We start from the raw sequence: 216,067 nt of genomic DNA, 5'->3' as shown, positions 1-216,067 counted from the left end.
CGGCGAGTAGCCGCCATCCATTCGGTACACGGCATTGTCATCAGCTACGAAGACGATGGTTGAAAACCCCTCCTCAAAGCCTGCAATCGCAAACGTTGAGGCTAAGCCCTTTGGAATGACGGTCGTTCGCGAGAATGGGGAGCCAGTAGCGTTGCCCGCATTGCTCCACACTTCCATAGAAGACGGGCCGCACAGCAAAAGCTGCTCACCATAAGGGACAGCATTGAAGATGCCACCGGGGCGGCCCTCTGCCTTGCCAAAATCAAGCGCTGAAACCGTCGTATCGTTGATGGCAGAAACGAAATATCGGCCATCGCGGATAGGAAAGACGAAATAGCCATCGATGAACATCACTGCGAGCGGCTGGGGTAAGTCAGGCTCTGCAAGCGTTTCCGGCGGGGCATCCCTGTGGATCTTGTAGACGTCATTCTCCGTAACGCAGAGGATGTCTGGGATAGGTGCCTTGTTGTTTCGAGCAAAGGTGACGCGCTCGTCTCCCGGCAACGCTCCGAGGTCTGTCACAACGTAGGAACCGCCAACGAAGGTGATAAGCGTCAGCCTGTCTTTTTGAGCGACGTAAAGATCACCATTGTAGAAATGCGCACCTCGCCCACTCTGGCGCGTTGTAGAAGCTATCTTTCGAAGACCTGGCGTACGCCTGCGAGCAAATAGTGATCGAGCGCCGTCATCCAGCTTCGAGGCGTAGCAATTGATCAATCGCCCGGAACCTTCGCCGGGGCGGATGCCTGGAGACGTGCTGTTAGGGAAAACGATGTCAGCCATCAGAAGTACAAGCTCGGGATAACGTCTTCGCGCTGCCAGCTGCTGTTGCGGAGCGATCTAAGGCGGTTTTCGGCAAGGATGCGGGATTCGGCGTTGCTGGGCTGCCCAAAGGTTGGGGCGGCTTGATCCGCAAGAATGATCGCAAGTGGATCAACGCATTCGTCTTCGAAATTCTGTCGATCATCAAAATAGAAGATTTGATTGGCGTTCAACTCTGAGAGCTTGCCGTCAATGATGTCTTCGATTTCTTGGACGTCCTCCGGCTCAGGCGATTGGCCGGCCCCCATGACGTTTAGCTTTTTGAGGGTGGCGGCTATGACTTCTTGACGTGTTTTCATAACCGCCACTCCAATTTATCAAACCATCATTGAATTTCGAAGATTGTTAACTGCGCTCATCACAGTCATCTGCACCATTCCAGCGTTTACAGACACCAGCAGCGCTTCGAAGTGATCTTCGATCATCTTCTTCATGGCGTCGGACATTACCCGTTCGCCCATCGCTCCCCATCGAGGCGCGCCTACCTCATCAAGCTTTGCTTTGAGAGAGGCTTTAATCGTCGCCTCTATCTCGTCACGAATAATCTTTTTGAAGGGAGAAATCTGTTCTCCGGTCTCATGTCCGTAATGGTTCTTTCGAACGTCACTCGTAAAGTCAGCGACTACACTGCAGACCATGGCTGTCCACATCTCATCTGGAATAAGGTTGACGAACTCAGCCTTGATCTTTTCCTTAATGTTGTCTTGAACCGCAGAAAGCGGAGAAATATCGTTTGTCATTGTTCTGTCCTTTGTCGGAAGGATGGACGAGCGGGGCCGACACCCCGCCCGCCCGTTGCGCAACATGGTTCATCTTGTCGGTGATGATGGTTGATCAGACCGTGGTGAAGGTCTCTACCTGCTTCGCCTTGTCGTCATCCGAGAGCGAGTTGAAGATTTCGGCGTCGTCCTTGCGGAGAGCCTTCACCTTCTTGCTGTCGGCGTCATAGACGGTCCACCAGCCGTTTTCCTCGTCCTTAGCTTCAAATGGGGCCTTGAACGAGGCGTCGGCATCAGCGGGCTGCCCGGGCGCTTTGTCCGTGGCTTTGGTCACCTTGGCGGGAGTAGCGGGCGCTTTGTCCGTGGTAGCCTTGTCAGAAGCAGCCTTGAAGAAACGGTTGCCCTTCAGCTTGGCTGCTACCTCGTCAGAAACCTCGACAGGCTTGCCATCCATGAACTTGACGCCGAACGCTTCCACTTCATCAGCGTCGCCGTCAGAGGTGTACGTGATCTTCGTCATGATCAAAGCCCCTGGCTGCGATTGCTGTAGTGAGCCCAGTTGCGTGGGTTCACGAACTCCACGATGAACTCAGCAACGCCAGCAGTGGCCGCCGTGCCTGTCTGCGTGAATTTGGCGAAGAACTGAGTGTCGTTCGCCAGTTCGGTACCGAGGTCAACACCCGTACCCTGCTTATAGCCGGGGGTGCCGGCTGCAGCGTTTGCGGAGGTGACAAGGCTGTCAGGAACAGCCGCTGTGCCAAGAGAAAGCACATTGGTGGTGCCGGCATTGAAAGCCGTTTCGATGCGGACGGAAGCCCGCAAAGGGATGCAGCCTTTTTCAAGGGCGACAACCGGGACGGTGCCCGCCGCAAGACCGGTCGTATCGAAGGGGATACGACGGCGCCATACACCGACGCCCGTATCTTCGGGCGCCTTGATTGGATTGCTCCAGATTGGATTAGCCATGATGTTCGGTCCTTTCCCGATTAGTCGCCTGTGGCAGCAAAGAAGGCGTTCACAACGCCGCGCTGCTTGCCGAGAACGTTGGTCTGAGTGCCGTCAATGGCGTCGACCGTGACGTTGTCACCGAGCGTATAGCCGAGCTTCTTCATGCCCCACTTGCCGATCATGCCGAGGCCTTGCACCTGGTCGTAATCGTCCTTCTGCTCGCGGGATTTGTAGCGCTCCTTGATCGCCCAACCGAGCGCTTCCTGACCGAGCAGGAATGCGGGCTGAACGTTGGCACCAGAGTTACCGACGCCGGGCAGGATCGGCATGTCATCCACTTCGTGGACGATCACACCATCCCATTCGCGGTCACCACCCAGGAACATGCCCTCGGAGCGGCGAGCTACGGACTGCTGGCGCTCCGTCTCATTCATCGACGCCACGAAGTCACGCATTTCCAGCGATCCAACGAAGCATACGAAGAAACGACGGTTTTCAGCTTCGCTGATACTGGTCGGCGTGATGCGCGGTCGAGCGGACAGCGCGATGCGCTTCAACAAGGAGACGGAATCCTTGGTGAATTTGCCGCCGGCAGCGGTGATATTGGCCAACGAGGCCGCGTGGTTGTTCGTGGTGTAGTTGCCCAGCGAATTGCCGTAGAGCACGCGGTCCTTGTTGTTGGTGTGCCAGGTGTTCTTGTCCGTCGCAGTCGCGTCCAGATAAGGAACGTTGAGCTGCTGTCCAACGTCCTGAAGGCGATCGATGACTTCGAACTTGGCGTCTTCTTCGGACCACGTTTTCAGCGCGACCTTGAAGGCCTTGCGCAGATCGATGGCGGCGAGATCCTTGTCCAGCTCGTGGGTGGAGATCGCCTTCTTGCGCATGTCCCAGAAGACTTTGTCGCCGTATTCGCCCAGCTTGTCTTCATGGCCACGAAGCGGCTGACGACCTTTGATGGCGCCACGCTTCAGGTTGGTGATGAATTCGAAGGTAATGCCATTGCCCTGTTTGGAGGCAAAGTCTTCCTTCATCACGATTGGGTTGTCGATGCTCGTCCCGGCATAAGCCGAGAACGGGTTGCGCTGGAAAAACTCAGTAGAAAACTGGTCGTCCCAGATTGTCGGAGAAAGATCCGCCTGAACGCGAGTCTCTGCCATTGCTTCTTACCTCTTGGATCGGGCGATCATCTTCCGCCCATGATTTCAGAAAGAGGCCGCGGGCCACCGTACTCCGCACCACCGCGAGGACCGCCCGCAGGCGTTTTCGCGAAGGCTGTAGGAAGGTTGGGGGCTGGGGCCGGCTGGGGTATTGGCGCCGGCTGTGGCTGCTGCTGGGATGCGATTTCATCCATGATCTGCTGGCGAAGCTTTGCCTTGTAGGCTTCCAGATCGCCGCCGATCTCAGCGTTCATTGTCTGACGTTCATGCCATTTCACGAGGTTGTCGAAGGGGTTTCCTCCGGCCATCAATTCGCGGCCGAGTGCTGCCCCCTGCGGTGTATTGAAGAGTGCTTCGGCTGCCTGTTTGGCCGCCTGCACCTTCGCTGCACCGTGCGTGCTGATCGCCTGCGTCTCCTGCAAGACTTCTCGCATTTCCTGCATCTGCTGCTGGACTGGCGTTAGCTGGTGCTGGAGATAGCCATCCGGGTCGTCCCATAGGGCCGGCGGCGGCTTCGGCGGTTCAGTTGGCTTTGGCGGGTTGGAGAGAAGCTGAATTTGTCGTTCAAGCTCCTGCATACGCCTCATATCCCGCTCGTAGCGTTCCTCGGCTTCCTTGCGCTTTCCACGCTCGGCGTCGAGTGCCTGGATTGGGACATGTCCGCTTAGCTGTTGGGATGGCGCTGCGGGTGTCGCCTGAGGCTCTTCCACAACGGCATCCGTCTGCTTTGCGGCAAACCTGCCTTGTTCGTCTCGTGATGCTCCTGCTGCCTCTGTCGGCGCTGGTGTGGCGCTCTCAGTTGTGACAGGTGCGGTGGTTTCTTCGGACGCGGGTTCGCCCCGGCCCGACATGATGTCGTCCAGTGATTTTACAGTCACAGTCATTTCCTCGTTCGTGGGGACTACGTTTGCCCGATCACCCGGCACCGGCATTGCCCTTATGGTTGGCACCACCTGTCAGGATGACGGCCTGACGCCCTGTTGCCCGTTAGACCCCGGCACCGGGTTGGACGCGTTGAAACACTGGCAGGCTCGCTCGTAGCGGGGTCATTGCCGTTTCCATGCGTATCTTGTCAGTCTCCGCCACGGTCTTTTCCGTAGCGGCTTCTGTGTTCTGGATATCAACGATGGCTTTCGCCATGTCGAACTGATTGGGCTCTTGTGCGCCGTTTGGCTGGCCAGCAGCCCCGGCGTCAGAGAGGGCCTTGATGGCTTGGGCTTCCTTCAGCTTGGCCGAGGCCTGCTTGTCGGCTGCTGTGGCTTCCTGCGTCGCAAGCTCTGCCTGGGCGCCCGCCAGCATTGCAGGGTTCGGCGGCTGTTGCTCACGCTCAGAGATGCCCTTGAGAAGGTTGGCCTTGTAGCGAAGGTTTGGAGCCGCTGCGATGATATCCTTGAACGGGATCTCGTTATTGCGATCCATCTGCTTCAGGTCGATCAGCAACGCGAACTGCTCATCCATCATCGCGCCTACAGCCGGGGCTTCGTCGAGAATGATATCAACGTCCAGCTGGGAAACATTCGCATCCATAACCGAAGCATTCTCTACGCCGGCAAGGTCATATTGTTGCGCCGGGTTCAATCCGACCCACTTCATGTTGTTCTGATCGTCGGTGACGCGAATCCACCGCTCACATGTCCAGAACTGGCGAATACGGTTCCATACCATTCGGTAGACATCCATATCCATTTGGCGCAGCGTATCTGTGAGCAAGCCCATCTGGGTTTGCCCGCCCTGCTGTTGCGCCAGGATCGCCCGGCCAGACTGCGAACCGGCTTGCTTGCCCATCATTGCAGCGTTTGGCCCCATCACCTCAAAGATGCTCAGGGCCTGCGACATATGCTCCATATGGCCTGACGCCTGGTCGTTCGTGGGGATGATGCCGAAGTCCCGGCCGAACTGGGCTTCACCCTCAAGCGTAACGTGGCCGTCAGCTTTTTGTAGCTGACCTTTATTTTCCTTAGTGTTCGCATCAAAAGTGCGGTTGCCATAGGTCTGTCGGCTTGTGACGAGATGGAGCGCCTTGGAGCGGCGCTTGTTAATTTCGTCCTGTGGGTCAATCAGGTCACGAACTGCACCGTACCGGTTGTTGTCCCGGTCGACGTATGACGAGCGCCAAGCATAAGGGTGCTCCCGCCTGCCGTCCTCGTCCTCCCATGGAGAAGGACCGTTGCGAAGGATCCCCCCCTTTGTGAACTCGGCAAAGCTCCACTGCCCATCGGTGTCGATAAAGTAAATCTGGACAACACGGATGCGCTTTCGCTTCGAGCTATCGATCCACGCAAGCCTTGGCCTGTCGTCGTATGTATCGCCCACTCTTGCAAGAGACACCGTTTCATCGAAGACAGCAGACGCGGCCTCACCATACCGGCGAACGGCTTCGCTCCGATCCATCCAGATAACAAGCCCAAGATAACTGGCGTCAGAGAAATCGTCCTCCGAGCTATGGGGGTCCCAGAACATGCGGTCCCATGCGCACCGGACCAAACGGACGTCGTAATCCGGCGCCGTCATAGCGGTTGTCGCCATCATGGCGTTGCGGTCGAACCGCTGCTCGACAGTTACCTCGATGCCACCCCAACCAACCTTGAGCATGTCGCCCCACACGCGGGACTTGCTGTCGTCGTATCGCTGGTCCTGCGTCACGTAGCGCAGCGCATCGGTTACAGCTTCGCTGTCCTTTTCGTGCATAGGGGTGCGAGGTAGAGCGCGCGGGACCGTTCTCTGTTGGCGCTCAAGGCCTTGCAGATAGTCGATCTTGTTTCGTATCAGGTTGAACGCGATGACTGGCTGACCTCGCCGTTTCAACACGGCAGCTTCTTTGGCGGTCCATTGCTTGCCGTTGTAATAGTCCAGATCCCGCTCTGCGCGGGTGCGTGACTTATCCGACGCGGATTCTGCATCGCAGAACATATCCACGAGCCATGAGTGGAAAGCTACATCGTCCATCAAAGGGTTTTCCAGTCACTTTCGGGTTCATCGCTGTCCTCGAACCAATCGCGTTGATTGGCTGGCTCCTGCTTGTCAGGAGGGCGAGGCGCAAACATCTTGTCTAGGAGCTGGCCAATCAGGCCCATCATGTCTACCTGGTCGTCGTTCTTTCCTGCTGGGAACGTGAGCATTTCCGACACGAAGGCTTCGTACCAAGGAGCGTCAACAGGCACATACAGGCCATCCAGAGCCATGCGGCCTCGGATCGACTGAGCCCGGATTGCTTTATCGCCTCTCGTCGGGAAGACGTCCCTTGCGACATATGCCTTCCGATCTCGCATCCGGCGCTCTAGGAATGGTCCGACACCTGACTTGATCTGCCCAGTCTCCTCAGCCCATGCCAATGGCTTCCATTGGATTACCATGTCGCAGAATGCTTCCACCCAACGGTCAGAGCTCGCCTGGGACCGCCAAAGGTCAAGAAGCCACATGCGGTTCATGTCATCGATCCCAACTACGCCATGAACGGTGTAGTCTCCTCGGTTGGCAGTTACCGCATAATCCGATGCCCCGTAGATTGTCATGGTATCACGCTTCGGCATCTGCGCGATCTGGTATGGACGGAGCCATTCAGCCTTGAATAGGCCACCTTCACGAGGCGCCGGCCGCTGCTGAAATTGGCCAGCAACAGCGTAAGGTCCCATTATCTTTTTGTCGCGCTCAACGACTTCACGCGGGAAGCGGTCGTTGAACAACAGTTCGCCGGCCGTCGTGCGCGGGTCAGAGAACCCGATACTCGTATAACACCTGCGTTCGGGCTCAAATTCCATGGGAAGCATCAGATGCTCGTACCCGAAGTCATTAGCCAGAATGACGCCTGAGACATCCTCTTCGTGCAGGCGCTGCATAACCACGATGATTGCGGATTCATCCGGGTTGTTCAGGCGAGTTGGCACCGATTCCCGGAACGTTTCATTGACTGATTCACGCTGAGACGTAGAGCTAGCGTTATCGACTGAAAGAGGGTCGTCAATTAGGACCCTGTCTCCACGAGAGCCCGTTAACCCCGTGAAAGCCATAGCCTCACGGAAACCCGTCGCGTCGTTTTCAAACTTCAGCTTTGCGTTCTGGTCCGACATTAGCCGAACAGTTGAGCCCCATCTCTCTTGGTACCAGTCAGACGCAATCAGTCGGCGCATCTTCAGGTTATCGCGGACTGCCAGCGGATGGCTGTGCGACGTGCCAAGATAGCGCATGTGCGGGAGACCACGAGGCCCCCACTCCCAGCTGGGCCACATCACCCCAACAGACAGTGATTTCATCGTGCCCGGAGGAACGTTGATCAGCAGCCGAGTTATCTGTTTCTTGGTGACCGCTTCTAGATGCTCTGATATCGCATCGATGTGCCATCCGTGCTTATATTGCTGCCCCGGCTCTAGGACGTGCCATGCTGCCTTTGTGAACGACGCGAGGGATACACCGGACCGCTCAATATCCCGATCAAGATTACTCTGCGCTTCCCTCTTCTGCCGCTGCGACCGTATCGCCTCCAATAAGCCCGAGCTTCTGGAGAACTGGATATGCTGTTTCGAGGAGAGCAAGTTCATCTTCGGTTAGCGCGTCCAGTTGTTTGGCGGATATGGTTACTACCTGAATGGTGCCGGATATTTTCCGGTTCTCGCTGCCAAGGCCAAAGAGCTTAGCTTTGCCCATTGTCGCGCTTACAGCGGCACTCGGCTGCTTTTCGGTGATGGCTATAGCCCGAGCCTCCTCAAGCTCACTGGCGAGGCTCTCTAGGGTGACAGCGCAACGTTTTGCAGCATTACCTTGCAATTCGGACACCCTACCCGTCACCTCCCCGTTCGCTAGCAGCTCGCTTGCTCTCTTGTGAACGGTTTCAGGCTTGATTGTTGAGCTAACCTGGTAGGCAGTTCGGTACGCCTCAGAGGCATTCCCTGTCTCGACATATGCACGGGCAAACGCTTCTTGCTTTGATGTAAGAGCCATTATCAATCGCTCTTGTCTGACATCTGGTGCAGCCGATGCAGGAGGCGTGACACCGATGCGATGCGCCTATGTGCGTCATCTGTTGCCGTGAAGGATGAGATGACGGAACCGTCGACCTTTGCCGCCGACCACGACAGGTCAACAATCTCGCCCCGTTCTGCCATTGCGAGGACGCGCTTTGCTTCATCTACGACTTCGGCCTTTGCTGCCGCTTTCGTGTCCAGAACTCGGAGCGTTGCCGCCATATCTATATCCTGTTGGTGTTGATCCGGTTTGCCATGCTTGACGCCACTATATGTCTAAGGCTTGCAGGCCTCAGCCGAGCGGAAGACGCGGGTTCTTCACCCACGAGCAAGGCCTGTTCCTCGTACCGGTTGACGAAGCTTGGAATTTCCGCTCGCCCATGAAGAGGTTAAATTGCTTGTCGAGCATCTTCGAGAGATTGGCTGGGGAAGATAACACCATCTCCGCCTGGCCCGATGCCAAGGCGCTCCTGGTCTGACCGAGCGAGAGCTGTTCCGACCTCGTAGGCCGTTTCGAAGTTATCGAACTCCTTGCCGATCTGGCGGGTACTGCCCATTGATCCATGATCCTCGTGCCTGGTCACGATGAAGCGCTCCACGCGCTTGACGCGGTATTCAACTGTCATCTCTTTTTCCTCTTGCTGAAAGCGACGGCCGCAGCCGCCTATCCGACCTTTCGGAATAAGTTGCCCTACAGCCCGAGGCCGAGAACCTTCGACAGACGCGAAAGCTCATCATTGGCGCGGCGCAGTTCGGAGATGGTGTCTTCCGCATTGTCTGCCAACGAGGTGAGAATGCCGCCAGGCGCGGCGGTGAGGCGATCGCCTTTACTCTCAGCTTCAGGCCGGGAGCCGACGAGGTTGTCGACAATGCCGCGGACCCGGCTTGAAAGTTCGCGGGCTTCGTTGAGCGTCCTTGCGATGCGCTCGACTGGCGTCATCGATTTAGGGGCGATACCCACGGCGCCGTCAGACGGGCCAGTGTATTCCGGGCGGGTGATCTGGTTATATGCTGCGTCCATGGTTCATCCCCCCTTAGACCGGATACCGGCGAGCGTCATCGAGGACGGTCTGCACAATTGCCCCATGCGGCATCGAGCCGCCGTTGATGGCCTCTGCGTCGCGAAGCAGCTGCCCAAGGCGATCGAGGCGAGGCCCTGCTGTCTGGTGAAGGAATTCACGAAGCAGATAGCCCTCAAGCGCCCAGATCTTGTTCCGGGCATTGTCGCGGGCAATCTTGCGGCCGATCTCCTTGTCAAAGTTCTCGGGCGATGCGGCGGCGCTCTCGCCGGTCACGATATAGCCGTTGCGGAGCGTCAGCGCGCAGACGGTCAACGTGGTGCCGGGGAACACGTGATACTGTTCCGCCTGGATGGCTTCATCGATCAGCGCTGGCGTCAGCCGGGGAGCATTCAGGCCCTTGCGCTGGATTTCATTCTCGATCTTCTGTTCGTCCTTCATTTCAATCTTCCTTTTCAGCCTAAAAAAACCCCCGCCATTGCTGACGGGGGTGGTAATCACCGGTTGGTGAAATATTCGATCTGGGCAGTTAGCCACGCCCGGAGCTTTTCGAAAAACGTCGGCTTTCGCGTTATCCCGCCGCAGTCACACCATGCAGGGCGCTTTGCCGGGGCATTGTGAAGTGCGCAATCGGAGTAATGGTTTTCCATCAAGCACTCCCCGTGGGCTGGCATTTCGCGATAATGGTTTTCTACGAATACGCGCAATCGGCGCAGCTTATGGCGCGCTTGTCGCCAACGAACTGGCATCCGCAATCAAGGCACTTGCTGACGTAACCACCTGGCGCCCACATCTTGCGGCGTGGCCGGCTGTCTTCCGGCTTGATCGACTTCACGAACTCAAGCGCTTCGTTCAGTCCGCGTTCGATCTTGGCGGCGGGCCTCTCCCGCTCTTGCTCGGTGGTGGTCATGGGGTGGGCGGCCAAGTGCGAGACTTGCGGCATTTATCGCTTGCAACGGTCTCAGCCTTCCGGGCGCTGCATCCCTTGGCGCGATAGTGCGCCTCCCATGCCTTGTGCCTCGGTATCTCGTTTAACGCCTCGCGGATCGCGTCACGGTTCCCCGGGGTCGAGTCTTTGAACATTTCTTGATTAAGCTGGCTACGGCGCAATTCGCTGATCGGCTCATACGTCATCCGAACCATCCTTTGTAGTAGGCGACGAACGTCAGCCCGTAGGTGACGCCAAAATACCAAGCGGCTCCGCGAGGCGTGAAGAACCAACCGCGAATTCGATTGATGCGCTGCATCGCGCTCTCCATGTGGGCGGGTGAATTGGGTGCCGAGGTGGGGTCGACACCCTCTATTGTTTACGACGCCTTGTCGAAGGTCAGGGAATAGACCGCGCCGATTTCGAACTGTTCAATTGCGGCAGGGTTCGTGATGGTCATGGAAAGCTCGCCAGAAGGCGTCCACTTCGACCAGTCTCCATTGCCTTCCGGCAGCCCCGTCGCTTCGCCTCTCACTGACGGGTGCTGACCTCGACAGGAAGGGCGTAGGTAGCATTGCTGGTTTCGTCCGCATCGTCCAAGAAACATTTTCGTCCCCCGATGCCTCATCCGTGCCAGCTGGCAGTATGCTATTTATCCTAACCGGCGATGCAGCCTGTGCCGCCTTCCTGATTTGCTGCGAGGGCCACACGCTACCGTGGCTTCTATAGGCCCTGAGGCATGAAGCCCCGCACATTGAAGTGATCAACGGGTACTGCCTCAGACGTTCGTCGGGCGCCTTGCGGAAGTGCTTCTAACCGCCGCCTCGCATTCCGTTGCCCTGTTGGGCGAATTGGTCCCTCATGCTCCCTAGCTGGCTTTAGGCCCGCGTCTCTGGTTGAACCCAGGAGTTCGGAAGCATGAGGTGTCTTAATCGCATGCCGAGCGCCAAACACTCGGATTACTCTACACCCTTGCGGGGAGGACGGCCTTGGCTAATTACCGCGTCGTCATGCGAACTGGTTGAGGAGACTTCGCCGCCTCCCAAGCATCATTTTCTGCTTCACCGTGCCCACACACCCAGTCTGCCCATTTGTCCCAATCGCTCTCTGGCGGGTAAGGGCAATCACTGATGTGCGACTGACGGTTGGTGAGAAAGGCATCTCTGCCTTCATCCCATTCAGCACTGTTGGCCATCATGCCGCCTCGCGCTTTCGAGATTCACGCTCCCGCCGTCTGGCGTTCTGCGCATCTGCCCAGCTGAAATCCCGAAGATCGGCGTCGAAGTCCAGAGAAGGCTTTGCGTCAGGTGCACGCCAAACTCCGATGTTGGACTTTTTATCCCCGATTTCAGAGTGATTTGGCAAGTGCGCTTCATCGCCAAAATCGTTATGCTGCAATGGCTTGCGGGAGAAAGCTAAGAAAATGCATTTAACCGCCGCGTTTTTCCGGTAGTCTCCCGACTGTCTCGATATGCCTTCGACGGTCCGACACCACTTGGCGAACGCCTGCCCGCCCGCTTCCGACTTGGCCCAAGCCCACAGTGCGCGGCGCTTCTTCTCGCACGGCACCAGCTTGATGACCTCCATGGCGGCTTCCCACAAACCCATTTCGTTGGTCGTGTTTCGAAGGTTCTCGGGATTGAGCCACTTCCACCGCCATTCTTCGTTCTTGGTCTTCTCGTCCCAGCCGTTGATATCTGCGATGTCGTGAACGTAGCCGTAATTGGCTGCCTTCAGCTTTGCCGGCCGCGCGGTGTCGGGCAACTTCCGGTCGACCTCGGCAGCTCGAATGAATAGCTCGATAATCTGTGCCTCGTTCATGCCGATCTCCTATCATCCAAAAGGTCCGGTTGCTTTGCCATCGCGCCGAACGTCCGCTTCATTCTCTCGTATAGCATGCCCACTAACGCATGTCGTTTGGATACCACCCCGTCGAGGTCCAAAGCCCAGAACTGTAGCCAGCCCAGCGGGAGAGTATCGAAGAACGAGAACCAGGCAGTGACGTTGGTGGTGACGAGTTCGGGGAAGTTCTTCTCGGCCGCCCGGATCATGTCCGATACCACCCACAAGGATGTCTCATCGATGAAGCCTTTGTTGTTGGCGGTCTCTGCCAGCGTCATGACCACAAAGCGTGCGTGGTCGTCTCCATGGCGGTTTATGATGCGTTCCAGCGTGACGATTGCCCGTGTCTGCCCGACGGCCGGCATTACATGCGCCGGCACAACTGCAATGCCATGCTCTGCAAATATTGCTTCGGCTGCCGGGTGGCTAGTCATAGATCGTCCCACTCCTTCTTTGCCTTGCGCTCGGCTATGGTTCGGACAGCCGACAATATGGTGGTATGATCACGCCCACCGAGAAACTTCCCGATCTGGGGATAGCTAAGGTCTGGCCTTTCTCGCTTGATCGCGTCGATGACAGCAAACCGAGCCTTGATGAGGTAGTCGCTCCGTCTCGGACCCTTGATCTCGTCAAGCGTGAAGTCGGGATATCTTTCAAGCACACGCTTGGCGATCTCGGCCATTGACTTGCGTTTGGGCCTTGAGGTGGATCCCCCAGCGTACGGCGAGTATTCGCTCTCCCAAGAGACAATGAGCGTGTGGCTCGTCGTGAGCTTCGATACCCGCAGAAGCATGTACTTACTTGCCGTGCGCGCAGCCTTTGTCGTACGGGCGATCTTCGGCATAGGCCAGACGCCGTTGATGTCCTGATAGCCTGTTGTCACCATCTGGTTCATGCTGCCTCGCTTTCCGGCTCTGGGCCGTCGATAAACGCGACACGCGGCAGAGTGACCTTGGCGCCGGTGAATGTGGTTCTGACCACGCAACCAGCCTTGAGAGGGGCTACTGTGGGTTCATCGGCCACCTGTTTGACAATCGGGTTCGAACGTCGCGCGTTGCTCTTGCGATATGGAAATGTGCCGCGGCGCGTGCTGGTCATGTTCTTGACCGCGCTCCAGGTCATGCCGAGCTTTTCAGCCATGTCATACATGGTGTAGCCGTCACGCCATAGTGCGGCAGCAGCGGCTATCTGTTCCTTGGTGTATAGTGAGCGGTGGTGGGTCATGCTGCTGCACTCCTCACCATTTCCCGCTCGAGCTGGTCGCGTGACGTAGCGAAATCGGTGTGAAGGATTCCGACCCCACCCTCCTCGCGCCATGCCTTGATGTTGCGCTCGAAGTCATCAATCAGGATGTCACCGCGCGAGTGCATGAACAGAGGCTTGTTGCGTCCGCCCATGACCGGAAGGATATGGCAGGTGCTGGATAGATGCTCCCTCACCCATTCCCGTTTCTGACGCGCTACGTGGGCATAGTTCGACTTCGGGCAAGCCGTCAGGATGATCGGGTTCAGCCATGATATCCGGTCGAAGAACTCCTTGGCGCCGGGGCACTGCGGCATATCCCGGAAGTATGACGGGTGAGCGTTGATCTGCGACCACATATCGTCATCCAGCATGGTACGGTGATCGACGCCGAACAGCGCCGGGAAATGAGCGTCGAAGTCAGCCATGACGCCATCGAGGTCTAGGTATACGTTTGGTCGCTTCATGCCATTTCTCTCCTTTCCACGCTGATCTCTTTGCCCTTGCGCCCCACCTTCTCGACAATGGTTCGCTTGTTGCTGCCCTTGGCTTTGACGAAGGGCTTGAGCTTGAAATGGGCGTCCGCATCGCTGACGGCTTTGATCGTCTCCCCGTCGCGGCGCATCGTGCCGTTGATGTGCTTGATGACGTGTCCCTGGGCGGCGATAAGTGCCTCTGTTTGGACCGGGAAGACCTTCGGCTTGTCGCCCTCAAGGATCGGCCAAGGTTGCGCGTTCTGGGCGAAGCGGCACATGGCCCAATGGCCGCCGGGGACTGGCTTGGTATATGCGGCGAAGTGGTTCAACCTTCTGTTCCTTCCATCATCCGAACAAGGCAAGCTGCGCCGGCGGAGCCTCTTGCGGCAAGCCGAGTGATAAGAGTGCGGAGCGCATACGCTGCTTGAAGTGGCACAACTCCATTGCCGAGCATTCTGAGTTGGTCCATCTGGGGGGCCACCCCATCAGCCACTCGACGAACCGAGGGTTCAAGGTGCGGCGCGGCTCTGAGGCATTCTGCCCATGCTGCGGTGTCTGATGGCCTGGGAGGGAAAAGTGATAAGCTTGCCCCTTCAAAAGTAGTTCGCGGGACCTCTCCCCACTTCTCGACATCCGACCGCCGGTCGTGTCTGCCACTGCTGGTGTCTGCCACAGCGCGATAGCATCGTTTAGTGTCACCCCATCGTGGTGTCGGCTGTTCGGGTTCGATCTTCCCGATGTTCGATTTCTCGCCCCAACGCTGTCTGCCACAACCGGCGTAGGCCATTTCATCGCTTGAGCTGATATGCTGCTGAAGCAATTCGCTCCTCGATCGCCCATCCTGGCCACGAACGTTTCGCTGTCCTCGCCACTTTCCGAAGCCCGCGGGGTTAGCCACCGCGAGGAGGAAGAACCGTTCCCTTCCATGACTTGCGCCAACTTCTGTCGCCGTGAACAGTCCTCCCTCAACCTCAAAGCCCAATCTTTGAAAGTCTCGCCAGACGCGTTCCGCACCTCCTGTTGATATGATGCCCCTGACGTTTTCAATGAGCGCAAACCAAGCCCCGGACTGGACGATGATACGGCGCGCGTTAGACCAGAGGTCGCGTTCGTCCTCTTCTCCGAGCTGCTTTCCAGCTGTGCTATGTGGCTGGCACGGGATGCCACCAATGAGGCCGTCAACTGCGCCACGCCATGCTCTGCCATTGAAGGTTCTGGCATCGCTCCAAATAGGCGCTGCAGCCATATGGCCCGCTTCCATTGCTGATACCAGTTGCGCGACCGCGAAGGCTTCCCTCTCGACCATGCAGACTGTTCTAGCGCTTGGAATTGCCAGCTCGACGCCGAGATCGAGGCCGAATCCACCTGTGCAGATGGAGATGAGGTTGAGATGTTCGGTACGTAAAGCCACATTCACACCAGCCTCCTGCTATTCTGCGCTCTGGCATACTCCGGTCCAAAGCTGGTGCTTGAGCCGTTCCATTGGATTTCTTGGCGCCGGGGAAACTCGTTCTCGCGGGACAGTGCCAGAATGAACTCAGCCTTTCCCTTTACTTCGGCTAGGGTGTCTTCCCACAGGCGATAATCGTCAGTGCCTTCCTCGGGCTCCATGCCCGCGACCGCCGGATAGGCCTGATGGACGATGATCATGTTGTCGACGTCCTTGTCGATGTTGCCGAGCATGCTCTTGTAGGTCGGCCGGCGGCGCTTGGCGGCCATGAGGCGGTCGCGGTACGTCTTGCCCCATGTGCCGTCGTTGCTGTTCTTGTTGATGTGGGTGAGCGCGATGATCGGTATCTTCCGCTTCATGGCGATGTTCTTGAGTGTCGACGTGGCACGGTTTGCCTTCTTGAAATCGTCGGCGTCTTCCATCTTGCCGGTCCACAGCAGCTTTAGAATGTGGTCGACTACGAAAGCCTCGATCCCGAATTCGCCCTGCAGCCGGTTGATCCGCTCATCCAATTCTTCGAGCGTGATCTGCTTGGAAATGATGTCGATGAACTTGAGGCGCTTGATATCCGCCCCTGCCTTCACCAACTGCTCGACCTCATCCTGAGAGACCTGCCCGCGCTTCTGGCGCTTTGCTGATATCCCGGTGCGTCGAGCCTTCTCGCGCATGATGATCTGATCGGTAGGCATTTCGCCGCTAAGGCCTGCGATCGGGTGGCGCTCAGCCAGATTGAAGAAGCACTGCCAGGCTGCCGCAGACTTGCCGGTCTTCACATCACCGCCGATAACCAGCAATTCACCGGTGCCAAGCGGCCCCATTAGATTGGTCAGTTCCGGAATGCCCAGATCAAGACCGGCCACACGTCGCCCGGCAATCGCGTCAGACGTCACGCCTAGCGTTCTGTCCACCGCGTCGAAGAAGCTCTCCTGCGGCTCGTTGCGTGCCTGTATGTCGGTGATGATGGCAGAGAAGCGGTTGCGGCAATCCGTGATCTGGTCGATGAATTCCAGTTCATCAGCTGCGCGTGTCGCCGCACTTCTGGCATTGTCACCAACCGAGATAGCTTCCCGGCGGTGATAGTATTCAGTCACAGCGTCGGCATAGTCGGGCGTGTTGATGATGTTGACGGCTTCTGCGGCAAGATGAGCCAGATATTGCGATACCGTCATGTCACCGATTTTGACCGACACCATTTCCGGCGACATGTGCGACCGAACAGTGACGGCATTCGCGTCCTTGTTGATCGCGCGCAGTTTCAGGATAGCGGTATAAATGTCGCGATGGATACGCTCGAAGAAGTGCGAGACGTCAAATGTCACCGGCACGCGACTTACGGCTTCGTTGTTCATCAGCAGCGCGCCGAGCAGAGCCTGTTCCGCCTCAATGTTTGCCGGGATGAAGTCTTGGTTCATGGCGTTCATGCGACACCTGCCATATCGAACAGCGTGTCAGATGGTTGAATATCCAATTCAGCGATGTTCTTGACTGCCTGCCGGAAATAGGACGGCTTCAACTCGAAACCCAGACCTTTCCGCCCGAGCTTTACAGCGGAGTAAACTTCGCTTCCAATGCCAAGGAACGGCGTCAGGACTGTCTCACCCTTTGCAGACCACAGATCGAGGCATCGCTCGATCACGTCCAGCTGTAGCGGGGATATGTGCTGCTCGTCCTTCTCATCGCGACCGGCGCGATACTGCAGGGTGTTCGTCTGGTTGATGTCCATCCACACTGGCGAGGCGTACCGCTGCCATACGAGGATTGAACGCCACTGCTCGAAGGGCCAAGCCTTGCGGCCTTCGGATTCGGTTTGCTTTCTGTGCTTTTCATAAGCCTCACGGCTGATGTCGAGGCTGTCATCGCCAGACCACCGGTCAAACATTCCAGCGACGGGCGCCTCGTTGTCCCCCGGCTTGCGGAATGACACGATATAATCAGCAAGTCCCATACCGCTGATCGTGCTGTCCTTCGTGATCTGCTTGTGAAGCAGCCGGATAGATTTCGTGCGCTGCTGAGCGATAACCGGGTCTTTCCAGATGCAAACTTCGGAATGGAAGATCCACCCGGCGTCCTCGTAGGCTCTGACGATTTCGCCCCGGAAGTCCCGCATGCCGATAAAGCCATGTCGTGTCTTGCTGGTGGGCAGTTGCATGCAGTGAACGGAATGTATGCGGCCCGGCTTCGTCACCCTGTAGAGTTCGGAAATCAGGAAGGCGTAGTGCTCCCAAAACTGCGGGCCGTCATTGTTCGATATATCGCGGTCGTAGTTCGAGAATTTGTAAAGCCCTTCGAATGGCGGGCTATGGATGCCGAAATGGACGCTATCACCGGGAACACCACGGATAAGCTCGCAGGCGTCGCCCTGATAGATGGCGTATCGATCGGTCACAACCTGGTCGACGGCGTTGATAGTCATGCCGCGCACTCCCCTATCCATGTTGGAATTTTCATCGGTATGGTTGGATTGTAGTCAGGACGATCACGAACCGATCCGCGCACAGCTGCACTCGAAAGGTCTGCCATGTGCATCACCATCGCTGCGGCCATCCGGTCCGCGTCGATTTCCTTCCGACGGAGGTTTGCCACGGTGGCGCCCTCCATTTCGGAGGCGATGAAATGCACGTTGACCGGCTTCATCTGCCCAAACCGCCAGAAGCGGCGGATCGCCTGATAGATTTGCTCGAAGCTGTCATTAAGCCCGACGAATCCGGTATCCGCGCAGTGCTGCCAGTTCATCCCGAACCCGGCGATCGACGGCTTCGTGATCAGCACGCGAATGCGGCCTTGCGAGAAATCAACAAGCTTGCGGCGCTTGTCGTCGTCTTTGTCTGCCCCTGATAGATTGACCGCGCCGGGTATCAGCTTTGCGAGCGCCTCAGCTTCGCTGTTCAGATTGCACCACCAGACGAAAGGCCTATCGGCCGGCGTCATGGAGGCGGCTAGCGCCACTCGCTCGGATACGCTGTCACGGCGAGCCGCAATGCGTTCTTGCAGCGTGCGGGCTTCCATGGGGAAAAGGAGGCCTGTATCGAGGCTGGGAGCGTATTCCACGCCTACCGTGTGCTGGTGGTAGTTCAGCGGCGGCAGATCGTAGCCCGCGTTGTCGTAGCCTAGATCGGAAGGCTTCCGAAGCATCACAGCCCACGACGCCATCCACTTCCAGAACTCGCTTTCAGCGTGCCCTTTAAGCCGCCATTTCTGCGTATCTCCTCCGTCGTGTGTGAAGAACGTCGCAAGCATGTCGGTATACGACATGACCCCGAGGAACTCCGCATGGTTGCCAAGCTCCATGAAGTCGTTCGGCGCAGGCGTTGCCGTTGCTGCCAGTCTGAACGGTATCTTCGAACATTCCGAAATGAGCTTCGTCCGGTACTTGCCGTCTGTGCTTTTCAGGATGCTGCTTTCGTCCAGAACGACGCCACCGAACCGGGACAAGTCGAAGTGATCCATCTTCTGGTAATTGGTGACGTTGATCCCCCATCCCTCGTCGGGATGAAACGAAACCAGGTTGGCAGCCATGCCGAATTTCTCGGCCTCAGTAATGTGCTGCTCAGCGACGGCGAGCGGCGCCATGATCAGGACAGGCTTGCCCGTGAAGTCAAAGACCTGATCCGACCACGAAAGCTCCATCAATGTCTTGCCGAGACCCGTGCCGGCAAAGATAGCGGCGCGACCGCGGCGCAATGACCACTGAACGATATCGTGCTGGTGAGGCTTCAAGACCGACGGCAGGGACAAAGCATGGCTAATGCCTGTATCGGGATCATTGATCTTCTTGCGATTGAGAAATTCTGTGTAAGCGTTCATGCGCCCGATCCCGCGAATAGATCGCCCGACGGCGCGCGCTTGAACTTCGTGTCCTTGATCGCATTCCATGCCGCTTCGTATCGGCCGGCGTGAATTTTCGTTTTGTCAGACTGTCCGCACAGGGCCAGAGCGCACGCTTCTGCGGCGTTATGGGAAATAGATTTATTGCCGGGGACCACGATACCTCGGCGCTCGCATTCCGATACGCAAGCCTCTTTCCAGAGGTTTTCGATCCGTTCCAACTTCCCTGTTTTTGGATCGGGTTTCTTGAGTTTGTGTATCTTGAACGGAGGCTTAAACCCGGATCCGAAGAAAGCCACCCGCCAGGACGCTGTAGGGATGGTGGCGTACGGGATTCCCCAATTCGACAGAACGGCGACGATGGCCGCGCTGCTGATCCACGGATAAATCATGCCGTCGGCGCTACTGTTGCCGATCTTGGCCATAGACTGCTCTTCAAGGATGGCGAATGTCGGCTTTCGCCCCGCCTGATCTTCGGCGGCGATCAGCGCGTGAACCTTCTGGCCAATCTGGTCAGCCGTGAAATACTGGTCGGATTTGACTGGGACCTCAAAAACTCCGCACCGGATCGCGCTGTCATGCCGGTAAATATCTCTGAGAGCCCATCCCGTGTATTTGCTGGGGTCGAAAGCCACAATGTAGTTCATGCCGACGCCTCCGCTGGAATGATGCGATACACGCCGCGCTGTGGCGGGCGGTTCCGTTCGATGAAATATCCGTATCGGTCGAGTTTGCTGCGAACGCTGGAGACTATCTTCGCCGTGTACTTGATGGCGCTTTCGGTCACGCCCTCTTTTTCGCCGTGAAGACCTATCGACAGGTCCAGCTTGATGATGCCTTCCGGACCCGCACTCATAAGCAGGTCGAAGGCCTTCCCTTCCATCGGAGACAGGCAGTTGCGGACCTTTTCAGGCTCTGGCAACTCGCCAAGACTTCCGCCGCAGCAGGGGCATGTTACTGAAATCATGGTCGCCTCGTAGAAAAGTGACCCGGAGCATGTCCGCATTACAATTTGCTCCGGGTCTAGTTGGCCTGAACCTCGTGGGAGGTCGTGTTCAGGCCGAGGGATTCGTGGTTGGAAACGGGTTGCCGCCGGACGCTGGCGGCTCCTCCTTCGACTGCGCTGCACTGATGCGCGCCATGATGTCGGGGATTTCACTGTCGTATTCGCGCTTGCCGGCGTCGTAGCTTTCCAGCCAGAGCTTGTCGTCAACGGAGCCTCCGTCGTAGCCGGAGACGCGGTCGAGTCCGGTCAGACCAGCATGGAAGCCCTTGGCCTGGATCATCTGCTCGCCGTCGACACGGTCGATCTGGGTCAGCAAGTCGCCGCCGGATGTTGCCGGGATGTAGCCGAGCCATTCAAGGTTCTCGCGCTCGCTCTTGAGCTTGTCGACTGGCTTCTGGTGATCCTCGGCATTGAAGGATTTGAGATAGTGGTCGAGCTTCTGCGCCGGGAAGCCGGAGGCCTTGGCGTTCTGCCGGTTCGATGACTTCTCGCCTTGCAGCGCCTTGATCTGGGCCGCGATGTCGCGGTCCTTCTTGTGGTAAAAGGCGAAGAGAACGCGGCGCTCTCTTTCAGCTTTCGAATTGTCACCGATTTTTGCTGATGCTGTCATTCGCCCTTACCTTTCCGTTGCTGAGTTGCTGCGCGCAGCCTGTCTCTGAGCGCTGAGATTTGGTCGAGTAGGTCAACTTCGACTACCTCGGCTGACTGCTGATCCTCGGCCTCGTTTATGAGTTCGATGATTTGGTCCCGTTGGCTCTTGAGAAGATCGAGGTAAGCCGCGTTTATCGCCGTAAATTTTTCAACGGTGATCTGCTTGGCTCTGCCAGACACAAGATGCTTGATAGCGTTTCCGCCTACACCGCACCGGCTGCCAACTTCCTCGTAGGAGGCCAAGAGGCTGGCACCCTGTGAGGTAAGGTGAGAGAGCATGTACTCGGCCCGCTTTGCTGCAAGCGAAACCTCAGCTGTTTGGTCTGATCCTGACGGGGCGTCCTCGATGACATTGGCAAACAGGTTCTTGGCTGCTGTCCCTGCCCGCTTTATCTGCGCAATTAGCCGATCAAGCTCATCATCAGAATAGAACCACTCGCCAGACAACCGAAGGTGAGAAAACCTTTCGTGCAAGTAAGTTTCTAAGGAGCGAGTGCCGCCTTGGATACCAGCGACCAATTCGACGCCGCCAGGTGTTGCCGTGTAAAGAGCCCTCAGCCTGTTCGGTAGATGCTTCGTGAACCCGATTTTTACCGGGCCGCTTGCGTCTGTCGAACGTCGGATGAAGTAAACCGTGCTGTGGGCTGTTTCAGTCATCGTTTCGTCGCTTCCTTCGCTCTGCGCACTTCCTCAGCCAAAGCCGAAATTCTTCCATCAATGTCCGCAAAAGGATCACTGCCGAACCTCCCTTTTTCGACCTCCAGATCGTGCTGAAGGCGTTTAATTCGTCGTTCGCAGAGATTGAGGTAACCAATACGGAGGCTGCCAAACACTGTGAGCGTCGGCTTCGTCTCGCCATTGATCAACCGGCGAAGAGCGCGGGGCTTCATGCCCACTTCGCGAGCGACACGCTCTAGCGCATTCATCTGATCGCCGTTTCCTCGGGTCTCAATCTCAAGCATCTTGCGCCCGTAGTCCCGCGCGATATCTGGAGAAAACATTTCAAGGGTACTCATCGACATTTCCCTGTTTTCGATTTTCCTAATTGTCTTCGTTTGGTTTGAAGTTTGTCTGTGCATGGTCGCTGTCCTCGATAGGTTGAAACCATCGAAGGACGCGGGACACGAAAGGAACTACCCGCCGATTGGCGAAAGCCAGTAGTTGTCACGAGGCGTTCCGCCCGACCGTTCAGCCCGCCAGGCGAAAGGTTCGATAGCCTCGTTGATTTTGATGAAGTCGTTGCAGAGCGACACGAAAGACCAGATCGGTTCGGCCCGCCAAGACAGACCCGCTCTTGCCATAAGATGCTCTGCAGAAATTTGACCCGGATAAACCGCGCATAAGGCTTTGAAGACAGAGCCGGCGCGGGTGTCCGTCGTGTGAGTGACCAGTGCCGGAAGCGGGTATTGCTTGAGAGCAGCCATCACTTCCGCCCCGAGAATACCAGGTGCGCCAGTACCGCCGACACGATGAATGCCGAGAAGAATACCGATGCCCATACGAGGAGTTGCCGTTCGTCGGCAGAGAAAGATGAAATCATCACTTCCTCCATCCGTAAGGCTGCTTGCCATTCTCGATCAGCACGGCGTCAACCTGCTTGATCAGGTCTTCCCGGCTGATGCGCTTCTGCACTCCACGGAAGTCTTCCTTGTGCATCGAGTAGAGGCAGCGACCGTGATAGGTCAGCTTGAAGCCGTATCGAGCCATGAGGTTTTGAAGAAATCCCCAATCGCTGGAGAATCCGCGTTCGAATTTCCGTGGCTCGCCGTTCTTCTTGATCCACTCCGCAGTCATTGCGTTGATCGCGCTGCGGTCCTGGATGTGATGGTTGGGGGTTTGGAGTGATGTGTCCATCATGCCGCACCGCTTTCAGCGCGGGCTATGGCGCGGTCGAAGAGAGCAAGCACCTCTGCATGGCTGTTCTCGTCGTTGAAATTGACAATCACGCCTTCGAAGCTACCGTCGAAATTATCTCTGAGTTTCTCATCAGCAGCGAACAGAATGCCGACTGGTTCTGGAATGGATTCATGAAGCGGAAGGTCCATGACTTTGTGCATGGCTCCGACGCTGCAAAAGCACGTGGCCTCAGGCTCATGCGGTCGGACGTAGACGCCTTCTTCGTCGCTGCTGTAGTAGCCTTGTATCCAATTCTTCTCATCAGCGATGAGAGCGCGGGCTTCCTTGAGGATATGAACGGTATCCATCTACTCGCCTCCCCCAACGTCTTCGAGAAGGAATGCGGAGGAGTTACTGACGAGCTCCCCCGCCGATATCTGATGAGCATTCTCGCCGCCGGTTACATTGTCGCCTCCTGCGTTGGCCCCTTCACCGCTCCTCTCGTCAACCGGGAGACTTACGTTCGTCGGGGCTTTGGTCAGCGCATCTTCGCTCGTCGTGGCGGATGCGAATGGGTGTTCCGGCCAAGCCATCCAAGCAACCGGCTCGTTCTTGTGGCTCAGCATGCACCAGTGCGCCGGCTCATGTTTCGGCTCGCACCAGTAGGAACGCAGCGTCGTCTTGTTCGGCATCGCCAGAATGACGTAGCGGCCGTCGCGCGGGGCTTCGGATATGTTGTGGTTCCATTGGGTCATATCTGCGTCCCCGGAATTAGGTTCGGCCACTTGGCCTTTGCGTCGAACATGCGGTCATCGATGCCGGTGTGGCCTGAAAGCTCTTCACGGCTCGGGATGCGCGATTTAAGAAATTCAAGAACCTCTGGGAAGTCGTAGAGGATATGCCCCTGATCATGACTGATGACCGCAGCGATCACCTTTTTCAGCAACCGGGCCGGATCGATGTCCAGTTCGCCTATGCAGTCCTGAGACGCGCCGTCGACAAGCTGCGGCTGGCTCTCTCCAAACATCTTTTCCAGCCCTGCCATTGTGATTTTCTGTTCTGTCACTGGAGTTTCCTCTGATGAGCCGCGGCATCCGAAAGCCAGTCGGTATCAATTTTCTTGAGGTTCTCAGCCGTCAGGCGAGCGCGCTCTTTCTTGGTGATGTTGCAAATCTGCGCGTAAAGCCGCGTCAGTCCGCCGTCGCGAGTGATCCGACCGGCAAAGAGCGTTTCCGCGACGAGCCAATAATCGTCCTCGGTATTGAGCTTCGAGGTCTTGATGCCTCTGGCTCCGAGCGACGCCCGCAGTTCAAGGCTGGCATAGGCAGAGTTCGCGGCAACACGCTGCTGGCGCTTCATCAGAAGCTTTTCCAGACCAGACAGGAGGCGCTTGCCGTTCTCCTCTGTGCGGCTCTCGAAGTTGAAACCTCCAGCCTCCGCAAGCTCTGCATCGCGAATGTCGAATGCCACGCACACAGCCGCCCAGTAGTGCGTCATCAGCTTGTCGCTGAGGTCGGCGCGCTGGAATTTGAGCCTTGCGGCACAGAGCGGATATGCGGAGACATTCAGCGTCATGCTGCGTTCTCCGGCTGTACAAGCCGCTCCTGCGCGTCGAGCCATTCGACCATCTTCTGGTACGTCTTGATGTTGAAACCGAGCGACGGGTTCTGCACTCGGCTTAGAAACTTGCTGTCGCCCACGGCCGAAATCCCCATGGCCGAGAAGCTGGTCTTGTTTGCTTTCGCAAAAACCTCGGCTCGCGTGATAAGAGCCGCGCGGATGTCTGTTTCGGTGATTTCGGTGTGCTGGGTCATGTCGCTCATATTCGGGATTTGTCCCGATTTGTCAAGGGACATTTCCCGATGGACGTGACATTTCCCGAAATGCGATATTCGGGCATGGAAACATCCCTGCAAAAACGCCTGAAAATGCGAATTGATATGATGGGTACGAACGCGTTCGAGGTTGCCAATAAGGCTGGCCTTGGACCTAGCTTCGTTCGCGACATTCTTCGTGGAAAATCAAAGAACCCAGGCATCGAGAAGCTAGAGAAGCTTGCGACTGCTCTCGACACGACGGTGGAATGGTTCACGTCTGCGGGCGAGACGGAAAAGAAAGATACCGGTGACGGCGTCGGTCCGGCCACTCCCTTGAACGAGATCCAGGTCGTGGGGCAGATACAAGCCGGCGCGTGGCTGGATAGCACTCTCGTCGACGAGGATTTCGACAGGGAAACGATCCCAATGTATCCCGATCCGCGGTTCCCTCGGGCGAGGCAGTACGGCCTTAAGGTCGTGGGCGATTCCATGGATTTGGAATATCCAGACGGCAGCTACGTCACGTGCGTTGATTTTGTCGCCAGCGGCCTTGGCACAAAACAAGGCCTGACCGTTCACGTCGAGCGCCACACGGGTCCACTTGTCGAAGCCACCTTGAAGGTGATCGAGATGGTTGACGGCAAGCTGATGCTTGTCCCGCGCAGCTCGAACCAAAAGCACAAGCCAATTCCGATCGAGGGCGACGGCGGAACCGTCATTGAGATAAGAGGCGTTGTGACCGGCAGTTACAGGCGAACTTTGATCTGAAATCATATGGACAACCGTGGTCCCTATGAATTGACCGATTCATATGGACAACCGTGGTCCCTCCTTACGCGTACGCGCGCGCAGTATCTTTCTCATGGGGTTCCACCCCAAACCCCGCAAGGAGCTTCGCCCCTTGACCCAAAGCATGCGCTGCGCGCCTGCCGTAACCATAAGCAGGCTTCGCGCTTCTGTTTGATGTTGGTGATTTGCTTATGAGACAGGCTATCGAAATCAGCCGACGTCTATGCCGCTGAGGTCGTAAGGGACCATGAGCGTGATCCGTCGTCCCTTCACAAGCTTTCCCTCTTTCTCGATCCACATGGGCTGAGTAGCAATCAGCCCCATATCGCGCAGAGACTTCAACTCGCGCGAAACCGTCTTCACGGTGCAGCGTCCGGCTTTCCTGGCAATTGTCTCGTTGGTCTCAAAGCATGATCCATCGACCCAATCGAAAACCTGATCGAAAATGGCGATAACGCGGAACGAGCCTTTATCGCGGCTGATAACCTGCATCGCGATATCGAACCAATCTGCAAACTGCGCCTCGCGCTCCGGGAACGTCTCGCCCCACTTGTTGGGATAGCGAATCGCCCGGACGCTTTCACGCGTTCGGTGCTTCCCCGACAGTTCTGATTGGAAATTTTCCGGCTTCATTCCCAATGACATACGGGATTAATCCCGACATAGCAACATAATTTCGGGATTTATCCCTTGCTATTGGGAAATATCCCGATTATAACTCTCCTCACAAGCCCACCGAATGAAGCTCCCACGGGACGACGAAACGGAAGGGCGGGAACAACCCGGATGAGGATGGGACGATGACGAACGTGATCATGGATACTGGCAACGTCAACGAACTGCTCGGCGCAGAACATGACGACGATGGCGTGTCCAGCAGCATGGAGGCCCGCAAAGAGGCTGAAGGCAACGGTATCGAGTTTCATGTTGCCATGACCTCGTGGACGCTGCGCGACATGGAAGAGCTGATCGTTCAGGCTGCCGCTAAGCAGCTGGTCGGCAAGTTCGGCAATGATCGTCTTGCAAAAGAAATCGAGGCCAAGACAATTTCGCTGGTGACCGCAAAGGCAGATGCCACGCTCGAAGCCGTCACGACCGAAATCATCAATCAGCCGCTTATCCCGAAGTACACCTACGGCAAAGCTGACGCTGACCCGGTCACGATGCGGGAATTTCTCGGCCTGACCGGTCGCCAGTACCTGACGCAAATGGTCGGCAGCGACGGCAAGGTCAACGATCGATCCTCTTACAACGAAAAGAGCCGCATCCAGTACCTCGTTGAGAGGTGCATGGAAACGACATTCAAGCGCGAGATCGAGAAGGCGACGAACGAACTGATTTCTGAGGTTCGTCGCGGCGTCGAAGCCAAGCACAAAGCGTTCCTTGAGGCTGAAAAAGCCCGATTCCGCGAAGCCCTCGAAAAAATCTCCGCCTGATCTCCAACACGATCTCAACCACTGAGGATGAGCAAATGGAAAAGCACATCGAAGCATTGAAAGCCGCGCTGGATGCGGAATCTGCCGGGATGAACCCGAGCCGGTCTTTCAAGGCCAATTCCGAAGCATTCAAGGCAGCATCGATTGCGTTCCATGAATTCCTGCTCAAGAGCATCAAGGCTTGCGGCGGTGACATCGACTACATTCCAGACGCAAATGTCCTGTCGCTGGATATCGACCACGCATTCCAGGCTGGTGAAGACGCTGCCGATGCCAAGGTTCCGATCGTTCCTGAGTACGACACCATGAACCACCGCACTCTCGGAATCGTTCGCGGCGCAAATCTGCAGGCTGCGGAGTGATGACGATGAGCGAAGTCTGCAACCCCAGAGAACTGGTCGAAGAATTCAAGAAGTGCCTCACCGATATGAGCTACGCGCGCGCCGGGTGGGATTACAGCATGCCGCCTCATCAGCGGGCCGCTGAAAGGGATTTAGAGCAAAAGGCAAAGGCCCGCGCTCGTGCCATCTGGTCAGAAAATCCTGCCTCCCACGGCGATTTACGTGCCGCTTTCAATCAGACGCAGCCACTCGTCACCATGAGCGAGATTGAGGCTTAGCCGCCCCGCCAAGGGCTTCAGACAAGGGATAGGGAAATGAGCGCAGTAACAATTTCACCAGTTGAAATAATGGCCCTGAAAAAGCTGGCGCTGATTAGCGGCGCTTTGGCTAGTTCGCTTTCCGACGCAACTGCATCACGCGAGCAAAAGGCTCTGACGCGCGTCCTCATCGACGTGATCAATCGTTGGGATGTCTCCAGCGTGACCCCCACCAAGTAACCACAGCACAGCGGGAGAACGGCGTGAGAACGTTTTACTGGTCTGGGACCGAAGAGCAGCAGCATCGCGAATTAGCCAAAGCCTGCAAATCTCGCTGCAAGCAGTATGGGAAAGCAGATTGCCCGCGACCCGATCATTGGTGTTCCGAGTGTGAACACGATCAGGCTGTTGCCATGCGAACCACTGACCCATCCGAAATAGCCGCCATTGAGCGCGGCGATCTCTAACCAACCCACCGGCTTTGTCAGAGTAACAACACACCACCCAGCGGGCTTTGTCAGCGTACCCGCGCATGAAAGGGCAGGAAATGAGCACCAAGCTTATCCAAGAACTGCACGCAGCAATAAGTCGCCGTGATTGGGCTGCTACGGAATTGGTGGCTAGTCGTCTCCGTGACGAGATTGAAGAATTACGAAAATTCATGGCTGGGAGCGATATTAGCAGCCTCCCAAATGATTTCCCGCTTAGGCAACTCGCAGCCAAAGCCATTTCAAAGGCCAAAGATGAGACGCGGGCCGATTGCGCTAGAAGAGCACTTTCCAGCGCCGTGTACCATTACGACGCATCCCGCGCCGACGGGAGATCGTGATGGACGCTTTCTCCACCACCAACACACCAGAAGCGGATGACCCGACCGAGATTTACATCGAACTCCGCAATCTTTTTCGGAGGTCGGAAGCGTCTTCAAAGTCTTTCAACCGCCAGTTCTGCGCCGTCATAGCCGTGATGCTCACCATTTGCAGCGTCTCCGCTTCCTGGGCCTTCGTCGGCTTACCGAAATACCAGCGCATGGCGCTTATCCAGCAGGAGAATGTGGCATGGAAGTAATTGGCGATATCGTCTCCCGCATCGTCGCCCAGACCGGCGAAAAAGCAGGGTTCACGAAGCATCCCGATGGCATTTATTTCGGCATGAGCGATGCTGTGTACCACGCAGACACGGCTCTAGGTTCGACCAGCATCAAGAAGCTTATCGGCAATGCGCCGGATTTCTGGTGGGAAAGCCACATGAACCCCGCACGCCCGGATGACGACGACACGCCGGCAAAGATATTCGGCCGTCAGTTGCACCAGTGCGTTCTTGAGGGCGAGGAGAAGTTCAAGGCTGGTCATGCGCCGCAGATGCTTCCCGGTAACGTTAAGGACGGCAAAGACGAAGTATCCAAAATCAAGGCTGCCGGAAAGGTTCCGGTGAAGTTCAAGGACTGGACCAAGATCCTTGCGGCTTCCGCCTTCATCAAGGCGAACAAGACCCTCGCCAATGCGTTCGAGAATGGAGAGCCGGAGGTGTCGATCTTCTGGACTGTCGACGGCATCAGATACAAAGCGCGTTTCGACTACCTCAAAATGAATGCCATTACAGACTTGAAGTCCCTAGCCAACATGTACGGCAAGGAATTCGACAAGGCTTGCCGTGATGCGATTGGCTCATACGACTACATCGTGTCGGCTGAACATTATGCGGAAGGCCGTCGCCAGATGCGCCGACTGCTTGCCGATGGCAAGGTTTTCGGCCCGCACGACCCTGAGTGGCTCACCAAAGTCGCCGCCAATGAGGTTTTCGCCTTCGTTTTTGTCTTCTGGCAGAAGGACGGAGCGCCAATCTCGCACGGCATCAAGCTTTCGCCGGGTAACCCGCTGTTTGGTTACGCCCGCAACCTCATCACCAAAGCGATCGGCAACTACAGCCGCTACATGTCCGAGTTCGGCACGTCGGCCGCTTGGGTTCCATCCACACCACTTGAAGAGCTGGAAGAGACGGACCTGCCGGTCTGGTACCAGCAACGCCTTATGACGGGAGCCTGATATGAACAAGATCATTACCACGCAAGACCGAAATCCGGCCAGCGGCGTTGCCATCGGTCAGTCCGGTTCCGGCATTGCCATCAAGCCCGAGAGCCTTGGCGACGTTGTGCGCTTCGCTGAGCTTATGTGCCAGTCCAAGGCAGGCATTCCCGCATATCTCCACGGCAACGCCGCCGACTGCATGGCAGTCACGATGCAGGCCCTACAGTGGGATTTCAACCCTTTCAGCGTTGCCCAGAAGTCCTACAAGATCAAAGACGTCATTGCCTACGAGGCGCAGCTGATCGCCGCCGTCATCAACACTCGCGCCGATCTCAAGCGCCGGCCGCAGGTTGAGTATCGCGGGGTGGGGGCAAAGCGCCAGTGCATCGTCACTTTCGAGTTCAAAGACGGCTCGGTCCAGGTTTACGAAAGCCCGGAGTTCGAAAAGATCACACCGAAGAATTCCCCGCTCTGGAAATCGGACCCGGATCAGCAACAGGCCTACTACTCTCTGCGCGCTGGCGCTCGCCGGTACTGCCCCGAAGTCATTCTTGGCGCCTATGACCGTGAAGAGGTTGAGGACTTCCGCGGACCGGACCGGGCCAAGAACATCACGCCGGTGTTTGACCCGCTTTCCGATGAGCCTGTCGCCTCCCAGCGCCCCGCTGACGAGCATCAGGCAGTTGGCGGCATGTTCGACGCCGACGAGGCCCACGACGCTCTCACGGGCGAAATTCTCAACAACACCCCTTCCGACGACACCCCCTCCACCGCCTCGTCGTCGGCAGATGCTGGCAATACGCCAGTAGATGAGGCCGGAGCGGATGAAGTCCCCGCCTCCGATGCTCCGGCCTCGACCATCTTCCCGATTGACCGCGCCGACCTGATCGAGTGCTGCAATAAGCTGATGTATGTCGTGGTCAGTCCGCTTCTGGAGACGCCACAACAGCGACGTGCCACACTCGTCTCAGCAAAAGACCTCTGGAAAGACAAACTTCCGGAAGAACTCCACCTGCACATCAAGGCCTTTGTCGAAAGCGCTGATGCCCAAATCAAGGCTGACCCGAAGGTGATGCCAGCCCTGCGCGAAAAGGCACTCGCTCACTTTGCCGAAATGCTCGATTGCAAGGCTTCTGATCTGGGAGGCGTCGATGGCTGATCGCCCTATCCTTTTCAGTGCGCCAATGATCCGGGCGTTGCTGGCTGGCACGAAAACCCAGACCCGGCGTTTGATAAAGCCACAGCCACCAGCACACACGACATGCGCGGGGTTCTTCTCTACGGGGTCGTTTGGATGGATGGCTGGCGATCCAGCCGACCTCGAAAGCTGGGAGTTTCTGGGTGATTTTAAAACACCTATCTCGGGGGGCGATAGGCTCTGGGTGCGCGAGACGTGGAGTGGTCTTCACCAGTTCCGCAATACGCCTCCGGCGTTGCGAGAGAGCTTCTCCACACCAGACGGAGTTGTCATCCGTGAGGATGTGTGGCTTTGGGCAGACGGCAGCCCGAGCGTCGGCGATTGGGAGAAACCTCGTCCCGGCATCCACATGCCCCGCTGGGCCTCGCGCCTCACACTCACCGTCACCGATGTGCGGGTAGAGCGCCTGCAGGATATCAGCGAGGATGATGCCGTCGCAGAAGGTGCCGACATAGCGGAAGGACACCGTTCGCAGATCACTGGCGGTCCAATGGTCAAGGTAGGACCGGGCACATACATGTCGCCTATCGCTTGGTATCACCGGCTCTGGAACGAAATCAACGGCACGGGCGCGTGGGAGACGAACCCGTGGGTGGTCGCCTACACCTTCACCGTCCACCACGGCAACATCGACCAGATTGCGCAGGTGGCAGCATGAACCGCCTCATCCGCCGCACCATCCACCACTGGCTCACTTGGAAGTCGAGACAGAACCTTGCCCGTGAATACAACTGGCAAACCGAAATCGACGCCGATATCCGACAGGCAAAGCAATCCCGCAGCAAGACAGGACGTGTCCGCGATCTGGAGCGCCGCAAGCGGGACATGATGACACGCGCGCTGGGAGGGCAGAGGTGATGAAGCACCCATCAGAATACACAACCAAGCCATTTCTCGGCATGCATGTGATGCAGGTCGATCCGGGTACGGTCATCACAGATGAGCGCAGCGGACAAGAGGCCACGGTCGAAGACGACACATTCGTCACCAAGGGGAACGTGATCTTCTGCACTCAAAAATTTTACGACAGGCTCAAGGAGGAAATCCAATGAGCAGGTCGACAGAAGAATGGGTGGCCAAGCACGACGACCAGAAAGTGCCGCCACGGGTCCGCCAGCGCGTTTTCGACCGGCATAACGGCATATGCCACCTGACCGGCCGCAAAATCCAGCCTGGCGAGCGCTGGGAGCTTGAGCACGTTCATGCGCTGATCCTTGGCGGCCAGCACCGCGAGAGCAATCTGGCTCCTGCTCTTGCTGCCGCTCACAAGGTCAAGACGGCCGCCGAGATGAAGGTGAAGTCGAAAATCGCCCGTGTGCGCAAGAAGCACATCGGCATCGCAAAACCTAAGTCATCCCTATCGCACCCAAACCTTAAACGCCTGATGGACGGCACGGTGGTTGACCGCCGCACCGGTGAAATCGTGGGAGGCAGACAGCCATGACAGAAACCGAAAACAAGATGCGGGACACGCTATGGATCATGCGTACGGCCAACGGCTTTTACCCGATCCAGCCCAGCGAGAAGTGCAAGCCCGAAGATCACGCCGCGCTTAACGATCACCTCACCTCAATCGAAGACTTGGAAGGCAACGTCCTTTGGAAGCGGAGCGTGCAATGACATATGACGAGGAAAAGAAGGTCGCAGATGTCATCGTGGCGCTCACTGAGCGAATCGGGACCTTGGAGAGCGAGAATGATCGCTTGCGGACCTTGACCTCAGATTTGAGGCTCCAAGCCCAGACGCACGCCATGGAGGCGCGCGGCGCCAACTCCACGATTGCCGAAATATACCAGATCATCAGCGGCGGCAAAGGCGAGCCTGGTAACTGGCGTGGCGCTAAACCCGTCCGCGAATACGTTGAAGCAGCCAAGGGCGAAATCCTGCGCCTCGAAACGGAATTGGCGCTGTCCAAGCCCGTATATTCCCGCCGGCAGATTGAGGCGCGGGTGAAGGCGCTTGAGGAGGCCTTGAAGCCTTTCGCAGAGTACATGGGCGACCATTTCGACAAGGACAACCACGGCAAGCCACTGCCTGATGATCTCGGCGTCGGCTGGATTTACCTCACGCACGCAGACTTCCGCACCGCCCGCACCGCCCTCGCCAGCACAGGAGGCGAACACCATGCAGAGTGAAGTGCTTAATGTCATAAACGACCTAAAGCTCGATATGACCGCGTCTTCTGTAGATGACGTGACGATCATCACTCGGGCACAACTCGAAGCCCTCGAAGCCGCCCTGTCCGCTGCGGAGCCTGTCCGGTGGATGTGGGAAGAACGAAGGTTTGCGGAAAGCGATATCTGGGACGATATGTATGACGACGATCCGCCTGCGCCGCATAAGCATGTGCGCAACATTCGCCCTCTCTATGCTGCCCCTCTGGCGCGATCCGTGTCCGTGAAGTCGCTCCAATGGGACGACGACGGCGGCAATCTGAAGGCAAGGATGGGCGACCGCGAATGGATGCTCAACGTCACCTCTGATGGGGAGACGTGGGCGGGATCTACACGTCCTTTCGTGTTCGGTCGGAATCTGACATGGAGCAGCGTTCCTAACTGTTCAATGGTTTCGCTCGAAGCGGCCAAGGCGGCATGCCAAGCAGATTGCCAGGCTCGATATGCCGCCCTCTCCGCACAGGTGCAGGACGTGGCGGGTAATCCCATCGGCTACATGCGCAAACAGGACAATGATGGCAACTCATTTTGGGTGCACCGAGTTCAAAACGCATATTACAGCGAACCCGTGTATGCCGCAGCACCCGCAAAGCAGGAGGGCTGCGAAAGCAAGCCTGTGCATAAACCCACTGTGGATAGCGGGGAAAGCGGGGACGAATGACGAAACATGCTGTCATCCCCGCCGGATGCTGGCCTGCTGTCCTTAGAGATGAGCACGCGGCAGCCTATGCCGGCGAAAAGACGGTCGATGCCTTTATCAGCCGTGTTGGAACCGTATGGCCTCGGCCGTTCATCGAGACCGGAACCGGCAAGGGCAGATTCAGAGCGTGGCGGAAGATCGACCTGGACAAGGCTATTGGCGTAGACGAAAACGCCGACCCGGAAGTGTGGTGATGATCCCTGTCACCATGCCTCCATATACCTCGTTCAAGACGCTGGCCAACGGATCGACCGGCTACTATTGGACGTGCCCTACCCTATACCGAAAGGCTGGCTGCCCCTACCGCAGCGCTGCTCTTGGCGTCAACCTCTCTCAAGCAGAACTGGTAGCCGCGGCAAAGGTCTGGAATGATCGTTTGGAGGGTTGGCGCCGGGAGAAAGCAAACCCTCGTCACGAGCCCGATACGAGCCGATACGGCACTGTCGAGTGGCTTGTGAACGTCTACCTGTCTCACAATTCTTTTCTGGAGCGCGTAGGCGAGTTTAGCCGGGCCGATTACAAGCGTGTTTTCAAACGCGTGACAGATGTTCAGATAACAAAACCGAATGGTGACAAGGTCAGGTTCGGAGATGCCAAGGTCAACAACGTCGGCGTCAGCACGGCCGAAAAAGTCTACCTGCATTTCTCTGGAGACAGTGCCAACCGCATGGGTGAGAAGGTCGTCACCTATTGCAAGGCCATGTGGAAGCGCATGCGTCCGCATCACCCCGACCAGTTCCGAAACGATGTTGCGAACCCATGGGAAGGCGTCACCGTCAAGAGACGTCAGAAGGCCACCAAGGGTTACGTCGATCGCAAAGCGGTCTATGAGTTCGCTGATGGGGCAATTGAGAATGGCCGTGGGGAGTTGGCTGCAGCCGCCGTGCTGGCCTTCGAATGGCTGATGCGCCCGTCATCGATCGGAGCTGGCTTTGCGCCGTGGACCGGCTATAGAGCGTCTGACCATCCCGATAAGATCCGGCTGAAGCATCGGAAGAATGATGCGCTAGCGCTGCACCCGCTCGAGTTCGTTGACGAAGATGGATCGAAAGTCCTGCTCTATTCACAAGCTGAAGAGGTTCTTCGCAAGGCGCCGAGATACGGCACATCGATCGTGTGTAAGAAGAACGGCCAGCTTTTTGGCGATGGAACGTTCTTGGCTCATGAAGTCAGGGAGATGGCTGACAAGCTCAGGGAGGCGGGGAAACTGTCGGCGCCAGAGTTCAGCCTGGATATGTGCAGGCATGGCGGCATGACGGAGCTTGAGGAGAAAGGCCTTACCGAAGGGCAAGGCAGAGTGCTGTCAAAGCACAAGACGGCTTCGGCCTATCGCGGGTATGCGAAAGAGACAGAGAAGCGCGTTTTAGAGGCCACGAAGAAGCGCTTTGGCCGTTCTGAATAGTCAAAAATTGTGAATGAAATCAAAGGCCGTATTCGGCAGAAAATGTATCGTTTTGGGCCATCTTATTCAGAACGCCTACTGAAAACATTACATTTTGTCGGGATTTGCAGTCCTCTGCGTCACCACTCCGCCACGAGGCCTCACACGCTCATGAATTCGAGCGATGGCGGGCATTTAGAACGAATCCATTATGCGCGCAAGAGGGTTCGTTCCGAATGTGCTGTTTTTTCCGATCCGATGGACAAAGGGCAATCGTCCACGTCCTAAGCCCTTCGGATTCCGACATTTTTTTTATCTCACTCATATTCCAGAAGAAACAATGCCCGCAGCCGGCGCTTTGCGCGGGTGCGGGCAGTCGCTGCATCTTCAATGCGGATCGATCAGATGCGACCCAGCAGAACTAGAACGAGGACGATGACCAGAACCAGTCCGAGGCCACCCGAGGGACCATAACCGTAATTGTGGTAACCCCAGCTTGGCAAAGCACCGATCAGGAAAAGAATGATGAGAATAACGAGAATGGTGCCGATCATGTTTAGCCCTCCATGAATAATAAGTATGCGCTGTATTTAATGATCAAACACGCAAAAAGTTCCTTTTCCCCCATCCTCTTATGGCGTGGGCCGAAGAATTCATCTCCAGCCGATTCAACGGGTTAAACGGCATTTGCGGACAACGCGGAGGGTCGTGCGCGCGCACGGCGGCTGCGATTGGCGACGCACCACGCTCCGGCCCCGGGGTGATCGACCATGGTAGCGATTTATTCGAGGTAATTTCTCAGTCTATGTATATCGGGTGCCGTTCGTCATACTAAATCAAGTCACCCGTTCCCTGAAACTGGCGGGGGACTGGGAGACCTGGTATCACTGGCAGTGCGCCAGGTCTCACCTGTTTCCTTCTTCTCCGGCGATCTTCCCGCCGCACGCAAACCGTTCCCCAAACAGGCACACGGACATTTTACCTGCGGCGCTGCACGCCACGCTTGCCTTGCCTCTTTCTCTCCGGTTAGACCCCGGATCGGGAGGGAGAAATGAGAATCATATGTCCGGTTTTGCGAACCTCATCCCGCTTTTCATCTTCGGCCTGCTCGTCTACGCTTTCTTCCGCTGGGTCGCGCGCGACACTCAAAATCCGAGACGCAAGTAGCAGTTGCGAATAGCTCTGCCCTTTATCACTCGCGGGGAACCGTTGCGCCTCCATATCGTTTTCGCAGACGCACTTCGGAGGACAGGATGAAAACGCTCGTATCATTGGCCGCAATCGCGCTTACGCTTGCGGGCTGCACGACCTCAGGCCCGGCCGCTTATGTCGAACCGATCCCCGGCAGCATCACCTATAAGGGCCAGCCGCGCACCAAGCTGACGAAATCGCCGATCGGCAGCACCTTCAGCCACGAGTTCCGCATCGACGGCAGCACGAGGGCGGTGGAAACCTATCGCATTGCGCCCGATCGCTCGCTCGAACTCATAGACCGCCGCATCATTCGCGATTGGCTGTTCGGACGCGACGACTGACCGCACCGCGAGCCAACCGAAACCAATTGCGCATCCTGCCCGCTTGGTTTAGAGCCGGGCACGATAACCAACACGGATGAGCGATGAACACGCGCTGGCAAAAACCCGTCCTGATCGCGTTCGAAACGCCGGGCGACTATACGAGCATCGAGACCACGCAGGCGGCGTCCTGGGCCATGATCGAGGATTGGCCGATAGAGGACGGCGATGCGTTGGACGCGGCGTTGCTGGTCTGCGCCGCCGTCGATGCCGGCAGGAAAAAGCCGGAGGATGCGCGCAAGGCCTTCATCGCCGCCGCAATCGAGGCTGGCCTCGACATCAAGGCCTGACGGCATCAAGACCCATGGTCGAGAATTAAAATGGCGTCCTGAGGCGAAACAAGTCAGGACAACAGGTTTAAAGGGTAAAAACAGATGGAAGCTTCTGGAAACATGAAAAAAGCCCTGTTCATATTTCTCCTCTCCTGCCTCGCCATCGGCCTTCTCGGTCACCTCGTGGTCGCCTTCGTCGTTACCGGCTGAAGCACCGATGTCCACTCCGTATTGTGACGGAGCGGCAGGGCATTAAAATTTCCTAAATTTCATTCTGCTGTTATGGAACCGCGATAAATCTTTTCCGTTCTCTCTTCGATCAACAAGGAGGATTGAAATGCGTGACGGATTGAATGGTTTTCTCGAAATTTCCATGCTCGGCGTCGTGATTGCAAGCTGCCTTTTCATGGTCAACCTGCCGATCTGACCCGCCTTAAAAATCATTCCCTGCGGTACCGGCGACGTTAGATGCCGGAGTAAGAAAATGCGGCCTTTCGGGCCGCATTTCTTTTTCCAGCAATGCAGGCTCAAGCAGAAAGCTTGGCGGCCAGCTTGGCTACATGTGCGCCTTGGTAGCGTGCGGCTTCCAGTTCGATAGCGGAAGGCTGACGCGAGCCGTCGCCATCGGTGATGGTGGAGGCGCCATAAGGCGAGCCGCCCTTGATTTCATCGACGCCCATCTGGCCCTGGAAGGCATAGGGCAGACCGACAACGGCCATGCCGTGGTGCAGGAAGGTGGGGAGGAAACCAAGGATGGTCGATTCCTGACCGCCGTGCTGCGTGGCCGACGAGGTGAAGGCAGAGCCGACCTTGCCGACAAGCTTGCCGCCGAACCACAGACCGCCGGTCTGGTCCCAGAAATTCCGCATCTGTGAGGCAACCGTGCCGAAGCGGGTGCCGGCGCCGACGATGATGGCATCGTATTCTGCCAGTTCGTCAACAGTCGCGATGGGGGCAGCCTGATCGAGCTTGAAGTGCGAGGATTTGGCGACTTCCTCAGGAACCAGTTCCGGAACGCGCTTGACGACAACTTCCGCGCCGGCAGACTTCACGCCTTCGGCAACGGCATATGCCATCGTCTCGATATGGCCGTAAGATGAATAATAAAGCACCAGAACTTTTGTCATTTTCTTTGTATCCTTAGGGTTAATCGTCTCAGGCGTACCAGCCAGAAGCCTTTTTAAGAACGCGATGATCATTAGTGGTGACCAGTTACAAGCATGTGATGCAAAGGTAGCCCAGAGGCCGGTCCCACACCAGCGGTGCATCCGCATACGCACTGTTCGCAATCAGTGAACGAAACGCCGGAACGTCAACCTTTCACAGATAGACATTTTTTCAAAACCGCTTTGCATTCACCGGGCGGCGGACTAACGTCGGACAAAACAGCTGACGAGTACCCCCATGTCCAATCCCTCACCCACCCCATCTGTCGTGACCGCCGCCATGCTCGCCATCGGCGACGAATTGCTGTCGGGACGCACCAAGGACAAGAATATCGGGCACCTCGCGGATGTGCTCACCATGTCCGGAATAGACTTGAAGGAAGTGCGCATCGTCGCCGACGAGGAGCATGCAATCGTCGAAGCGCTGAATGCGCTGCGCGCCCGCTATGATTATGTCTTCACCTCCGGCGGCATCGGCCCGACCCATGACGACATCACCGCTGATGCGGTATCCGTGGCTTTCGGCCTGCCCTGCGAGCACGATCCCGAGGCTTTGCGGATATTGGGTGACATGTACCGTGTGCGCGAGATGGAATTCACCGAAGCGCGCAAGCGCATGGCACGCATGCCAAGGGGGGCAAGCCACATCGCCAATCCCGTCTCGGTCGCCCCCGGCTTCGTCATCGGTAACGTCCACGTCATGGCCGGCGTTCCGCAGGTGTTTCAGGCCATGCTGGACAATGTCATGCCAACGCTGCGCACCGGCGCGAAAGTCATGTCGCAGTCGGTGCGCTCTCCCTATGGCGAAGGTGACATCGGCACGCCGCTGACCGCAATCCAGAAAGCGCACCCGGAAACCAGCATCGGCTCCTACCCGAAATATGACGGACAACGCTTTTCGACGGAGATCGTCGTGCGCGCCCGTGATGCCACCGTCCTGAAAGCGGCGGCGGATGCAGTGGCGACGATGATCGAAACCATTGGTCAGGAAAAAACACTGTCGGCCAGCAAGGGCGATGCAACCGCCTGAGACGGAAGCGGATTGACCAAAATCAAGGTGGCACCCGGCAAAGGCAGCCACTCTCCCCAAAACGACGCGTCACCGAGGAGCTAAAAAATGGGTTACAAAACGATACTGGCAGTGATCGACAATGTGGAGAACACGCAAAAGCTCGGCGATTTCGTGGTAAGTCTTGCCAACCAGTTTTCCTCGCATGTGATAGGCCTGCACATGGAAACGCTGGCCGCCGTTCCGCTCGTCGCGCCGATGGAAATTCCCGACCCCGCTACCGTTCAGGTGCTTCAGGACGTGGCGCACAAGGAAACCACGGATGTTGGAAACCTCTTCGAACACACGCTGTCTGCCAATGGCATCTCGCATGAGTGGCGCAGCTTTGTAACCTCGGTGGGTTACGCCTCGTCATCGGCAATCGATAGCGCGCGCTGCGCCGATCTCATCGTCGCCCGCCAGAGCAACTCCTCCGCACTCTCCGACAGCCGCTCGGATATAGACGGCTTTCTCCATGAAAGCGGCCGCCCTGTTCTTCTCGTTCCGCATGTGCTGACGGTTGCCAAACCGGTCAAGCGTGTACTGATCGCCTGGAACGGCTCCCGCGAGGCAACACGCGCCACCTTCGATGCCCTGCCCTTCCTGATTGCAGCCGAGAGCGTCGAGATCTTCTCCGTCGATCAGGCCGAGAGCGAAACGCAATCGTCTGGACTTGCCGGAACCGAACTGGCCGCAACACTCGCCCGCCACGGCGTCAACGTCACGGTAACCTCGCAGGAAAAAATCGCCGGCATCTCGCCGCAGGCGGCCATCGAAAACCGGCTGTCAGACCACAGCATCGACCTTCTGGTCATGGGCGCCTACGGCCATTCCCGCTGGTGGGAATTGCTGTTCGGCGGCGTGACGCGCACGCTGCTCGATTCCATGACGGCGATGACGCTTTTGTCGCGTTAAACACCGGTAGCCGTGGATGAAGCCGCAAGAGCCTGCGCGCAATGCTTGCCTTTTTGCAGGTCTTGCGGCTATTAGCCAAAGCCATCGACAATTTTGACCAGATGGTAGACGACATGTCCCTTCCCGATAAAGCCTTTCCCGTAACCTGGGATCAGTTTCACCGCGACGCCCGCGCGCTTGCGTGGCGTCTTGCCGGCCTTGGCCGGGAGTTCCGGGCGATCGTCTGTATCACCCGCGGCGGTCTCGTTCCGGCAGCGATCATTTCCCGCGAGCTGAACATCCGCCTGATCGATACGGTCTGCATCGCCACCCGCCACGATTACGTCAACCAGGGCGACACGGTTCTCCTGAAGGGCGTGGCGCCGGAGCTGATGTCCGACGGCGGCGAAGGCGTGCTCGTCGTTGACGATCTGACCGACACCGGCAAGACCGCACTGGAAGTGCGCGAAATGTTACCGAAGGCGCATTTTGCCTGCGTTTACGCCAAGCCGAAGGGCGTGCCCACCATTGACACCTTTGTCACCGAGGTCAGCCAGGACACCTGGATTTATTTTCCCTGGGACATGGGCTTCACCTATCAGGAACCGATCGCCAAGGGATCGCGCGGCTGATCGCCTGTCGCAACCCAAAACCATGCCTGAAAAGCCGTCCCTTCGGGGCGGTTTTTTTGTGTGGAAATGCTTTTTTGGTAACGGCAAAAAAACACGGAAAAACCGCAGTGTCGCCTTTATGCCGCACCCCGGAAATGCAGGGTTTTCGCTTTCCGCTGCGGAAACCAGCCTCGCGCAAGCTTCAAAGTCTCGCGCCAAGTCACTGATTTTTTTGAACGCTTTTGCTATCCCCGTTTTCCACAGGCACTGCACACAATATCTTGTGGTTAAAAAACGGTTTCAATCTATGGCTTGACGAATCTATGCCGCAGGAGGAAAGTGACAGTTATGTTGCGGCGGCAACGGACCGGAAAGTAACGAGGCCGGTTCCTTTCAATCTCAGTTCGCAAGTCCAGAAGGGGCGTCCCGACCATCAGGGGGCGGTTCGCCGGTGGATTTTGCGTGCCTTGCGGATACCGCCAAAAACATGACGCGGGGACTGGCGGCAGGAAGCTGTTGATACTATATTTAGTACTCACATGACTCTTGCAGCCAAATAAGCCACGAGATACAGGGATCACATCCAAGGATGAACATCCCTTACAGATCGGCAAAAACCGGCTGCGCGCATAGTTCGCACGGCTGGAACGAATTTTTGCGCCCTTTGCCGGGCGCCCAATGGACGAGGACACGAAACCATGCGCATCGAACGCCGCTTCACGAAGCCCGGCCAATCGTCTTATGCGGAAATCGAATTCCGCAAGGCCGTCAGTGAAATCAAGAACCCGGACGGTTCCATCGTGTTCCGTCTGGCGGATATCGACGTTCCCGCGCAGTTCAGCCAGGTCGCGACCGACGTTCTGGCGCAGAAATACTTCCGCAAGGCCGGCGTGCCGAAGGTGCTTAAGAAGGTTGAGGAAAACGATGTTCCTTCCTTCCTGTGGCGTTCGGTTGCCGATGAGAAGGCCATGAAGGACCTCCCCGAGGGTGAGCGTTATGGCTCCGAAACCGATGCGCGTCAGGTTTTCGACCGCCTGGCTGGCACCTGGACCTACTGGGGCTGGAAGGGCAAATATTTCTCCACCGAGGAAGACGCACTCGCCTTCCGCGACGAGCTTGCCTATATGCTGGCGACCCAGCGTGTAGCCCCCAACAGCCCGCAGTGGTTCAACACCGGCCTGCACTGGGCCTATGGCATCGACGGCCCGGGCCAGGGCCACTTCTACGTCGACCCCTTCACCGGCAAGCTGACCAAGTCCAAGTCCTCTTACGAACATCCGCAGCCGCATGCCTGCTTCATCCAGTCTGTCGAAGACGATCTGGTCAACGAAGGCGGCATCATGGACCTGTGGGTGCGTGAAGCGCGCCTGTTCAAATACGGTTCCGGTACCGGCTCCAACTTCTCCTACCTGCGCGGCGAAGGCGAAAAGCTTTCCGGCGGCGGCAAGTCCTCCGGCCTGATGAGCTTCCTCAAGATCGGCGACCGGGCAGCCGGCGCAATCAAGTCTGGCGGCACCACCCGCCGTGCGGCCAAGATGGTCGTCGTTGATGCCGACCATCCCGATATTGAAGCCTATATCGACTGGAAGGTGAACGAGGAGCAGAAGGTTGCCGCTCTCGTCACCGGTTCCAAGATCGTTGCCAAGCACCTCAAGGCAATCATGAAGGCCTGCGTCAACTGCGAGGCAGATAACGGCGATTGCTTCGACCCGGCCAAGAACCCTGCCCTGAAGCGCGAAATCCGCGCTGCCAAGAAGGACATGGTGCCGGAAAACTACGTCAAGCGCGTCATCCAGTTCGCGCAGCAGGGTTACAAGGACATCCAGTTCAAAACCTACGACACGGATTGGGATTCCGAAGCCTACCTCACGGTTTCAGGCCAGAATTCCAACAACTCCGTATCGCTGAAGGATGACTTCCTGCGCGCTGTTGAAAACGACGGTGACTGGAACCTGACCGCCCGCAAGGACGGCAAGGTCATGAAGACGCTGAAGGCCCGCGACCTATGGGAAAAGATCTCCCACGCCGCCTGGGCATCGGCCGACCCCGGCCTGCACTTCAACACCACCATGAACGACTGGCACACCTCGCCGGCCGAAGGCCCGATCCGTGCTTCCAACCCGTGCTCGGAATATATGTTCCTCGATGACACGGCCTGCAACCTTGCTTCGCTGAACCTGCTTCAGTTCAAGGATCAGGCAACGAAGCGCATCGACATCGCCGATTATGAACATGCGGTTCGCCTGTGGACCGTCGTTCTCGAAGTCTCGGTCATGATGGCGCAGTTCCCCTCGCGCCAGATTGCCGAACGCTCCTACGAATACCGCACGCTCGGCCTCGGCTACGCCAATATCGGCGGCCTGCTGATGTCCTCGGGCATTCCCTATGACAGCGACGAAGGCCGCGCCATTGCCGGTGCGCTGACCGCCATCATGACCGGCGTTTCCTATGCCACCTCGGCTGAAATGGCCGGCGAGCTTGGCCCCTTCCCGGGCTTTGCGCCGAACCGCGACAACATGCTGCGCGTCATCCGCAACCACCGCCGCGCCGCCCATGGCCTTTCCTACGGTTATGAAGGCCTGTCGGTGAACCCGGTTGCCCTCATCCACTCCGATTGCACGGATCAGGACCTTGTCGCCCACGCTACAGCCGCTTGGGACAAGGCGCTGGAGCTTGGCGAAAAGCATGGCTACCGCAACGCCCAGACCACCGTTATCGCGCCGACAGGTACGATCGGCCTTGTGATGGATTGCGACACGACCGGCATCGAGCCGGACTTCGCGCTGGTGAAATTCAAGAAGCTCGCCGGCGGCGGCTACTTCAAGATCATCAACCGCGCCGTGCCGGAATCCCTGCGTTCGCTCGGTTATTCGGAAAGCCAGATCGCCGAAATCGAAGCCTATGCCGTTGGTCACGGCAATCTCAACCAGGCACCTGCCATCAATCCCTCGTCGCTGAAGGCCAAGGGCTTCACCGATGAGAAGATCGAAGCCGTAAACGGCGCGCTGAAAAGCGCCTTCGACATCAAGTTCGTCTTCAACCAGTGGACGCTGGGCGCCGATTTCCTCAAGGGCACGCTCAAGGTTTCCGACGAGCAGTTGTCCGACATGAGCTTCAACCTGCTGGAGCACCTCGGCTTCAGCAAAAAGGACATCGAAGCGGCCAACGTGCACGTCTGCGGTGCGATGACACTGGAAGGCGCACCGTTCCTCAAGAACGAGCACTTGGCCGTATTCGATTGCGCCAACCCCTGCGGCAAGATCGGCAAGCGTTATCTCTCGGTCGAATCGCATATCCGCATGATGGCGGCAGCACAGCCGTTCATTTCGGGTGCGATCTCCAAGACGATCAACATGCCGAATGATGCAACCGTGGAAGATTGCGGCGCAGCCTACATGCTGTCCTGGAAGCTGGCGCTCAAGGCCAACGCCCTTTACCGCGATGGCTCCAAGCTTTCCCAGCCGCTCAACGCTTCGCTAGTGGAAGATGAGGACGACGAAGACTTCGTTGAAGAACTGATCCAGCAGCCGCTCGCCCAGCAGGCCGTGACGATCACCGAAAAGATCGTCGAGCGCGTTATCGAGCGGGTATCGCGCGAGCGTGAAAAGCTGCCGAACCGCCGTCAGGGTTACACCCAGAAGGCAACGGTCGGCGGTCACAAGGTCTATCTGCGCACCGGCGAATTCGGCGACGGCCGCATCGGCGAAATCTTCATCGACATGCACAAGGAAGGCGCTGCCTTCCGTGCGATGATGAACAACTTCGCCATCGCCATTTCGCTTGGCCTGCAATATGGCGTGCCGCTGGAAGAATATGTGGAGGCCTTCACCTTCACCAAGTTCGAGCCGGCCGGCATGGTGCAGGGCAACGACGCGATCAAGAACGCCACGTCGATCCTTGACTACGTGTTCCGCGAACTCGCCGTCTCCTATCTCGGCCGCCACGACCTCGCCCATGTCGATACGTCTGACTTCTCCAATACCGCACTCGGCAAGGGTATCCAGGAAGGCAAGACCAATCTGCTCTCCACCGGCTGGACACGCGGTTACAAGCCGACGCTGGTTTCCAACAACGAAGGCGAACGTGCTGCTTCCGAACCCAAGGGCTCGGCAACGGCATCCCCCGCCCGCGCCTCGGCCAACGTCACTTCCTTTGCAGGCTCAGCCGCCCGCAAGCTGGAACCGACAGTCGCGATCTCCACCTCGGAAATCGTCTCCTTCAAGCGCGATTATGAAGAACGCGCCAAGGAACTGGCGGAAGAGATTGCCGAAGAGGTAATCGACGACGTGGTTCAGGAAGCCAAGCAGACCGCCACCGCCCTCTTCTCCGACAAGGCCGCCGCCGACGCGGCATCGGCCAAGGCGGAAGCCAAGAAGAAGGAAAACGAACGCCGCATGCGCTCGATCGCGCAAGGCTATACCGGCAACATGTGCTCGGAATGCCAGAACTTCACGATGGTGCGCAATGGCACCTGCGAGAAGTGCGATACTTGCGGAAGTACAAGTGGGTGCTCTTGATTACTCTTCTTACTCCGAGCCGCGGTTCGCCCTAGAGCGAACCGCGTCGAAAAAGCATCCGCCCTTCAGGGCGGATTCTGTTTAGAAAGGCAAGGCTGAGGAGCGGAGCCTACTTCGCAGCCGACGAAGCCTTGTCTTACTTGCGCGGTTCGCCCTCAAGCGAACTGCGACAAGAAAGCATCCGCCCTAAAGGGCGGATTCCGTTTAGAAAGCAGGGCCGCGACGCGGAAGCCACTTCCGGAGGTGAAACAACTCCGTTTTTTGATCCGGCAAAATGCGAGAACCTGCCCTGCCAAGCGCTCCTTGATCATCACAAACTCCGGCGGTGTAAGTGCATATTGCTCCGCAAGTTGCCGCAGTTCCTCAGCAATCGCCTGCCGCTCAACCTGGAGCTCTAACCGGTTTAGGCAATTTGTGTGGCATGAACCCACATCTTCTCGGCCCCGTCCACGGGTGCATGGGGCCAATTGGCCGGGTGCCTTGGTGCAGAGAACGCCACGTTTGATGCGTCGGAACGCAGTACCTTCCAGGCGAAGGAGCAACGCAGCTTCCTCAATGTCGTCAGTACCGAGCGCCTTGATACCACGTTGCATTCGATAGTCTTCCACCGCCACGAAAAGGCGCTCTGATGCGAGCCCGCCTGCGCTACCGGCGATTACCTCCTTAATGGCATCCTGTGTCAGGACAAACGCGGTTTCTTCAGAAATCTGCAACGCTTCCGCTGCTATGTCGGGGTTTGACAGCAGATACACCAAAACATGCTCGACATTGTTGTGGCCAAATAAATCCTGAAGCACCTCTTGCGCATCGTCGACGATACCTCGCCCCGTACCGTCGTTTCTGAAGATCGTCAGCGATATCAGGGAACATTTTCCCGATCGGGCAACGTGAGCATTTTGGCTCCCTAGCCTCAAGGGAGGAGTAATGCCGTGGAGTAATTATCGATATCCATATGATATTTAACCGTTTTTCTAAACCTCATATTCTTCTTACGGTGCGACGAGCGGTTGCAGCTGAGCCAACGGCTTTGATAGCATAAAATCTAACTTTTCCAGGCGCTTAGGCGCCTGGAAATTGATGACGAGAACAAAAAGTGAATATCGCGGTATTCATTTTATGGCATGCCCGTCGATCCTTCTTCAGACATGTCCAACTCGGCAAACGATGCTTTGTTATTGAACCCAACTTCCGACGTATTGGTTATCGCAAGATATTAGAGGTAGAAAGCAAGTGGGTTTATTCGATGGAATTTTGGGTCATGGTACAACCGTGGACCCGAGAGAACTGGAAAAACGTCTAAGCGGTGTCCTTATCGACGGTGAGCAACCACAACTCGCTTTCAAGCTAATTCGCGATTTTTTCGTTTTCACTCAGCATCGCGTCATACTTGTCGATATCCAAGGTATTACGGGCAGCAAAGTCGACTATATGTCCATTCCGTACAAAGCTGTCACTCGCTTCTCCGTCGAGACAGCAGGAACGTTCGACTTGGATGCGGAACTTAAAATCTGGGTATCTGGTTCGAGCCAGCCGATTACAAAGACCCTCAAGAAGGGAACAGATGTTCGAGGTATTCAGCGAGCGCTTGCAACAGGTATACTTCGGTAGTCTAAGCTCAGGCCGCACTTCAAAAACGCGCGGCCTGACTCCTTCCCTCACCCCACAAAATCCACCAGCAACTTCACATTCAGCGCTGCAATTACCACCGCGATGAACCATGCAAACGCCGAGAGCCATCGCGGGGCGCACAGTTCGCCCATCTTGGCGCGGTCGGCGGTGAACATGACCAGCGGGAAGACGGCGAAGGAAAGTTGCAGGCTTAAGACCACCTGCGTCAGTATCAGCAGTTGAGACGTGCCGCTTTCGCCGAAGGCGATGGTGACGCCGGCGGCGGGGATGATGGCGATGCCTCGGGTGATGAGGCGGCGCAGCCACGGGGCAAGCCGCATCTTGAGGAAACCTTCCATCACGATCTGGCCTGCAAGCGTTGCCGTAACGGTGGAATTGATGCCGCAGCACAAAAGCGCCACCCCGAACAGCGTCGGCGCAATCGCAAGGCCAAGCAGCGGCGCGAGCAAACTATGCGCTTCCCCCAGTTCGGCAACATTCGTCTGACCCGTTTTGTTGAAGGTCGCCGCTGCGAGGATGAGGATCGCGGCATTGATGACGAGAGCAAACGTCAGGGCGATGGTTGAATCGAGTGTCGCGAATTTGAGCGCCTCGCGTTTTTCGGCCAGCGTCTCGCCGATGGCGCGCGTCTGCACGATCCCTGAATGCAGATAGAGATTATGCGGCATCACCGTCGCGCCCAGAATGCCAAGCGCCAGATAGAGCATCTCGGGGTTGGTGACGATCTCCGTCGTCGGCGCAAAACCACGAATCACCTGGTTCCAATCAGGATCGGCCAGCGCCAGCTGAATGGCGAAACACACCGCGATGACGCCGAGAAGCGTGATGACAAGCGCTTCCACCCAGCGGAAGCCAAGCCTTTGCAGATAAAGGATCAGGAACACGTCAAGCGCCGTGATGAGGACACCGAGTTCAAGCGGAATGCCGAAAATCAGGTTGAGACCGATCGCCGTACCGATGACCTCGGCGATATCAGTCGCGATGATTGCGATTTCGGCCAGCAGCCAGAGGACCATCGCCACCGGTTTCGGATAGGCATCGCGACAGGCCTGCGCCAGATCGCGCCCGGAAGCAATCGCCAGACGGGCACAGAGCGCCTGTAGAACGACGGCCATGATGTTCGATATCAACGCCACCGTCAGCAGCGTGTAGCCAAACTTGGAACCGCCGGCGAGCGACGTTGCCCAGTTGCCGGGGTCCATGTAACCGACCGCGACGAGATATCCGGGTCCGAAGAACGCCATCGCCCGGCGAAACGTACCGGCATTCGGGCTTATCTTGATCGAGCTGTGAACGTCGGACAGCGAGAGATCGTCGCCATTCCGCCGCCATCCAAAGACAGGCTTGTCCATCTTGCGAACTTTCAAATGGAAATTGAATTAATGCAATTGCAAATCATTCGCATAAAAGGGTGTGAACTGGCAAGCGGAGTTTCGAAGCTGTGTGCCGGCGCGAGAGGTCGCAGTAACATTCGGCCTGAACGCAACCATCGGCGCAGCGCGTCATGGATTTAGTGAAATGAGCCCCCTCCTCCGTCATTCCAGCCTTAAGCCGGAAGCCAGCAAGCCAAAGTCTCTGGGCTGAAAAGACTCTTCTACGCAGCGTAGTAGCCAGTAAACAACGGGGACCCATGGCCAGTCCTACCGCAAAACCTCACGGCGTTGTCATCGCTCTGCCCCGCCATTGCGGAACAGCCGCGTGCATGCCCGCGTTTGTCTGTCACGAAGCAAAGATAGTCCGGGGAAGTTCATGCGAGACGGCAATAAATTCAGCGTGGCGAACCAGCCTTACCGGTGGCCGAAATATATCATGGCACAGCGAAGGCCGCGCGACTGGCTGATGACCATCAGCGGCGTGGTGCTGCTGGTCATCGTCGCCGCCGCTGTCGCCATGGGTTATCTCGTCACCAGCCATCCCGGCAAGCCCGAGCCGAATACCGGCATCATCGAGGAAAACGCAGCGGAAAACGCCTGATATGCGGCGCAAGATGCGCCGCTTAACTCAGACCCTGAAGATGCCCGCTGAACTGCGCCTCATGCAGGCGGCTGTAATGGCCCTTGGCGGCCAGAAGCTCGGCATGGGCGCCGGTTTCGGCAATACCCGTCTGGTCTACTACCACGATGCGTGACGCATCGCGGATCGTTGCCAGCCGGTGAGCGATGACGAGCGTTGTGCGGCCCTTGGCAAGCTCCGTCAGCGATTGCTGGATGGCCCGCTCGGTTTCGGTATCCAGCGCCGAGGTCGCCTCGTCGAGAATGAGGATAGGCGGGTTCTTGAGGAACATGCGGGCAATGGCAAGACGCTGTTTCTGACCACCGGAAAGTTTCACGCCACGCTCACCGATGACGGTGTCGAGCCCCATCGGCATCGCTTCGATGACGCCATCGAGCCGGGCACGCCGCGCCGCATCCATGATTTCGACATCGGAAGCGCCGAGCCGGCCATATTCGATATTCTCGCGGATCGTGCCGCCAAACAGGAACACATCCTGCTGCACGATTCCTATCTGGTTGCGCAGCGAGGCAAGCTTCATCTTGCGGATATCGATGCCGTCAATGGTGATCGAACCGCTGGTGACATCATAAAAGCGCGGCAGCAGCGAGCAAAGCGTCGTTTTGCCCGCCCCCGAAGGCCCGACGAAGGCCACCGTCTCGCCCGCATTGATCTTCAGGTCGATATTGTCGAGAACCTGCTTGCCCTCGGCATAACCGAAACCGACATGGCGATATTCAATTGCGCCGGAAAGCGCCGGTGCTTCGATCGCATCCGGTGCGTCGGTGATATCCGGCGCCGTGTCCAGAAGCTCGGTAAAGCGGCGAAAACCGGCAATGCCCTTCGGATAGGTCTCGATGACCGAGTTGATCTTTTCCACCGGGCGGAAAAACACGCCGACCAGAAGCAGGAAGCCAACGAAGCCGCCTTCCGTCAGGCCGCCATGCAGCACGAACCAGGCGCCGCAGATCATCACGATCATCTGCGTAAGCCGCATGCTCATGTAGCTGAGCGAAGTGCTGGCCGCCATGATCTTGTAGGCATCCAGCTTCGTGCGGCGGTATTTCTGGTTGTCCTTCTCAAACAGCGCGCGCTCGTGGTCCTCATTGGCAAAAGCCTGCACCACCCGCATGCCACCGACATTTTCCTCGATACGGGCGTTGAAATCGCCTACCCGACCATAGAGCGCGCGAAAGTTCTGCGTCATTCGGCCACCGTAACGGCTCGTCACCCAGGCGGTGACAGGCACGACGGCGGCGGTGACGAGCGCCAGCGGCACATTGACCGACAGCATCAGCAGGAATGCGCCAATGAAGGTCATGATGGCGATGAACAGATCCTCGGGGCCGTGATGGGCCACCTCACCGATCTCTTCCAGATCCTTCGTCAGCCGCCCGACCAGATGGCCGGTCTTCTGGTTGTCGAAATAACGGAAGGATAGCTTCTGCAGATGGTCGAAGGCCAGACGCCGCATGTCGGTCTCGATATTGATGCCGAGCATATGTCCCCAATAGGTGACGGTCGCCATCAACCCAGTATTCAGCACATAGATGACGAGCAACCCGACGGAGGCGGCAAGGATGATGCCCCACTCACCGCCCGGCAACAGCACGTCCACAAAGGCCTTCACCGCCATCGGAAAGCCGAGTTCGAGCACGCCCGACAGCACCGCGCAGGAAAAATCGACAATGAACAGACCGCGATAGGGACGGTAATAGGCGAAGAAACGGCGCAGCATGGCGTGACCTGAAGAGCGGGCGCGGCAAGCGGAGGCCGCAATAAAAACGGAGTTCAATTGTCATATTTCAATGCGCGCGCCAAGACCGATGTTCTATTTTTACCAAAATCGTTCAATAGGCTGAGCGATAAACACACAACGGTAATGTGATACGGCTATATTGCACTTATATGTATTGGTGTGACAGAGTGAATGCACCCTTCGGGGAGAATGCGAGAAAGAGCCTGCCGTGAGTAATATTGACAGCCGTAAGCCCAGTGGCGAACCGAGATGGCTTGGTCCTGCAAGCCCGACGCGGATCGCTCTGATCCCGCCAATATCGGCTGCGCGCTGGCTGCTGGTTCTCGTCGCCCTTGCGGGCATCTACTTCTTCCACGGCTTTCTCGTTCCGGTTCTGGCCGCCCTTGTCATCGGCTTCGCCAGCTGGCCGGTCTATACGCGGCTTCTGCGGCAGGTGGGCGGCAACACCACGCTCGGCGCCTCCATCGCCATCATCCTCATCCTCACCTTCCTCGTGGTGCCGATTTTCATCGCCGCTTCCTATACGGCCAGCGAAATCCGCGAATGGTTCGGCTGGGCGGTGCATGTCAACAAGGTGGGCGCACCCGTGCCAGACTGGATCGCGGCGCTGCCCGGCGTAGGCTCCTGGCTCGGCGAGCAATGGGTGAAATATATCGGCACACCGGGTGCGATCGGCGAAGTGATCCAGCTCGTCAGCGGTGCCAATATCGGCAATATCTACCGGGCGATCCTCGCCGCGGGCAACGGCGCGTTCCACCTGGTGCTGACCCTGCTGTTCATGTTGATCGCGCTGTTCTTTGTCTATCGCAACGGTGCCGGCTTCTCCCATCAGGTCGATCTTGTGGGAGAACGCATCCTGCCGACGCGGTGGGAGCGCATTTCCCGCGTCGTGCCAGCCACCATCAGCTCCACCGTCACCGGCATGACATTGATCGCCATCGGCGAAGGCATAATCCTCGGCATCGCCTACTGGATTGCCGGCGTCCCCTCGCCCGTCACACTCGGCGTGCTCACCGGTGTCATGGCGCTCATCCCGGGCGGCGCGCCGCTCTCTTTCACTCTCGTATCGATCTATCTGGTCGCCAGCGGCTCTCCCGCTTATGGCCTGGGGCTATTCATCTGGGGTTCGGTAGAGCTTTTCATCGTCGACAAGACCATCCGTCCGAAACTCGTTGGCGGCCCGATCAAGCTGCCTTTCCTGCCGACCTTTTTCGGCCTCGTCGGCGGCGTCAAGACCATGGGCTTCCTCGGCCTCTTCATCGGCCCGGTGCTGATGGCGCTGCTGGTGGCAATCTGGCGGGAATGGGTGCGAGAGGTGGAAATCTCCACTGGCGCCACCGTCGACGTTCCGCCGACCCCTACAGCTGAAAATGACCCGCTCGACGACATCGTTGCGCGTGAAGAGGATAGCAACGAAGCGACGGCGTTCCGAAAAGCAGCGTCTTAAACCTCGTCTTCGTCATGCTCGGGCCTGTCCCTGGCATCTGCAACCCAACGATGTTACCAGACGTCGGCAGATCCCCGGCACGAGGCCGAGGATGACATCGCCAAGGGCGGCATCGAGTGTTCTGCAAAGCGCGCCGATAGCGCCCGCCTCGCCTTTAAAGCGTCTTCTCCATGAACAGGCTGAGCGGGTCCGGCTTATAGGGCGCAAACGCCTCAATCTCGACAAACCCCGCCTTGCGGTAAAGACCGATCGCCTCCGGCTGGCTGATGCCGGTTTCAAGCCGGATGGCGGCAAGCCCAAGCTCGACGCCGCGCGCAATGAGCGTATCCATGATCAGCTTGCCGATCCGCAATCCCCTCGCCTCCGGATCGACGAACATGCGCTTGACCTCCGCCGTACCGTCACCCGCCTCCACCAGCGCGCCGCAGCCAACGACGCAGCCACCATGCCGCGCCACGAAAAAGGAGACATTGTCCTTTTCCAGCTGGCCGATATCGACCAGATGATTGCTTTCGGCGGGATAAAGCGATGCCATATAGACGTTAGACAGATCGATAAGGCGCAGAACCGCTTCCTGCCGGGGTGTTTCAAGCTTGATTTCGGGGGCCAATGCGATGCCTGCTTTCTCTCAAAAAAATGCGTATTTCGTCGTAATGTCACTGCAATCGAGATAGATGAGTTTTTAGAGCATAATTCCCGACAGAGGCAACACACACCATGAAAACAGCCCTCGTTCTCATGACCTTCCTAGGCTGTGACGACACCGCCACCGATTGCCATTACCTCGCCACCTCGCAGCAGCGCTGGACGAGCATCGAACTATGCGACGCCGTGTCGGAGAAAGAGCTGGAACGTTTCGCAAATGCGTCCTACCCGGTCGTGGTGGCCGTGTGCCAGACACCGGGCGAGCAAACGCCCCAGACTGCGGGCAACGCGCCCGCAACGCAGCCTCCCGCCGCCACGGCCCCGGCCGGAACAGAGGAGCCACCGGCACAGGTCACGCAAAAGGAAGAAGAGAGCCTGACAAAACAGGCGATCAGCCGCGTCAGCCGCATCCTGCCTTCCACTGAAGGCGTGAAGCACCTGCTCGGAACGCCGGTCAGAATGGTGGAAAACAGCTATTCGTGGATTGCCAAGCGGTTCGAGAAGTAAGCCTCAGGCCGCCTCTACCGTCAGCGCTTCCGCATAGTGCCGCGCTTTCTGCCGTTCCTCGGCAATGGTCAGTTTACGCACGGCGTGCAAGAGTTCGAAAAGCGTTTCGGAACCATCGACGTTGCGGAAATGCGCAAGCAGTTCGGCCGATACAGAGGCTGCGGCCTGCGACAGATGCGATCGGGCGGCGCGGCGCCACATCAGCGTCGCCTCAATGAAGACATCAACGACATCGCCCAAAAGACCGACGGACTGGAACAGCGCCTTCAGCGCGTGCGGCCGTCCGGTCGCCAGAATGGCGCGCACCTTGCGGTCATCGAGACCTGAGAGATTGACCATCGCCGCCGTGAAAAACTCCAGCCTGCCCGAACAGACGGCATGGATGAGAAGCGCCGGTGTCAGTTCCAGCCTTTGCCGCAGATGCTCCACCAGCGCCGGCAACTCCGGCGACGAAACATTGGCGGCGATGAGGATGGTGGCGGAATCTTCCGCTTCGCGGAAAATACTGTCGGCGCGGTTGCGCGCGATCAGGGCATGAACAAGCGCCGAACCTGCCAGGGCCTCGCTGACGCGCGCCATCAGAAGATGGCGGGTATCGGCGGGCAGCACCTCTCGGCACAGCAGCAGGTCGCGAATGTCGGCGTTGCAGCCATGCCGCTCGGCAATGCGGCGCAGCAAAAACGGTGTGATGAAGGCTTCGTCGTTCTCTAGAAGGATCAACGTTTCCGGCAGATCACCGACTTCGGCAAGTGCTGCGCAGACACCGCGCGGCAGGCCCCGCCTAGCCGCGATGAAGGCGCGCGTCAGGCTTTCGCCGCGCCCGGCAAGATCGACCAGATCGGCCTCGCCGAGAACCGGCGAGCGGGCGATCACGGTGCAGGCAATCTCCGGCTGGTCTTCGGCAAGCGAAACAAGAATGGCGCGCGGCGCATCGGGATCATCCGCCAGCGCCTCGGCAAGTGCCAGCCGCACGCGCGGAGAAGGGTCGTCAAGAAGATAGGTCATCGCCATATAGGCGGCGTCACGGTTCTCCCGCGCCATGTCTGAATGCAGATAGGCACGGCCAAGCGCATTGGCGGCCTTCGCCCGCTCGGTCGATCCAGCCTTTTCAGACCAGCGAAGAAATGCCTGTACGATCACCTGAGCCTCGAAACACATTCGCAACAATGGACGACGGCATCATTGCCGCCGCCATGTATAAAACTCTAGGCGCAAATAGTTTACGTTTGGTTCACCATAAAATTTAACAGTTGCCGGCGAAGAAGTTCTACGGCGCAGTAGACGGACGCTTCAACTGAAACACGTCGCTGCCGCCGTCGCAGTAGTCCATGTAACCCATTCGGGCAACCGGACGTGCCAGTCCCATATCGATGCGACCATCACGAATGATCGCATCGTCGATGTGAATAGCCATGACCTGCCCGATCACCATCCAGGAATCCGCCGGCGTGCCGTCGATGTCCTTCAGCTGGATGATCTCGGTCACGCGGCATTCCAGAACGGCCAGCGCCTCCCCCACGAAAGGCGCATCCACCACCCGCCCGTCAACGGCAGTCAGACCGGCAAGCCGGAACTCGTCGACATCATAGTTCACCGGCGCGGAAGACGCGTTCATCCGGTCGACGAGGTGGCGGCTGACGAGGTTGGCGGTGAAGACACCGGTCTCCTCGACATTGCGAAGACTGTCCTTGCGCCCGCTGGAGGAAAACATCACCAGCTTCGGCCGGTCCGAAATCGCGTTGAAAAACGAATAGGGCGACAGGTTGAAAGAGCCGTCCCGGCCTTTAGAGCCAATCCAGCCGATCGGCCGGGGCGCGACGATAGCCTTGAACGGATCATGCGGCAGGCCGTGCTGGTTGGTGTCGGTGGTGTAGAACATCAGACGTCCCCAACCCAGGTTACCACATCCGCAAGCTCCGGCCGTGGCCGCTCCACAAGCGGGAATGTCGTTGAGCCGATATGAATATATCCGGCGACCTTCTCGTCTGCGGCAATCCCCAGTTCCGACAGGAAGGCCGGGTCGAAGGCAAGCCATTCCGTCAGCCAGTTCGCCGCATAACCATTGGCGTTGGCGGCGAAGATGAGATTGAGGCACACCGCACCGGCGGACATGATCTGTTCCCATTCCGGAATCTTGAAATGCGGCTTGGCGGTGCTGATGACGGCGATGACGACGGGAGCGCGCGTGAAGCGGGTGCGCTCCGCGTCCTGCTGCTGCAGGTCCAGTTCCGGGTTCTTCTCAAGCGCGATCCGGAGCGCTTCTTCCCCCAGACGCACGCGGTCTTCGCCGCGATAAACGATGAAGCGCCACGGCGCCAGTTTGCCATGGTCAGGCACGCGCACGGCAAGGCGCAGGATTTCCTCGATTTCCGCTTTCGATGGACCCGGCTCGGCAAGTTGCAGGGCGGGGGTGGAGCGGCGAACCTTGAGATAGTCGAGGAGCTTGATGTCACTTGTCATGATCAAAATTCTTCCATTGTGCTGTCATCGCGAAATTATGGGCCTTGAAATAGCCACGGCATTGGTTTTGAAGTGATGCGGGAAAATCAAGAAGTCAATCGGTATCGAAAATGTCGGCAATCAAAATCGCGGCACGTCTGGCCATTGCGTTCGCCGCGATCGGCGTTTTATCACAGGCAGCCTTTTCGCAAGACGCTTTCAAGGACTTCAAGCAGCTTGGCGGCACGCCTAAAATGCCGAAACTCAATGCTTTCACCGCTCCTACCGCCCCGAATGCCCCCGCAAGCACCGCCCGTGATATCGACATGGAAGCGAAACTGACGAGTGAAGGCGAAGCGGTGAAGGAAGGCCTTTCCTGGCGCGTCTTCAGCCCCATTCCGGGCGCTGACGGCAAGTTGCCGATGCTGGCAAGCTCCGAGGGTGGTTCGGCGCAGTTCCATCTGGTACCCGGCGAATATTTCGTCAACGTTGCCTTCGGGCGCGCAGGTGTTACCAAGAAACTCAATGTTCCGAGCTCCGGTAATGTCCAGAAACAGGTGCTGATTCTCGATGCTGGCGGTTTCGTTCTGAATGCGATCGCGGGTTCCGACAAACAGATCTCCGCTAACCAGCTCAAATTTTCCGTCTATTCCTCCGACGCCCGACCGGATGGCGAGCGCGGCCTTGTCATGGCCGACATCAAGCCCAACACCGTCGTTCGCCTCAATGCCGGCACCTATCATGTCGTTTCCGAATACGGCAACGTCAATGCGGTGGTGCGCGCCGATATTCAGGTGGAGGCAGGCAAGCTGACCGAAGCGACCCTGCAGCATCAGGCGGCACAGATCACGCTCAAGCTCGTCTCCGAACAGGGCGGCGAAGCCATTGCCGATACGGCCTGGTCGGTGCTGAACGGCGGCGGCGACGTTGTGAACGAAAGCGTCAGCGCATTTTCGACCATGGTTCTGGCGGAAGGCGAATATACCGCCATGGCCCGCAACAAGGACAAGGTCTACCAGCGCAACTTCAAGGTCACGTCAGGCCGGGACGCCGATGTGGAAGTGCTGATGAAGGATCAGGCGCCGGAAGACATGACCGGCGATTTCGAATAGGCGTCAATACCCTCAGCCAGTAACGAAAACGGCCCCCGAAGGGGCCGTTGTTTTTTGTCACGCAACCTGCTTCTTCGCCGCAAGCTTGCGCTTCACATCCGGCGGCGTCGCCTCTTCCACGAGGCTTGTAATCGCGTCTTCGAGCGACATCGGCGTCTGGTTCTGGGAACCGAGACGGCGGATGTTGACGGTGCGCTCTTCCGCTTCCTTGCGTCCGCAGACGATGATGACCGGCACCTTGGTCACCGAGTGCTCGCGGACCTTGTAGTTGATCTTCTCGTTGCGGAAGTCGGTTTCGACAGCCATACCCGCCTCGCGCAGTGCTTCGGTAACCTCGCGGCCATAATCGTCCGCATCCGAGGTGATCGTCGCGACCACGACCTGAAGCGGCGCGAACCACAACGGCATGTGACCGGCAAAGTTCTCGATCAGGATACCAAGGAAGCGCTCCATCGAGCCGCAGATGGCGCGATGGATCATCACCGGCTGCGTCTTTTCGGAGTTCTGGTCGATATAGAAGGCGCCGAAACGTTCCGGAAGGTTGAAGTCCACCTGCGTCGTGCCGCACTGCCATTCACGACCGATGGCATCCTTCAGCGTATATTCGAACTTTGGCCCGTAGAAAGCGCCCTCGCCCGGCAGAATGCCGGTCTTGATGCGGCCGCCGGACTGTTCCTCGATGGTTTTCAGAACCTCCATCATGACGCTTTCGGCACGGTCCCAGAGATCGTCGGAACCGACACGCTTTTCCGGACGGGTCGAAAGCTTGACGACGATCTCGCTGAAACCGAAATCCTCATAGACCGAGAGGATCAGGTCGTTGATGCGCAGGCATTCCGCCGCCATCTGCTCTTCCGTGCAGAAGACATGCGCATCGTCCTGCGTGAAGCCGCGAACGCGCATCAGGCCATGCAGTGCACCTGAAGCTTCGTAGCGATGGACGTTGCCAAATTCAGCAAGGCGAACGGGCATTTCGCGGTAAGACTTCAAGCCATGCTTGAAGATCTGCACGTGGCCGGGGCAATTCATCGGCTTCAAGGCAAAGACGCGCTGATCCGCATCCTCGTCATCGGGATGGGTAAAGGCATGGGCGGATTTCACCGCGAACATGTTTTCCTGATACCAGCCCCAGTGACCGGAGGTTTCCCACAACGACTTGTCCAGCACCTGCGGCGCGTTGACTTCCTGATAGGTATTGGCAAGCCGACGGCGCATATAGGCCGTCAGCGTCTGGAACATGCGCCAGCCCTTGCCGTGCCAGAAGACCACGCCCGGACCTTCTTCCTGGAAATGGAACAGGTCCATTTCCCGGCCAAGACGGCGGTGGTCGCGCTTTTCGGCTTCGGCCAGAACGTGCAGGTAATTGTCCAGCTCTTCCTGGGTCGCCCAGGCGGTGCCGTAGATGCGCGACAGCATCGCATTGTTGCTGTCACCACGCCAATAGGCGCCGGCTACCTTCATCAGCTTGAAGGCCGTACCGACCTGACCCGTGGACGCCATATGCGGGCCGCGGCAAAGATCGAACCAGTCGCCCTGATAATAGATTTTCAGGTCCTGACCTTCGGGAATGGCATCGACCAGCTCGACCTTGTAGTTTTCGCCCTTTGCGGCAAACACTTCCTTGGCCTTCTCGCGCGACCAGACTTCGCGGGTAAACGGCTTGTTGCGCTGAATGATCTCCTTCATCCGCTTTTCGATCTTCGGCAGATCTTCCGGCGTGAAAGGTTCGTTCTTGGCAAAGTCGTAATAGAAGCCGTTCTCGATGACAGGGCCGATCGTCACCTGCGTGCCGGGCCACAACTCCTGCACGGCCTCGGCCATGACGTGGGCGGCATCGTGGCGGATGAGTTCCAGCGCGCGGCTGTCCTCACGCGTGACGATTTCTATCTTGCCATCGGTGATTGCCTCGGACAAATCGCGCACGGTGCCATCAAGCGCAATGGCGACAGCCTTCTTCGCAAGCGATTTGGAGATGGATTCGGCGACCTCGCGGCCGGTCGTGCCGGCGGGATAGCTGCGTACGGAACCATCGGGAAATGTAAGGGAAACGGTTTGTGACATCGTCGAATGCTCCTGATCCAGTCCCGCCAACGAATGCGGGTGGTGTTGGAATAAAAAAGAACGCCCTCTTTCGCAGATGGGCAGGCAGGCTGATAAAGAATTTTCCCGTTCCAGTCAAAGGTGAACGGCGGCTCAGCGAAGCATTTCGGCAATTCCATTGACGGTATTGGCGTTGCGGGTCGTGCCGATGCCGAGCTTCTTCGTGGTCAGCGCAGAGAGAAGCCGGCTTTCGCTTGGCTTGCCGCAAAAGTCGATCCACAGGTCACCGCCGACAATGGCGATCTTTTCCTTCTTGCAATACTTCTCCAAGAGTCCAAGATAATCCCCGGCAAGCGGCTTGCGCATCACCCTTACGCAGACATCCGGTGGATTGCCGTCCGGAAACGGGTTTGTAGCAGTCAGGGCAAGCCAATCAGGCGCTGAGCGAACGAGAATATCGACGTGTTTGCCGAACCGTTTTTCAAAGGCGCGCTCCAACGCATCCTCGATTTCGCAGACAGGCGCCTCCGGTGCACGGAAGACCAGATTTCCGGTCGCAACCAGCGTCCTGCATTCCTCAAAGCCCAGCTCCTGCGCCATTTCACGCAGATCGGCCATGATGAGCCGCTTGCCCGCCCCGAGCACGATGCTGTGCAGAAGAGCGACATAGGTCATTGATGCAGCATCCAGTATCGCCAGGGCGTCCACCAGTGCTTGTCAGCGCCCAGTGTTTCCGGCACGGGGTCCAGCCCGCTGGTGCCGCCCGGACCGCAACGCGCGACACGAAACAGCGTCATCCACCCGCCCGGCCAAAGTCCGTGGCGGGCGATCGCCTCATAGCCATATTCGGAACAGGTGGGAATGTGGCGGCAGGAATTGCCGACGAAACCCGACAAAGTCAGCTGATAGAGCCGAATGAAGCCAACGCCGAAAAGACGGCCTGGGGTCTTCGCAAACACTCCCCCCCAGTTGCGGGATCGCCCGACCTTATCCCCCGTCTTCTGATGTCCGCAGTCCGGTTCACCGCACATCGCCTAACCCGCAGCGTTCAGAACCGGCCGGGCTTCGATCTGGTCGAGAGCATCGACCACCGCTTCGAAGGTCAGCATGGTCGAGGCGTGGCGTGCCTTGAAATCCCGGACGGGTGAAAGCACCCTCATATCCTCGAAACGGCCTGTCGGCCCGTCGCCGCCCTGTTTCAGCATGGCAAGCATGTCTTCCCGCGCCTGCCGGATCTCACCGCTGGAAGCGCCGACGACATGATGCGCCATGATCGAGGCGGATGCCTGGCCGAGCGCGCACGCGCGAACCTCATGTGAAAAAGCCGTGACGATGCCGCCTTCCACCTTCAGATAGACCTTGAGTTTGGAGCCGCACAGCCGCGAGTGTTTTTCAGCGCTGGCATCGGCATCATCAAGCACGCCGGTCAGCGGAATATTTCCGGCAAATTCCAGAATTCGGTTGTTGTAGATATCGTCCATCATCAGGTATCCGGCGTTCAAGAATGCCCAAAAACGGGACAGGATATATTTTTCAAACACAGCGTTTGTCGCAGTGGAGCTTTCCTGCCCTTCATTCCCATTATATGCTAACGAGCTTTCTGGACATCAAGCCGATATGAAATTAACGGCTCCGATACCGAAATATCAGCATCGGCCTTGCCAAAATGCTGTAAAACAACCAGATAGCAGCAACGGTGGACGAAGTCCCCGCTACGAAAAACAAAGTTCAGGTGCGGCCTTGACCCGCATCGGGAGAGACGGAATGGATGCGATCGTGAAGAATTTCCCCGGCGCTGGCGCAAAACCCGATGTGGCAGAGGCTCGCCCAAGCCAGACGGAAGCGGAAGAAGCAGTGCGCGTTCTTCTGCGCTGGGCAGGAGAAAATCCCGCCCGCGAAGGACTCCTGGACACGCCGAAGCGCGTTGCCAAGGCCTATCGCGAACTCTTCGCCGGTTATGAGCTGAACGTCCAGGACGTTCTCGGCACGACCTTCGAGGAAGTTGGCGGTTATGACGATGTGGTGCTGGTGCGCGACATCCCCTTCTTCTCCCATTGCGAACACCACATGGTTCCGATCGTCGGCAAGGCGCATGTCGCCTATCTTCCGGCTGGGCGCGTGCTCGGCCTGTCGAAGATCGCCCGTGTCGTCGAAATCTTTGGCCGCCGCCTGCAGACGCAGGAAAACATGACCGCGCAGATCGCAAGATCCATCGAGGAAACTCTGAAGCCGCGCGGCGTGGCCGTCATGATCGACGCCGAACATATGTGCATGTCCATGCGCGGCGTAAACAAGCAGGGGTCCACGACCCTCACCACCAGCTTCACCGGCACCTTCAAGAACGACCCGGCAGAGCAGGTGCGCTTCATGACCATGGTGCGGAACCGCTAACGGTTCCGCTTTTTCCCCGGGGTAGCAATGTCCATTTCGTTTCCGTCCGCGCCTGCGGACAAGGAAGTGCTTGAAAATTCAGGTCTCTTCTCACCGAAATTCGATGCCCACGGCCTTGTCACCGCCGTGGTCACCGATGCGCGTGATGGTGAATTGCTGATGGTCGCCCATATGAATGCGCAAGCCCTGTCGCTGACGCTGGAAACGGGCATCGCCCACTATTACAGCCGCTCCCGCGACAAGATCTGGAAAAAGGGCGAAACCTCCGGCAACCTGCAGACGGTGAAGGAATTCCGTACCGATTGCGATCAGGACGCCGTATGGCTGAAGGTCTCCGTCGCCGGTCATGACGCAACCTGCCATACTGGCCGCCGCTCCTGCTTCTACCGCACGGTCGAGTTGGCCGATGGCAATGCCGTCACCAGAATCACCGACGATACCCGCCATTTCGACCCGGCGACTACCTATTCTGGCACGTGAACGGCCACCTTCCATCCGCCGCACCAATTTGCTACCAATAATTCAGGATTCGGGGAGGAACAGACCGGGTCCTGGGAGCAGGCAGGGAGTGTACGGTCATGTTGGGCTGGGGAAGCAATCGTCACAATGCTCTTGCGGCTGGCAACACCGAAACAATCGTCAACGAGATCGTTGATACGCGCCGGATTGCGCTTGCGCTCGGCGGTGGTGCTGCGCGCGGCTGGGCCCATATCGGCGTCCTGAGGGCACTAGACGAAGCCGGTGTAAAAATCGGCATGATTGCCGGAACCTCGATCGGCGCGCTGGTCGGCGGTTGTTATCTCGCCGGAAAGCTCGATGAGCTGGAGGAATTTGCCCGTTCGCTGACGATGCGGCGCATTGCCGGCCTGCTCGATCTGACGATTGGCGGCGGCGGTCTCTTCGGCGGCATGCGGCTGACCAAGCGCATGCAGGAGCATCTCGAAGGCTTGCGCGTTGAAAACCTCGAGCACCCCTTCATCGCCGTAGCCACGGAATTGCGCACCGGACACGAGGTCTGGATTCACCAGGGCGACCTCGTCACCGCACTGCGCTCATCCTATGCGCTGCCCGGAATTTTCGAGCCCGTGCAATGCAACGGCCGCACCCTGATCGACGGCGCTCTCGTCAACCCCGTGCCGGTTTCGGTCTGCAGGGCCTATGAGCAGGCGCTCGTCGTCGCCGTCAATCTCAATTACGATCTGTTCGGCCGCTCTGCCGTGGTCAAACATTCCTCTTCGCCCCCGAATGGCGCAGCACCTTCCCTGGAAGGTCCGCCGCGCCCCGGCCTGCCGGGCGTCATGGTGCAGGCCTTCAATATCATTCAGGACCGGATTTCGCGCTCGCGTCTGGCGGGCGACCCGCCCGACCTTATGCTGCATCCCCGTATCAACGATATCGGCCTGTCGGAATTCCATCGCGCCAGCGAAGCCATCGACAGGGGATACGAGGAAACACGCGCCCGCGTTCCCGAGCTGGAGCGCATGCAGCAGGCGTTCCGACGCTAACTTACACTACAAATATACGTGCTGAGCATTCCAGCTTGCGGTAGCCGCAGCCTCCTAGGCCGTCATTCCTGCGCGTGTCACAGGAATGACGTAGTCGTTTCGAAATGACTATTGCGGACGCGCCGGAAACGAAACCTCATCCGGCGATATAGGCCTTGATATGTTCGGCTTCCGCCTCGATCTCGCCGATCCGCGCCTTTACCACGTCACCGATGGAGATGATGCCGGCAAGACGACCGTCGTCCTCAACCGGAATATGGCGGAACCGCCCTCCGGTCATGATTTCCATCAACTCGTCGGTGGTGGAATTGTGATGACAGCGGATGACGTTCTTCGTCATGGCCACCGAAACGGATTGCAGAAGGGAGGCAGCGCCCTCGCCTGCCACGACCTTCACCAGATCGCGTTCCGTGAAAATACCGAGAACGACGCCGTCGGCATCGGTCACGACGAGTGCACCGATCTTGTGCGCATTCAGCGTTGCTGCCGCCTCGCCGATGCTTACGCTCGGTCCCACAGTCACGACATTCCGGCCCTTGCGGTCGAGAAGATCTTTTACGAATGTTGCCATGCCTTCCTCCTCCTGTCAGCAATCTGCAACGCGGCAAAGTCTCTCCGCGGTTGCAAATCATGGAACATGGTGCGCTGAGGCCTATGCGAATGCAATCCCGGATGGGACCTGCACAAGCAAATTTGCGCCACGGCCGACAAGGAGCGTGATCGCCCTAGAGCGGCTGTTCCACACTTCCACTGGAAAGGTTCCCGCGGATCGGGCGATCAAACAGGCCGAAGAACAGGAAGCCGAGCAGAAAGCCGAAGACATGCGCATCCCAGGCGACTTCACCGCCGACATCGCCAAACAGCGGCACGCCGACCGCGATCAGGACATTGCCGAAAAGCCACATCAGCGTGAAGATCAGCACCGTCCTGTTCGAAAGCGCCGCGACAATGCTCTGCCTCGGCATCAGATGGCCGAAAGAGGCGCTGTAGCCGCCGCGTGACGGGAAAGCGAAACGGCATGCGGCTCCCATCAGCGCCGAAACGACACCAGATGCTCCGATCAGAACCGTCACATCGCCCCAGTTCAGCGCCGCGTGGCCAAAAGCTGAAACGGCGGCGGATATGCACCATAACAGTACGAAGCGAAGCGTTCCGATCCGGCGCAGAACCGGTGCGCCAAAGGCCATCAACCACAATCCGTTAAAAAGAATATGCTCGATGCCGCCGTGCAGAAAAGAATATGTCACCGGCGTCCAGAGCCATTCCAGCCCCTGCTGGGATAATGGCACCGCGTAACGCAGCGGAATGAAGCCGAAGGTGAAGATGAACCAGCCGTTGCCATCCTCCGAAAGAAGATAGGCCGGAACCACAAAGGCCAAGAGCAGCGCCGCCAATATGCCGACCAGAAGCGGCGGCAGGTTAAAGACGGGATTATGTGCGTCCTCTTTCAGTTCCTGACTTTCCGAAACCGGCGGCTGTTCGCCGTCGCCGTTGGACATGATTCCATCCCTGTTTTTGTGGAAATTTGCGTCCCCCGAGCAATATAGGAAGCCCGGGCGAAAAAAAAGCCGTCCTGCTTTTCGGGCCACGACGCAAAAACCGCAATCGGTTCAAGCGCCTGTACCCAAAGGGCAGTCCGGCCTGCACGCCCGCCGTAAAATTACGGGCGAAAGCATCAATTGTGCTGACTGGGAGCATGTCCCCGACATGGCCGCAGCGATGCCACGACCTTGGTCGTTACGCAATCTCAACCATTTGTTAACCTTAACAAAATCGGTTGGCATGAAATTCGCTACACCACAAGTAACAGACGTTCGGATGGACATGATGTCCCAAAAACGAACATGGAGAACGATGCTATGAAGAGCATGGCCGGACTGGAGATATATGCCTATTGGGACACGCTGCGCGGCAATAAACCTGCGCCCCTCCGAGAAGACTTCGATCCCGCAAAGCTGAAACATCATCTCGGCGACCTCTTCATCCTGACGGACAAGGGAGAAAGGACGCCATTCTTCCGCCTTGCAGGCACGCACCTGTGCGACCTGTTCGGCCGGGAATTGCGGGACAGCCCGTTCTCGGATCTGTGGCCGGCGGCAAGTGCCACCTTCCCCTGCCGTGTCGCACGCGGCATCCTGCAACATCAATTGCCCGTGGTGTTCGATATCGAAGCGGAGGACGACCATGGCGCGGCGCCGCTTGCTTTCGAAATGCTGCTCTTGCCGCTAAGTTCGGATAATGACACAGCCCCGAGATTGCTCGGAGCGCTGCTGCCGGAGCGGCCCCGTCACGAATTCGCAGCACCGATCAGTTGCCTCGTCATGAAAAGCAGCCGCCTGCTACGCATGGATATCGCGCCGACAACGTATTCTACGAATGCGCGAACCGCTGTGATGCCGCATGCGGTAACCCGCTGACTGCCGCATCCCACCCCGCATGGTGAGGGTGGATCGCGTATGATCGCGCCGGAATTTCGTAAGAAATACGTCAAAGCTGTAACGATTTTGACGATTGCAAAAATTGTAAGGGTTAAACAATACAGTCTGTTAACCCGGGCGGCGTAGAGATTTGTCATCATCACTGGTTACAATTGCGCTGCCATGTTCTCATCACGTTCGGTCAACACTGCCCAAACCCTGCGTCCGGTTGAAGAGGTTCACTTCGACGATCCCGTCCGTGTGTCCTTCACCGGCCGCCTCATGTTGCCCGATCACCAGGAATATGATTGCACCGCAACCGAGATGACCGCCGAAAGAGCGCTGTTCGCCTGCTCGGGCATTGCGCGCAACGGTGATCGCGTCATCTCCTATCTCCAGCATATCGGCCGCATCGAAGGAACGGTTACGGCGCTTACCGCGTTAGGCTTCGTCATTGCCATCAATGCGCCCGAACGCAAGCGGGAAAAGCTGGCCGCCCAGCTCGCATGGATCGCCAAGCGCCAGCTGCTCGGCCTGCCGGAAGACCGCCGCCACGACCGCCTGACACCACGCAATACCCGGGCACATCTGATGCTGGAAGACGGCGTGCTTCTCGCCTGCCGGCTGATCGACCTTTCCTTGTCGGGCGCAGCCATCGAGATCGAAAACCGGCCTCCACTCGGCACCAGGGTCCAGCTTGGCAAGAACATGAGCGGCAAGATCGTACGCCACTTCATGGAAGGCGTTGCGGTCGAATTCGACCGGGTCCAGTCGCCCGACGCCCTGATCGAATTTCTCTAGGTCATTTCCCGTAATACAGTGGAGCGGTATGTCCGTGCGGCAAGTGCGGCATTCGCCAGATCTTGTCACGGCTATCGCTTTCCGGCGCTCCGGCCGTGAGCCGGAATACAGCCAGCACAAGTCTCTGCGCCGAAAGAGCTTTTCCCGCCACGCAGGCGCACATCGATCCGATTCCGGCTCAAGGCCGGAATGATGGGAGCAGACTGCTTTCGTCTACAAAAATGCCGCTCGTGCATTTGCGCTGACACTCTAAAATACTGCTTTCCCGCACTTTGGATTCCGCTGAAGCTGACTTCCGTGCTATCCGGTCAGAGTGACCGGCGCGCTCCATTTTGCGTTAGTTCTCGCGCAAAACCGCACTGGAAAATCCCGCTCCAGGCTTTTTTTCCAAGAAAAAAACAGTTTTCTTGAAGTTTTTTTCGCTGCCTTTTTGCTCTGTCCCGACTTGAAACACCAATCCCAAAACGGGAAATCCGCGTCTTCGATACGCTCCGCGGCCTGACTACTCAGCATCGCAAAAATATCTCTGTGCCGAAAATCGCTTTCAATACAGCGGCCTAAATGGCTACCAAAAACCTAAGGTCGAGATGCGTAAAATTGTAATAAAATTTGCTTCAAACACACGTAAAAACTAACTCGAATACAGTTCAAAACAACCGCTAATTTGCTGAAATATAAGCTCAAATTGACACGCGCATCTTTCCGCGGGGTCAAAATATACATGCGAGTGTCTCCTCAACACGGGGAGACAAGCAATGAACAAAAACAACCGTTTCGGTTTCTTTCTGATCGCATTCATCGTCAGCGCCATCGCCCATCAGGCCAGCGCTTCGCCATCCGCCGCCATGCGCGTGATCGGCAAGGCCAACCCGCCGATCGGCCACTACGAGTTCTGCCAGACCTATCAGAGCGAATGCCAGCCGACATCGCTGGATAACGGCCCGATGAAACTGACCGAAGAGCGCTGGAAGACGATGCTCGACGTCAACTATACCGCCAACACCACGATCACGCCGATGACCGACATGGAAATCTACGGCGTCGAAGAGCGCTGGGCCTACCCCACCACGGTCGGCGATTGCGAAGATTTCGTGCTTCTGAAGCGCAAGATGCTGATGAACAAGGGCTTCTCCGCCAACAACCTGCTGATCACGGTTGTTCTGCAGCCGAATGGCGAAGGCCATGCAGTTCTGACCGTTCGCACCGATCGCGGTGATTTCGTCCTCGACAACATGCGCAACAAGGTCATGAACTGGTCGGAGACCGAATATACCTACCTGAAGCGTCAGGACACCGCCAATCCCGGACGCTGGGTGAAAATACAGGATGGCCGCGCCACCACTGCGGTTGGCGGCATCAACTGAAGCCACCCAAACCCACGCAAATACCGTCTCCCCAAATGAAAAAGCCGGCTCCGCAAGGAAGCCGGCTTTTTCATTTCAATCACATCCATTGACGATCAGAGAAGGCCTAGTTCGGCCAGTTCCCGCTTGAGGTCGGAGGGCATCTCCTCGCCGCCGAAATCACCGCCGCCGAGATCGCGTGGGGCCTCGTTGTCCTTGAGGTAGCGCCAGCCCTGAAACGGCCGCTTCGGCGCAGGCGACGTCTCGATCACCTCGGGGCCGAGAATGAGATCGCAGCGGGTAATGCCGTCGTCGCCCTTGAAGGAACGTATGTCGAGAAGTTTCTGCCGTGCCTGCACCTGGCCCTTGATGACCCAATAGAGCGAACCGCCTTCCAGCAATTCGTCAAGCCGTTTCGGGATCATCCGCGTGGTGTGGACGCTGTGCGGCTCAAGGCCAGCGGCGATCGCGGTCAGCGAGCGATGCGCGACCCAGTCTCTCAAATCCTGGAGTGAATCCGCGCCGACGCAAAGTTTTATAAGATGTAGAGGCATATGCTTATCAATGCCTTTTTGCGTCGGGCGTCAAGCATGTGGACCATGCCTGACGCCCTGCCCGCTCAGCATTCCACAACGTTCACGGCAAGACCGCCGGTGGAAGTTTCCTTGTACTTGTCGCTCATGTCGTTGCCGGTCTGGCGCATGGTTTCGATACAGGCATCGAGCGGCACGAAATGCTGGCCGTCACCCTTCAACGCCAGGGAAGCCGCCGTTACCGCCTTCACCGCACCCAGCGCATTGCGCTCGATGCAGGGCACCTGCACCAGACCGGCGATCGGGTCGCAGGTCATGCCGAGGTGATGCTCGAGCGCGATTTCGGCGGCATTCTCCACCTGTTCTGGCGAACCGCCCATGACGGCGGCAAGGCCTGCGGCCGCCATGGCGGCAGCGGACCCAACCTCGCCCTGACAGCCGACCTCGGCACCTGAAATAGATGCATTATGCTTGATGATGCCGCCGATTGCGGCCGCCGTCAGCAGGAAATCGCGAACATCGTCAACGGTCGCATCCTCGTGGAAATGCCGGAAATACCGGACTGTGGCCGGAACGACGCCCGCAGCGCCGTTGGTCGGCGCTGTCACCACGCGCCCGCCCGCAGCATTTTCCTCGTTCACGGCCATGGCATAGACGCTCAACCAGTCATTCGCCATGACAGGATTGAGCCGGTTGCTGCGCCATTCCTCATTCAGCTTCTCGTAGATGGAGCGGGCACGGCGGCGCACCTTCAGGCCACCGGGCATGATGCCGTCCACCTTCAGCCCGCGCTCGATGCAGCCGTTCATCGCCTCCCATATCTGGTCGAGGCGCTCGTTCAGCTCGTCGCGGGAGATTACCGTTTCTTCGTTTGCGCGCTTCATCTGGGCGATGGTGCGGCCGGAGCGGCCCGCCATCTCAAGCATTTCCCGCGCCGTTGCGAACGGATAAGGCACGCGCGGACCATTATCGATGGTCTTGCCGCGCTGCTTGATCGCTTCCAGTTCCGTATCGGTCACGACGAAACCGCCGCCGACGGAATAATAGATGCGCTTGAGAAGCAGCCTGCCCTGATTGTCGAAGGCGGAAAAGGTCATGCCGTTGGCATGGCCGGGCAGCGGGTTCTTCTTGTCGAAGACCAGATCCTCGGCTGGGTTGAACTCATAGGAGGGGTGGCCGGGTGGCGACACGGTGCCCGCCTTTTCAACCTTTTCGATGATCGGGTCCATGGCGTCGGGGTCGACGAGATCCGGCCGCTCGCCCGTCAGGCCGAGAATGACCGCACGGCCGGTGCCGTGGCCAATGCCGGTAAAGGCAAGCGAACCGTGCAGGCTGACCTTCAGGCGCGACACGGAAGCACCCGCCGGACGCGGCCATTCATCACCGAGGATAAGCGCAAGAAAGCGGTTCGCCGCCGTCATCGGCCCCATCGTATGCGAGCTGGAAGGACCGATACCGATCTTGAAGACGTCGAAGACCGAAAGAAACATGAGGCTTACCTTGAATAAGAATGGATTCCACCGCCATCATATCCAAAGCCGCGACGGATCGCCACAAAAGAGCGGCACCGGCTTTTGCAGCTGCGACATACAGGCCGCAGAAACGAAAACAGCACGGTTTCCAGAGGAAACCGCGCCGTCTCAAAACCCGTCATTCATGAGAAGTGTTTATGGGCTGCCAAAAATGTACGTCAATGCGAGAAATGCGGCAAAGCCTGCAAGCGCGCGCAAGGTGACGGCCCAACAGGATTTCTGAGCGGTTTCTTCCATGATTACTCCAGCTATTCACTCTCCGGGCGATCTTCAAGACCGGGCCCGTTGGGGGAAGCATTTATTAAAATCCGGCGCAGAACGCAAATGCAAAAAGCGGCTAAATGAAGGCGTTTTTGACGGGCTGCCATTCGTCAGTTGCATAGGTGTGTGAAAAAACAAGGCTTTAGATCGGGGCTTTCGGGTTACCCCTTTTTGCCGTTCGCCTCAATTTGAACCAAAGTGTAACTGGTTTATGAAGGTTTCGCACAAACGCCTGTTGAAGCCAGCGGCAATCGGCATCCCAGAGTTGAATTTCAGTGTCCGGACTGTTGTGCCTTGAAAGCCTTTCGGCTGTGCCTTATCGACAGAAAACGGCAACGGGATTCGTCATTACATGCAGCAGGCATCATCTTTTCCGGACCGCGAGACGGTCGCATCGAAACTTGCCTCGCTTGCAAGCGAGGACAAGGCATGGGTGCTGCTTTTGATGGAAAACGTGTTGCAGGATGAAAACCTGCTGGCCGGCCTCAATCTCTATCTCGATCAACAGGCCAATGCCCGCTTCCTTAACAGTCTGAAACTGGAGACATCAGGCGAATGGCTGGGCTGTAACGCCCCTGCCCGCCTGCAGATACGCATCACGGAAGCGGCCAAGGCCAGCCAGCATCCTGCCTATCTGGCCTTCCGCAAGGGACTGACGGCATCGGCAGGCCTCGAAAAAGCCTACCCCAAGGCGCCGATCTAACTTAGTCAGGCACCCTGTCGACGACAGCGATAATCGGCCCCATGGCAAACAGGGAATCGCGCCTTTTCATCGCAGGAATGTCGACACTGGAAATCGTCCCGTCGAGATACAGCGCGTTTGGCGCATCCAGCGCATCCCTGAACAACGTCGCGAAGTCGTAAAAACGCACGGTGTTTTCCGAAATCGCGAAATGCACCATGCCATCGCGCGACACGCCGACGCCGTTGCGGCGTTTCAGGCTGTCGCTATCGGGCAGAAATCGCGGATGCAGCTTTCCATCGATCACCAGCATCGGGCCGGACTGGGTGGCAAAATCCGGCTTCAAGCCGGCAGAGACATAGGCCTGTGTTTCCAGAACGCCCGCCATTGCACCCTTCAGATAAAACACGCCATTCGGCAGAAGATGGAAATTGCCCCACCCGCCGCCGGTAATAATCGGCGAACGTTCGACGCCGTTTTCGACAAAAAGGCCAACGGGAGAATAGTCGGAATGATACATGCCGCCATTCATGGCGAAGACGCTGAACATGTGCTGCCGCCACAGGGCGGAGGAGAGATCGGAGAAGGAGCGATATCCCTCACCCGAGACATGATCGCGGTCGTAAATCCGGATCACGCTTTTCGCCGGATCGAAACTGCAGACGATGTAACGTCCGCCCGAATGCTCCATGGTTTTGCAGAAATCCACCTGTCCGCCCGCCTTAGCCGAAAACGGCAAAAGCAATGGCAGCAGCAAGCTAATCAGTCTTTTCGTCACCAGTCTTTTCATCAACGCCCGCTCATGCCCTCTCGCCCCATCTTAGTACGGCGCGATTCTTACACATGAACTGTGACGGTGAAATCAGGTCAAAGAAAAGGCGTCCCCTTCATTCAGGGAGACGCCAGACCATGGAGGGGAGAGACTTTTAGCGACGCGCGGCGCGGTCTACGCTACGACCTGCGTCCTGCGTGGCGTCCACTGCATTTGCCGTATCCCGGCCAACGCCGCGAATGGTATTACCGCAGGAACTCAAGGTCACGACGGTCAACAAAGCCACGAAAACTGTCGAAAGAATACGTGTGATCATTTGAAATAACTCCCCTATGACTTGCCGTCCAAAGGCAAGCGCCGATGTGATATGCGTCACAATAACGTGAGCATTGGAAATCGGTTCCACCGGCGTTTGAAAAAATCCCGTCGGTGAAAATTAACATGGTTTTTAACTTCGCGAGGGAAACTCGGGCGCAGGGATCATGATCGGGAAAATCGTGTGGGTGACATGACTGAGATAAACAATCGGCTACTGGTGATGACGGCGGGGGGGCTGAACCCCAATGTCATGATCAATGCGCTGGCCGCCCGGTTTCCGGATATCCATGTCATCGTGGAGCAGGCGGAAAGCAAATCGGCCATTCTGAAAAGACGGGCGCGGCGGCTCGGCTGGGTGACAGCCGCAGGCCAGATGGCGACGATGATCGCCTCCCGGCTCGGCAAACGCTTCACTGTTCGGCGCACCAATGAGATCATTGCCGAACATGGCCTCTCTGCCGATCTCGGCCAGGCAGTTCCTGTTACACATGTTGCCTCCCTGAACGACGAAGAGTGCCACAAGGCCATCAACACCTTGCAACCGGCGGCGATCTTCACCATTTCCTGCCGCCTTCTGACACCGGCAACCCTTCAAGCTCTGCGCTGCCCGGTCATCAACTTCCACGCCGGCATCAATCCCGCCTATCGCGGCCAGATGGGCGGTTATTGGGCGCTGGTGGAAAAGGACCGGGGTAATTTCGGTGCGACCGTGCATCTGGTCGACAAGGGCGTGGATACCGGCGCAACCCTTTACGAAAAGCGGCTGAAGCCCTCGCCTTCCGATACCATAGCCACCTACCCCCTGCTTCTGACCGCCGCCTCGGTCGATATTGCGGTCAGCGCTATCGAGGACGCCCTTTCCGGCAGCCTTGCGCCGCAACCGCCCTTGCCTGGCAAATCGGTGCTGCGGTTTCCGCCGACGATCTGGACATGGCTGTGGAACGGCCTCACCAAACGTGTCTGGTGAGGACAACCACCCATTGCCGCCAGCCAAACAGATGAAATCAAGCTTCGTCGCAGATGCAGGGCTGTCTTGCCGCAACAGGCAAAGACGTGGGCAAAAAACCGGTGCATGATAAGGAAAAGGACCAAATTCAAATTGCACGATATCTCGACCTCTCCCGCCATTGCCGCCTCCATTGAAGCCTCACCCGCACAGGTGCTCGGCCCGGCAAGTCTTGCCGGTATCTTTCCACAGGGCGTGCGTGTTTATCTGACAGACACCGGACAGGCCTCGCAGGACAGGCTGGTCGACGCTGCAAAACACCTCCGCGATCTCGGCTACACACCAGTGCCGCATCTCGCGGCACGGCGCATATCGTCTCGCGTGCAATTCGAGGAGCAGGTGAAGCGGCTGGCAGGCGAAGCGGGTGTGTCGGATGTGCTGGTAGTCGGCGGTGGCGTCGCGACGCCGGCTGGACCCTTCACATCCAGCATGGATATGCTGTCGACCGGCATCTTCGATCGCTGCGGGATCAATCAGATTGCAATCGCCGGCCATCCCGAAGGCAGCCCCGATTTCAGCGATGAGACGGCGACGGCCGCCTTGAAGTTGAAGTATGATTTTGCCGAAAGAAGCGATGCGGCAATGCGCATCGTCACCCAGTTCGGCTTCGACCCCGCGCGCTTCATCGCCTGGGCGGAAGGACTTGCCGCCTCCGGCATCGACTTGCCGGTGCATATCGGCGTCTCCGGTCCGGCCAGGATCACGACGCTGCTGAAATATGCAGCTCTCTGCGGCGTCGGCAATTCCATCGCCTATCTGAAAAAGAACGCGCTCTCCCTGACGACGCTGGCCAAGGGCCATTCACCGGAAAGCGTGGTCGGCCCTATCGAACGGCACTGGCAGGCAAATCCGGCAGGGCCGATCCGGCAAATACACGTTTTCCCATTTGGTGGGCTACAGAATTCGGCAGACTGGCTGGCCGGTCGTGGAAGCTGGCAAATCGGCGATGCGGACTTTTCCGCAAGGCGGGGCACGGTAGCGATCTAGGCCCACCTTTGCCTATGGCGCGACGGACGGTCGCCGTCGCGCATTCTCGTTATAAAGATCTACCTCAGGCCGCCTTGGCGACCTCGACAAAGGCGTTGCGGATGCTTTCCGCGACCGCAAGGATGGGGCGCGAGGGTCTTTCGCCCGTGATCAGGCGAATATCGAAATAACCAAGTTCCGGCAGGCCTTCCTTGTCGCTCAGAATGACCATGTCGTTCTGCACATAGGAGCGCGGCAGGGGCGCGATGGCGAGATCGGCGGCAATTGCTGCGCGCTGCGCCATGGTATGGCCGCTGAGATAGGCCACGCGGAAATTGCGACCCCGCTTTTCAAGCGAGTTGATCGCTTCCGAACGCCAGATGCAGCCCTCTTCCCAGATCGATATGGGCAGCGGATCGCGCAGATAGGCCGTACCGCATTTTGCCCCGGCCCAGACGAGACGTTCGCGCATCAGCACCTCGCCCGTATCCCGCAGCGGATGCGACGCACAGTTGACCAGTGCCAGATCCAGCCGCCGTTCATCCATGCGCTTGTAGAGATTGGAACTGGAATCGATCGTGACATCGATCATGATGCCGGGGAAAACCTCGGCAAAACGCTTGAGGATACCCGGGAGCAAACCGCGCTCGCCAATATCTTCCGGCGCACCGAGCCTGACGACGCCAGACAGTTCAGGCATGACGAAACGCGACACGGCCTCGTTAGACAGCGCGATCATGCGGCGCGCATAGGTCAGAAGCGTTTCGCCATGCGCCGTCAAAGTCACCGAGCGGGCATCGCGCAGGAACAACGTCGTCTTCAGCTGTTCCTCCAGCTTCTTTATCTGCATGGAAACGGCGGACGGCGTTCTGAACACCACCTCTGCAGCGGTGGAGAAGTTCCCGGTCTCGGCAATCGCGACGAAGGTTCTCAGAATGTCGTTATCCAGCAGCGGCAGCGGTTGGCGGAAAGTTACGGTCATGGCACGAACCTTCAAATATTTTGATTTATAGATGGATATCATTTCGTTTGATTGAATGTCAACACGGGCGCACCATCCGGGACATCGAATGACGGGGCAACTAACGCCTTGTCGGAATGAAGCGCTGGCCCATCACGGAAGGACAGAAAGTCCGGCAGGCGGCGAATGCAAGTCATTCCTAAAATTGATAAATGACATAAAATTCATTCTCTTGTTTGATGAGATATGTAAGCGCATACCGAAGTCGTAAACAGGATCGTGGTTCACGAAAGGATCAAGACATGGCCATGATACATTATCACCCCGCAGCGAGCCGTTCGTCGCAACGCCCCTCGACCGGTAGCTGGCTCCAGCGCCTGTCCGGCCAGATTTCCGCTCTCCATACGTCATGGAAGCGCGCAAGAATGCTCCGCGCGCTGGAAGGTTTGCCGCCTGAAACATTGAAGGACATTGGATGGCCGACAACCGACAGCAACCGCATCAGGGTCGTCCGCAAATGATGCGCAACCCCATGGCTCGCAACCGTCCCAGGACTTGCGAGCCATCCCCGTCAATCGCGAGACGCCCCGGCAGAGGCGTAAAATGACCTGCCTGTTTTACATGCGACACGACGCCCTTTAAAAAGGCTTGTCGCAAATTTTGCATATTTCAAAAGCTATTTTTTGACAGCCCGGATTTCACGGCGTATTTTTCGTTAAAGATGTCGGAAACAGGACATCCAGAAGACCGATTCCAAGGGAGGAATTGCGTATTCGCAACGGAGCACGGGCAAATGAGCAGGAACTCCCAGAAGAAACGCTCAATCGTCTTTTTTCTCATTCCGCAATTTACCATGCTGCCGTTCGCCGCAGCGGTTGAAACGCTTCGCATCGCCAATCGCATGCTGGGGTATCAGGCTTACGAATGGCGCCTCGCCTCGCTCGACGGCCAGAAGGTCATGTCATCAAGCGGCATCTGTCTTGAGGTCGACACCTGTCTTGCCGATGAGCGACGATATGTCAGCGGCGAAAACCGCGTTGAAATGGCAATCATCTGTTCGGGCATCGATGTCGACCAGCACATCAACAAATCCGTCAATGCCTGGCTGCGTGAAGCCTATAATCGCGGCATCGCCATCGGCAGCCTCTGTACCGCCGCGCATATCCTCGCGCAGGCTGGTCTCTTGAACGGCAAACGCTGTGCGATCCACTGGGAGAACTTGCCTGGTTTTTCCGAAGCCTTCCCGCAGGTGGAAGTCTATGCCGATCTCTTCGAGGTGGACAGCAACATCTATACCTGCGCCGGCGGCACCGCATCGCTCGATATGATGCTGAGCCTGATCGGTCAGGATTTCGGCGAAAATCTTGTCAACCGCGTCTGCGAGCAGCAATTGACGGACCGGGTGCGCAGCCCCAACGACCGCCAGCGCCTGCCGCTGCGTGCGCGCCTCGGCGTTCAGAATAGCAAGGTCCTGTCGATCATCGAATTGATGGAAGGCAATCTCTCCGAGCCGCTGTCGCTGCTCGACATCGCCGATGCGGCCGATCTGTCGCGCCGACAGGTGGAGCGTCTCTTCCGGCAGGAAATGGGCCGCTCACCCGCCCGCTACTATCTTGAAATCCGCCTGGACCGCGCCCGCCACCTGCTGGTGCAATCGGCCATGCCGGTGGTCGAGGTTGCCGTTGCCTGCGGTTTCGTCTCCGCTTCGCATTTCTCCAAGTGTTATCGCGAAATCTACAATCGCACGCCGCAACAGGAACGGGCGGAACGCAAGCTGCTGATCAGCGCTTCACGGATGGCAACGGCGAGCCAGGGCAAAGCCGCGCACTGACGCGGCTTTAAACTTCGAGCGCGAAAAAGTCCTCACCTCAGGGATGAAAACCTCCCCTCCGTCATGCCGGACTAGATCCGGCATCCAGCCACGGCGCGTCTGCGCTGTGAAAGGTATCTCCTGCGATCAAGTCCGGTGACGGCGTGGACACCAACTCAAGGTCACGCAAACGGCCGCACCGCGTGGGCGAGATCTTCTGCCGTCATACCTGCACCCGCCCTGCTGCCCGCCTCGCCATGCAGCCAGACACCGGCAGCGGCGGCCTCAAAGGCAGGCGTTCCCTGCGCAAGCAGTGCGCCGATGATGCCAGCCAGCACATCGCCTGACCCCGCCGTCGCAAGGCTCGACGGCGCATTGGTATTGACCAGCGCGCGGCCGTCCGGCGCGGCGATGACCGTATCCGCACCCTTGTAGACCAGCACTGCGCCGCTGCGCGCCGATGCGGTCTGCGCCTTCTCGATCTTGCTCAGTGACGTGTCAGCGGTGAGATCGGGAAAGAGCCGAGCAAACTCGCCCTCATGCGGCGTCAATACGAATTTCCCCGCGCCTGAAATCATCCGGTCGAACAGGGTTTCCGGGCAGTCCTTGAAAGCGGTGATCGCATCGGCATCAAGCACCACCACCTTGTCCCCGAGCAGGGACACGAATTGCCGCGCCTTTTCGAGATCGCCGAAACCGGGACCGAGGACGAAAGCGCCGTGGCGTTTGTCGTCCAGCCAGTGGCGCAGATCGTCCGCATCATCCAGACCGGAGCTCATCACCGCCGTCAAAGTAACCGAAAGCACGTCGAGCGCCTGCTTCGGCGCGGCGATGGTGACGATGCCCGCCCCCGCCTTCAGCGCCGCGATTGCCGTCATGCGACTTGCTCCCGTCGCATGTGGCGGTCCGGAAAAGACGGTCAGATGCCCACGGCGGAATTTATGCGTTTCCATTTCGGAGCGGGGCAAGGCGTCGCGCCAGACAAGTGGATCGTTTTCCGCAACCGATCCCGCATGAGCGGCGAGAATACGGGAGGGGATACCGATATCGAACACCTCAAGCGTCCCGCACAGTTCCCGCCCCGGCATCAACAGATGGCCGGGTTTTCGCGCCATGAAGGTTACGGTCCGCTCCGCCTTAAACGATGCGCCCAGAGGCACGCCCCTCCTGCCGCAAAGACCAGACGGCAGATCGACGGCGAGAACTGGCACGGCAGCCTGCGTCACCGCATCGATCACGCGCCGAAGCTCCGACGGAATCTCGCGGGACAATCCGGCCCCGAACACTGCGTCAATCACCACGTCACCAGCGATGGGTACATAGTCGCCAAGCGGCAGGGCTGTGACGCCGCTAACCTCGAAAGCCGTGCGGGCATCGCCTTTCATGGCCGTGACGTGGCCAAGATGATGAACCGCAACTGTCGCCCCGCTTTGCACAAGCGAGCGTGCCGCAACGTAACCATCACCGCCATTATTGCCGCCTCCGCAGAGCACGACGAAACGCAGCGCGTCCGGATAGTGGCGAAGGGCCGAAGCAGCGACCGCCTGCCCTGCCCGCTCCATAAGATCGTATAGGGGAATGCCGGATTGGCCTGAGGCCGCATCGATGCGGGCCATCACAGCAGGGTCGATAAGAGAGAGATTCAATAGGGATTTCATGGAGCGATCATCCCTTCAAAACGCCGGAAAGGCAATCGATACAAAAATAAGCAAATGGCTGCGGCGAAATAATAATCAAATGCATAAAATATAAACAAATCAACAAAACGCCGTCAGTGCATTCCGAAATATTCAAGATAACTAAAATAAGGAAAACCGACAGAATTGATGACGGATTTTTCGGGTTTTGGCGAGAAATTGGCTGGAAAACCACAAAAAGCGAATGCATTTTGTGCCAGAAAGCCGGGCAAGCGAAGTTTTTTCTTCAAGCCCGCTTCCGATCTGGCACAATACGTGCATTCTTGTGGCAGAGCGGGAATAACCTGCTTTAACGGGAGAAGCGGAGAGATATTTTCTCATGAAAAAGATCGAAGCGATCATTAAGCCTTTCAAGCTCGATGAAGTGAAGGAAGCCCTTCAGGAAGTCGGACTTCAGGGAATCACGGTCACGGAAGCAAAAGGCTTTGGTCGTCAGAAGGGCCACACGGAACTCTACCGCGGAGCAGAGTACGTTGTGGACTTTTTGCCGAAAGTGAAAGTCGAAGTCGTACTGGCGGACGAAAATGCGGAAGCCGTCATTGAGGCTATCCGCAATGCGGCACAGACCGGACGTATCGGCGACGGAAAGATTTTCGTTTCCAACGTCGAGGAAGTCATCCGAATCCGTACCGGTGAAACAGGCGTGGACGCCATATAATCGGAACCAGGTCCTGAGCCGGGGAGGCTCAGGTTTTTCACCTCGTCACCACCACACTCAAGGAAAACGTTTAAATGACGACCGCAAACGATATCTTGAAGCAGATCAAGGATAACGACATCAAGTTCGTGGACCTGCGCTTTACCGACCCCAAGGGCAAGCTGCAGCATGTCACCATGGATGTTGTCTGCGTAGACGAAGACATGTTCGCCGATGGCGTCATGTTCGACGGCTCCTCGATCGCCGGCTGGAAGGCCATCAACGAATCCGACATGGTGCTTATGCCCGATCCGGCAACTGCCCATACCGATCCGTTCTTCGCCCAGTCGACCCTCGTCATCCTTTGCGACATTCTCGACCCGGTTTCCGGCGAAGCCTATAACCGCGACCCGCGCGGCACCGCCAAGAAGGCCGAAGCCTACCTCAAGGCCTCCGGTATCGGCGACACCATCTTCGTTGGCCCCGAGCCGGAATTCTTCGTCTTTGACGACGTGAAGTACAAGGCAGACCCTTACAACACCGGCTTCAAGCTGGATTCATCGGAACTGCCGTCCAACGACGACACGGATTACGAAACCGGCAACCTTGGCCACCGTCCACGCGTCAAGGGCGGTTACTTCCCGGTTCCGCCGATCGACAGCCTGCAGGACATGCGTTCCGAAATGCTGACGGTTCTCGCTGAAATGGGCGTCGTCGTCGAAAAGCACCACCACGAAGTCGCCTCCGCGCAGCACGAGCTGGGCGTGAAGTTCGACACCATGGTATCCAGCGCCGACAAGATGCAGATCTACAAGTACGTCGTGCACCAGGTCGCCAATGCCTATGGCAAGACGGCAACCTTCATGCCGAAGCCGATCTTCGGCGACAACGGCTCGGGCATGCACGTGCACCAGTCGATCTGGAAGGGCGGCAAGCCGACCTTTGCTGGCGACGAATATGCCGGCCTGTCTGAAAACTGCCTGTACTACATCGGCGGCATCATCAAGCATGCCAAGGCCATCAACGCCTTTACCAACCCCACCACCAACTCCTACAAGCGTCTGGTGCCGGGTTATGAAGCTCCGGTTCTGCTGGCCTATTCCGCCCGCAACCGCTCCGCATCGTGCCGCATTCCCTTCGGCTCCAACCCGAAGGCAAAGCGCGTCGAAGTCCGCTTCCCGGACCCGACCCAGAACCCCTATCTCGGTTTTGCAGCCATGCTGATGGCCGGCCTCGACGGCATCAAGAACAAGATCCATCCCGGCAAGCCGATGGACAAGGACCTTTACGACCTTCCTGCCAAGGAACTGAAAAAGATCCCGACCGTCTGCGGCTCGCTGCGCGAAGCGCTGGAAAGCCTCGACAAGGATCGCAAGTTCCTGACCGCCGGCGGCGTGTTCGACGACGACCAGATCGACTCGTTCATCGAGCTGAAGATGCAGGAAGTCATGCGCTTCGAAATGACCCCGCATCCGGTCGAATTCGACATGTACTACTCTGCCTGACCGGCATTTGGGACGCCTTTAGAGGCGTCCCTTCCCGCTCGGCGGTTTTCCCCTGGAAAGCCGCCGTTTTCTTTTGATGCCCAGCCATGTCGCGAACAATGTCGATCAAGCCAGCCTCTCAGCAAACGCGCCTCACGGACTGGCTCATCTTTCTGGCGGTACCGTTCTTTTTCTCCAGCAACATCATTTTCGGCCGCGGCGTCATCGGAGAGGTCTCGCCCTTCATTGCCGCCTTCATTCGCTGGATCGGATCGAGCCTCATCATCGCTCCGTTCATGATCGCCGACTGGCGGAACTGCATCGCCTTTGTGCGCCAGAAAACGCTGCTCTGGCTCGTTCTTGGCATTCTCGGCATGGGCGTCTGCGGTGGCGTGGTCTATTGGGGCCTCACAATGACGACGGCTGCCAACGGTACGTTGATCTACACGACTTCGTCGCTATTCATCATCCTGTTCCAGCGCATCTTTCAGGGCCGCCCGATCCGCAGGCTCGAAGTGGCGGGCATGATCATCGCTTTTGCGGGCGTGGCGGCAATCGTGCTCAAGGGCGATATGTCCGCGCTCTGGCAGATGAAATTCAACATTGGCGATTTTGCCATTCTGACGGCAGCGATTGCGTTTGCGGTCTATTCGCTGCTATTGCGCGATCCCGCGGCGCGGCAGATGGCCTCGTTCAGCCTTTTTGGCCTCATCGCCTTCTCCGGCGCGCTGGTCCTGCTCCCGCCGGCAGCGGTGGAACTGGCGCATGGTGGCTTGCTGCCGGCCACGGCCATCGCCTGGGCCAAGATCGGCGGCATCATCCTGTTCGCCTCACTGCTTGCCTTTTATTGCTTCACCCATACGGTCCGCGTTTTCGGCCCCGCCACGGCAGGCATCACGCTTTACATGATGCCACCCGTCTCGATTGTCATGGCCACGCTTTTCCTTGGTGAAACGTTTGAAACATATCACGCCATCGGGATCGTACTGGTTACCGGCGGCGTCGTCATCGCCACCGCACCGATCGGCCGCAGGGTCGCTTAAGAGCATCAGGGGAAAAAGGGCCGGATACCGCTAGCCCTTGATATTTCCCATTCCGCACCCAACTATTAGTGGGAAAGGAAGTTCATACCATGAAACAAAGAGACGCAAAATTTACGCTTGGCGAGATCGTCCGCCACAAGGTGTTTCCGTTCCGCGGTGTGGTGATTGACGTGGACCCGGAATATGCCAATACGGAAGAGTGGTGGAACGCCATCCCCGCCGATATTCGCCCGGAGCGCGACCAGCCCTTCTACCATCTTCTGGCGGAAAACGATGAGACTGAATATGTCGCTTACGTTTCCGAACAGAACCTCGTCCACGATGAAAACGAGGCGCCGCTCCGCAACCGCAATATCGAGCGGATGTTCGACAAGGCGCCCAACGGCGAGTGGCGGCCGAAGATGTCGCTGGCGCATTAGCGCACGCCCGATTTGACAACAGTCATAAGGGCGCTGTGCGCTTTGACTGAAAATACGTCGGATCAAAACCGCGCATAAAAAAACCGGCCTGAAAACAGGCCGGTTTTTTCGTGTTCTCGTAAAGAGATCAGGGCTTCGGCGCGCCCTTTGCGGCGTCCTGAGCAGCTTCCAGCTTCTTGCGAGCCTCTTCGGCCTTTTTCTGCATGCCTTCCTGAAGGCTGCGCTGGCTTTCTGCGAGCTGCGACTGGGTGATGGCCGCGCCGTCATAAGCGCCGGTAAAGCCGGTAAGCGCGATCTTGATGGGGTTCGGCGCGCGGCGGAAGTTGATCGAGGTGAAGACGATCTCGTTGCCCTTCTTCAGCGACGCGATCATGGCGTCCGTCAGCGGAACTTCAGCCGTGCACTTGTCGGGAAGGCAAACAGCGTAATCGAGCTTCTGACCCTTGCCACCGTCGATCTGCATCATCACACCCGGGGGAATGAGGCGCGCGGTCGGAACGGAAACCTGGAGCAGCTTGCGGTTGACCTTGCCCTCGACAGTGATGAGGCCGACGGCAGTGATCATCTGGCCGTTCTGGGCAAGAACCACGTTCTGCACGACGCAGACATCGTTGTCTTCCTGCTTGGAGCAGGTCTTGAACCAGCCGAGCGGCGGAGCGCCAGCGCCCTGATTGGCGGGAGCATCCTGTGCCTGCGAGATGGCCGGAGCGGAAACCGCGCCCAGGGAAAGAACGAGAGCGGACAGAGCTGTCCGGGTGAATGTGTTTGCCTTTTGCATCATAAGAGTTCCGTCTCCTGAATGTCTGCCAGAACAGAACCGCGGGTCCTGCTCGCCGATGGCGGTATCCTTCTGCCCGTTCAACTGTCGTTTAAATGAGGCAAATGCGTGACCCGTCTCTTCCGGCCACCCTGTTACATGCCGTTCGCGGCGATATCCAGCACTTCTTTAACTTTTTCTTGAGGCAACCCAAGATTTCCCGCCCTCGCATGGGTCCAGCCATGGGCTTGTGCTACATATTCGCCAGAATCATAACAAAAAACCAATCATGACGATAACCGACCACGACGACAAAACGGACCGACAGTTGAGACAGGATAGTGACATGCGCAAGCTTGCGGCCCTCATCCCCGCATTGTTTCTTTGGGGAACGGCCCTGCTTTCTCCGGAAATTGCCGTAGCGCAGCCGCTTCACGGCATTTCCATGCACGGTACGCCGGAACTTCCCGCCGACTTCCGGCACTTCCCTTATGTCAATCCGGACGTGAAAAAAGGTGGTCGGATATCCTACGGTGTCGTCGGCACCTTTGACAGCCTCAACCCCTTTGTTCTCAAGGGAATGCGCACAACGGCGCGCGGCGTATGGGACCCTGAATTCGGCAATCTCCTCTACGAGCCGCTGATGCAGCGCTCGAGCGACGAGCCTTTCAGCCTTTACGGCCTGCTTGCGGAAACCGTGGAGTGGGACGAGGAACGCACCTTCACCCAGTTCAACATCAATCCCAAGGCCAAGTGGTCGGATGGCGAGCCGGTGACGCCTGACGATGTCATCTTCACATTCAATCTCCTGAAGGAAAAAGGCCGTCCGCCGTTCAACAGCCGCCTCGACGGCGTGGCGAAGCTGGAAAAGATCGGCGAACACGGCGTCCGCTTCACCTTTAACGACAGGGCGAACCGCGAAACGCCGCTCATTCTCGCCTCTTCCACCCCTATTTTGCCGAAACACGCGATCGATCCGGAAAAATTCGAGCAGGCGGGCCTCGGCGCTGTTGTCGGGTCGGGTCCATACCGAATCAAGACATTGCGGCCGGGTGAACGAATCATCTGGGAGCGAAACCCGGACTATTGGGGCAAGGATATCCCGAGCAAGGTCGGCTTCGAGAATTACGACGAGATCAGCATCACCTATTTCCTTCAGGTCACCACCATGTTCGAGGCCTTCAAGAAAGGCGATATCGACATCTATCCCGAAGGCGACGCCATCAACGGCACCTCCGATACCTCCCATTGGGGCCAAGCCTACAACTTCCCCGCCGTTCATCGCGGCGATATCGTCAAGGATGTGTTTCAGCCGCGCCTGCCATCGGGCATGTTCGGCCTTGTCTTCAACACCCGCCGCGCGGTCTTTGCAGACGAAAAGGTGCGTGAGGGCCTATCCTATGCGCTCGATTTCGAGTGGATGAACAAGAACATTCTCGGCGGCGCATTCAAGCGTACGCAAAGCTACTGGCAGAACTCAGCGCTCGGCGCCTATGGCAATGCCGCAGATGAGCGCGAACTTGCGCTGCTTGGCGATGCGGCCAAGAGCATGCCGCCGGAACTTCTGGCGGGAACCTACGCCATGCCCACCACCGACGGGACCGGCGCGGACCGCAAGGTCCTGAAGCTCGCCGTCGATAAGCTGAAAGAGGCCGGATACAGCATCAAGAACGGCAGGATGTCCGACGCCAATGGCCGCCAGCTCGCATTCGAAATCATGACGCAGAACCCGGCGCAGGAACGCATAGCGCTTGCCTATCAGCGTTCGCTGAACCTGATCGGCGTCGCCATGGGCATCCGCTCCGTTGACGATGGCCAATATCAGGCACGCTCCAACAGCTTCGATTACGACATGATCATACGGTCCCTGCCCTCATCGCTCTCGCCGGGCGCCGAGCAGCTCAACCGCTGGAGTTCATTGTCGCGAGATGCGCAGGGCAGCTTTAACTATGCGGGTGCGGCCAGCCCCGACATCGACCGCATGATCGAGGCCCTGTTGCAGGCCCGATCCACGGAGGATTTTCAGGCGGCAGTGCGTGGTTATGATCGTCTTCTCGTCGCCGGCCACTATGTCATTCCGCTCTACTACATCGGCGCGCAATGGATAGCCCGCTGGAAATATATCGACCGCCCGGATATGACCCCGATATCAGGCAATCAGAAACAGACCTGGTGGGATGCGCGGGCGCAATAATCCGCCCCTGCCCGGTCCAAGACAACGGAAGATAAAGCCATGGAACGCATCGTTATCGACGTCGTATCGGATATGGTCTGCCCCTGGTGCTATCTGGGCAAGGCAAGGCTCGATCTTGCCATTGCCGAGGTGCAGGACGAAATCAGCGTCGACGTGAACTGGCGACCTTACCGGCTCAACCCGGATTACCCGCCTGAAGGCGTTGACCAGAAGGCCGCGCTTGAGGAAAAGCTCGGCAAGGAGCGTCTCGAGCAGGCCCATGCCTCGCTGGTGGAACTCGGAAAACAGGTCGGCATCCACTACGATTTCGATGCAATCAAGATTGGCCCGAACACGCTCGACGCACATCGCCTGTCGCTCTGGGCCCATGCTGAAGGCCGTGACGTTCAGGAAAGGATCGTCACCGCTTTGTTCAAGGCGAATTTCGAGGAAGGCCGCAATATCGGCGATCACGCCGTGCTGACCGATATCGCCGAAAAGGCAGGCATGGACGCCAAGGTGGTAACACGGCTTCTGGCGTCGGATGCAGACAAGGACACGGTGATTGCCGAAATTGACGCGGCGCAGCAAATGGGTGTTTCCGGCGTACCGTTCTTTATCGTCGACCAGAAATACGCCATCAGCGGTGCACAAACGCCTGATGTATTGATTGCTGCACTGCGGGATATTGCAAAAATCAAGGCGGACGAGCATAAGTCGATGAACTGACGGTCGAACACCGGCAGCTTGCCGTAATCGATAAACTGTTGGTGTTTTCCCGTGTCCGACCAGACCCTGAAAGGCATTCTGCTTGCCTTTGCCGCCTTCGCTGCCTACGCTTGGAGCGACGCGAGCGTTAAACTCATAGAAGGCCAGATTTCGCCGATCGAATCGGCCTTCTTCGGCGCCCTGTTCGGCCTCATCGCCCTGCCCTTCATCCGCAAGCGCAATGATCGCTGGGTGGATGTGGTGAAGACGACCAACCGGCCTTTATGGATCATCCGATTTTTTGCCGCCGGTACGGGTGCCGTCGGCAGCGTCACCGCTTTCACCCATCTTTCCATGGCCGAAGCCTTCGCGCTGATCTTCCTTCTTCCTTCTTTCGTCACCATCATGTCGGTGGTGTTTTTGAAGGAACAGGTGGGCATCCGCCGCTGGTCTGCGGTCATCATCGGTTTCCTCGGGGTGCTGGTCATCCTGCGGCCGGGTTTCCGTGAACTCGGCATCGGCCATATCGGCGCCATCATCGGTGGCTTCAGCGGCGCACTCAGCATCGTCATCTTCCGCGCCATGGGTCCGTCGGAAAAGAACGTCTCGCTGTATGGGGCCGGCGTACTGGGCTGTCTTACCATCAGCGGCATCGCCATGGTGCCGACCTTCATCATGCCGGGCGGCGAACAATGGTTGCTGCTGGCGGGATACGGCCTGCTCGGCGCGCTTGGCAACGTGCTTGTCATGTATGCTGCCCAATATGCACCCGCCGCCATGATCGGCCCAACGCAATATAGCCAGATGCTCTGGGCCATCCTGTTCGGTTACCTGATTTTCGGCGACCGCATTGATGGCTGGATGTTGATGGGCATCGCCCTGATCGTCGGCTCCGGCCTGCTGACTCTGATCCGCGAGAAGCAGCGAAAAGTGCCGCTTCCCGCCTCCATCGCCGCGACCGACCAGAATGTGGCCGTCGGGATCACGCCGGAAGACGAGCGCTAAAGTCGAAAATGCATGAGAACCAGCGACGCATGTTTGCGTCGCTGGCATGGCATTCGATCAATCACAAACCCTGACCCGATACATGTCGCCCCAGGCGTTCTGTCGCCAGGCCACGTGGCAGCGAGGATAAACCGGCTGGTAAACAACGGGCGGTCCATAAGCTGGCGCGGCGTAGACGGGTGGACCGTAGGCCGGTGCATAATAAGCGGGGCCATAAGCGTAACCGGGATGCCTTGCCCCGGCGATGAGCGCTCCGCCAATGATCGTTCCTGCGATCCCGGCGGCAAGGCCGCGGCCGAAATTATTGCGCGCTTCCGCCTGACTGGTGGTGGCAATTGTGGTGCCCGCAATTGTCAAAGCAACCAGACCAGCGGTGGCAAACCTGTTGATGTTGGTCCACATCGTCCTGCTCCTTCAAGACCCGGCGGCTTTACGATCCGCCGCACCGGGTATGAAGGAAAGATTACGCCCGCGAAGACTACCGATACATGTCCGTTTCGTTACATCGCGGTAATTTTCGCTGAAGGCAGTGAGTGGAGTTTTCGAGGGATTGGCTAATGGAAATGAGCCGACGATGGGTGGCTTACCCCCCTCTGCCCTGCCGGGCATTTCCCACACAGGTGGGGAGATCGATATGCGGCAAGGTTTTGCCTATATCAACGTTAGAGAATGAAGTGGTGACAGCGCGTCTTGCCGATCTCCCTCCTTGTGGGGGAGATGCCCGGCAGGGCAGAGGGGGTAAGCCACACCCACCTCCCCCGCCAAAGGCTTAAATCTACGACCGAGCCAGTTCCGCCAATTGCGTCATGACCATCGCCGCACCCGCCAGCCTCTTTTCCGGCGTCGGCAGATCGCGGTTCAGGAACAGGCTGTGGTCCGGGCGGATTTTCGCCATCGAGCCCTGCTTGCCAATGTAACCGACAAGCGCTGCCGGATTTGGGAATTCCTTGTTGCGGAACTGCACGACCACGCCTTTCGGCCCGGCATCCACCTTCTCGACATTGGCCGTGCGGCAGAGCGACTTGATGTAGACGATCTTGAGCAGATGCTGAACTTCCTTCGGCAGCGGGCCGAAACGGTCGATCATTTCTGCGCCGAAACCGTCGATCTCGCCTATATCCGCAAGCTCGCCGAGACGGCGGTAGAGACCCATGCGCAGATGCAGATCCGGCACGTAGTCTTCCGGGATCATCACCGAGGTGCCGACAGAGATTTGCGGCGACCAGCCGCTGTCGCGCACCTCTTCGTCACCCTTCACTTCGGCCACGGCCTCTTCCAGCATCTGCTGGTAAAGCTCGAAGCCGACTTCCTTGATGTGGCCGGACTGTTCTTCGCCAAGCAGATTGCCCGCGCCGCGAATATCGAGATCGTGGCTGGCAAGCTGGAAACCGGCGCCGAGTGTGTCGAGCGATTGCAGCACTTTCAGCCGCCGCTCCGCCATCGTCGTCAACACCTTGTTGACCGGCAGGGTGAACAGCGCGAAGGCGCGGACCTTGGAACGACCGACACGGCCACGCAGCTGGTAAAGCTGGGCGAGACCGAACATGTCGGCACGATGCACGATCAGCGTATTGGCGGTCGGCACGTCGAGGCCGGATTCAACGATGGTGGTCGAAAGCAGCACATCGTATTTGCCGTCATAGAAGGCGTTCATGATGTCTTCGAGTTCACCCGCCGCCATCTGGCCATGCGCCACCGCCACTTTCAGTTCCGGCACATCCGACTGCAGGAATGCATGGATATCGGCGAGATCGGCAAGGCGCGGGCAGACATAGAAGCTCTGGCCACCGCGATAATGCTCGCGCATCAGCGTTTCACGGATTACCAGCGGATCGAAGGGCGAAATGAAGGTGCGAACCGCCATGCGGTCCACTGGCGGCGTGGTGATGAGCGACAGCTCGCGCACGCCGGTCATGGCCAGCTGCAAGGTGCGCGGAATGGGTGTTGCCGACAGCGTCAGCACATGCACGTCGCTTTTCAGCTCCTTCAGCCGCTCCTTGTGCTTCACACCGAAATGCTGCTCCTCATCGATGATCAGCAGGCCGAGATTGGCGAAGCTTATGCCCGCACCGAGCAGCGCATGGGTGCCGACGACAATGTCGGTCTTTCCATCAGCCACTTCCTTCTTGGTGAGCGCAAGCTCCTTCGAACCCACAAGGCGCGAGGCCTGCTGCACCCGGATCGGCAGACCGCGAAACCGTTCGGAAAAGGTACGGAAATGCTGTCGCGCCAGAAGCGTGGTCGGCACCACCACCGCCACCTGAACGCCATTCATGGCGGCAAGGAAGGCGGCACGCAAGGCCACTTCGGTCTTGCCGAAACCGACATCGCCGCAGATCAGGCGATCCATCGGCCGCCCGGCACCGAGATCGTCGCGAACAGCGTCGATGGCGTTCAGCTGGTCCTCGGTCTCGTCATAGGGGAAACGGGCGGCAAACTCGTCGTAAAGCCCGTCCGGTGCGATAAGCGCCGGCGCGTGGCGCACCAGACGCGCGGCTGCAATGCGGATAAGCTCGTCGGCCATATCGAGCAGGCGCTTCTTGAGCTTGGCCTTGCGCATCTGCCATGCGCCGCCACCGAGCTTGTCGAGCGTGGCTTCCGCGGCATCAGAACCATAACGCGAGAGAAGATCGATGTTTTCGACCGGTAGGAACAGCTTGGCGTCGTCGGCATAATGCAGTTCCAGACAGGCGCGCGGCGCGCCCGCTGCCTCGATGGTCTGCAAACCGACGAAGCGACCGATGCCGTGTTCGGCGTGAACCACGAGCGAGCCTTCATCCAGCCCCGCCACTTCCGCGATGAAATCCGCGCCGCGCTTGCGGCGCTTGGAACGGCGCACCATGCGGTCGCCAAGAATATCCTGCTCGCCGATGATAGCGAGCGTTCCGGTCTCAAACCCGGCTTCGAGGCTCAGCACCGCCGAAGCCGCCTCACCCTTGCCGAGTTTCTCCACCTCTTTCAGCGATGTCACCGGCTTGATCTTTTCAAGCCCGTGTTCGTTCAAGACCTGCAACAGCCGGTCGAGCGAACCTTCCGACCAGCCGGTGATCAAAACCTTCCAGCCCTTGGCCCGGCGCTCGGCAATGTGCTTTACCGCCAGATCGAAAACATTGACCCGCTCTTCGCTGTCGCCTTCCGTCGGTGGACGTGCCCAGCGCGGACCAACATGGGCATCAAGCGTCGCGACCGGGCGACCTTCGCTATCGTGTTCGTTGAAGGGCGTCAGCCGCACCGCATTGACGCTCGCAAGCGCCGCCTCGAAGCTCTTGCCGTCGAGATAGATTTGCCCAGGCGATACCGGCTTGTAAGGCGCGCCCTGCGTCGAGCCCTTGGTCTCGCCCGAAGCCCGCCGCGCCTCGTAATAATCGAGGACCAGCTTGGAGCGTTCCTTCGCCGCCTCTCGCGCCGTATGGTCGGTGACGATACGGAAACCGCTGAGATAATCGAAAGCGGTTTCCAGCTCTTCGTAAAACAGCGGCAGCCAGTGCTCCATACCGGCATAACGGCGACCTTCGGAGACGGCCTGATAAAGCGCATCGTCGCGCGTCGCCGCACCGAATAGCGACAGGTAATTCTTTCGGAACCGGCCGATCGTATCCGGCGTCAGCGTCACTTCACTCATCGGATTGAGATCAAGCGAGCGCGCCTGTGCGATGGTGCGCTGGCTGGCCGGATCGAAGGTGCGGATGCTTTCCAGCGTATCGCCGAAGAAATCGAGCCGCACCGGCTCTTCGGTGCCCGGCACGAAGACATCGAGAATGCCGCCGCGCACGGCGAATTCACCCACTTCACGCACCGTCGCCACCCGGTCGAAACCGTTGCGCTCCAGCCGCGCGGCGATGTCCTCCATGCGGATCTGGTTGCCGGGCTTGGCCGAAAAGCCCAGGCTCTCGATAACGTCGCGCGGCGCCATCTTCTGCAGCATGGCGTTGACGGTGACGAGAACGATGGCCGGATGCGGTTTCTTGGCGTGATTGATGAGGCCGGCAAGTGCCGCGAGCCGGCGCGCCGAGGTGTCCGCACTCGGTGACACGCGGTCATAAGGCAGACAATCCCAGGCCGGCAGCGTCAACACCGGAATATCCGGCGCGACAAAACCAAGAATCTGTTCGAGATCGGCGACCCGCTGGCCGTCCGACATCACGTAAGCCACCGATGTTCCCGCCCGCGCCATATCGGCGAGCAGCAGGGCTTCCATGCCGGAGGGCACGTTTCCGATGGTCAGCGGCGTATCGGCCGACGCCACCAGCTTTGCATCGAATCCGGCTATCATGTTTCAGGCCTTCAGGGTTTCGGCTGTGACGAGATCGAAATCGGGACGGTAAGAGGCGATCTTCTCGAACAACGGGGTCTGGAATTTTTCCGGCACCGGCAGGGCACCCGTCACCATCTTGACGAGGTCGTTATCCTCTTCCGCCATGATGATTTCCAGCTCGTCGAGCTGATCGTCGGAAAGCCCGGCAATATTGTCTTCCGCAAATTGCCCGAGCACCAGATCCATCTCGCGAATGCCCCGGTGCCAGCAGCGGTAAAGTATCCGCCTGCGCCTCGGATCGAGGTCGGCGCTCGTGCGCACCAGTCCAGTCATCGCATTCACCTTTCGGTTGGCTATTCAACAGGATGTTGATTGCGCCCTCCTATAGAACAGGAGGCGAACGCTTGGAACCGGTTTTTATCGAAATAATGCCACGGCGGCTAAAATCTGCCGGTGATAAACAGCCTTTGTCGGGCGCCACGTCTTGCATAACGCGTCCCCTTCCCCGATTTTGCTGAGCATGCGTCCCGCCATTCTCGATCCGCTATTTGCTTCCGTCTCCACCCTTGCCGGTGTGGGGCCGAAACTTGCCGACCTTCTGGCCAAACTGCTGAGCCGGGAAAATGCCGACGACACCCGCGTGATCGATCTTCTGTTCCACGCACCATCAAACGTCATCGACCGGCGCAACCGCCCGGGCATCGCGCTTGCCGCTCCCGGCGCCATTGTCACCATCCAGGGACGTGTCGACCGGCATCAGCCAGCTCCACCGGGCAATCGTTCCGCGCCCTACCGTGTTTTCCTGCATGACGAGACCGGGGAACTGGCGCTGACCTTCTTCCGCGCCAAGGGAGACTGGCTTTCCAAGGCCTTGCCCGTCGATGAAGAGGTTCTCGTCAGCGGCAAGGTGGACTGGTTCAACGGCCGCGCCTCCATGGTGCATCCGGATTTCATGGTGAAGCTCTCCGAGGCAGAGAACCTGCCGCTGGTCGAAGCCGTTTATCCGATGACAGCCGGGCTGTCTCCGAAGGTGCTGCGGCGGGCAATTGAAGGCGGACTTTCGAAACTGCCGGTCTTTCCCGAATGGATCGACGAGACCCTGAAGACCCGTCAGGGGTTCGGCGACGTGGCATCGAGCTTCCGTGAATTGCACGACCCACGCGACAGCGCCGATATCGATCCTCAGGCCCCGGCACGCAGACGGCTCGCCTACGACGAATTCTTGGCCGGGCAGCTGTCACTGGCGCTGGTGCGGCAAAGACTGCGCAAGGTCGCGGGCCAGCCGATCCGCGCCAAGGGGGACATTGCTGCAAAAATCCTGTCGCAACTGCCCTTCTCCCTGACGCCGAGCCAGAATGCCTCGGTGAAAGATATCCTGACCGATATGGCCAGCGAGGACCGTATGTTGCGGCTGTTGCAGGGCGATGTCGGCGCGGGCAAGACGCTGGTGGCGCTGATGGCTATGGCAACCGCCGTCGAGGCCGGCGGACAGGCGGTGTTGATGGCCCCGACCGAAATTCTTGCCCGGCAGCATTTCGCCACCATCTCCAAACTCGCCAATGCCGCGGGCATTACGGTTGAGGTGCTGACAGGCCGCACCAAGGGCAAGGAGCGTCGCGAGATCGAAGAACGCGTGGCCTCCGGTGAGGCACAGATCGTCATCGGCACCCACGCGCTGTTCCAGGAGAGCGTGAGTTACAAGAACCTCGTGCTGGCCGTGGTGGATGAGCAGCACCGTTTCGGCGTACACCAGCGCCTGCGTCTCACCGCCAAGGGCATCACGCCGCATATGCTTGTTATGACCGCCACGCCCATTCCGCGCACGCTTGTGCTGGCCGCCTTCGGCGACATGGATGTGTCGAAACTCACCGAAAAACCGGCCGGCCGAAAACCCATCCAGACCGTGACAATCCCCACAGAGCGCATCGGCGACATCGTCGAGCGGCTGCGCGCCGCGCTGAAGGAGGGCAAGAAGGCCTACTGGATCTGCCCGCTGGTGGAGGAGACGGAAGAGTCCGACCTGATGTCGGCGGAAGAACGACATGCGGTTCTCTCGCAGATGCTCGGTGCCAATATCGGTCTCATCCACGGGCGCATGAGCGGCCCGGAGAAGGACGCCGCCATGCTGGCTTTTAAAAACGGCGAAACCCGGCTGCTGGTCGCAACGACAGTGGTGGAAGTGGGTGTCGACGTTCCGGACGCCACGATCATGGTCATCGAACATGCCGAACGTTTCGGCCTGGCTCAGCTTCACCAGCTGCGTGGCCGGGTTGGACGCGGTGACGAGGCCTCCACCTGCATCCTGCTCTACAAGGGGCCGCTCAGCGAAAACGGCCGCGCCCGACTTTCCATCCTGCGCGACAGCGAGGACGGCTTCCTGATTGCGGAAGAGGATTTGAAGCTGCGCGGCGAAGGCGAACTCCTCGGCACCCGCCAGTCCGGCACCCCGGGCTTCCGCATCGCCAGCCTCGAAGCCCATGCCGACCTCCTGGAAATCGCCCGCAAGGACGCCGCCTATGTCATCGAGCGCGACCCCGAACTGACCGGCCCCCGCGGCGAAAGCCTGCGCACCCTGCTCTATCTGCACCGCCGCGACGAAGCTATCCGCTTCCTGCACGCCGGCTGAAAGTGAACCGCCATGAACATGATCGACCCACGCCGCCCACCGCCCGCCTTCAGAAAGGGCTACGCGCTCTGCTCGCCGCAAAACATCCTGCAACCCGACACCTTCGCCAAAAGCCAGAAGAAAGCGATCGGCAAGGCCTTCAAAAAGCCCGGCCGCAAGAAGGCATGGACCGAGGCACTGGAACAGGGCTGGAGCGTGCGGCTGGTCTACATGCGGCTTTTCGTCCCCGTGTTCCATGCGACCACGACGGGAACAGAGGTGGATGATCTCGATGACGAGGATTGATTTGGTCCATTCAATAGACTAATCTAAAGCGAGATTTAACGCTTAAGGTTAGCCATGCAGATATCCGTAACTGATGCAAAAGGCCAACTGACAGAATTGGTACGACGCGCCGAGGCCGGGGACGAAATCATTCTCACCCGGCATGGTCATGCAGCAGTGCGGCTGGTTCCAGTGGTTGTTGTGGCGGATAAAAAATCCCGCAGGGCCGTGCTTGATAAAGTGCGCGCGGCCGTCGCGACCAAGAGCGACGATGGCCCGGATGCCGCGCATAGTCAGGATTTCCTTTACGACGAGCACGGCCTTCCAAAATGATGGTCATCGATACATCTGCTCTGCTTGCAATCCTGCTTGATGAACCCACAGCAGATGCATGTGCCATGGCTCTCGATACGGATGAACCATTGCTGATATCCGCCGGAACGCTTGCCGAAGCTGTGATCGTAGCGCAAAGGCGTGGCCGCAGCCGGGAACTCGAGATGCTGATCGAAGGGCTGAGCGTCGAAATCAAACCCGTTACTGCTAAATCAATCCGTGGCATTTCGGAAGCCTATCGCATCTGGGGAAAGGGTATCCACCCCGCCGGGCTGAATTTCGGAGACTGTTTTGCCTATGAGCTGGCAAAAGCTGAAGGCTGCCCTTTGCTTTATGTCGGCAACGACTTTTCGCAAACAGATATCAGCGGCCTCCTGTAACGCTCAAACCGGCGCAATCATTTTCGGCGGCGTGAAATCCGGAGCCACCAGGCCACCTGATATCAGCAGTTTCGCCGCGTCTTCCGGTGTCATGTCCAGCATCACGATCTTGTCCTTCGGCACGAACAGCAGGAAACCCGCCGTCGGCACCGGAGTCGGTGGCAGGAAGACGGCAACCATCTCCTGGCCCATCTCGTTGAAGCGATGGGCAAGCTCTCCCTTGACCTCCGAGGATACGAATACCATCGCCCAGGTGCCGGGTGACGGAAACTCGATCAGCCCGACCTTCTTGAAAGAGTTCGAATGCTCTTTCAGGACGGATTCGAACAGCTGCTTGATGCTCTTGTAGATCGGTCGCACCAGCGGCATGCGGTTGAGAACGGATTCGCCGACGCCGACGATCCATTTGCCAATGAGGTTGTTGCCGAGAAAGCCGATGAGCGTGATGCCGATGACGGCGATCAGCAGGCCGAAGCCGGGGATCGCCACATCGAAATATTGCTCGGGATCGTAACGGGCGGGAATATAGGGCTTAACCCAGCTATCCGCCCATTGCAGGAAGCTCCATACGAGCCACATGGTGATGGTGACAGGCGCAAGGATGAGGACGCCCGTGAGGAAGCTGTTGCGCAGACGGGCTGCGAATGAAATTTTGACTGGAATATCGGTCATTTACCGTTCGGAATTAAGCGTTGTCGCTATCGAAACCCGGATGAAAACCGACAATGCCGGATGGAGTTCCGCCATGCAAGCGAAGAACTGTGAAATATTCGTCAGGAATCGCCTTGCCGCTCAGGCCCTCAACATGGCGAAAACCGAAGCGGCCGTAATAGTCCGGATCGCCAGCGACAACTGCGCCAGAAGCACTCAGACGGTCCAGCGCGGCAAGCCCTTCCCGAACCAGCCCCGAGCCGACACCCTGCCTTTGCCGGTCCGGCGCCACCGATAAGGGCGCAAGACAGAACCAGCCGGTCTCGCCGCCCGACAGTGTTACCGGTGAAAAACCGATATGGCCGATGATGCCTTCGCTGTCCTCGGCAACCAGAGAAACAGTCAGCGCACCGGCCTTGCGAAGCCGTTCGACGATCACATGTTCCGTCTTGTCGCTGTAGTCGACGTTACGGAAGGCATCTTCCGTAACGCGAGCAATCGCTTCTTCATCACCTTGCCGCTCCGGCCGGATGATCATTCCACCGTCACCGATTTCGCCAGATTGCGTGGCTGGTCCACATCCGTGCCCATGAAGACGGCGGTGTGATAGGCCAGCAGCTGGATCGGCAGCGAGAAGACCATCGGCGCGATCAGCTCGTCGACATTGGGCAGCGTGATCGTCGCCATGGTGTCGAGCTTGGACGCAGCGGCGCCCTTCTCGTCGGTGATGAAGATGATGCGGCCACCGCGCGCGGCCACTTCCTGCATGTTCGAAACGGTCTTTTCAAAGAAGCGGTCATGCGGCGCGATGACGATGACAGGCATGTTCTCGTCGATCAGTGCGATTGGCCCATGCTTCAGCTCGCCGGCTGCATATCCTTCGGCGTGGATATAGGAAATTTCCTTGAGCTTCAGTGCGCCTTCCAGCGCCAGCGGGAAGCTGGTGCCGCGGCCGAGATAAAGTACATCCTTGAAGCGCGACAGATCGCGCGACAGCGCCTCGATCTGCGGCTGGATGAGGTTCAGCACCTTGCTCATAATGCGCGGCATCTCGATAAGCTGTTGCACCAGCTCCTTTTCCTCGCCTGGCTTCAACGTGCCGCGCGCCTTGCCCGCGGCAACCGCGAGCGAAGCGAGCACGGCAAGCTGGCAGGTGAAGGCCTTGGTGGAGGCCACGCCGATTTCCGGGCCGGCGAGGATCGGAAAGATCGCATCCGATTCGCGCGCCATGGTCGATTCACGTGTATTGACCACTGCGCCGATCTTCAGTCCCTCTTGCTGGCAGTAACGCAAGGCCGCCAGCGTATCGGCGGTTTCGCCCGATTGCGAAATGAACAGCGCGGCCTGCGTGGGAACGAGCGGGATCTCGCGGTAACGGAATTCCGATGCGACATCGATTTCCACCGGCAGGCGCGCGTAACGTTCGAACCAGTATTTGCCGATCAGGCCGGAAAGATAGGCCGTGCCGCAGGCGGAAATGGCAAGGCCGGAAAGCCTGGCGAAATCGATCGCCTTATCGGCATCCTTCACGGTTTTGGAGGCGAAATCCACATAGTGGCTGAGCGCATGGGAAATGACTTCCGGCTGCTCATAGATTTCCTTTTCCATGAAATGGCGGTGGTTGCCCTTGTCGACCACGAAAGCCGTCGCCTGCGAAATCTGGCGCTCGCGTTTCACCGGCTTGCCGGAGAAATCGATGATTTCCGCACCGTCACGGGTCACGATGGCGCAGTCGCCATCCACCAGATAGGTGATCTCATTGGTGAAAGGCGAAAGCGCGATCGCGTCGGACCCCAGGAACATCTCGCCCCTGCCGTAACCGACGGCAAGCGGCGGGCCGGAGCGCGCCGAAAGCAGCGTATGGGGATCGTCCTGAAACATCACCACCAGCGCATAGGCACCGGTCACATGGTTCAGCATCTTCAGCATCGCCTCGCGATGGCCAAGCCCTTCGCGGGTGTATTTTGCCAGAAGCTGCGCCACCACTTCGGTGTCGGTCTGGGTGGTGAAGGTTGCACCCTCGGCGCTCAGTTCCTCGCGCAATTCGGAGAAGTTTTCGATGATGCCGTTATGAACGACGGCAACGCCTTCGACGAAATGCGGGTGGGCGTTGGTTTCGTTCGGCACGCCATGCGTCGCCCAGCGCGTATGCGCGATGCCGACGACACCTGGCAGCGGCTTTTCAGAGACCAGCTTTTCCAGATTGAACAGCTTGCCTTCCGCCCGGCGACGGTCCATCGCGCCATTGTCGATGGTGGCGACACCCGCCGAATCGTAACCGCGATATTCGAGGCGCTTCAGCGCATCGACAAGCCGTTCAGCAACGGGCTGCGTTCCGACAATTCCGACAATTCCGCACATATATTTCTCCAGACGGCGATCTCTTCACCGAAACTTCCAGAGTATTTCCGCCTTTCCCTGAAATGCGAAAATACACCACCTTTTTGTTCTGATGCATTTCCGGACGTAAAACCGCTGCGCACCTTTACTGGAAATGCTTTAACCGTTTCTCTGAAATCGGCAATTATCCCGCCGGTCACTTTCAGTATCGCTCGGTAACGTCATCTAAGAGGATTTTTTCTTCGCTTCCTTCAGCGCTTTCGCCCGCTCGCGCAAGGCGACCGCCCTGCCCGGTTTCACCTCCTGGCGCGCGCGCCCGAAAGCCAGCGCATCGGCAGGCACGTCATCGGTAATCACGCTGCCGGAGGCGATATACGCCCGCTCTCCAATGGAGACGGGAGCAACCAGCGACGAATTCGAGCCGATGAAGCTGTTGGCTCCGATCCGCGTTTCGGACTTGTTGTAACCGTCATAATTGCAGGTGATGGCACCCGCGCCGATATTGCTGCCTGCACCCACGAAAGCATCGCCGATATAGGTCAAATGGTTGACCTTTGCGCCCTCGCCGATCTCGGCCTTCTTGACCTCACAGAAATTGCCGACCTTGGCATTGGCATGCAGGTTTGCACCCGGACGCAACCGCGCAAAGGGACCGACAACCGCACCCTCGGCCAGATAGGCCCCTTCCAGATGCGAAAATGCATGAATGATCGCACCCGGCTCGATCGTCACGCCGGGACCGAAAACGACGTTGGGCTCGATCAGGACATCCTGACCGATCTTCGTATCGAAGGAAAGGAATACTGTCTCAGGCGCGATCATCGAAACGCCGTCGACCATCAATTCGTGACGGCGGCGCTCCTGCCAGAGCCTCTCGATGAAGGCGAGTTCAGCGCGGTTGTTGCAGCCGGTCAATTCCTTTTCCGGCGCATCGATGGCAATGGCGCGGCGGCCGAGAGAACGGGCGATCTCGACGATGTCAGTCAGATAATATTCGCCCTTCACATTGCTGTTGCCGATCCTATCCAGCAGATCCAGCGCATTGCGGCCGTTGATTGCCATCAATCCGCTGTTGCACCAGGTGACCTTGCGCTCCTCGTCGGTGGCGTCCTTTTCCTCGCGGATCGCGACCAGCTCGCCATTCTCGACCAGAAGCCGCCCGTAACCCGTGGGGCGGTCGGTATGGAACCCGATAACGGCGACATCGGCACCGTCGGCAATCGCCTCGCGCGCCCTGTCGAGCGTGGCTGAGGTGATGAGCGGCACATCGCCATAAGCGACGATGACATCGTCAAAACCGCGTTCGATCGCCTCGCGTGCGGCAAGAACCGCATGACCGGTGCCCTTGCGTTCCTTTTGCAGGAAAGCCTCGACCTGCAGGCCCTTGAGACTTGCCGCAGCAGCGACATTGTCGGCATCGCGCCCGACCACCAGCGCCACCGCGCCGACGCCCGCTCCAGCAACAGCCTCCACCACATGCCCGATCATCGGGCGTCCAGCGACCGGATGAAGCACCTTGGACTTCGAAGACTTCATGCGCGTGCTGTCGCCCGCTGCGAGAATAACGGCTAGAGAGCTGCGCTCCATAAGACCTCCAACACCCCGTCACCGGCCACAGGCGGCCCGGACAGGGGCAATGTTTGACTTTACGCCGGCCAGCACTGCGGACGGGCGTATGGTTGATTTCTTTCCGGCACTGCTATAACGGCGCCCCACTTAAGAAACCATGCAAATCTCCACCAAATTTCCACGCCGATTTTCATCAAACGTGATCAGCGGCAGGCTGGCATGATCTATGGGCGGGAGTTACGGGCCGTGAATTCGAGTATCTGCTGACGGCCGTTTTCAATCAGCCTTTCCATCTCGCGCCGGGCTGCCCCCTCATCGCGCAGGCGAAACGCTTCGACGAGTCGCAGGTGAGAGGCAGACACGTCGGAAATCTCGTTGGGATCGGCTTCCGGGTTGCTCATCCGGAAAATGCCCGCCAGCGCCGCCTTTATCAGCGAACCGACGGTGCGCATGAACGGGTTGCCGGACATTTCGGTGATGAGAACGTGGAAATTCATATCCGCAAGCGCGCGCTTTTCCTTGGAATAAGCCGTGTTGCCCATCTCGTTGGCGTAAGCGACAAGCCTTGCGATATCGGCGTCTTTTGCCCTGGCGGCAGCAAGACCCGCGCCATAGGGTTCGAACGCCTGGCGGATATCGTAGAGATGCAGCAGGAATTCCTCGCTGACACCAGCCTCGAAGTGCCAGAGCAGCACCTCGCTGTCGAACATGTTCCAGCTTTCGCGCTCCGTCACACGGGTACCGATGCGCGCCTTGGGGGAGATCATGCCCTTGGCGGTGAGCGTCTTCATCGCCTCGCGAAGCACCGTTCGAGAGACTTTCAGCCGCTCCATCAGCTCGGCATCGCCCGGCAGGATGTCACCCGTCTTGAAAACTCCGGACACGATATCGAGACCGAGCTTGTGAACGACCTGAGCATGATTTGTCCGCAACTTTCGAAAACCGATCGCCGCATCGAGCATTCCGCGCTGCAAATTCCATGTCCTTCCGTTCGGTTGAAGATGTAAAAATCGCGCCTGACTTGTGTAATCCAGGAAAGCAGCCCGATTTTCAACGCAGAATACAGTGAAAAACATCAACGCGCGTGAAAAGCAAAGCCAAACTTCGTTCGAACAATAAAACACATCAAAATAACAAAGACCGCGCATGAATTGCATGCGCGGTCCCGTTAGCAGCTAGTACCTGCGTGTCACATTATTGCGGCAACTTGTCGTCCACGCCGGCAACGTAGAAGTTGAGGCCGAGCAGAACGCCGTCTTCAGCCTTCTCACCCGCCTTCAGCCATTCCGAACCGTCCTGCTTCTTCACCGGACCGGTAAAGGGGTGCAACTCGCCCGACTTGATCTTGGCTTCGGTTTCCTCAGCCATCTTCTTCACGTCATCAGGCATGTTGGTGTAAGGCGCCATGGTCAGGATGCCGTCCTTCAGGCCGTCCCAGATGGATTCGGACTTCCACGTGCCGTCAAGCAGGGCCTGCGTGCGCTTGATGTAATAGGCGCCCCAGGTGTCCTTGATCGCGGTCAGCTGTGTCTCCGGACCGGCCTTGATCATATCGGAAGCCTGACCGAAGGCCTTGATGCCGCGCTCGGCTGCAACCTGCATCGGAGCCGTCGTGTCGGTGTGCTGCGTCAGGATATCGACGCCCTGATCGATAAGCGCCTTGGCGGCATCGGCTTCCTTGCCGGGGTCAAACCAGGTGTTGGCCCAGACGACCTTGACCTTGAACTCAGGATTGACGGACTGCGCGCCAAGAACGAAAGCGTCGATGCCCATCACCACTTCCGGGATCGGGAAGGAAGCGATGTAGCCGGCAACACCCTTCTTCGACATCTTTGCGGCGATCTGGCCCTGAATGTAGCGGCCTTCATAGAAACGCGAATTGTAGGTCGCGACGTTTTCGGCGGTCTTGAAGCCGGTGGCGTGCTCGAACTTCACCTTGGGGAACTTCTGGGCCACCTTAACGGTCGCATCCATGAAGCCGAAGGAAGTGGTGAAGACCAGCTCACAGCCGGAACGTGCCATGCGCTCGATGGCGCGTTCGGCATCCGGGCCTTCCGGAACGCTTTCGAGGAACGGCGTTTCGATCTTGTCGCCGAAATGCTTCTGCAGCTCTTCGCGACCGATTTCATGCGCCTGCGTCCAGCCGCCATCGGTGCGGCTGCCGACATAGATGAAGCAGACCTTCTTTGCGTCGGCGGCCTCAGCCGAAGAAACGACGCCTCCAAGAGCCGCTATGGAAGCAGCAAGTGCGATGACCAGTTTTTTCATTTTTACCCCTGTTTGGTTTGGAGACTGGAAGTTTTTCTCACCGGTCCGGCACGAAGGATTTGCCCAGTGATGCCGGCGTGTTGATCAAGGTCGTGCGGCGATTATGCGAGATGATGACCAGCACGACAATAGTTGCGATATAGGGCAGCGCCGAAAGCAGTTGCGACGGCACGCCAATGCCGAATGCCTGGGCGTGCAACTGCCCGATAGTGACAGCGCCGAACAGATAACCGCCTGCCAGCACCCGCCATGGACGCCAGGACGCGAAGACGACGAGTGCCAGTGCGATCCAGCCACGCCCGGCCGACATGTTTTCCACCCATTGCGGCGTATAGACCAACGAAAGCTGCGCGCCGGCAAGCCCCGCGCACGCACCGCCGAACATGACAGCCAGATAGCGTGTGCGGATGACGTTGATGCCAAGCGCATGGGCAGAACCGTGATTGTCGCCGATGGCGCGGATCTTGAGACCCGTGCGGCTCTTGAACAGAAACCAGCTTATGCCGGCAACGAGCGCGATGGACATGTAGAAGATCAGGTCTTGCCGGAACAGCAAGGGGCCGATGAAGGGTATCTCCGACAGCACCGGAAAGACGATGGGCTGCAGCTTGACGCCCGGCAGGCCAACGAAGCTTTCGCCCAGCATGCCGGAAACGCCAAGACCGAGAATGGTCAGCGCAAGTCCCGTCGCCACCTGGTTGGTAACGAGCGTCAGCGTCAGGAAACCGAAGAGCAGCGAGAAAACCGCGCCCGACGCGATACCGGCCAGAATGCCGAGATAGGGCGATCCGGTCATATGCGCGGCAGCGAAAGCGCAGACCGCACCCATGATCATCATGCCCTCGACGCCGAGATTGAGGACGCCGGAGCGTTCCGCCACCAGCTCGCCCGAGGCGGCAAGGACGAGCGGTGTGGCGGCAGTGATGACCGTGAGAAGGATGGCCTGAAGCATATCCATCATGCCGCTCCTTGGCTGTTATGCGCCTTGCCGGTGAAGACGACCCTGATGCGGTAGAAGATCAACGTATCGCAGGAGAGTACGAAGAACAGCATCAGCCCCTGAAACACACGCGTCACCTTGTCAGACACACCGATGGAAAGCTGCGCCGCCTCACCACCCAGATAGGTCAGTGCAAGCACCAGCCCGGAGAGGATGATACCGAGCGGATTGAGGCGGCCGAGAAAGGCGACGATGATGGCGGTGAAGCCGTAACCCGGAGAAATGCTGGGCTGAAGATGGCCGATGGAGCCGGAGGCTTCCGAAATGCCCGCAAGCCCGGCAAGCGCGCCGGAAAGCAGCATCGAAAACCAGACCATGCGGCTCGATGAGAAACCGGCAAAACGCCCTGCCCGCGCCGATTGGCCAAGAACCGTAACCTCGAAGCCTTTCAGCATGTAACGCATCATGAACCACAGCGCGATGGCCGCTACGATGGCAAACACGAAACCCCAATGCGCCCGGCCCGATGCCAGCATTTCCGGCAGCACTGCGCTCTCGTTGAAGGGTTTCGTCTGCGGGAAGTTATAGCCGCCCGGATCGCGCCAGATGCCGCGCGTCAGCCAGTCGAGAAAAAGCTGCGCGACATAGACCAGCATCAGGCTGACGAGGATTTCGTTGGTGTTGAACTTCGTCTTCAACAGCGCCGGAATACCGGCATAGAGTGCGCCACCGATGGCGCCCATAACCAGCATCAACGGCAGGATGAGTGGCGAATGCCAGTCCGGATAAAGCACCGGCAGGATGGAACCGGTGATCGCGCCGATGGTGAATTGTCCTTCCGCGCCGATGTTCCAGTTGTTGGAGCGATAACAGATAGACAGGCCAACCGCGATCAGGATCAGCGGTGCGGCCTTGATCGCCAGCTCATGCAGCGACCAGACCTCCAGCAGTGGCTCGATGAAAAAGGCGTAAAGCGCATCAAGCGGATTTTTACCGAGTATGGCGAACATGATGGCGCCGACGAGCAGCGTCAGCACCAGTGCCAGAAGCGGCGAGAGAAGGGTAAATAGCTTCGAGATCCCTGCCCGTTTTTCAAGCTCAATGCGCATGCTGGGCGGCTCCTGACTGTGTGTGGACGCCGCCCATCAGCAGGCCGATCTTTTCAAGCGTCATGTCTTCCACCGGATAGGCCTGCGAAAGCTGCCCATCGGAAATGACCGCGATATTGGTGGCGACCTCGAAGATTTCATCGAGGTCCTGGCTGATGACGATGACGGCCGAGCCGGCTTTGGCGAGATCGACCAGCGCCTGCCGGATACGGCTCGCCGCCCCCGCATCCACACCCCATGTCGGCTGGTTGACAACAAGTACGGCCGGTTGACGATCGAGTTCGCGCCCGACGATGAATTTTTGCAGATTGCCGCCCGACAGAGATCCCGCCAGCGGATCTGCCCCGCTTTTGCGCACATCCATGGTTTCCGATATGCGCCGCGCCGCCGCCTTGATAGCTGAACCCCTGACGATGCGCAGAAAACCGCCCGTCAGAAAGGCCTTACGGTCGGAGCGCGCCCGCGCCAGCAGAAGATTGTCGGAAAGGCTCATGCCGGGAACGGCGGCATGGCCGTGGCGCTCCTCGGGTACGAAACCGGCGCCCATCAGCCGTCGGCCATTGATGCCGATGCGACCGACCGGCTTGCCGCGGAGATGGATCGCATCATTATTATAGACGGGATATTCGCCCGAAAGCGCATCGAACAACTCGCCCTGCCCGTTTCCGGCAACCCCGGCAATCGCCAGCACTTCGCCGGCGCGCACAGTCATGGAAACCGCTTTCAACGCCACCGCAAAGGGCGTGCGTGGCGCAACGGAAAGCCCCATGACCTCGATCTGCGGTTGACCGAGGGCATCGCCCGTCGGTCGCGAAACGCTTGCGACATCGCCACCCACCATCATGCGCGCCAGAGATGCCGGTGTTTCCTTGCGCGGATCGCAGGCGCCCGTAACCTTGCCATGGCGCAGAACGGTGGCGCGGTCGCAGATACGCTGCACCTCTTCCAGCCGGTGGCTGATATAAAGCACCGAACGGCCTTCGGCCTTCAGCTTCGCCAACGTCTCGAACAGCTTGTCCGCCTCCTGCGGTGTCAAAACCGAAGTCGGCTCGTCGAGAATGATAAGGCGCGGGTTCTGCAACAGGGCGCGCACGATCTCGATACGCTGGCGCTCGCCAACCGAAAGATCGGCGACATGCGCATTGGGATCGAGCGGCAGGCCATAGGCGCGCGAAAGCTGTTCCGCTTCCTTGGCGATTTCCTTCAATGAAATTTTCGGGTCCAGCGACAGGGCGATGTTTTCAGCAACCGTCAACGCCTCAAACAGGGAGAAATGCTGGAAGACCATGCCGATGCCGAGCCTGCGGGCCTCGCTTGGCGAACCTATGGAAACCGGCTGACCCTGCCAGACGATATCACCCTCGCTCGGCGAGAGCACGCCGAACAGCATCTTGACGAGCGTGGACTTGCCCGCGCCGTTTTCACCCAGAAGCGCGTGGATTTCGCCCGGCGCTATATCGAGGTCGATGCCGTTGCATGCGGCGAAATTGCCGAACAGCTTGGTCAGCTTGCGAACGGACAGGAGAGGCACGGCCTCCGGCGCCATAGTTCCAGTCACGAATTCCCTCTCTACACCGGCTACCCATGCTTTCTTCGAAGCATTTCAGCAACCGTGGTCATTGTTCCCAATCAGGCTACAACACGTATGCAATGTTGCGCGATCATGATTTATTGATAACTGTTTTGCTGCTGCGCACAACTGAAAAAGACGTTGCTTAAATGCAATTTGCACAAGCAATAAACGGCTTTACGCTTTTCTTATTTCGCGCCGAGCGCGGGGAAAAACTGCAATATTCCGCCGATGCAATAGAGATAAAGCCCGCTCGCCACAAAGCCGATCACCGCCCAGGACGGCGTTTCGAAATGCATCAGCAACGCATAACCGCCAAGCGCGCACCAGACGAACACGATTGCCAGATTAAGCGGCCGCAATCGCTTAACGCGCACCGGATGCAGGAAATTGATCGGCAGGAATGTCAGGAACACCGAGACGGTAACGACCGTCATGGCTGTTGTGGCGCTGGCATCCATGACGAACAGCGTGAACACCACCATGTTCCACACCACCGGAAAGCCGGAGAAGAAATATTCGTCCGTCTTCATGCCCATGTCGGCATAATAGATGGCGCTCGACACCACGATCATGCCAGCCGCAACGAAGGACAGCGGCTCGCCGATCATGCCGCTCTGGTAAAGCGCAAAGGCGGGCAAGAGCACATAGGTGACATAGTCGATGATATTGTCGAGCGTATCGCCGGACCAGTTGGGCAGAACTTCCTTCACCCGAACCTTGCGGGCGATGGGCCCGTCAATGCCATCCACCAGCAGCGCTAGCCCCAGCCACCAGAACATGTCGACAAAGCGGTGTTCGGAAGCGGCGACGACGCCAAGAAAAGCCAGAAACGACCCGGATGCCGTCAAAATATGAACGGAAAAGGCGCGGATTTCCGCGTAGGGAACACGCTTGTAGTTGAAAATTTTCATGGTCAGCGTCTGCGCCCCGCTTTTCATCCGCCCTGTTCATTCCGGTATGCGGCCATTCACCACGCTTTGCAACCGGCTGATCTGGCTTATCCTAGGACTAATATAGCGGTACAACCAACGAATGTTTACGCCGGGATGTTCCGGGGTCAAAGTGGATTTACCCGCGCAAAGCCTTTATGATGCCTTGGAAATAACAACGGATCAGGACCATGAGACACTTCGATATCGCCATCACCGGTGCGGGACTTGCGGGCCAGATTGCGGCCATAGCTCTTGCGCGGGCGGGCCGCCACGTGGCGCTTGTTGCGCCCCCCAGCGAAAAGAAGGACCGGCGCACGACGGCGCTGATGGACCAGTCGATCCGCTTCATGGACCGGCTTGGCCTCTGGTCGCGCATAGCCCCTGACGCAGCCCGTCTTTCCACCATGCAGATCATTGACGGCACCGACCGCCTGCTGCGCGCGCCCACCGTGCAGTTCCGCTCCTCTGAAATCGGGCTGGATGCATTCGGCTGGAATATTCCCAATGAGGCGCTGCTTGGCGTGCTTAGCGAAGCGGTCGAACAGGAACACAATATTACCCGCTTCGAAACCACTGCCGAGACGATTGATATCGGCAACGACCGTGTATCGGTAACACTTGGCGATGGTGAAGCGCTCTCCGCAGATTTTCTGATCGGCGCGGATGGCAGGAAGTCGATGGTGCGGGATGCAGCCGCGATCGGCGTCAAATCCTGGTCCTATCCGCAGACGGCCATCGTTTTGAACTTCAGCCATAGCCGGCCGCACGGCAATGTCTCGACAGAATTCCATACGCCCACGGGACCTTTCACGCAGGTTCCCCTGCCCGGCGACCGCTCCAGCCTCGTCTGGGTTGTCACTCCAGCGCAAGCGGAAGAGCTGACGGCACTGCCGCTTGACGCGCTCAGCCTCAGGGTGGAGGAGCGCATGCAATCCATGCTCGGCGCCGTTAAGGTGGAGAACAGCGTGCAGGCATGGCCACTATCTTCCATGACCGCGCATCGCTTCGGCAAGGGCCGCGTCGCCCTGATCGGCGAGGCTGCACATGGTTTCCCGCCCATCGGCGCACAGGGTCTGAACCTCAGCCTGCGCGACATCATCACCCTCACCGAACTGCTCGGCGCCGTCTCCGACCGCCCGATTGCGGCGGATGCCGGCAGCAGCTTCGACCGCAAGCGGCGGGCGGATGTCTACACCCGCACCCTCAGCGTCGATCTCCTCAACCGGTCGCTGCTTTCCGATCTACTCCCGGTGCAGATGGCGCGTGCGGCTGGTCTGCATGTGCTATCCGGCATCGGCACGCTCAGAAGCATGGTCATGCGCGAAGGCATCGAGCCGGGGCGCGGGCTGAAGGCCCTGCCCTCGCTGCTGTTCGGCAGCTTCAAAAAGGCTGGATGAAATAAACCACGCCCGTCAGCGTGAAGACCGAAAGCACCGTCGAGATCAGGATCGTCGCCGACGCCCTCTCCTGCCAGACGTGATATTGCTGACCGATGACGAAGACATTTGTCGCGGTCGGCAAGCCCGCAAGCAGCACGGCGGAATAGATCCATACCGGTTCGAACCGCCCGAGCGACGAGAGCACAAGATAAGCGGCAAGCGGATGCAGGATAAGCTTTGCCGGGACGATATAGCTGATTTCGACCGGCACCCGCTTCATTGGCCGCAGCGCCAGCGTGACACCCATGGCAAACAGAGCGCAGGGTGCCGCCGATTGCGCCAGATAATCCACCAGCCGCTGCACCGCCTCCGGCGGCTGCCATGACAGCGAAGCGGCCAGAAAACCGGCGATTACCGACACGATGAACGGGTGAGTAATGACCTTGCGCGCCACATCCAGCGCAAGCCTTGCTGCAGAGCGCTTGTCACCGCCCGCAACCGCCATCATCGCCGGTGCGACGATGAAATGGGCGGCGTTTTCGAGACAGACGATCAGCGCGACGGGCACTGCCGCTTTTTCACCGAGCGCCAGAAGCGCAAGCCCCGGACCCATATAGCCAATATTGCCGTAGCTTGCCGCGAAACTCTGGATCGTCGTTTCGGCGAGATTGTTCTTTCTCACGAACCGGCCGATCAGGAACACAGCCAAGAAAATGCCGTAGGTGCAGGCAAGACTGGCGGCAACGAAATCCATGCGCGTCAGTTCTTCCACCGGCGTTTTCGACACCAGCTTGAAAAACAGCGCCGGAAGCGCCGCATAGATGATGAAGGTGTTCAGCCAGCCCATCGCCTCGACCGGCTGTTTCGTTATGCGCGCCGCGCCGTAGCCGATGAAGATCAGGCCGAAAAACGGCAAAAGCAATCCGACGATATCGGCCACAGTCTTTCCCCCGCGTATGAAATACGCGGGGAGGCTTAGCCGATTTTCATCAGGATCGGAAAGGTCTCCTGGAACCAGATCGCCACATTGGTGATGAAACCGGTCATGAAAGCGAGGCCGGTGAGCACCAGCAACACACCCATCAGCTTTTCCACAAGACCGAGATGGCGGCGGAAACGGACGAGGAAACGCATGAAGGAACCGGAAAAGGCTGCAGCAATCCAGAATGGCACCGCAAGGCCAAGCGAATAGACCGCAAGCAGCATCGCGCCATCTCCAACCGTGTCACGCGAGGCGGCAACGCCGAGGATCGCGCCGAGGACAGGACCGATGCAGGGCGTCCAGCCGAAGGCAAAGGCGAGGCCCATGACATAGGCGCCGGAAAGCGTGGCCGGTTTGCCCGCCCCCTGAAACCGCGCCTCACGCGAAAACAGGCCAATGCGGAAAACACCGAGAAAGTTAAGGCCCATCAGGATGATGATGAAACCGCCAATCTTGGCGAGAATATCGAGGTTCTGGCGCAACAGCGTGCCGATCGTCGAAGCACCGGCACCCAGCGCCACGAAGACCGTGGCAAAACCGAGCGTGAAGAAGAAAGCCGAAAACAGCACGGCCCTGCGGATTTCGGGCCGCGGCGCGGTATTCTCCGTCCTGAACTGCTCCACCGAAACACCGGCCATATAGCAGAGGTAAGGCGGCACCAACGGCAGGACGCAGGGCGACAGAAATGACAGGGCACCGGCCAGAAGCGCGCTGAACAGGGAAATATCGGCAATCGACAAGAAAGAACTCCGCATTGACGCATGTCTCCCAAAAGCGGGAATCGGTTTTGGGATAACGTCACGCGCAAAAAGATCAGCAAGGCACGTCGCGATTCCCGAGATTCGCCGCGTTTCACGCTCTCATTTTGGCGCATGCCATTGCCGCAAAACGATTTCACCCGTTTGCCAGACATGTCTGAAGCCGCTTTTATCCCCAGCCGCCCCCTCTCTCCAATCACCTTTTCGGGGGTGCGACAAAAAAAACCGGATTGATTGTAGAAAGCGCTTTTTTTGGGTTGACCGAACGGATCGCTCTACCTATGTTCCGCGCACTTCCGAAGGGCACCCCAGCCCCGACACGGGAGAGCGTAGCTCAGCCGGTAGAGCAACTGACTTTTAATCAGTAGGTCCAGGGTTCGAATCCCTGCGCTCTCACCATCTAACCACCTGAAATCATTGATAAAACCGGCACATTAGCGAGCGCTTATGCAGGTCGCAGTTTGCGTAGTTTGCTGTCAGTTTGCAGAATTCGTTCTGCGGGCGTTCTGGTCGTGCAACCTATGCGGAAAAAAAACTCCGCCTAAGTTGATGTGAGTATTGAAAATCCAACGGCCATTGCCCAAATCTAATCGTGCAACGAAATAGCCGCGTGTGTTTGAGGGAACCACCTTCCTGGCTCAGATAAAAAATCCCTCGAAGCATGGTTGGACGACAGCAAGCGGCTACATCAAGAGCCTGCTGTCATAGAGAGCGGAGAGGCCTATGCAGGCGATCTTTCTTCTCGAAGCCAACCAGTCGACGGGTTCTGTTCGGGTGGCGTTTGATCTCCGGATCAATTGGGCTTCACTCTTCTGGATCTTTAGACTGTAATGAAGAAGCCCCTCTTGCTCGCGCAGGAGGGGTTTTTTATGCGATGTTTCTTACAGGACCTATTTATTCGTCTACCTGGGGACCCGAAAATGCCTGAACTAGAGAATGGTGCGCGGTGGCGTTGCCCGTTTTGCGAGACAAATTCTGTGCTAAGCGACGCCAATTTTAGCGCAAGCGTTATTCCGTTGAACGCAAATTCGAAGCATGGCGAAAAAGGCCTGAAGGTATCGTCGATCGCTTGCTCAAATGAAGAATGTGGTGAGCTGACACTTTACGTCGACTATGGCGCCTATCGGACGCATCAGTCTCGGCATGCGTACATGAGTTTTTATATGACTGAATCTGACGTCGAACTAAGCAGGACCTTACTGCCTGACGGATTGTCTGTTCCGGTGCCGGCCAGTGTTCCTGAAGAAATAGCTATAACCTATCGTGAGGCTGCCAGGATAGCGGAGATAAGCGGCAGAGCTTCTGCCGCAATGTCTCGACGCTGCTTGCAGGGAATGGTACGCCACTTTTTCGATATTCCGAGTAACAAGCGTGGAAATCTTGGAGCAGAGCTATCTTTCGTAAAAGATAGAATTGATCCAGACATGTGGGAAAATCTAATAGCCGTCCGGGCCGTAGGAGATATCGGCGCCCATATGGACCACAACGTTGATCAGATCATCGACATTTCGCCAGAAGAGGCGCGCATATTACTCGCGTTGATCGAAAGTCTGTTCAAAGAATGGTACGAGGCGCGAGAGAAACGTGAGAGGTCCTCTTCTGCGCTCAAAGAACTTCTATCGACTAAGCGCACGCAGCAGAAGGAAGCAAAACAGAAATCTGCCGTTGTGGCGGAAGACGATGTTGAGAATCGGTAGTTATCGAGGCTTGATAGTGGCGAAGCTAGAAGCTGCGCCACCCAAGCTCAAGCCGCCACCTTAAATCGCTCAACAGCCTCACTCGCCGAAGCACACTTAGGCCGGTCATCGATCAGCGTGCCTGTCGCCTTTGCATCCAGAAGAATTCCCATGCAGGCCCTCACATGCGCCAAGTGAGAGGCGCCACTCTCTGGATCGACATCTTCCCCTGAGAACCATTGCAGCAAATGGCGAATCGCCGCGCTGTAATACGTGGTGGCGTCGACCGGATCATCCTGCCAATTGAATGCTCCGTATTTCGCAGCGCCGAGAGCCATAACGACGCTTTCCTCGATGATTGCCACCGGTGGAACGAATTGCGCCGACGGTTTCTTCACTCCGAAGGCGCGCTTCGGATTTGATGATGGCAGCTTGCCGATAGCTTCGGCCAGTGGCGCGAGCTCTACCGGAACCACAGCGTTATCATTCGCCGGTACGGCTGTGAGGCAGCCGGTGTCTTTGGATGTGATTGTCATGGAAGAACCTCCTTGAACTCAGCTGGCAGTGTGACGTTTGCTGGCGCGTGGGCAAACAGCGGCGCAATGTCTACCGGCCTGTAGCCAGCGAGGCCGCAGCCGATCGCCGTAAGCTTGAACTGCAAATCGCTATTCCTGCATGCATATGAAATGAATGCGTTGACGTATCCTCGGATGTCTCGGATAGGCAGCGTGCGGAGCGCGCCGTCCTTTGTCGGTATCGCATAGCTATCACCTTGCCTCCCAACCCCTTGCCCGTAGATCGCTCCACGATGCTGACAAGCATAGAGAGCAGCTCCTTTTCCATGCCGTCCGGCCTCGTTGCTGCCGAAGACGAAAATCTCGCTCATACCGTCTCCTCAACCTTCTTCTCTTCCTCGACACGAGGCTTCACCACCGGCTTAAATCGGCGTAACGCAAAGGGTGGATCCTCTTCGCCGAATTGCGGGCAGACGCCGCGGTTAACACCATCCAGCCTGATTCCAGCGTAGTCGCCGCCGATATAAGTGCGACACATGCCAACCCACGTTGCCGTGTAGACCTCCCCGGCACGAATGCCGAGGTATTGCTCTGGAAGGGTGGTGTCGTCGATGCAGACGACTTCGTCGCCGGTCTTGATGGTCATCGATCAACCCTCAAGAACTTTGCCATCTTCTCAGGACCGCAGTGTGCGACCTGCTTGACCGCCTGTTCGAACGGGACGATCCAGGCGTTAGGTTTGCCAGGCCATGTGTAGCCACGACCGCCTTCGCGCCAGACACCGTTCTCGGTCTGAATGTGGACCATTGTGCCGAGCCAAGACTTGGCTCTCTTGCTGTTTGGATATCGACGCAGATATTTCTGTGTGATGAAGTCTTCACCAAAGAGATGGCCGTGAGATCGTTGATGGCATAGACGGCCAAGATTTGCGGAAGCCCTTGTAGGAAAGACGCCATCGATCATTTGACTAGTTAGGGATTGCATCACACCCTCCCCGCCATCAGCGCATCAAACGTTGCCAGGAATTCGAGCTCCGCCTCCTCCGGAGACCAGTACCGCAGCTTCACGCCAAGCGGCTTATCGTGGCGGGCGTGCCACGGCATCTGGCGCAGGTTGACCAGCTCGTCGGCAATTATCCGGTTGTCTGCGTCGTGCACCTCGCGTGGCAACTCTTTCGGCAAACCGAACCGAACCGCAATCGCCAGCCAGTTGTCCTGCTCAATCGCTCGGTAGTTGGTCAGGTACGGCTTGAGTGGGCGCGGAATGTCCACGCTGTAGGCTTCAGGCGCGTCGTGCAGAAGGCCAGCCAAAGCGACCTCAGGCGCACGTGTCGCCGCAAGGTGACGTGCGATGAGGACAGAGTGCTCGGCGACGCTGTAGAACTTGATGCAGTGACCTGCGTAGCGGCATTGCAGGCCGAGCGAATGCGCAATGTCTTCGATGTGGACTTCGTGCGGTCTCGGAGACATCGGCCAATATTTGCGACCGGTGAAGGTCTGCATGAAATCGCCGGCGCGGGGTGGCACGTTGTCATTGGCCGCCACGTACTTGTCGAGCGCGCCGAAGGTGGCGGTGGCGAGTTCTGCGGCCTCCGCTAGCATGGCGGTGCGGACGGCGGGATTTCGGTACATTTCAGAGATGTCGTCTCTGGTGCTCATTCCTGTCTCCTCAGTGGTGTGGTGATTCGCGCCAGTTGGTGGCCAACGTCGATTGGGGATTGCTGGGGAAGGCACTGTATAAATGCTCAAGAAATCCCAATTTTCCGGTTGTTTCGGTGGTTATCCCCCATTGGCAATTGACCTTCGGCCCGTAGGGAGTCCTTATTGCCATCGTGGTGCCAGCGATTCTAATCCTGGAGCACCAAATGAATACCTTCCTCAAGTTCAGGCACGGTAAGACCGAGGGTGAAGCCAACAACACTCTTGGCATGTTGCTGCTTACTGTCATCGCCGTGACGTACAGGCTTGCGCCGTTCATTGCCCTCGGCGCTGGCGGGTACTGGTATGTTCGCTAGGGCGTCACGCCGCCGCCTTCACCGGCTCATTGTCATTCGCAGCCGAATACCGACCAGCAACCATCTCCGGCCGCAATGTCGCCCGAGCCACTTCACCATATCGGCGCGAATACGTGATGACCTTGGCAGATCGCCCGGACAGCCATCCACCGCCAGCAGCGTAAGCATCAGGAGCGGCAAGCGTCTCATGGCGCTCGACATACATCAGCGCCGACTTGCGGCCTTCATCGCTGTGCAGGTGGCCCACATGAGCGAAGGCGTATTTCGAGGCGCCGAACATCTCGCGGAACATGCCTGCGAGCGTAGCGTCGACCTGGGCCACGCCGCGCTTATGGCCGTGGTGATAGAACAGCGCTGTGTCTCCCCACTTGTAGGCATAATACAGCATCGGGCTGGTATCGACCGTCACGCGCGGCTCGTTCTCATAAATCGTCGCAAGAAGCTCTCGAACCCAAACAGATGAGGCAGGATCGTGATTGCCAGACGCCATCACGACGTGAACGTGCTTGTGCTTCTGTAGCAGCATGTCGACGACGCGCCGTAGTGTTCTGATGACGACGCGGACCACCTTATGAAGGCGGGAATCGGCATCGAGGACGTGCTTATGTGCAGGAGTGACGCTCTCGAGGGCGTCGTGGTGTAAAAGGTCTCCGAGCTGTGCAAGAACGGCTGTGTGAGCCTGCGGAGCACCTGCCACGGCGGCGGCAAACCAATCTAGCAGCAACTGCTCGGCCAGACGAAGATCGTAGTCAGCGCCTGTCTCCTCGCGGTGAGCGAGCATTCCGAAATGGCTGTCTGTCACAACGAACTGGTTGAGCAAATCTTCTTCGACGTGCTGCGGCGCGGGCATGATCGTGATACGGGGAAGATCTTCCTTGAGGCCGTCGACCATTGCTTGAAAGGCGGCAAGCTGGCCTTCTGCCTCCACCGCCGTCTTCTGCCATTGTTGGATAACTCGCCCGTTAGCATCGACGAGGGCAGACACGCCTTTGACCACATGACCGGCGGGTAATTCGAAGCGCTCACCGCGTTCCGGCGCCTGTTGGATGAAAGTGCCGCTCGGGGTGTTGCTGATGCGGCTGATGCGAAATCCCGGCAGCACAGGTTCGGTGCCAAGCAGGCCAGCCTCGGCAGCGCGTTTGATGCTCTCGGCAAGAGCGGACTTGCCGATACCAAGCGCGGCAGCAGCCTTCACGAGCGTGCCGTGTTCGCGGTAGGCGTCGGCTCTTCGGCGGAGTTCTTCGGTGGGTAGCATGCGCTCTCCTCGATGTGGTGTTGCTTTTGGCGAAAGCAGGCTGGTTAGGCCGATAGTCACGGTATACTCTTTTTACAAATTTGTCAAGATTTGCGGAACGTACTTGACTCCTCTCTAAAATGAGAACATTTGTAGAACAAACGAGGAGTACGCGAGATGGCCGATGAAGAAAAAATCATCGTAGTGCAGTTCAAGAAAGGCCGCGCAGGCATTGTGCCTGGCGAAATGCGACCCGCCTCTAACGCCGCATCCGCGGAAAAAATGGCAGGCGCAATGGCATCGCGCCACATCGGCGTAGCGGCCTACGCTGTCACCGTAGACGAGGAAAGCGGGTCGATGGGAAACCCGCGCCTGCTGGTTTCACATGGGCAGATTTCGGACTTGATGCCAGACTGATTTACCGGCGCGGGGGCGCGCGCCTTTTTCATGACAAGGGAAGTTTTTGCGGCTCTGAAGAAGGAGAATGAGAACGTGCGCCCAGAAAGACGAAAGCCGGACGCCGATCCGGTGGACCACATCATTGCATGGCACGATGGAGATAGCCGAGCCGCGATTGAGACGCTCATGGATGACATTCTGCATTTGAGGATGCAGTTAGCCTTGGCAACGGCTGCAATGGGCCGAGGCTTTACCAGGGGATGGATGCCGGAAGCAGATCGAGATGCCAGGTGAAGGAGCGTATTTGCTGTCGGATTACGGCGGCGAGCCTGTCGGAGTTTTATGCGAGGATTGCGAGCTTCTCAAATTCATCTGCTCGGGAGAGCTTATGATCGAATATGGCGACCAATCGATGCCATCCCTGCTCAACAAGATAGCGAAAGACATAATCAAATGCCCCCGTCCCTTCGAAGGATTTTCGGATCGATGCAGACTTAGATACCACGCCCGCGCACGCAGTCTCATCGAAACATTGAAACAAGCGCCGCCGACGGCCATTAAGGTCAAGGAAATACGGAACTGGGAGATTGTCGTTGCCAAGTGCAACTACTGCGGTCACGTTTCGAATATCCAGCATTGGCAACTGAACCGCGTGGCTAAAACCGATACCACCGTCGACGACATTGCCAAGCGGCTAAAGTGCAAAAGGTGCAACACCAAGGGTGACGTCAAAATCACCATAGCCAAGATGCCGAGGTGAGCATGTGTAATTTGTACCGTGTAAAGACCAATCAGGAATCTATCCGCGACATCGTGGGCACCATGCAGGAGCGGCTTAACCTGGAGCCTGATATTGAGGTTTACCCTGACAGGCCGGCGCCCGTGGTCCGCAATGGTGAGAGCGGGCGGGAACTGGTCGGCCTGACATGGGGCATGCCCTCGCCGCAATTCGTCACGCAAGGCAAGCCTGACACCGGCGTGACCAACATCCGCAACGTCACTTCACCGCACTGGCGGCGCTGGCTTCGACCAGAGAACCGCTGCGTCGTTCCGTGGACGACCTTTTGCGAATGGGAAGATACCAAACCCCGGAAGACGAAGCGCTGGTTTGCGATCAACGAGGAAACACCCCTCGCCTTCTTCGCCGGCATCTGGACGGACTGGCATGGCGTTCGGGGATCGATGAAGAACCCGCGCGAAGGCGATCATCACATTTTTGCGTTCCTGACGACCGACCCGAACGGCATTGTTAAACCGATCCACCCGAAGGCCATGCCGGTAATCCTGACAAATAAAGATGAAATTGAGACATGGCTTACGGCGCCGTGGGAGGAAGCGAAAGTACTTCAGCGACCATTGCCTGACGACGGCCTCGTGCTTCTGCCAGTTGAGGAAGAAAGGCCGCAACAGGATCTATTTGGATAGGAGGCAAACATGCGCATTCGTCCATACTTGCTTGAAAAACATGGCGTATACGCAAAATTCCCACTGAATGAAGGCGACTTCGTGGGCGCAACGAAAGCCAGCCACGACGACCTTGATCCGCGCATCCTCGATGAAGTCGACCGTGACTCTGACCTCACAGCCTTCACCGGTTACTTTGCCACAGAACTACTCGCTGACGATGACGACATACCGACAGGCGCAAGAACGGAGATTTTGTTCAGCCAGCGCAAGGGGATCGCTGCCATCCTATACGACCACCCTAACATTTCAGACGCATTCATCGAATGGGTCTTTTGTTCCTCCGCTGAGGATGCGTTGGACAAGTGGAAAAAGAAAGTTCGCTGGCCGTTGATTGAAACATCTAACGCGCCCATAGACATAACTGGAAACACCACCATATGAGCGATCAATCCAAAAACAGCGACGGCATTCACGAGGATCACTATTGCGAGCATCCTGGCTGCAAGAAATGGGGCGGCTTCGGGTATTCTCGATCAAAGGCCGAGAAATCCACCTGGCATTGCTGGGCGCATTATCCGCAGCGGGATATGATTGAGAACCTTAGAACGGCATGATATTTCAGGTGCTGCCCCAATAGAAAGAATGACGCGCGTGAAAAAGTGGATAAGTCCAATATTACCGAGAGGGGCCTCAAAGTATTTTGACGAAAAAGTTTTCAGGTTGATAAAATACTTTAATTTATTCTTTATGCCTGCGCTGTGTCTTCTCTACTTTACGGACATATCAGTTGTAGCTCTGAATACGATTGAGCCGCCCACTACAGTCCCTAATGTCTTTTCTTTCATGCTCGAAAGATATCGAGATTTTGAGACTGTTAAACCCGGCAAAGGGTCGTTCTTTGTCGTAGCCAATATCGTCATGCTCGTTGCCACTATAGCGGTGCTCGTTGCCATTTCATCGAGATTTATTATCTTCAAGGAGCGTGTTCCGGCAAATTTTACAAAAAGTAATATCGCGACGCCCTTTGTAGCCACGATCTTTATATTCTTGTCATTTAGATTCTTATTTTTTTCAGATGTGACGTGCAACACATGCGGCACCATAGCGTCCCGCTCTCTCAATTCCCCACTGATTATAATCATCATCCCCGCGATTTACACGGTCGTGATCGAGTCATTCATTCAGATATTTAGCGCTGTATCAGTCGCGTTCAGAGCGAAAGAATACGAAAATCGGCTTTGAATATCGCACAAACGAAGAGTGCGAGCATATGGCGATTTCCACGCCGGAGGGTTTCTTTTTGCCAGCCCTTTACCAGCCGTTTACGCTGCTATGGCACGCTGAAACCAAGCGCGAAATGTATTCAGTACGCGCGGCTTTTCCCAACTAGCCCGCCACACTCGGCGGGTTTTGTTTTGCTCATCGCGGTAAACGACTAATTCACCAGAACGCGGCATCCTTCGCCATAGAGGGTCGATTTATGCCTTACCGGTTTCTGATCAATGCCGCCGTGCTTTTTGCGATACCACTATGCGGCCTGGTTGTTTTTGCTGCTGTTGCAGTTTCACACAACGCCAACAAGACTGTTGACGCGGATTACGTAACGACCAGCTCGATCAAAAGATGACGGGTCTGGCCGGAGCTTTCCTTTTGTTATCGCAACAAAAAACCCGCCTACCTCTCGGCAAGCGAGCTAAATCAAGAAGCCCGCGTCGCGCGCGGCTTTGATTGATTTTCGACGATGCGGTCCACGCGCAAAGTCATCTTGTCGACGGCATCCTTCACGGCGCCGATAGCGCCCATAATCTGCTCAGTCTGTTCGCGAAGGCCGGACTTTGAGACGTAGGTTTCCGCCACATGCAGACGGTGAGCCGCGAGCTCTTCCCTCGCAAGGCACGCCATTGCCGAAGCCGCAGAGGCGGCGCCAGACGCCTCCATCTTTGCGGCACTGATCTTCGCGTCGACGTACTTCCAGAGACCGAAGATAAAGCCGAATACCAGCACGAAGAAACCGACGGCTCCCATGATCTCGGGGCCGGTCATGGCTTCACCCGGCAGAGCTTCTGCAGCTTCTCATTCTCGATGAGGATTTGCCGTTTTGTTTCCGGCGTGAGGCTATCCTCGAAGGAGGGCCGCACCGGTCGCGCGATGTCGCAGTAATTACCGCTTGTCGCGCATCCACTGAGTAAGACGACGATCAACATCATCGTCGCCAAGATTTTTGATTTCATGTTCGACGTCCCCGGCCTTCTTGATAGCCTTGGCATTCGCCGCAGCCTGTTCGTCCTTCGCCGCGGTGCGCCCTGCCCGCTGGCCATACAAAAAGACGCCCACTAGGATCGCGAGCGCCGTACCGATTGCGGCAATGTAGCCTTTAAGCTTGGCGATGATCATCAAACCTTCACCTCCTTGCCGCGCCAGTTATTCCACCGGCGTGCGATCACATCGCGGTTGCGGTAGGCCACGTAGCCGACAACCGCCACAAGCACACCTGCGGCGATCCAGCCCCATGGGAGGCCTGCGGTGAAGGCAAGCAATCCAGAACAAGCCGCAGAGCTTGCGCCTTTTGTAACCACGTCCTTGGCCGCGCCTGCGTCCCGACGAAGCTGCGCGATGGTGGCAGGACCGATGATGCCGTCAGCGATAAGGTGCGGGTGTGCCTTCTGATAGGCGACTACGGCAGCCTTGGTCTTCTCGCCCATCCAGCCGTCGATAGCGCCGGGATTGAGGCCAGCAGTCGTGAGCAGCTCCTGCGCTTCCTTCACAACTGGATCCGGTAGCACGGGCGGTTCCGCCGTCACTTCTTTCGTCACGCCAACGCCGGTATAGATGCCCTTTTCGAATAGAAGCGCCTCTTCCTTGCGACGGCGCACGAGGCCAGGCAGTTTCTTGCCTTTCGCAGTGTTGTAGTTGCTTGCGAGATGAGCGGCGGCCTTTTTGATCTGGCCTTTGCGCCAGAGATCAGCCCACGTCCAGTTCATCGCGCCGACGCCGAGATTGAACGTCACAGATGCAGCGGCGTCCAGCTCATGCTGTTTGCGGTCATTCGGCGAACCGGCCACGACAGCAGGCACGTACTCGGCAGCAAGAACAGCGTCGAGGATGACATCGCTCTGCGCTGCTGTGATCTTGGTCTTACCTGGCACAAGCTTCGTGATGCCGATCTTGGCCAGTTCGCGGCGGACGGAGTCGCTGCGCATCGTGAAGCCCGTACCGATCGTCGGAATGCCGACCGGGTCGAGATAGCAGGTAAGTGGATTGCCCTCGTGCAGGCGCACGAAAGCCCTCCCCTGTGTGGAGATTTTGGTGATTGGCATTTGGGATTCCTGATTGTGGTTATGGGTGCCGGGTTACGCTACCGGCCAAGCGAAAAGGCCGGGGCACGAGGCCGCCGGCGATAAATTCTTCAGACTTTCATGTTTTATTTAGCGAAGCAGGCCGAGACGAGACTTTGCATTGAACATTGCAAGCGTCGATCGACGGCTGAAGTTCTTCGGACGCTTGACAACTATGTGCGCAAAATAGCTGGGCAAAAACTTGCTCTCTCCCAGCACCTCGTCAATTTCCAGCAGGTGACGAACCAACTCGCGACCTTCTTCCGTGTCATACAGGGCGTCGTGCTGGAGTCCCCAGAAGATAATGAACGCGAAGGCGCCGTAGAGTTCCCTAATTTCCATCTTCGGAAACATGGCCCGTATCGTCGGCAGAATTTGAGATGACGTCGGCGCTTCGCTTGGGTCTGCTGCTGCTACCTGCTCAGGTGTCGGCAATTCGATGAAGTCCAGTTGGTGCTTTCGGAACTCGGCCGGCAGTCTGGAATGAACCCTTGCTGCGACATCAACATGGTGCGCTGGATAGTTAAATCGATCGGGCCCAACGTATTCGTTCACGCACCAGAGGTGGCCGTTCTCTCGCAATCCATCCACCGCCCCAACCAGCGTTTTTGGAAGCTCCGGCATATGGTGCAGGGAAGCGACGAACATGACCAGATCATATTGCGACCGAGGCAACGCAGGAACGCCAGGTTCAACTACGTGACAGGTAACCCGGTCAGCAAGACCGTGTTGTTCAAGCGTCGACTTAGCGGAGTTAATACCGTCCGGCGAAATGTCGTAAAGATCGAAGTGGCGAACATGACCTTTTAGGATCATCTGCACTTCTGTTTCCGCTCGACCTGCCCCAACGCTTGCCGCTCGCTCCATCGGAACAGAATGCAAATACTTCTTGAAGAACCAATCTTCCCGAGCATCGCCGCCCTGCAGCCGATACAATCGCGCAAGTGACATAGGATGAGATTGCCACTCGGACCGTATAGCATTGGTGTCAAAATACGCGGCTGACCAATAAGACGCGGAATCCATGTCGTCTCCTGTAGTTCCCCGCGCCACAGGTCGCACAGAATCGGTTGGTGTTCAACCAACGCGCCTAGACACACTCCATCCCCGCCGATAATGATTTTCAACTTTCACCAGATTTTCGGGCGACGATGCAGAACCAAGAGCAAATACCGTTCATCCACATTCTCCGCGCAATGGCACCTTTGCCGGTGATGTGGGCACATCTCGCTCTCATGGCCGAGTGGCAATACCACGGCACCTGGTTGCCACTTACGCTGTACGACAGACTGGTGGGCGGCCCGCTGCATCTCTACCAGTCCGGAGGACATCTAGGCGTGATGGTGTTCTTTCTGATCTCCGGTTACATCATCAGCTTCGTGGCCGAGCGCGAGGAGCGAATGCCGTTCGCGGTAAAGCGCGTCTTCCGGCTTCTTCCGGCCCTCGTCGCAGCGATCATCATCCTGTCTATCCTCAATACCATCGGTTCCATTTCGCGGCCGCACATCAAAGTGACTGATTACCTGCTGAGCATGTTCTTGCTCGATCAGTTCTTTTGGCCCAGCGCGACCGTTCTTCAGGTGACGTGGACGCTGTTTCCCGAAGTTGTCTTTTACGCCATCGTATGCTTGTTCATGCCTCTCATAAAGTCACGCCCGGTTGCGGCAACGTTCGCTCTAGCCGTCGCTTGCTGTGGCGTGGCTGTGGCGACAAACGTGCTCGGACACGCCCCGTCGCACACCTCTCACCTTGGTTATCTGCCGATGTTCATCATCGGTCGCGTTTTCTTCCTTCTACAAAGGGGCAAGATCAAGAACGAGGTTGCGATCGTGTTCGTAGTGTCTTCTCTTCTGATCATGTACGGTATGTTTGATGCGATCTGGCCGGATCAGATGTGGAACGATACTCGGAAGGCATGGACTTACCCCTTGGCTATCTTGATTTTTTATGGGTGCATGCTTTGGAACCCGAAGACCATGCCGAAGGCCGTTAGCTTCCTTGCTGACATTAGCTATTCACTTTATCTAATCCACGTCCCCGTCGGATGGTTCGTTATGGACAAGGTGCAGCCGCTGGCAGGCTTTACCGCTGGCTTCATCGCAGCCGTGGCTTCTTCAATTTTCGCCGCATGGCTGATATATACTCGCATTGAAGTCCCAGGCCGCTTGTTCGGACGTAAGCTTATCGCCAACATCTCGTCAAAGAGGGCAGCACATGCATGATTCAATAGACGTCCCGGTCGCCACTGCCGCGTTCGTTGCTGTCCTCGTAGGTGTAGCAGCTGCCTTCTTCCTGCCTGGAGATAAGGAAAACGTCTGCCCAAAACCGCAAGCCGGCTCTCAGTGGCCGTGGGAGATTTGCAGCGAGGACGGGGGTGGTTCTACGAAGATGAGTACGTCTCCGCCAGCAACCGCCCCATTTTACGGCACCTATAAATCTCCGTGAGCATCAAACGTATTGCCCGCCTGTTTGAACGGTGCCAGCCGAATTTCCTGGGAAATAACTTGTTCCCGCACCTTCAACGATAACAACACCGTTTCTATGCACCAAATATGTTGCACCGGAAACGTTTGCTTTTCCTGTAAACGTACACCCTGTGGATGTTAAAAGCGCTGTAGCAATACCGGCCCAACGCGTCATTGAAACGGCAGCACTTATCGTTATTGTTCTGTTTTGACATGTAATTTGACCCTGCCCATAAGCGTGCCAATGATTTACGCATCCACCGGCAACTGAATAATCAGCAGTAATAACTATATTCCCTCCGTCAGTTGCTAAGAAATGATCGCCGTTAGCCGCAGGCGCAAAAAGGCAACTGGCGCCAAGTTCTATATTGCCGCCGCTGGCCCAAAGGCATGTTCCGGCAGTCAGAGTTGATAGCCTTAATCCTCCGACGTTAATTTTTAGATTTCTCACGGTGTTAAGTATGCAGTGCGAATTAGTAACTTCAAGAAAGCAGTTTCCAGGGGTAGTGACGTTTCCGCGAATGTATATAACGTTGCCACCAGTGAGACCGATTGATGCATTAAGGCCGGTAGTGTGATAGCCGTCAGCTAAACTGATAGTTACATCAAAACCTTTTAAATCAAGTTTTGTTGCAATGAAATCATAAGCGTATTGTAGCGTAGCAAAAGCTCCAGCGTCGGTATTTACTAATCCTGTATTTGAATTGCTGCCGCCTACTCTTACATAATAAGTTCTGCTTCCGGTAAGAACCTCACGAATACCCGTGACTTTTGTAGGACTTAACATACCTACAGCATTGGCGAGGTCTCTGTAGTACGCTCCCTGTTGCCCGTCTAGCAGATCGGCATCTAGACCGGAGCCTGCACCATCATTGCCATCGGTCCAGATAGCATTATTTCCAATGGTTACATTTCCGGTACGTGGAATTTTGAAATCTCTGACAAAAACACCAGCATCATTGTTCAATCGCAGAATAATGCTTCCATCATCACCATTGGATATGATACTAGCTTGCACGACTCCTGCTGTATTGCGAAAATAGATAGTTCTATATGTCTGGTTGTCGACATAGAACGCACTTTTAACAACAACGTTGCCGTTGAAGGTCTTGCCGGTCATCGTGGACGGGAGCTGCGTATCAGGAATAACGTCAGATTTTTTATTGTACCTGGCGTCGAGTTCTGTTCCTGTCAACCGCGTAGGCAACTGGGCATCCGGGACGGTTCCGAGCGTACCATATGCCGCAGAACTGTTGAGGGCCGCGATTAGCGATTTGCCGAGAGTCGAGAGATCAGCAAGCGCGGCCGATCCATTTTCATCGATCGTCAACGCCTTGCTTGGTGTGGATGGAAGCTGCGACAGTCCATAAAGCACACCAGAACTCAAAGATCCGAGCATGCGCCGCATCGCCTCAACAGCGATAACGTCCGGGCTAGTCAACTCAATCCTGTACGCCGCATCTGTCTGCGCCGGACCGGGCCAATCGTCCTCAAGGGTCAACTGTGTGTTGCTGTCGACCGATGCGATAATGATCGGCCGACCGACATGAATGCCAAACTTGTCGCCGGCCTTGATTGCCGTCAGCCCACCAACGACAGAAAGCCAGTTCGTCCCGGTACCGGTCACAGTCTTGGAGTTGACTGCAACCGTCGCCGTACCGGTGTTGTAGTAAGCAACGCCCGCCATTATTCGGTTTCTCCGTCGATGGTATCGCCGTCACCGCGCGCAAGACGCAGATCGGCTTCGAGGCCGTTGATTTTGTCGAGAAGCACTTTGTTTTCTGCATTCTGCATGGCGAGGTGCTGGGCGAGAAACAGATTGCGCTGTTTGAAGAACTCTTCGCGCGCGTTCGCTTCTTGCAGAGCGACCAGAGGGTCGATCTGCATTGTGTTGCCGGTTGTCATGGGATTTCCTTGTGATTAGCGCCGAAGAACCATGGCGATGAGGCGGGCCGAGGTTGTTAGGTTTACCGCCGCGTATCTGCTTATTCTGAATGTAGTTTGAGTCCTCCCCGAAGGAGGCACGAAAACCCGGAAGGAAGACGCTGAAACAATATCGTTATTGTTGACCCCAGGGTTTACCGACCCGATCGACCCGATAACCCCCCCGTCGGTATCGTTGTTTATGTCGTAGCGAATTTGCGCGCCGATCTGGTTGTTTGAGGTGACGAGTTCGCTGGAATAGAACAAGTATATCCTCGGAGCCCCGACGCCATGGTTCACAACCAAGCTCTGCGGCGTGCTGCCAGACTGCGAAATTTCAAACGAATCTGAAATTGCACCAGAAGCAATATTCGACGTGCCGACCTGAAGGTTGCCAACAATCGCATTTTCGATATTGACGTTGCCCAACTCTCCAGACAGCGCCGAAAGGCTGTTGACGCGCACGTCGTCGAGGTAAAGCACGCCGCCCTGAAAGACGAAGGGCCGCTTCAGAGAAGAAGGATCGGTCCCATACATTAGGATTTGATCCGCCTGCATCAGGATGCGAGTTGGCAATGAAGGATTTGAAGGAGCATCCATCATAAATGACGCTGCTCTTGTCGAGCCGTCATTGACTACGGTCACGATACCAAAACGCGCATCATATCCTGAGGGGCCTGCACTGGCCTCCCACTTCACTCTAACCTCGGCAGAATTTCCGCCCAATGCCGCCGTGAGCGTGTCTGTCCGCGTTGCCAGTGCAGATGTTGCATTGGCGACCACGAGGATATCTTCGGACAAGCCTGCAGTGGCCGCGCCGAATTCAACCTCGATCTCATCAACTCTGCCTGCCAACGCCTGATTTGCGTCAGCAACAGCGATGACTTGGCTGGTAAGGCTGGCGATAGAGCCGTTAAAGGATACGCTAAGTTCTTCAACTTTGAGCGCCACCGCGGATGTTTCACTGACCGCAACCTCAATCTTTTCGTTATAATCCGCCCGAGCGTTGCCAAGCGCCAACGAAAGACTGCGGCGGATGGATTCGCTATGCTCCATTGCAACGACAGGCAATTCAAGCTGCGAGGCAATGAGAGCCTGTATCCGGTCCTTGGCAGACCTCGCGTTGTCGTAGAGCCACGATAGCTGCTTATCGATGCCGGAAAGATCGACGTCAACGAACACATCCTTGTCAGAGAGCAGAACGTTTGGTGTGATGACCGGGATAAATCCAGACCACAAAACCGGCCTGTCGCCACCGGGAATGTATCGACCACGAACGACGTAGCTCTCATTCGGCAGCAACCCCTGCGAGATGAGCATTGAGCCGACCTGCGGTTGGTCTGTGCGACCTTCCGAAATCTTTTCAAGCGTCGCCTGCAGCCGCACCTCGTACTCAATGCCGATAACGTCATCGAGGCGACCATCGCTGTTATCCCACGTCAGCCGGATGGCAGGTCGCCTATCGTCACCCGCCGCGTCTTTGATTGTGGCGGGTTCAGCGAACCAATCAACAATCGCCTGTGGCGATGGGCGAATTACGCCGAGCTGTCCATCAACAGGGGGCTTGAAGTCCGCGCCCGTGTTCCAATCGTAGTCGGCTGGATCAACCTCGGTGATGTCGATCATGACATCGAGGTTGGCGCGATCTGCGACGCCATCGAGGCGCATCAATTTCGCGATATAGCCGTTACGCTCGGACGTCCACGAAAACACCGTACCTGGTGTCGCATATGCCCAGTACTTCGGAGGCAGAACAATCGTGTGCCTGCGGAAGCGTCGGGCCTCTTCGAGCGCCGACCTCATCAGCCGCTGCACCTGCTCCGCGTACGGAACAAAGTTCAGATCGACATCAGCCATCAGACGACGATTGCCGTCGATCGCTTCAAGGTCAGTCCGATAGAGAGGCGGCGCAGTCTTGGATACCCAGCCATCTTGCGGAGAAGGATAGTTGGCTGAAACGCCGTTGATGGTGTCCGCCAATCCTAAGAACGGCGTGAATTCCTGCTCTTCAGTCGACAGGATATCGTCGTCGGTGAATGCGATAACCGGAGCATCCGGAGCACCAGAATGCAAGTAATAGACGCCACCAACTTCAGAGATCTTGCCTTGGCAGGCCGTGAGCAGGGCCTCAACGGCAGACGTCAGCGGAGCCTCGACCTGAACTTCGCCGCCGCTTCGGTACGTGTTGACCCATCCAGTCGATTCTAGCGTACCGGCGCGGTTCTTCTCGATCTGCGCAATCCACGCCGAAGCAGGTAGACGCGCAGATGAAAGGTTCTGCAGGCCGTAAAACCACTGGCCGTTGTAACTGATGCCGCGCAGCAGATTGTAGATCTGCACCGCCGGCAGAAAGTCGCCGTCGCCGCCCCATGTCGCCGGATCGGCATAACGATGGGTACCGACGCCGCCTTGCGTGCTGTCCCGCGAGATATCGTACAAGCGCATCCCCTCAAGCACGAACTTGAAGGACGGCACGCCGGAGAACATGTTCTTGGAAACGCGAGCCGTTACGATCGCGTAAGCAACACCCCTACCGATCCGGTCAGGGTTCCACCATCTGTTGCCATTCGATACTGACGTAAACAGGAAGCTGTCGGCAGTCGTCTGGGTGCCATCGTAGAACTTGACCCAGAGACTGTCCGGGTATTCGTTGACGGCGTATCCGCGATCAGTCAGGCCACCGAGTGTTACACGCTCGCCGTTGACCCAGACTTCAGCAAGACCCCGGATCGGCATATCAGATAGAGCGATAACCTGCGTCAGATACGCATTCGGTGTATCACCATCCTGCCCCCATGTATTGACGAACACGAGAGAGCCAGCGGTCGCAGTACGGCCCAGAATGAAGGAACGGGGAACGTCACCGCCGCCTTGCAGTGTGCCATTGATCGAGAATGTCGGATCTTTGGTCTTGCCCGCCAAGGACTGCGCGAGCAGACTGACGCCGACGCCAACAGCCGTCTTTAGCAGAAAGGATCCAAAAGCGCCGAGCGATCCTATAAAGCCAGAAACAGCCGTGGCCACGCTGCTAATCAACGAAAAAATAGCCATCGATTTTCCCTGGAATGCGCTGAGCGCGCCGCGCCGCTAGAGCGGCTTCATGAAATGAGTTTCGACAGCGCTGTACCCGCGCCGCTCATAGAGACTGGAAACGTCGTTGGTTGCCAGCGATGCCATTCCGACAGAGACGCAGCCGACCGACTGGGCCCACGCCTCGTAGGCGTCAAGCATCTTGATTGAGCCGCGCCCGCGCGCCTCTGGCGATACGAACCAGACCGTTTCCTTGGCAATGCGGCCAGCGCCGAACGGATGGTCAAAAGCAGCGGCCATCAGAACGCCCTGCGCACGATCGCCTGCGACCAACACGCAAGCCATCGGAGAACGCATGTGCTGCTGAAACAGCTGGTCTGCGTAAGCCGCCTGAAACGGAAATGTGAAGCCAGCGGCCTCATGGCTTTCGCGCAACAATGCGACCACGCGGTCGCGGTCTTCGGTAATAGCAAATCGAACATCCATCAGAAGATCCCAAGAAATTTCTTGCGCTTCGGCTGCGTCGCGACCTTGCCCTTTTCGGAACCCCAGAAGAACTCCCACTCGGACGAGGTGTCCGCATCGGTGTAGAATGCATCACCGGCCTGCCGCAGAACCTGCGTAGCATGGCTGCGCGTCGACGGATTGGAGCGCGTCATCTCCTGAGTATGGCTTGCGCAGACCATCGTCACGCTGCCCTCCTCGTTTTCGCTTGGCGTCGTGATGGTGACTGTGTCGACAAAGCCTACGAAACGGCACTCTGCCGGCGCGACCATCTGGCGGCTATCCGGATCGAACAAACCGCGGTAGATCTCGACGCGAGCCTGTTTACAGTCGTACAGGCGGACCAACGTCTGAACGTGCTCGCTCACCTGCGACAGGCGAATGTTGACGTTTTGCACCGAGAGATTGGCGACGAGCGGAATGTCATCGATCTGAACCAGCGTGCCGGAGCCATACCAGTCACGAGTGACAGGCAGACCTGTGTCCGGGTGGACTACAGCCGCCGACACGTTGCCGACATCCGACCACATACCATCGGTGACCGGCGCACCAGTCGCTCGATCGCGCGCGACAAACCAGAGGAAGTCGCGAGCCACCAGCTGCCGCGCTTCAAGCGCAGCAAGGTTTTCTGCTGAGATGTTTCTCATTGATTTCTCGTGGGGATCTAGCGGCAGCGAGGCCCATGAAGCGGCCTAGACACAAACCTAAAGTTGAGCATAATGCCGCTACTGCTGGGGGATGATTGGTGTCCTGTTAGCGCTCGAGTATCGATATGTGACGTCACGCCGTTCTGCCGGACATTGCTTTGAGCTTGTGAATTCAACAACTGCGATGAGGCCGCGTAGTGGTGATTGAAAAGTCTGTATTGGCGTTTGAGAAACGGTTTATGGCGGTATCGCTGACCACGTTTATGGCGGCATATTTCGTGGCATTGATTGCTCCCCTTTTTCTCGCCAAGAAGGTGGTAGATTTTGCTGCCGCCGACTATTGGCTGATTTGGCCCGTCAATTTGTACTACATTAGCCAAATCGAAGCCCACTTTGGCAGCCTCAACGGATGGAATACCTTCTTACTTTCCAACTACATCGCAAGTTCCATGATGATTTGCAGATTGGTCGCCTTGCTTGTATTGGAGTTGAGGAGACCCAAGCACACGTTCAACTGGGGAATTTCATTCGTTCACGCAATGATAATGCCAGTGGTGCTTGTTGGCTTACTTCTTCCATTCGGAGAGGGAAGAAGTCGTGGGTTGACATTTTATAGCAGTCCGTTTGGCAACTCGCTGGCGTCTACCCTTCTCGTCGCATTCTTCTATTTCGGCGCAACCGATCCCATCGTGAAATTCATAAGCTGGATCAAGTTCATTTTATTTAGTAGGCGAGAGTCGGAGATTTCATGAAGTACTTAATTGTCGCGTTCTCGGCATTGCTCCTGACCGCATGCCAACAAGGTCCCATCGTAAAGTCAGAGCCGTTCGACTGGAAAAAAGCGGTCAACAGGAATGCCGAGCGCGCTTGCAGTGAGAAGAAGGGCACCGAGATGTACGCGAAGTGCTTTGATCGTGAAGTTGCCAAGGGCACGCGTGAATCGAAAATGATCGCGGCGCATTTCGGGGTGAAAATTCAATGACTACCTGGTCTCAATAGCCTGAAACGTGACAGTGCCGCGACCAGTAGCCATGTCGGCAGTCGTTGAGATCGAACCAGGCACGATTGCCATGATGCAGGATGGTTTCACCAGCGTAGCGGCGACAGGTGCCGTAACGCCCGGCCACAGATGCGGACGGACCTCAAACTGCGTTGTCACGCCGCCTGCGCTGGCCGTCATAGGCTCCATCACCATATGCACGTCTTTGTCGCCGATCTGGATGTAATCGCCGACCGTGACCTTGTAGCCAGCGGGCAGGCCCAATAGCGATATTGCCTTGCGGTTACTCGCAATCGTGGCCACCTGCCCCACCCCGGTAAATGCGCCGCCGGTCGGCCAACTGCCGTTCGGATACGCCACCGGGAAACAGCGCGACTTCGGAAATGCGCGAAACGTCTTGAGCCCGTTTTCCAAGCTCGTGAGCCGCGCACGCCAGTAGTCCAGTTCATTAGGCTTCATCGATCGCGATTGTGCCGTCATCTGCCAGAGCGGAGAGCCAAGGTCTTTGACGACCGTCTGGCCGCCTGCTGTGCGCGACTGCTCTTGCCGCCAAAGCAGGTTGAACTCGGTCGACCAGCCTGGGAACTCATCGAAGAAGGAAGTTGGGAGCGGGTATGTGATTGTCATTGTGTATCCGCCGTTAAGTGACCGCAAAGGAACAAAGCTCGGAACCGCGCATTTCCCCAGGAGCAATCAACCACCGGAGGAAACCCATGAAATCGCTTGCGGATATTTTCGAACACACGCTTCAGGACGTCTACTACGCTGAGAACGCCATTACGAAGGCGCTACCCAAGGTAGCGAAGGCAGCCCAAAGTGCAGAACTGAAAAAGGCCGCCGAGGATCATCTTGCGGAGACAAAAGATCAGATCAAGAAGCTTGATCAGGTCTTTAAGTCGATTGGCAAGAAAGCTTCTGGCGAAAAATGCGATGCGATTGAAGGCTTAATCAAAGAAGCCGACGGCCTTATGAAAGAGGCCGAGGGAACCGCGCTCGACGCTGGACTTCTTGCTGCATGCCAGGCGGTAGAGCACTACGAGATCGCCCGTTACGGCTCGCTTCGCGAATGGGCAAAGGATCTCGGCCATGATGAAGCGCACAAAATCCTGAGCGAAATCCTCGATCAGGAAAAGGCGACGAACAACAAGCTGACTAACCTCGCCGTCACGTCAATCAACAAGACGTCGGCCGCGAAGAAGGCTGCTTAAGATAGTTTGCAAAGGCCTCCCTTAAAATGGGAGGCCTTTTCTTCTGCCCAAAGATATCATCCCAACTTCACGTTTCGTTTTTGAGCCGATCGCACAGCCGCTTCGACGCGTCCTTGCATTTCGGCGCCCTGCTTTGCGACTACCCTTTCAAGTCGGGCCACAGCCTCAGCGTCCGCCCCGCGCGCGTCAATGACGGGCGCGTAGTTGACCTGCACAGCATTGTCGTTGGCTGGGCGAAGCGATGGGATTGACGGGACAGAAACGCCTACAGCGCCGCCGTTTGCGTAGCCCTTCAGATTTCGCCGCATAGCTTCCATGGCCGCTGGGCCGCCGGCAGCTTTAACTGCCGCCTTATCGAAGACGTACTCACCTTTGTGAACGACGCCAGCTGGCTGGTATTTACCGCCGTCACCGGTATAGCCGCCATCTGCAAAGCCAGAAAACAGCTTCGTAAGCCATCCGCCACTACTCGTCGCCTTTGATCCACCCATGAGTGAATCAAACGCACTATTCAAAACAAGATCAGCAAGCTTATTCAGCAGCCCCGAGAGAGCTTCACTCAAACTCTGCGCCCCAGTGATCACATCTGCAAAGCCAGTTCTGGCCGCATCGTAGAACTCCTGCGCTGAGCTTTCCGCGCGCTGCTGTGCTTCCTCCACTTGGCGTAGCGCGTCAGCCTGTTTGGCGTAAGCCGATGAAACCTCATCAATAGTTTTCTTCTGTTGCGCCGAAAGCTGGATGCCCTCTAGGTCTGTCTGTCCCTTCTTTCTGGCTTCCTCACGAAGGTCCGCCAGTGCCCTCTGTTCAAGATCAAGCGATAGACGACGTTTCTCTTGCTCTTGGTATGAAAGGCTCACCGTTGACTGCTCCTGGATAAGGGCTGCCGTCCTGTCTTTGATGGCCTGAATATCTTCCCGGAAGCGATCGTCAGCGGTCTTTTTTGGTACTTTGGATTTCTCGGCAGGTGCTGCGCCAATGCCTTTACCAAACCCGGTAGGCTGCTTGGCGAGCTCAGCATCGATCTGTTCAAGCTGCGCCCTTAGATTGAGGGCAGCTTTGCCGATCGCAGTCGCTTTATCATCCGCGGTTCGCGCCGCATAATCGAAGGGGTCGAAGCTCAGTTCGTAGCCGGTCAGAGCCTTCGTCATCGTGCGAAAGTTTTCGGCGCGAGCGCGGGCCGCATTGAGTTCTGCATAAGCAAGATCAAACGAGGCTTTTGCGGCCTCATATTGCATCTTTATCTGGTCTCGTAGGGCTGTAGTGTAGCCTTGAGACGACGATTTCGCCTCATCAAGGGCTGCCGCATGGCTTGAGATAGCGGCGTTCGCATTTGTTATTGCCGTGTCTGTCGCATTGGCGCTATCGACCATTAAATAGATGGCGGCTGCGGCGGCACCAGCGATTAAGCCGATGGGACCGAGCGCGGCGGCAAGTCCGCCAGCTACAAGCGTACCGGTTCGTACAGCACTGATGAATGCTCCAAGTGCCGCTACCGCATTACCAAGACCGGCAACCACGCCCACTAGAGCGCGCCCAACCAGTGCACCAGTGATGATGGTAATAAATTGCAGAACAACATCGCCTACTTCTTTGAAGTTATCTGCGAGATAGTTCAGTGCCTCGACAAGCTTTCCGGTAGCACCGGCAGATGCATCCGCATTCCCGATGTACGCCGTAAACTCGTTGTTGATACGCGTTACGGCGTCCCTAATTGTTGAATTTGTTGCCTTGAACTGCGCCTCGATAGGCTTTTGAGCGTTCAAAATTGCAGCAAAAACTCGATCGGAAGTTAGCTTGCCTTCGGCTCCGAGCTGCTTAAGGCCGGCGATGGTCGTCTTGAATTCGTTCGCGATTGCCTGCGCCAAGATCGGTGCATTTTCACGAAGAGAGCGAAGTTCGTCGCCCTGCAGAACACCTGAGCCAAGCGCCTGACCGAGCTGCAATATCCCTGCTGCCTGCTCCTGCGCAGATGCGCCACCGGCCTTGAATGCCTTAGAGACGATCGAGGTTGCAGTAGCGATTTCCTGCTCAGACTTTGCCACGCCTGACGCGGATCTTATGAGGCGAGCGTATAGATCTACGTAGTCGCCAAACGCGGTACGGGCCTCGTTGGCGCCGTCTTTCAGATCGTTCAGCGACCTTGCCTGTACGCCAGCCGATGTTGCGGCGGCATTAATTTTGTTCCCAGCCTCCGTCCAGGCGTCGGCGTATTGTGAAATTTCCTGAACGCTGAGCGCTGTGCCAGCCAAAGCTACAGTCGATCTAAGCGCTACATCAAGGGAAGACGATATGCGATTACCCATCCCCGCGAAGGATTTCTCCACCTTGGCATTCATCGAAAGAAATCGACGTTCGATTTCGTTCGCGCGCTTCTGGGTTGTTCCCATCGCCTTAGCCATGGCATTTTCGTACTTCTTGATGTCAGCGGACAGCTGCACAACAAGACGCTCTAAGTCTTGCGCCATTTCTGAAATGCCTTACTGAGTAGGTGTCGCAATGGGAGGTTTGTTATGAAAACCCTGATTTTCTCGACCTGTATTTCATTGGTCGCAACGGTTGGTGCGGCTCAGTCAGACAGGAACGCGAAATGCTTGGCGATCAAGGATGCGGCAGAGATGCAGAAATGCCTTGAAGCAAAAGATGATCGAAAAACCGAGAAATGCGCGGTTGCGGAGCCAGGCAAGTCGCGGGCAGACTGCATGTACGAGGAGCTTAACAAGACTGGCCGTTAAAGCCAGTCCCATAGTTCATCTATTTCCTTGGTCGTAAGAGATCCGTCGTCAGCGGTGTTTGCTTCGACGTATCCATCGACTGCCGCCATAAATTGCCACATGGACATTAGATTGACTTGCTGAGGGGTAAACCCCATCACAGCCCCTGTGCCGTAGATCGCAGCAAATCTCAGCTTTCCGTTAGGGAGGTCGTCAAGCTGTGTTCGATTTGACTTGCTGCGTCGCCCTCCCCCACAGGCTCATCCGTAGCACCATACACAGCAGCAACAAGCACCGCCTGCGCAGCCAACGCGTATTCGCCTACTGGCCTTGTTTTGACGTGATCCTTGATCAGCTTCGTAGCCTCTTCGGGCTTACGGCCGGCGCCAATAAGCCCGAGACGGAGAGTGGCTTCGATATCTTCCGATCGCCACAGCTTGTGCTCAAGACGATGCAATACGACGAGCGGGCCTGCATCGCATTTTTCCTGCAACTGAGAAATTTCGCCCCACCCGAGACGGAATTCGTAGTCTCCGTCCCAGATGGTCAATTCGATCCGAGCATCCCGCATCACGGCGTCGCCGGCGTAGTGACGCGGACCATCTCTCCGTCGCTCTGGAGCGAGACGTTGTTGGTTGCGCGCTGGCCGTTGTTGGCGCCGACTTCCATGCTCTCGATGTGCATGCGGCCCGTCCAGGTAATCGTCTTGGCGGGAAACTCCCATTCGACCTTTACGGGGATGCTCTCGATGCTCTCGAAGCCTTCCAGCCATGTATCGACGCTTTCCGAAGCAAGCACGCCTTCTCCTGAGATCGCCATAGAAAGAGACGTCGCGTCTCGGCCGACCCAGTCGACCTTGTCGGGGTCGGTGCAGTCAGGGATCTGGACTTCTTCGAGGCCCTTGTTCAGCGTGATGGAGCGCTGCGTGAAGCCGCAGGGCGAGCTGTAAACAATAGGATCGGCGTCGTTGCCCAAAAGCACACGAATCTTGCCGCCCTTGATGGTGGTTGCTTGAGCCATAAAGGCCTCCTGAAAATGTCGGATGAATGGTGGAGCGCTACGGCTCTTCGATGATCGCCGTGTAGCGGAGCGAGGCCTGCTTGATCGCGCCGTCTGTGATGAAATCCGTGCGCCAAGGCTCGAATGAAACCAGAGCATTGGTCGCCAAAGGGGGATCCCAATTGCGCAGTGAACGGCGCACCGCGTCAGCGACCTGCCTTACCTGGGACAGGACAGTGGCGTCTGACCAACAATCGACTTGGATCATCACCTCGCCGCCGTCTATACAATCGATAAGCTCGGCCACATAATTGGAAGGGCCAATGCTGATGTACGGCTTAGCCCATGTGGACTGTGGAATGTCCCCAATCCGAGCCCCAACAAGAGCGGTAACGGCTGGCGTAGCCTTGAGGCGCATAATGATGGCGCCCTGTAACTCGAGAACTGGATCAGCCACCCGAAGCCACCTCCTTCGCAGACTTGTTGATCGCCCGTGTGATGCGAGACTTGGTCCGTCGGCGGAGCGCTCGGTAAGAGACAAAGAAGAATGGTTGTGCTGACGTGCCAGGATGCATTGTCCCAGCAAACTGGCCAGCGTTCTCATGGGCACGCGTGGAAAACTCTACGAGGTGAGCGTATCGTACCTTGCTGTTTCCGGCGTAGATCGTGATCACGAGTTTGCCGTCAGTTGACTTCACGGTGGCAATCTTTTGGCTGTATTTTGGAGCATCGCCCCAAGTCCAGCCAATCGAATCGCGAAGTTCACCGCTATCGACGGCAACAAGCGACTTCATGAGAGCGACGATTTCGTCGGCGCCTTGCCCCATCGCCTCCTTGATGCGTTTTTCGGCAGCGGCCGGCAGTTTTGCGAGCTTACGATTCAGTTTAGCGAGGCCCAGAATAGTCATCCCGCCTCTCCCTGCACCACAAGCAGCTCGATCCACTGGTTGCGTTCGTCGATGTTGACCGCAGCCTTGATTGCGTAGACCACGCCAGACCGCTTATTCCGCGCCCGCCACGCGGACGTGATAGTGCGCGTGCGTTCGTTGCTGCGGACGGTCATGGTATAGGGCTGCAAGCCCTGAAGACGGCTTGCAATGACAGGCTCGCTGCCGACGCGCGGCTCAAGACGTGCGGGCTCTAAGAATTGCTCCGCGAAGCCGACGACCACGCCACCATATCCATCGTCACCCTCGACCTCGGCCTCAAAGCCGATGCGCTCACTGAGCGACCCCGCTCCGGATCTCTTGCGTTTTGGCATTAGGTCGATCCTTGGTGGGTTCAGCGGCCTTAGCCGCTATCGCAGCCGCAGCGCACTTGCGTGTGACGTTGTAGAGGCCAGCCTTATAGGCGATGGTGAATCCTGGCTGGCGCCAGTCAAACGGTTCATGGAATCGGAGCCACATAGTCGTCCGCCACTGTTCGCCAGACGCGCCACGGAGCCAGAAGCATCCGTACCGCTCGCGGAAGAACCGCGTCGCCCGTTGCCTTCGGGTCAGGCTCGCGCACCTCGTAGAGATCGCCGGTCACGAGAAGGATCGCCGACACGATTGCGGGCGTTGCAGCGATGCCGTCGGCGGCCGTGGGCGTTTCGCCTGCGGCTACGACTTCGCGATCAAGATGCTGCGTAACGATGCTTTCAGCGGCGTCGCGATAGAGGCCGATCTCCGCATCTTCATCTTCATGAAAGACACGGAGATGCTTCTTGACGGTTTCGAGATCGACGATGGCCATATCAGGCCGCCACTACTGCGGCAGTCGGCGCGCTTGTGACAGGCACGCTGCCCTTGTCATTTGTGGCGGTTACCCGAACCGTGATGGCCTTGCCAACATCGCCTGCGACAGGGACATAGGTAGCCGCCGTAGCGCCAGCGATTGCGACGCCAGCGGCAAACCACTGCCTTGCGTAGGTCGGCGAGCCGGACCACGTGCCAGTGGTCGACGTCAACGTCTGTCCTACCTGAGCTGTGCCCGTGATTGCCGGAGCAACCGAATTCACGGGTGAGCCGATACCGTTGACGATACCGGCGCCGATATAGGATGCGACCCTGCGCTTACGAACCTTCGTTGACAGCATCGGGTTTGTCCTTCTTCTTCGTCGAGCGAGCAGAGGAGATCACCGGCTTGTCAGCGGCTTCATCCGCGGCGTCGTCTTCAACAGAGGCGTCAGCCTTAACCTCGCCGATGATGTCGACCAGGCCCAGCTCATCGAGCTGCTTCGCCTCGCCTGCCTCGACCTTGAACGGATCGCTCTTTTTGGTCTTCAACTCTTTGCCGACGGCGAACGTGCGCTTGGCTTTCACTTCTAGAAAATCGGTCATGTTCACTCCCTTTCAAGGAAGGGGAGCCGAAGCTCCCCTAGGTCAATCAGGCGCCTTCGACGTCGCCGGTCACAAAGGACTCGGGGCGATAGACTGCGAACGCCAGGCGCTCTTCGGCGCGGATGGTGAACATGTTCTTCTCGAAGTCGTCGACGTTCTCGCTGGAAAGCAGAACCTCGATTTCCATGCGGTCGAAGATCTGGGCTGCGAAGCTGAACGCGCCGGTGAGGAACTCGCCTGCGGCCATCGCCTGCGTCGAAACAACCGGCAGGTTCCAGAGCGTCGGAGTGAGCGAGCCCTGCGGGTTGCCGATGATGTAATTGCCGCCGGCGTCCTTGGTCAGCTCAATCTTCGCCCAGTCGATTGGGTTCAGAACGAACGCGGTTGCCGGATACTCAGCGAGAACGACCTGCAGAACAGCCAGACGAAGACGGTCGATGCCAGTTTCGTCTGCGGCAGCGAACGCCGGGTTGAACGCGGTAGCCTGCGGAACCAGACCGTGGATGTTCTGGCCAGTGCCAGAGCCATTCAACAGCTGATTTTCCTCGGCGAAACGGAGACCGTAGCGAGCGCGGCCGTCGATGTAGGAGCGAAGCGCAGGCGCGTCGTCCAGGATCTGACGGGAGGCCTTGAAGAGGTGCGCGATCGTACGAACCGGCGCGGACGTCATGTCGAACGTCAGGTCCGAATAAGGCTTCGCAGTCGTTTCAGCGACCGGTGCAGCGTTGTTCGTGTAGCCGGTTTCCTTGACGTATTCTATCGAGCTTGAAGCAGTCTGGCCGGGCAAAACCAGGTCGCGGATCGTCAGCTGACGCTCAGGCAGGCCGAAGATGCCGGGAACGCGGGCGCCGGGCACCAGAGACGTTCCCTGAGAGCGGCCGGCGCCGACGGTGGTATTGGCAGAGGTGATGGCAGCGCGGTCAGCCTTTACGCGGATTGAGCCGCGAGATGCACCGGTGAGCATACCGGCCTTGAACTCGGTAGAATCGATCACGAGGTCGCCGAGCGACTTCTGCTCGTTTTCGCCGATTTCGTTTTCTCGAGCGGCGCGCTTCTCCATCTCGCCGAGGCGGGTCGTAACGTCGCCAAGCTCAGACAGTGCCTCGTCGGTCTTTTCCTTCAGCTCCGCCGAAACTTCGCCGTTGGCGGCAAGCTTGGAGGTAAAGTCGGTGGCGAGATTGCCGACCTGCTCTTTGATGGATGCGAGGGAGGCGCCAAGTTCGCCAATTTTTTCTGCTAGTTCGGCCATGAGTGGCTCCTTTATCGAATGAGTGGTGATTTTGCTTCGGCGATAAGCCGTTCAATGGCTGCCAAAGCAGCAGCATCCGTCTCGACGTCAGGAGCCCCCTGACCATCTTTGAGGTAGAGCCGAGCGGCCCGCTCTGCCTCAGAGCCCGACAACCCCATCAGTCCCCTGATGCCGTTTTCGAACTCGCGTTTTGTGATTTGCTCGCCGGCGGACATCTTCTCGACCAGCGTCTGCGCTGCCTCAGCCTTCGCAGCGTTGGCGGCTTTGATGCGCCTCACCGGAGCAGGCTCGATGTCGGCGCCGTAGCGCGCCAAAGTCTCGTCAAGCGTCGCAATGCGGTCGACCATTCCTCGGTCCATGAGGGCTTCTGCGTAGAAAACGCGGCCCTGACCGTAGCCATCCTCAACCTTGCTGACCGTCACGCCGCGCCCTTCGGCGACGGACGCGACGAAGCGATTGTAGGATCGGTTCACACCGTCCTGCACATGGGCCAGCGTGTCCTTGCCGAGCGGCTCGGTCTCGTTGCCCTCAACCTTGTGCTTGCCGGCTGAAATGTACGTGCGTTTGATGCCACGCTTCTCAAGAGCTGCGGACAGGTCATCATGGGCGGTATAAACGCCGATCGAACCGGCGCGGCCAGATGGAGTGACGACAATTTCGTCGGTCGACGCCGCGATCCAGTAAGCCGCGCTTGCAGCCAGGCTGTTGACCTGCGCAATGATCGGCTTTTCGCCGCCGCGAAGCTTGCGGATTTCGGTCGCGAGCTCGTCTGTGCCTGGCACCGTGCCGCCGGGGCTATCGATATCGAGCACGACAGCCTTGATATCCTCGTTCGAAAGCGCTTTGTGCAGCGCTTTCTTGATACCGGCATAGGAAGTGCCGCCGCTCATCGCGGAAAACAGGTCCATTTTGTCGGCCAAAACCCCGTAAACCGGGATAATGGCCACGCTGCCGCTGGATTCCGCAATTTCCTTCGCTCGGGCCTCATCGATAGAGGCGGCGTACTCGGACGAAAACAGCTTTTCGCCTTCGGCCCGCGCCACCAAAACATCAGCCAAAACGCCCAGTTTTTCGCGCTGAATAGCCCAAGGCTCGGCCGAAAAGGCCGAAATCAGGTGTTCAAACTTCATGATTTTCCCTTATGCAGCGCGCGCTGCTGGCGTTGGCGCCGGAGTTTCGGTCTTCCCAAGCGTATCGAGGCGAGTCATCGTGCCGTTCACGATGGCCTTGTTGCCGCCGTCCACTGGCGCCTTGTCTTCGTAAGAGCGAGCCTCATCGACTAGGTAGATGCCGTTCGTGACCATCTTCGACAGGAATTCTGCCCGAGCCGTGCTGTCGCCGCGCAAGAGTTCTTCCATGTTGAACTTCACCTTCGTGGTCTTCCTCGTCTTCGCGTCGAGCAAGTCACGATAAATTGCCGCTTCGATGCGCTTGAGCATCGGCCGCATGCAAGTTTTGGTGAATTGGAGGATCAGCTGCTCGATGCCGCTTCCCCAGGTCGTGGTGCCGTTTGCCGCGTGACCAATCATCACGGGAGGAACGCCGAAAATGCGGCAGATCTGCTCGACGCTGTACTGCCTCGCCTCAAGGAATTGAGCATCCTTTGGGTTGATCGACATGGGATACGGCTTGAAGCCAGCCTCCAATACCGTCACCCCACCAGCCTTCTCGGCACCGGCGAATTGCGTCAGCGTGTCGGATATCTGCTTGCGCTGCTCAGGCTTCAGGATCTGATCCGAGCTAACGATTAGTGAAGAAAGCAGGCCGTTCTTGAACATGCGGCCGGCGACCTTCTCGCCCGCCAATGCACTCCCGACCGTATTACGCACCACGCCGATCGGCGACATGCCTCGATCACAGCCCGGCAGCCGGACGCCGCGGACGTGAAACATCTTACCTTCTGGCACTCGGCGCTTTTTGCCGTCTTCCGTCACCTCGTAGTAGCGCGTGTTCCGCCCATCTTTGGAGCGACACACGTCCACGCTCAAAGGGTGAAGCGGATTAAGTGCAACGAGGCGCTCGCCGTTCATCTTCTTTTCGGCGAAGAAATTGCCGTCGAGCAGCAGGCACATCGCCGCCATCGACCAGAACTCTGGCGCAGTGTCGTCCATGTTCGGCATGTCGTGCAGAAGCTCGTATAGAGGAGCGTTCTTGTCGACAGTCACGCCGTCCTCGCCGTAAACGATGCAAGGAAGGGTGCCGGCCGCGTTCTGCACGAGGTTGACGCATGCCCAGACCGCATCGAGCGAAAGGGCGCTCTCAATCGTGACTGTCTCCCCGGACGTGGTGCCAAGGCCAAAGAAGCCTCGCCAGAACTCGCCGTCGGTGAGCTTGATAGGCCTTCCGACCCATCTCTCAAAAAAGCCCATCAGGCCTCACCACTAGGTTGCCCGTCACCAGGTGACAGAGATGATATTGTTGACGAAGTCGTCCAAGTCGCCGCTATCGCCGACCTCGTAGGTTCCGGCCATCGCCGTTGCCATTGCCAAGGCGACTGCGCCGTCGATGCGGCGTTCGCGGTTATGTTTGACGAGCTTTCGATTGCCGGCAGGATCCGCTTTGATGGTGGCATTCATCATGCACATCGTCAGCACTGGATGGTCGCCGTGGGCAAGGTTGCCGTTGAGGATGATGCTTTCGAGCTCGCGGAGAGCCGGCGACATCGACTGGAAGCCCTGCCCAAACGGCTGGAATACAGCATCGTCGCCTTCAAGTTGATCGTCAGTAAAGCCTGCCTTCTGAAGCCATGGCTTCAGGTGCCTGAAATTCCATCGGTCGAACGCGATCTTGCGGATATCCATCTCTTCGAAGCGGTCGCGCAGGTAATGCGCGACGAACTCGTAGTCGACAGTTCTGCCTGGGGCGGCTTCGAGATGCCCATCCTTATGCCACACATCGTACGGCACGCGGTCGGCTTTTGCCTTCGCGCGTATCCCGTCTCCCGGCAACCAGAACGTCGGCTTCACATGCCAGACGGTCTTTCTGTCCTGCTCTTTCGGCGCCATGAGCACCAGAGCAGTCAAGTCGCTCACCTCAGAAAGATCGAGCCCACCAAACACAGGGAGACCATCAAAGTCCACAACTCGAGCGCTACACGCTCGCCAAATAGCCGGAGACACAAACGGTGCATTGGCATCGATCCTTTGGTTGAGATGGAGCCAACGGAAGCTGGCCTCCTCAGTCGGCATACGTGCCGCGCGCTCAGCGTCGTCGCGAACCGATGAAACTGACTTGAACTTGCCAAGCGCAGGGTTCGCGGCCTGCCAGGCTTCCTCGTCGAGGACGTCGCAATCAGCCGGAGCCGTGTAAAGGTGCGAAACCGTTCGTGGTGCTTTTGATGTCTCGGCATCATCCAGCCATCGCGAGAAAAGGTCGCCGTCAGTCGCTGCCTGCGTCGAGATAGCGAAGATCATCGCCTTGTCGCCGTAGGCGCCTTGCGATGTCACGATCGCTTCGACGAAGTCGTCGTGCGGACCTTTGATCTGGCCAACCTCGTCGAGGATGGCAACCAGCGGCGAACCACCGTGCGCGCTCTTGGCTTCCGCCGAACTGGCGCGGTAGACGACGTTCTTGCGCAAGCCGACAATCATCTTGCCGGACGGGACGATGCGATACAGCCCTTTCAGGCGCGGCGACATCATCAGCATCTTACTGGCGTAGTTGAAGACTTCCGCAGCCTGGTCGCGAGAACGAGCGCCCGACATGATGCGGCTGTTCGGAAACGCCTCAGGGCCAATCACGTGACCGAGCAAGAGGCAGGCGATGGTGGCCGTCTTGGAGTTCTTACGTGCGATCGACAAATACGCTCGCGACGTGCCGTTCGGATTGTCATAGACCGACAGAATGAAGGCCACTTGGAAGTCCAGCAGCCTGATCGGCTGACCGACGAGCGCGCCCTCTGGCACGACCAAATATTCTTCGATGAAGCGGCACATCTTCTCGCCGCGGGTGAGCTCCGACGTCGGCAGTCCGCGCCAGTCGCGCAGAACCGGGATCGGGCCGCACTTGATGGCGCCGACCACGGCCTCAGAAAGCATTCACAACCTCGATTAGGCTAGGAGTTCGTCATCCACGCTCGCGCCTGCCTCGATCTCCTTGGCTTGGTCTCGCCGCTTGGCCGCGTCCCTCGCCTCGCCTTGTACGGCGCGCGCATGCAGCGCCAGTGATCGGCGAAACGAAAGGATGGAAGAAGCGTGCATCTGGACTACGGATTTCCGTGGGTTGGCTACGGGCGTCCCTTTTTCAGTGACTGCGACCGAGCCCTCAGTGCGAAGCAGGTCTTGCTCCCTCACTAGGTCTGCCATCGTGCGGGCAAGCATCGCGGCAATTTCAAGCTGGTGCGCCGACCAATCGGCGCGGGCATATTCGGCAATGACATTCTTGAAAAATGGGACGTCGCCGTCGTCGAGCGGCACGTTTTCAGGAAACTGGATCTCCTCAGAAGCCGCAGAGGCAATCCTCACGGCCTCATCAACGCTGTCGACGCGGCTTTTCTTATCAGACATGCGGAATCCCCTCGCGCACGCGCGCTTGCGCACGCGCTAGGCAAAAATCTGTGTTTGCATATGCGTTGCGTTACCCCGGCGCTCCTAAGCGGAGCAATCCGACACTTTTGATGCCCCCGTCACCCGACCTCAACAGGATAACCATCAATGCCGACGATGACCGCCTTTTCGCCGGCCTCGATGCGTGCCTTTAGTCTGTCGTGGCACTGGGTGCAGAGAGATTGGAGGTTCGTTGGATCGTGGAATAGCTCAATTGATCCTTTGTGAGGAACCACATGATCGCAGACCGTAGCTTCGGTAACGTCTTCAACCATTAGACAGAAGCGGCACAACGGCTCAGCCGCCAACTGCGCCTCTCTCAAGCGAAGCCAGCGGGACGTCTTGTACAATCGCTGCCAAGTCGCGCTCTCTCTGCGTTTGCTAACCATAGGCGAAAAGACTCACCTGCTGCGGTGGCGTATTGCCCTTCTTTGCATTGCACGAGCGGCATAGGCACTGCGTATTCATGTAGCTATGCGCTCCGCCTAATGACAGCGGCATGATGTGATCCAACTCTGGTGCGTCAGCGTCGTACGTGCCACGTTTCTCACGAGGGGTAGCGAGACCACAATCTCTACAAGTCCAACCATCTCGCTCAAACACCGAAATGGGATCCACGTTCTCGACGAACGCATTCCGCAGTCTTGCTCGGTTTTTTCGATGGGTGACGCGACGCGCCTTTTTCACAGAGCATTCTGACGAGCAAAACATTCTGCGTCGGTCGCCATATTCTGGCGCGAAATACGTCCCGCATTCTGCGCAAGGTCGCTCTGACCTGTCTCGGCCGTTGTCGTTCGCAGCGATGTAGCGCTCACGAGTGAACTTGTCTCGACAATCTTGACCGCAATATTTCTCAGCCATATTGGTGGCGCGAAAGCGTGACCCACATGCGGCGCATCGGCATACCTTCACTATGAAGGACACGTTCATTGAGGCGGCCGCCGATCGCAACCGTTGCGACTCCGATATGTTTGATCCAGCGTCAAACCCACACCGCCTCGAACAAAACCTTGCTGCGTTTTTACTGTCGCTTCTGCGCCTAAATGTAGCTCCGCAATGCTCGCACACTCTTTCGGGCGCCAGCTCTTCTCTGCGGATACGCTCTGCATCAAGATCACGGTTGAGACGTTCGTTCGCCCTACGACATTTGGCACAGCAGAACTTTTTGGACTTCGGCCCCGAAACGGCAGAGCCGCACATAGGGCATACACGTTCAACGTTGTCATTGGCGGCAACTAGGCCACCGAATAGTCCATCCACCAAGGTCTCGACTCCTTGTCGACCTCATGTAGAGCGGGTGAGCCGAAGCCCACCCGCGACACCAGCGCAAGAGGTCGAGAATTGCGCCGATCTTCGGAAGGAAAAACAAAAGCGGCCCGCTCAACCTTGGAAAGGGAGCGAGCCGCACGATCACCATGCAAGCGGAGGAGAACGCGCATGGGATTGTGAAGCAGGCCGCATTGTGCGGTTTGGTTATCAGGGCTTACGCGTCCACGGCCTGTCCTGCTGATTGGTTGCGGAGGTGAGATTTGAACTCACGGCCTCCAGCTTATGAGGCTGGCGAGCTACCGGACTGCTCTACTCCACGTGATAGTTACCCAAAGCTCAGAGGCTGCAACAAGTGCAGCATGGCGATGGGTCCGACGCTTAGAGCGCTCGGAGTGTGGTGGGGTTCGCAACTACGTTGCGCCACCCCTTCACATTACTCTCTCCGAGATCGCGGAAAGGGACGTTATGACGCCGCCTTTCGTAGTGCCGCCATCAGATTGTCGTTTGCGGCCATCAGTCGACGTTTTCCTTGTCGTTCGGCCTGCTTGCCTGTGTATCCGGCCTTGGTCCCGAGATCGGACATGTTCCTCGCTGACCGCGCGGCTTCAAGCGTCGCCCGGTCCTCATCCTTCAACTCGTCGACCGCATCGAACCACTCCTTGCGGTCAGCCATCGCGGTTACGATATCCTGCCACATCATCGAGCCGCCGCCAGCGCATGTGGTCTTTTGCATTCCCAGAAAGCTATCTGCGATCTTGGCGGAGCCACACGGCAGTCCATCAGGGCAGCGGGTGAATGTAACCTTGCTCATGTCGGTGTTGGCATAAGCCCTGGCCAGTTCCGATCGGGCTTCGTCTGCCGTCATCCTCACACGCGGGCCTTTGTGCTTCTTGCCGGTAAGGTATCTGGCCCTCTTGGTATCGAGCATGTCGGCGAAGTACTGATTGCTTTCGGTAACCTCTTGCGGATTGTCGTCTCCGCCTAACGCAACATCCACCTTGTCGCGAGAGCCAAGCAGCGCACCAGCCGGCATCCTTGCCGCGTACTCCTCGACGCCACCGTCAATAGTGAGGCGATGGGCTTTTTCAGTCTGGGTGCCATCGCTGAACCGCAGCTTTCCGATCCTGACCACCTGCCCTGCTGGGTTCCGCTCGACGTCACCCGTAGCAACGTTCTTCATGATCTCGGCGACAGATGGCGTGACCAGCCTTTTGCGGTCATGCTTGAGATCCTCGACATCATCCGGATTGTTGTCGTTCGCGGCAACAACCGACCAGTTCGTCTGTAGCGGCTCGGGTTCATGGTCTGGTGTCGTTACATATCGGCGAACTGCCGCCAACTGCTCTCCAAGTGATCCATGTCTGGCCATATCGTCTCCCCTGTGGTGCTAGCGCTTGGTAGGCGCTGTTACTGCTGATTGGTGTTGTCGTTCTCAGCCAGCCATTCCTTGACCAACCCCATCGCCTTGCTGGCAGCTTCTGCTGTGGACGTGAACCGCACCACTTCAACCGGGTGTCCCAGTCTGACGAGTGATGCGTGGCGCTCGACCTGCGCCGGAGAAAGCCGGCCTTTACCAACCTTGTTCTCGATCATCCGCAGCTTGCCGCCCTTAAGGTAAATCCGTAGATCGGCTTCGCCTGGCGTCAACCCGGTGGCTATAGCATCAGCTTGGGCACGTGGTCCGCGCTTGGCTGAATTCATGTCACCCGCGAGCAGGAACTGCCGTCCATACTCTGGCAAGGCGCGCAGCGCGCGCACCTGAGCCGCCTGCCCTTCGCTTTCCTTAATGGGTGCTTCAGCGACACTCACCTTGCCCTTGGTGCTCGTGCGGATGACCACGCGCTTGCCGTTGACGCGGGTGGTTTGGGTGGTGGCTTTTCCCATGTCGGTCTCCTCGTGGTGTGGTGTCGTGGTGGCGACACACATACTTTCCGAGAGAGGAGCGAAAACGGGTAGTCGATTTGTGAAATATTTTTTGGCCAAAAGAAAAGACCGGCTGAACGCCGGTCGTTTTTTAGTGCTCGTCACCGCGATGCGGACATCGCTTCATCAGTTTCTTGATCGTCCGTCGATCACCGCCGAAGCGATCCATGACCTCGACGGCCTTTGGCAGGCTGACCGAATATTCCTGTTGCAGTTGCTCGACGGTGTATGGCTGCGTTTCGTTGTCTGGCATGGCGCCCTCCTTCTGACCCGCAAATGCGACCACCCTGATTCGAGTTCCAGTCAAAATGCAGGTTGCACCCGGACCGCCCTTCTGCCCGCCGCACGCTGCCCAGTTAAAATCATCTTGAGAACCGTGCGCGCGGCACACCGCCCTGCACGGTTGCACGTGTAGGGGTATATATAAATATATACCCTACTAAACGTGCACTAACCGGGCAGCGCTGTGCAGGTGTCTCTGCCCGTATGTGCACAGTTAGTGCACGGATAAAAAAATGGGTTATCCGGGCGGTATTAGAAGTTGAATTACAGACTGGGATTTGGTTGTGTACGTGAGATGAAAAACCGCTCTCTAAAGATCATTGGTGGAGCCAGCATGACCGAAATGAACGAACAGCTACTTCTAAACAGGTGTCCGCACTGTTCGATAGCTAATCCTCTTTTGAGGTCAGTCTGGAGCACAAAAGATGGGGAAGGTAGCCCCAGGTCAGATGGACAAGATTGGAAAGCTTGGCGCGCTTACGCATGCTCATCATGCGGTGGAATAGTTACTGCCGTTGGGTACGGCAGCTATCAAGGGCGTGACGTTGACAGGACTTATCCGTCACCGAGAACAGCCCACGAGGATATTCCAGAAGTGGCGCGTAATTTTCTACAGCAAGCTTTCAATGTGCTTCACGCCCCTGATGCAGCAGCCATGGTGGCCGGAAGCGCTGTCGACGCGATGTTAAAAGAAAAGGGTTACACGAAAGACAGCCTGTATACCCGCATCGACCAAGCCCTAAAGGATGGCGTTCTAACGCAAGGTATGGCGGATTGGGCGCATTCGGTACGGTTGGGGTCCAACAGACCGAGACATGCCGACGCTGAAAAGCCTCACGTCAGCCACGAAGAGGCGAAAATATCGGTAGAGTTTGCAGAGGCGTTGGGGCATTTTTTGTTCGTGCTCACCGCGAGAGTCGAGCGCGGTATAGCGGATGCCCAAGGAGCCAAATAAGAAAAGGCCGACGCATCTCTGCCCCGACCTTCCTGTCGCTTGTCGCCATCTGCCAGTACATCCGTGGTCAGTGCGCAAGCTGTCTGGCCACATAACTCTCGACGTTGTCTTTGGTTCCCGTCAGGCTATTTGCTTCGTACTCGCCGTCTTAAACAGCTCATATTGAGCCTTTGCATGTGCGTCCGCAGTCGCTTTTTGGGGAATGCCTTTGTACCCGGGAAACACCGGAAACTCGTGCATCTCGACTAGGTCCGTGAGTTTGTCCAGAAGGCGCTGCATCGATACTTGTTTCCCTTGCATTGCCATTCCTTCGGCATAGAGCAACCAGGATTCACCGATAAGCTCCATTTTACGAAGCTCCTCCGGTGTGCAGTAGTTCTTGGCGACCGTAACATCTTTGGCAGTGGGTTTCTGGTTGCCTAGACCCACAAGCCCCATGTTCGGTTTGGATGCATCCGCGCGGTTCAAGAGGATCTGCGAAGCTGTCAGCTCGGACGCCGCAAAATGAAACACGTTTTGGCTGTCTGCAAAGAACTTTCTGGCGGCCGGGTCATCTTTATCGTAGTCGATTGAGCACTGTGCAAACGTCTCACGGACCTGAGTATACAGGTTCATCTCCGACGTTCGGATCGCGCGCACTTCCCGGGCCAAGTTGAGCAGCGCTGCGGGATCGCTGTTTAGCCGCTTGCCGTTTAGCGCATATCCGTCCTGAATATAACCCTTGAGGACTCCGGACGCCCATTTGCGGAACTCGGTTGCACGCTTGGAGTTTACACGGTACCCCACAGCCAAGATTACATCGAGATTGAAGTGCTCGATGGAACGGCGGACCTGTCTCTGCCCCTCCATCCGAACTACTTCCATTTTGGAAGTAGTTGCCTCCCGCTCCAATTCCCCTTCGCTAAAAATATTGGAGACGTGCTTTATCACAGCGGGTGACTGTGTGCCGAAAAGGTCCGCGATTTGCTCGTAGGTCGCCCAGACCGTCTCCTGCTCGAGGTCAATGGGCAGAGCTACATCTGCGCTCCCGACTTTGTAGTTCGCGAGAGCATCGAACTTGTTTTGAACAGCTTTTTTTACCTTGGCGACACCTGCCGCCATCTTGCTAATAATGCTTGCCATTTCGATCAAATTTCCTTTGTCAGATCGAAGGCGGGCTAGAAATTGCAGTTGACATCCGTCACATGGGATTTAAGGGAATGTCATGTGATCACATAGCCGCCGTAAGGTTGGTATCAAGGCCCGGGCAGCGTTGCCGCGCCGCCCGGGTCGTCCGATTCGCTACACGTATGCGTAGCCGAGGAAATCTAGTTCCACCGACGATTTGCATCAAGCATTTGCGGTTGGAATTAACAGAATTTGGCAACTATCCCCCGAATTCCACCTTGCCACTTACGTTTTTCGGCACGCGAAGCTTAAGCCGCCCTCACAAACACCGCCAGCTCCCGCCTGACCGGATCACGCTCCTCTCTCTCCACAAGCGCTCCTTCACGCATCAGCGCCGTGACGAGGCTGGACGCGCGCTTGCGCTGCACGTTGTCGTCCAAATCCAGCCCCACAGCGTACGCCACAGCGGCTCCAACCCAGTTCTTGGCCTTCGGTGACTTCTTGTAGTCGGACGCGCTCACAGCCGCCAGAATGGACGCACGCTGGTCTTCCGTCAGGTCTCCCGCAACGTCCTCAGCGCTCGGCCAATGCCACTCTGTAACTACCGGCGCGAAGTCTTGCGGCTGGGCGAGGCCTGTGCCGTTGCCAAGCGGTGTCGAGACCAAATGCCTCCACTCCGCCCGGTGCGAAAGCGGCGTCAGGTTCGACTTGCCGTAGGTGGTGTAGAAGTACCCGAAGCGGTCCTCCTTGTTGATGCCCGCCTCGCCTGCCTGCTCTTCCGACATGCGGTTTAGGACTCGCACCGAGCGCGCCGCGCCGATCAGCGATACTGCACCTCGAGCGTCTTCGACGGTGGCCTCTCGGTCCGCCACCTTGCGCAGATGGTGCACGATATCGATCGAGCAGTTGGTGTAGTCGGCGATCTGCGCCCAAAGCTTAGCGACCTTGTCGATCGCGCCGTTGTCGTTCTCGTTGACGCCATGCGTGGAAACGAACGGGTCGACAATCATCACGTCAATACCGTTGCGCTCGATCTGCTCAACCACCGCCTCGACAATCGGCTGCTGGATGCGCACGCCTGCCTTCTTGTCGTCGATGGCGACGACAAGCTCCTGCTCTCGGCCGCTATCCAGGAACAGATGTCCCTCAAGATCGGCAGGCTTCAGCTTGTAGTGGATGCACGCCGCCATGATGCGCCGCTCCATCTCGTCACGCGGGTCTTCGGCATTGAATATCCACGTGCGCAAGCGCTTGGGTGGCTTGATGCCTAGCAGTGCCCGACCCGACACCATGGCAAGGCCTTCGGCGATGCTCGCCGACGTCTTGCCAAGGCCGCCAGGAGATACCGTGACCGACACATACTTGCGGATAAAATGGGAGCCGTAGGCAAACTCACGGCGCGGCAATGTCTTTGGGTCGATCCACTTGAAGGCGGTGGCGGTGATTGGCGATTGCGGTGTGTTGTCGTTTGCTGGCTCGATGTCGCTGACCGGTGATGCAGCTTCCCGCTCGGGAATATCTTTGCCGTTTTGCGGCACGTCTTCCTGTACGGTAAGGTCTGCATCAACACGCGCCGCCTGCTCACGCAGGCGCCCCTTCTCAAGGCCACGCTGAATCATGCGCGTGATGTCCACCAGGCGCGTGTTGTCCTGCGCCGGGAATTCTGGCTCCGGAATATGGCGCGGGTTTTGAATGCCAGCCTTAAGACCGTTCTCGATCGTCTTGCAGCAGCGTGACCAGTCCCTGCCCCAGCCGCGAGCCACATCCTGAAGCAAGGCGCGCGCCTCAGCTTCGCCCAACGCACCTGCGCCGACGATGGTGCCGATGGAGAATGCGGCGTCGTTCAGTGCATTGTTACGGCTGCCCATGGGCGCACCAGCAAGGTCCGCCAGCTCACGGTCGACGGCGGCATCCACATAGGCGTTGTTGGTCGCAGCAGACAGACTGTACTGCGTATGGGCCGGCGCAGACTTCGGCAGCAGCAGGTCGAGCAGCCACGCCGGCGCGTCTGCGATTTCGCGCGTGTCCGTTTCCCACTTGTAGGAGCGGCCATTGGCCATCGTGCTGCCGGCGGCTAACACATAGCCGCCCTCGGACCGGATATCCACGCCAGCACCTAGCGCGCCGCGGTTGCGCGTGCCCACGACATACTTGAAGTAGATATGCAGTCCGCCGTTCGGGCTTGTCACGCGTGCCGTGTCGGGGAGCGGCCCGTGCTCGGCTTCCATCTCAGCCAGCCAGTCGAAGCCGTTGGCACCGCCAGGCTTATTGTCGATGTCTAGCGCGAAGAAGCCGGTCTTCTCGCCAGTCGGCAGGCCGACGGCCGCATCTGGCCAGTCCGACCACCATCTCTCGATGATGCGCGGAAAGCGCGTTGCGCCCTTGAAGCCATTGGGGGTCAAAGGCGTCTTCTCGCCGAGCGTGATGACCTCGCCGGTTGCCTGGTCGCCATGCTCCTCAGCGTGCGAGCGGCAGGGAAATACCGGCCAGCCTTGGGCGACGTAGTGTTGCGCTAGTTCAAGCGAGATTAAAGGTTTCTTATCGGAATATGATGGACTTGTAGCCATAAGATCACGGGGTCCTTTCAAATGACTGAAGTCACAACTAGCAAAGTTATAGCTTTCATCGCAGCGGTCGGGACCGCCATCACAGGTTGGTTCACGTATAGTTCCTCCAATTACGTCGCCGAGGTCTCGGCTCAGGGGCAAAGCATCGTTAAGAGAATGGAATTTGAATCTGCGGAAAGAATTGCTTTCCTTACTAAGCAAAAGGAAGATCGCGTCGCCGACATCGAGATGGTAAAACTCGCGCTGAACATTTTAAGCGGAAACAAAAGCGCAGATACTGTTGCCAGCCGAACGTTTGCGGTGGACCTACTTCGGAAGTACTCTGGTGTAGCTATCGAAAATGAGACTGCTTCGACTTGGGTTAACAGCGGTACCGTAGAATTTGGAGCTAAAAGCACGGCATTGGCAACCGCTGCAACTTACGAACTATTCAATCCGCCATCGCTGGATGAGCTTCTCCGCCGAAACGGCCTGAGCCGTGAGGACCTGCAAATGACTCCAAAGCTTAATATGCAAGTCCCACAATAAAACTCAAAACGGCGCCTCCGAAAGCGCCGCCCTCAGCCCCCGCGCACAGCCCTCCCATGCAGCTTTGACCATCATTCGCTGCATGAGCTCGTCGAAGTGCGCGAGGTCCGTCACGCCATGCTCGGCGATGTACTCGCCGACGGCATCGACGCCGGCATCCAGGGCGCGCAGCTCGTAGTCGTCGAGGCGATCGATCTTCTTGTAATTGTCGATGCCCACGGCGCACCTCCGGCAAATGTAGTGAGGGTCTTTGTCGCGGCCGTTGGCGTTCACGCCGATACCGAAGGCGTGCATCCCGCAGACAAAGCAGGTTGTTGGGTTATGGTCGGCGTCGACCGTCGGCGTGTGCTGGCGTGGGGTTGTTGGGAGTTTGGTCATGCCTGCCTCTCCTAGAACGAAATTTTAAAAGTTTTTAGCCACGTATCCTTCAACCTATGATGGAGGAATAACATGCGAGACTTGCTTATTCAGGTGCTACAGCTTCAGCTCGAGTACTCACACGAAAACACTGATCCAATGTCGACCCGAGGCGTTGTTATCAGGCAGCGCATTCCCAGATGGATCAGGCGCCATCAACCACAGCTCGCCCCTCGTCTCGGCGAGTTTGCAGACCAATTCGATGTTGCGGGAAAAGATGGTACAGGCAGGAAAACGCTGGTGCCTTGGGTCAGAATCTTTGCGGATGGAATGTCTCCAAACCCGCAAAACGGGTGGTATGTGGTTTACCTTTTCCACCCTGACGGAGGTGCAGTCTCGCTCTGTATCAGCCATGGCTCTACAACCTGGGACGGCCTCACTTTTCAACCTCGCCCTGCTGAAGAGGCACAGGAACTCATGGATTGGTCGCGAGGGGAGATCGGAGATGCAGCTAGGCTCCTGAATTTTACCCCAGGAGTTCGGCTTGGAAGCACCGCCCAGCTTCCAAGGGCATACGAGCGGACAACGGCATTCTCCAAAACATATCCCGTCGCGACGATTCCAGACGAACAGGTTCTGCTCGCTGATCTGGGCGACGCTATCGAACTCCTTCGGGCGTTGTATGATGCCGCAGCTGCCGGGCGGCAACCGCGAGCTTTTCAGCGCGATGTCGTAGAGTTGAATGCCGAAATCAATGAGCTTATCAACCCGAACCGACGACGGCGCGGACAGGGCTTTGGATTGAATGCTGTTCAACGAAGGGCGGTTGATGCCCGGGCAATGCTCGTCGCCAGGGAATGGCTTGAGGCAAATGCTTTTACGCGAATTCGTGACGTCAGCTTGAGAGAACCTTGCGACTACAGAGCGCAGTTCGATGGCGTGGAAAAAGTAGTCGAAGTTAAAGGCACGACTGGCGGTCCCTTCACTATCCTGTTGACTAAAGGAGAAGTCGACCTTCACCGCCAGGCGTTTCCCAACAACCTCCTTTTGATAGTGCATGGAATTCAGCTGAACGGCGATGTCGCGAACGGCGGCGAAGTTGAGGCGCATAACCCTTGGCAAGTATTTGAAGAAGCCCTCACAGCAACGGCGTTTCGTTACACTTTCCCGGAGTGACGAATTTTTTGGGGTGGTCATGCTGCCACCCCAAACAAATCCGCCTGAACCGGCGACACATTGTCATTTGCCGCCTCAATGAGACACGCTTCTTCCGGTCGCTCAAATTCGACGCACACGATCTCGCACATGGGCGAAACACCTTTCCAATCGTTGATGTAGAAAGCGGTATCGATCCCGCAGCCAGCCTCGAAATGAAGGCCGGTGAGCTCTTGGAATTTCACTGCCTTGCCGTCCTTCTGTCGCTCGTAGCAAGGCTTGCCGCTGTAGTTAAAACCAGCGGACATTTGCGGCACGATGAACGCGCCCGAGTCAGCCAGATGCGCGGCTATATCGATGACATGGAATTCAAACTCCGCGCCGGTATAGCGAGGAGCGCCGCCATCGCGCTTGATTTTGCCGAACGGCGGATTGCTGATCGCAACGTCAAACCGTCCTAGACCCATTTCCAGCACATCCATCACGTCGGCAAGGATCCACTCCGCCTCCGGCAGGATCTTCTGACCAACCGCGAGATAGTCGGGATTCCGCTCCACGCAGGTGATGCGGGCCTTTTGGTGGCTGCGGCGCCAGCAAGCGTAGGAAAGCATGCCGATGCCTGCGCACAGATCGATGATCCGCCCGCCGTATCCACCCTGCCCGATGGCATCGATGGTGAAATCGAAGGCCATGTCATAAGGTGTGAAGAACGCGCCAGCTGCTCCGTTGACGTGGTTCGCGCCCTCATTCCAGTTCTTGAGCACGAAGTCCTTGTCGTCTTCAGTTAGCACTGGTTTGGTCAGCAGGTCGCAGGCCTCCGCATGGGCTTTCGCTTGAGCTTTGGTGAGCTTGGCCATTACGCTGCCTCCTTGACCGGCCAGCCACGATCAACCTGATTCCCCCAAGCCGACCAACCTGGCCACGCCTGTCTCGCAAACAACTCGAGGTGCGGGCCAGCAACAAGCGACTCGATGCGTCCGTACTGCTCATCAGGCTTCCGGGAATGTTCGCGCCGAGGCGCGCGGATGACGGACCTGACACCCCTGCTCAGCCGCTTTGGGCGCCCCCGCTTGAACAGATGGCAAACCTCGACCTCCTGGCGCGTCCAGTAGCCCATGCCCATGCGGCCCTTATCCCAGATAAATGCCAGCGAGACAGGCTTAAAGCCCCACGCTGCGGCTACGTCGAAAGCTTCACGCTGCAGGTGACTGACGGTCCACATGAAGAGCAGGCCGTCCTTCGCCGCGACTTCGGAAACTGGCAGCGCCGCAATATCGGCTAGCGACATCACGGCATAAGGCTGCGCACCCCGAGCGGGCGCGACGTTGTCGTTGGCATAGGTTCTGAATGACCACGGCGGGTCGGCAAGGATCGCGCCGAAGCGCCCCTCTGGTAGCGGGTTCATAATGTCTCCTCAGACTGTGGTGTTCCCGCCTAAGCGGAAGCCGCGTTGGTGCGCGGCGGGTAATTAATTCTTCACGCTCTAGCTGTAGTCGTCGTGTTTTCAATTTGGGGTAAATAAATGAACACTGTTACAGCACTTGGTTTCGCAACGGCTTTTGGATGGGCGGTATCGAGTTTTCTCTGGGTGATGTCTGCTCGCGTGAAGCTTAATGTTGCGAAAGGTGATACTATCGCTGCAGGGCCCTTGTTGGAATATGTCAACAAGACAGGTTTTTGGAATTCGTGGGCAGGGGCCGTGAGTGCCATTTCTGCAGCACTATCGGCAATCCTAATTTTTATTGACAGCCTTCCCAAATAACACTCGCGAGCAGGGCGGGACTACTTCGTTACGCCCTGTCACGACTAAGCCACCCTCACCGACAACTGCTCACCCGCCTCGCCCATCCTTGCCCCTGGCACGTCTGTGCCAGCCTGCAACGCTTCCTTGATGGCGGTCTTATCCGGCGATGTCGATACGCGCACGTATGCCTTCGGCAGGATAGCTTCGTCGACGATCTCTACCGATGCAGCCTTCTTGCCGATGGATATCGTGGCTTCAGCCAGCGGTACGCGCGGCACGCCCGCAGCTTTCAGCAGTTTGAACATCAGGCAGCGCATCGCTTCCTTACGGCGCTCAGCGCGCGACTTGCGTGCTTGCAGATCTGAGATGCGCCCTGCTACGGCCTTTGCCAGGCTGTCGGCGTCGCGCTCGCCGTTGACGAGACGCGTCAGGACGGCGTGGAAGTTGGTCTCGCCTTCCAGCATATCAGCGCGAAGCTCTTCGTCGGCTTCGAGCTCGGGATATGCGGCCAGCATGTCGGCGAAAAGCGCTTCGAGGTTGGCGACTTCGGCGGCCAAATAGTTGTCGTTGGCGGATCTTCTCTCGCTCATCTGTGTCTCCTCAATGTGGTGACGCCATTGGTGTGGCGTAGAGATTAAAACTAAACCGCTTTTACAAATTTGTCAAGATTAGAACGGAATATCGTCCTCGACAAGGGCCCGCCAATCCTCTTCTTCCGGCGCGTTGTCGTTAGCCGGTGACACGCGGTTGTCATTGGCGGCCCCGACCACATGACCCACAACATCCCAGTATTTCTGACGTGGCTTAACCGTTATCTCCACCGTTTCGGCCAGTTCCGACTGCCGCTCGATCCACTCCAGCACGGTTTTGGGAAACGGCATCTTGCCGCCATGCGCGCGCCAGTAGCGGTCGGCCTTTGACTTCGGGAATCCGCTATGTTGCGGGCAAATCCACTCATTGATCGCCGTCATGCCGGACATGTAGCTGACCTTAACGGACGGCGGCTTGTCGCCTTTCCCCTCATGGTAATAAAAGCTGCGCGACGTGACGGTGCGGGGTTCTGGTTCAGCCGTCGACATGATCGGCGTGTCTGCGGCCGTCGCCGTAATCTTCGGGCTGTCGTCGATGTCGAACTCATATCCGCAGCAAGAGCACGTACGCGCCGAGGCATGCACCTTTTCACCACAGCCGAAGCGACCGTTCTTGTCTTCGACGTCGAACGGGCACACCTTTACAGGTGCTTCGCCGTCGCCCTTGTTGGGCGTCTTTGGCTGCACCATGTCGACCGGTCCATGCTTGTCAACGAGCCCGGCGAAATCTAGCACGAGGCACGAAGATTTCGGACCAGCCTTGATTGCAGCTATGCGCTCCTGAGGCGTGTCGAGAGGCATGCCAGGCGCGTAAATGACGCGAGTGCCGCGACCCATCATCTGCACATATAGCGACACCGACAACGTCGGGCGAAGGGCTGCGATCAGATCGACGCCCTTGTGATTGAAGCCTGTGGTCAGCACTGAGTTGTTGGTCAGAGCACGGATCTTGTAGGACTTGAAGTCCTCGATGATGCGCCGGCGTTCATCCTTCGGAGTTTCGCCGCTAATCATCTCGCAGGAGATGCCGCGCGAACGGATCTCGTCACGCACGTGCTCAGCATGCTCGACGCCCGAGCAGAAGCAAAGCCATGACTTACGGTCGGCGCCCTTCGCAAAAATCTCATCAACGGCAGACCGTGTTACGTCCATCTTGTCCACGGCAGCCTGCAACGCGGACTGCTTGTAATCGCCGCCCTGCCTGCCAACGCCCTTCATGTCGAACGTTGTGGCGGTCGCCTTGGACGAAAGCGGCGCCAGATAGCCATCAGCAACACCGTCGGCGATGCCGTAAGTGTAAACGATCTGGTCGAACAGACGATCGTCGCCCTCGTCTAGCCTGCCGGTGTCCAACCGGTAGGGCGTAGCGGTTAGCCCCAGGATCTTCATGTCCGGGTTGATAGCACGCAGGGCCGCGATGAAGCGACCATACATCGTGTTGCTGTTGGCGGGTATCAAATGGCACTCGTCGACCATCAGCACGTCGATATGGCCGATGAGCGCAGCTTTGCTGTGCACGGTCTGGATGCCTGCGAAGATGATCTGGCTACGCGCGTCACGGCGGCCAAGACCAGCCGAGAAAATCCCCGCCGGGGCAAAAGGCCAGATGCCAAGCAACTCGAGGTAATTCTGCTCTATAAGTTCGGCGACATGGGTAGCGACAAGGATGCGCATGTCCGGCCAGCCTTCGACAAGCCTCTTGATGAGCGAAGCCATGAGCAGCGACTTGCCGCATCCAGTCGCAAGATCGACGAGCGGATTGCCGGCCGTCGTTGACCAATAGTCGAAAACGGCGTTCTCTGCTTCTTCTTGGTAGTGGCGTAGTTGGAGCATGGAAATTCCAGACCTTGATATGACCGATTGGATTGCAGGTTTTTCTGCAGTTGCGGCAATACTTGCTGCTGTGTTTGCGTTTTCGTCAGCCCGTCAGGCAAAACGGCAGGCAGACGCAGTGCTGGGCGACTTGGAGCCAGTTTTCAGCGCCTACCAGTTGCCAGATGACGGCAAGAGCTATCGGCACAGGGTCGCTTTCGAGATAGTCAACCACAATCGGCTTCCGCTTTATCTGCTGAGTATCAAGCTCGAATACCCGGATTGGGCGGTTGTTCATCGTGGCGCTGAGGAGGTTCGCGACCTCGTTTCTGCCATTTATGATGTCGTGGTCCAAGGGAAGAAAGACTACGTATTTGACGTGCCGTTTCGGCTTTCCGGGCGGTTCTCCAGCGATATGCCAGCCATATCCACCAGCATTTTCAACATAAACTTTCCCGATAAATCCAAGCAAGGTGGGTTCGTTCTAGGCTTCATCGTCCATTACCGTATGCACGGATCGAAGCAGGTTCGAATTGCGTTTGTCTCGACAGGATTCGACGTACTGGACTAACCGGCCTCCCGCAACAGCCCAAGCACCCTCGCCCGCTCCTTGATGACGATCTGCCGCACGCGCTCTTTGGTGAGGCCGTGGTCATTGCCGATGGCCTCCAGCGTCTCACCCATCGCCCTGCGCATCAGCATCGTGCCATTGCGGCCTTCCAGCAGGGAAACAACACGCGATAGGTCGGTGCCATCCTCCTGATGCGGATCGGTAGAGCCCGGCATCTCGTCGAACGCCGAGAGACTGCAGACCTCAGCGGACCGCGATTGGGTGGAATTGGTGCGAACGAATTCCTGCGCCGTTCCGCGAACGCAAAGGGTGGCCCACGTCCAGAAGGTCTCAAGGCGGCATTCGTGATGCCGGCGCAACATGACGACCATCGCCGACTGAAACAGTTCGTCGGCGGCGTCTTCGTTCCTGGTGATTTTGCGCGCCAGTCTTCGCAGTGCCGGCTCATAGGCCAGTAACTTGCGGTCGAACTCTGGATTGCGCGGGTTGTTATCATTCGCCGCAATAGGTGGCATCGTGGTCTCCTCATGTAGTGTGGTCAGGCGTTGGTGGCGCCATCAATCCATGTCGTGCCGTCTCGCAGCACGTAAGCGATCGTCTCTGCTTCCTCATCGCAATCTATCTGTTCGCCTGGCACGAGTGCCGGTATCGTCAGATGCGTAGGGCAGCCTTCCTTCTGCTCGTCGAATGAGATCGGCTTTGCCCAGCGTGCGCATGACCAATGGCCGTCGCCGCCCACCTCTGGCGAGGAGTGGATACACGCCCGGCACGTGACGCGTGGCCAAGCGCCCTCCTTACAGACAGGCTTGTGCTTGCAGAACATGCATTCGAACCAGTCCGGTGCCTCGTTGATGCGTGAAGGCGGCTCCGGCGAGTTGATAATTCGCTCCAGCCGCGCCAGCAGACGCAGGCAGAACTCCGGATCGTATTCGATGCGCTCGGCATAGAGCGTGTCGTCGTCTTTGCAGCTGACGAGGTAGAGGCAGCGTGACAGTCCAAAGGCGTGCATTCCGAGCTGGCATTGGCCATAATGAAGCGGCTTGGCCTTCTCGCACCCCTCTTTAACAATCAGCTTCATGCCTTTGGCATTACTTGATTTAAACTCAAGCAGGTGCTCGGTCTTAGGCGCCTCAACAACGCCCATCGCTTTGCCGTCGCACTTGCCACGCACGTGTCCCTGCACCAGCCTGATCTTGTCCTGCTGTCCGTAGACATCGACGCCGATGCGCTCGAGATCGGCAACGAGCCGGTCTTCTTCAATGTTGCCGGTTTCAAACAGGCGCAGCTGGCGACCGTGGTGCTTTTCGAGCGGAGTTGCCCAGCGGAAGGCGTACCAGAGTGCGCGGTCGCATGGGTTATTGGCCTCGCCGACGGATATGCCGAGGCTGTCCCATGACGAGGCTGCGGCTTCGTAGGCTTGATATATTGCCCTCACGGTAGATGATTCCGGTTTGGGTAGTGGGGCCATTACACGAACGAGCCCGCTTCGTGCGCGCGTTTCATCATTGCAGCAAGCATGTCAGGGTGCACGTACATCACGCCGCCGATGATCATCGCCTTGGGCGTCGGCGCATCATAATAGCGAATGTTCTGGCGGAACCCACGTCGCATGCGGCGGCGTGCGCGCGCCGGTGATCTTACACCTGACCAGTCTTCTGCCGGCACAGTCAGCAAACTGTTGGTAACGATGGGCATTCCCATGAAGGACTTCATACATCCATCTCCTTCGTAAACAGGCAGCGAGCTGGCTTCTCAGGATCCTGCGCGAACGACAGACACCAAGGCATGCCTTCACGGCGCACCCACTCGTCAGGCTGACCGCCCCATAGGGCTTGCGCTCGGATTACGCAGACGCCGGGAACGTCGTTGCCAAACTCATCTTCCCAGTTCTCGCCTTCATCACTGCGGCAGTGGCGGCACCAGCTGCGCTCGAAATCTGCGCCTTCGGTGGAGTTGGCGGGCCTCCATAGCCCGCCGTTCTGGTTCTCGGTGCTCATCAGACGCGCATCGGCATGCAAACGAGCGTCAGCCCCTCGAAGCCGTCGGACGTGATGAGCCCCGGCGTGCCGCCGTCCTGCAAGGCTAGCTTGACCGGACCAGCTGGCAACACATTCAGCACGTCGCGGACGTATGCCGCATTGAAACCGATATCCATCGGCTCGCCGCTGTATTCCGCCTCAACTTCGTCATTTGCCGACGCCTCGCCAGCTGCAACAGCGAGCGCGATACTGCCGGGTGCGATGCTGAACTTCACGGCGCGGCCCTTTTCAGATGACACCGTCGACACCCGATCGGACGCCTTCATCAGTGCATCGCGATCGACAGTCACGACGCGTTCGTTGCTTTTCGGAATGACGCGTTCGTAATCTGGGAACGTGCCGTCGATCAGCTTTGAGGTAATTCGCACGTCGTCCGACACGATACGGATTTTCTGTTGGCTGACGGCCACCTGCACCTTGCCCTTTGGAAGCAGGCCAACGGTCTTGCGCGGCACGATAATGCCCTCGAAGGCTGGCAGCTCCGGGCCGATGTGACGCCCGAGACGATGGCCGTCGGTGGCTACGGCTTCCGACTTGCCGCCGCCCTTGAAGAACACGCCGTTCAGATAATAGCGGGTTTCCTCAGTCGAAATGGCGAACGACACTGGCGCGAACAGTCCTGCCAGATCGATCTCGAATTCAGCGTCGAACTTGTCGTCACCGAGCGTTGGGAAGTCATCCGCTGACAGCGTGGCAAGAGAAAAGCGCGACCGTCCGGACTTCACCAGAAGCTTGTCACCATCCAGTGTCATGGTGATGTCGCCGGTTGCCTTGCGCGCGATGTCGTTGAGCAGCTTGGCGCTAACGCAGATGTTGCCGGGCTTTGTGATGTCGGCAGGCACGCCTGCGGTGGCGCTGATATCGAGGTCGGTCGCGGTGATCGCGAGCCCGTCGCCGGCAGCCGCAAGCTGAACGCTCGAAAGGATGGGAATGGTGGATCTCGCCTCGACGACCTTCGTTGTGGCGGCAAGCGCACGCGTCAGGTCTTCCTTGTGGATGACAAGGTGCATGGGTGTCTCCTCGGTGGTGTGTGGTGGTGCCTGCCGTAGTGAGCGGCAGGCTGGTGGTGTTAGGCGGTTGCGCCGTTGAAGAATTCCGTGGTGCGGAAGTGATCAACGCAAAATGTTTTTGGCGGAACATCGGTCAACCAATACGCGACAGCCTTTTCTATCGCGCGCTCCAGCGACGAGGTGTCGCCCCACGCGCCTTCATCACCATCGTCGCCCCAGCATTCAGGGTTGTTTTCGGCCAGCTCTTCTATGATTTCAGAAGCGATATTGTCCGCGTTGAAATTTGGCTTTACGACCGACTTATCAGCCTCGATCAAGACGAACGGATCGTCGCCATATTCTGATTTTGCCTGCGCCAACGCATCCTCGCGCGTGTCGCTTTGGCTTGTGAAGATTTCAGCGTCGACGCTGCCTGCGACATACCATTTGTAATTCTTGTCACCCATGTCACTTCGCCCCCAACTGCGTATCGATAACCTTGACGAGATCGCCGACGGTGAAGCTGGCCTCAATCTGCTCGTCGCTGACTTCGATCTCGAAATCGTTCTCGATTTCAATCGCAAGCTCGACCTCGTCGAGGCTGTCGAGATTGAGATCAGCGTAGATGCTGGCCTCCGGTGTGATGTGATCCGCATCCACGCCGAAGTTTTCGACGATGATGCCTTTCAGTTTTTCAAAAGTGGTCATGGTGTCTCCTCTTGTGGTGAAGTAGCGGGCCGCTGGTAAGGGCCCGCCGTGGTGTGGTTACTTGCCCCAAGGTCGGCGTGTCGTACCGGCAGCAGCAGCGGCAGGCTTGTTGTCATTGCTGGCGGCAGTGCGGCGGTTGTCGTTGGCGGCGGCTGGCGCAGCATCAACCTTCGGCTCAGGCAGGTTGCCCTCATCAGGGTAGTAGTACTTCTTCAACTCGTTGCGGGCCGCGTACTTCGGCGTACCGTCGGCGTTTTTCTCCTTGCTGTCCTTGCCCATTCCGATGCGGGCGAAGAACGAGATGAAATGCAATTCATCAGAATCTTCAGGAGCCTCATTGAGGCCGAGTGAGCGCAGGAGGCAGGCAAACTGGCGCTGGCCGATCTCCTGCGTCTGAGAATTTGGATGCTGCAGATTGTAGTTGTTGAAGACCTTGCGGCCTTTGAGTTCCTCGGGAGCAAGGACGTCGATTGTCACGCTCAGATTGATGGCGTGATCGCGGGTATCCTTGTTCTTTTCCTTGATCTCGGACGCGCTGATCTCAAGCTGGTAGTCGCCATTCGGCAGGTTGGTGAAATCGCGCTGCTGGGTGTTCTCTTCGGTCGCTTCGACTCTTACGCCAATCTTGGCCATGCGTAGTCTCCTGTGGTGTGGTGGGGTGCCTTAGCGGAGGTAGTAGCGGAAAGGCCCGCTACCGAATTGCGTCGATGCCTGGTCGCGCCAGACATGAGTGAGCCAGACCCAGATCAACTGACCGGATCGAGTGCGTGCCTTTACGGGATGCCACGCGAACCACGACTCGCCGCGAAACATGGTCATGCGGCCACTCCCGTCGGCGCCGGGAAGTGCTTCGCCAGTTCGGCATAGCCCTGCCCTTTTCGGTAAGGCACGGCATCAGGCATGCTGTAGCGGTTCTTCGCGTTGAAGCCGGCGCCTTCCGACAGATGCACCTGACGCTCTTTGCCGCCCTCAGCGTGTGAGACTTTGGTTTGCCGCGCGACTTCCTTCTCCTTGATAGAGATGCGATAGTTCATAAACGCGACGATGTCGGACTTCTCGCGCACCAAGGCATTGGCGCGCTTGTGCAGCTTCGGTTGATAGCGGCTGTACGGGTCGGTGACAGGGCTGTCGAAGCGGACGATTTCAGGGTGAGCAAGCATGACCACGCAGATGCCGCGTTGAGCGAGGGCAGATACAGCCGCCATGAGCTCATTCCATTCGCTGTCGGCTTCAACGTAACCCTTGCCGAAGCCAGCCTCCTCGATCGAAGCCACACCGATACGACGGCATGTCGCGGCCCAGACCAACGGCTCCAGACCGTCGAGGCTGTCAATGATAACTGTCTTGCGGTCGTGCTCATCAGTTAGCAGTTCGCCGAACACGTCGAGCAGCTCGTCGAAGCTTTCAATGGTGCCGGGCGTGACAAGCTCGATGTCGGACGGCATGCGCTCGCCTTCCGTGGGCAGATAGAGCGCGTCAGGAAATTCGGCGGCAAGGCTGGTTTTGCCGATACCGTCGACGCCGTAGAGTAGGATGACTGGCGGGTCAGCTCTCTTCGTCGACTTCAAGCTGCTAAGTGAAATAGCCATAAGGCCTCCTCAGTGTGGTGGTGCGGTGAAAATGATGGCTGCGATGTAGGCGGCGGCTGCAAAGACCATGAGCCACCGCCAATGAGTGATCAGCGTGCGAACAGGAGGCAAAAGAGCCACCAGAAGGCGCCGAGCGCGGCGATTGCGACGAGTGCAAACGGGAACAGCATAATTAGGCCTATGGCCGCGGCTGCTGTAACGGCGGCGATTGCACCGCGCTTCAGTCCGCGAAGGACGTATTTGCGCGGCGTAGGCGTGACCGGCACGTGGTCGAGCGGAGGTGCGGTGATGGACTCGGTGTACCAAGGGGACGTCATTAGAACGCTCCCAACCAAACACCGATGCCGTGGATGATGCCGACAGGCGCGACGACGCACCCAAAGGTCAGCAGGATCCATGCACTGGCCTGAATACACACATAGACGTGCGTCACCCATGCGGCGACTGCAGCAATGACAGCGCTGAGCGGCACAAGCGTGATGAGCGTCGCGCCGAGGATTGCGAAAGCATCCTTCATAATAGTCTCCTCAATGATGTGGTGAAGTGCGGCTGGTTGGTAGCCAGCCGCTGGCGCTGGTTAGGCTGCGTTCTCGTATTCGATCCATGCCTCGACGGCGTCTTTGGCACCCTTCAAAGTAAGGCCGGCAACAGCTCGCAGTTCCTTGATGGCATCAATCTTGAGGCCTAGGTACGCCATGTTCTGCCACTTGTGGTCATAGACCGGCGCGGATTCTTCGTGGGTGGTAGTCAGCGTGAACACGCCGAACTGCTGGCCCTTGTATTTGGCCGCAAGGCGCTTGGCTTCCTTCTCGGCCGCGCCGGTGGATGTGTGGACATGAGGCGTCGAGGATGGCTTGGGCAGGCCGCTCTCGATGAGAGCGACGATAGAGATGGGTGTGGGTGCCGGAGTAACCAGCTCGAATTCATACCCGCGCCAGGTATCGATACTACCAGGTCCGCCGACCAGCCATTCGACGCTATAACGCTCGCCCTCGGCTTTGGTGATGCGAAGTCGCTGGTGAGGCATGAAACCTCTCGAACGCTTCACGATGTCGCCGACCTTGAACTTCGGCGTGGTGTTATCGTTGCTGGCCTTAGCGGCTGGCTCGTCGATCCATTCGGCGATGAGGTCAGCACCATGTTGCGTGCCAACGTCAGGATGGAACGTTCCATCTCCGCGCCACGCCTTACCGTATTCGGCGTTGAATTCGTGCGCGACTGTCCAGCCGTAGCGGCGATCGTGCCATTTGTCTTCGACCATAGGCCCGACCTTTCGGCCATCGCGCGTCTTGTAGAACTTGCCGGCCTCGATCTTGAGTGTGACGGACTTTGCGGGAGTCTCTGTGGAGAGGTTGGGCTCTAGGTTCTCGATGTACTTCGCGCCACCGGTCCGGATGCCATCGACAATCGTTTTGTCCCATTTAACGTTGACAAGATTGCCGTTCAATTCGGTGACTTCGCCTTCCAGCCCAACCAGCTCCCTCTCGCTGTAGACTGCGCTCTTTCCGCAGTATCGCACACGCTCGCCGACGCGCGGCTGCCATGGTTCGAAGCGCTTGGCAAACATTCCGGGCTTTTTATTCGAGAAGACTAGATCGTCGCGCACGGCGGTGACTTGGCAAACGTCGTCCTTTTTATAGTCCGTCGGCGCACCGCGATTGTCTATGACGCGAACCCAGTCGCCAACCTTGTATCTCTGCTCACCCATCACGCAGCTCCTTCCGTTGTTGTTTCGGCGGTCATCGCGCGCCATTGTGTGAAGTCGACCTTGACGACGTTCGTGTCGTCGTCCTCTTTTGCAGGCGGCTCGCCATCCGGATCGTGCTCGATCTCAAAGCCGTGCCACCAGATCGTTGTCGCGCCGTCAGCAAGGCGCACCTGATACTCACTGCCCCAGTTGCGGTCGCCGATAACGACGCCGGTAAGATGAGGGTTTTGCCGGTTGCGGACCGGATCGCCGAAATTGAAGAAATCGCAGTCGCAGGTCATGCCGCCACCCCACCCAGCGCGTAGTCGTTGACTGCCAGACCGGCCTGCAAGTCAGAATCGTCGATGTTGTCGTTCGCCGCGGTCAGAACGCGCGGCAGCGAAACCGGCATGAGGCCGGATAGCGTAGAGCAACCGCCGTTGTGCGGCGCCAGGTGCGTCGTGCGGTAGGGATTGTTGTCATTGGCTGGGATGATTGCGCGCTGCTTGTGCAGGCCGTATGTGCGCCGCAGCCGCTGGTATGCGGCCATTGGCTTGACGTTGTATCTGGCGGCAATATCTGCGACGCTCTCGCCGTTCTCACGGCGCGCGTGCATATCCGCCAGCATTGTGCTGGTGATAAGTGTCATGTCGTCTCCTCTGCGTGGTGGCCGCCTTGTGGTTGACAAAGCAGCAGGGTTATGAAACTAAACTATTTTTACAAATTTGTCAAGATTTCACCAAGGTGGATGCATGCCTGAAGTTAAGTCGCGCCTCCTGCAGTCGATACTGAAAGAACAGAAGCGGAGAGCCGTAAAGGATCGCGCTGTGTACGAAGAGCTAGGCGTGCCTCAGCAGACCTACAGCACCTGGAAGGCTGGCGTCATTCCAAGACCTAGGCAATTCCCGGCGATTGCCGCCTTCCTGGGTGTCTCCGAAGATGAAGTGGCAGAGATGGCTCGCGAGGCGGCAGAAACCGCTCCTTCCATCACGCCTATTACCGTTGCCCGCACCTACGGCAAGATCTCCGACCGCAAGGCCGGCAAATTCAAATTCGAGCCCATCAACGACGGTCGCAAACGTATCCCCGAAGGCCGGTACGCGATCGTCATCGACACGAAAGTGATGGAGCCCGTCTTCCACGTCGGCGTGAAAGCGTGGCTTGACCCTTCCCGCTGGCCAGCCGTTGGTGACGACGTGCTCTCGCATTCGGGCGGATTCGCTTGGATCGGACGATTTGAAGGAATGAGCAACGGCGCTGTTCAGCTTAGCCGCTACGATGGCTCGCAGCTTGAAGTGAAGAACGTGGAAGCTGTCCATGTCATCGTCCTTTCGGAGCGGGTGGTGACGGCATAGCAGGTTGGTTGCGTTATAAGGCATTTAGTAAAACCTTATAGCACTTGACAATTCCTACAAATTTGTGTAGGAATTGACTGTCCGATGTGGTGTCGGATATCGACCGGATGGGGTTGATCTGCAAAGGTCTCCTCCCCCATCTCAGTAGGAAGAGCCGGGACGGATACAGGTGGTGCTGGTCCATTATGTCCCGGCTTTTGTGTTTCTGGGTGGCGGCAAAAGGGTCGCGGGTTACGTCCGTACTATGGCCGCCTTCCCGCGTCAGGCTGCAGCCTTCCGCCATTCGATATAGAGATTTTTCAACAATCGCTTTTCGACATAGCGGTGAGCGCGGGTCGCGACATGCGCGCGATATGATTCTTTCTCGACGCCCTTGGCATTGACCTTGCATTCCACCGGCAGGCCAAGCTTATCAGCCTCGAAGCGGGCGCGCTCTGCGTAAACGCGTTGGTAATACGTGGCGGCTGAAAGGTCGCTGCCGAAGTCGGGTCGCCATAGCCCCATATTCCCGATGATGCCGCTGCGCATGTTCCACGATACCGAGCGGCGAGCGCGATTATACCCGTGGTCTACCCAGTCCTGCGCCGTTGCGCCTTCACCAGGGTTCCCCTGCCGCCTTCCGTTAATGACAGCGAGGCCGAGACGCTTCCAAACTGCGGAGACGCTCTTGTATGTGCCGATGTCGCCGCACTCGCCGACAATGGTGGCGAAGGACACATCACCGAAGCCGTTCACCGATTTTACAAATTCGTATGCGGGAAGTTGCTTGACCATCTTCACCATCTGCTTGGCGTAGCCTTCGCACTGCGCGTCGAAGAGCTTTTCAGATTCGATGTAGGAGCTGATAACGCTCGCAACGTCAGACTGAGGCAGGCCCTCGTCGATCTCTGCCATCGCGGCCTTAATGGCGTCATCGACGCGTTTCTGCGCTGCCTTTGTAAGCTTGCGCGGTGCCTTGCCGAATGCGGTCACTCGGTCGGTGGTTTTGTCCTCTTCGAAATCGGCGTCGCGGCACAAAAGGCTGCGCACTTCCGCTTTCATCATAAGGATGACTTTGGTCTTTGCGCGGATCGCTGCCTGTCTGCGGCGGTGCAAGTTGACGATCTGCCCCACGATGTCGGCGACCGGCGCGGGATCGTACGCACCAAGCGGCTGGTGATTGGCGAGCCAAGGGGTTGCGGTGAGTTCTTCGGTGGACGGATTAAATCTGATTTGCATGTTCATGAAGGCCTCCTCGTGGTGTGCGGCGTTTGGTTTGGTGGCCGCTGACAATTTGGGTGGTGCAGGCTGGCATTGGACATCCGGGGTTCGAGCCGTTAGCGGCCAGCCTGAAAAACTACTGCTGAGGTTTGCGGGCGTCGATCTTTGCTTGCACCCACGCCTCAACCTCTTCACGGACAAACGCTACTCGGCGTTCACCTAGATCAACGGCAAGAGGGAACCGGCCTTCCGCACGGTAACGGTTGATCATGGTTCGCGACATCGAAGTCATCTTGCAGACGTCATTCAAACTGATAAGGCGGGGTTTCTCTGTCATCGTTTTCTCCAAATGTTGTGGGCGGCGCGTCATTTCTGGTTTTCGATGCCGCAAAGGCCACCCACTCCGCCTAAGCGGAAACTCGTGTCTGCTCGTAAATCGATGTCAGCGTGTCGTTGGTGAACACCTCGTCGACGCGCTTGCCGTCTGGCAGCTTCGCAGCAACGGCGCGGTAATACGCAGCCTTGTGCAGCATGTCTTGCGCCTGCGGCTGGTAGACAGCGACGGCGTTCTCGATGTCGGCCTTGCGGGCATTCGCCATCCGAACGCCGTTCGGAAGGGTGACTGCCATAAGCTGGAGAGTTGCTGCCGTCTTGATGATCCGCGTACGGTGGGCGGAACTGACGAGTTGCGGCTCCTTCATGACCAGCGGTCGAGGGGCGGCAACATTGGCGTCAGGGCAGTCTTGGAAAATCTTCGCGTTATCGCTGCGGATGCGCTCACCAACGGCAGCTTTTGCGCCTAGCTGGATGAGGTGGTTGCGGAGCGAAACATTGTCGTCCGCAAGTTCGACGAGCGCATCAACCGCGCTGGTCTTTTCGTTGTGCCGGTCAACGGCCATCTGAATAAGCGCCTGCGGCGTTGCCGATTTCGCGCCTTTGGCTCGGCTGTGTCTTCTGGATGGCTGCGGGGTTTCGATGTGCATGTTCATGGGCTTCTCCTCGTGTGGTGGTTTTGGTGCTTGACTGGGTGGCGCGTGTTTTGTGGATTACAATGGATCGACGGCCGCTCAGTCAATTGAGTCCGCAGGGTGCTGGCGACCCTGGCCTGGGTTGCGCCGCATCTGAGGCCAGCACCTTGCAGTTTGGTTAGACGACGCGGCGTCATGATCATGGTTTCCGAGCCTCCTACGGCCGCATCGTCTATTCAGGTTTGCAAGTGGCGAGGCGGTTACAGCCAGGATTTCACCGAGACAACGGCCATCAACTACTTGCAAATTTGGTTAGTGGGCGCGGCGTTCCATGAACGGGTTGCGGCGAAACGGTGGCCACACTCACTATTCTTGCCGTGTCGCTGCAGAGCGCCATCGGCGTATTCGGTGCAAGGTCGGGCGATTTGGCCACGGTTTTCGCAAGGCGAACGGCCCTTCCTTGCATCTTCGCTTGCCTTCACGTCGCTGGAGGTCGTCGCGATGGCAAGCCCGCCGAGGCGGATTGGTATTGTGAGTACTTGGCAAGACGTCATTGGTTTTCGCTCGCCTGTTGGCCTCACACTCACAAATTCTCAGCAAACGGCGCGGCGCGTTCATTTTGGGTTACGCTGCACGCAAGGCACTGCCGTTTGCACTCATTCGGGAAGGATGGCGTTGCGTCCATGGTTTTCAATGGCGTGCCGGCCACCCTTCCCTAGCTCGTTACTACAGCGCCACGCATGGCGTTCTAATAACGGGCCGTCTCCGGCCACCTATGGCGGGCCGGTCGAGGCCCACCATCTTCTTCTTGATGTGGGAGCCTCATGCTCCCGTCTTCTCACGATCAGCGCTTGGGTCGTCGATCGTCTTCTTTCGCAATCCTTAAACATGCGCATTCCCTTTCATGCTGCAGGTTCGTCTTGGGGTCTTTTGCCCTGTCGGCTTCTTGTGTGGCCGCTGTTGATTTTGGTTCTACCGTTTTACCGGTTTAGTGTCAACTCTAAACCGGTTTTATTTTTCAATATTTTTCCGTTATACCGGTGCGCATGGCAAGGTTGAGCGACATCATAAGGTCTAAGCGCAAGGAAATGGGCTTAACGCAGAAGGCGTTCGGCAACCTTTTCGGTGCGCAGCAGACAACCGTCTCCGATTGGGAGAAGGGTAAGATATCCATGATGCGCAACTGGCAGAAGCTCGCGGGGTCTCTTGGCCTGCGCGAATCGGAGTTTCTGGACCTTATGGCTGAGGCGACGACCGAGTCGGAAAAGACGGAGCGCATGATTCCAGCGTTGCGTCAGGCGACCGCCCCTGTCATCAATACCGGTAGTATCATTGCCGCTCCTAAACCGCCGTCCGGGGAGCGTGACGTGCCTGTTCTAGGCAGGTCAAAAGGAGGGTCGGACGGTGAGTTTGAGTTTAACGGGCAGATCATGGGCTGGGAATGGAGGCCGCCTCACCTGGCGGGCGTCGCCGAGGCATATGCATCTTATGTAGACGGCGAGAGCATGTATCCGCGTTACAAGCCGGGCGAGACGGTATGGACCAATCCGCCAAAGCCGATCGCGCGCGGCGACGATGTTATCGTGCAGCTGGCGCCGAACGAAGAGGACGGCGTTCCCCGCGGCTTCATCAAAGAGTTTGTGCGGTGGGAGCCCAGCTATCTGGTCGTCTGCCAGTTCAATCCCCCGATGGAAATCAAATACCCGCGCGACGACGTTGTCTCGATCCATAAAATAGACTACGCCCAAAAATAACGGTTTACCGGTTTAACGGTTGACACCATTCCGGTATCGGTCTATATCTCCTCTTGCAACCAGCAAACCAAGCTGGCCACCACAAGAGGAGATTACCAATGTACAGACCACGTCCCGAAGAGTTTGACGACGTCGCCGTTGCCGCCCAGTCCGATGAGCCTATGAAGCGCCCGGACCACAAGGCCAAGAAGCACGGCAAGCCCAAGACGAAATATGAGTACATGCGCCGCTTCCCCAAGAAGCCGCGTAAAGGCGAGGAAGTCGGCGGCGGCCACTTCGTATTCCGCCGTGGCGATAGCACTGGACGCATTCGTCCCTGCATGTGGCCCTTCGAGCATCCCTCCTACGATTCTGCGCTGGTCGAAGCCGCCCGCCTGTTTCATGAGCATGGCGGCACCTACGACATTCTCTCCGTTTGCGGCCAGGTCAGCGCGACGCCGGATGCCGGCGAATGAGCGCGGCCGCAGCGACCGAGCCGACCACCGTCCAGCAGATCATCCTTACCCAGCATGCCGACTTGATGAAGGACATAGCCAGTTTTCTGGCTTTGTCGCTCTTTATCACCGCAGTGCTGATCTGGGCTTACTAAGGAGACCCGCCATGTCGGAGATCAAGGCACCTTTCGTCGTCTATGCTTTTGCGGTGGATGGAGATTACCCCGGACTGGAAAATGCGGTAAAAATCGGCGTCGCCAAAAATCCGAGCACTCGACTGCTTGCATGCCAGACCGGCTCCCCAGTAAGGCTATACCTCAAGAAGACGTGGCCGTTCGAGGACAGGGAGACTGCATTAGCTTTTGAGCGGGCGTGCCACGCGGAATTCGCAGAAGCTAAACTTATCCGAGAATGGTTCTCTGTCACCATTGAGCAAATAGACGGCTTCCGAGACGAGTTTTACGATCAAAAAGACATCGGACAGGAGATATCGGAACTGCTCAAGGCAGTTGCCGCACGCGAGAAAAATGCATCATTGCGTATGTCTTCCGACAATAAACGGCCCAAGGAAGCAAAGTCTGCCTCCGCAAAGGTTTTATTCCCCGCTTCGAAGAACGACATGCTTAACACTCAATCAGCTGCGTTCTACCTCCAAATGTCCGCATCTTGGCTCAATAAAACCCGCTTAAATGGCGACGGCCCAGCCTACCACAAAGTGGGTGGGCGCGTTTTCTACCGCGTTAGTGACCTCGACACTTGGACCGATAGCAACAAGAGGACAGCAGTCTACGATTTCGCAAACCGAGCGAAATAATCACCCACCACAGGAGATCGTCATGAGAAGATATCACATCATTTCCGCAGAACAGTTTATAGCTCAAGGCACAAGCCCAGGGGCAATACTCTCCATTGCCGCAACACAAAAAGATCGGTCCCTGCGCAGTCGACTTGAGGAGACCGCGCGTCTCGTTTCACTTCAAACCGGGCTGCCTTTACAAATACCGGGATCGGCAAGTTTCAAACGGCAACGTGCCGCGAATGACAATAAATCAAGTCTCGGGGCAGAAAATGTCACCAGCCAATGACAACACCCCTCGCCTCATCGGTCGCAGGGAGGCTGCGGAATATCTTGGCATAGCCGAGTCCACGTTCTCGATGTGGGTGGCCACTCTCAAGATGCCGCAGCCGATCGCCGGCACCAGAAGATGGGACAAGAAGGCGATCGATGCGCGCCTTGACGAATTGAGCGGCTTGTCAGCCAATGACAACGAAGACCCCTATGAGAAATGGATGAGGGAAAATGCGAGTTAAGCTCAAAGGGCTGATGAAGGTCAAAAAGACCCTCGCGAGCGGCAAGACCATCTATTACTGCTACGCCTGGCGCGGCGGTCCGCTTCTCAAAACAAAGAGCGGCGAGCCAATGCAGCCGGGCGACCCCATGTTGATCAAGGTGTTTTCGGACGCGACGAAAGATCGCCATGTTGACCCTAGTGAAACATTGGGAGCCCTCATCACCGAATACAGGGCGTCGACCGAGTTCTTATCGAAAGCCGACAAGACACGGCGCGAGTATGACCGGTACCTCGATCTAATTCGAGAGAAGTTCGGCAAGGTACCATTCTTCATGCTCCAAAATCCTCGCTACCGAGGCGAGTTCAAGAAGTGGCGCGACAGCATGGCGGACAAGCCTCGGACAGCGGATTATGCGTGGACCACCCTTGCCCGCATCCTTTCCTTCGGTAAGGACCGCGGCAAGCTGTCAGTGAACATTGCGGAGAAAGGCGGCCGCCTCTATTCCGCCGACCGTACCGAAAACATCTGGACAGAAGAGCACTTGCAGAAGCTGTTCGCCGTTGCGACGACGGAGATAAAGGCTGCAGTTATCTTCGCCCTGTGGACTGGCCAGCGCAAAGGCGACCTGCTGGTTGCCCCATGGAGCGACTACGACGGCAAGACCATCAAGGTGAAGCAGAGCAAGACCGGCGCGCGCGTGAAAATCCCTTGCGGCAACGAGCTGAAACAAATTTTGGACGCGATGCCGCGACGGTCGACGGTGATTCTCACCAACACGAAAAAGAAGATCCCTTGGACGTCGGATGGCTTCGACACATCGTTCCAGAAAACAAAAGCAAAGGCTGGCATCGATGATCTAACGTTCCACGATCTACGCGGAACCGCGGTCACGCGTCTGGCCATGGCGGGCTGCAACAACAGCCAAATCGCGTCCATCACCGGCCACAGCCTGCGCGACGTCGACGCTATCCTTGACGCTCACTATCTGGGCGGACGAGCTGAACTCGCTGAACAAGCCATTGCCAAGCTGGAGGATTATCAGGGCCAAAAGAAGTAGCTTGCGCAACCCTGAATGTAAAACTACTGTAAGGCGACTGAAAAATTCAGTCGCTTTTTCAGTTTGCAGACTTACTGTAAGTCTTTGAAACTCGATGTACGTTACAAGATGCAGTTTGAAATTAAGCGGTTTAAAAACATTACATAAAAGCCTGACTTTTAATCAGTAGGTCCAGGGTTCGAATCCCTGCGCTCTCACCACCTTCATCAAAGATATCAGTAAGTTAAGACGCATAATGCCCATCGATATGTTCGCTGGCGGTAACGATATGCGCTTGCGCCGCGTGACATGAAGTTGCGTTACGACAAATCTCGTCCCTGAAACTGCCTCCCAGAAGAACGCAAATCGCCGCCCTCCCCGACACACCGTCCCCTGGATCGCGAGCCGGCCGATAAGGCCGCTCAATGCAAAGCATGGTACGATGGCGTGTGCTAATACCTGATCCGCGTAGGGGCGACCTTCGGTCCGGAGTCGGTCGTCGGATTGGCGCGAGCCAAGGGAGAAAGAACAATGGCAACCCATATCGAAGACGACAGTGACATGCTCATACCTCAGGATCTGGCGGAGGGAGCGAGCCGTTATCTGGGGAAACCGCTTGAGCTGCTGCCGGACAGGGAAAAAGCAATATTTCGTCGTCTTGCAGCAAGGCGCACCATCTCGGCGGACGCGAATGCGGTTTTCGACGAGAGACTGACGCCCGGCCAGCGGCTTGCGGATGCGGTTGCCAAATTCGGTGGTTCCTGGACCTTTATCCTTATATTTGCGGCTTTGCTTGCGATATGGCTGAGCGCAAACATTATCGCGGCTTCGAACGCCTTCGATCCCTACCCGTTCATTTTCCTCAATCTCATCTTATCCATGCTCGCAGCGGTTCAGGCGCCGGTGATCATGATGAGCCAGAACCGCCATGCGGCCAAGGATCGAATCGACGCCGCACATGACTACGAGGTCAATCTGAAGGCAGAGATCGAAATCATGGCGCTGCACGATAAGTTCGATCGGATGCGCTCTATCGAGCTGAAAGCCCTCGTCGATAAACAGCAGCAGCAGATCGACCTTTTGACAAAACTCGTGCTGAAACAAACAGGCTAGAAAATTTACGTCAGAATACGGAAAATCGCGCCCGCGCGCCGATTCCATGTGCAACGGAACGCGCTTTGTGTGCCGGTCGTACAGTAGCAGCTGCAGCACTTCATGGATGGTTTCCAGACAAGCTATGTGCTTGCGCATCCCTCATATAGAGCGCAGAATAAATCAATGGCAGCATTTGAAGTGGGCGCTGTTGTGTAAAGGTGCATCTGCCTTGGCCCCAACCAAAGGAGGACGAAATGTCTTCCACCAATCGAAAACGAAATGTCGATCCAGATCGTGGGCCCCTGCTCGTCAAGGCGATCGACACGCTTGAAAAAGGTGCTGCAACGTTACGCGGTTCGTCGAAACTCGACGCGTGCAGGCGAGTTCTGATCGCCGCCATTCGACGTGCTTCCGGCAGGCGTAAACCAATCCCGGCTGCGTCGGCTCCTCACCATAAGAACCGGGACATATCGCAGTCTACCCAAAAATCCGGAAGCCCGGCTGTCGAGAGATGGGAAAATGAAGGCGGCGCGATCAGATGATCGTTGTCGCCTGCCCAGAACGGAGTGATCATCATGGCGTCAAGTGTCCATCTGGAAGAAATGACATCGGCGGAATGCATCGCATTCCTTTCCCGGATGAGCTTCGGGCATCTTGCCTGTATCGATCATGACAGGCCCTATGTGGTGCCGATCCATTTCGTGTTTCACGAGGGTGGAGTCTACAGCTTCTCGATGATGGGAGCCAAGATAGAGAATATGCGCCTGAACCCTCATGTTTGCCTTCAGGTCGATGAGGTCAAAAACACCAGCACATGGACAAGCGTAATTCTCCATGGCCTCTATCAGGAGCTTGAAGATAACGAGCAATGGCAAAGCGAGCGGATCTACGCCTGGTCTCTGATCCAGAAACACCCGAACTGGTGGGAGCCGGGAGGCTCAACGATCCATCAGCACGAAAATGGAACGGACTCCACCAAGCCGATTTTCTTCAGCATCCAAAAAGAAAGCCTCACGGGCCGCAAAGCGGTCCAGAGGGAAGATTTCGTGCGTTAAGCGGCCTCCCTCTATAGATAGGCGTACACATACCGCGCGATATTGTCATAAAAACTGGAGAGATAGGCTGGCAACCGGTTCAACCGGGCAAATTTGCTGCCGCGATATTCCGCGCGCGTTCCGACCAGCGTGTCCGGATCGCCGAAAGGCAGAAAATCCTTTTCGGTGACGTAGACATGCGTGCCGTAACCCCAGCCGCATTCCAGCGCCCGGTCGAAAGGCAGCGTCATCACCCTTGCCGCTTTCAGAAACTCCTCCGCTCCACCGCGTGAGATGATATAGCAGGCCGACGATCCCTGTGGCCCGTATATGCAGCGCCCCAGCTTGTCTCCGAGAGCGCTGGTCTTCCTGGCTCTGAAACCTCTGTGGCGGTGATTGGTCAGCTTTACGATGGAATTCTCAGGCATGATCGCGACCATTGCCTTGACCCGATCGGAGAAGTCAGGCGTGAAGGCAACATCATCCTCAACGATCACGGCCACCGGCGCATCCGTGGCGAGGAAAATCTCCAGTGCCTTGATATGGCTGGCATAACAGCCATACTCCCCAGGCAAGGCATGACGGCCGTTGCGAAGCTCAAAGCCGCGCCTGTTAAAATCCGTCCATTCGGCAGCGGGAATGGTCTTACCGTCAACACCTTCCACCGGGCGCAAATCCAGCCCAAGACCTGATGCTCCGTTCAGCATCTTTTCAAGACGGGCGCGCGCTCTGGCGATGGAGATGATGTAAACGGGAAAAGCGGATATCGGCAGCATTCGGAAAGCACCATGCGCATAGGGTCGGGAAACCGTCTCCTACAGCATGTGGCGCACCCTGTCTGCATGCCGTGATTTCCACGCCGGCAGAATTTCGGGCGAGCAACGCGCAAGCTTTGACGGTTCGGGAATGCGGCGCGAGTTATTTACGTGGGGCGGTGCGGCGGCAGCGCCAGTTCCAGTCTCTGGCTTCGCCGGTATCCATGTGAACCGATTCGGTGTGGCAATAGGTGCCTACACCACCACGCTGCGGCATCGAGCGCAGATAGGACGCAAGCTCCCATTTGGAAACGCCCTTGATCTGGATGTCGGCTGCATCGCAGGTGTAGTGCTTGGAACCCTGCCTTATGCCCTTTGGCGGGCGATAACCCGAGGTGACGATGGCCGGGCTGTTGTAGTGGCGCTCGACATCCTTGATCATGCGCACCAGTTCCGGCTTGAAACAACCGACTTCGACATGATCGGTCTGCAGGAAAAGCCCGTTCGGAGAAACTCGGGTGAGGCCGGAGAGCGAGGCAAGCTTCATCAGGCCGGCCGGCTGGTCATCCTCGTCTTCGAGATGCGCATCGTCGAATTCGTCAGACATCATCGAACGGCCGGAAAGCGCTATACCCATCGTCCTGTCCGATCCGCCGGAGAGCGCCGCAACCTGCGTATTCTCCGCCGTACCGTTTTCGATCATTTTCGGAAGGCGCTTCTTGGCCGCACCGGCGAAGAAAGCTGCCAGCGGCACTACTGTGCCCTCACTTTCCTGCCCCTCGCCTGCCCGTTTTGCGGCTCCAGAAGACTGTGCTGAAGCAGCTGCGAGCTGTTCCGACGCATTTTGCGGCGCTGGTACGGGAACCGCCTGACGGTTTTCGCTGTGCTGTTCTGCCGGTACCGGCACGGCAGTCGGCACTTGTCCCGTTGCGGATACCGGTTGCGGCTGTGTCGCCTGCACTGGTGCCGAATAGACGCTGCTGACGGCGGGCGCGATACCCTGGGAAGGTGCACCCGCTGCGGCTGTAGCCCCCGCCGCAACGGCAGGTCTGCTTGAATATATGCTTGATGTACCCGCGGAAATCGCCGTCGGCTGCGTCGTCAGGCCGCCAATATCGGCGGCGGCACCGTAACCCTGTGCGGGGCCACCGGGCGCCTGCGGCTGGGCCGCAACGGCCCCGCCGGTTGCGGAGGCCACGGCGGGATCCACGTAATGCCCCTGCTGCTGTTTGGCGGCCGGATTATGAACCGCCGATGCCGCCTGCGCATTCTGCTCGGCGGAAATCGCCGGCTTTTTGCTGTTGGCAGCCATGTCGTCATCCGTCACCGCTGAAACGCATCCGGCAAGCCCGAGCAACGAAACCGCGACAACAAGACGCTGACAGGCAACGCGTCCTTTCGCGCTATCGACAGCTTTCATGGGTGGCCTCCGTATCTTGCATTTACAACAGCAGCACGGGAACGGAATCGTCTGCTTTTTCAAAACAGGACATGCCGTTTCGATTCGCGGACTATGCCTCAACCCATCCGGACAAGGCAAGAGTGACCGAAATCGTCGCTTCTGGTCGGGAAAACCCCTACCACGAACCCGTATTCTGCATAGATATCCACGGTTCGGCTGGCGCGAGGCTTTCGCCCTTCTGCAAGATTTCGAAGGAAATACCGTCGGGCGAACGAACGAAGGCCATGTGACCGTCACGCGGCGGCCGGTTGATCACGACGCCATTTTGCTGAAGGTGGGCACAGAAGTCGTAAATATTGTCGACCTCATAGGCCAGGTGCCCGAAATTGCGGCCGCCGGTGTAATCTTCAGTGTCCCAATTGTAGGTGAGTTCAAGGGAAGGCGCCTTTTTTTCCCGCGCCGCAGAGATATCGTCGCGCGCTGCAAGAAAAACCAGAGTGAAACGGCCTTTTTCGTTTTCGATCCGGCGTATTTCCTCGAGACCCATCAGGTCGCAATAGAATTTCATTGATTCGCCAAGGTCTTTGACGCGAACCATCGTGTGCAGATACCGCATTTTCTTCCTCTCCAATACGCTTTTCCGGGCCATAAACGCATGATCGCAAGCCCCGGACAAGGACGGCGACATAAAAGCAGCTACGCAAATCAAAAACTAGGGCTTGCGTGGAACCGTTACCAAGATGTTAATCTGGTACACAGGAATCAGTTGACCGGTGTGTGGCGCGTAATCGAGGGGTTGGCAGGATATGGCTGATAGGATGTCATCGAAAACGATAGTCGATGTCGAGGACCTTTCGGCCGATGCCGTGGACCTGACCGAAATCACCGGCGCGGTGAAATGGTTCGACGTTGCCAAGGGTTTCGGCTTTATCGTGCCTGACAACGGAATGCAGGACGTGCTGCTGCATGTCTCCTGCCTGCGCCGCGATGGGTATCAGACCATTCTCGAGGGTACGCGCATCGTTGCCCTCATCCAGCGGCGTGACCGCGGCTTTCAGGCCTTCCGCATCCTGTCGATGGATCAGTCCACCGCCGTTCACCCGTCGCAGCTGCCGCCGGTTCGCACCCATGTGCAGGTCACGCCGTCAAGCGGGCTTGAGCGTGCAATCGTCAAGTGGTTCAACCGCACCAAGGGTTTCGGCTTCTTGACGCGCGGCGAAGGCACTGAAGATATTTTCGTGCATATGGAGACGCTGCGCCGTTTCGGCCTCACGGAACTGCGTCCGGGCCAGGTGGTGCTGGTGCGCTTTGGCGATGGCGACAAGGGTTTGATGGCGGCGGAAATCCACCCCGACAACCCGGCCCCGATCGGGATGTCGCACTGATGGCCGCTGTGTTTCGCAACTTGATGAAGAGCGCCGTTCTGGCGCTTCTTTTTTTCACGCTCTCAAGCGCAGCGCAGGCTCAACAGCAGCAGACGTTTCAATCCGAACCGCTGACGATAGAGACCGCCTCCGGAGAAACCCACGAATTTGTTGCGGAACTGGCGCTGGACAACGCCCAGCGCGAACAGGGCCTTATGTTTCGCAAGTCCATGCCGCTTGGAAGCGGTATGCTGTTCGATTTCGGCAAGGAGCGGGATGTAGCCATGTGGATGAGGAATACGCTCATTCCGCTCGACATGCTGTTTATCGCCCGGGACGGGCGCATAACCCATATCCACGAAAACGCCGTGCCACATTCAGAAGCGATCATCAGCTCCCGTGGGTCGGTCAAATTCGTGCTTGAACTGAATGGCGGCACTGCCAAACGCTACGGCATCAAACCGGGCGATGTGGTTCGCAGTGCACAAATCGGCAACCGGAAATGACATTGCCGCGTTACTGCGTCTGAAAAGGCCGGACGACGTTTCGCCCGGCCGGCAAGATCTCAGTAGACCGGCTCGATATGGCTCAAAATCCGGCAATTGGAAATGGATGCGGCAAGATTGATGGCAATGTCGATTGCCTCTACCGAATCCGCCGTCCCTTCAAGATAGATCACGTCATTTTCGACGGTTGCGGAAATCCGCGACTTCTCGAGACCGTTTTCGAAAGCCAATGCAGAGGTGATGGCCTCGCATACACCCGCCATGCGGTCTCCAAAGAAGCTTTCCTGAATGCCTGACAAATTGAACATGTGCGTTCTCCTTCTTGGCTATTACAACGCCCGAATCACGGTTTTGTTCATCTCCGGTTCATCAATTCGTTCATCTTCCATTCATCTTGGCAAATTGGAACCCCCTGCCCGATCACATTTTAGGTGATCGGGAACCATTTCGTGAGGTGAGCATTTCGCGCATGGGAGTGAAATCTGCCGTCAAGGCGCATGAAACAGGGAGGAGAATGACATGCTGATTAACAAAACGGAGCCGTGTCACCACGCCTCGTGGATGAAGCCGGTGGCGATCCACCTGCCGCTATCCGCAGCGGTGGAAATCTACAGCCCTCTGGTGGCGCTGGACATGCTGATGTACCGCTGGCCGGACGAACACGGACCGGAATATGAGGACGCACGCAGGAACTGTCTCGATGCTATCGCCGGAAAATGCGACATCGAAAAAGCGCGGGAATCGTTTCTGGTCGCAAGCAGCCACGCGCATATTCTGAACATCCACTAGCTCGTCACGCGGAAGGCTTTGTGAATTTTATCGATTAAATATCAATAACTTACGGTTAAGACAACCGGATGAGCGGCAAGTCGATCTGCCGTCATCAACATAGCTCCAGAGGTCAAAACAACGGGCAATCCACCTGCGTGGATCGCCCGATTGATTGAAGCCTGAGCTTCGTCCTATTCAAATGGCCGGGCGCACAGGGATCGGGAGGTTGCTGTGAGATACACCGTCTTAATTTTCCCCATGCACCGGCAGTCAATACTCGGATAGATTTCTGTCTTACAATCGGTGTTTCGACGTGACTATTCCTGATAGCGCGACACGCCCGCTTCGTCGTTATCGCATTCAACCAGGCAAACAACCGTCTCCCCTAGCGAACAGGTAGTCTGCAAAAACCGTTCACGCTTTCTCGGTAACAAACGCGGCATCGACCCGTGCGCCAGAGGCGCATGAACGACCGAAGTCGGATCCTGCCTGCGGAACATGACATGTAACTGTCATGCAAACGTTATAATCCGCAATGACGAATTCCATGGAATCGGTTGGCGGGTGAACCGCTGAAAGCTTGGGAGTGGAACTGGCCAACATGGAAACTGTTTTTGCCCTTTGCGCAATTCTGCTCCTCGCCTTCAATCTTCTCGGCGTCGTTCTGGCAGGCTGGCGGCTGAAAAGACGCGATACGGACAACGCACTTGTCCGGCAGAAACCGCCGGTATCGCTGGTGGTGCCGTTGCGCGGCATCGAAACTTTCACGCCGCTGACGCTGTCGCGCGCCTTCCAGCTCAACTGGCCGGACTATGAGCTGCTGTTCTGTGTCGCCGACGAGTTCGATCCCGTGATCGAGGAAGTGCGCAAGGCAAGCGCGGCCTTCCCCGCAGTTTCAGCGCAATTGCTCATCGGCGATGATCGCATCAGCGCCAATCCCAAACTGAACAATTGCGTCAAGGGCTGGCGTGCTGCCCGACACGAATGGGTCATTCTGGCCGATTCCAATGTTTTGATGCCGCAATCCTATATCGAAACCATGATGTCGGCCTGGCGGCCGGATAGCGGACTGGTCTGCTCGCCACCGCTCGGCTCCCGGCCGGATGGCTTTTGGGCGCATGTGGAATGCGCCTTCCTCAACGGCTCGCAAGGCCGCTGGCAATATGCGGCGGAAGCCATCGGCATGGGCTTCGCGCAGGGCAAATCGATGTTGTGGAACAAGCCGTTCCTGGAAGAGCGCGGCGGCATCCGCGCGCTCGCCGCCGAAATCGCCGAAGATGCCGCTTCCACGAAGCTGGTCAGAAATGCCGGTCGCAAGGTACATCTGGTGTCGGCCCCGTTCGAGCAGCCGCTCGGACAGCGCCATGCCGGTGAGATCTGGTCGCGGCAGACCCGCTGGGCGCGGCTGCGGCGCGTCACCTTCCCGCAATATTTCGCCCCGGAAATCCTCACCGGCGCGCTTCCCCCGCTCCTCTTCGCACTCGCTGCCGCCGTTGCCGCGGACGCGAACCTTGCCGTCACCGCGATTGCCGTACTCGCCATCATGTACGGCCCGGAACTGGCGCTCACAGCTCTCAACCGGTGGCCGGTATCACTCTATAGCCTTCCGGCAATGGTCGCGCGGGATGTCATCATGCCATTCGTCTGGGTACGCAGCTGGATCGGCAGCGCGGTTGCATGGCGCGGCAATGTCATGACGATCGGCACGGCCGAAAGCACATTGGCCGGACCTTCAGCGGACTGAACGGAAGCTATTATTTGAAGGGGTTACACCGACAAGCGAATGTTTCGCTTTAAATGGTCGGAGTGGAGAGATTCGAACTCCCGACCCTCTGGTCCCAAACCAGATGCGCTACCAGACTGCGCTACACTCCGCCGAGGCGATGGCTGGGGAATACACGGTTCACCCGCAGTCCGCAACAGGGAAATTCATCTTTGTTGAGCCCATTGTCTCGATTGTTGAAAACTCATGCAACGCGATGGGACCGTGAAGAGGCCGCAAGGGATAATCGTCTTGACTCTCACATGGAGTCGGTCCATTTCAAATTCAGCGTTCCTGACACGATTTGGTTATTCTATTCAGGTACGTGAATAGTAATCCGGGGCGTATGCCCCACCGCACAACCGGAGCAGTTTCGACATGTCTGCGAAGATTTACCGCCCTGCAAAGACCGCCATGCAATCCGGCAAGGCGAAAACCAATGTCTGGGTTCTGGAATTCGACGCTGAGGTCCCGCGCAAGATCGATCCGATCATGGGATACACCTCGACATCCGACATGAAGCAGCAGGTCAAGCTGACATTCGAGACGCAGGAACAGGCCGAAGCCTATGCGCAGCGCAAGGGCATCGAATACCGCGTCATCCAACCAAAGGAAGCAACCCGCAAAGTTGTATCCTACACGGATAATTTCCGCTTCAACCGCACCCAGCCCTGGACGCATTGAAGAAGACGCACTGAACGATTTTCAGCCGGAGCAATAATAGTCCGGCACGACGGCCCCTTAGCTCAGCTGGATAGAGCGTCGACCTTCTAAGTCGAATGTCGCAGGTTCGAATCCTGCAGGGGTCGCCATCTCCACCTAACCTGCCGCTTTCGGGATCCAGATCGCGGAAATGTCGTCGCCATACGGCACTGCTTCACTCTCCAAAGCACAAATCCCGACCCAGGCGCACACGACGGCATCCATCTTGTCCTCAAAAGCCTTCATCTCCCATCCCTTTGCGTTCGTCGCGGGAATGATGAGTGCATCGGCAACCCCACCTATCCGTCGATCCAGATGTGCGATGATGAAAGACCAGACCTCGAGGAGTTTGGCGCGACGGTCTGCGGACGTATCCGACCGCCAGTAGCTGCCGACTTTTCCCTGCTTATACGGAAGCCGTTTCGCGGCGTTGGTCAGTTCAACGAGCGCAGGATGCGGGTAGACTTCGAGCAGACCGGGACTGCTGATTTCCCTGGTTAATAACGGATATCCCGCAAGTTCAAACCCCATTTTGAGGTCATCACTGACCTTGCCGGGCCTGATTGCATTTGGGGTGTGGGTGCCGCATTGCCGGGAACCATAGGCGGAAGACACCAGATTGTCAGAAGCACGGCGGGCAGTAATCGGTTGATGCGAGAGCGGCATATCAATCGTAACGAGATCGATCTTGCATCCCGTAAGGGCTTCTGCGGCCGCCAGAAGCGCCGATGCTTCGGCAACTGATCCCCTGGGGCGATCAGCGAGAACCGGGATATCGGTTCCACAGGCGAGGAAGCCAACGTAGGAAGATGCGGCGGCACGCAGCGTCCAGCCTGTTCCATCGTTGATGACCAAGGCGACCCCGCTTGGCTGGGTAACAGTCCATGCGGCGTCTATACCCAATACGGCTTTCAGAGCGTCACCCCTGCCCGAACAGCGTAAAATACCCCCAGGCGGCGGCGAAAAAAGCGATGATGGCGGCGATCGTCAGGGCTTTTTTCGATTTTGGTCCAAGCGGCTGGCGCGGCTTTTTCGGGGGCGCCGGTTTGCGGAACTTCACCACATTGTCGTTCATTATATCATCGTCCTGCATGTCGCTGCTGAAACCGGCGCCACATCAATGGCATCGGCCTTTTCGGATTTATCTCTAGCAGACCAGAGCTATCATAAATATTACCAAGTTTTCACTTCCCCCTTTGGGCAAGCTATGTCACTTCCCACAATCAGAGGAATACAAACAGCGACAGACGGACCGGAAACAGGGGCTGGAAACAATCCTCTGTGGTATTTTGAATTTTGCGGGTGACGAAAATGAATGACGCCAACACCAATGGCCGCGACACGGAAAACAGCCAGCCCGATCTGCGGGACATTCTGGGTACCAGCAGGTCAGGTAGAAAGAAGAAGTCGCGCCGCTATCTCTATGCCGCAGCAGCCGTGGTGCTGATCGGCGGGGGCCTTGGTTATTATTACCAGTCGCGTGCCGCAGGCGTCGCCTATACCTACACCACGGAAGCGGCGAGACAGGGCGACCTTTCCGTCATCGTAACCTCCACCGGCTCAGTCCAGCCGACCGATCAGGTCGACATATCGAGCGAATTGTCCGGCACCATTCGCAAGGTCAACGTTACCTATAACAGCCCGGTCAAATCAGGCGATATTCTGGCGGAACTGGACACCAACAAGCTGGAAGCCGACGTGCAGAGCGCCCGCGCCAAGCTTGCCTCCGCCAAGGCCAATGTGCTGAAGGCGCGCGCCGATCTCGGCTCGGCAAAAACATCGATGGAGCGTCTGCGGTCCCTCGTTCAGAGCCGGGTCTCCAGCCAGCAGGATCTGGATGCCGCGCAGTTCAACCACGATGCCGCCGGCGCCACGCTACAGGTCAACGAGGCGACCGTGCTTTCGGCGGAAGCGGATTTGCGACTGGCCGAGGTCAATCTCGGCAAGGCGAAGATCGTCTCGCCCATCGATGGTGTCATCCTCACCCGCAGTGTCGATCCCGGCGCCACCGTCGCCTCCTCGCTCAACGCTCCCGTGCTGTTCACCATTGCTGGCGATCTGCGCCATATGGAATTGCAGGTGTCGGTGGATGAGGCGGATGTCGGCAAGGTTGAAACCGGGCAGAAGGCCACCTTCAACGTCGATGCCTATCCCGACCGTAGCTTCCCGGCTGAAATAGAGACCGTGCGTTTCGCCTCCGAGACCGTGTCTAACGTAGTGACTTACAAGGGCATATTGACGGTGGACAATGAGGAATTGCTGCTGCGCCCCGGCATGACGGCAACCGCCAATATTGTCGTTGAGGAGATCAAGGATACGCTGCTTGTGCCTAATTCCGCGCTCCGATATACGCCGCCGCGCGAATCCGCCTCCCGTGGCGGTGGCTTGATGAGCCTGTTCCGCCCTCCCCGCATGGGCCGGTCGCAGAACCGCGATGCCGGGCCGGCCGCGACAGGCAAAAGAACGGTGTGGGTGCTGCGCAACAACACGCCCGTCTCGGTTTCGATCGAAACCGGCTCCACCGATGGCCAGCATACCGTGGTAAAATCGGGCGAGTTGAAGGCCGACGATCTGGTGATTACCGATGCCTCAGCCCGCAACGCCGGCTGACGGAGGAAAACCGCATGCAACAGCCGCCGCTCATAGAATTCCGCGATGTCGTCAAGCAATATGGCCGGGGCGAAGCGACGATCCGCGCGCTTGACGGCGTCAGCCTGTCGATCCACGAGAAGGAATTCGTCGCTATCATGGGGCCATCCGGCTCCGGCAAATCCACCTCAATGAACATCATCGGCTGCCTGGATGTGCCGACATCGGGCGAATATCTGTTTCAGGGCGTGCCGACCAGCGGTTTCGACAATGAACATCTGACGCTGCTGCGCCGCCACATGCTGGGTTTCGTGTTTCAGGGCTTCAACCTCCTGTCGCGGACCTCGGCGGTGGAAAATGTCGAGCTGCCGCTCGTGTACCGGGGCATGAAAGCCTCGGAACGGCGCGCGCGCGCCATGGAGGCGCTTGCACAGGTGGGTTTGAATGGCCGCGAGCACCACACGACGCAGGAGCTTTCCGGCGGTCAGCAGCAGCGTGTGGCCATTGCACGGGCCATTGTCACCCGCCCCGCTCTGCTTCTCGCCGACGAACCCACAGGCAACCTCGACACCAAAACCAGCGCCGAGATCATGGAGCTGATCACCACGCTCAACCGCGACAGGGGCATTACGGTCGTCATGGTCACGCATGAAGAGGATATCGCTGCCCATGCGGGACGCCTCCTGCGTTTCGTGGACGGCCATCTCGCCTCCGACAGCGCAGCGGAAAACAAGGAGACTTCCGATGTTCTTTGAAACGTCGCGTCTTGCGCTGCGTGCCATCAGCCGCAACCTGCTCCGCTCCTTCCTCACCGTGCTCGGCGTCGTCATCGGTGTTGCCGCCGTCATCGCCATGGTAACCATCGGCAACGGCACGACCGAACAGGTGAAATCGGAATTGTCGCGGCTCGGCACCAACATGCTGTTCGTGCGCCCCGGCCAGTTCGGGCCCGGCCGCGCCAGCACGGAAGCCAAACGTTTCGATGATCGCGATGTCGAGGCGATCCGCAACCAGATCAGCGGCCTGCGCGCCGTTGCTCCGCAAAACCGCAGCTCCGCCGCAACGGTCATTTTCGGCGGCAAGAACCACCAGACAAGTGTCATCGGCACCACCAATGATTATCTTCTGGCACAGGACTGGACGCTTGCGCTGGGCCGTGACTTCCAGCCGGCCGAAGATCGCGGAGGGCAGATAGGCTGCATCATCGGCGAAACGGTGCGGCAGGAACTGTTCGGTGCGGAAAACCCTGTCGGCCAGACGATCCGCGTCAGCAACATCTCCTGCCCCGTCATCGGTGTTCTCGCCCGAAAAGGCCAATCCGGCCTCGGCGACGATCAGGATGACACGATCATCATGCCGCTCAAAATCCATCAGCGGCGCATTGGCGGCACCACCACCATTTCCTCGATCATGGTCTCCGCGCAGGACGGCGTTTCCACCGCCAAGGTGCAAAGCGACCTGCAGAACCTGCTGCGCGAGCGGCGGCGCATCAACATTGGCCGCGAGGATGATTTCACCGTCAACGACATGACGCAGATCGCCTCTGCCATGACCGGCACGACGACGCTGCTCACCGGGCTTCTGGGTGCGGTTGCAGCCGTCAGCCTGCTGGTTGGCGGCATCGGCATCATGAACATCATGCTGGTTTCGGTAACCGAGCGCACCCGCGAGATCGGCATTCGCCTCGCCATCGGCGCACTGGAAAAACAGGTACTGACGCAGTTTCTGGTGGAAGCCGTCATGCTCTCTGCCCTGGGCGGCACGGTCGGCATATTAACGGGCCTTGGCCTTGCCTATGGCGTCGTCAGCTTCCTCAACGTGCCCTTCGTCACCAGCCCGTCGATCATCTTCCTCGCCTTCGCCTTCTCGGCTGCCATCGGCGTGATTTTCGGCTATTTCCCGGCGCGGCGGGCAGCGAGTTTGAGCCCGATCGAGGCGCTGCGGCACGAGTGAAACGAGCCGTCGAGGCTGCAACGACCTCAACGGAAAAGGTTCATGATTTACGGAGAGTTTCGATGTTCAAATCGGTATCGGATAGCGCCGCTGCTGCAGACGGTGGTTCGCTTGCGCTCTTCGTGGAACGAATTGACGGGCAAACGGAACTGTTTGTGATCAATCGCTCCCTCGCGTCACGCGGAACGCCCGACTACAACAAAGTCAGCTCCAGCCTTCGACCACTTGCCGAGGAGGATTGCGGGAAGATTGCAGCAGCTCTCGAGCCGCTTTTGACAACGACGCCATCGATTCATCCGCTGGCAGATTTTATCGATACGTTGAAACAGCAATCATCCCGCTGATCGGAAAAATGGCGCAGCCAATCAAACGCTGGCTTCAGCCTCGCGCTGCTTCGCAAGCGCCGCCAGATCGGCAGGCTTCAGTTCCACCGACTCACCGCAGCCGCAAGCGGACGTCTGGTTCGGGTTGTTGAAGGTGAAGCCGGAGCGCATCTTGGTCACTTCAAAATCCATCTGGGTGCCGAGCAGATAGAGCACGGCGGAGGGCTGAACCCACACCTTGGCTCCATCGAATTCGACCAGATCGTCCTTCGCATCCGCTTCCGTCACGAGGTCGATGGTATATTCCATGCCCGCGCAGCCGCCCTTCTTGATGCCGACGCGCACACCCTTGGCGTCAGGGCCGGAATTCTCGACGATTGCTTTAACGCGCGAGGCAGCAGCCCCGGTCATGGTCATGATCGCAAAGCCCATGGGCTTAATTCTCCTTCGACAATCGAGTTCAAGGCTCGATGTTTATGGATTTCAATTTAATAGTGCTTGAAGGCGCCATCAAGGGATGACGCCTGTCAAAATCACGTCAGTCTCAATACCAGCCGACGGCGACCTGAGCCTCTTCCGACATGCGGTCCGGCGTCCACGGCGGATCGAAGGTCATCGACACTTCGACACCGGAAACACCTTCGACCGCGCCGACGGCATTTTCCACCCAGCCCGGCATTTCGCCGGCAACCGGGCAGCCCGGTGCTGTCAGCGTCATGACGATCTTGACCATCCGGTCGTCCTCGATATCGATCTTGTAAACGAGACCGAGTTCGAAAATATCGGCCGGAATTTCCGGATCGTACACGGTTTTCAGCGCCGCGATCACGTCGTCGCTAAGACGCGCCAGTTCGTCGGGCGCAATGGAAGACGGCTTTGCAGCGTCTTCGGTCACATCATGGGTCTTTGCAGTGGCTTCGGCAGTCATGGTCCTGAACCTCAATCCTGATATCAGGCGAAAAATTTGCGCGCATAATCAAGCGCCTCGACAAGACGATCTACTTCGGCGCGGGTATTGTAAAGGCCGAACGATGCTCGGCATGTGGAGGTGACGCCGAACCGTTTCAAGAGCGGCATGGCACAATGGGTGCCGGCACGCACGGCAACGCCGCGCCGGTCTATCACCATCGACACGTCATGGGCATGGATGCCCTCGAGTTCGAAGGAGAAGATACCGCCCTTATCAGGCGCATTGCCGATGATTCGCAGTGAGTTGACCTCGCGCAGCCGCTCGGCAGCATAGGCCGCAAGATCAGCCTCGTGGGCTGCAATCGCGGCACGGCCGAGATTGTCCATATAATCAAGCGCATAGCCAAGACCGATAGCCTGCACGATGGGCGGCGTTCCCGCTTCGAAACGATGCGGCGGCTCGTTATAGGTCACATTGTCTTCGGACACGTCGAGGATCATCTCGCCGCCGCCCTGGAACGGCCGCATCTCGCTCAGGCGGTCAGCCTTGCCGTAGAGCACGCCGATGCCCGAGGGACCGTAAAGCTTGTGGCCGGTCATGACGTACCAGTCGCAATCGATATCGCGCACGTCGACCGGCATGTGAACTGCGCCCTGAGAGCCATCGACAAGCACCGGAATGCCGCGCTCATGGGCGATGCGGCAGATTTCCTTGACCGGCACGATGGTGCCCAGCGCATTCGACATATGGGTGATGGCAACGAGCTTGGTGCGCTCCGTCAGGCTTTTTTCGAAAGCCTCGATATGGAACGCGCCGTCATCATCGACAGGCACCCAGACAAGCTTGGCGCCCTGCCGCTCGCGAATGAAATGCCACGGCACGATGTTGGAGTGATGTTCCATGATCGAGATGACGATCTCGTCGCCCTCGCCGATCTTTGGCATGCCGTAACCGTAGGCAACCGTATTGATCGCCTCGGTGGAGGATTTGGTGAAGACGATCTCGTCCACCGAACCGGCATTCAGGAAACGGCGCACCTTTTCGCGCGCCGCCTCATAGGCGTCGGTTGCGGCATTGGAGAGGAAATGCAGGCCACGATGCACATTCGCGTATTCATTGGAATAAGCATGCGAAACGGCGTCGATGACCACCTGCGGTTTTTGAGCGGACGCGCCGTTGTCGAGATAGACCAGCGGCTTGCCATAGACCTCGCGCGACAGGATCGGGAAATCCTTCCGCACGGCTTCAACGTCATAAGGGGCCGCCAATGCGGCGCGTTCGCTCTCAGGCATGATGTTCCAGCCAGCCGGAGATGATAGTCTCCAGCGCCTCTACCAGATTTTCTTCTTCCAGTTCCTCGGCGATCTCAGCGACGAAGGCGTTGACGAGCATCGCCCGCGCCTTTGCCCGCGGCACGCCGCGCGCCATCAGATAATAGAGATGGTTGTCGTCAATATCGGCAACCGTCGCACCGTGACCGCACTGAACGTCGTCGGCGAAGATTTCAAGCTCCGGCTTTGCCGAGAACTCGCCATCGTCAGACATCAGCAGCGTATTACACGCCATCTTCGCATCGGTCTTCTGGGCATCGGGGGCAACCCGGATCATGCCCTGGAAAATGCCCTTTGCACGGTCGAAGACCACGTTGCGGAACACTTCCGTCGAGGTCGTGTTCGGCACGTTGTGGCCAAGAACCATCGTCACGTCGGTATGGGTTTCGCCGCCCAACAGGTTGACGCCGCGAACGATGAGGTCAGTACCCTCGCCGTCCACGTCAATGCGCAGTTCCTGCCGCACCAGCTTGCCGCCGGCATTGATGACGAACAGACGAATCTTGGCGTCCGCACCGATTTTCATGCGCAGCTGGCCAAGATGAATATCGGCCGCGCCCTGTTGCTGCAGGATGATCCAGGTCACTTCCGCACCGTCTTCGACAACGATGTCGGTGACGGAGGAAACCAGGGCGGCACCCGAAGTCACCGAAAGGTGACGCTCGATGACGGTCGCCTTGGAACCTTTGCCGAAGCGCACCGGGAAGCGGCTGTGAACCTGACCTGCGCCATGAATCGCCTGCAATTCGATCGGCTTTTCGATCTCGGCATCAGCGGGAATGTCGAGCATCAGGCCGTCGCGCACGAAGCTGCCGTTGATACGGCCGATCACGTCGTCCTTGCTGGCTTCTGCAAGGCCTGTGGCGGCCGAGCCGTCAAGCAGGCTCTCGGCAAAGCTGGAAACGCTTATATCTTCGATCTTGCCGACATTGGCCGTGCCATGCAGCACGTAGGCGACGGACGAGCCGGCGACAACAGACGCCTGCTTTTCGATAACAGGTGCGGGCTGGTCCTCGGGAATGGCACGCAACAGGCTCTTGAGATCGGTATAGTGCCACGCCTCGATGCGGCGGGTCGGAAGACCGCCGGTCTTCAGATCGTCGAACAGCACGTCACGGGCGGCGACAACCGCACCATTGCCCGGCAATTCGCTGAACTTGGCGGTATAGGCGTCGATCAGCGCGGTTTCCGCTGGCGTCAGCCGATTGGTCGTTTGAATGTTCATGGACATCACCTCCTGGCCTCTGGCTTAGGCCGCTTCACCGATGATGTCGGCGTAACCATTGTTTTCCAGCTCCAGCGCCAGGGCCTTGTCGCCCGAACGGATGATCTTGCCCTTGTAAAGAACGTGAACGCTATCAGGCACGATGTAATCGAGCAGGCGCTGGTAGTGGGTGATGACGACAGTGGCGCGATCCGGCGACTTCAGCGCGTTGACGCCATCAGCCACGATCTTCAGCGCGTCGATGTCGAGGCCGCTATCGGTTTCGTCGAGAACGCAGAGCTTCGGCTCCAGCAGCGCCATCTGCAGGATTTCGGCGCGCTTCTTTTCACCGCCGGAGAAACCAACGTTAAGCGGACGCTTCAGCATGTCCATGTCGATCTTCAGATCGCCGGCAGCTTCCTTGACGCGACGGATGAAGTCCGGTGTCGTCAGCTCGGCCTCGCCGCGCGCCTTGCGCTGCTCGTTCATAGCAACCTTGAGGAACTGCATGGTGGCAACACCCGGAATTTCGACCGGATACTGGAAGGCCAGGAAAATACCCTTGGCAGCGCGCTCGGCGGCATCCAGTTCCAGAATGCTTTCGCCGTTATAGAGGATGTCACCGGAGGTGACTTCATAGTCTTCGCGGCCCGACAGGATGTAGGACAGCGTCGACTTGCCGGAACCGTTCGGGCCCATGATGGCCGCAACTTCACCGGCAGCAACCTTCAGGTTGAGGCCCTTGATGATCTCGGTTTCGGTATCGGCGATCTTTGCGTGCAGGTCGATGATTTCAAGCATGGTTTTATCCTAAGAATAGTGTGAGCGAAGGTGCGCGAAACCGCGCACTCAAAGTGCGTATTCGTTGACGATCAGCCGACCGAACCTTCCAGCGAAATGCCGATCAGCTTCTGCGCTTCAACCGCAAATTCCATCGGCAGCTGCTGGATGACATCCTTCACGAAGCCGTTGACGATCAGTGCGATGGCCGACTCCTCGGGAATGCCGCGTTGCAGGCAATAGAACAGCTGGTCTTCGGAAATCTTCGACGTCGTCGCCTCATGCTCGAAATGAGCAGACGAGTTCTTCGCCTCGATATAGGGCACGGTATGCGCGCCGCACTTGTCGCCGATCAGAAGCGAGTCGCACTGCGTGAAGTTGCGCGTGTTGGTCGCCTTGCGGTGAGCCGAGACCTGCCCGCGATAGACGTTTTCCGAGAAACCGGCGGCAATGCCCTTGGCGATGATGCGGCTCGACGTGTTCTTGCCGAGATGGATCATCTTGGTGCCACTGTCGATCTGCTGATGGCCGTTGGAAACCGCAATCGAATAGAATTCGCCACGGCTGTCGTCGCCGCGCAAAATGCAGGACGGGTATTTCCAGGTGATGGCAGAACCGGTTTCAACCTGCGTCCACGAAATCTTCGAACGGTCGCCACGGCAATCGCCGCGCTTGGTCACGAAGTTGTAGATGCCGCCCTTGCCGTCCTTGTCGCCCGGATACCAGTTCTGGACTGTGGAATATTTGATTTCGGCATCGTCGAGTGCCACGAGTTCGACCACGGCGGCGTGAAGCTGGTTCTCGTCGCGCTGCGGCGCGGTGCAGCCTTCCAGATAGGAGACGTAGGCGCCCTCTTCAGCGATGATCAGCGTGCGCTCGAACTGTCCGGTGTTCTTTTCATTGATGCGGAAATAGGTGGAAAGCTCCATCGGGCACCGCACGCCCTTCGGCACGAACACGAATGAACCATCGGTAAAGACGGCCGAGTTCAGCGTTGCGTAAAAATTGTCCGTCTGCGGCACGACCGAACCGAGATATTTCTTCACCAGATCAGGATATTCGCGCACGGCTTCGGAGATCGACATGAAGATCACGCCGGCCTTTGCCAGTTCCGCCTTGAAGGTGGTGACAACGGAGACGCTGTCGAACACGGCATCCACGGCCACACGACGGTTTTCCACGCCGGCCAGGATTTCCTGTTCCTTCAGCGGAATGCCCAGCTTCTCGTAAACCTTCAGCAGCTCCGGATCGACTTCGTCCAGCGACTTGGGGCCGGGCGTGCTTTTCGGTGCGGCATAATAATAGAGATCGTTGAAGTCGATCTTGGGGTAGCTGACGCGCGCCCATGTCGGCTCGTCCATCGTCAGCCAGCGCTTGTAAGCCTCAAGACGCCATTCCAGCATCCATTCCGGCTCCTGCTTCTTGGCCGAGATGAAGCGGATCACCTCTTCCGAAAGGCCCTTCGGGGCCTTGTCGACTTCAATTTCGGTTTCGAAGCCGTATTTATACTGGTCCACATCGATCTGGCGAACCTGATCGATCGTTTCCTGAACCGCTGCCATGTCGTTCTCCAATCTCGCCGGAGCCAAGGTCCGGTGGCTTGTCAACGTATCAAGGCGGATAGCCGCCTTCATCCATCTTCGGGCAAATAATCCGGGCCCGTATAAACGGGGCGGAGCTTATACCCATGTAAGTGCGGGATGGCGCTTTTCACACATCCCGGCAAGCGGAAAATTGCTATTCCGCAATTCTTTGCCGCATTTTAAGCGGCCTGACCGGTCAGCCTGCGCCGCCCGGCAATTTTCGTAAAGGCTGCGAGCGCGTGCTCGATATCCGCCTCATCAGTCGCATGACCAAGGGAAATCCTGAGTGCGCCAAGCTTGGGATCGCGTCCCATCGCCGTCAGCACATGGCTTTCACCCACCTTGCCGGACGAGCAGGCCGAACCGGCCGAGAGCGCAATGCCTTCGATATCGAATGCAATCTGGCCCGTTTCCGCCTTCAAACCGGGCAAGGTGAAAAACGTGGTATTGCCGACACGGCCGACATCCTCACCGTAGATGATCACGTCAGGCGCAACTGCCCGCATGCCGTCTTCCAGCCTTGCGCGCAGCGCTGCAAGACGCGTCGCTTCGGTCTCGAGGTTTTGCGCAGCAATAGCGGCGGCGGCACCGAAACCGATGACCGACAGGGTATTTTCAGTACCGGAACGATGTCCCTTTTCCTGGCCGCCACCATGGATCAGCGGCTTCGGCATCATCACCTCGCCGCGGGACACCAGCGCCCCAGCACCCTTCGGGCCACCAAGCTTGTGGGACGAGATCACAAGGAAATCGGCATCCAATGCATTGATATCGAGCGGGATGCGGCCGGCAGCCTGCACGGCATCGACGACCATCAATCCCCCAGCTGCATGTGAAAGCCGCGCCGCTTCAGCCACCGGCTGAAGAATGCCGGTCTCATTATTGACCAGCATGCAGGCGACCATCGGCAGACCAGTGGACTTGTCGTGCGATGACAGCAGCACCTCAAGGGCCGCAAGATCGATAACACCCGCTGACGTAACGGGAATTTCCGTAACGTCAGCCTTGTCGAACCGGCCCCCTTCGCGAAAAGCCGGGTGTTCGATCGCCGAAACGTAAAGACGACCATAGCGTACGGGAGCGCGCCCCATCTTGAATTCAGGCGAAAGCACCAGATTGGCCGCTTCGGTCGCACCGCTCGTAAAGGTCACATGCGACGCCTGGGCGCCGCAGACCACAGCAACGTCACGACGCGCGGCCTCGACGGCCGCACGGGCTGCGCGCCCTTCCCGATGTACGGAGGACGGATTACCCGTGATATCGAGAGCGCGGACAAGAGCATCCCGCACGGCAGGCAAAAGCGGCGCCGTGGCGTTCCAGTCCATATATGTGCGCGTCAAAACCGTCATCGCGGAAAAGCTTCGCTCAATCTTCCATGCGCCAAAACGCATTTTTCTTGAAATTACAGTTGCGCTTGCCTTATGACACGGTCCGAGTGCTTAAGCACACGCAAAGTTTCGAATTATTCTAAACTGCGTTCTAGAAAAGATGACACAGTTCGTCAAGTCTTCTCGTCGGAAGAATGCGGTTGGAGAATGAAAAAACACGACCGGAGTACCAATGCCCGAAGTCATTTTTAACGGCCCTGCGGGTCGCCTCGAAGGCCGTTATCAACCCTCCAAGGAAAAGAGCGCGCCGATAGCGATCATCCTTCATCCGCACCCGCAGTTCGGCGGCACGATGAACAACCAGATCGTTTATCAGCTCTTCTATCTTTTCCAGAAGCGCGGTTTCACGACGCTCCGGTTCAACTTCCGCTCCATCGGCCGCAGCCAGGGCGAGTTTGACCATGGCGCCGGCGAGCTTTCCGATGCCGCGTCCGCTCTCGACTGGGTGCAGAGCCTGCATCCCGATTCGAAAAGCTGCTGGGTCGCCGGTTATTCCTTCGGCGCCTGGATCGGCATGCAGCTTCTGATGCGTCGCCCGGAAATCGAAGGTTTCATGTCGATTGCGCCGCAGCCCAACACCTACGACTTCTCTTTCCTCGCCCCCTGCCCGTCTTCCGGCCTCATCATCAATGGCGACGCCGACAAGGTCGCGCCTGAAAAGGACGTCAACGGTCTGGTCGAAAAGCTGAAGACCCAGAAGGGCATCCTCATTACCCACCGCACCCTTCCCGGCGCCAACCACTTCTTCAACGGCAAGGTTGATGAGCTGATGAGCGAATGCGAGGACTACCTCGACCGCCGCCTGAATGGTGAACTGGTTCCGGAACCGGCGGCGAAGCGCATTCGGTGATTTAGGAGCGCAGCTTAGGTCATTGTTGATCTACCTACAATGATCGACGGCGGGCTTGGCTCGGCCCCCTCTGACCGGCAGGGCAGAGGGGGCGAGCCAAGCCCGCCATCGTCTATTACGCCCTGACCAAAACCCCACCCGTAACCGGCTCATTCACCCCCGTCGTACCCGGATAGGTCAGCGGCAGCCCCTTCAGCGATCGCACCGCCAGATAGGCCCAGGCCTCCGCCTCCATCGCCCCGCCGTCGAACCCCGCCTCTTCCGCCGCGATTACCCGCGCACCCTGCTTTGCAGCAAGGCTCGCAAACTCTTCCATGATAACAGGATTGAGCCGCCCGCCGCCGCAGATCACATAGGTCTTAGCCGCTTCCGGCAAATAGCTCGCCGATTTGAGGATCGCGGCACCCGTCAGATGCGACAGCGTGCGTGCGCCGTCCGCCAGCGAAACCTCGCCCTTTTGCGGCGGCACGAAATCGCTGCGGTCAAGCGAGCGGCGGATATTGGCCGAGAAGAACGGGCTTTCCATGTAGCGCGTGACGAGCGAGGCAACGACGCTGCCGCCCGCCGCCGTCCTGCCGCCCTTGTCGAAGGCTTTGCCCGTATGCGCCTCGATCCACTGGTCGATCAGCATATTGCCGGGACCGCTGTCGAAAGCCGCAAGCCGCCCTCCCTCGCCGATATAGGTGAGATTGGATATGCCGCCGATATTGACGAAGACGGCGGGCGTTTCGAAGCCATCAGGCAGATTGGCGGAGAGCGCCATGTGGTACGCAGGAATGAGCGGTGCGCCCTGCCCGCCATGCACCATGTCGTTGGCGCGCATGTCGTAAACCACATCGATACCGGTTTCCTCGGCCAGAAGGGCGCCGTCGCCGATCTGCACGGTCAACGCCTCATCCGGCCGATGCAGCACCGTCTGGCCATGAAAACCGATCACGTCTATATCGCTGGCTTCAAGCCGGTGGCGGTGGAGGAAGGATTTGACTGCCGCCGCATGGGCAAGCGTCAGCTTGCGTTCCGCATCCGCGAGGTCACCCGGACGCTCGCGCCGTTCGCGAATGGCTTTGGCCGTAACCAGCGCCTTCTGCCACGTGGCGCGCAGGCCCGGATCATAGGGGAAATAACCGCTCGGCCCATGCCGGACCACGTTTTCGCCATCCGTGCGCAACAGGCCGATATCGATGCCGTCCATCGACGTCCCGCTCATCAGCCCGATTGCCGTTTTGACCTCGCCCACGCGCTGCTCCCTTTCAATATCGAATCATGCGGAGATGAATCGCCGTTATTCATGGCCGAAACGGGTGCACTTTTCAAAAAACAATGGTAAAGCCCCCCGCGTTCATTGACAGACAATGACGGCAAAGGTCCAACCAGAAAGAAAAAGGTTATGTCCAGGTTCAAGTCCGATTTCCTCCGCACGCTCGATGAGCGCGGCTTCATTCACCAGATCTCCGACGAGTCGGGTCTCGACGAACTGTTCGCCAAGGAAACCGTGACCGCCTATATCGGCTATGACCCGACGGCCTCCAGCCTGCATGTCGGCCACCTCACCCAGATCATGATGCTGCACTGGATGCAGAAGACCGGTCACCAGCCGATTTCGCTGATGGGCGGCGGCACCGGCATGGTTGGCGATCCCTCCTTCAAGGAGGAGGCCCGCAAGCTGATGACGATCGACATGATCGAGGACAACATCACCTCGCTCAAGCACGTTTTCGCCAACTACCTCGATTACGATCGCGCGGAAAATCCGGCGCTGATGATCAATAATGCCGACTGGCTGCGTGGGCTCAACTACCTCGAATTCCTGCGCGACGTCGGCCGCCACTTCTCGGTCAACCGCATGCTGTCCTTCGACAGCGTGAAGACGCGCCTCGACCGCGAGCAGTCGCTGTCCTTCCTCGAATTCAATTACATGATCCTCCAGGCCTACGATTTCGTGGAACTGAACCAGCGTACCGGCTGCCGCCTACAGATGGGCGGCTCTGACCAGTGGGGCAACATCATCAACGGTATCGACCTCGGTCACCGCATGGGGACACCGCAGCTCTATGCGCTGACCTCCCCGCTTTTGACCACGTCTTCGGGTGCGAAGATGGGCAAGTCCGCGTCCGGTGCCGTCTGGCTCAACAAGGACCTGCTGCCGGTCTATGATTTCTGGCAATACTGGCGCAACACGGAAGACGCGGACGTGGTTCGCTTCGCCAAGCTCTTCACCACGCTGCCGATGGATGAGATCGCACGCATCGCCGCCCTTGGCGGATCTGAGATCAACGAGGCGAAGAAAATCCTCGCAACGGAAGTGACGGCCATTCTGCATGGCCGTGCCGCTGCCGAAGAAGCTGCCGAAACGGCGCGCAAGACTTTTGAGGAAGGCGCGCTTGCTGAAAACCTGCCCTCCATCGAGGTTCCGGCATCCGAACTCGATGCCGGCGTCGGCGTCCTGTCGCTCATCGTCCGCGCTGGCCTTGCCGGCTCGAATGGCGAAGCCCGCCGTCACGTTCAGGGCGGCGCGGTAAAGATCAACGACAAGGGCGTATCCGACGATCGCCAGATGATCGGTTCCGCCGAGATCACCGGCGATGGCATCATCAAGCTTTCGGTTGGCAAGAAGAAGCACGTTCTCGTTCGCCCGGCGTAACACCCGCGCAAATCATCAGATGAAGGGCCGCGGAAGCGGCCCTTTTTATTGAAACTCGAAAATCTGCCTGAAGACGCCCGGCGCTATCAGCGACAGCGGGTTGATTGTCAGCTTCGGCTGGTCCGTCTGGCCGGAAAGCTTGAAGGTGATGCCGAGCAGCCCGCGGTCGCGGCCGTTGCCGAGGAAGATGCCGATGAAAGGCAATTCGCCGAACAGCCGGTTCAGGCCATAGGCGGGCATGAAGGTGCCGGTCATGTCCATACGACCGTTCTGGTCTTTCAGCAGGCCCTGAAACGTCGCACCGATCTGTTCGCCGCGCACCACGCCGTTTTCCACCGCAACAGAGCCGTTGACGTAAACGAGCCGGGCAAAACCGCGCTGGAATTTCTCCGAGCTGACATCGATATTGCGGCGGACCGCCGTGTTGAGGCTCCGGCCGTCATCGCCCGTCGGCGTGGCGACGATATCCTGAAGCTTCGCTTCGTTGACAACGGCGAAATTGCGCAGATCGAGCGAACCGCTCCAGTCGCTGCCGTTGACGGTCGAGAGTGCGAGATTGAGAAGACCACCGCGAATGCGGGTGTAGATATTGGTGAAACGGGCAAGAGAACCGGCATCGCTGCTGGTAAGCGTCACGGTTCCCGTCGCGCCGCGATTGGTCGTCTGCGCCACAACCGCCTGGCCCCTGCCGGTGACGCCGCGAAAATCAACCGAACGGACCTTGCCGTCACGCACACTGACATCGGCACTGACATTGGAAAGGATCTCGTCGTTGAAGCCGTAGACCTTGTCGAGTTGCGCCTTGATGGCAAGGGACGGCTGCGAACGCGATGTGCCGTCACCTGCCCCTGAGGAACTGCGAAGCTTTGAGAGGAAAGGCCGGAGATCGGCCGATTTTCCCGAAGCGTTGATGCTGTATCCGTTTTTGGAGGCAGTGATGGCGACGGCGTAATTGTCGGAAGGTGACAATTGCACGCGGCTGAGATCGGCCGAAATCAGCCCGTTCTTGGTGAAGGTGACATCTCCGGCAGCGCCGAAGCCGTCCCCGGTTAGGGAGAAATCACTGATCGTCGTGCGGCCATCGCTGGTTTCCAGGTTAAAGGTCGCTTTTGCCGGAATACCGACGCCCTTGCTCCATCCAAGCCCCGGCAGAATGATAGACGCCTTCGCCAGATCGAGCTGTATCTCCTGACTTTTCGTATCCGCGCCATCGATTTCCACAACGGTCGTGCCGCCAAGAACCGTGGAAAGCTCCGGTGCAAGCTTGGCGACCTGCGTCTCGTTCAGGGTTGCTTTCAGCGACAGCGTTGGAGCAACGTCGCTGTTCTTGCGCACCGGCTCCGTCATCTCGATAGACATCGGAACATCGTCCACCCGGCCCTTGCCTTCAAGCTTGAGCTGCCGGTCGTTGATGGACATGAAACCGTCAAGCGCGGTCACCTTGCGGCCGGCAAACGGCTTTGTCAGCGACAGGTTCTTCAGATCGAGATCGGCAGTCCACACCGGCGGCGGTGGATTTTGGCTGGAAAGCATGCCGACGGTCAGCTTTGCATTCGCCGTCACGTCGCCGGTGAAGTCATCCGGTTTGAACTGCGTATCCTTGAGCGCATTGATAGGCTTCAGCGTCGCAAGCTCAGCCACGGCATCTGCCGAGCCCGAAACGTTCAACTCGAGATTCCCAAGCAGGGGCTTTGCATAGACGTCGGACATGGAGAACCGGCTGTCCTCCAGCGCAAGTGACCGATTGGAGGCGAAATAGGATGTCGCGTTCTTGAGATCGACATTCATCCGGCCGCCGACGAGATTGAAATGCGCATCAACGTCGCGCAGCGGCGGAATGTCGCCGGTAGTATTGAGACGCGTACCGTCGATATCGAAGCGGATCTGCATTTCGCTCTCGCCCAGCACCAGCGGGCAACCGGGACCGCACATCCGTCCCTGCGGAATGAAGATCGCAATCGAGCCGTTCGTGACCGTGCCGCCATAAAGATTGGACACCACCCACTCGCGCGGCTTGTGCGCCATCCAGAACGGCCAGAGCTGCTTGACCGCCGTGGCCTCCATCTTGGGAATCTGCCCGGCAAAACTGATTTCAGGCGAGCCCTGGCCGAAGCGGATTTTCAGCGAGCCTGCCATGTCTCCAAGCGGGCCGGTAACGTATAGCGAGGGAACCTCGAGCTGCCTGGTCGCGACATTGAATTGCCCGTCCGCCTTCAAGCTGAAAGGAACGGGGTCTTCGCCAGAGGCTTCGGCCGAGGCAACCGCATTGTCGATCCGCAGCGAAAGATCGAAGCCCTCTTGGGTATCCGTGATTTCCCCAGTGACCGGAATAGCCGTTCGCCCAAGGTCGATCCGCGAATTCCCAATGACAAGACTGTTTTTCTGAAAATCGTAGCGCGCGTTGACGGTGCCGGCAGTGAAGGGCTGAGCCTCGCCGCCGATAAGAAGCATTCCATTGCCCATGCCGAGCGAGATTTCCAGCCGCGGCTCATGTCCGGGCATGGAACGCCGGGCGAGGATGCTGACACCGGTCTTGACGTTCAGCCCCTCATGAAGATTGCCTTCAGGATCGAATTTTTCCAGAAAAGGACCGATGTCGAAACCGTCGATGCGCGCGTCGAAACCGTCTATCACACCGCCTGATCCCGATGTCTTTAGCGACAGGCTGGCGATTTCGCCGTTAAACAGCGTTTCACCCTCAAGCGAATATCCGCCCTGCTGGTCAGGGGTCAATGAAAGCTCGCGCACTTCAACGACGCGTGGCTTGCCGGCTTCGCTCGGTGGCAAGTGGATCGAGACGCTGGAAATATCGATTTCCTCTGTTCCGCTGCTTAAAAACGCCTGCGCCAATTTGTCCAGCTGGGAAAACGCCGCCTGCAACTGCTGCGGAACAGCGTCCAGCCGGATGCTGGCGAGATCGAAACCGTTACCCTTCGGCAAAAGGGCCGTATCGAGTTCCATCCCGTCGGCCTCGAGACTTTGCACGGAGACGCGTCCGGTCAAAAGCGCGAGCGGATCGAGCGCCATGCCGATAGCCCTTGCCCGGCTCAAATGCTGGCCGGATTCCTTCTCGACGATATCCACATCCTCGGCCACCAGCGCAAGCCGCAGCCCGGTCGAGAACCTGATGGCCGAAGAACCGATTCGCGCGCTGTAGTGGGGTCCGAGCGCCCGTTCGAGCGCCTGCTGCGCCTGGCTGGAAAGGGCATTGTCGATCGATCCGGTTTCGACGGAGACAATGATGCCGCCGATGGACAAGAAGGCCAGTACGAAAAGAGCAGCGAAAATCTTGATGAGAGCACGCGCCATGGAGCGCGGCGCCGGGCAATGCACGATGAGAGGATCTTCGGCCTGCGCCGAAGGAAGATCATGCAGCGCAACGATATCGCGCTTGCTGAACTTGACCTTTTCACCCCTTACTTCAGCCATACGCCCGTGTTTGCCCCTGAATAGCTTTTGTTTCGCCTCAACACTGGACGACGCCCGGTTTCGCTATATATCGAATGTGGCGACTTTCACTCAACATCCCGGCGAAAGAAAGATGATTATGACAGAACTGACGATTGGCAGCCCTGCCCCGGATTTTACTTTGCCCCGCAACGGTGAAGGAACGGTGACATTGTCCGGCCTGCGAGGCAAGGCGGTCGTTCTCTATTTCTACCCGAAGGACGACACATCCGGCTGCACCGCCGAAGCGATAGATTTCAGTGCCCTTGGCGCGGAATTCGAGGCCGCCAATACTGTCGTCATCGGCATTTCCCCTGATAGCGTCAAAAGCCACGACAAGTTTGCTGCAAAACACAAGCTTTCGGTGATGCTGGCCGCCGACGAGGAACGGAAGGCTCTTGAGGCCTACGGCGTCTGGAAGGAAAAAAGCATGTATGGCAAAAAATACATGGGTGTCGAACGCACCACCGTCCTCGTAGCACCTGACGGTACGGTCGCGGAAATCTGGAACAAGGTGAAGGTTCCGGGCCACGCACAGGCCGTTCTCGACGCCGCACGGAAGCTCTGAGAAACGCCCCTGTCGTGACGCCCACCTTCAGGATCATCTCGCTGCGCGGCGGCGCCACCGAGGCGATTGCCTGCGCCGATCTCGACAGAAAAACCGCACTGGCGCAGGAAACGGCGACACGATGGTTCGAGCGCCGCCTGTCGCTGCGCTCCCCCCTAGATCCACCCCTGCCCGAACGTCCGGGCAGGCCGGATAAACCGGAACTCGTTCCGCCGACCGCCGTGGAGCGCCGCTCCCTACACAGCGTCAAGGGTCGCATAGCGCTGCTGCACGCCATCGCCCATATCGAGCTGAACGCCGTTGACCTCGCGCTCGACATTGTGGCCCGTTATGCCAGCGAGCCGGTGCCGCATTCCTTTTTCAACGGCTGGATGCAGGTTGCCTTCGAGGAGGCGAAACATTTCCGGCTGGTGCGGGAAAGGCTGCGAAACCTCGGCGCGGATTACGGCGATCTGCCCGCCCATGACGGGCTCTGGCAGGCGGCGCATTCAACCCGCAACGACCTCACCGCGCGGCTCGCAGTCGTGCCGCTCATCCTCGAGGCGCGCGGACTGGACGTGACGCCCTCCCTGCAGGCGAAGATGCGCGAAACCGGAGACCTTGAAAGCGCCGCCGTTCTCGATGTCATCTACAATGACGAAAAGGGCCATGTCGCCATCGGCGCCAAATGGTTTCGCTTCCTGTGCGCCCGTGAAAAGAAGGACCCGGCAGCAACCTTCAGGCAACTGGTGCGTGCTAATTTCCGGGGACCGCTGAAACCGCCCTTCAACGACCTAGCCCGCGCCGAAGCCGGGTTGACGCCATCCTTTTACCGCTCCCTCACTGCTGTCAGCAACAGCAGCTGACGCCCGCAGCCCGGCGCATGGTGCAAAACTTCGTTAACCTTAACGAAGTATGATTTCCTGTGAGAAATCGGCCAGTCCGGAGAGAGATTTTGACTGATACAGCGGAAAACCGGGTATTCGGCAAAAAGCGGCAGCAGCACGTTCTGGTGCTGGCAAGCGGTGACAAGGTCCGGCACATGACGATCCGGCCTTGGATGACGGCGCTTGCCGGCTGCACGATCGGCCTTTTCTCGCTCGGTTATCTGGGCGCCACCGGCTATCTCATCCTGCGTGACGACCTGATCGGCGCGACCATGGCGCGCCAGACCCGCATGCAGCACGATTACGAAGACCGTATCGCCGCGCTGAGGGCGCAGGTGGACCGCGTTACCTCAAGACAGTTGCTCGACCAGCAGGTGGTTGAAAAGAAAGTGGAAAAACTGCTGCAACAGCAGGCGGCACTCACGTCCAGACACGGGCGGATGAGCGAATTGCTGGAGCGCGCGGAAAATTCCGGCATCGCCGCCTCCACGGCCATGCCCCCCATTCAAACCGCGCCCTCCTCGCTCTCGAACGCGATGGCACCGGAAAAACGCGCCGATCTGACAGGTGGCCTCTCCGCCATAGAAAATCTGATGGCGCCCCGCCCATCGCAGCCGGAAAAGCCAGCCGGAACCGACAAGCGGGCATCCTATGTGCCCGAAAACGGCGAAACGCCTTCCGACCGCGCCGACCGCGTGTTTTCCAAGGTCACGCTGTCGTTGAAGGATATCGAACGCCAGCAGATATCACGGATCGCCAGACTGACCAGCGACGCCGAGGACAAGGCAAGCGCGATGCAGGATATCATCCGGCAGGCGGGTCTGAAAATCGACGAAAGTGGCACGGACGGTGTCGGCGGCCCCTATGCGGATCCGCAGGGGAATGAAACCGATCCCTTCAATATGTCTCTGACCAATCTAGACAATGCGCTCAACCGGCTGGATATCGTCAAGGAAACCGCAACCGCCCTGCCCTTCGGCAATCCGGCCCCCGGCAGGGCGATCACCAGCCGATTCGGAAACCGGCTCGACCCTTTCCTCGGACGGCCTGCTTTACATACCGGCATCGATTTTCGCGCCGAAACAGGCGCCGACGTCAAGGCGACGGGCGCTGGAAAGGTAACGGTTGCGGAAAACTCCGGCGGCTACGGCAATATGGTCGAGATCGATCACGGCCAGGGCGTATCGACGCGATTCGGCCATCTCTCCACCATTCTGGTCAAAGCCGGCGACAAGGTGGAGGCCGGCGACATCGTTGGCCGTGCTGGCAGCACCGGCCGCTCCACCGGTCCGCACGTACATTACGAGGTCCGCCGCAACGACACGCCTGTTGATCCGATGCGGTTTCTGGTCGCCGGGGCCGAGCTTAAAACCTATCTCAAATAGCAGTACGATTTTAACGCTTTTTTCGCCCTTTTTGCGATAAATCGCCAGAAACCGCGCTGAAGGCCCAAAAGCCTCGCCAACGTCTCGCCGTTTCACGCGCATTTCCGGTTGTTTCCTTGACTTTCTGGCAATTTGGGCATATCCCCGCGCCAAGTCTTTGCAAGTGTCGCAGCGGCACGCAGGTATTCTTACCGAACCAGAACGGAAAAAGTTCTTCCTTTGACAACATTCTCTGATCTTGGCCTGAGCCAAAAAGTTCTTTCCGCTATTGCAGATGCCGGCTACACGACGCCGACACCCATTCAGGCTGGCGCAATTCCGCCTGCTCTCGAAAAGCGTGATATCTGCGGTATCGCACAGACCGGCACGGGGAAAACCGCATCCTTCGTTCTGCCGATGCTCACACTGCTGGAAAAAGGCCGCGCACGCGCACGAATGCCGCGCACGCTGATCCTCGAGCCGACCCGCGAACTGGCGGCACAGGTAGCCGAAAACTTCGAGAAATACGGCAAGAATCACAAGCTGAACGTCGCCCTTCTGATTGGTGGCGTTTCTTTTGAAGATCAGGACCGCAAGCTTGAGCGCGGCGCCGATGTTCTCATCTGCACGCCCGGCCGCCTTCTCGACCATTGCGAGCGCGGCAAGCTCCTGATGACCGGCGTTGAAATCCTCGTGATCGATGAAGCCGATCGCATGCTGGATATGGGCTTCATTCCCGATATCGAACGCATCGCCAAGATGATTCCCTTTACCCGGCAAACCCTGTTCTTCTCGGCCACCATGCCGCCGGAAATTCAGAAGCTTGCCGACAGGTTCCTGCAGAACCCGACCCGTATCGAGGTTGCCAAGCCCTCCTCCACGGCAAAGACCGTTACCCAGCGCATCGTCGCTTCGCACAACAAGGACTATGAGAAGCGCGCTGTCCTGCGCGATCTCGTCCGTGCCGAAGAAGCCGAACTCAAGAACGCGATCATTTTCTGCAATCGCAAAAAGGACGTTGCCGACCTCTTCCGTTCGCTGGATCGTCACGGCTTTTCCGTCGGCGCGCTGCATGGCGACATGGACCAGCGTTCGCGCACGACCATGCTGCAGAACTTCCGGGACGGTCAGCTGACGCTGCTGGTCGCTTCCGACGTTGCAGCCCGCGGTCTTGATATTCCCGATGTCAGCCACGTCTTCAACTTCGACGTTCCCATTCATGCCGAAGACTATGTCCACCGCATTGGCCGTACCGGTCGTGCTGGCCGTTCGGGCAAGGCCTTCACACTCGTCACCAAGAGCGATGCGAAATATCTCGACGCGATCGAAAAGCTGATCACCGAGAAGGTCGAATGGCTGAACGGTGACCTGTCCTCCCTCCCCGCGCCCATGGAAAGCTTTGAAAGCAATACCGGCCGCCGGGGCACCAAGGAACGTGGCGGCAGAGGCCGCGACAGAAACCGTCGCGATGCACCTGCATCGCCGGTAGAAAACATCAATCAGGGTGCACAATCCACCACTGTGGATACGGACATCGCGGCTCACGGAGAAGACAAGGTGAAGGCAGAACGCAGACCGGAAAAGACCCCGCGCAATTCCGAGCGCAACAGCCGCAACCTGAACCCGCTGCACGCCAATGACGACAACCGCGACCGTCGCCGCCATTACCGTGACCATGACGATGGCCCGACGCCTGTTGGTTTCGGCGATGACATTCCCGCTTTCATGCTGATCGTGGCCAACGCCAAGGGCTGAGCCCCGACGGCCTGACGCAGGAAACAATACGCATGACGCCGACGATCAAGCCAGGACAAGATTTTCCAGGCGTCGGCGTTGGGCTTGCCATATTGCGTGATGGCCGCCTGCTTTTATGCCGGCGCTTGAAAGCGCCGGAAGCCGGATACTGGAATATTCCGGGCGGCAAAGTCGATCACCTTGAATCATCCCTCGCCGCAGCACGGCGAGAAGCTGAAGAAGAGACCGGGCTGACAATCGGCAAGGTCGAATTTCTCTGTCATAGCGAATATATCAATGTCGCAGACCGGCACCATTGGGTCTCGCTGATCTTCGTCACCCGCGACACGCAGGGTGAGCCGGTACTGACAGAACCGGACAAGCTTTCCGATATCGGCTGGTTCGACCCCGATAACCTTCCCGAACCCATCTCTGCCTTTGCAAAAGACGCGCTGGCTGCTCTGACGAAATAGAGTCGCTAGCGGACGGAAGCGGCATCAGCGCTGACCGGCGTGGGCTTTTCGCGGCACTCAACGGCGTCTTGAGCTCTACTAAAAACAGGCCTCGCCTGCGACAGACGCGACGCTCCTGCGCGATTTGCTTTCGGAAAACCCAATGCTGGAAGAATATCTTTTCGCGAAGCTTTTCGAATGCAATTTAAAATTGCTTAAATTAGCATCACATAAAAAACCGCCCCGGTTGCCCGAAGCGGCTTATACGTAATGAAAATAATAGAATATAGAATGTAATATAGTTTGGCAGTGCTTAAGTTCGGAACACTTCCGAGGCTTTTTACAGCCAATTTCAGTCGTCCCCTGAAACACCTATATCTAATCTAACCATTTACTTTTCGTCAAGCAGATCTTCTCGCAAATGCGAAAAAAACATGGCAAAGCACAAATAACGCGCAGAGAAATATGTATATTCTCTTTTTAAATCAATAAATTAGATAAGTGGAAATAAAATGTGCATTTTATTGGGGTGCACTATAAAAGGCAAAATCGCAAACCCGCCCTTATAAAACTGTGCTTATACGCACTGCATGTTACAGTTTTATAAAGTAAAAATGCTCTAAACCATGACGAGCAGTACTTCCGCTTTTATGAAATTACAGAGTGAATTGCCGACCTTAAAAAAGATGAATCTCGGCAAAAAACAATCGCGCGCGATCACATTGAATATATACAACCATAACGCGTTATTGCAGACTGTTGTTTCAAATTGGATGAGTTGCGATCAAAACGGCCGTGCAGTGAACGATGATGTGCGATTATGATGGGTATCAGCGATTTTTCCTTTGGAAAACCAGTTGTTGCCGATAAACATCAAACCGGGACAACAGGATTTCGCGCACGTCATGCTTTCACTTCGCCTGCTAACGATCATCGCCGGTTTTGCCTTTGCGGGCTCAGCATGCGCGGCGTCGATCGGCATCGTTGCCCCACAGAACGGCCCATACGAACTGCTGGGGCAACAGGTCAGGCAGGGCGCGAAGGCCGCGGCCGCCAAGCTCGGGCTAGATGTCGTCGAAATCCATGAAAGCTGCGAAGACGGCAGCGGCGGCGCGATTGCCGATGGTCTCGTGGCCGCCAAGGTCAGCGCGGCAATCGGTTTTTTGTGCACGGAAACGCTTCAGGGCGTTCTGCCGCCTCTGAAGTCAGCCGCCATTCCAGCAATCACGCTTTCCAGCCGTGCCCCGATCCTGATGGAAGACGCTCTGAAATACAGCTGGCCGCTTTTCCGCCTAGCGCCATCGGACAAAGCCGAATCGGACCGGGCCTCAGAAATCATCCTGCGCGACTGGAAGGGACATTCCATTGGACTCGTGGATGATGGCACGATCTTCAGTCGCGATCTGGTAGATCGCATCCGTTCGGCGCTGGAGGAGAACGGGCTGAAACCGACACTCACCGATACGCTGCGCCCGGCACAGGAGCAACAGGTGGCGCTTGTGCGCCGGCTGGGGCGCACCGGCATCACCCATGTGTTCATCGGCGCGGAACGCAACGACGTCGCGATTGTCGCCAGAGACGCCGGCTCCGAAAACATTCCGCTCACCATCATGAGCGGCGACGCCATGAATGCGGCAAACAACCCCGTGCCACTTGCAGCAAATGTGCTAGCGGTCACGCGCCCGGCCTATGACACATTACCTTCGGCACAGGCCGTCGCCGGCGAATTGCGTGCCGCCAATATCGAGCCGGAAGGTTACGTCCTGCCCTCCTATGCGGCTGCGGAACTGACTGCGGCGCTTGCCGAAGCAGCCCAATCCCAAGGGAAACCCGCACCGGAGATACTGGCGAACGGTACCATCTTCAAAACCGTGCTCGGCGATATCGCTTTCAACCCTTCGCATGAACTTGCAGACAATCCCTATCGCCTGCAGCGCTGGAACAGCCAGCGTTTCGAACAGGCGGACAAGGCCGAAAGACAATAGGTGAAGCCGGTATCGCTGGAAATTCAGTAAGCCGCGGCTGAAAACCGGCGGCAACCGCGCGACAAGCCGTTTCAAACCCTGATACTTGATGCTAAAGGCAGCTTACGCAACGCGTCGAGAGGAGTTTGCCCCATGTCCCTGCCCATCCGGATCGCACCGTCCATTCTGGCGTCCAATTTCGCCAAGCTGGGACAGGAAGTCGCCGATGTGACGGAAGCGGGCGCAGACTGGATCCACCTCGATGTCATGGACGGCCATTTCGTGCCAAACATCTCGTTCGGTCCTGACGTCATCAAGGCGCTCCGCCCGCACAGCAATGCCTTTTTCGACTGCCACCTGATGATTGCCCCCGTCGATCCCTACCTCGAAGCCTTCGCCAAGGCCGGCTGCGACGGCATTACCGTCCATGCGGAGGCAGGCCCGCATCTCCATCGCTCACTCCAGACCATCCGCACGCTCGGCAGGAAGGCCGGCGTGACGCTCAACCCCGCCACGCCGCTTTCGGTCATCGAAAACGTGCTTGACGATGTCGATCTCGTGCTGATCATGAGCGTCAATCCCGGTTTCGGTGGACAGAAATTCATTCCGGCCATGCTCGATAAGATCCGTGCGGCAAAGGCCATGATCGGCGACCGGCCGATCGAACTTGAAGTGGACGGCGGCGTGACGGCGGAGACAGCCGGCGCCATCGTCGCAGCCGGTGCCAATGCGCTGGTGGCCGGTTCGGCCGTCTTCAAGGGTGATGGCGTCGCAGACTATCGCAAGACGGTTTCGTTGTTGCGCTCGGTGTCGGAAGCCGCCCGGTCCTGACCCGCCACAGCAGCCGGATACACCGGAGACGGGACGGCAGGGCGTTTGGGTGGGGGCTTTGATGAACAGCGACAGGCGGAATTTCCACGACGTCATCCCGGCAGCGCTGTTTTCGCTCCTCGCTCCGCTTGTCTGGGCCGCCATCTCGGCAGCCACCGCTACCCTCGGCCTCTATCTCCGCAACCGGCTGGAAACCGACCATGCCGCCGATATCGCCGTGCTGTTCTTCTTCGGCGGTCTCCTGGGCTGGCCGCTGGCCATGGTTGCCTTGCGCTTCCTGCCCGCACCCACCAGCCTGCCGCTGCGTTTTGCGGCAAGCTGCCTTGCCATCGCTTTTTTCACGATCGCGGTGGCGGCGGCATTTTTCGCGCTCCAGTACCGCATCTTTTATGCGCAATGGCACGCGCCGGCATTTTCCCGCATCTGGTTTTTCCAGCAATTTTTCACCTCGCTTGGCGCGATCTACCAGTTCTGCATTCTCGGCCTCGGCCTCTATTTTCCGTTTGCCGCCATTCCGCTTGCGCTGGCAGGCGCCATCCTTTGCCGCCGTGCGCACAGAGCGCCACGCGTCCGTTCGGACGTACACCGGACGCTCTAGCATTTTGAATGTACGCATCGAGCCGATGCGCAGGCTTGATAGATTGAGATTCGCGGAACACTTTGCTAAACGGGCAGCAAAATTCCTCCACAAAGAAAGTCATTGCCATGATCCCTCGTTACTCCCGGCCGGAAATGGTCGCCATCTGGTCGCCGGAAACAAAATTCCGCATCTGGTTCGAGATCGAGGCGCATGCCTGTGACGCGCTGGCCGAGCTCGGCGTCATTCCGAAATCGGCCGCACAGACCATCTGGGAAAAAGGCGGCAGCGCGACTTTCGACGTCGCCCGTATCGACGAGATCGAGGCCGTCACCAAACACGACGTCATCGCCTTCCTCACCCACCTTGCGGAATTCGTCGGTCCCGACAGCCGCTTCATCCACCAGGGCATGACCTCGTCCGACGTGCTTGACACAACCCTCAACATCCAGCTCGTCCGCGCTGCCGATCTGCTGCTGGCCGATATGGACCGCGTGCTGGCGGCGCTCAAGACCCGCGCTTTCGAACACAAGAACACGGTACGCATCGGCCGCAGCCACGGCATCCACGCCGAGCCGACCACGATGGGCCTGACCTTCGCCCGCTTCTACGCCGAGATGCATCGCAACCGCGAGCGTCTCGTCAATGCGCGCGCGGAAATCGCCACGGGCGCGATCTCCGGTGCTGTCGGCACCTTCGCCAATATCGATCCGCGCGTCGAGGAACATGTCTGCGCAAAGCTCGGCCTCGTGCCCGAGCCGGTCTCCACGCAGGTCATCCCGCGTGACCGCCACGCCATGTTCTTCGCCATCCTCGGCGTCATCGCCTCGTCGATCGAAAACGTCGCCATCGAAATCCGCCACATGCAGCGCACCGAGGTTCTGGAAGCGGAAGAGTTCTTCTCTCCCGGCCAGAAGGGTTCGTCGGCGATGCCGCACAAGCGTAACCCGGTTCTCACCGAAAACCTCACGGGCCTTGCCCGCCTGGTGCGCATGTCGGTCGTTCCAGCGCTTGAAAACGTGGCGCTCTGGCATGAGCGTGACATCAGCCACTCTTCCGTGGAGCGCGCCATCGGCCCCGACACCACAGTCACCCTCGATTTTGCGCTGAACCGCCTTGCCGGCGTCATCGAAAAGCTGGTGATCTATCCCGACAACATGCTGAAGAACATGAACAAGTTCCGCGGCCTCGTGCACTCGCAGCGCGTTCTTCTGGCGCTGACGCAGGCCGGCGTTTCCCGCGAGGACGCCTACCGTCTGGTGCAGCGCAACGCCATGAGGGTCTGGGAACAGGGTGCGGATTTCCTTGAGGAACTGCTGGGCGACGAGGAAGTGCGCGCCGCCCTTCCCGAAAGCGTCATCCGCGAAAAATTCGACCTCGGTTACCACACCAAGCATGTCGACACGATCTTCGCCCGCGTCTTCGGCAACGCCTGAGGCGAGGCTCCCGAAGTTAATGCCGTCGCGACCTTGATCGCGACGGCATGAAACCACAGATATGGGCCCATGAAAGTTTCAGAAGCAGATATTCTCATCGTACCGGGTTACACCAATTCCGGTCCTGACCACTGGCAGACACGCTGGGAGCGCAAGCTTTCGACAGCGCGCCGCGTCGAGCAGGCTGAATGGTCAAAACCGGTGAAGGAAGACTGGATCGCGCGGCTGGTGGAAGAGGTTAACGCCTCGACCAAGCCCGTTGTCATCGTCGCCCATTCGCTGGGTGTGCCGACCGTCATCCACGCCCTTCCGGAAATCGGCAAGAAGGTTGCAGGCGCGCTTCTGGTGGCGCCACCGGATGTCGCCAATCCCGATATCAGGCCGAAACATCTGATGACCTTCGGTCCCTATCCGCGTGATCCATTGCCGTTTCCGGCAATCACAATTGCCAGCCGCAACGATCCCTTTGGATCCTACGAACATGCCGACGATATTGCCGCCGCCTGGGGTGCGATGTTGGTGGATGCAGGCATGTCAGGCCATATCAACGCCGAGTCTGGCCATGGCCCCTGGCCCGAGGGTGGCATGGTATTTGCCCAGTTCCTGAGCCGCCTCAAGGTGAACGAGCCCTGACCATCGCGGCCAACCGCTGAAGCCGGTCGATTTTCGGCCGGGCAACATTCTTCCGCCCGACACAAGAATTGAAGGGAAGATATGCGAGCCGCATTGTAGAATGCACTCTTTTCCTTTATGGGACCGCTCAAAGACAGAAACGCAACGCCACCAGAATCGGCGTGAACCAAGAGACCTGCCATTATGAACCGTCGCCGCCGTATTTACGAAGGCAAGGCCAAGATCCTCTACGAAGGTCCGGAGCCAGGCACGCTTATCCAGTTCTTCAAGGACGATGCGACTGCCTTCAACAAGAAAAAACACGAAGTCATCGACGGCAAAGGTGTGTTGAACAATCGGATTTGTGAATATGTCTTCACGCATCTGAACAAGATCGGCATTCCCACACACTTCATTCGCCGCCTCAACATGCGCGAGCAGTTGATCAAGGAAGTCGAGATGATCCCGCTCGAGATCGTCGTGCGCAATGTCGCCGCCGGCTCGCTGTCGAAGCGACTCGGCATCGATGAAGGCGTGGTTCTGCCGCGCTCCATCATCGAGTTCTACTACAAGTCCGACGAGCTGGAAGACCCGATGGTCTCCGAAGAGCACATCACGGCCTTCGGCTGGGCCAACCCTGCCGAGCTTGACGACATCATGGCACTGGCGATCCGTGTCAACGACTTCCTGTCCGGCCTGTTCTTGGGCGTCGGCATCCAGCTGGTCGACTTCAAGATCGAATGCGGCCGCCTGTTTGAAGGCGACATGATGCGCATCATCCTCGCCGACGAGATTTCGCCCGACAGCTGCCGCCTGTGGGACATCGAGACCCAGAAAAAAATGGACAAGGACCTGTTCCGCCGCGACATGGGCGGCCTCGTGGAAGCCTATTCCGAAGTGGCACGCCGTCTCGGCATCATCAATGAAAACGAACCGATCCGCGGCACCGGCCCTGTCCTGGTAAAGTAATTTCGGCCTCGTGAAATAATATCGGCCAGCAAGGTAAAATCAGGAGAAGATCAGGTGATCAAGGCACGGGTGACTGTTACGCTGAAGAACGGCGTTCTCGATCCGCAGGGCAAGGCAATCGAAGGCGCACTCGGCAGCCTCGGTTTCGGTGGCGTCGGCCATGTCCGTCAGGGCAAGGTCTTCGATCTGGAACTGGAAGGTGCAGACAAGGCCAAGGCCGAGACCGACCTGAAGGCGATGTGCGAAAAGCTCTTGGCCAATACGGTTATCGAAAACTACTCTATCGCCATTCTCTAAAGCCGCAGGAGCCGCCGACCATGAAATCCGCTGTCGTCCAACTTCCCGGCCTCAACCGCGATCGCGACATGATCGCGGCACTCACGAAAATCTCCGGCAAGGCGCCCGTCACCATCTGGCAGACGGAGACGACTATCCCGGATGTCGACCTGATCGTCATTCCGGGCGGCTTTTCCTATGGCGACTATCTGCGTTGCGGCGCAATTGCTGCACGCATGCCGGTCATGCAGGCCATTCGCGAAAAGGCTGAGCAGGGCGTCAAGGTTCTCGGCGTCTGCAACGGCTTCCAGATTTTGGTCGAAGCGGGCATGCTGCCGGGCGCGCTGATGCGCAATGCCTCGCTGAAATTCGTGTGCCGCGAAGTGAAACTCGAAGTCGTCAACAACGACACCGAATTCACCCGCGCCTATGACAAGGGCCAGGTTCTGCGCTGCCCCGTCGCCCACCACGACGGCAACTATTTCCTCGATACGGATGAGCTTAAGTCCGTCGAAGACAACGGTCAGGTCGTTTTCCGTTATGCAGATGGCACCAATCCGAACGGCTCGCTGAACGACATTGCTGGCGTCATCAACGCCAAGGGCAACGTTCTCGGCATGATGCCGCACCCGGAAAACCTGATCGAAGCTGCCCATGGCGGCAATGACGGCCGTGGCCTCTTCGCCTCGGCGCTTGGCGTTATCGCAGCCTGACAAGCGGGCGGGCCATCCGCCTGCCCTCTTCCCGATGATGCTCTTTATGGCTCCAGTTTTTGGCCCTTACCTTGGATGACGCGATGAACCGCCTGCTCCGTTCCCACGCCCCGAAGGCCGCTGGATTGCTTCTCGCCGCAGCAGCGCTTGCTGCGTGCCAGCCCAAGCCGCAACCGGCATCGTCCTCCGCATCCCGTGCGGCATTACCGACGATGGAGCGAATCGCGCTTGGCGCCAATGCTTGCTGGTTCAAATCGGGCGATCCGGCGTTCAAGGCCTATCGCCTGGCGCCCGAACTCAACTCCTTCTCGGGCCGTCCGCGCATTCTGCTCGTACCGCGCAACAGCCCGGAATCGCGCCCGATGCTGGTTATTCAGGCAGAAGGCAACCCGGCAAAGCTCGACGCTTTCGGCCCCGCTATGAACGAAGCCATCTCCGGGCGCATCGCAACCGACGTCAAACGCTGGGCGAATGGCGGCAAGGGCTGCTGATCGGGCAAAACTGCGCTAAAAGCCGGCCAAATACAAAAAAGACCCGCCGACGCCGGTTGGGACTGGCGTGGCGGGCCTGCCGAATGGCTGTTCAGGCACCGGGGAAAGATGGCGCCGCTCTCCGGCAGAAAATCAAAGCGGCCGCGACGGCCATGAAAACAGCTGCGATCTCGCGGCCTCCTTCAAGGCCTCGTCCCGCGTAACGCCGATATCGTCCAGAAGATCGTCGGACAATTCCCGCAAGGCAAGCCGTCCCTGACGTTTGCCATGCCAGTTGGACAATCCCGCAATCAGGCGGCCAATAAGCGTGTGAGCGATCCGGGCCGGAAAGGGCGACGGTGCGACCATGTCGCCGGTATCGCGGAACACGCGTTCCCGTTCGTAGCCGTCAGGATAAAGCGTATCCGCTGTCGAAAGGTATTGATCCATCTTGCGCATATTGCACCTATTGTCTCCGTGCGTTTGATCTCATTGACTGCATCCGATAAATACAATTGACTTGCGGATAGATACAATGCATAAATTGTCACCATGACAAATTGGCTTCCCGATATCACCGAGGGCAACGGCCCCATCTACCTTCGCCTCGCGGACAAGATCGAAGGCGCAATTTCGGATGGCATCTTGCAGGCCGGGTCGAAATTGCCGCCGCAACGCAATCTCGCTTTCGATCTGGGCGTTACAATCGGTACAATCAGCCGGGCATATGCTCTCATCCACGAACGCGGCCTCGTCAGCGGCGAAGTCGGCCGTGGCACCTATGTCAACGAGCGTAAGGCTGCCGCCCCGTTATCACGCGTGGAACCGACGGCATCGGCTTTCGGCGGCACGCGCTACGCGGTGGACACCAGCGCCGAATTCCGCCTGAACACCACGGCTGCTCCCGATGTCGGGCAGAGCGCGCTGGTCAGCAAACACGTCGAGGCCGTGACGAGAGAGCATCCGTTCGAAATTTCCAACTACACCCGCTCCTTTCCCGACAACTGGTGCATGGCGGGCGTTCGCTGGCTTTCCCAGAACGGCTGGTCGCCGAAACCGGAAAACATCGTTTCGACGCTTGGCGCCCATGCTGCGGTGATGAGTGTGGTAACGGCAATGACCGCGCCGGGCGACCGTATCGTTTTCGAACCCCTCACCTATTCCCATATCAGCCGCAGCGCCGCCCTTGCCGGACGGCGGGTGACACTGGTGGAAGTGGATGAGAAAGGCATTATCCCCGATGATTTCGAGCGCGTTTGCGCCCAACAGCATCCAAAGATGATCTTCCTGATGTCGGCGGGCCAGAACCCGACCTGCGCCACCCTGCCCGAGGAGCGGCGGCGGGCGATCGCCGATATCGCCCGCAGATACGGCGTATGGATCGTGGAGGACAATCTCTATGGCGCCATGACGCGGGATGCGATCCCACTCATTGCGGAATTCGCGCCCGATCTTACCTTCGTTGTCGGCGGCCTGTCGAAATCCGTTTCCGCCGGCGTCAGGGGTGGCTGGGTCGCCTGCCCGGCGCAATTCGCCTCGAGAATTCGAATTTCGCATTCGATGATAACCGGCGGACTGCCGTTTATGCTGGCCGAACTGAATGCACGCCTCGTCAACAGCGGCGACGCAGACGACATCCGCAAGGACTGTATCGCCGAGATCAACCAGCGCGAGGCCCTCGCCAGACGCATCTTTGCGGGGCTGGAATTCAACTCCCTGCCAGACATCGCCTTTCTGTGGCTGAGGCTGCCTGAACCGTGGCTGTCTGGAACCTTCCGCAGCGCTGCCATGAAGGAAGGTGTGTTGATAGACGACGAGGACGAGTTTAAGGCAGGGCGCACGGAGAAGGTTTACCACCGTGTCCGCATCAGCCTTTCCGGGCCGTCAAACCAGGAAGAACTGAAGCATGCCCTTGGTATCCTGCGGCATTTGCTCGACAATGGTTCAGCCGGCTACGAAAGCGAGGCGTGAGCGGGAACGAGTCTTTCCTGCAACACGCCCCCTAATTCAGTAACTCATTATTTACCACGCCGACGAATCTGCCATCCTTTCCCTACTTCGGAGCGGGGAATGATTCGATGGCAGCATTCAGTTCCATATCCGCCAGGGCATTTGTTGCTCTCGCGATGGTTTTCGCAGCATGTGTGTTGAGTGACATGACGCCGGCCGCCGCCGCAGACGGCACGGTGTTCGATGAATTGCGTTTCGGGGTCACAACCTCGCTCGCCGATCGCAATGGTGGCGGCGAAGATGGTGTCTTCCCGGCTTTCACTGCCTATTTCGATCCTTTCGCGAGCGCCTCGGCGGTCACCTTTGGCGAAAAACTTGCCCGACCGCGTCTGCATCTGGGTGCGGAAATCGGCACCGAGGGCGAAGCAAATACCATTTACGGCGGTATCAACTGGACCTTCGATCTCAATCCGAAGATTTTCGTCGACCTCGGCTTTGGCGGCCTGTGGCATGACGGCAGGCTGAGAAATGGTCCGGGCGAAACTGGCGCGGAATTCGGTTGCCGCGTGCTTTTTCATGAATATGCCGCCATCGGATATCGCTTCAACAGCAACTGGAATATTTCGACCCAGATCGAACATGCCTCCCATGCCAATCTGTGCGACGGCCCCAATGACGGGCTGACGCGTGTCGGACTTATGGTCGGCTACAAGTTCTGAATAACCCAACAAAGCAGCGTTTTGCTGGCAAAACTGCGCATTTTCCTGTCGCACGGAGAGGCCTCTTGCGCTAAAGAACCGGAAACTTTCCTCGGCTCGAACCGCGTGAGACCTATGTCGATTCCAAACTCCATCAAGATCACCCCGGAACTCGTTGCATCCCACGGGCTGAAGCCCGACGAATACCAGCGTATCCTCGACCTGATCGGACGGGAGCCGAGCTTTACCGAGCTTGGCATTTTCTCGGCCATGTGGAACGAGCACTGCTCCTACAAGTCCTCCAAGAAATGGCTGAAGACCCTGCCCACCACGGGCCCGCGTGTCATTCAAGGCCCCGGCGAAAATGCCGGCGTGGTGGATATCGATGATGGCGACTGCGTCGTCTTCAAGATGGAAAGCCACAACCATCCGTCCTACATCGAGCCCTATCAGGGTGCGGCAACCGGCGTCGGCGGCATCCTGCGCGATGTCTTCACCATGGGCGCACGCCCGATCGCAGCCATGAATGCGCTACGTTTCGGCGCACCCGACCATCCGAAGACCCGCCACCTCGTGGCTGGCGTCGTCGCCGGTGTCGGCGGTTACGGCAACTCCTTCGGCGTGCCGACCGTCGGCGGCGAAGTGGAATTCGATCCCCGCTATAACGGCAACATCCTCGTCAACGCCTTTGCCGCCGGACTTGCCAAGTCCGATGCGATCTTCCTTTCGGAAGCCAAGGGCGTCGGCCTGCCGGTGGTGTATCTCGGTGCGAAGACCGGCCGCGACGGCGTCGGCGGCGCGACCATGGCCTCTGCCGAATTTGATGAGTCGATCGAAGAAAAGCGCCCAACCGTTCAGGTCGGCGACCCCTTC

260 protein-coding genes and 4 tRNA genes (2 of these 264 cut by a window edge) are annotated in these 216,067 nt (G+C 57.8%); 111 read left to right on the top strand and 153 right to left on the bottom strand.

Annotation, left to right across the window (positions count from 1 at the left end; translation table 11 throughout):
* The 38 genes from J5276_RS06025 to J5276_RS05840 all read right to left on the bottom strand — a co-directional run.
* On the bottom strand, window positions 1-783 hold the 5' portion of the coding sequence (locus J5276_RS06025; protein ID WP_209159436.1) for a hypothetical protein. 642 nt of this gene lie to the left of the window's left edge; 783 of the gene's 1,425 nt are visible here — the first part of the coding sequence; its start codon is at window positions 781-783; the stop codon falls past the left edge of the window.
* Entirely contained in the window at window positions 783-1,121 is a 339-nt protein-coding gene (locus J5276_RS06020; RefSeq protein ID WP_209159437.1) for a hypothetical protein, read from the bottom strand. Before J5276_RS06020 ends, J5276_RS06025 begins: the two co-directional genes overlap by 1 nt.
* Window positions 1,122-1,139: 18 nt before the next feature.
* On the bottom strand, window positions 1,140-1,562 hold the full coding sequence (locus tag J5276_RS06015; RefSeq protein WP_209159438.1) for a hypothetical protein: 423 nt from the start codon (window positions 1,560-1,562) through the stop codon (window positions 1,140-1,142).
* Window positions 1,563-1,656: 94 nt separating this feature from the next.
* Complete coding sequence (locus J5276_RS06010) at window positions 1,657-2,061, bottom strand: hypothetical protein (RefSeq protein WP_209159439.1); 405 nt, start codon at window positions 2,059-2,061, stop codon at window positions 1,657-1,659.
* A gap of 2 nt (window positions 2,062-2,063) precedes the next feature.
* The gene (locus J5276_RS06005) at window positions 2,064-2,507 is read right to left on the bottom strand and encodes a hypothetical protein (RefSeq protein ID WP_209159440.1); all 444 of its coding nucleotides are present in this window, start codon (window positions 2,505-2,507) and stop codon (window positions 2,064-2,066) included.
* 20 nt (window positions 2,508-2,527) lie between these two features.
* Complete coding sequence (locus J5276_RS06000) at window positions 2,528-3,646, bottom strand: DUF4043 family protein (protein WP_209159441.1); 1,119 nt, start codon at window positions 3,644-3,646, stop codon at window positions 2,528-2,530.
* Window positions 3,647-3,672: 26 nt separating this feature from the next.
* Window positions 3,673-4,524, bottom strand: a complete 852-nt coding sequence (locus J5276_RS05995; RefSeq protein WP_209159442.1) for a hypothetical protein — start codon at window positions 4,522-4,524, stop codon at window positions 3,673-3,675.
* Window positions 4,525-4,633: 109 nt separating this feature from the next.
* Window positions 4,634-6,592, bottom strand: coding sequence for a hypothetical protein (locus J5276_RS05990; protein WP_209159443.1), 1,959 nt, complete (start codon window positions 6,590-6,592; stop codon window positions 4,634-4,636).
* Window positions 6,592-7,830, bottom strand: coding sequence for a phage terminase large subunit (gene terL / locus J5276_RS05985; RefSeq protein ID WP_247749962.1), 1,239 nt, complete (start codon window positions 7,828-7,830; stop codon window positions 6,592-6,594). The genes J5276_RS05990 and terL overlap by 1 nt, the downstream gene beginning before the upstream one ends.
* Before the next feature lie 250 nt (window positions 7,831-8,080).
* Complete coding sequence (locus J5276_RS05980; protein WP_209159445.1) at window positions 8,081-8,581, bottom strand: terminase small subunit; 501 nt, start codon at window positions 8,579-8,581, stop codon at window positions 8,081-8,083.
* Between the two features lie 2 nt (window positions 8,582-8,583).
* Complete coding sequence (locus tag J5276_RS05975; RefSeq protein ID WP_209159446.1) at window positions 8,584-8,826, bottom strand: hypothetical protein; 243 nt, start codon at window positions 8,824-8,826, stop codon at window positions 8,584-8,586.
* Between the two features lie 167 nt (window positions 8,827-8,993).
* Window positions 8,994-9,230, bottom strand: a complete 237-nt coding sequence (locus J5276_RS05970; protein ID WP_209159447.1) for a hypothetical protein — start codon at window positions 9,228-9,230, stop codon at window positions 8,994-8,996.
* A gap of 65 nt (window positions 9,231-9,295) precedes the next feature.
* Window positions 9,296-9,625: a hypothetical protein gene (locus J5276_RS05965; protein ID WP_209159448.1), complete on the bottom strand. Its 330-nt coding sequence runs from the start codon at window positions 9,623-9,625 to the stop codon at window positions 9,296-9,298.
* A 13-nt stretch (window positions 9,626-9,638) separates the two neighbouring features.
* Window positions 9,639-10,064, bottom strand: coding sequence for a Gp49 family protein (locus J5276_RS05960; protein ID WP_209159449.1), 426 nt, complete (start codon window positions 10,062-10,064; stop codon window positions 9,639-9,641).
* 250 nt (window positions 10,065-10,314) lie between these two features.
* Window positions 10,315-10,533, bottom strand: coding sequence for a hypothetical protein (locus tag J5276_RS05955; protein WP_209159450.1), 219 nt, complete (start codon window positions 10,531-10,533; stop codon window positions 10,315-10,317).
* Between the two features lie 397 nt (window positions 10,534-10,930).
* On the bottom strand, window positions 10,931-11,086 hold the full coding sequence (locus J5276_RS05950) for a hypothetical protein (RefSeq protein WP_209159451.1): 156 nt from the start codon (window positions 11,084-11,086) through the stop codon (window positions 10,931-10,933).
* Window positions 11,087-11,745: 659 nt separating this feature from the next.
* Window positions 11,746-12,372 carry a hypothetical protein gene (locus J5276_RS05945; RefSeq protein WP_209159452.1) on the bottom strand — a complete coding sequence of 209 codons (627 nt, stop codon included), beginning with the start codon at window positions 12,370-12,372 and terminating at the stop codon, window positions 11,746-11,748.
* A complete protein-coding gene (locus J5276_RS05940; protein WP_153513903.1) occupies window positions 12,369-12,827 on the bottom strand; it encodes a hypothetical protein in 459 nt (152 codons plus the stop codon). Before J5276_RS05940 ends, J5276_RS05945 begins: the two co-directional genes overlap by 4 nt.
* Complete coding sequence (locus J5276_RS05935; RefSeq protein WP_209159453.1) at window positions 12,824-13,288, bottom strand: helix-turn-helix domain-containing protein; 465 nt, start codon at window positions 13,286-13,288, stop codon at window positions 12,824-12,826. The genes J5276_RS05940 and J5276_RS05935 overlap by 4 nt, the downstream gene beginning before the upstream one ends.
* Complete coding sequence (locus tag J5276_RS05930; protein WP_209159454.1) at window positions 13,285-13,617, bottom strand: GcrA cell cycle regulator; 333 nt, start codon at window positions 13,615-13,617, stop codon at window positions 13,285-13,287. The genes J5276_RS05935 and J5276_RS05930 overlap by 4 nt, the downstream gene beginning before the upstream one ends.
* Window positions 13,614-14,102, bottom strand: a complete 489-nt coding sequence (locus J5276_RS05925; protein ID WP_209159455.1) for a hypothetical protein — start codon at window positions 14,100-14,102, stop codon at window positions 13,614-13,616. The genes J5276_RS05930 and J5276_RS05925 overlap by 4 nt, the downstream gene beginning before the upstream one ends.
* Window positions 14,099-14,440 carry a hypothetical protein gene (locus tag J5276_RS05920; RefSeq protein WP_209159456.1) on the bottom strand — a complete coding sequence of 114 codons (342 nt, stop codon included), beginning with the start codon at window positions 14,438-14,440 and terminating at the stop codon, window positions 14,099-14,101. Before J5276_RS05920 ends, J5276_RS05925 begins: the two co-directional genes overlap by 4 nt.
* Window positions 14,437-15,522: a DNA cytosine methyltransferase gene (locus tag J5276_RS30775; RefSeq protein ID WP_209159457.1), complete on the bottom strand. Its 1,086-nt coding sequence runs from the start codon at window positions 15,520-15,522 to the stop codon at window positions 14,437-14,439. The genes J5276_RS05920 and J5276_RS30775 overlap by 4 nt, the downstream gene beginning before the upstream one ends.
* 2 nt (window positions 15,523-15,524) lie before the next feature.
* Window positions 15,525-16,982, bottom strand: a complete 1,458-nt coding sequence (locus tag J5276_RS05910; RefSeq protein ID WP_209159458.1) for a DnaB-like helicase C-terminal domain-containing protein — start codon at window positions 16,980-16,982, stop codon at window positions 15,525-15,527.
* A complete protein-coding gene (locus J5276_RS05905) occupies window positions 16,979-17,974 on the bottom strand; it encodes a DNA methyltransferase (RefSeq protein ID WP_209159459.1) in 996 nt (331 codons plus the stop codon). Before J5276_RS05905 ends, J5276_RS05910 begins: the two co-directional genes overlap by 4 nt.
* The gene (locus J5276_RS05900) at window positions 17,971-19,365 is read right to left on the bottom strand and encodes a DEAD/DEAH box helicase (RefSeq protein ID WP_209159460.1); all 1,395 of its coding nucleotides are present in this window, start codon (window positions 19,363-19,365) and stop codon (window positions 17,971-17,973) included. The genes J5276_RS05905 and J5276_RS05900 overlap by 4 nt, the downstream gene beginning before the upstream one ends.
* Window positions 19,362-20,033 carry a hypothetical protein gene (locus tag J5276_RS05895; protein WP_209159461.1) on the bottom strand — a complete coding sequence of 224 codons (672 nt, stop codon included), beginning with the start codon at window positions 20,031-20,033 and terminating at the stop codon, window positions 19,362-19,364. The genes J5276_RS05900 and J5276_RS05895 overlap by 4 nt, the downstream gene beginning before the upstream one ends.
* Window positions 20,030-20,353, bottom strand: a complete 324-nt coding sequence (locus J5276_RS05890; RefSeq protein WP_152025761.1) for a hypothetical protein — start codon at window positions 20,351-20,353, stop codon at window positions 20,030-20,032. Before J5276_RS05890 ends, J5276_RS05895 begins: the two co-directional genes overlap by 4 nt.
* A gap of 88 nt (window positions 20,354-20,441) precedes the next feature.
* On the bottom strand, window positions 20,442-21,002 hold the full coding sequence (locus J5276_RS05885) for a hypothetical protein (RefSeq protein ID WP_209159462.1): 561 nt from the start codon (window positions 21,000-21,002) through the stop codon (window positions 20,442-20,444).
* On the bottom strand, window positions 20,999-21,700 hold the full coding sequence (locus tag J5276_RS05880; RefSeq protein WP_209159463.1) for a GIY-YIG nuclease family protein: 702 nt from the start codon (window positions 21,698-21,700) through the stop codon (window positions 20,999-21,001). The genes J5276_RS05885 and J5276_RS05880 overlap by 4 nt, the downstream gene beginning before the upstream one ends.
* The gene (locus J5276_RS05875; protein WP_209159464.1) at window positions 21,697-22,059 is read right to left on the bottom strand and encodes a hypothetical protein; all 363 of its coding nucleotides are present in this window, start codon (window positions 22,057-22,059) and stop codon (window positions 21,697-21,699) included. The genes J5276_RS05880 and J5276_RS05875 overlap by 4 nt, the downstream gene beginning before the upstream one ends.
* A 117-nt stretch (window positions 22,060-22,176) precedes the next feature.
* The gene (locus J5276_RS05870) at window positions 22,177-22,542 is read right to left on the bottom strand and encodes a hypothetical protein (protein WP_209159465.1); all 366 of its coding nucleotides are present in this window, start codon (window positions 22,540-22,542) and stop codon (window positions 22,177-22,179) included.
* 40 nt (window positions 22,543-22,582) lie between these two features.
* A complete protein-coding gene (locus tag J5276_RS05865) occupies window positions 22,583-22,897 on the bottom strand; it encodes a hypothetical protein (protein ID WP_219256701.1) in 315 nt (104 codons plus the stop codon).
* Entirely contained in the window at window positions 22,897-23,247 is a 351-nt protein-coding gene (locus J5276_RS05860; RefSeq protein WP_209159467.1) for a hypothetical protein, read from the bottom strand. Before J5276_RS05860 ends, J5276_RS05865 begins: the two co-directional genes overlap by 1 nt.
* Window positions 23,248-23,634, bottom strand: a complete 387-nt coding sequence (locus tag J5276_RS05855) for a hypothetical protein (protein ID WP_209159468.1) — start codon at window positions 23,632-23,634, stop codon at window positions 23,248-23,250.
* Window positions 23,631-23,924, bottom strand: coding sequence for a hypothetical protein (locus tag J5276_RS05850; RefSeq protein WP_219256700.1), 294 nt, complete (start codon window positions 23,922-23,924; stop codon window positions 23,631-23,633). Before J5276_RS05850 ends, J5276_RS05855 begins: the two co-directional genes overlap by 4 nt.
* Before the next feature lie 17 nt (window positions 23,925-23,941).
* Entirely contained in the window at window positions 23,942-24,454 is a 513-nt protein-coding gene (locus J5276_RS05845; RefSeq protein WP_209159470.1) for a hypothetical protein, read from the bottom strand.
* Window positions 24,451-24,702, bottom strand: coding sequence for a hypothetical protein (locus J5276_RS05840; protein WP_209159471.1), 252 nt, complete (start codon window positions 24,700-24,702; stop codon window positions 24,451-24,453). The genes J5276_RS05845 and J5276_RS05840 overlap by 4 nt, the downstream gene beginning before the upstream one ends.
* A 39-nt stretch (window positions 24,703-24,741) precedes the next feature.
* Here J5276_RS05840 and J5276_RS05835 point away from each other — a divergent pair, with 39 nt between their 5' ends.
* A complete protein-coding gene (locus J5276_RS05835; RefSeq protein ID WP_162692896.1) occupies window positions 24,742-25,464 on the top strand; it encodes a LexA family transcriptional regulator in 723 nt (240 codons plus the stop codon).
* A gap of 231 nt (window positions 25,465-25,695) precedes the next feature.
* Here the strand turns inward: J5276_RS05835 and J5276_RS05830 are convergent, their stop codons facing one another.
* Entirely contained in the window at window positions 25,696-26,130 is a 435-nt protein-coding gene (locus tag J5276_RS05830) for a hypothetical protein (RefSeq protein WP_209159472.1), read from the bottom strand.
* A 155-nt stretch (window positions 26,131-26,285) separates the two neighbouring features.
* On the opposite strand from J5276_RS05830, the gene J5276_RS05825 reads away from it, so the two are divergent.
* From J5276_RS05825 to J5276_RS05745, 17 genes are all read left to right on the top strand, one after another.
* Window positions 26,286-26,921 (top strand): hypothetical protein, encoded by a 636-nt coding sequence (locus tag J5276_RS05825; protein ID WP_209159473.1) that lies wholly within the window; start codon window positions 26,286-26,288, stop codon window positions 26,919-26,921.
* Between the two features lie 35 nt (window positions 26,922-26,956).
* Complete coding sequence (locus J5276_RS05820; protein WP_209159474.1) at window positions 26,957-27,283, top strand: hypothetical protein; 327 nt, start codon at window positions 26,957-26,959, stop codon at window positions 27,281-27,283.
* A 5-nt stretch (window positions 27,284-27,288) separates the two neighbouring features.
* Complete coding sequence (locus tag J5276_RS05815) at window positions 27,289-27,540, top strand: hypothetical protein (RefSeq protein ID WP_209159475.1); 252 nt, start codon at window positions 27,289-27,291, stop codon at window positions 27,538-27,540.
* Window positions 27,541-27,576: 36 nt separating this feature from the next.
* On the top strand, window positions 27,577-27,759 hold the full coding sequence (locus J5276_RS05810) for a hypothetical protein (protein WP_153315503.1): 183 nt from the start codon (window positions 27,577-27,579) through the stop codon (window positions 27,757-27,759).
* Window positions 27,760-28,066: 307 nt separating this feature from the next.
* On the top strand, window positions 28,067-28,348 hold the full coding sequence (locus tag J5276_RS05805) for a hypothetical protein (protein WP_209159476.1): 282 nt from the start codon (window positions 28,067-28,069) through the stop codon (window positions 28,346-28,348).
* Entirely contained in the window at window positions 28,348-28,587 is a 240-nt protein-coding gene (locus tag J5276_RS05800; protein ID WP_209159477.1) for a hypothetical protein, read from the top strand. The genes J5276_RS05805 and J5276_RS05800 overlap by 1 nt, the downstream gene beginning before the upstream one ends.
* On the top strand, window positions 28,578-29,564 hold the full coding sequence (locus J5276_RS05795; RefSeq protein ID WP_209159478.1) for a PD-(D/E)XK nuclease-like domain-containing protein: 987 nt from the start codon (window positions 28,578-28,580) through the stop codon (window positions 29,562-29,564). Before J5276_RS05800 ends, J5276_RS05795 begins: the two co-directional genes overlap by 10 nt.
* 1 nt (window position 29,565) lies before the next feature.
* On the top strand, window positions 29,566-30,705 hold the full coding sequence (locus J5276_RS05790) for a recombinase RecT (protein WP_209159479.1): 1,140 nt from the start codon (window positions 29,566-29,568) through the stop codon (window positions 30,703-30,705).
* Complete coding sequence (locus tag J5276_RS05785) at window positions 30,698-31,402, top strand: hypothetical protein (RefSeq protein WP_209159480.1); 705 nt, start codon at window positions 30,698-30,700, stop codon at window positions 31,400-31,402. Before J5276_RS05790 ends, J5276_RS05785 begins: the two co-directional genes overlap by 8 nt.
* On the top strand, window positions 31,399-31,602 hold the full coding sequence (locus tag J5276_RS05780; protein WP_209159481.1) for a hypothetical protein: 204 nt from the start codon (window positions 31,399-31,401) through the stop codon (window positions 31,600-31,602). The genes J5276_RS05785 and J5276_RS05780 overlap by 4 nt, the downstream gene beginning before the upstream one ends.
* Window positions 31,602-31,796, top strand: coding sequence for a hypothetical protein (locus tag J5276_RS05775; RefSeq protein WP_209159482.1), 195 nt, complete (start codon window positions 31,602-31,604; stop codon window positions 31,794-31,796). Before J5276_RS05780 ends, J5276_RS05775 begins: the two co-directional genes overlap by 1 nt.
* Window positions 31,793-32,188, top strand: coding sequence for an HNH endonuclease (locus J5276_RS05770; RefSeq protein WP_209159483.1), 396 nt, complete (start codon window positions 31,793-31,795; stop codon window positions 32,186-32,188). The genes J5276_RS05775 and J5276_RS05770 overlap by 4 nt, the downstream gene beginning before the upstream one ends.
* On the top strand, window positions 32,185-32,364 hold the full coding sequence (locus tag J5276_RS05765) for a hypothetical protein (protein WP_209159484.1): 180 nt from the start codon (window positions 32,185-32,187) through the stop codon (window positions 32,362-32,364). Before J5276_RS05770 ends, J5276_RS05765 begins: the two co-directional genes overlap by 4 nt.
* The gene (locus J5276_RS05760; protein ID WP_209159485.1) at window positions 32,361-32,879 is read left to right on the top strand and encodes a hypothetical protein; all 519 of its coding nucleotides are present in this window, start codon (window positions 32,361-32,363) and stop codon (window positions 32,877-32,879) included. Before J5276_RS05765 ends, J5276_RS05760 begins: the two co-directional genes overlap by 4 nt.
* Window positions 32,869-33,579 carry a hypothetical protein gene (locus J5276_RS05755; RefSeq protein WP_209159486.1) on the top strand — a complete coding sequence of 237 codons (711 nt, stop codon included), beginning with the start codon at window positions 32,869-32,871 and terminating at the stop codon, window positions 33,577-33,579. The genes J5276_RS05760 and J5276_RS05755 overlap by 11 nt, the downstream gene beginning before the upstream one ends.
* Window positions 33,576-33,812, top strand: coding sequence for a hypothetical protein (locus J5276_RS05750; RefSeq protein ID WP_099085282.1), 237 nt, complete (start codon window positions 33,576-33,578; stop codon window positions 33,810-33,812). The genes J5276_RS05755 and J5276_RS05750 overlap by 4 nt, the downstream gene beginning before the upstream one ends.
* The gene (locus tag J5276_RS05745; protein WP_209159487.1) at window positions 33,812-35,020 is read left to right on the top strand and encodes a hypothetical protein; all 1,209 of its coding nucleotides are present in this window, start codon (window positions 33,812-33,814) and stop codon (window positions 35,018-35,020) included. The genes J5276_RS05750 and J5276_RS05745 overlap by 1 nt, the downstream gene beginning before the upstream one ends.
* Before the next feature lie 380 nt (window positions 35,021-35,400).
* On the opposite strand, the gene J5276_RS05740 is transcribed toward J5276_RS05745, so the two are convergent.
* The gene (locus tag J5276_RS05740; RefSeq protein WP_003515628.1) at window positions 35,401-35,553 is read right to left on the bottom strand and encodes a DUF3309 family protein; all 153 of its coding nucleotides are present in this window, start codon (window positions 35,551-35,553) and stop codon (window positions 35,401-35,403) included.
* A 699-nt stretch (window positions 35,554-36,252) separates the two neighbouring features.
* Here J5276_RS05740 and J5276_RS05735 point away from each other — a divergent pair.
* Both J5276_RS05735 and J5276_RS05730 read left to right on the top strand, forming a co-directional pair.
* Complete coding sequence (locus tag J5276_RS05735; RefSeq protein ID WP_003515633.1) at window positions 36,253-36,534, top strand: hypothetical protein; 282 nt, start codon at window positions 36,253-36,255, stop codon at window positions 36,532-36,534.
* A gap of 83 nt (window positions 36,535-36,617) precedes the next feature.
* Window positions 36,618-36,863 (top strand): DUF982 domain-containing protein, encoded by a 246-nt coding sequence (locus J5276_RS05730; RefSeq protein WP_003515635.1) that lies wholly within the window; start codon window positions 36,618-36,620, stop codon window positions 36,861-36,863.
* A gap of 509 nt (window positions 36,864-37,372) precedes the next feature.
* Here the strand turns inward: J5276_RS05730 and wrbA are convergent.
* Entirely contained in the window at window positions 37,373-37,972 is a 600-nt protein-coding gene (gene wrbA / locus J5276_RS05725) for an NAD(P)H:quinone oxidoreductase type IV (protein WP_019566148.1), read from the bottom strand.
* Window positions 37,973-38,249: 277 nt separating this feature from the next.
* On the opposite strand from wrbA, the gene J5276_RS05720 reads away from it, so the two are divergent.
* The 5 genes from J5276_RS05720 to J5276_RS05700 all read left to right on the top strand — a co-directional run bounded on the left by J5276_RS05720 (window position 38,250) and on the right by J5276_RS05700 (window position 45,081).
* The gene (locus J5276_RS05720) at window positions 38,250-39,041 is read left to right on the top strand and encodes a competence/damage-inducible protein A (RefSeq protein WP_065659320.1); all 792 of its coding nucleotides are present in this window, start codon (window positions 38,250-38,252) and stop codon (window positions 39,039-39,041) included.
* 87 nt (window positions 39,042-39,128) lie between these two features.
* Window positions 39,129-39,974, top strand: a complete 846-nt coding sequence (locus J5276_RS05715; protein ID WP_003515639.1) for a universal stress protein — start codon at window positions 39,129-39,131, stop codon at window positions 39,972-39,974.
* 113 nt (window positions 39,975-40,087) lie between these two features.
* Window positions 40,088-40,585, top strand: coding sequence for a xanthine phosphoribosyltransferase (gene gpt / locus J5276_RS05710; RefSeq protein WP_003515641.1), 498 nt, complete (start codon window positions 40,088-40,090; stop codon window positions 40,583-40,585).
* Between the two features lie 22 nt (window positions 40,586-40,607).
* A complete protein-coding gene (locus J5276_RS05705) occupies window positions 40,608-40,880 on the top strand; it encodes a hypothetical protein (RefSeq protein ID WP_162632910.1) in 273 nt (90 codons plus the stop codon).
* Between the two features lie 382 nt (window positions 40,881-41,262).
* Window positions 41,263-45,081, top strand: coding sequence for a vitamin B12-dependent ribonucleotide reductase (locus tag J5276_RS05700; protein ID WP_112154628.1), 3,819 nt, complete (start codon window positions 41,263-41,265; stop codon window positions 45,079-45,081).
* 155 nt (window positions 45,082-45,236) lie between these two features.
* Here the strand turns inward: J5276_RS05700 and J5276_RS05695 are convergent, their stop codons facing one another.
* Window positions 45,237-45,878: a hypothetical protein gene (locus J5276_RS05695; protein ID WP_112154627.1), complete on the bottom strand. Its 642-nt coding sequence runs from the start codon at window positions 45,876-45,878 to the stop codon at window positions 45,237-45,239.
* Window positions 45,879-46,311: 433 nt separating this feature from the next.
* Between J5276_RS05695 and J5276_RS05690 the strand changes: the two genes are divergently transcribed.
* Entirely contained in the window at window positions 46,312-46,689 is a 378-nt protein-coding gene (locus J5276_RS05690) for a PH domain-containing protein (protein ID WP_065687293.1), read from the top strand.
* A 47-nt stretch (window positions 46,690-46,736) separates the two neighbouring features.
* Here J5276_RS05690 and J5276_RS05685 read toward each other — a convergent pair whose 3' ends face one another.
* Complete coding sequence (locus J5276_RS05685) at window positions 46,737-48,062, bottom strand: Nramp family divalent metal transporter (RefSeq protein ID WP_112154626.1); 1,326 nt, start codon at window positions 48,060-48,062, stop codon at window positions 46,737-46,739.
* Window positions 48,063-48,459: 397 nt separating this feature from the next.
* Here J5276_RS05685 and J5276_RS05680 point away from each other — a divergent pair, with 397 nt between their 5' ends.
* The gene (locus tag J5276_RS05680) at window positions 48,460-48,684 is read left to right on the top strand and encodes a hypothetical protein (RefSeq protein ID WP_013636298.1); all 225 of its coding nucleotides are present in this window, start codon (window positions 48,460-48,462) and stop codon (window positions 48,682-48,684) included.
* A gap of 22 nt (window positions 48,685-48,706) precedes the next feature.
* Here the strand turns inward: J5276_RS05680 and J5276_RS05675 are convergent, their stop codons facing one another.
* On the bottom strand, window positions 48,707-50,440 hold the full coding sequence (locus tag J5276_RS05675) for an ABC transporter ATP-binding protein (RefSeq protein WP_112154625.1): 1,734 nt from the start codon (window positions 50,438-50,440) through the stop codon (window positions 48,707-48,709).
* Window positions 50,441-50,669: 229 nt separating this feature from the next.
* Here J5276_RS05675 and J5276_RS05670 point away from each other — a divergent pair, with 229 nt between their 5' ends.
* Complete coding sequence (locus tag J5276_RS05670; RefSeq protein ID WP_003515654.1) at window positions 50,670-51,908, top strand: AI-2E family transporter; 1,239 nt, start codon at window positions 50,670-50,672, stop codon at window positions 51,906-51,908.
* 154 nt (window positions 51,909-52,062) lie between these two features.
* Here the strand turns inward: J5276_RS05670 and J5276_RS05665 are convergent, their stop codons facing one another.
* A complete protein-coding gene (locus J5276_RS05665; RefSeq protein ID WP_111799544.1) occupies window positions 52,063-52,518 on the bottom strand; it encodes a GNAT family N-acetyltransferase in 456 nt (151 codons plus the stop codon).
* 107 nt (window positions 52,519-52,625) lie between these two features.
* Here J5276_RS05665 and J5276_RS05660 point away from each other — a divergent pair, with 107 nt between their 5' ends.
* Window positions 52,626-53,060: a hypothetical protein gene (locus J5276_RS05660; protein ID WP_003515657.1), complete on the top strand. Its 435-nt coding sequence runs from the start codon at window positions 52,626-52,628 to the stop codon at window positions 53,058-53,060.
* 3 nt (window positions 53,061-53,063) lie between these two features.
* On the opposite strand, the gene J5276_RS05655 is transcribed toward J5276_RS05660, so the two are convergent.
* The 3 genes from J5276_RS05655 to J5276_RS05645 all read right to left on the bottom strand — a co-directional run bounded on the left by J5276_RS05655 (window position 53,064) and on the right by J5276_RS05645 (window position 55,520).
* Complete coding sequence (locus J5276_RS05655) at window positions 53,064-54,218, bottom strand: DUF2336 domain-containing protein (RefSeq protein WP_209159488.1); 1,155 nt, start codon at window positions 54,216-54,218, stop codon at window positions 53,064-53,066.
* Between the two features lie 109 nt (window positions 54,219-54,327).
* Window positions 54,328-54,939 carry a flavin reductase family protein gene (locus tag J5276_RS05650; protein WP_025593667.1) on the bottom strand — a complete coding sequence of 204 codons (612 nt, stop codon included), beginning with the start codon at window positions 54,937-54,939 and terminating at the stop codon, window positions 54,328-54,330.
* A complete protein-coding gene (locus J5276_RS05645) occupies window positions 54,939-55,520 on the bottom strand; it encodes a nitroreductase (RefSeq protein WP_025593669.1) in 582 nt (193 codons plus the stop codon). Before J5276_RS05645 ends, J5276_RS05650 begins: the two co-directional genes overlap by 1 nt.
* 110 nt (window positions 55,521-55,630) lie before the next feature.
* Here J5276_RS05645 and J5276_RS05640 point away from each other — a divergent pair, with 110 nt between their 5' ends.
* Window positions 55,631-56,611: a hypothetical protein gene (locus J5276_RS05640; RefSeq protein WP_003515664.1), complete on the top strand. Its 981-nt coding sequence runs from the start codon at window positions 55,631-55,633 to the stop codon at window positions 56,609-56,611.
* Between the two features lie 57 nt (window positions 56,612-56,668).
* Here J5276_RS05640 and thrS read toward each other — a convergent pair whose 3' ends face one another.
* The 4 genes from thrS to J5276_RS05620 all read right to left on the bottom strand — a co-directional run bounded on the left by thrS (window position 56,669) and on the right by J5276_RS05620 (window position 60,132).
* A complete protein-coding gene (gene thrS / locus J5276_RS05635; protein ID WP_112154623.1) occupies window positions 56,669-58,672 on the bottom strand; it encodes a threonine--tRNA ligase in 2,004 nt (667 codons plus the stop codon).
* 132 nt (window positions 58,673-58,804) lie between these two features.
* Complete coding sequence (locus J5276_RS05630; RefSeq protein WP_111790291.1) at window positions 58,805-59,326, bottom strand: DUF1697 domain-containing protein; 522 nt, start codon at window positions 59,324-59,326, stop codon at window positions 58,805-58,807.
* Window positions 59,323-59,682, bottom strand: coding sequence for a membrane protein insertion efficiency factor YidD (gene yidD, locus J5276_RS05625; protein WP_112154622.1), 360 nt, complete (start codon window positions 59,680-59,682; stop codon window positions 59,323-59,325). Before yidD ends, J5276_RS05630 begins: the two co-directional genes overlap by 4 nt.
* 3 nt (window positions 59,683-59,685) lie before the next feature.
* Window positions 59,686-60,132: an iron-sulfur cluster assembly scaffold protein gene (locus J5276_RS05620; RefSeq protein ID WP_112154658.1), complete on the bottom strand. Its 447-nt coding sequence runs from the start codon at window positions 60,130-60,132 to the stop codon at window positions 59,686-59,688.
* Between the two features lie 283 nt (window positions 60,133-60,415).
* Here J5276_RS05620 and folE point away from each other — a divergent pair, with 283 nt between their 5' ends.
* From folE to J5276_RS05605, 3 genes are all read left to right on the top strand, one after another.
* A complete protein-coding gene (folE, locus tag J5276_RS05615) occupies window positions 60,416-61,042 on the top strand; it encodes a GTP cyclohydrolase I FolE (RefSeq protein ID WP_003515674.1) in 627 nt (208 codons plus the stop codon).
* Between the two features lie 27 nt (window positions 61,043-61,069).
* Window positions 61,070-61,522, top strand: a complete 453-nt coding sequence (gene hisI / locus J5276_RS05610; RefSeq protein WP_013636306.1) for a phosphoribosyl-AMP cyclohydrolase — start codon at window positions 61,070-61,072, stop codon at window positions 61,520-61,522.
* 98 nt (window positions 61,523-61,620) lie between these two features.
* The gene (locus tag J5276_RS05605; protein ID WP_038491283.1) at window positions 61,621-62,547 is read left to right on the top strand and encodes a patatin-like phospholipase family protein; all 927 of its coding nucleotides are present in this window, start codon (window positions 61,621-61,623) and stop codon (window positions 62,545-62,547) included.
* A gap of 136 nt (window positions 62,548-62,683) precedes the next feature.
* Here the strand turns inward: J5276_RS05605 and J5276_RS05600 are convergent, their stop codons facing one another.
* Window positions 62,684-63,118 carry a CBS domain-containing protein gene (locus J5276_RS05600; RefSeq protein WP_003515681.1) on the bottom strand — a complete coding sequence of 145 codons (435 nt, stop codon included), beginning with the start codon at window positions 63,116-63,118 and terminating at the stop codon, window positions 62,684-62,686.
* A 154-nt stretch (window positions 63,119-63,272) separates the two neighbouring features.
* Window positions 63,273-64,046 (bottom strand): rhomboid family intramembrane serine protease, encoded by a 774-nt coding sequence (locus J5276_RS05595; RefSeq protein ID WP_038491286.1) that lies wholly within the window; start codon window positions 64,044-64,046, stop codon window positions 63,273-63,275.
* Between the two features lie 360 nt (window positions 64,047-64,406).
* On the opposite strand from J5276_RS05595, the gene J5276_RS05590 reads away from it, so the two are divergent.
* The 3 genes from J5276_RS05590 (at window position 64,407) to J5276_RS05580 (ending at window position 67,129) form a co-directional block, all read left to right on the top strand.
* Window positions 64,407-64,964, top strand: coding sequence for a PAS domain-containing protein (locus J5276_RS05590; protein WP_112154621.1), 558 nt, complete (start codon window positions 64,407-64,409; stop codon window positions 64,962-64,964).
* 183 nt (window positions 64,965-65,147) lie between these two features.
* Window positions 65,148-65,765 (top strand): PilZ domain-containing protein, encoded by a 618-nt coding sequence (locus J5276_RS05585; protein WP_080798355.1) that lies wholly within the window; start codon window positions 65,148-65,150, stop codon window positions 65,763-65,765.
* Window positions 65,766-66,520: 755 nt separating this feature from the next.
* Window positions 66,521-67,129, top strand: a complete 609-nt coding sequence (locus J5276_RS05580; RefSeq protein ID WP_019566128.1) for a transglutaminase-like cysteine peptidase — start codon at window positions 66,521-66,523, stop codon at window positions 67,127-67,129.
* A 95-nt stretch (window positions 67,130-67,224) separates the two neighbouring features.
* On the opposite strand, the gene J5276_RS05575 is transcribed toward J5276_RS05580, so the two are convergent.
* Together J5276_RS05575 and J5276_RS05570 are read right to left on the bottom strand one after the other, a co-directional pair.
* Window positions 67,225-67,662: a DUF1489 family protein gene (locus tag J5276_RS05575; RefSeq protein ID WP_013636312.1), complete on the bottom strand. Its 438-nt coding sequence runs from the start codon at window positions 67,660-67,662 to the stop codon at window positions 67,225-67,227.
* A 65-nt stretch (window positions 67,663-67,727) separates the two neighbouring features.
* On the bottom strand, window positions 67,728-69,131 hold the full coding sequence (locus J5276_RS05570; protein WP_013636313.1) for an L-serine ammonia-lyase: 1,404 nt from the start codon (window positions 69,129-69,131) through the stop codon (window positions 67,728-67,730).
* Window positions 69,132-69,141: 10 nt separating this feature from the next.
* Between J5276_RS05570 and J5276_RS05565 the strand changes: the two genes are divergently transcribed.
* A complete protein-coding gene (locus J5276_RS05565; RefSeq protein WP_219256699.1) occupies window positions 69,142-69,396 on the top strand; it encodes a hypothetical protein in 255 nt (84 codons plus the stop codon).
* Between the two features lie 390 nt (window positions 69,397-69,786).
* A complete protein-coding gene (locus J5276_RS05560; protein ID WP_003515702.1) occupies window positions 69,787-70,137 on the top strand; it encodes a hypothetical protein in 351 nt (116 codons plus the stop codon).
* Window position 70,138: 1 nt separating this feature from the next.
* Here the strand turns inward: J5276_RS05560 and J5276_RS05555 are convergent, their stop codons facing one another.
* Together J5276_RS05555 and J5276_RS05550 are read right to left on the bottom strand one after the other, a co-directional pair.
* Window positions 70,139-70,906, bottom strand: coding sequence for a phosphodiester glycosidase family protein (locus J5276_RS05555; RefSeq protein ID WP_112154619.1), 768 nt, complete (start codon window positions 70,904-70,906; stop codon window positions 70,139-70,141).
* Between the two features lie 136 nt (window positions 70,907-71,042).
* On the bottom strand, window positions 71,043-71,204 hold the full coding sequence (locus J5276_RS05550) for an entericidin A/B family lipoprotein (protein ID WP_003515706.1): 162 nt from the start codon (window positions 71,202-71,204) through the stop codon (window positions 71,043-71,045).
* A 192-nt stretch (window positions 71,205-71,396) separates the two neighbouring features.
* Between J5276_RS05550 and J5276_RS05545 the strand changes: the two genes are divergently transcribed.
* Together J5276_RS05545 and J5276_RS05540 are read left to right on the top strand one after the other, a co-directional pair.
* A complete protein-coding gene (locus J5276_RS05545) occupies window positions 71,397-72,173 on the top strand; it encodes a formyl transferase (RefSeq protein WP_112154618.1) in 777 nt (258 codons plus the stop codon).
* Between the two features lie 105 nt (window positions 72,174-72,278).
* Window positions 72,279-73,199 (top strand): methylenetetrahydrofolate reductase, encoded by a 921-nt coding sequence (locus tag J5276_RS05540; RefSeq protein WP_112154617.1) that lies wholly within the window; start codon window positions 72,279-72,281, stop codon window positions 73,197-73,199.
* A gap of 64 nt (window positions 73,200-73,263) precedes the next feature.
* On the opposite strand, the gene J5276_RS05535 is transcribed toward J5276_RS05540, so the two are convergent.
* On the bottom strand, window positions 73,264-74,202 hold the full coding sequence (locus tag J5276_RS05535) for a LysR family transcriptional regulator (protein ID WP_003515711.1): 939 nt from the start codon (window positions 74,200-74,202) through the stop codon (window positions 73,264-73,266).
* 239 nt (window positions 74,203-74,441) lie between these two features.
* Between J5276_RS05535 and J5276_RS05530 the strand changes: the two genes are divergently transcribed.
* Both J5276_RS05530 and J5276_RS30770 read left to right on the top strand, forming a co-directional pair.
* The gene (locus J5276_RS05530; protein ID WP_025593690.1) at window positions 74,442-74,660 is read left to right on the top strand and encodes a hypothetical protein; all 219 of its coding nucleotides are present in this window, start codon (window positions 74,442-74,444) and stop codon (window positions 74,658-74,660) included.
* Window positions 74,661-74,932: 272 nt separating this feature from the next.
* Complete coding sequence (locus J5276_RS30770) at window positions 74,933-75,970, top strand: GlxA family transcriptional regulator (protein ID WP_003515714.1); 1,038 nt, start codon at window positions 74,933-74,935, stop codon at window positions 75,968-75,970.
* A gap of 161 nt (window positions 75,971-76,131) precedes the next feature.
* Here J5276_RS30770 and J5276_RS05520 read toward each other — a convergent pair whose 3' ends face one another.
* Complete coding sequence (locus tag J5276_RS05520; RefSeq protein ID WP_112154616.1) at window positions 76,132-77,607, bottom strand: NAD(P)H-hydrate dehydratase; 1,476 nt, start codon at window positions 77,605-77,607, stop codon at window positions 76,132-76,134.
* 113 nt (window positions 77,608-77,720) lie between these two features.
* Complete coding sequence (locus J5276_RS05515) at window positions 77,721-77,876, bottom strand: hypothetical protein (protein WP_174005716.1); 156 nt, start codon at window positions 77,874-77,876, stop codon at window positions 77,721-77,723.
* A gap of 89 nt (window positions 77,877-77,965) precedes the next feature.
* Here J5276_RS05515 and J5276_RS05510 point away from each other — a divergent pair, with 89 nt between their 5' ends.
* The 4 genes from J5276_RS05510 (at window position 77,966) to hspQ (ending at window position 81,229) form a co-directional block, all read left to right on the top strand.
* On the top strand, window positions 77,966-78,304 hold the full coding sequence (locus tag J5276_RS05510) for a P-II family nitrogen regulator (RefSeq protein WP_003515720.1): 339 nt from the start codon (window positions 77,966-77,968) through the stop codon (window positions 78,302-78,304).
* 74 nt (window positions 78,305-78,378) lie between these two features.
* Window positions 78,379-79,788 (top strand): type I glutamate--ammonia ligase, encoded by a 1,410-nt coding sequence (glnA, locus tag J5276_RS05505; RefSeq protein ID WP_003515722.1) that lies wholly within the window; start codon window positions 78,379-78,381, stop codon window positions 79,786-79,788.
* A 98-nt stretch (window positions 79,789-79,886) separates the two neighbouring features.
* Complete coding sequence (locus J5276_RS05500) at window positions 79,887-80,810, top strand: DMT family transporter (protein WP_112154657.1); 924 nt, start codon at window positions 79,887-79,889, stop codon at window positions 80,808-80,810.
* Between the two features lie 89 nt (window positions 80,811-80,899).
* A complete protein-coding gene (gene hspQ, locus J5276_RS05495) occupies window positions 80,900-81,229 on the top strand; it encodes a heat shock protein HspQ (RefSeq protein WP_003515726.1) in 330 nt (109 codons plus the stop codon).
* Window positions 81,230-81,356: 127 nt separating this feature from the next.
* On the opposite strand, the gene J5276_RS05490 is transcribed toward hspQ, so the two are convergent.
* On the bottom strand, window positions 81,357-82,010 hold the full coding sequence (locus J5276_RS05490) for an invasion associated locus B family protein (RefSeq protein WP_013636323.1): 654 nt from the start codon (window positions 82,008-82,010) through the stop codon (window positions 81,357-81,359).
* A gap of 322 nt (window positions 82,011-82,332) precedes the next feature.
* Here J5276_RS05490 and J5276_RS05485 point away from each other — a divergent pair, with 322 nt between their 5' ends.
* Genes J5276_RS05485 through J5276_RS05475 form a run of 3 tightly spaced genes read left to right on the top strand, consistent with a single transcriptional unit; the run spans window position 82,333 to window position 85,872 of the window.
* Complete coding sequence (locus J5276_RS05485; protein ID WP_013636324.1) at window positions 82,333-84,180, top strand: extracellular solute-binding protein; 1,848 nt, start codon at window positions 82,333-82,335, stop codon at window positions 84,178-84,180.
* A 39-nt stretch (window positions 84,181-84,219) separates the two neighbouring features.
* Window positions 84,220-84,888, top strand: a complete 669-nt coding sequence (locus J5276_RS05480; RefSeq protein WP_003515731.1) for a DsbA family oxidoreductase — start codon at window positions 84,220-84,222, stop codon at window positions 84,886-84,888.
* A gap of 51 nt (window positions 84,889-84,939) precedes the next feature.
* Window positions 84,940-85,872 carry a DMT family transporter gene (locus J5276_RS05475; RefSeq protein ID WP_003515734.1) on the top strand — a complete coding sequence of 311 codons (933 nt, stop codon included), beginning with the start codon at window positions 84,940-84,942 and terminating at the stop codon, window positions 85,870-85,872.
* Between the two features lie 57 nt (window positions 85,873-85,929).
* Here the strand turns inward: J5276_RS05475 and J5276_RS05470 are convergent, their stop codons facing one another.
* From J5276_RS05470 to J5276_RS05460, 3 genes are all read right to left on the bottom strand, one after another.
* Window positions 85,930-86,274: a hypothetical protein gene (locus J5276_RS05470; protein ID WP_013636325.1), complete on the bottom strand. Its 345-nt coding sequence runs from the start codon at window positions 86,272-86,274 to the stop codon at window positions 85,930-85,932.
* Between the two features lie 373 nt (window positions 86,275-86,647).
* Window positions 86,648-90,145 carry a transcription-repair coupling factor gene (gene mfd / locus J5276_RS05465; RefSeq protein WP_019566117.1) on the bottom strand — a complete coding sequence of 1,166 codons (3,498 nt, stop codon included), beginning with the start codon at window positions 90,143-90,145 and terminating at the stop codon, window positions 86,648-86,650.
* A 3-nt stretch (window positions 90,146-90,148) separates the two neighbouring features.
* Window positions 90,149-90,460, bottom strand: coding sequence for a succinate dehydrogenase assembly factor 2 (locus J5276_RS05460; RefSeq protein WP_003515739.1), 312 nt, complete (start codon window positions 90,458-90,460; stop codon window positions 90,149-90,151).
* A 187-nt stretch (window positions 90,461-90,647) separates the two neighbouring features.
* On the opposite strand from J5276_RS05460, the gene recG reads away from it, so the two are divergent.
* The 4 genes from recG to J5276_RS05440 are packed head-to-tail and all read left to right on the top strand — an operon-like array spanning window position 90,648 to window position 93,730.
* Complete coding sequence (recG, locus tag J5276_RS05455; protein ID WP_112154614.1) at window positions 90,648-92,753, top strand: ATP-dependent DNA helicase RecG; 2,106 nt, start codon at window positions 90,648-90,650, stop codon at window positions 92,751-92,753.
* A 12-nt stretch (window positions 92,754-92,765) separates the two neighbouring features.
* A complete protein-coding gene (locus tag J5276_RS05450; RefSeq protein WP_003515743.1) occupies window positions 92,766-93,038 on the top strand; it encodes a hypothetical protein in 273 nt (90 codons plus the stop codon).
* Between the two features lie 54 nt (window positions 93,039-93,092).
* Window positions 93,093-93,350 (top strand): type II toxin-antitoxin system Phd/YefM family antitoxin, encoded by a 258-nt coding sequence (locus J5276_RS05445; RefSeq protein WP_003515745.1) that lies wholly within the window; start codon window positions 93,093-93,095, stop codon window positions 93,348-93,350.
* On the top strand, window positions 93,347-93,730 hold the full coding sequence (locus J5276_RS05440; RefSeq protein ID WP_035198363.1) for a type II toxin-antitoxin system VapC family toxin: 384 nt from the start codon (window positions 93,347-93,349) through the stop codon (window positions 93,728-93,730). Before J5276_RS05445 ends, J5276_RS05440 begins: the two co-directional genes overlap by 4 nt.
* 3 nt (window positions 93,731-93,733) lie before the next feature.
* On the opposite strand, the gene J5276_RS05435 is transcribed toward J5276_RS05440, so the two are convergent.
* From J5276_RS05435 to pcsA, 10 genes are all read right to left on the bottom strand, one after another.
* Window positions 93,734-94,402 carry a DUF502 domain-containing protein gene (locus tag J5276_RS05435; RefSeq protein ID WP_003515749.1) on the bottom strand — a complete coding sequence of 223 codons (669 nt, stop codon included), beginning with the start codon at window positions 94,400-94,402 and terminating at the stop codon, window positions 93,734-93,736.
* A gap of 13 nt (window positions 94,403-94,415) precedes the next feature.
* The gene (locus J5276_RS05430) at window positions 94,416-94,919 is read right to left on the bottom strand and encodes a GNAT family N-acetyltransferase (protein ID WP_111804480.1); all 504 of its coding nucleotides are present in this window, start codon (window positions 94,917-94,919) and stop codon (window positions 94,416-94,418) included.
* Window positions 94,916-96,742, bottom strand: a complete 1,827-nt coding sequence (glmS, locus tag J5276_RS05425; protein ID WP_080798336.1) for a glutamine--fructose-6-phosphate transaminase (isomerizing) — start codon at window positions 96,740-96,742, stop codon at window positions 94,916-94,918. The genes J5276_RS05430 and glmS overlap by 4 nt, the downstream gene beginning before the upstream one ends.
* Window positions 96,743-96,946: 204 nt before the next feature.
* Window positions 96,947-98,308, bottom strand: a complete 1,362-nt coding sequence (gene glmU / locus J5276_RS05420; protein ID WP_003515755.1) for a bifunctional UDP-N-acetylglucosamine diphosphorylase/glucosamine-1-phosphate N-acetyltransferase GlmU — start codon at window positions 98,306-98,308, stop codon at window positions 96,947-96,949.
* A gap of 206 nt (window positions 98,309-98,514) precedes the next feature.
* Window positions 98,515-99,252 (bottom strand): FadR/GntR family transcriptional regulator, encoded by a 738-nt coding sequence (locus J5276_RS05415; RefSeq protein ID WP_003515757.1) that lies wholly within the window; start codon window positions 99,250-99,252, stop codon window positions 98,515-98,517.
* Between the two features lie 232 nt (window positions 99,253-99,484).
* Window positions 99,485-100,558 carry a BMP family ABC transporter substrate-binding protein gene (locus tag J5276_RS05410; RefSeq protein ID WP_003515759.1) on the bottom strand — a complete coding sequence of 358 codons (1,074 nt, stop codon included), beginning with the start codon at window positions 100,556-100,558 and terminating at the stop codon, window positions 99,485-99,487.
* Between the two features lie 37 nt (window positions 100,559-100,595).
* Complete coding sequence (locus tag J5276_RS05405) at window positions 100,596-101,516, bottom strand: ABC transporter permease (RefSeq protein WP_019566110.1); 921 nt, start codon at window positions 101,514-101,516, stop codon at window positions 100,596-100,598.
* On the bottom strand, window positions 101,516-102,607 hold the full coding sequence (locus J5276_RS05400) for an ABC transporter permease (protein ID WP_013636336.1): 1,092 nt from the start codon (window positions 102,605-102,607) through the stop codon (window positions 101,516-101,518). Before J5276_RS05400 ends, J5276_RS05405 begins: the two co-directional genes overlap by 1 nt.
* Window positions 102,597-104,153: an ABC transporter ATP-binding protein gene (locus J5276_RS05395; RefSeq protein ID WP_162632921.1), complete on the bottom strand. Its 1,557-nt coding sequence runs from the start codon at window positions 104,151-104,153 to the stop codon at window positions 102,597-102,599. The genes J5276_RS05400 and J5276_RS05395 overlap by 11 nt, the downstream gene beginning before the upstream one ends.
* A 212-nt stretch (window positions 104,154-104,365) precedes the next feature.
* On the bottom strand, window positions 104,366-105,091 hold the full coding sequence (gene pcsA, locus J5276_RS05390; RefSeq protein ID WP_111790347.1) for a phosphatidylcholine synthase: 726 nt from the start codon (window positions 105,089-105,091) through the stop codon (window positions 104,366-104,368).
* Window positions 105,092-105,300: 209 nt separating this feature from the next.
* Here pcsA and J5276_RS05385 point away from each other — a divergent pair, with 209 nt between their 5' ends.
* Window positions 105,301-106,509: a UbiH/UbiF family hydroxylase gene (locus J5276_RS05385; protein WP_112154613.1), complete on the top strand. Its 1,209-nt coding sequence runs from the start codon at window positions 105,301-105,303 to the stop codon at window positions 106,507-106,509.
* Here J5276_RS05385 and J5276_RS05380 read toward each other — a convergent pair.
* Window positions 106,493-107,431: an AEC family transporter gene (locus J5276_RS05380; RefSeq protein ID WP_003515770.1), complete on the bottom strand. Its 939-nt coding sequence runs from the start codon at window positions 107,429-107,431 to the stop codon at window positions 106,493-106,495. The genes J5276_RS05385 and J5276_RS05380 overlap by 17 nt on opposite strands.
* A 35-nt stretch (window positions 107,432-107,466) precedes the next feature.
* Complete coding sequence (locus tag J5276_RS05375) at window positions 107,467-108,213, bottom strand: cytochrome c biogenesis CcdA family protein (protein WP_025593718.1); 747 nt, start codon at window positions 108,211-108,213, stop codon at window positions 107,467-107,469.
* 341 nt (window positions 108,214-108,554) lie between these two features.
* Here J5276_RS05375 and J5276_RS05370 point away from each other — a divergent pair.
* Window positions 108,555-108,630: transfer RNA gene (locus J5276_RS05370), tRNA-Lys, on the top strand.
* Between the two features lie 521 nt (window positions 108,631-109,151).
* Entirely contained in the window at window positions 109,152-109,928 is a 777-nt protein-coding gene (locus tag J5276_RS05365; protein WP_174011391.1) for a DUF4145 domain-containing protein, read from the top strand.
* Window positions 109,929-109,975: 47 nt separating this feature from the next.
* On the opposite strand, the gene J5276_RS05360 is transcribed toward J5276_RS05365, so the two are convergent.
* The 4 genes from J5276_RS05360 to J5276_RS05345 all read right to left on the bottom strand — a co-directional run bounded on the left by J5276_RS05360 (window position 109,976) and on the right by J5276_RS05345 (window position 112,080).
* Entirely contained in the window at window positions 109,976-110,443 is a 468-nt protein-coding gene (locus J5276_RS05360) for a dATP/dGTP diphosphohydrolase domain-containing protein (RefSeq protein ID WP_174011394.1), read from the bottom strand.
* Window positions 110,440-110,793 (bottom strand): hypothetical protein, encoded by a 354-nt coding sequence (locus J5276_RS05355; protein ID WP_174011397.1) that lies wholly within the window; start codon window positions 110,791-110,793, stop codon window positions 110,440-110,442. The genes J5276_RS05360 and J5276_RS05355 overlap by 4 nt, the downstream gene beginning before the upstream one ends.
* A complete protein-coding gene (locus J5276_RS05350) occupies window positions 110,790-111,068 on the bottom strand; it encodes a hypothetical protein (protein WP_174011400.1) in 279 nt (92 codons plus the stop codon). Before J5276_RS05350 ends, J5276_RS05355 begins: the two co-directional genes overlap by 4 nt.
* Window positions 111,069-111,405: 337 nt before the next feature.
* Window positions 111,406-112,080, bottom strand: a complete 675-nt coding sequence (locus J5276_RS05345; RefSeq protein ID WP_209159489.1) for a hypothetical protein — start codon at window positions 112,078-112,080, stop codon at window positions 111,406-111,408.
* Between the two features lie 206 nt (window positions 112,081-112,286).
* On the opposite strand from J5276_RS05345, the gene J5276_RS05340 reads away from it, so the two are divergent.
* Window positions 112,287-112,436: a hypothetical protein gene (locus J5276_RS05340; RefSeq protein WP_174011406.1), complete on the top strand. Its 150-nt coding sequence runs from the start codon at window positions 112,287-112,289 to the stop codon at window positions 112,434-112,436.
* Between the two features lie 4 nt (window positions 112,437-112,440).
* Here J5276_RS05340 and J5276_RS05335 read toward each other — a convergent pair whose 3' ends face one another.
* A complete protein-coding gene (locus J5276_RS05335; RefSeq protein ID WP_209159490.1) occupies window positions 112,441-113,691 on the bottom strand; it encodes an oxidoreductase in 1,251 nt (416 codons plus the stop codon).
* 156 nt (window positions 113,692-113,847) lie between these two features.
* Between J5276_RS05335 and J5276_RS05330 the strand changes: the two genes are divergently transcribed.
* From J5276_RS05330 to J5276_RS05310, 5 genes are all read left to right on the top strand, one after another.
* The gene (locus tag J5276_RS05330; RefSeq protein WP_060641786.1) at window positions 113,848-114,087 is read left to right on the top strand and encodes a hypothetical protein; all 240 of its coding nucleotides are present in this window, start codon (window positions 113,848-113,850) and stop codon (window positions 114,085-114,087) included.
* A gap of 265 nt (window positions 114,088-114,352) precedes the next feature.
* Entirely contained in the window at window positions 114,353-114,829 is a 477-nt protein-coding gene (locus tag J5276_RS05325) for a hypothetical protein (protein ID WP_174011412.1), read from the top strand.
* Window positions 114,830-114,831: 2 nt separating this feature from the next.
* On the top strand, window positions 114,832-115,494 hold the full coding sequence (locus J5276_RS05320) for an SOS response-associated peptidase (RefSeq protein ID WP_174011714.1): 663 nt from the start codon (window positions 114,832-114,834) through the stop codon (window positions 115,492-115,494).
* Window positions 115,495-115,503: 9 nt separating this feature from the next.
* Window positions 115,504-115,917: a hypothetical protein gene (locus J5276_RS05315; protein WP_174011415.1), complete on the top strand. Its 414-nt coding sequence runs from the start codon at window positions 115,504-115,506 to the stop codon at window positions 115,915-115,917.
* Window positions 115,914-116,090 carry a hypothetical protein gene (locus tag J5276_RS05310; RefSeq protein ID WP_174048385.1) on the top strand — a complete coding sequence of 59 codons (177 nt, stop codon included), beginning with the start codon at window positions 115,914-115,916 and terminating at the stop codon, window positions 116,088-116,090. Before J5276_RS05315 ends, J5276_RS05310 begins: the two co-directional genes overlap by 4 nt.
* A gap of 1,084 nt (window positions 116,091-117,174) precedes the next feature.
* On the opposite strand, the gene J5276_RS05305 is transcribed toward J5276_RS05310, so the two are convergent.
* The 4 genes from J5276_RS05305 to J5276_RS05290 all read right to left on the bottom strand — a co-directional run bounded on the left by J5276_RS05305 (window position 117,175) and on the right by J5276_RS05290 (window position 119,837).
* On the bottom strand, window positions 117,175-117,519 hold the full coding sequence (locus J5276_RS05305; protein ID WP_174011418.1) for a hypothetical protein: 345 nt from the start codon (window positions 117,517-117,519) through the stop codon (window positions 117,175-117,177).
* A gap of 117 nt (window positions 117,520-117,636) precedes the next feature.
* Entirely contained in the window at window positions 117,637-117,870 is a 234-nt protein-coding gene (locus J5276_RS05300) for a hypothetical protein (protein WP_142851106.1), read from the bottom strand.
* The gene (locus tag J5276_RS05295) at window positions 117,870-118,793 is read right to left on the bottom strand and encodes a peptidoglycan-binding protein (RefSeq protein WP_209159491.1); all 924 of its coding nucleotides are present in this window, start codon (window positions 118,791-118,793) and stop codon (window positions 117,870-117,872) included. The genes J5276_RS05300 and J5276_RS05295 overlap by 1 nt, the downstream gene beginning before the upstream one ends.
* A 108-nt stretch (window positions 118,794-118,901) precedes the next feature.
* The gene (locus J5276_RS05290; protein ID WP_209159492.1) at window positions 118,902-119,837 is read right to left on the bottom strand and encodes a class I SAM-dependent methyltransferase; all 936 of its coding nucleotides are present in this window, start codon (window positions 119,835-119,837) and stop codon (window positions 118,902-118,904) included.
* A 125-nt stretch (window positions 119,838-119,962) separates the two neighbouring features.
* Between J5276_RS05290 and J5276_RS05285 the strand changes: the two genes are divergently transcribed.
* Complete coding sequence (locus J5276_RS05285; RefSeq protein ID WP_209159493.1) at window positions 119,963-121,033, top strand: acyltransferase; 1,071 nt, start codon at window positions 119,963-119,965, stop codon at window positions 121,031-121,033.
* A gap of 226 nt (window positions 121,034-121,259) precedes the next feature.
* Here J5276_RS05285 and J5276_RS05280 read toward each other — a convergent pair whose 3' ends face one another.
* The 5 genes from J5276_RS05280 to J5276_RS05260 are packed head-to-tail and all read right to left on the bottom strand — an operon-like array spanning window position 121,260 to window position 127,380.
* A complete protein-coding gene (locus J5276_RS05280; protein ID WP_209159494.1) occupies window positions 121,260-122,963 on the bottom strand; it encodes a hypothetical protein in 1,704 nt (567 codons plus the stop codon).
* Entirely contained in the window at window positions 122,963-123,181 is a 219-nt protein-coding gene (locus J5276_RS05275; protein WP_174011427.1) for a hypothetical protein, read from the bottom strand. The genes J5276_RS05280 and J5276_RS05275 overlap by 1 nt, the downstream gene beginning before the upstream one ends.
* A gap of 15 nt (window positions 123,182-123,196) precedes the next feature.
* Window positions 123,197-126,250: a phage tail protein gene (locus J5276_RS05270; RefSeq protein WP_209159495.1), complete on the bottom strand. Its 3,054-nt coding sequence runs from the start codon at window positions 126,248-126,250 to the stop codon at window positions 123,197-123,199.
* 36 nt (window positions 126,251-126,286) lie between these two features.
* Window positions 126,287-126,715, bottom strand: coding sequence for a GNAT family N-acetyltransferase (locus tag J5276_RS05265; protein WP_209159496.1), 429 nt, complete (start codon window positions 126,713-126,715; stop codon window positions 126,287-126,289).
* Window positions 126,715-127,380: a hypothetical protein gene (locus tag J5276_RS05260; protein WP_060641798.1), complete on the bottom strand. Its 666-nt coding sequence runs from the start codon at window positions 127,378-127,380 to the stop codon at window positions 126,715-126,717. The genes J5276_RS05265 and J5276_RS05260 overlap by 1 nt, the downstream gene beginning before the upstream one ends.
* A 197-nt stretch (window positions 127,381-127,577) precedes the next feature.
* Here J5276_RS05260 and J5276_RS05255 point away from each other — a divergent pair, with 197 nt between their 5' ends.
* Both J5276_RS05255 and J5276_RS05250 read left to right on the top strand, forming a co-directional pair.
* Window positions 127,578-128,132 carry a hypothetical protein gene (locus tag J5276_RS05255; protein WP_209159497.1) on the top strand — a complete coding sequence of 185 codons (555 nt, stop codon included), beginning with the start codon at window positions 127,578-127,580 and terminating at the stop codon, window positions 128,130-128,132.
* A complete protein-coding gene (locus J5276_RS05250; protein WP_209159498.1) occupies window positions 128,129-128,362 on the top strand; it encodes a hypothetical protein in 234 nt (77 codons plus the stop codon). Before J5276_RS05255 ends, J5276_RS05250 begins: the two co-directional genes overlap by 4 nt.
* On the opposite strand, the gene J5276_RS05245 is transcribed toward J5276_RS05250, so the two are convergent.
* Window positions 128,363-129,007 (bottom strand): hypothetical protein, encoded by a 645-nt coding sequence (locus J5276_RS05245; protein ID WP_041694412.1) that lies wholly within the window; start codon window positions 129,005-129,007, stop codon window positions 128,363-128,365.
* 86 nt (window positions 129,008-129,093) lie between these two features.
* On the opposite strand from J5276_RS05245, the gene J5276_RS05240 reads away from it, so the two are divergent.
* Complete coding sequence (locus J5276_RS05240; RefSeq protein ID WP_209159499.1) at window positions 129,094-129,588, top strand: ferritin-like domain-containing protein; 495 nt, start codon at window positions 129,094-129,096, stop codon at window positions 129,586-129,588.
* A 56-nt stretch (window positions 129,589-129,644) separates the two neighbouring features.
* On the opposite strand, the gene J5276_RS05235 is transcribed toward J5276_RS05240, so the two are convergent.
* Window positions 129,645-132,053 carry a tape measure protein gene (locus tag J5276_RS05235; protein WP_209159500.1) on the bottom strand — a complete coding sequence of 803 codons (2,409 nt, stop codon included), beginning with the start codon at window positions 132,051-132,053 and terminating at the stop codon, window positions 129,645-129,647.
* Between the two features lie 45 nt (window positions 132,054-132,098).
* On the opposite strand from J5276_RS05235, the gene J5276_RS05230 reads away from it, so the two are divergent.
* Entirely contained in the window at window positions 132,099-132,320 is a 222-nt protein-coding gene (locus J5276_RS05230; RefSeq protein WP_209159501.1) for a hypothetical protein, read from the top strand.
* Between the two features lie 169 nt (window positions 132,321-132,489).
* On the opposite strand, the gene J5276_RS05225 is transcribed toward J5276_RS05230, so the two are convergent.
* From J5276_RS05225 to J5276_RS05135, 19 genes are all read right to left on the bottom strand, one after another.
* Window positions 132,490-132,870 carry a gene transfer agent family protein gene (locus tag J5276_RS05225; protein WP_255609979.1) on the bottom strand — a complete coding sequence of 127 codons (381 nt, stop codon included), beginning with the start codon at window positions 132,868-132,870 and terminating at the stop codon, window positions 132,490-132,492.
* Window positions 132,870-133,319, bottom strand: a complete 450-nt coding sequence (locus J5276_RS05220) for a phage tail tube protein (RefSeq protein WP_209159502.1) — start codon at window positions 133,317-133,319, stop codon at window positions 132,870-132,872. Before J5276_RS05220 ends, J5276_RS05225 begins: the two co-directional genes overlap by 1 nt.
* 37 nt (window positions 133,320-133,356) lie before the next feature.
* The gene (locus J5276_RS05215) at window positions 133,357-133,755 is read right to left on the bottom strand and encodes a DUF3168 domain-containing protein (protein WP_255609977.1); all 399 of its coding nucleotides are present in this window, start codon (window positions 133,753-133,755) and stop codon (window positions 133,357-133,359) included.
* The gene (locus tag J5276_RS05210; protein WP_209159503.1) at window positions 133,748-134,206 is read right to left on the bottom strand and encodes an HK97 gp10 family phage protein; all 459 of its coding nucleotides are present in this window, start codon (window positions 134,204-134,206) and stop codon (window positions 133,748-133,750) included. The genes J5276_RS05215 and J5276_RS05210 overlap by 8 nt, the downstream gene beginning before the upstream one ends.
* Complete coding sequence (locus J5276_RS05205) at window positions 134,203-134,559, bottom strand: head-tail adaptor protein (RefSeq protein ID WP_209159504.1); 357 nt, start codon at window positions 134,557-134,559, stop codon at window positions 134,203-134,205. The genes J5276_RS05210 and J5276_RS05205 overlap by 4 nt, the downstream gene beginning before the upstream one ends.
* A gap of 125 nt (window positions 134,560-134,684) precedes the next feature.
* Window positions 134,685-135,032, bottom strand: coding sequence for a head-tail connector protein (locus J5276_RS05200; protein ID WP_209159505.1), 348 nt, complete (start codon window positions 135,030-135,032; stop codon window positions 134,685-134,687).
* Window position 135,033: 1 nt separating this feature from the next.
* Complete coding sequence (locus tag J5276_RS05195; protein ID WP_209159506.1) at window positions 135,034-135,375, bottom strand: hypothetical protein; 342 nt, start codon at window positions 135,373-135,375, stop codon at window positions 135,034-135,036.
* Window positions 135,353-135,619, bottom strand: a complete 267-nt coding sequence (locus tag J5276_RS05190) for a hypothetical protein (RefSeq protein WP_174011472.1) — start codon at window positions 135,617-135,619, stop codon at window positions 135,353-135,355. Before J5276_RS05190 ends, J5276_RS05195 begins: the two co-directional genes overlap by 23 nt.
* Before the next feature lie 46 nt (window positions 135,620-135,665).
* On the bottom strand, window positions 135,666-136,868 hold the full coding sequence (locus J5276_RS05185; protein ID WP_209159507.1) for a phage major capsid protein: 1,203 nt from the start codon (window positions 136,866-136,868) through the stop codon (window positions 135,666-135,668).
* A gap of 11 nt (window positions 136,869-136,879) precedes the next feature.
* Window positions 136,880-137,998 (bottom strand): S49 family peptidase, encoded by a 1,119-nt coding sequence (locus J5276_RS05180; protein WP_174011478.1) that lies wholly within the window; start codon window positions 137,996-137,998, stop codon window positions 136,880-136,882.
* A gap of 9 nt (window positions 137,999-138,007) precedes the next feature.
* Window positions 138,008-139,237: a phage portal protein gene (locus J5276_RS05175; RefSeq protein ID WP_006697516.1), complete on the bottom strand. Its 1,230-nt coding sequence runs from the start codon at window positions 139,235-139,237 to the stop codon at window positions 138,008-138,010.
* Between the two features lie 24 nt (window positions 139,238-139,261).
* Window positions 139,262-140,905 carry a terminase large subunit gene (locus J5276_RS05170; protein WP_209159508.1) on the bottom strand — a complete coding sequence of 548 codons (1,644 nt, stop codon included), beginning with the start codon at window positions 140,903-140,905 and terminating at the stop codon, window positions 139,262-139,264.
* Between the two features lie 12 nt (window positions 140,906-140,917).
* Window positions 140,918-141,373: a terminase small subunit gene (locus J5276_RS05165; RefSeq protein ID WP_112391676.1), complete on the bottom strand. Its 456-nt coding sequence runs from the start codon at window positions 141,371-141,373 to the stop codon at window positions 140,918-140,920.
* Window positions 141,374-141,492: 119 nt separating this feature from the next.
* Complete coding sequence (locus J5276_RS05160) at window positions 141,493-141,801, bottom strand: HNH endonuclease (RefSeq protein ID WP_041694418.1); 309 nt, start codon at window positions 141,799-141,801, stop codon at window positions 141,493-141,495.
* Window positions 141,794-142,123, bottom strand: coding sequence for an HNH endonuclease (locus tag J5276_RS30765; protein WP_370647613.1), 330 nt, complete (start codon window positions 142,121-142,123; stop codon window positions 141,794-141,796). The genes J5276_RS05160 and J5276_RS30765 overlap by 8 nt, the downstream gene beginning before the upstream one ends.
* Before the next feature lie 800 nt (window positions 142,124-142,923).
* Window positions 142,924-143,000: transfer RNA gene (locus tag J5276_RS05150), tRNA-Met, on the bottom strand.
* 144 nt (window positions 143,001-143,144) lie between these two features.
* Complete coding sequence (locus tag J5276_RS05145) at window positions 143,145-144,050, bottom strand: hypothetical protein (RefSeq protein WP_209159509.1); 906 nt, start codon at window positions 144,048-144,050, stop codon at window positions 143,145-143,147.
* 38 nt (window positions 144,051-144,088) lie between these two features.
* The gene (locus J5276_RS05140) at window positions 144,089-144,565 is read right to left on the bottom strand and encodes a VRR-NUC domain-containing protein (protein WP_209159510.1); all 477 of its coding nucleotides are present in this window, start codon (window positions 144,563-144,565) and stop codon (window positions 144,089-144,091) included.
* Window positions 144,566-144,695: 130 nt separating this feature from the next.
* Window positions 144,696-144,857, bottom strand: a complete 162-nt coding sequence (locus J5276_RS05135; RefSeq protein WP_019567255.1) for a hypothetical protein — start codon at window positions 144,855-144,857, stop codon at window positions 144,696-144,698.
* 624 nt (window positions 144,858-145,481) lie between these two features.
* On the opposite strand from J5276_RS05135, the gene J5276_RS05130 reads away from it, so the two are divergent.
* Window positions 145,482-145,841, top strand: a complete 360-nt coding sequence (locus tag J5276_RS05130) for a DUF4145 domain-containing protein (protein ID WP_209159511.1) — start codon at window positions 145,482-145,484, stop codon at window positions 145,839-145,841.
* A gap of 120 nt (window positions 145,842-145,961) precedes the next feature.
* Here the strand turns inward: J5276_RS05130 and rhuM are convergent, their stop codons facing one another.
* Both rhuM and J5276_RS05120 read right to left on the bottom strand, forming a co-directional pair.
* The gene (rhuM, locus tag J5276_RS05125) at window positions 145,962-146,963 is read right to left on the bottom strand and encodes a RhuM family protein (RefSeq protein WP_209159512.1); all 1,002 of its coding nucleotides are present in this window, start codon (window positions 146,961-146,963) and stop codon (window positions 145,962-145,964) included.
* 293 nt (window positions 146,964-147,256) lie between these two features.
* Window positions 147,257-149,515: a bifunctional DNA primase/polymerase gene (locus tag J5276_RS05120; RefSeq protein ID WP_209159513.1), complete on the bottom strand. Its 2,259-nt coding sequence runs from the start codon at window positions 149,513-149,515 to the stop codon at window positions 147,257-147,259.
* 21 nt (window positions 149,516-149,536) lie between these two features.
* Here J5276_RS05120 and J5276_RS05115 point away from each other — a divergent pair, with 21 nt between their 5' ends.
* Window positions 149,537-150,043, top strand: a complete 507-nt coding sequence (locus J5276_RS05115; protein ID WP_174065427.1) for a hypothetical protein — start codon at window positions 149,537-149,539, stop codon at window positions 150,041-150,043.
* Window positions 150,044-150,046: 3 nt separating this feature from the next.
* On the opposite strand, the gene J5276_RS05110 is transcribed toward J5276_RS05115, so the two are convergent.
* Complete coding sequence (locus tag J5276_RS05110) at window positions 150,047-150,421, bottom strand: DUF6511 domain-containing protein (RefSeq protein ID WP_078054197.1); 375 nt, start codon at window positions 150,419-150,421, stop codon at window positions 150,047-150,049.
* A 72-nt stretch (window positions 150,422-150,493) separates the two neighbouring features.
* Between J5276_RS05110 and J5276_RS05105 the strand changes: the two genes are divergently transcribed.
* A complete protein-coding gene (locus tag J5276_RS05105) occupies window positions 150,494-151,576 on the top strand; it encodes an MrcB family domain-containing protein (protein WP_209159514.1) in 1,083 nt (360 codons plus the stop codon).
* A gap of 17 nt (window positions 151,577-151,593) precedes the next feature.
* On the opposite strand, the gene J5276_RS05100 is transcribed toward J5276_RS05105, so the two are convergent.
* A complete protein-coding gene (locus tag J5276_RS05100) occupies window positions 151,594-152,412 on the bottom strand; it encodes a methyltransferase (RefSeq protein ID WP_174065429.1) in 819 nt (272 codons plus the stop codon).
* Complete coding sequence (locus tag J5276_RS05095) at window positions 152,412-152,960, bottom strand: MT-A70 family methyltransferase (protein ID WP_209159515.1); 549 nt, start codon at window positions 152,958-152,960, stop codon at window positions 152,412-152,414. The genes J5276_RS05100 and J5276_RS05095 overlap by 1 nt, the downstream gene beginning before the upstream one ends.
* Window positions 152,961-153,077: 117 nt before the next feature.
* On the opposite strand from J5276_RS05095, the gene J5276_RS05090 reads away from it, so the two are divergent.
* Window positions 153,078-153,317, top strand: a complete 240-nt coding sequence (locus J5276_RS05090; protein WP_209159516.1) for a hypothetical protein — start codon at window positions 153,078-153,080, stop codon at window positions 153,315-153,317.
* Window positions 153,318-153,361: 44 nt separating this feature from the next.
* On the opposite strand, the gene J5276_RS05085 is transcribed toward J5276_RS05090, so the two are convergent.
* Window positions 153,362-153,889: a siphovirus Gp157 family protein gene (locus J5276_RS05085; RefSeq protein ID WP_209159517.1), complete on the bottom strand. Its 528-nt coding sequence runs from the start codon at window positions 153,887-153,889 to the stop codon at window positions 153,362-153,364.
* 78 nt (window positions 153,890-153,967) lie between these two features.
* Window positions 153,968-155,722 carry a DEAD/DEAH box helicase gene (locus J5276_RS05080; RefSeq protein WP_209159518.1) on the bottom strand — a complete coding sequence of 585 codons (1,755 nt, stop codon included), beginning with the start codon at window positions 155,720-155,722 and terminating at the stop codon, window positions 153,968-153,970.
* On the opposite strand from J5276_RS05080, the gene J5276_RS05075 reads away from it, so the two are divergent.
* Window positions 155,721-156,272 carry a hypothetical protein gene (locus J5276_RS05075; protein ID WP_209159519.1) on the top strand — a complete coding sequence of 184 codons (552 nt, stop codon included), beginning with the start codon at window positions 155,721-155,723 and terminating at the stop codon, window positions 156,270-156,272. The two genes, J5276_RS05080 and J5276_RS05075, sit on opposite strands and share 2 nt — an antisense overlap.
* Here J5276_RS05075 and J5276_RS05070 read toward each other — a convergent pair.
* The 14 genes from J5276_RS05070 to J5276_RS05005 all read right to left on the bottom strand — a co-directional run bounded on the left by J5276_RS05070 (window position 156,269) and on the right by J5276_RS05005 (window position 163,933).
* Complete coding sequence (locus J5276_RS05070; protein ID WP_209159520.1) at window positions 156,269-156,787, bottom strand: sigma-70 family RNA polymerase sigma factor; 519 nt, start codon at window positions 156,785-156,787, stop codon at window positions 156,269-156,271. The genes J5276_RS05075 and J5276_RS05070 overlap by 4 nt on opposite strands.
* Before the next feature lie 23 nt (window positions 156,788-156,810).
* Window positions 156,811-157,707: an oxidoreductase gene (locus J5276_RS05065; protein ID WP_255609967.1), complete on the bottom strand. Its 897-nt coding sequence runs from the start codon at window positions 157,705-157,707 to the stop codon at window positions 156,811-156,813.
* Between the two features lie 32 nt (window positions 157,708-157,739).
* Window positions 157,740-157,985, bottom strand: coding sequence for a hypothetical protein (locus J5276_RS05060; protein WP_209159522.1), 246 nt, complete (start codon window positions 157,983-157,985; stop codon window positions 157,740-157,742).
* Window positions 157,982-158,269 (bottom strand): hypothetical protein, encoded by a 288-nt coding sequence (locus J5276_RS05055; protein WP_209159523.1) that lies wholly within the window; start codon window positions 158,267-158,269, stop codon window positions 157,982-157,984. The genes J5276_RS05060 and J5276_RS05055 overlap by 4 nt, the downstream gene beginning before the upstream one ends.
* On the bottom strand, window positions 158,269-159,321 hold the full coding sequence (dnaN, locus tag J5276_RS05050; protein ID WP_209159524.1) for a DNA polymerase III subunit beta: 1,053 nt from the start codon (window positions 159,319-159,321) through the stop codon (window positions 158,269-158,271). Before dnaN ends, J5276_RS05055 begins: the two co-directional genes overlap by 1 nt.
* Window positions 159,322-159,380: 59 nt before the next feature.
* Window positions 159,381-159,767 (bottom strand): hypothetical protein, encoded by a 387-nt coding sequence (locus J5276_RS05045; protein ID WP_209159525.1) that lies wholly within the window; start codon window positions 159,765-159,767, stop codon window positions 159,381-159,383.
* Window position 159,768: 1 nt separating this feature from the next.
* Window positions 159,769-160,008 carry an acyl carrier protein gene (locus tag J5276_RS05040; RefSeq protein ID WP_209159526.1) on the bottom strand — a complete coding sequence of 80 codons (240 nt, stop codon included), beginning with the start codon at window positions 160,006-160,008 and terminating at the stop codon, window positions 159,769-159,771.
* A gap of 57 nt (window positions 160,009-160,065) precedes the next feature.
* Complete coding sequence (locus J5276_RS05035) at window positions 160,066-160,641, bottom strand: DUF669 domain-containing protein (protein ID WP_209159527.1); 576 nt, start codon at window positions 160,639-160,641, stop codon at window positions 160,066-160,068.
* Window positions 160,642-160,823: 182 nt separating this feature from the next.
* On the bottom strand, window positions 160,824-161,597 hold the full coding sequence (locus tag J5276_RS05030; RefSeq protein ID WP_209159528.1) for an ATP-binding protein: 774 nt from the start codon (window positions 161,595-161,597) through the stop codon (window positions 160,824-160,826).
* Between the two features lie 89 nt (window positions 161,598-161,686).
* The gene (locus J5276_RS05025; RefSeq protein WP_209159529.1) at window positions 161,687-161,914 is read right to left on the bottom strand and encodes a hypothetical protein; all 228 of its coding nucleotides are present in this window, start codon (window positions 161,912-161,914) and stop codon (window positions 161,687-161,689) included.
* On the bottom strand, window positions 161,914-162,114 hold the full coding sequence (locus J5276_RS05020) for a hypothetical protein (RefSeq protein WP_209159530.1): 201 nt from the start codon (window positions 162,112-162,114) through the stop codon (window positions 161,914-161,916). The genes J5276_RS05025 and J5276_RS05020 overlap by 1 nt, the downstream gene beginning before the upstream one ends.
* Before the next feature lie 60 nt (window positions 162,115-162,174).
* A complete protein-coding gene (locus J5276_RS05015; protein WP_209159531.1) occupies window positions 162,175-163,305 on the bottom strand; it encodes a hypothetical protein in 1,131 nt (376 codons plus the stop codon).
* Window positions 163,305-163,586 carry a hypothetical protein gene (locus J5276_RS05010; RefSeq protein ID WP_209159532.1) on the bottom strand — a complete coding sequence of 94 codons (282 nt, stop codon included), beginning with the start codon at window positions 163,584-163,586 and terminating at the stop codon, window positions 163,305-163,307. Before J5276_RS05010 ends, J5276_RS05015 begins: the two co-directional genes overlap by 1 nt.
* Entirely contained in the window at window positions 163,583-163,933 is a 351-nt protein-coding gene (locus J5276_RS05005; protein ID WP_209159533.1) for a hypothetical protein, read from the bottom strand. Before J5276_RS05005 ends, J5276_RS05010 begins: the two co-directional genes overlap by 4 nt.
* 103 nt (window positions 163,934-164,036) lie before the next feature.
* Between J5276_RS05005 and J5276_RS05000 the strand changes: the two genes are divergently transcribed.
* Window positions 164,037-164,639 carry a hypothetical protein gene (locus J5276_RS05000; RefSeq protein ID WP_209159534.1) on the top strand — a complete coding sequence of 201 codons (603 nt, stop codon included), beginning with the start codon at window positions 164,037-164,039 and terminating at the stop codon, window positions 164,637-164,639.
* A gap of 261 nt (window positions 164,640-164,900) precedes the next feature.
* Here J5276_RS05000 and J5276_RS04995 read toward each other — a convergent pair whose 3' ends face one another.
* The 3 genes from J5276_RS04995 to J5276_RS04985 all read right to left on the bottom strand — a co-directional run bounded on the left by J5276_RS04995 (window position 164,901) and on the right by J5276_RS04985 (window position 166,828).
* A complete protein-coding gene (locus tag J5276_RS04995) occupies window positions 164,901-165,863 on the bottom strand; it encodes a hypothetical protein (protein WP_209159535.1) in 963 nt (320 codons plus the stop codon).
* 112 nt (window positions 165,864-165,975) lie between these two features.
* Window positions 165,976-166,176 (bottom strand): AlpA family transcriptional regulator, encoded by a 201-nt coding sequence (locus tag J5276_RS04990; RefSeq protein ID WP_209159536.1) that lies wholly within the window; start codon window positions 166,174-166,176, stop codon window positions 165,976-165,978.
* Between the two features lie 70 nt (window positions 166,177-166,246).
* On the bottom strand, window positions 166,247-166,828 hold the full coding sequence (locus tag J5276_RS04985) for a hypothetical protein (RefSeq protein ID WP_209159537.1): 582 nt from the start codon (window positions 166,826-166,828) through the stop codon (window positions 166,247-166,249).
* Between the two features lie 1,034 nt (window positions 166,829-167,862).
* Between J5276_RS04985 and J5276_RS04980 the strand changes: the two genes are divergently transcribed.
* From J5276_RS04980 to J5276_RS04940, 9 genes are all read left to right on the top strand, one after another.
* On the top strand, window positions 167,863-168,561 hold the full coding sequence (locus J5276_RS04980) for a helix-turn-helix domain-containing protein (protein WP_162699425.1): 699 nt from the start codon (window positions 167,863-167,865) through the stop codon (window positions 168,559-168,561).
* A 98-nt stretch (window positions 168,562-168,659) separates the two neighbouring features.
* Complete coding sequence (locus J5276_RS04975; protein WP_209159538.1) at window positions 168,660-169,016, top strand: hypothetical protein; 357 nt, start codon at window positions 168,660-168,662, stop codon at window positions 169,014-169,016.
* Entirely contained in the window at window positions 169,013-169,150 is a 138-nt protein-coding gene (locus tag J5276_RS04970; protein WP_209159539.1) for a hypothetical protein, read from the top strand. Before J5276_RS04975 ends, J5276_RS04970 begins: the two co-directional genes overlap by 4 nt.
* Before the next feature lie 11 nt (window positions 169,151-169,161).
* The gene (locus tag J5276_RS04965) at window positions 169,162-169,809 is read left to right on the top strand and encodes a GIY-YIG nuclease family protein (protein WP_209159540.1); all 648 of its coding nucleotides are present in this window, start codon (window positions 169,162-169,164) and stop codon (window positions 169,807-169,809) included.
* A gap of 22 nt (window positions 169,810-169,831) precedes the next feature.
* Window positions 169,832-170,080 (top strand): hypothetical protein, encoded by a 249-nt coding sequence (locus J5276_RS04960; RefSeq protein WP_209159541.1) that lies wholly within the window; start codon window positions 169,832-169,834, stop codon window positions 170,078-170,080.
* Window positions 170,064-170,306 (top strand): AlpA family transcriptional regulator, encoded by a 243-nt coding sequence (locus J5276_RS04955; protein WP_209159542.1) that lies wholly within the window; start codon window positions 170,064-170,066, stop codon window positions 170,304-170,306. Before J5276_RS04960 ends, J5276_RS04955 begins: the two co-directional genes overlap by 17 nt.
* On the top strand, window positions 170,296-171,345 hold the full coding sequence (locus J5276_RS04950; protein WP_209159543.1) for a tyrosine-type recombinase/integrase: 1,050 nt from the start codon (window positions 170,296-170,298) through the stop codon (window positions 171,343-171,345). Before J5276_RS04955 ends, J5276_RS04950 begins: the two co-directional genes overlap by 11 nt.
* A gap of 510 nt (window positions 171,346-171,855) precedes the next feature.
* Complete coding sequence (locus J5276_RS04945; protein ID WP_003515941.1) at window positions 171,856-172,437, top strand: DUF1003 domain-containing protein; 582 nt, start codon at window positions 171,856-171,858, stop codon at window positions 172,435-172,437.
* 557 nt (window positions 172,438-172,994) lie between these two features.
* Window positions 172,995-173,474 carry a pyridoxamine 5'-phosphate oxidase family protein gene (locus J5276_RS04940; RefSeq protein WP_236761522.1) on the top strand — a complete coding sequence of 160 codons (480 nt, stop codon included), beginning with the start codon at window positions 172,995-172,997 and terminating at the stop codon, window positions 173,472-173,474.
* A gap of 11 nt (window positions 173,475-173,485) precedes the next feature.
* Here J5276_RS04940 and J5276_RS04935 read toward each other — a convergent pair whose 3' ends face one another.
* From J5276_RS04935 to J5276_RS04925, 3 genes are all read right to left on the bottom strand, one after another.
* Window positions 173,486-174,229, bottom strand: a complete 744-nt coding sequence (locus J5276_RS04935; RefSeq protein ID WP_112154612.1) for a glycosyltransferase family 25 protein — start codon at window positions 174,227-174,229, stop codon at window positions 173,486-173,488.
* A 142-nt stretch (window positions 174,230-174,371) separates the two neighbouring features.
* On the bottom strand, window positions 174,372-175,628 hold the full coding sequence (locus tag J5276_RS04930; protein ID WP_162632904.1) for a YcbK family protein: 1,257 nt from the start codon (window positions 175,626-175,628) through the stop codon (window positions 174,372-174,374).
* Window positions 175,629-175,785: 157 nt separating this feature from the next.
* The gene (locus J5276_RS04925) at window positions 175,786-176,226 is read right to left on the bottom strand and encodes a VOC family protein (RefSeq protein WP_003515949.1); all 441 of its coding nucleotides are present in this window, start codon (window positions 176,224-176,226) and stop codon (window positions 175,786-175,788) included.
* Between the two features lie 190 nt (window positions 176,227-176,416).
* Here J5276_RS04925 and J5276_RS04920 point away from each other — a divergent pair, with 190 nt between their 5' ends.
* The gene (locus J5276_RS04920; protein ID WP_013636345.1) at window positions 176,417-176,995 is read left to right on the top strand and encodes a cold-shock protein; all 579 of its coding nucleotides are present in this window, start codon (window positions 176,417-176,419) and stop codon (window positions 176,993-176,995) included.
* Window positions 176,995-177,480, top strand: a complete 486-nt coding sequence (locus J5276_RS04915; RefSeq protein ID WP_019567113.1) for a DUF192 domain-containing protein — start codon at window positions 176,995-176,997, stop codon at window positions 177,478-177,480. The genes J5276_RS04920 and J5276_RS04915 overlap by 1 nt, the downstream gene beginning before the upstream one ends.
* 59 nt (window positions 177,481-177,539) lie before the next feature.
* On the opposite strand, the gene J5276_RS04910 is transcribed toward J5276_RS04915, so the two are convergent.
* Window positions 177,540-177,788 carry a BON domain-containing protein gene (locus tag J5276_RS04910; protein WP_003515953.1) on the bottom strand — a complete coding sequence of 83 codons (249 nt, stop codon included), beginning with the start codon at window positions 177,786-177,788 and terminating at the stop codon, window positions 177,540-177,542.
* Window positions 177,789-177,999: 211 nt separating this feature from the next.
* Between J5276_RS04910 and J5276_RS04905 the strand changes: the two genes are divergently transcribed.
* A complete protein-coding gene (locus J5276_RS04905) occupies window positions 178,000-178,269 on the top strand; it encodes a DUF982 domain-containing protein (protein WP_003515956.1) in 270 nt (89 codons plus the stop codon).
* 583 nt (window positions 178,270-178,852) lie between these two features.
* Complete coding sequence (locus tag J5276_RS04900; protein ID WP_111782437.1) at window positions 178,853-179,995, top strand: ceramide glucosyltransferase; 1,143 nt, start codon at window positions 178,853-178,855, stop codon at window positions 179,993-179,995.
* A gap of 54 nt (window positions 179,996-180,049) precedes the next feature.
* Here the strand turns inward: J5276_RS04900 and J5276_RS04895 are convergent.
* A tRNA-Pro gene (locus J5276_RS04895) sits at window positions 180,050-180,126 on the bottom strand.
* Between the two features lie 265 nt (window positions 180,127-180,391).
* Here J5276_RS04895 and J5276_RS04890 point away from each other — a divergent pair.
* Both J5276_RS04890 and J5276_RS04885 read left to right on the top strand, forming a co-directional pair.
* Window positions 180,392-180,697 carry an ETC complex I subunit gene (locus J5276_RS04890; RefSeq protein WP_003495468.1) on the top strand — a complete coding sequence of 102 codons (306 nt, stop codon included), beginning with the start codon at window positions 180,392-180,394 and terminating at the stop codon, window positions 180,695-180,697.
* A 51-nt stretch (window positions 180,698-180,748) separates the two neighbouring features.
* Window positions 180,749-180,825 (top strand) — tRNA-Arg (locus J5276_RS04885).
* A gap of 7 nt (window positions 180,826-180,832) precedes the next feature.
* On the opposite strand, the gene J5276_RS04880 is transcribed toward J5276_RS04885, so the two are convergent.
* On the bottom strand, window positions 180,833-181,618 hold the full coding sequence (locus J5276_RS04880) for a DUF429 domain-containing protein (RefSeq protein ID WP_247749964.1): 786 nt from the start codon (window positions 181,616-181,618) through the stop codon (window positions 180,833-180,835).
* Between the two features lie 16 nt (window positions 181,619-181,634).
* A complete protein-coding gene (locus tag J5276_RS04875) occupies window positions 181,635-181,790 on the bottom strand; it encodes a hypothetical protein (protein WP_003515963.1) in 156 nt (51 codons plus the stop codon).
* A 236-nt stretch (window positions 181,791-182,026) separates the two neighbouring features.
* Between J5276_RS04875 and J5276_RS04870 the strand changes: the two genes are divergently transcribed.
* The 4 genes from J5276_RS04870 to J5276_RS04855 all read left to right on the top strand — a co-directional run bounded on the left by J5276_RS04870 (window position 182,027) and on the right by J5276_RS04855 (window position 185,601).
* Entirely contained in the window at window positions 182,027-183,325 is a 1,299-nt protein-coding gene (locus tag J5276_RS04870) for an efflux RND transporter periplasmic adaptor subunit (protein ID WP_065687401.1), read from the top strand.
* A 14-nt stretch (window positions 183,326-183,339) separates the two neighbouring features.
* Complete coding sequence (locus tag J5276_RS04865; protein WP_112154611.1) at window positions 183,340-184,059, top strand: ABC transporter ATP-binding protein; 720 nt, start codon at window positions 183,340-183,342, stop codon at window positions 184,057-184,059.
* Entirely contained in the window at window positions 184,049-185,257 is a 1,209-nt protein-coding gene (locus tag J5276_RS04860; protein WP_065660811.1) for an ABC transporter permease, read from the top strand. Before J5276_RS04865 ends, J5276_RS04860 begins: the two co-directional genes overlap by 11 nt.
* A gap of 62 nt (window positions 185,258-185,319) precedes the next feature.
* Window positions 185,320-185,601: a hypothetical protein gene (locus J5276_RS04855; protein ID WP_003515970.1), complete on the top strand. Its 282-nt coding sequence runs from the start codon at window positions 185,320-185,322 to the stop codon at window positions 185,599-185,601.
* 21 nt (window positions 185,602-185,622) lie between these two features.
* On the opposite strand, the gene sufA is transcribed toward J5276_RS04855, so the two are convergent.
* The 7 genes from sufA to J5276_RS04820 all read right to left on the bottom strand — a co-directional run bounded on the left by sufA (window position 185,623) and on the right by J5276_RS04820 (window position 192,737).
* Window positions 185,623-186,012, bottom strand: a complete 390-nt coding sequence (gene sufA / locus J5276_RS04850) for a Fe-S cluster assembly scaffold SufA (RefSeq protein WP_003515971.1) — start codon at window positions 186,010-186,012, stop codon at window positions 185,623-185,625.
* 112 nt (window positions 186,013-186,124) lie between these two features.
* A complete protein-coding gene (locus J5276_RS04845; protein WP_003515972.1) occupies window positions 186,125-186,508 on the bottom strand; it encodes an SUF system Fe-S cluster assembly protein in 384 nt (127 codons plus the stop codon).
* Window positions 186,509-186,531: 23 nt separating this feature from the next.
* Window positions 186,532-187,782 (bottom strand): cysteine desulfurase, encoded by a 1,251-nt coding sequence (locus J5276_RS04840; protein ID WP_003515973.1) that lies wholly within the window; start codon window positions 187,780-187,782, stop codon window positions 186,532-186,534.
* A complete protein-coding gene (gene sufD, locus J5276_RS04835) occupies window positions 187,775-189,046 on the bottom strand; it encodes a Fe-S cluster assembly protein SufD (protein ID WP_112154652.1) in 1,272 nt (423 codons plus the stop codon). The genes J5276_RS04840 and sufD overlap by 8 nt, the downstream gene beginning before the upstream one ends.
* 24 nt (window positions 189,047-189,070) lie before the next feature.
* On the bottom strand, window positions 189,071-189,826 hold the full coding sequence (gene sufC, locus J5276_RS04830; RefSeq protein WP_003507958.1) for a Fe-S cluster assembly ATPase SufC: 756 nt from the start codon (window positions 189,824-189,826) through the stop codon (window positions 189,071-189,073).
* Between the two features lie 71 nt (window positions 189,827-189,897).
* On the bottom strand, window positions 189,898-191,367 hold the full coding sequence (gene sufB, locus J5276_RS04825) for a Fe-S cluster assembly protein SufB (protein ID WP_111796302.1): 1,470 nt from the start codon (window positions 191,365-191,367) through the stop codon (window positions 189,898-189,900).
* Between the two features lie 200 nt (window positions 191,368-191,567).
* Complete coding sequence (locus J5276_RS04820; protein ID WP_112154651.1) at window positions 191,568-192,737, bottom strand: cysteine desulfurase family protein; 1,170 nt, start codon at window positions 192,735-192,737, stop codon at window positions 191,568-191,570.
* A 211-nt stretch (window positions 192,738-192,948) separates the two neighbouring features.
* Here J5276_RS04820 and J5276_RS04815 point away from each other — a divergent pair, with 211 nt between their 5' ends.
* Window positions 192,949-193,626 (top strand): alpha/beta hydrolase, encoded by a 678-nt coding sequence (locus J5276_RS04815; protein ID WP_003507952.1) that lies wholly within the window; start codon window positions 192,949-192,951, stop codon window positions 193,624-193,626.
* 115 nt (window positions 193,627-193,741) lie between these two features.
* Here the strand turns inward: J5276_RS04815 and J5276_RS04810 are convergent, their stop codons facing one another.
* Window positions 193,742-194,863 (bottom strand): anhydro-N-acetylmuramic acid kinase, encoded by a 1,122-nt coding sequence (locus tag J5276_RS04810; protein ID WP_112154609.1) that lies wholly within the window; start codon window positions 194,861-194,863, stop codon window positions 193,742-193,744.
* Between the two features lie 150 nt (window positions 194,864-195,013).
* Here J5276_RS04810 and tyrS point away from each other — a divergent pair, with 150 nt between their 5' ends.
* A complete protein-coding gene (tyrS, locus tag J5276_RS04805) occupies window positions 195,014-196,267 on the top strand; it encodes a tyrosine--tRNA ligase (protein WP_003515978.1) in 1,254 nt (417 codons plus the stop codon).
* 45 nt (window positions 196,268-196,312) lie between these two features.
* Here the strand turns inward: tyrS and J5276_RS04800 are convergent, their stop codons facing one another.
* The gene (locus tag J5276_RS04800) at window positions 196,313-199,696 is read right to left on the bottom strand and encodes a DUF3971 domain-containing protein (protein WP_112154608.1); all 3,384 of its coding nucleotides are present in this window, start codon (window positions 199,694-199,696) and stop codon (window positions 196,313-196,315) included.
* A 118-nt stretch (window positions 199,697-199,814) separates the two neighbouring features.
* Here J5276_RS04800 and J5276_RS04795 point away from each other — a divergent pair, with 118 nt between their 5' ends.
* From J5276_RS04795 to J5276_RS04730, 14 genes are all read left to right on the top strand, one after another.
* Window positions 199,815-200,282 (top strand): peroxiredoxin, encoded by a 468-nt coding sequence (locus J5276_RS04795; protein ID WP_025593886.1) that lies wholly within the window; start codon window positions 199,815-199,817, stop codon window positions 200,280-200,282.
* Between the two features lie 14 nt (window positions 200,283-200,296).
* Window positions 200,297-201,127, top strand: coding sequence for a ferritin-like domain-containing protein (locus J5276_RS04790; protein ID WP_112154607.1), 831 nt, complete (start codon window positions 200,297-200,299; stop codon window positions 201,125-201,127).
* Window positions 201,128-201,216: 89 nt separating this feature from the next.
* Window positions 201,217-202,533 carry a M23 family metallopeptidase gene (locus J5276_RS04785; protein ID WP_112154606.1) on the top strand — a complete coding sequence of 439 codons (1,317 nt, stop codon included), beginning with the start codon at window positions 201,217-201,219 and terminating at the stop codon, window positions 202,531-202,533.
* A gap of 219 nt (window positions 202,534-202,752) precedes the next feature.
* Window positions 202,753-204,267, top strand: a complete 1,515-nt coding sequence (locus J5276_RS04780) for a DEAD/DEAH box helicase (protein WP_019567097.1) — start codon at window positions 202,753-202,755, stop codon at window positions 204,265-204,267.
* A gap of 32 nt (window positions 204,268-204,299) precedes the next feature.
* Entirely contained in the window at window positions 204,300-204,719 is a 420-nt protein-coding gene (locus J5276_RS04775) for an NUDIX domain-containing protein (protein ID WP_003515990.1), read from the top strand.
* 884 nt (window positions 204,720-205,603) lie between these two features.
* Window positions 205,604-206,683 (top strand): ABC transporter substrate-binding protein, encoded by a 1,080-nt coding sequence (locus J5276_RS04770; RefSeq protein WP_112154650.1) that lies wholly within the window; start codon window positions 205,604-205,606, stop codon window positions 206,681-206,683.
* 132 nt (window positions 206,684-206,815) lie between these two features.
* Window positions 206,816-207,493 (top strand): ribulose-phosphate 3-epimerase, encoded by a 678-nt coding sequence (rpe, locus tag J5276_RS04765; protein ID WP_003515995.1) that lies wholly within the window; start codon window positions 206,816-206,818, stop codon window positions 207,491-207,493.
* 61 nt (window positions 207,494-207,554) lie between these two features.
* Window positions 207,555-208,091 (top strand): hypothetical protein, encoded by a 537-nt coding sequence (locus J5276_RS04760; RefSeq protein ID WP_111804473.1) that lies wholly within the window; start codon window positions 207,555-207,557, stop codon window positions 208,089-208,091.
* A 107-nt stretch (window positions 208,092-208,198) separates the two neighbouring features.
* Window positions 208,199-209,506 carry an adenylosuccinate lyase gene (gene purB / locus J5276_RS04755; RefSeq protein ID WP_025593893.1) on the top strand — a complete coding sequence of 436 codons (1,308 nt, stop codon included), beginning with the start codon at window positions 208,199-208,201 and terminating at the stop codon, window positions 209,504-209,506.
* Window positions 209,507-209,575: 69 nt separating this feature from the next.
* Window positions 209,576-210,139, top strand: a complete 564-nt coding sequence (locus tag J5276_RS04750) for an alpha/beta hydrolase (protein WP_003516000.1) — start codon at window positions 209,576-209,578, stop codon at window positions 210,137-210,139.
* 183 nt (window positions 210,140-210,322) lie between these two features.
* Window positions 210,323-211,087 carry a phosphoribosylaminoimidazolesuccinocarboxamide synthase gene (gene purC, locus J5276_RS04745; protein ID WP_003516002.1) on the top strand — a complete coding sequence of 255 codons (765 nt, stop codon included), beginning with the start codon at window positions 210,323-210,325 and terminating at the stop codon, window positions 211,085-211,087.
* A gap of 54 nt (window positions 211,088-211,141) precedes the next feature.
* Window positions 211,142-211,384, top strand: coding sequence for a phosphoribosylformylglycinamidine synthase subunit PurS (gene purS / locus J5276_RS04740; RefSeq protein ID WP_003495372.1), 243 nt, complete (start codon window positions 211,142-211,144; stop codon window positions 211,382-211,384).
* 20 nt (window positions 211,385-211,404) lie between these two features.
* The gene (purQ, locus tag J5276_RS04735; protein WP_003516005.1) at window positions 211,405-212,076 is read left to right on the top strand and encodes a phosphoribosylformylglycinamidine synthase subunit PurQ; all 672 of its coding nucleotides are present in this window, start codon (window positions 211,405-211,407) and stop codon (window positions 212,074-212,076) included.
* A gap of 83 nt (window positions 212,077-212,159) precedes the next feature.
* Window positions 212,160-212,567: a hypothetical protein gene (locus J5276_RS04730; RefSeq protein ID WP_112154604.1), complete on the top strand. Its 408-nt coding sequence runs from the start codon at window positions 212,160-212,162 to the stop codon at window positions 212,565-212,567.
* A 132-nt stretch (window positions 212,568-212,699) separates the two neighbouring features.
* On the opposite strand, the gene J5276_RS04725 is transcribed toward J5276_RS04730, so the two are convergent.
* Window positions 212,700-213,005, bottom strand: a complete 306-nt coding sequence (locus J5276_RS04725; RefSeq protein WP_003516008.1) for a DUF1127 domain-containing protein — start codon at window positions 213,003-213,005, stop codon at window positions 212,700-212,702.
* Window positions 213,006-213,098: 93 nt separating this feature from the next.
* Here J5276_RS04725 and J5276_RS04720 point away from each other — a divergent pair, with 93 nt between their 5' ends.
* The 3 genes from J5276_RS04720 to purL form a co-directional block, all read left to right on the top strand.
* The gene (locus J5276_RS04720; protein ID WP_003516009.1) at window positions 213,099-214,517 is read left to right on the top strand and encodes a PLP-dependent aminotransferase family protein; all 1,419 of its coding nucleotides are present in this window, start codon (window positions 213,099-213,101) and stop codon (window positions 214,515-214,517) included.
* Between the two features lie 107 nt (window positions 214,518-214,624).
* Window positions 214,625-215,215 carry an acyloxyacyl hydrolase gene (locus J5276_RS04715; protein ID WP_003516010.1) on the top strand — a complete coding sequence of 197 codons (591 nt, stop codon included), beginning with the start codon at window positions 214,625-214,627 and terminating at the stop codon, window positions 215,213-215,215.
* Window positions 215,216-215,329: 114 nt separating this feature from the next.
* Window positions 215,330-216,067: the 5' end (the start) of a phosphoribosylformylglycinamidine synthase subunit PurL gene (purL, locus tag J5276_RS04710; protein ID WP_209159544.1), read on the top strand. 1,497 nt of this gene lie beyond the right edge of the window; only the first 738 of its 2,235 coding nucleotides appear in the window; it begins with the start codon at window positions 215,330-215,332; the stop codon falls past the right edge of the window.

Source organism: Agrobacterium sp. S7/73 (assembly GCF_019355535.1).
In the GTDB taxonomy this organism is placed as follows: domain Bacteria; phylum Pseudomonadota; class Alphaproteobacteria; order Rhizobiales; family Rhizobiaceae; genus Agrobacterium; species Agrobacterium tumefaciens.
This window is presented reverse-complemented; position numbering and strand designations above follow the sequence as displayed.

Excerpts from the sequence above, each read along its gene's own strand:
- J5276_RS05795 (WP_209159478.1), top strand. The coding sequence starts at position 28,578 with ATGGAAGTAATTGGCGATATCGTCTCCCGCATCGTCGCCCAGACCGGC.
- J5276_RS05320 (WP_174011714.1), top strand. The coding sequence starts at position 114,832 with ATGTGTAATTTGTACCGTGTAAAGACCAATCAGGAATCTATCCGCGAC.
- J5276_RS05680 (WP_013636298.1), top strand. The coding sequence starts at position 48,460 with ATGCGAGACGGCAATAAATTCAGCGTGGCGAACCAGCCTTACCGGTGG.
- J5276_RS05645 (WP_025593669.1), bottom strand. The coding sequence starts at position 55,520 with ATGACAAGTGACATCAAGCTCCTCGACTATCTCAAGGTTCGCCGCTCC.
- J5276_RS05820 (WP_209159474.1), top strand. The coding sequence starts at position 26,957 with ATGGAAAAGCACATCGAAGCATTGAAAGCCGCGCTGGATGCGGAATCT.
- J5276_RS05900 (WP_209159460.1), bottom strand. The coding sequence starts at position 19,365 with ATGAACGCTTACACAGAATTTCTCAATCGCAAGAAGATCAATGATCCC.
- J5276_RS05040 (WP_209159526.1), bottom strand. The coding sequence starts at position 160,008 with ATGACCACTTTTGAAAAACTGAAAGGCATCATCGTCGAAAACTTCGGC.
- J5276_RS04965 (WP_209159540.1), top strand. The coding sequence starts at position 169,162 with ATGTCGGAGATCAAGGCACCTTTCGTCGTCTATGCTTTTGCGGTGGAT.
- J5276_RS05575 (WP_013636312.1), bottom strand. The coding sequence starts at position 67,662 with ATGCCTCTACATCTTATAAAACTTTGCGTCGGCGCGGATTCACTCCAG.
- J5276_RS05285 (WP_209159493.1), top strand. The coding sequence starts at position 119,963 with ATGCAGAACCAAGAGCAAATACCGTTCATCCACATTCTCCGCGCAATG.
- J5276_RS05440 (WP_035198363.1), top strand. The coding sequence starts at position 93,347 with ATGATGGTCATCGATACATCTGCTCTGCTTGCAATCCTGCTTGATGAA.
- J5276_RS05715 (WP_003515639.1), top strand. The coding sequence starts at position 39,129 with ATGGGTTACAAAACGATACTGGCAGTGATCGACAATGTGGAGAACACG.
- J5276_RS06000 (WP_209159441.1), bottom strand. The coding sequence starts at position 3,646 with ATGGCAGAGACTCGCGTTCAGGCGGATCTTTCTCCGACAATCTGGGAC.
- J5276_RS05325 (WP_174011412.1), top strand. The coding sequence starts at position 114,353 with ATGCCAGGTGAAGGAGCGTATTTGCTGTCGGATTACGGCGGCGAGCCT.
- J5276_RS05070 (WP_209159520.1), bottom strand. The coding sequence starts at position 156,787 with ATGCCACCTATTGCGGCGAATGATAACAACCCGCGCAATCCAGAGTTC.
- J5276_RS05165 (WP_112391676.1), bottom strand. The coding sequence starts at position 141,373 with ATGTCTGATAAGAAAAGCCGCGTCGACAGCGTTGATGAGGCCGTGAGG.
- J5276_RS05350 (WP_174011400.1), bottom strand. The coding sequence starts at position 111,068 with ATGACCATCAAGACCGGCGACGAAGTCGTCTGCATCGACGACACCACC.
- J5276_RS05545 (WP_112154618.1), top strand. The coding sequence starts at position 71,397 with ATGACTGAGATAAACAATCGGCTACTGGTGATGACGGCGGGGGGGCTG.
- J5276_RS05105 (WP_209159514.1), top strand. The coding sequence starts at position 150,494 with ATGCGAGACTTGCTTATTCAGGTGCTACAGCTTCAGCTCGAGTACTCA.
- J5276_RS05315 (WP_174011415.1), top strand. The coding sequence starts at position 115,504 with ATGCGCATTCGTCCATACTTGCTTGAAAAACATGGCGTATACGCAAAA.
- J5276_RS05850 (WP_219256700.1), bottom strand. The coding sequence starts at position 23,924 with ATGGCAGGGCTGGAAAAGATGTTTGGAGAGAGCCAGCCGCAGCTTGTC.
- J5276_RS05265 (WP_209159496.1), bottom strand. The coding sequence starts at position 126,715 with ATGGATGTTCGATTTGCTATTACCGAAGACCGCGACCGCGTGGTCGCA.
- glnA (WP_003515722.1), top strand. The coding sequence starts at position 78,379 with ATGACGACCGCAAACGATATCTTGAAGCAGATCAAGGATAACGACATC.
- J5276_RS06015 (WP_209159438.1), bottom strand. The coding sequence starts at position 1,562 with ATGACAAACGATATTTCTCCGCTTTCTGCGGTTCAAGACAACATTAAG.
- J5276_RS05745 (WP_209159487.1), top strand. The coding sequence starts at position 33,812 with ATGATCCCTGTCACCATGCCTCCATATACCTCGTTCAAGACGCTGGCC.
- J5276_RS04840 (WP_003515973.1), bottom strand. The coding sequence starts at position 187,782 with ATGCCTGAGAGCGAACGCGCCGCATTGGCGGCCCCTTATGACGTTGAA.
- J5276_RS04775 (WP_003515990.1), top strand. The coding sequence starts at position 204,300 with ATGACGCCGACGATCAAGCCAGGACAAGATTTTCCAGGCGTCGGCGTT.
- J5276_RS04760 (WP_111804473.1), top strand. The coding sequence starts at position 207,555 with ATGAACAGCGACAGGCGGAATTTCCACGACGTCATCCCGGCAGCGCTG.
- J5276_RS04815 (WP_003507952.1), top strand. The coding sequence starts at position 192,949 with ATGCCCGAAGTCATTTTTAACGGCCCTGCGGGTCGCCTCGAAGGCCGT.
- J5276_RS30770 (WP_003515714.1), top strand. The coding sequence starts at position 74,933 with ATGAGCAGGAACTCCCAGAAGAAACGCTCAATCGTCTTTTTTCTCATT.
- J5276_RS05760 (WP_209159485.1), top strand. The coding sequence starts at position 32,361 with ATGACATATGACGAGGAAAAGAAGGTCGCAGATGTCATCGTGGCGCTC.
- J5276_RS05865 (WP_219256701.1), bottom strand. The coding sequence starts at position 22,897 with ATGGACACATCACTCCAAACCCCCAACCATCACATCCAGGACCGCAGC.
- J5276_RS04945 (WP_003515941.1), top strand. The coding sequence starts at position 171,856 with ATGGCAACCCATATCGAAGACGACAGTGACATGCTCATACCTCAGGAT.
- J5276_RS04950 (WP_209159543.1), top strand. The coding sequence starts at position 170,296 with ATGCGAGTTAAGCTCAAAGGGCTGATGAAGGTCAAAAAGACCCTCGCG.
- J5276_RS05530 (WP_025593690.1), top strand. The coding sequence starts at position 74,442 with ATGGCCATGATACATTATCACCCCGCAGCGAGCCGTTCGTCGCAACGC.
- J5276_RS05220 (WP_209159502.1), bottom strand. The coding sequence starts at position 133,319 with ATGGCTCAAGCAACCACCATCAAGGGCGGCAAGATTCGTGTGCTTTTG.
- glmU (WP_003515755.1), bottom strand. The coding sequence starts at position 98,308 with ATGGAGCGCAGCTCTCTAGCCGTTATTCTCGCAGCGGGCGACAGCACG.
- J5276_RS05605 (WP_038491283.1), top strand. The coding sequence starts at position 61,621 with ATGTTGGGCTGGGGAAGCAATCGTCACAATGCTCTTGCGGCTGGCAAC.
- J5276_RS05035 (WP_209159527.1), bottom strand. The coding sequence starts at position 160,641 with ATGGCCAAGATTGGCGTAAGAGTCGAAGCGACCGAAGAGAACACCCAG.
- J5276_RS05510 (WP_003515720.1), top strand. The coding sequence starts at position 77,966 with ATGAAAAAGATCGAAGCGATCATTAAGCCTTTCAAGCTCGATGAAGTG.
- J5276_RS05960 (WP_209159449.1), bottom strand. The coding sequence starts at position 10,064 with ATGAAGGACGAACAGAAGATCGAGAATGAAATCCAGCGCAAGGGCCTG.
- J5276_RS05045 (WP_209159525.1), bottom strand. The coding sequence starts at position 159,767 with ATGGGTGACAAGAATTACAAATGGTATGTCGCAGGCAGCGTCGACGCT.
- J5276_RS05080 (WP_209159518.1), bottom strand. The coding sequence starts at position 155,722 with ATGCTCCAACTACGCCACTACCAAGAAGAAGCAGAGAACGCCGTTTTC.
- J5276_RS05270 (WP_209159495.1), bottom strand. The coding sequence starts at position 126,250 with ATGGCTATTTTTTCGTTGATTAGCAGCGTGGCCACGGCTGTTTCTGGC.
- J5276_RS04795 (WP_025593886.1), top strand. The coding sequence starts at position 199,815 with ATGACAGAACTGACGATTGGCAGCCCTGCCCCGGATTTTACTTTGCCC.
- J5276_RS05030 (WP_209159528.1), bottom strand. The coding sequence starts at position 161,597 with ATGGCTATTTCACTTAGCAGCTTGAAGTCGACGAAGAGAGCTGACCCG.
- J5276_RS04845 (WP_003515972.1), bottom strand. The coding sequence starts at position 186,508 with ATGACTGCCGAAGCCACTGCAAAGACCCATGATGTGACCGAAGACGCT.
- J5276_RS05340 (WP_174011406.1), top strand. The coding sequence starts at position 112,287 with ATGAATACCTTCCTCAAGTTCAGGCACGGTAAGACCGAGGGTGAAGCC.
- J5276_RS05345 (WP_209159489.1), bottom strand. The coding sequence starts at position 112,080 with ATGAGCACCAGAGACGACATCTCTGAAATGTACCGAAATCCCGCCGTC.
- J5276_RS05085 (WP_209159517.1), bottom strand. The coding sequence starts at position 153,889 with ATGAGCGAGAGAAGATCCGCCAACGACAACTATTTGGCCGCCGAAGTC.
- J5276_RS30765 (WP_370647613.1), bottom strand. The coding sequence starts at position 142,123 with ATGTTTTGCTCGTCAGAATGCTCTGTGAAAAAGGCGCGTCGCGTCACC.
- J5276_RS04875 (WP_003515963.1), bottom strand. The coding sequence starts at position 181,790 with ATGAACGACAATGTGGTGAAGTTCCGCAAACCGGCGCCCCCGAAAAAG.
- J5276_RS05190 (WP_174011472.1), bottom strand. The coding sequence starts at position 135,619 with ATGACCGATTTTCTAGAAGTGAAAGCCAAGCGCACGTTCGCCGTCGGC.
- sufB (WP_111796302.1), bottom strand. The coding sequence starts at position 191,367 with ATGGCAGCGGTTCAGGAAACGATCGATCAGGTTCGCCAGATCGATGTG.
- J5276_RS04865 (WP_112154611.1), top strand. The coding sequence starts at position 183,340 with ATGCAACAGCCGCCGCTCATAGAATTCCGCGATGTCGTCAAGCAATAT.
- J5276_RS05720 (WP_065659320.1), top strand. The coding sequence starts at position 38,250 with ATGTCCAATCCCTCACCCACCCCATCTGTCGTGACCGCCGCCATGCTC.
- J5276_RS05870 (WP_209159465.1), bottom strand. The coding sequence starts at position 22,542 with ATGGGCATCGGTATTCTTCTCGGCATTCATCGTGTCGGCGGTACTGGC.
- J5276_RS04970 (WP_209159539.1), top strand. The coding sequence starts at position 169,013 with ATGAGCGCGGCCGCAGCGACCGAGCCGACCACCGTCCAGCAGATCATC.
- J5276_RS04725 (WP_003516008.1), bottom strand. The coding sequence starts at position 213,005 with ATGCGCAAGATGGATCAATACCTTTCGACAGCGGATACGCTTTATCCT.
- J5276_RS05655 (WP_209159488.1), bottom strand. The coding sequence starts at position 54,218 with ATGTGTTTCGAGGCTCAGGTGATCGTACAGGCATTTCTTCGCTGGTCT.
- J5276_RS04930 (WP_162632904.1), bottom strand. The coding sequence starts at position 175,628 with ATGAAAGCTGTCGATAGCGCGAAAGGACGCGTTGCCTGTCAGCGTCTT.
- J5276_RS05805 (WP_209159476.1), top strand. The coding sequence starts at position 28,067 with ATGAGCACCAAGCTTATCCAAGAACTGCACGCAGCAATAAGTCGCCGT.
- J5276_RS05910 (WP_209159458.1), bottom strand. The coding sequence starts at position 16,982 with ATGAACGCCATGAACCAAGACTTCATCCCGGCAAACATTGAGGCGGAA.
- J5276_RS05895 (WP_209159461.1), bottom strand. The coding sequence starts at position 20,033 with ATGAACTACATTGTGGCTTTCGACCCCAGCAAATACACGGGATGGGCT.
- J5276_RS05435 (WP_003515749.1), bottom strand. The coding sequence starts at position 94,402 with ATGACCGATATTCCAGTCAAAATTTCATTCGCAGCCCGTCTGCGCAAC.
- J5276_RS04720 (WP_003516009.1), top strand. The coding sequence starts at position 213,099 with ATGACAAATTGGCTTCCCGATATCACCGAGGGCAACGGCCCCATCTAC.
- J5276_RS05120 (WP_209159513.1), bottom strand. The coding sequence starts at position 149,515 with ATGGCTACAAGTCCATCATATTCCGATAAGAAACCTTTAATCTCGCTT.
- J5276_RS05855 (WP_209159468.1), bottom strand. The coding sequence starts at position 23,634 with ATGACCCAATGGAACCACAACATATCCGAAGCCCCGCGCGACGGCCGC.
- J5276_RS05250 (WP_209159498.1), top strand. The coding sequence starts at position 128,129 with ATGAAGTACTTAATTGTCGCGTTCTCGGCATTGCTCCTGACCGCATGC.
- J5276_RS05555 (WP_112154619.1), bottom strand. The coding sequence starts at position 70,906 with ATGAAAAGACTGGTGACGAAAAGACTGATTAGCTTGCTGCTGCCATTG.
- J5276_RS05240 (WP_209159499.1), top strand. The coding sequence starts at position 129,094 with ATGAAATCGCTTGCGGATATTTTCGAACACACGCTTCAGGACGTCTAC.
- J5276_RS05955 (WP_209159450.1), bottom strand. The coding sequence starts at position 10,533 with ATGACCACCACCGAGCAAGAGCGGGAGAGGCCCGCCGCCAAGATCGAA.
- J5276_RS04750 (WP_003516000.1), top strand. The coding sequence starts at position 209,576 with ATGAAAGTTTCAGAAGCAGATATTCTCATCGTACCGGGTTACACCAAT.
- J5276_RS05170 (WP_209159508.1), bottom strand. The coding sequence starts at position 140,905 with ATGCTTTCTGAGGCCGTGGTCGGCGCCATCAAGTGCGGCCCGATCCCG.
- J5276_RS05935 (WP_209159453.1), bottom strand. The coding sequence starts at position 13,288 with ATGAACCAGATGGTGACAACAGGCTATCAGGACATCAACGGCGTCTGG.
- J5276_RS05580 (WP_019566128.1), top strand. The coding sequence starts at position 66,521 with ATGAACAAAAACAACCGTTTCGGTTTCTTTCTGATCGCATTCATCGTC.
- J5276_RS05485 (WP_013636324.1), top strand. The coding sequence starts at position 82,333 with ATGCGCAAGCTTGCGGCCCTCATCCCCGCATTGTTTCTTTGGGGAACG.
- J5276_RS04935 (WP_112154612.1), bottom strand. The coding sequence starts at position 174,229 with ATGCTGCCGATATCCGCTTTTCCCGTTTACATCATCTCCATCGCCAGA.
- J5276_RS05705 (WP_162632910.1), top strand. The coding sequence starts at position 40,608 with ATGCCTGAAAAGCCGTCCCTTCGGGGCGGTTTTTTTGTGTGGAAATGC.
- J5276_RS05195 (WP_209159506.1), bottom strand. The coding sequence starts at position 135,375 with ATGCTGTCAACGAAGGTTCGTAAGCGCAGGGTCGCATCCTATATCGGC.
- J5276_RS04975 (WP_209159538.1), top strand. The coding sequence starts at position 168,660 with ATGTACAGACCACGTCCCGAAGAGTTTGACGACGTCGCCGTTGCCGCC.
- J5276_RS05405 (WP_019566110.1), bottom strand. The coding sequence starts at position 101,516 with ATGGATATGCTTCAGGCCATCCTTCTCACGGTCATCACTGCCGCCACA.
- sufC (WP_003507958.1), bottom strand. The coding sequence starts at position 189,826 with ATGCTTGAAATCATCGACCTGCACGCAAAGATCGCCGATACCGAAACC.
- J5276_RS05275 (WP_174011427.1), bottom strand. The coding sequence starts at position 123,181 with ATGACAACCGGCAACACAATGCAGATCGACCCTCTGGTCGCTCTGCAA.
- J5276_RS05090 (WP_209159516.1), top strand. The coding sequence starts at position 153,078 with ATGAACACTGTTACAGCACTTGGTTTCGCAACGGCTTTTGGATGGGCG.
- J5276_RS06020 (WP_209159437.1), bottom strand. The coding sequence starts at position 1,121 with ATGAAAACACGTCAAGAAGTCATAGCCGCCACCCTCAAAAAGCTAAAC.
- pcsA (WP_111790347.1), bottom strand. The coding sequence starts at position 105,091 with ATGAAAATTTTCAACTACAAGCGTGTTCCCTACGCGGAAATCCGCGCC.
- rpe (WP_003515995.1), top strand. The coding sequence starts at position 206,816 with ATGTCCCTGCCCATCCGGATCGCACCGTCCATTCTGGCGTCCAATTTC.
- J5276_RS05480 (WP_003515731.1), top strand. The coding sequence starts at position 84,220 with ATGGAACGCATCGTTATCGACGTCGTATCGGATATGGTCTGCCCCTGG.
- dnaN (WP_209159524.1), bottom strand. The coding sequence starts at position 159,321 with ATGCACCTTGTCATCCACAAGGAAGACCTGACGCGTGCGCTTGCCGCC.
- J5276_RS05535 (WP_003515711.1), bottom strand. The coding sequence starts at position 74,202 with ATGATATCCATCTATAAATCAAAATATTTGAAGGTTCGTGCCATGACC.
- J5276_RS05015 (WP_209159531.1), bottom strand. The coding sequence starts at position 163,305 with ATGGGTGAGCAGAGATACAAGGTTGGCGACTGGGTTCGCGTCATAGAC.
- J5276_RS04995 (WP_209159535.1), bottom strand. The coding sequence starts at position 165,863 with ATGAACATGCAAATCAGATTTAATCCGTCCACCGAAGAACTCACCGCA.
- J5276_RS05945 (WP_209159452.1), bottom strand. The coding sequence starts at position 12,372 with ATGAACGAGGCACAGATTATCGAGCTATTCATTCGAGCTGCCGAGGTC.
- J5276_RS05815 (WP_209159475.1), top strand. The coding sequence starts at position 27,289 with ATGAGCGAAGTCTGCAACCCCAGAGAACTGGTCGAAGAATTCAAGAAG.
- J5276_RS05975 (WP_209159446.1), bottom strand. The coding sequence starts at position 8,826 with ATGGCGGCAACGCTCCGAGTTCTGGACACGAAAGCGGCAGCAAAGGCC.
- J5276_RS05430 (WP_111804480.1), bottom strand. The coding sequence starts at position 94,919 with ATGATCATCCGGCCGGAGCGGCAAGGTGATGAAGAAGCGATTGCTCGC.
- terL (WP_247749962.1), bottom strand. The coding sequence starts at position 7,830 with ATGCGCTATCTTGGCACGTCGCACAGCCATCCGCTGGCAGTCCGCGAT.
- J5276_RS05685 (WP_112154626.1), bottom strand. The coding sequence starts at position 48,062 with ATGGACAAGCCTGTCTTTGGATGGCGGCGGAATGGCGACGATCTCTCG.
- J5276_RS04940 (WP_236761522.1), top strand. The coding sequence starts at position 172,995 with ATGGCGTCAAGTGTCCATCTGGAAGAAATGACATCGGCGGAATGCATC.
- J5276_RS05145 (WP_209159509.1), bottom strand. The coding sequence starts at position 144,050 with ATGGCCAGACATGGATCACTTGGAGAGCAGTTGGCGGCAGTTCGCCGA.
- purC (WP_003516002.1), top strand. The coding sequence starts at position 210,323 with ATGAACCGTCGCCGCCGTATTTACGAAGGCAAGGCCAAGATCCTCTAC.
- J5276_RS04910 (WP_003515953.1), bottom strand. The coding sequence starts at position 177,788 with ATGTTCAATTTGTCAGGCATTCAGGAAAGCTTCTTTGGAGACCGCATG.
- J5276_RS05470 (WP_013636325.1), bottom strand. The coding sequence starts at position 86,274 with ATGTGGACCAACATCAACAGGTTTGCCACCGCTGGTCTGGTTGCTTTG.
- yidD (WP_112154622.1), bottom strand. The coding sequence starts at position 59,682 with ATGTGCGGTGAACCGGACTGCGGACATCAGAAGACGGGGGATAAGGTC.
- J5276_RS05965 (WP_209159448.1), bottom strand. The coding sequence starts at position 9,625 with ATGGACGCAGCATATAACCAGATCACCCGCCCGGAATACACTGGCCCG.
- J5276_RS05845 (WP_209159470.1), bottom strand. The coding sequence starts at position 24,454 with ATGACGCTGAATGTCTCCGCATATCCGCTCTGTGCCGCAAGGCTCAAA.
- J5276_RS04855 (WP_003515970.1), top strand. The coding sequence starts at position 185,320 with ATGTTCAAATCGGTATCGGATAGCGCCGCTGCTGCAGACGGTGGTTCG.
- J5276_RS05765 (WP_209159484.1), top strand. The coding sequence starts at position 32,185 with ATGACAGAAACCGAAAACAAGATGCGGGACACGCTATGGATCATGCGT.
- J5276_RS05160 (WP_041694418.1), bottom strand. The coding sequence starts at position 141,801 with ATGGTTAGCAAACGCAGAGAGAGCGCGACTTGGCAGCGATTGTACAAG.
- J5276_RS05355 (WP_174011397.1), bottom strand. The coding sequence starts at position 110,793 with ATGAGCGAGATTTTCGTCTTCGGCAGCAACGAGGCCGGACGGCATGGA.
- J5276_RS05225 (WP_255609979.1), bottom strand. The coding sequence starts at position 132,870 with ATGCGGGATGCTCGGATCGAATTGACCATCTGGGACGGAGACTACGAA.
- J5276_RS04730 (WP_112154604.1), top strand. The coding sequence starts at position 212,160 with ATGAACCGCCTGCTCCGTTCCCACGCCCCGAAGGCCGCTGGATTGCTT.
- J5276_RS05860 (WP_209159467.1), bottom strand. The coding sequence starts at position 23,247 with ATGGATACCGTTCATATCCTCAAGGAAGCCCGCGCTCTCATCGCTGAT.
- J5276_RS05825 (WP_209159473.1), top strand. The coding sequence starts at position 26,286 with ATGACGAACGTGATCATGGATACTGGCAACGTCAACGAACTGCTCGGC.
- J5276_RS05235 (WP_209159500.1), bottom strand. The coding sequence starts at position 132,053 with ATGGCGCAAGACTTAGAGCGTCTTGTTGTGCAGCTGTCCGCTGACATC.
- J5276_RS04990 (WP_209159536.1), bottom strand. The coding sequence starts at position 166,176 with ATGACAGAGAAACCCCGCCTTATCAGTTTGAATGACGTCTGCAAGATG.
- J5276_RS05490 (WP_013636323.1), bottom strand. The coding sequence starts at position 82,010 with ATGATGCAAAAGGCAAACACATTCACCCGGACAGCTCTGTCCGCTCTC.
- J5276_RS05330 (WP_060641786.1), top strand. The coding sequence starts at position 113,848 with ATGGCCGATGAAGAAAAAATCATCGTAGTGCAGTTCAAGAAAGGCCGC.
- J5276_RS04925 (WP_003515949.1), bottom strand. The coding sequence starts at position 176,226 with ATGCGGTATCTGCACACGATGGTTCGCGTCAAAGACCTTGGCGAATCA.
- J5276_RS05245 (WP_041694412.1), bottom strand. The coding sequence starts at position 129,007 with ATGACAATCACATACCCGCTCCCAACTTCCTTCTTCGATGAGTTCCCA.
- J5276_RS04960 (WP_209159541.1), top strand. The coding sequence starts at position 169,832 with ATGAGAAGATATCACATCATTTCCGCAGAACAGTTTATAGCTCAAGGC.
- J5276_RS04800 (WP_112154608.1), bottom strand. The coding sequence starts at position 199,696 with ATGGCTGAAGTAAGGGGTGAAAAGGTCAAGTTCAGCAAGCGCGATATC.
- gpt (WP_003515641.1), top strand. The coding sequence starts at position 40,088 with ATGTCCCTTCCCGATAAAGCCTTTCCCGTAACCTGGGATCAGTTTCAC.
- J5276_RS05990 (WP_209159443.1), bottom strand. The coding sequence starts at position 6,592 with ATGGACGATGTAGCTTTCCACTCATGGCTCGTGGATATGTTCTGCGAT.
- J5276_RS05500 (WP_112154657.1), top strand. The coding sequence starts at position 79,887 with ATGTCGATCAAGCCAGCCTCTCAGCAAACGCGCCTCACGGACTGGCTC.
- J5276_RS05400 (WP_013636336.1), bottom strand. The coding sequence starts at position 102,607 with ATGCGCATTGAGCTTGAAAAACGGGCAGGGATCTCGAAGCTATTTACC.
- sufA (WP_003515971.1), bottom strand. The coding sequence starts at position 186,012 with ATGGGCTTTGCGATCATGACCATGACCGGGGCTGCTGCCTCGCGCGTT.
- J5276_RS05890 (WP_152025761.1), bottom strand. The coding sequence starts at position 20,353 with ATGATTTCAGTAACATGCCCCTGCTGCGGCGGAAGTCTTGGCGAGTTG.
- wrbA (WP_019566148.1), bottom strand. The coding sequence starts at position 37,972 with ATGACAAAAGTTCTGGTGCTTTATTATTCATCTTACGGCCATATCGAG.
- J5276_RS05110 (WP_078054197.1), bottom strand. The coding sequence starts at position 150,421 with ATGACCAAACTCCCAACAACCCCACGCCAGCACACGCCGACGGTCGAC.
- J5276_RS05905 (WP_209159459.1), bottom strand. The coding sequence starts at position 17,974 with ATGACTATCAACGCCGTCGACCAGGTTGTGACCGATCGATACGCCATC.
- J5276_RS05005 (WP_209159533.1), bottom strand. The coding sequence starts at position 163,933 with ATGACACTTATCACCAGCACAATGCTGGCGGATATGCACGCGCGCCGT.
- J5276_RS05360 (WP_174011394.1), bottom strand. The coding sequence starts at position 110,443 with ATGACAATCACATCCAAAGACACCGGCTGCCTCACAGCCGTACCGGCG.
- glmS (WP_080798336.1), bottom strand. The coding sequence starts at position 96,742 with ATGTGCGGAATTGTCGGAATTGTCGGAACGCAGCCCGTTGCTGAACGG.
- J5276_RS05115 (WP_174065427.1), top strand. The coding sequence starts at position 149,537 with ATGACTGAAGTCACAACTAGCAAAGTTATAGCTTTCATCGCAGCGGTC.
- J5276_RS05740 (WP_003515628.1), bottom strand. The coding sequence starts at position 35,553 with ATGATCGGCACCATTCTCGTTATTCTCATCATTCTTTTCCTGATCGGT.
- J5276_RS05000 (WP_209159534.1), top strand. The coding sequence starts at position 164,037 with ATGCCTGAAGTTAAGTCGCGCCTCCTGCAGTCGATACTGAAAGAACAG.
- purQ (WP_003516005.1), top strand. The coding sequence starts at position 211,405 with ATGAAATCCGCTGTCGTCCAACTTCCCGGCCTCAACCGCGATCGCGAC.
- J5276_RS04985 (WP_209159537.1), bottom strand. The coding sequence starts at position 166,828 with ATGAACATGCACATCGAAACCCCGCAGCCATCCAGAAGACACAGCCGA.
- J5276_RS05540 (WP_112154617.1), top strand. The coding sequence starts at position 72,279 with ATGATAAGGAAAAGGACCAAATTCAAATTGCACGATATCTCGACCTCT.
- J5276_RS05640 (WP_003515664.1), top strand. The coding sequence starts at position 55,631 with ATGTCGGCAATCAAAATCGCGGCACGTCTGGCCATTGCGTTCGCCGCG.
- J5276_RS05780 (WP_209159481.1), top strand. The coding sequence starts at position 31,399 with ATGAACCGCCTCATCCGCCGCACCATCCACCACTGGCTCACTTGGAAG.
- J5276_RS05750 (WP_099085282.1), top strand. The coding sequence starts at position 33,576 with ATGACGAAACATGCTGTCATCCCCGCCGGATGCTGGCCTGCTGTCCTT.
- J5276_RS05020 (WP_209159530.1), bottom strand. The coding sequence starts at position 162,114 with ATGAAGGATGCTTTCGCAATCCTCGGCGCGACGCTCATCACGCTTGTG.
- J5276_RS05775 (WP_209159482.1), top strand. The coding sequence starts at position 31,602 with ATGAAGCACCCATCAGAATACACAACCAAGCCATTTCTCGGCATGCAT.
- J5276_RS05280 (WP_209159494.1), bottom strand. The coding sequence starts at position 122,963 with ATGGCGGGCGTTGCTTACTACAACACCGGTACGGCGACGGTTGCAGTC.
- J5276_RS05520 (WP_112154616.1), bottom strand. The coding sequence starts at position 77,607 with ATGAAATCCCTATTGAATCTCTCTCTTATCGACCCTGCTGTGATGGCC.
- J5276_RS05585 (WP_080798355.1), top strand. The coding sequence starts at position 65,148 with ATGTTCTCATCACGTTCGGTCAACACTGCCCAAACCCTGCGTCCGGTT.
- J5276_RS05365 (WP_174011391.1), top strand. The coding sequence starts at position 109,152 with ATGCCTGAACTAGAGAATGGTGCGCGGTGGCGTTGCCCGTTTTGCGAG.
- J5276_RS05295 (WP_209159491.1), bottom strand. The coding sequence starts at position 118,793 with ATGCCAATCACCAAAATCTCCACACAGGGGAGGGCTTTCGTGCGCCTG.
- J5276_RS05290 (WP_209159492.1), bottom strand. The coding sequence starts at position 119,837 with ATGGATTCCGCGTCTTATTGGTCAGCCGCGTATTTTGACACCAATGCT.
- J5276_RS05140 (WP_209159510.1), bottom strand. The coding sequence starts at position 144,565 with ATGGGAAAAGCCACCACCCAAACCACCCGCGTCAACGGCAAGCGCGTG.
- J5276_RS05755 (WP_209159486.1), top strand. The coding sequence starts at position 32,869 with ATGCAGAGTGAAGTGCTTAATGTCATAAACGACCTAAAGCTCGATATG.
- J5276_RS05925 (WP_209159455.1), bottom strand. The coding sequence starts at position 14,102 with ATGAAGCGACCAAACGTATACCTAGACCTCGATGGCGTCATGGCTGAC.
- J5276_RS05185 (WP_209159507.1), bottom strand. The coding sequence starts at position 136,868 with ATGGCCGAACTAGCAGAAAAAATTGGCGAACTTGGCGCCTCCCTCGCA.
- J5276_RS05460 (WP_003515739.1), bottom strand. The coding sequence starts at position 90,460 with ATGACTGGACTGGTGCGCACGAGCGCCGACCTCGATCCGAGGCGCAGG.
- J5276_RS05590 (WP_112154621.1), top strand. The coding sequence starts at position 64,407 with ATGAAGAGCATGGCCGGACTGGAGATATATGCCTATTGGGACACGCTG.
- J5276_RS05100 (WP_174065429.1), bottom strand. The coding sequence starts at position 152,412 with ATGGCCAAGCTCACCAAAGCTCAAGCGAAAGCCCATGCGGAGGCCTGC.
- J5276_RS05135 (WP_019567255.1), bottom strand. The coding sequence starts at position 144,857 with ATGCCAGACAACGAAACGCAGCCATACACCGTCGAGCAACTGCAACAG.
- J5276_RS05675 (WP_112154625.1), bottom strand. The coding sequence starts at position 50,440 with ATGCTGCGCCGTTTCTTCGCCTATTACCGTCCCTATCGCGGTCTGTTC.
- tyrS (WP_003515978.1), top strand. The coding sequence starts at position 195,014 with ATGTCCAGGTTCAAGTCCGATTTCCTCCGCACGCTCGATGAGCGCGGC.
- J5276_RS05560 (WP_003515702.1), top strand. The coding sequence starts at position 69,787 with ATGCAGCAGGCATCATCTTTTCCGGACCGCGAGACGGTCGCATCGAAA.
- mfd (WP_019566117.1), bottom strand. The coding sequence starts at position 90,145 with ATGATAGCCGGATTCGATGCAAAGCTGGTGGCGTCGGCCGATACGCCG.
- J5276_RS05200 (WP_209159505.1), bottom strand. The coding sequence starts at position 135,032 with ATGGCCATCGTCGATCTCGAAACCGTCAAGAAGCATCTCCGTGTCTTT.
- J5276_RS05395 (WP_162632921.1), bottom strand. The coding sequence starts at position 104,153 with ATGGCGCCGGAGGCCGTGCCTCTCCTGTCCGTTCGCAAGCTGACCAAG.
- recG (WP_112154614.1), top strand. The coding sequence starts at position 90,648 with ATGCGTCCCGCCATTCTCGATCCGCTATTTGCTTCCGTCTCCACCCTT.
- J5276_RS05770 (WP_209159483.1), top strand. The coding sequence starts at position 31,793 with ATGAGCAGGTCGACAGAAGAATGGGTGGCCAAGCACGACGACCAGAAA.
- J5276_RS05735 (WP_003515633.1), top strand. The coding sequence starts at position 36,253 with ATGAAAACGCTCGTATCATTGGCCGCAATCGCGCTTACGCTTGCGGGC.
- J5276_RS05930 (WP_209159454.1), bottom strand. The coding sequence starts at position 13,617 with ATGACCCACCACCGCTCACTATACACCAAGGAACAGATAGCCGCTGCT.
- J5276_RS04890 (WP_003495468.1), top strand. The coding sequence starts at position 180,392 with ATGTCTGCGAAGATTTACCGCCCTGCAAAGACCGCCATGCAATCCGGC.
- J5276_RS05885 (WP_209159462.1), bottom strand. The coding sequence starts at position 21,002 with ATGACAGCATCAGCAAAAATCGGTGACAATTCGAAAGCTGAAAGAGAG.
- J5276_RS05205 (WP_209159504.1), bottom strand. The coding sequence starts at position 134,559 with ATGCCAAAACGCAAGAGATCCGGAGCGGGGTCGCTCAGTGAGCGCATC.
- J5276_RS04920 (WP_013636345.1), top strand. The coding sequence starts at position 176,417 with ATGGCTGATAGGATGTCATCGAAAACGATAGTCGATGTCGAGGACCTT.
- J5276_RS04915 (WP_019567113.1), top strand. The coding sequence starts at position 176,995 with ATGGCCGCTGTGTTTCGCAACTTGATGAAGAGCGCCGTTCTGGCGCTT.
- J5276_RS05830 (WP_209159472.1), bottom strand. The coding sequence starts at position 26,130 with ATGTCATTGGGAATGAAGCCGGAAAATTTCCAATCAGAACTGTCGGGG.
- J5276_RS05445 (WP_003515745.1), top strand. The coding sequence starts at position 93,093 with ATGCAGATATCCGTAACTGATGCAAAAGGCCAACTGACAGAATTGGTA.
- J5276_RS05700 (WP_112154628.1), top strand. The coding sequence starts at position 41,263 with ATGCGCATCGAACGCCGCTTCACGAAGCCCGGCCAATCGTCTTATGCG.
- J5276_RS05620 (WP_112154658.1), bottom strand. The coding sequence starts at position 60,132 with ATGGACGATATCTACAACAACCGAATTCTGGAATTTGCCGGAAATATT.
- J5276_RS05570 (WP_013636313.1), bottom strand. The coding sequence starts at position 69,131 with ATGTTTCTTTCGGTCTTCGACGTCTTCAAGATCGGTATCGGTCCTTCC.
- J5276_RS04860 (WP_065660811.1), top strand. The coding sequence starts at position 184,049 with ATGTTCTTTGAAACGTCGCGTCTTGCGCTGCGTGCCATCAGCCGCAAC.
- J5276_RS05730 (WP_003515635.1), top strand. The coding sequence starts at position 36,618 with ATGAACACGCGCTGGCAAAAACCCGTCCTGATCGCGTTCGAAACGCCG.
- folE (WP_003515674.1), top strand. The coding sequence starts at position 60,416 with ATGGATGCGATCGTGAAGAATTTCCCCGGCGCTGGCGCAAAACCCGAT.
- J5276_RS05410 (WP_003515759.1), bottom strand. The coding sequence starts at position 100,558 with ATGAAAAAACTGGTCATCGCACTTGCTGCTTCCATAGCGGCTCTTGGA.
- J5276_RS05980 (WP_209159445.1), bottom strand. The coding sequence starts at position 8,581 with ATGGCTCTTACATCAAAGCAAGAAGCGTTTGCCCGTGCATATGTCGAG.
- J5276_RS05790 (WP_209159479.1), top strand. The coding sequence starts at position 29,566 with ATGAACAAGATCATTACCACGCAAGACCGAAATCCGGCCAGCGGCGTT.
- J5276_RS05785 (WP_209159480.1), top strand. The coding sequence starts at position 30,698 with ATGGCTGATCGCCCTATCCTTTTCAGTGCGCCAATGATCCGGGCGTTG.
- J5276_RS04900 (WP_111782437.1), top strand. The coding sequence starts at position 178,853 with ATGGAAACTGTTTTTGCCCTTTGCGCAATTCTGCTCCTCGCCTTCAAT.
- J5276_RS06010 (WP_209159439.1), bottom strand. The coding sequence starts at position 2,061 with ATGACGAAGATCACGTACACCTCTGACGGCGACGCTGATGAAGTGGAA.
- J5276_RS05060 (WP_209159522.1), bottom strand. The coding sequence starts at position 157,985 with ATGAAGTCCTTCATGGGAATGCCCATCGTTACCAACAGTTTGCTGACT.
- J5276_RS05210 (WP_209159503.1), bottom strand. The coding sequence starts at position 134,206 with ATGACTATTCTGGGCCTCGCTAAACTGAATCGTAAGCTCGCAAAACTG.
- J5276_RS04905 (WP_003515956.1), top strand. The coding sequence starts at position 178,000 with ATGCTGATTAACAAAACGGAGCCGTGTCACCACGCCTCGTGGATGAAG.
- J5276_RS05095 (WP_209159515.1), bottom strand. The coding sequence starts at position 152,960 with ATGAACCCGCTACCAGAGGGGCGCTTCGGCGCGATCCTTGCCGACCCG.
- J5276_RS05415 (WP_003515757.1), bottom strand. The coding sequence starts at position 99,252 with ATGCTCGATGCGGCGATCGGTTTTCGAAAGTTGCGGACAAATCATGCT.
- J5276_RS05550 (WP_003515706.1), bottom strand. The coding sequence starts at position 71,204 with ATGATCACACGTATTCTTTCGACAGTTTTCGTGGCTTTGTTGACCGTC.
- hisI (WP_013636306.1), top strand. The coding sequence starts at position 61,070 with ATGTCCATTTCGTTTCCGTCCGCGCCTGCGGACAAGGAAGTGCTTGAA.
- J5276_RS05650 (WP_025593667.1), bottom strand. The coding sequence starts at position 54,939 with ATGTTCTACACCACCGACACCAACCAGCACGGCCTGCCGCATGATCCG.
- thrS (WP_112154623.1), bottom strand. The coding sequence starts at position 58,672 with ATGTCACAAACCGTTTCCCTTACATTTCCCGATGGTTCCGTACGCAGC.
- J5276_RS05840 (WP_209159471.1), bottom strand. The coding sequence starts at position 24,702 with ATGAGCGACATGACCCAGCACACCGAAATCACCGAAACAGACATCCGC.
- J5276_RS05810 (WP_153315503.1), top strand. The coding sequence starts at position 27,577 with ATGAGCGCAGTAACAATTTCACCAGTTGAAATAATGGCCCTGAAAAAG.
- J5276_RS05010 (WP_209159532.1), bottom strand. The coding sequence starts at position 163,586 with ATGACCTGCGACTGCGATTTCTTCAATTTCGGCGATCCGGTCCGCAAC.
- J5276_RS05800 (WP_209159477.1), top strand. The coding sequence starts at position 28,348 with ATGGACGCTTTCTCCACCACCAACACACCAGAAGCGGATGACCCGACC.
- J5276_RS05055 (WP_209159523.1), bottom strand. The coding sequence starts at position 158,269 with ATGAGCACCGAGAACCAGAACGGCGGGCTATGGAGGCCCGCCAACTCC.
- J5276_RS05600 (WP_003515681.1), bottom strand. The coding sequence starts at position 63,118 with ATGGCAACATTCGTAAAAGATCTTCTCGACCGCAAGGGCCGGAATGTC.
- J5276_RS04715 (WP_003516010.1), top strand. The coding sequence starts at position 214,625 with ATGGCAGCATTCAGTTCCATATCCGCCAGGGCATTTGTTGCTCTCGCG.
- J5276_RS05075 (WP_209159519.1), top strand. The coding sequence starts at position 155,721 with ATGGAAATTCCAGACCTTGATATGACCGATTGGATTGCAGGTTTTTCT.
- sufD (WP_112154652.1), bottom strand. The coding sequence starts at position 189,046 with ATGAACATTCAAACGACCAATCGGCTGACGCCAGCGGAAACCGCGCTG.
- J5276_RS05385 (WP_112154613.1), top strand. The coding sequence starts at position 105,301 with ATGAGACACTTCGATATCGCCATCACCGGTGCGGGACTTGCGGGCCAG.
- J5276_RS05025 (WP_209159529.1), bottom strand. The coding sequence starts at position 161,914 with ATGACGTCCCCTTGGTACACCGAGTCCATCACCGCACCTCCGCTCGAC.
- J5276_RS05450 (WP_003515743.1), top strand. The coding sequence starts at position 92,766 with ATGAACATGATCGACCCACGCCGCCCACCGCCCGCCTTCAGAAAGGGC.
- purB (WP_025593893.1), top strand. The coding sequence starts at position 208,199 with ATGATCCCTCGTTACTCCCGGCCGGAAATGGTCGCCATCTGGTCGCCG.
- rhuM (WP_209159512.1), bottom strand. The coding sequence starts at position 146,963 with ATGGCAAGCATTATTAGCAAGATGGCGGCAGGTGTCGCCAAGGTAAAA.
- J5276_RS05875 (WP_209159464.1), bottom strand. The coding sequence starts at position 22,059 with ATGAGTACCCTTGAAATGTTTTCTCCAGATATCGCGCGGGACTACGGG.
- J5276_RS05335 (WP_209159490.1), bottom strand. The coding sequence starts at position 113,691 with ATGCTACCCACCGAAGAACTCCGCCGAAGAGCCGACGCCTACCGCGAA.
- J5276_RS05880 (WP_209159463.1), bottom strand. The coding sequence starts at position 21,700 with ATGACTGAAACAGCCCACAGCACGGTTTACTTCATCCGACGTTCGACA.
- J5276_RS05175 (WP_006697516.1), bottom strand. The coding sequence starts at position 139,237 with ATGGGCTTTTTTGAGAGATGGGTCGGAAGGCCTATCAAGCTCACCGAC.
- J5276_RS05300 (WP_142851106.1), bottom strand. The coding sequence starts at position 117,870 with ATGATCATCGCCAAGCTTAAAGGCTACATTGCCGCAATCGGTACGGCG.
- hspQ (WP_003515726.1), top strand. The coding sequence starts at position 80,900 with ATGAAACAAAGAGACGCAAAATTTACGCTTGGCGAGATCGTCCGCCAC.
- J5276_RS05835 (WP_162692896.1), top strand. The coding sequence starts at position 24,742 with ATGGACGTGACATTTCCCGAAATGCGATATTCGGGCATGGAAACATCC.
- J5276_RS04820 (WP_112154651.1), bottom strand. The coding sequence starts at position 192,737 with ATGACGGTTTTGACGCGCACATATATGGACTGGAACGCCACGGCGCCG.
- J5276_RS05630 (WP_111790291.1), bottom strand. The coding sequence starts at position 59,326 with ATGACCTATGTCGCTCTTCTGCACAGCATCGTGCTCGGGGCGGGCAAG.
- J5276_RS05180 (WP_174011478.1), bottom strand. The coding sequence starts at position 137,998 with ATGAAGTTTGAACACCTGATTTCGGCCTTTTCGGCCGAGCCTTGGGCT.
- J5276_RS05230 (WP_209159501.1), top strand. The coding sequence starts at position 132,099 with ATGAAAACCCTGATTTTCTCGACCTGTATTTCATTGGTCGCAACGGTT.
- J5276_RS05260 (WP_060641798.1), bottom strand. The coding sequence starts at position 127,380 with ATGAGAAACATCTCAGCAGAAAACCTTGCTGCGCTTGAAGCGCGGCAG.
- J5276_RS04770 (WP_112154650.1), top strand. The coding sequence starts at position 205,604 with ATGCTTTCACTTCGCCTGCTAACGATCATCGCCGGTTTTGCCTTTGCG.
- J5276_RS05970 (WP_209159447.1), bottom strand. The coding sequence starts at position 9,230 with ATGACAGTTGAATACCGCGTCAAGCGCGTGGAGCGCTTCATCGTGACC.
- J5276_RS05940 (WP_153513903.1), bottom strand. The coding sequence starts at position 12,827 with ATGACTAGCCACCCGGCAGCCGAAGCAATATTTGCAGAGCATGGCATT.
- J5276_RS05305 (WP_174011418.1), bottom strand. The coding sequence starts at position 117,519 with ATGACCGGCCCCGAGATCATGGGAGCCGTCGGTTTCTTCGTGCTGGTA.
- J5276_RS05660 (WP_003515657.1), top strand. The coding sequence starts at position 52,626 with ATGAAAACAGCCCTCGTTCTCATGACCTTCCTAGGCTGTGACGACACC.
- J5276_RS06005 (WP_209159440.1), bottom strand. The coding sequence starts at position 2,507 with ATGGCTAATCCAATCTGGAGCAATCCAATCAAGGCGCCCGAAGATACG.
- J5276_RS05310 (WP_174048385.1), top strand. The coding sequence starts at position 115,914 with ATGAGCGATCAATCCAAAAACAGCGACGGCATTCACGAGGATCACTAT.
- J5276_RS04955 (WP_209159542.1), top strand. The coding sequence starts at position 170,064 with ATGTCACCAGCCAATGACAACACCCCTCGCCTCATCGGTCGCAGGGAG.
- J5276_RS05595 (WP_038491286.1), bottom strand. The coding sequence starts at position 64,046 with ATGTCCAACGGCGACGGCGAACAGCCGCCGGTTTCGGAAAGTCAGGAA.
- J5276_RS04870 (WP_065687401.1), top strand. The coding sequence starts at position 182,027 with ATGAATGACGCCAACACCAATGGCCGCGACACGGAAAACAGCCAGCCC.